Origin of the sequence: Blautia sp. NSJ-175 (assembly GCF_022867815.1) — a bacterium.
Lineage (GTDB): Bacteria > Bacillota > Clostridia > Lachnospirales > Lachnospiraceae > Blautia > Blautia celeris.
Window position 1 is genome coordinate 57,021 of the sequence record NZ_JALIFQ010000005.1, and the last position, 230,686, is coordinate 287,706.

The following is a 230,686-nucleotide window of genomic DNA, read 5'->3' on the forward strand; positions in this document are numbered from 1 at the left end:
GCGAGAACTACTGCCTGCAGCCCCTCCTCCCTTTCCATGTTCCGCATCTCCATGAGGGGAGTGCTGCCTACCAGTTCTGATGCACTTCTATAAATATGATTTCTGCTCATCATTTTCTCCTTTCATATATTTCCTATCGAATTAATAGGAATTATAACTGTGTTTGATTCTAATGTCAAGAAAAAAATCCCATATTGCCCGATTTTTTTCGGATGCAATATGGGATTTTGCTGTATGTGCTGTCAGCCTTAAAGGGCTTGTGGGGCCTCTCCTTCTGGCATCTCTCCATCCGGCGGCTCCATTCCTTCCGGCACTTCCCCGTCCGGCGGTTCCATTCCTTCCGGCATTTCCTGGCTGCCATCTCCGGGTTTCCGGCCTTTCTGCATATCTCCTTTCATACCGCCGCCCATTCTTCCCATGCCTCCCGCCGAGCCATTGGAGGTGACCACAGATTCCAAGGTGAGCGTACTGCTTTCACTTCCCGCTGTGAGGGTATATGTTTCTCCCTCCTGCATTTCCGGACAGCTGACCAGTACAGAAGAATACTTTTTCTTTGGTGTAAAGCTAAGCAGCTCCTTTCCGTCTTCGTCCTGCAGTGTCACAGCAGTCTGTGCTTCCTGGGTATTGGTGAGATTGTGCAGGATGGAACACTGGGCGGAGGAATCGCTGAATCCCTGGGCCATGCCGGAACTTCCCACAGCGATGATGGTGCCACCTGTGATATCCGCGCCTCCGTTATAATCAAGGGCACCATCCCCGTCAGACACCGGCCCGTTCACATACACCGTTCCGCCTGACAGGAAGATGCTGCCGTTGGAGTCAAGGCCGTCACCCTCTGCGTCCACTTCCAGAGTTCCCCCTGTGATCTTGATGTAGGCTTCCGTGTCATTCTCCATACTGCCGTCTCCTCTTCCTCCGGGTACATCCGCCTCCTCCTCTTCTGTCTTAGCCTTTGCCGCGTTTACCGCGTCATCGCTGGCTGTCAGACTGATTTCACCGCCGTTTACCACAACTCTGCGGCCTTCCAGCCCTTCATAGCAGGCATTTACGGCAATTGCCCCATCATTTACAACCATATCCAGGTCCGCATGAAAGGCATCGTCTCCTGCATCCACAGTAAAGCTGCCTCCGTCCAGAACAATACTGCCTCCGGTGTGAAGGGCATCATCCTCTGTGTCAATGACAAAGGTGCCGCCTGCCACGTAGATGTTCCCCTTTTCGGATTCCTCCGTATTCTCTGACTTCATCCCTTTGCCCTGGGCAGTCAGATGAAAGGTTCCGTCCAGTATCTTAATACAGTCCTTTCCTGTCATGCAGTGCTCCACTGCGCTGACCGTGATCTCACCTCCCGTAATGACCAGATCATTCTTCGAGACAATGCCGTGTTTGTAAGCGGCTGTCACATCCAGGGCACCGCTTCCGTTGACGGTAAGGTCATCCTTTGAAAAAATCACCCCGTCCACCGTGTTATCATCTGTCTGGGTATAGGTACTGCCCCCGCTCAGACTGTTTTCGCTGTTTTCTGCCAGCGTGAGAAACACCTTATCCGCATTTTTCACATAGACGGCAGCGCTTGTCTCACAGTGGACCGCCGCATTGTCAAGGACGATCTGTACCTTGTCACTGTCCCCGGCATCCACCACGATCTGTCCGCTGCTGAGCGTTCCCGTAATATGGTAAACGCCCTCCCCGGTTATTGTCAGTGTACTTTCCGTAATCTCCGCGCTGCCGCTCTCTGCCCGGATGGAATCCCCGTCAAGGGTTATCATAACCACCTCCTCCGCGTCATAAATCCCCTCTTTATCCCGATCCGCAAATTCCGTATCCACCTCCGATTCCGTCAGTTCCAGGTTCTGGTCCACACCCTCTGTACTGCCGGTCCCCGCCATCATGCCGCCTCTGCCGCTGCTTTCGGATGATGTCTCAGCCGTATTTTCACCGGCTGCCTGTCCGCTGCCGCATCCTTCAAGGGTGCCTGCCGCCAGAAAAATACCCAGAAGCACTGCTGCCATTTTCTTATTATCCATCTGTTTTACAGCTCCTCTCTTACAATTGCAGTCCTGCTGCATAAGATTTCCAGGTTCCCGTTTCGGCAGCGCAGGTCATCGATCATTTTTTTCTCCTCTTTCCGATTTTTCAGCACAACCTGATAATCCAGGCGGAACAGGCTGCCCATGTTGGTGGTCTTCACCTGGACCAACTCCCAGCGTTTCAGATATTGCTCGAATATTTCCTCAAATACCTCTGTATAATCCAGTGACTCCGGAATGGTAATGCGCAGCGCCCGTTCCCGGGTCTGCTTCTCTCCAAAACGGCTGACTGTAAATATGGTATCTGCCGCGCCGATCACCACTACAAAAAGTGCCGCAATACCGATATACCCCATTCCGGTGGCAAGTCCCACTGCCATAGCCAGGAAAATACTGCTGATCTCCCTGGCTGTTCCCGGCACAGACCTGAACCTGACCAGGGAAAAGGCGCCCATCACCGCCACGCCGGTGCCCAGATTGCCGTTGACCAGCATGATCACCATCTGTACAATGGCCGGCATCAGCGCCAGGGTCACCACAAACCCTTTTGTATAGGTATTGCGGTACATATAGATTACCGCGATCACGATTCCCAGCACCAGAGAAGCTGCTGTACATGCCAGAAATGTGCCAAGAGAAAATGCGGCGGTTGTTTCATTTACAAGAATGGATTGAAACCATGAATTAAGCACAGTATTTTCCTCCTTCGTCTTTTCTTTCCTCTGCCTGCTGCATCCGGTAGGCTTTGCCGTATTTTGAGAAGGATACAGGGTAAATGCAAAGCTGGTCCAGAAGTTCGCAGAGCCATACCGGCATGGCACCGGGAATCTTAATTTCCATAAGCTGCTGCCCCTCCTCCAGGATCTGCTGTCCCCAGGTCCCCTTTTTCAGATCCAGTTCCTGATTCCGGAAGCGGATATTCCAGTCAAAGGTCACTCTCAGTTCCGGCTTTTGCGTATCATAAGCCGCGATTCTGTCATAGGCTATGTACATGGCTGGCCTGATGTCTCTGTAATACTTTAAAAACCAGTCAATCTCCCGCAGCACCTGTGTCTCCACTCCGGGCGCCTCATGGCGCAGAAGATACCCCTCCGCCTCGGACAGCACCATACTCTCCCGGCGTTTGTATACAATTCCCTTATATTTTTTCTTCAGTTCCAGAAATACAGGCCCATCCTTTCCGGGTGTCCCGTAACTGCGGAGCCGCAGCTTTTCTTTATAGACCGGCTTTTCAAGAGATGTGCGGATAAGCCGGGCGTCCGGTGTGTCAAAATAGATATTGCATATGGTGGTTGTCCCGTATTCGTCCGGGACAATCCTTCCCCCGGTCCTTTTTATAAACTCTTTATACTGGATTTCGTCCAGCAGGTATTTCTTCTCGTAGCGTTCAAATGTCATCTGATTACTGCCCATCATGTTCCTCCTTGATATTCTGTTCTTTCTTACCACCTCAGTATAACGCCCAAACCTTAAATGAACTTAAAAAGACAGACAGCAAATTTTATTTCTGCTGTCTGCCTTCCCTGTATCACGTGTACTGCTTCTGCACAGTATCCGCTATTTCAGGGTCATATTCTTTTTTTCATTCACCGGAAGCTTTGCCGTAAAACAGATGCCTCTGTCTTCTGCCCTGGCTGTAATCTTTCCTTTATGAGCCTTAACAATGGCCTGGGCCACGGACAGACCGATTCCATAGCCTCCTGTCTCCCGGGACCGGGAACTGTCGGCCCGGTAAAAACGGTCAAACAGCCTGTTCAGATCCCCCTCCGGAATCTCCTGGCAGTCGTTGCAGACGGAAAGCTCCAGATACCGCTCTTTTTTCTCCAGAGATACCCTTACACTGCCCTCTTCCGGGCTGTATTTGACTGCATTGTCCATAAGGATGGTGACAAGCTGGCGGATATTGGCTTCGCATCCGTTCATATAAAGGCCTTCCGGTATGTTTTTTTCCATCTTCAGACCTTTTGCCTGCGCCATGGGAGCAAAGGCATCCACAGACTCCCTCACAGTCTCGGAACAGGAGAAATCTGCAGTCTGAAGCCTGTCCTGCATCTCATCCAGTCTGGAGAGTGTGAGCAGGTTCCTGACCAGCTCTCCCAGGCGCTCCACCTGGTTTCGGATACTTCTGGTCCACTCGCTCTCCCCCTCACACATTTCAATCACCTCCGCGTTGGCCAGGATTATGGCAATGGGTGTCTTGATCTCATGCCCCGCGTCTGTGATAAACTGCCTCTGCTTCTCCATGCTCTCGATCACAGGCCGGATTGCCCGCCCGGACAGTACGCTTACCAAAAACAATACCAGCACCAGACAGAAAAAAGCCACAATCAGGGAGATAACGGCAAAATTCCGGATGGACTGCAGATCATTGCCGCAGTCCACAAACACTAATAGGGTCTGCCCGTCCTCCTTAACGGTCTTCTGGTATTTATACTGTCCGCAGTAGCCCTTTTCCCTGTCCTTCTTAAGCACCTCACCGGCAAACGAAGCAGCCTCCTCCTCTGTGACTGCTGCCACATGGGTCAGATCTATCTGCATCTGTGAGACATCTGCGGCATTTTCAGACCCCGCTTTTGCTGCCGGGATCGTTACGGAAAAATATCGTGTCTCAAATGGTGTCTCCTCTGACATCCGATAGCCAAACAGACCACCTCTTCCGCGTATCCCCTTATCCTGCGGTTCCGCAAAGGCCTCTTCCTGCTTCCGTCCTTCCCCGGTCTGCCCCTCGGGGTCCTTTGGCACTGTCTCCTCCGCGTCCTTCGGCATTGTCTCCTCCGCGTCCTTCGGCATTGTCTCCTCCGCATCCTTCGGTACTGTCTCCTCCGCGTCTTTTGGCACTGTCTCCTCCGTCATCCCGGGCGGATGGTTTCCCTTGTCCCATTGTTTCGGAAATCTCCCTCCATTTTCAGCCAGCATTTCCAGAAGAATATCGGATTTCCCCGTGACCTGAAAAATATTCAAGCCATTGATTCCCCCTACCACCAGCAGCAGAACAGCCAGCAGGGAGATCATGGTGATCATGACAAATTTTCTCTGCAGTTTTTTAATCATATGCATACCTTTCCGGCTCAGACTTTTTTCTCCAGCTTATAGCCGATTCCCCTGGCTGCCCTGATCTCTATGGGCGCCTCCAGATTCTGCAGCTTTTTTCTCAGATAGGAGAGATAGACCCACACCACACTCACCTCTGCCTCCGCCTCAAAGCCCCATATCTTTTCCATAAACTGTTCTGCTGAGATGAACTGGCCGGAATTTCTCATGAGCATTTCCATCATCTGGAATTCCTTATTTCCAAGGCGGAGAGACTGGCTTTTATAAGCCAGCTCGAAATTCTCCCTGTTTAGGGTCAGACCTTCAAAATCCAGTATATTTGCGGAAAATTCTGATTTTCTTCTGGTCATGGCTCTGATCCTGGCAAGCAGTTCTTTCATGGCAAAGGGCTTTGGCAGGTAATCATCTGCTCCCATGTCAAGGCCTGTCACACGGTCTTCAATCTCTCCTTTTGCGGTGAGAAGCAGGATCGGTACGGTACTTCCCTGCTTTCTGAGCGCTTCAAGCACTTCAAGCCCGCTCATCTTCGGCATCATGATATCCAGGATAATACCGTCATACTCAGCCGCCTGGGCCCAGTCATAGGCATCTGCCCCGTTGTAAACCACATCTATGGAATACTTGTTGTGTTTCAGCACCGCTGCCAGCGCATTCGCCAGTTCCTTTTCATCCTCTGCAAGCAGTAAACGCATGTTTTCCCCTCCGTTTTTGTGATAAGATTGTTTGTTACCTTTTATCTTATCATAAAAACCTTAAAAGAAGCTAAAAAAATCCCCGGGCCGCAGATGATCTTCTGCAGCTCCGGGAACTATATATTTTTTTATCCAATGGGTTCCTTCTCATCGCCGTCACTGTAAATATGTACTGCATAATTCACGCCATCTTCCACATAATACTCCACTTCCACGCTGAGGCCCGATTTTATAATAACAGGACAATCCACAATCGCCATGCCTATATTATATTCGACTGCTCTGTCTTCTCCTTCACCTCCATAAGTACGTCCGCCTATGTTCTCTTCATCAATCCGCATGGTATTGCCATTCACATCAAGCACATATCCTGCAGTTTCGTATGTCTCTCTGCCGCCTGAAGGATCGTAATGTCCTTCTTCATCTGTGTACGCATCCTGATTTTCACTGCTTTCGTCTGTATTCTCCTGGGTGCCGGATTCATTACTCTCCTCTGACTGCTCCTGGCTGTCTGTCTGCTCCTGGCCGGCTGTCTTATCCTGATTGCTGTTCTCCTCTCCACCGGCAGTTTCCTGGCTGCCGGAATTATCACTTTTGTCCGATACCTTTACGTCTTCTGTCTTCTTTTTTGGTTCTATGACCTTTGCTTCTTCTTTCTTTTTGTTCTTGTCATTTTCTGCAGTCTTATCCTTCTTTGCTGTGTCTTCTGTCTTTGTCTTTGTATCTTTGTCCTCATTGCTGCTGCCGCAACCTGCCAGAAGACTTGCCGATAAGATTGCCGCTGCCGCCAAAACCATAATTTTTCCTGTTCTCATTATTTTTCTTGTATGATGTTTATAGAAGCTAAAACATCACATTTTCCTTTCTTTTAGTGATGTGACATAATACATTCAGATGCTGTGGACTTTTGATTTTCTTCTGTAGTCCAACTACTTAAAGGAGTGTATTGCCACGGTTTTATCTGAATCATTTATAAGCTGGATATTGCCACGAGGGAATTCCTTCCCGAGCACTTATTTCAATCAAGTCTATGAGGGTAAACACCTGTGGAATTGTCACAGTATCACACTCAGAAAGGAGATCTTATGATTTACGTAGGCATTGATATTGCCAAACTCAACCATTTCGCCTCTGCCATTTCTTCAGATGGTGAAATTATGCTTCAACCGTTCAAATTTACAAATGACTATGATGGCTTCCATCTGCTGCTTCACAAGCTCGATTCTTTCGATCCTGACAGCCTCATCATAGGTCTTGAATCAACGGCTCACTATGGCAACAACCTTCTTGAATTCCTTGTCAAACATAACTACAAGGTCTGTGTCATAAACCCTATCCAGACCTCTGCAATGCGAAAGAACAACATTCGCAAAACAAAAACGGATAAGGTAGATACTTACATAATTGCTAAAACTTTAATGATGGATCCTCACCGTTTCTTTTCGCAGCATGATCTTTCAATCATGCACTTAAAGGAATTGGGGCGTTTCCGCATGAAACTAATCAAGAAACGTACCCAGGGCAAGATTCAACTAATGTCGTATGTTGATCAGGCTTTCCCTGAACTGCAGTATTTCTTCAAATCTGGCATCCACCAGAAATCTGTGTATGCAGTTCTTAAAGAAGCACCTACGACCAAAGACATTGCTTCTATGCACCTGACCCATCTGTCACACTTGCTTGAGGTTTCCTCCCACGGTCATTTCAAGAAAGACACAGCGACTGAATTAAGGATTCTGGCACAGAAGTCTGTCGGTTGCAACGACAGTTCTATATCTACTCAGATTACTCAGACCATTGAACTGATCGAGTTACTGGATAGCCAGGTTCATGACGTTGAATCTGAAATGGAATTGATTGTCAATTCTTTGGCTTCCATCATTATGACCATTCCGGGCATTGGTTTTATCAATGGCGGAATGATACTGGGCGAGATTGGCGATATTATGCGCTTCTCCAGCCCATCAAAAGTGCTTGCATTTGCTGGTCTTGATCCGACTGTCTATCAGTCTGGAAACTTTAACGCCAGCCATACCAAGATGTCCAAACGTGGGTCTTGTCCCCTTCGCTACGCTTTGATAAATGCAGCACATAACGTTGTCAAAAACAACAAAACCTTTAAAGATTACTATGATCAGAAAATCTCAGAGGGAAAGTCCCATTACAATGCCTTAGGTCATTGTGCCGGGAAGTTGGTTCGCATCATTTATAAAATGCTCACTGACAACGTTTCGTTTAATTTGGATTAATATCTGACCGTTCATATATATTTTTAAAAAGCACCCTATGGGAGCTCTATTAAAGTTAGCCATTTTTCCGGTCAGAAAATAAATATAATCTTTTGCTAATTTAGGGTTGACTTTTCATAGCTGGTCTCCTTTGTTTATTTCTTTCAGGGGTGGGTTTATACATCCAATTCCGGCTGAAAATTATTTTCTCCGGAATCGGATGATATCCTGCATGGAATCTGCTCCGGTTCCCAGGCCTTCACAAGCTTTCCATCCAAAAACCCGAATGTCTGGCGGTATATCACGCTGTCCCAAACCTCAGGGTTCTTATCTGCCCCATTACAAAATACTCCCAGGCTGTATATGATATAACTCCCCTCATATCTCTCTACCTGCTGTACATGGGATGGGTGATACCCCAGCACCAGATCTGCCCCCGCTTCAACGGCTCTGTGTGCCCACTCCTCCTGACTTTTGCCGGGCTTTTGGGCCCCTTCTTTGCCCCAGTTCATGCACACGACGATCATGTGTGCGCCTGCACCCTCAGCAAGCCGTATATTTTTAACCAGCAGTGCCTGCATATCCATGGATCTGTCAAGCACATCAATGCCGATGAAGCCAATTTGAATCCCGTTTATATTTTTGAAAGAGACACGGTCATGTCCGAAAGCTCCGACTCCCGCTTCATTTAACGCGATAGCCGTGTCATAATATCCGTCCTGTCCATAGTCCTTTGTTCTGTCATTCGCCAGGTTCACCAGATCGATGGAACCTTCTTTGAGGATTTCCGCGTATTCTTTCTGTCCTTTGATGGGATGCTTCCTGCCTGCCGCCGTTTCCTCTGACATATCACCGATAAAATTCGTGACATTTACATCCGCCTTTTCAAGCTCTGTTTTCACATTCTGAAAAAAATAGGCAGGGTTTTCTTTCTTCTCGTATGTCTCCAGGAAACTGCCTTTTATACCTGTTCCCCGCTCATCGCCAAAGATACAGGTACCGATCGCTCCTATTGTCACCTTTGTCATCTTGGCTTCCAGCTCCGCCTCCCGGGCTGATCTGGCCTTTAATTCCCTCTCTGCAGATACCTTTGGTACAAACACCAGGGAGAGAAAAAGCAGGGCTGCCAGCAGAAGAACTCCTGATGTCAGCATTTTCTTCATGCGTCTGACCTTGCGTGCCCGCCTGATTCGGTTCCTTCTTATCTTTTTATCCATAATAATCCCTCTTTTGCAGCAAAAAACTGGATTTGCTGTCCATGTTTGGTATTATATAGAAAAGATGTTACTAATATAAGCAATCTTGTTTTACGTTTACACGACTTTAATAGAACAAACTCATGACTATTTTTTTAATGAACTGACAAAGTTTGTGACTATTTTTGCGTTTCTATGTACAATAAAAAATAAATTCTTAACATGTCCCGTAGCAACTATGTAAAATTTCCTCTTTCAATCCACTGTTTAAGCCTGATTCCGGATGTAATCTATGACAAAATGCGTTATAGATGTGTAACATTCTGCTGCACCATAGGTTCCGGTTCTATATTATCAGACTATAATAGGTTTTGCGCGATAACAGCACCAACGTAAATCGTATATGCACAAACGTTTTCTGCTGTCATTCCAAACTCCTGTATATCCCTTTACAAAACAGGACATAAAAAGAGAGGATTATACTTTTTTCATAAGATATGCTGTAAGCAAGGAGGCAGAAAAATGGAATGGTTAAAAAAACTGAGCAGTGCCATCGCATATATTGAGGAAAATCTGGACAAGGAAATTTCCTATGACAAAGCAGCGGAGATTGCCTGCTGCTCCACCTATTATTTTCAGCGAATGTTTTCCTATGTGGCAGGTATTCCCCTGTCTGACTATATCAGGAAGAGAAGAATGACCCAGGCTGCCTTTGAACTGCAGCGCACAGACCATAAGGTTCTGGATATCGCCTTAAAATACGGCTATACTTCCCCAACTTCCTTTAACCGCGCCTTTCAAAGTGTCCATGGCATTCCCCCCACCGCCGCCAGAAATGAGGGATGTGTGTTACATGCCTATCCTGCCGTCACGTTTTCCGTGACCGTGACAGGAGAAACGCCCATGGCCTACCGGATTGAACAGAAGGGTCCTATGCGCATTGCAGGTATCCGCATATCCCTGACAGAAAACATGGAGAAAAACATGGAAGGCATTCCCGCCTTCTGGAAACAAACCATGGAAGGCCCGAAATTCCGGGAAATCTGCGCCCTTGCTGACCGGGAACCACGGAATATACTGGGCGTCAGCACTTACCGGGACCCACAGAATATCTTCTATTATATTGCTGCCCAGACAGAAGGGCCGGTGCCGGAAGATATGCTGGACTACACAATCCCCGCTGCCACATGGGTTGTGTTTGAAAGTGACGGCAGCCTGAAAGAACAGGTGCAGAGCATTTTCCGCCGCTTTATGACAGAATGGCTTCCATTCTCCGGTTACGAGTACGCCTATCTGCCGGATGTGGAAGTCTATCCCATATATGAAAAACAGCCGGAGAACGGACATTTTCAGGTATGGATCGCAATCACAAAGAATAAGGAGGAATGATCATGGATCACAAAGTAGAAATCAGAGAAATCGAGCCCATACGGGCTGCATACATGAAATATCGGGGAGACGCCGCAAAAGCAAACCGCATGTTCCCCAAAGTGTTTCAATCCGTACGCGGAAAGACAAACGGGTCTCCTTTCTTCTCCTATCTCAGCATGGACCCGGAAACGAAAATGGGGAATATGGAACTGTGTGTCCCCACGCAGGAAACACCGGCCGGCAGCAGTGTAAATGTGAAAGTTTTCCCCCGCATACGGGCGCTCTGCGTCACACATACCGGTTCCTATGATACACTTTTTCAGGCATATGCCGCAATCGATCACTTTGCCGCAGAGCACCACCTGGTTCTAAGACCTCCCTTCCGGGAGATTTTCCTCAAAGGACCGGGCATGATCATAAAAGGAAACCCGGATAAATACATTACGGAAATCCAGTTTCCCATTGAGGAGGATTGATAGGCCATGCAGCAGACATCACCTTACGCCATCTGTGCCGAACAGGTGTACAAGCAATATAAAAACGGCGTGCAGGCCCTGTCCGGCCTCAGCCTGACAGTAAAAAGGGGCGAGATCTTTACCCTTCTTGGGCAGAACGGCGCCGGCAAGTCAACACTCATACGAATTTTGACCACCTTTTTGAAACCCGGTTCCGGAAAGGTATCTGTTCTGGGCCTGGACCTTAACCGGGACGCGGAGCGCATACGGGCAAAAATTGCCTGTGTCTCCCAGCAGACCTCTATTGATATGCATTTGTCTCTCAGAGAAAATATGATGTTTCAGAGCCGTCTATACCGAATTCCGAAAGCCGCGGCAAAAAAACGCATGGACATGCTGATTGACGCATTTGACCTGACACAATATCTGAAATATCCCGTCTCCTCCTATTCAGGCGGCGTAAAAAGGCGGCTGGACATTGCTCTGAACCTTATGTCGGAACCGGAAATCCTGTTTCTGGATGAACCTACTGTGGGCATGGATATCCAGTCCCGCATGGCTATGTGGAAGATGATGGAGAAGATCCGGGAAGAATTCGGCACCACTGTCTTTCTCACAACACATTATCTGGAGGAGGCTGACAGTCTGAGTGATACAGTCTGTATCATGAAGGAGGGAAAAGAAGTGGCCCAGGGAACCCCTTTTGCCCTGAGGCAGTATATCAGACAGGATATGATCCGGATCACCTTTTCTTCCAAATCTGCCGCCGGGGATTCTGTAAAACGGATGTCCGGTCTCTTTCTGCCGGACAGGATCAGAATACAGGACAACTGCTGTCTGCTCTTTACGGAAGATATCCGCCGCGATATGGAAACTGCCAATGTGTTTCTGTTAAAGAATCAGATTCCCTTTCTGGGCATTGAGATAAAACAGCCGTCCCTGGATGATATTTTTCTGAAACTCACAGAGGACAGCAAACAGGAGGCATGCATATGACAGTCTTTACGATCTTATGGAAAAATATAAAATGGCGCTTTCACAACAAGCTCACCATTATCATCACCCTGACGCAGCCAGTTCTCTGGCTGGTATTATACAGCGCCGTGGCAGGACAGACCTTGCAGGGCACAGAGATAGGAAATTACACGGCATTTATCCTGCCCGGCCTCATGGTGCTGGTCTCCTTCTCTGTGTGCAGCAGCAGCGGAATCATGAATTATATGCTGAAGGCAGAGGGAAGCTTCTACCGGATTCTCATCGCTCCGGTCCAAAGAACCTCCGTCATACTGGGGCAGATATTGGAAGGTGTTCTCTGCACTTTTCTGGAAGTCGGCCTTATGGGGCTCATCAGCCTTTTCTTTTCCGTGAGATTCCGTACCGGTATATCAGGCTTCTGCATCATTCTGCTTCTGATCTTTCTGACTGCCTTTTTTATGTCCGGAATCTGTTACGGCATCAGCCTGATCCTTCCCAATGAAATGGTGTACGAGTCTGTGATGAACGCCATTGTGCTGCCCGTGTTCTTTTTAAGCTCTGCGCTGTTTCCTGTGGATAGAATCACCGGTATACTGAAAATCCTGGTAAGCGGCAATCCCTTTACCCATGTGATCAACAGCATCCGCTCCATTTTGCTGGGCAAAGCGGTGTCAGGCCGTGAGTTAGTCTTCACCATATGTCTGCTTCTGCTCATGGGCGGACTGGGATTTTGCTTTGCTGCCGTCAGACTGAACAGGGAAACAGATCTGTGATCATTTCTGCCTATTTTTCTCCTGCATGTACCTCTCTATTTCTTCATGCGTCAGCCTCCGCACCCGGGTAAATGGGTACTCCCGGTATTCTTTCACGGAAAAGACAGGTGACATGGCTTCACATATTTTGTTTCTGTTCTTTTTCAGGTAACTCTGCAGTTCTTCTTCACCGGGGAAAATTTTATACGAAATTCTTCCCCGGCTGCTCTTTATCTCATAGATGCCGCAAGACTTTTTCATGGCCACATCCGCTGTGCGCAGATAAAGCTTTGCCTGTTCCAGAGACTGAAAGGGGAAATTCCATCTCTGCAGCCCTCTTCTCAAATCCCGTTCTATACAAATACAGCGCCCGCATGTTCCGCAGATATATTGGGTATGATGACTCAGGCAGTCTACGGGATTCAGCAGCGGTGTGATTCGGCTGTTGTCAATATAACATTCTTTGCACATTGTAAACATGTCCCTCCCCTTTTTACTTCAGTTTCTCTTTTTAAAATAAGTATAAACGATGACATTATGTGAGAGTCAAGGCCGTATATTCCTGTTCTTACATCCATTTTCATGCTGCACCTGTCAGGATAAATGCGGCCGTAATTGCCACCTGTCTTCTGATTGCTGCCCTGCTGCTTCAAAATAATTGACACTTATGTACCAAATGTTTAAAATAGAGTAATCAATCCATAATCCATTACAGCCAAAAGGAGTTATCCCATGATAATTAAAATAGAAAAAGCATGCCGCAGCGACGCTAAAAGGCTTGCCGAAGTTTATAATATGAGTTTTTACAGCGACTATTTAAAGTACGGGGAATGCCCGGGATATAACAAAACAGAAAATGACATTCTGGATAACTTACAAAAACGTGATGTTTATAAGATAATCGCTGATGGCGCCATTGTTGGCGCAGTCTCTGTCAGGCCGGAAGGGGATGAGTCCTACTATCTTGGCGCTCTCTGTGTCATACCCAAATACGCCAACAAAGGCATTGGACAGACAGCCATGCGTTTTCTTGATAAAAAATACCCCAACGCCAGACACTGGGCGTTGGAGACACCTTCCGATAAAACACAGAATCACTATTTTTATAAAAAATTCAATTTCAAAATAACAAAAGAATATATGTCCGGAGGTATTGCTATCTCTTTCTTTGAACGCAGCATACAACCCTGATTTTCTTTGGCAGACGAAAAAAAGGGGACTGCTTTCCGACAGCCCCCTTCTTTCATCTCTTCTCTTACTCTTCTTCCAGATCATTGGTCAGTTTAAATCTGTCCAGTACATAAAACAGCAGGCTTAAAAGCATACCCACTACACAGGCCAAAACCATACCCTTCAATTCAATCTGTCCAAATTTCACCGAAATTCCCGACAACCCGGTCACAAAAATAACCGAGGTCAGTGCCAGGTTCCTGGAACGTCCGTAATCCACGCGTCCGTCCACCAGAATACGGATACCGGAAGTACCGATCATACCATACAGAAGGAAGGAGATTCCCCCGATGACCGGTCCCGGAATGGTACTGATAAGGGCTGACAGTTTACCTACAAAAGAGCAGATGATCGAAAGCACCGCTGCCCCGCCGATCACATACACACTGTAAACCCTTGTCACAGCCATAACCCCAATATTCTCTCCGTAAGTGGTAGTCGGCACAGAACCGATAAACCCGGAGATCATAGTAGAAAAATTATCCGCAAAAAGAGAACGGTGCAGACCCGGATCCCTGATCAGGTCCCTTCCTACAATCTTCCCTGTTACGATCTGATGTCCAATATGCTCTGAGGCGATGACCAGAATAACCGGCAGAATGATCAGGATTGCCTGCAGATTAAATTTCGGCGCAGAGAAATTCGGCAGTGCAAAAATTGAGGCATTCGCCACCTCCGTAAAATCCACGATCCCGCAGAGAAGTGCTGCCGCATATCCTGCCAGAATAGCGATCAGAATAGGAATCACGGACAAAAATTTCCGAAACACCACCGACCCGATCACAGCGACACCAAGCGTCACCAAAAACACAATGGCATTCTTCGGATTGACCACCTCATCCAGCATCCCCGCATTACTGGCCGCCGTAGAAGAAAGCTCCAGACCGATAAGCGCCACAACCGGCCCCATAGCTGCCGGAGGAAGCACAATATCGATCCAATCCGACCCAAACTTATAAATAATGAAAGACAGGATGCACCCCAAAAATCCCACTGCCACGAACCCGCCAAGCGCATAGGCATATCCAAACTTACTGATCACAATACTGGCCGGCGCAATAAAAGCAAAACTGGACCCCAGATAGGCCGGCGCCTTCCCCTTAGTGATCAGTATAAACAACAGCGTCCCCACACCGTTCATAAACAGAACCACCGCCGGATTGATTCCAAACAAAAACGGAACCAACACAGACGCCCCGAACATGGCAAACATATGCTGAATACTGAGCGGTATCAGAAGCTTTGGCGGAACTTTCTCTTCCACCTGGATAATTCTTCGATTTTCCACAATATTTCTCCTCTCTAAATTCCTTTTCGGTTTATTTTAACACAATAAGCTACAATCTTCCATACAAAAATCGCCGTTTTTCCTTTCTTTCATCCTCCCCTGTCCCCAGAACATTCCGTGCCAAGTAATATGATTTACGCAGTACCGATATGGTACATTCTGCTTCATACCATGGCTGGCTGCCTTGCTTTTTCATGTCTGCAGAATGAAAACACCTGGTGATATACAGAACCGGCACATATTATGACTGCAGATTTTCTTTATTTTACAGTTAGTCACAAAGGATGAACACAGATTTTTCCTGCTTTACAGATAATTGGAAAAAGATATTTAGCTTTCGTTGGTAGTTTTAGATGCCTCGCCGTGGTTTTTCCTCTCTTTACGGATAATTTGAAAGTAGCATTTGGCTTTTGTAGGTAATTTTAAGGTGTTTCGCCGTGGTTCTTCCTCTCTTTACAGATAATTTGAAAGCAGCATTTGGCTTTTGTAGGTAATTTTAAGGTGTTTCGCCGTGGTTTTTCCTCTCTTTACAGATAATTTGAAAGTAGCATTTGACTTTTGTAGGTAATTTTAAGATGTTTCGTCATGGTTTTTCCTCTCTTTACAGATAATTTGAAATCCCCTCTTACCTTTCGTATGTAATCCAAGAAATTTTCACCGCTAACTCACCTATTTTTACATATAATTCAAGAAAAATCTTTAGAATCCATACGTAAATCCAAAATTTTCAAACTGACAGACCTCATTATTACCCAAATGATATCTAATCCATAACTCTGCCCTGAGAAAACCAGGGATGAGGCGGTGTGCAGCCGGGGACGGCGGGCGGGGGGCTGTTTGTGTCAGCGAGGTTAAGTGGAAGGGTCTGTGAAATCCACCTCCTACGGAAACTTAGGCGCGAGTGGAGGTTAGTTCACAGTCCTGGAACGTCGAGCGGACACAAACAGACCCCCGCCCGCCGTCCCCGGCTGCACACCGCCTCATCCCGTCCCCTTTGCCGCAAAAAAAGAGCCCGCATGCAACTTCCACACGAACTCTTTTCCCCTATCTCTATTTCATTTCCAGTTCAAACCCAAAATAACGCACCGCATTATTATAAGAAATCCCCTTCACAATCCTCTCCAGCATCTTCATATCCTTAGGATACTCTCCATTTTCCACCCAATTACCGATCATCTCACAAAGTATCCTTCTAAAATACTCATGCCTCGGATAAGAAAGAAAACTTCTGGAATCCGTCAGCATTCCGATAAAGTTCCCCAGCAGACCTAAGTTTGCAAGAGATGTCATCTGCTTTGTCATCCCTGTCTTATGGTCATTGAACCACCATGCAGACCCCTGCTGAATCTTTCCCACAGCATCTGAATTCTGGAAACACCCGATGATTGTTCCAATTGCCTCATCATCATTGGGATTCAAACTGTAAATCACCGTTTTCGGAAGATTTCCCTCTGCATTCAGCGCATTTAAATAATCTGCGATCTGACCTGACGGCGCATAATTATTGATACAGTCATACCCTGTATCCGGCCCCAGTTTTTCAAACATATCCGTATTATTATCACGCTTACATCCATAGTGGAGCTGCATAGCCCAGCCCATCTTCGCATATTCCCCGGCAACAAAAAGCATGAACGCTGTCTTAAACTTCAGCTCTTCCTCCCTGGTAACCGTCTCCTCATTCAACCGCTTCTGGAAGACAGCCTCAACCTCCTCATCAGAAGCCGGAACATACATGACATACTCCAGCCCATGATCTGACGCCCGGCAGCCCATCTCATTGAAAAATGCCATTCTGGACTTCAGCGCTGCTTTCAAGTCCTCAAAAGACTGGATATCCATATTAGCCGCCTCTGCCAGTGTCTCCAGATACTGACCGTAATCCGGTTTTTCCAGATTCATGGCCTTATCCGGTCTCCATGCAGGAAGTACCTGTACCGGGAAACTCTCATCTTCTGCCAGCATTTTGTGCCATTTCAGGTCATCTGCCGGATCGTCGGTGGTGCAGATCAGCGTAACATTTGACTGGAGGATCAGATTTCTTGCACTCATGGAAGCCTCCTGAAGCTTTGCATTACACAAATTCCATACTTCCTCTGCCGTGTCACCGTTTAACACACCTGTATATCCGAAATACCGCTGCAGCTCCAGATGACTCCAGTGAAACAGAGGATTGCCGATGGCTTTCTCCAGTGTATCCGCCCATTTCTGGAATTTTTCTCTGTCTGGTGCGTCTCCGGTGATATAACGCTCCTCCACACCATTGGAACGCATCTGGCGCCATTTGTAATGGTCTCCGCCCAGCCATACCTGTGTGATGTTCTCAAACTTTCTGTCCTCTGCGATCTCCTGCGGATTGATGTGGCAGTGGTAGTCAAGAACCGGCACCTTTGCCGCAAAGTCATGATATAATTCCTGTGCGGTGGGGGTGCTCAATAGAAAATCTTTGTCCATAAACTGTTTCATAAAACATTACCTCCTTTTATTTTACACATATCCCATCAGACTTGGCAGCCAGAGACTGAGCTGCGGGATATAAGTTACCAGCATAAGTACAACGAAGATCGCTGCAAAATAGATCAAAAGCTGTCTGAACACCGTCTCTATCTTCACCTTTCCCACCTTGACGCCCACAAACAGTGTGGTGCCCACAGGCGGTGTGATGGTTCCGATACAGAGGTTGAAGATCAGCATGATACCAAAATGGATAGGATTCATGCCAAGCGCCGTACACACCGGAAGGAAAATCGGTGTGAAGATCAGGCAGGCAGGTGTCATATCCATGAAAGTTCCTACAATCAGCAGAATCACATTGATCAACAGGAAGATAACGATCTTGTTGCTGCTGATGGCCAGCAAACCATTGGAAACGGCTGTGGGGATATTGGTAAATGCCATAACCCATGACATAATACTGGAAACACCGATCAGGAAAATAATAATACCTGTCATCTCAGCGCTTTCCTTGAAAATCTTGGGCAGGTCCTTCAAGCTGATGGAACGGTAAAAGAACAGGGATAAAACAAGACTATATACAACCGCCACCACAGACCCCTCTGTGGCTGTGAAGATACCGCCGATGATACCGCCGATCACAATAATGATAAGCAGCAGACACGGCAGAGCCTGTAAAACAATTTTCATGGCTTCTTTAAACGTAAATTTTGTTTTTGCCCGGTATCCTTTTTTCTTTGCAATGAAATAGATCACCAGCATACATGCCAGTCCCCACAAAATCCCGGGTATGTAGCCCGCCATAAAGAGCGCTGCCACAGAAGTTCCGCCGCTGACCAGGGAGAAGGTGATCATAACATTGCTTGGCGGAATCAAAAGCCCGGTTGGGGCAGTGGCAATATTGGCAGCCGCGGAGAAGTTAGGGTCATATCCCTCATCCTTCTCAATCGGGCCGATGATGGACCCCATGGCTGAGGCTGCCGCTGTACCGGAACCGGAAATGGCTCCGAAAAGCATGTTTGCAATGACATTTGTCTGGGCCAGCGCACCGGGTGCACGTCCTGTGATGAGCTTTGCCAGATTGATCAGACGGACCGCGATGCCGCCCTTATTCATGATATTTCCGGCCAGAATGAAAAACGGTATGGCAAGAAGACTGAACACGGAAATACCGGAAAAAATCCTCTGCGCGCCGGTGAGAACCGCAACACTTGTATCCATAACCGGCAGAATGGCGCATACGGAAGAGATTCCCAGCGCTACTGCAATGGGCACACCTGCCAGCAGCATGATGACCAGCAGAACCAATATGATCAATCCTGAAACTAATGCTGTATTCATAATCGAAACTCCTTTTCCTCAGATTATTCTTTCACTTCCCGGTGCTCCTGCTCATATCCGCTGCACAGATCCACAATATTGAAAATGGAGTACAGCACAATGAGCACGCCGGAAAGCGGTACGACCGTATAGATGATACCCATGGGGATTCCCAGGGAAGCCGTCTTCTGGGTCATGGTAAGGTTCATGATCGTAGCTCCGCCGTAAATCATAACACTTCCGGCCAGGAGCATGATCAGGATTTCGATCACAATTTCCAGGACTTTTCTTTTTGTCCCTGTGATCTTATCTGCTAAAAATCCCATACGCATATGGTCTCTTTTACCAAACACATAAGCGGAGGCAAGCAGCGCCATCCAGGTAAAGCTGTAGGTCAGAAGCTCCTCGGAAACGGTGCTGGGACTGTTGAAGAAGTAACGGATCACGATTTGATAGGTTCCGATGCATACCATAAACGCAAAAATAACAGCACAGGCAGAGCTTAAGATCGTATTGATAACTTTTCGGATTGAATGTAAGGCTTTCATTTACTCTTCCTCCTTTGCGTATTTCTCATTGATTTTCTGGATATGGTCATACAATTCCTGAATGTCCGGGTTATCATCCAGCATATCCTGCTGCACATTGGACACCTTGTCCTTAAATGCCTGCACATCCACGTCAATGAACTCCACACCCATCTGGTTCTGCGCAATATCTTTTGCCTCTTCCACCTGCTTGTCCCACTCTTCCATCTCCACCTCTGTGGACAGAAGGGCAGCCTGTTCAAATACTTCACGTTCTTCACTGCTCAGTCCGTTTAAAAATTTCAGGTTTCCGATCAGCATATCCGGCACCATCTGGTGCTTGTTGTAAGAGTAGTATTTTGCCACTTCCCCGTGTTTGTTATTGGTAAGGGCAAGCTCATTGTTCTCCGCACCGTCAATGACACCCTGCTGAATGGCGGTGTAAACCTCGCCGAAACTCATAGGGGAGGCAGCCGCGCCGAAAGCTTTTACCATGTTTACACTGGCCGGACTCTGCTGTACACGGATTTTCAGGCCTTTTAGATCCTCCGGTGTATGAATCGGTTTTTTTGCGTAAAAGCTTCTGGTTCCCGCATTGTACCAGGTCAATACCCGAAAACCTGCCTCGTCCGTGGACGCATAGACCTGATTCATATAGTCCGTATCGCCCATTACCTCATGATAGGCTTCCTCGGAAGTAAACAGATACGGCATGCTGAACACCTCATATATATCTGCAAAAGTCTCCAGGTTGGCTGTGCCCGCCACAACAAAGTCAATGGCTCCTGTCTGCGTCAGCTCTATGGCCTTCTGTGCGGAACCCAGTATCTCATTTGGAAAAATCTGAACCTCGTATTTGTCTCCCAGATTCTCCTCCACATATTCCTTAAATTTTAAAAGTCCCAGATGCTCCGGATGTGTCTCAGACTGGGCATGGGAAATCCGAACGATTCTCTTCTCACTTTTAATGGAAGAACAGCCGCCAAGTCCCAGAACTGCAGTGACACATAAAGCAAGTATAAAGGCTTTCTTTAATCCTCTCATGATTCTTTTCCTTTCACTCTTTTTCCGCTACGTTTATGCGGAAATTTTAAAACCGCCTTTGGCGATGGGCTTTTTATCAAAAATCTGTGGTGCACCGTTTTTCCAGACGGCACCGCACATATTTTCTGTGCTCCACGCTTTCTCCTTTTAAGACCTCCATTAGGGAGTCAATTGTCATCTTGCATAACAAGTCACCCCTGCCGTCTATGGATGTCAGCTCCGGCTCACATCCAATGGAAAGTTCTGAATTATTGTAACCTATAATACTGATATCCTGCGGTACGGACAGCTTCTTTGCCCTGGCGTATTTTACTGCGCCCACTGCCAGACCGTCATCTGTGGCAATGACGCCGTCAAACACCAGATCTCTTCTGGCCAGCAGAATGTCCCGCACCAGATGGATCTCATTTTTGATGTAGACCTTGCGCTCCCCGAACACCGGAATGCCTGCAGCCTTCAGGGCATCCTCATACCCCTGCAGCTTATGCATGGCACTGTATGAATAAGAATCACTGAGAAACAGGATCTGCTTTCTGCCTGAGGCGATCATAGCGGAAACGACATCAAACACGGACTGGTAATCATCTGTGAGCATACAGTAGATATTCTCCCCGTCAATGAAACCGTTCATAATAAACACAGGAATCTCTTCGGAAGCCTTCTTAATATAAGTAATGTCTTCCCCGTACTCCTTGTCCCCCGCGTAGCAGGAGCCCACTAAAAGCAGCGCGTCAATGCGTTTCTGCAGAATCATCTGCACAGAGATCTCCTTATCCTCCTGCTCATATCCGCTGCAGTATAAAATGCAGTCATAACCGTAATTTCTCAGGTTCTTCTCCAGATATGCCACAGCAGATGCCATATAATGGTCTGAAACACTTGGACAGATGATTCCCACTGTCTTCATGGAGTTCAGGCTCATGCCCCTGGCAAATACATTGGGTATATAGTCATTTGCTGCCATGACTGCCCGTACCTTTTCTTTTGTCTTTTCACTCACCTTTGGGCTGTCATTGACCACTCGTGATACGGTGGCAATGGAAACCCCTGCAAGCTTCGCGATATCGTATATGTTCATAATCCCACGTTCCTTTCGCTGTGGAAGTGTAAGCCCTTACACTTTATTTTTCATTATACAGACAGGAAAACAAAAAAGCAATTCTTTTTGCCGCGATATTTTTCACAAGTTTTCTCTTTTATTTTTGTGAAATATTAATAAAATTCTTGTTTTTTGTCCAATTTTTAAAATTCATGTTGACGAACTCCCCACCAAGTTGTAGATTTAGTGTAAGCCCTTACATTTCATACTTAGCTATTATATGGAATCGCATTTTATAAAGGAGGATGAATATTCCCATGCAGACTTATCTGAAGATTCATCCGGATGACAGTGTTGCCGTAGCGCTTGCTCCGCTTGCAGCAGGCACCTCTGTCCATTTGGATCATAAGGAAATCCTGTTATCAGAAGATATCCCCCAGGGTCACAAGTTTGCCCTGAAGGACATCCGGGCAGGGGAGGCAGTTATAAAGTACGGCTCTCCCATCGGACAGGCCAGGGAGGACATTGCCCAAGGCTCCTGGATTCATACCCATAATATGAAAACAGGCCTGGGAGATCTTCTTACCTATACTTATCATAAGGATGCGGCAGAGCTTGCCCCCACTGAGGAGCGCTTCTTTCACGGGTACAGAAGAAGCAATGGCCAGGCCGGTGTCCGCAATGAAATCTGGATCATTCCAACCGTCGGCTGCGTCAACAACGTGGCAGAAGCCATTGAAAAACAGGCACAGATCTATAAGACCGGCACCATTGATGACATCGCAGCCTTTCCTCATCCCTACGGATGTTCCCAGATGGGGGAGGATCAGGAACACACACGCAGGATACTGGCAGACTTGATCAACCACCCCAATGCAGGGGGCGTCCTTGTATTGGGCCTGGGGTGTGAGAACAGCAATATAGAGGAACTGAAGCGATATATCGGTTCCTACGATCCCAAAAGAGTTCGTTTCCTGGTGGCGCAGGAATCTGAGGATGAGATCCGCGACGGGCTTGCCGTCATCCGGGAACTTGCAGAATATGCAGGCAGTTTTTCAAGAGAACCCATAAGCTGCAGGGAACTTGTCATCGGCATGAAATGCGGCGGCAGCGACGGTCTGTCCGGCATCACAGCCAACCCGACCGTGGGCGGCTTCTCAGACCTGCTCATCTCCAAAGGAGGCACTACGATCCTCACCGAGGTACCGGAAATGTTCGGCGCGGAGACACTGCTTATGAATCGCTGCGCCAATGAAGCGCTGTTTGACAGGACCGTTGAACTGATCAATGACTTTAAAAATTATTTCAAAAGCCACAACCAGACCATCTATGAAAACCCGTCCCCCGGCAATAAAAAGGGAGGGATCTCCACGCTGGAAGACAAATCCATGGGATGCACACAAAAATCAGGCAGCGCGCCTGTAAAAGGTGTTCTCGCCTACGGGGAACCGGTAAAGGAAAAGGGTCTGAACCTGCTCAGCGCCCCGGGCAATGATCTGGTGGCCTCCACAGCCCTGGCTGCTTCAGGCGCCCATATTGTCCTGTTCACCACAGGAAGAGGCACCCCTTTCGCCTCCCCTGTGCCCACCGTGAAAATCTCCAGCAATACTGCCCTCTATGAGAAGAAAAAAAACTGGATTGACTTCAACTGCGGTCCCATGACAGAGGGTGTGCCCTTAGAGGAGCTGAGCAGTCAGCTTTTTGAGTATGTGCTGCAGGTCGCTTCCGGTGAGAAAGTCAAAGCAGAGAAAGCCGGTTTTCATGACATGGCTATTTTCAAACAGGGTGTTACGCTTTAACACATTTCGCGTGACAGCGCCTGTGGATGGTAATGTAAATATAACAACAGGGGAATAAAAATCATGGAAAAACTCAGTTATCAGATATTAAAAGAACAGAATTACAAAGGCTATCTTCTCCGGGAGGCTCCCGAACGTGTCCTCCAATTTGGGGAAGGAAATTTTATGCGGGCCTTTACAGACCATTTTATTGATATGTTGAATGAAAAGACAGGTTTCAACGGCAAGGCAGTTCTTGTCCAGCCCCGGCCAAAACGCCCCGGCCACAGCCTGGCTGATGACCTGAACACCCAGGAAGGGCTTTACACCTTATATCTGCGCGGCTTTGAAAACGGAAGAAAGGTCAGTGACAAGCGTGTCATCTCCTGTGTCAGCCGCTGCCTGAATGCCTATGAAGATTACGACGCGGTCATGGCCTGCGCCGAAAATCCTGATCTGCGCTTTATCACCTGCAACACCACCGAGGCCGGAATCGTATACGACCCTGCCTGCAGGTTTCAGGACAGACCGGCCTCCAGCTTTCCGGGCAAGCTGACCCAGTTTCTCTACCGCCGTTATGAAATCTTCGGCAGCGAAAAAGGAAAGGGATTCGTTATTCTTCCCTGTGAGCTTATTGCGGAAAACGGAAAAGAGCTGAAAAAATGTGTGCTTTCGTATGCCGCACAGTGGAATCTGGAGGAAGGCTTCCTTACATGGCTGGAGGAGGAGAATATGTTCTGCTCCACGCTTGTGGACCGCATTGTCACCGGCTTTCCTAAAGGGGAAGAGGATGCGCTGAATGAGGAAAACGGCTATCTGGACGCCGCCATGGATACCGGTGAAGTCTTTGCCTTCTGGGTCATTGAGGGACCTGCTGCTTTAAAACAGGAACTTCCATTTGAGAAGGCCGGACTTCCGGTCCTCATCACAGATGACCACAAACCATACAAGGAGCGCAAGGTCCGAATCTTAAACGGCGCTCATACCTCCATGGTCATGGGGGCATATCTGGCCGGGTTCGATATCGTGCGGGACTGTATGGAGGATGATGTAGTCTGCGGCTTTATGAATAAAGCAGTCCATGAGGAGATCATCCCCACCCTGTCTCTTCCCAAAGAGGAGCTGGAGAGTTTCGCCTCCGCCGTCACAGAGCGTTTTAAAAACCCGTTTATCGACCATGCACTGCTGTCCATCTGCCTGAATTCCACCTCCAAATGGAAAGCCAGGGTCCTGCCGTCCCTGAAGGCGTATATGGACAGGACAGGAAAACTGCCGCTCTGTCTCACAGCCTCCTTTGCCTTCTATCTGGCGTTTTACCGGGGGAAGGAACTGACAGACGCGGGTCTTGCTGCCGTACGTCCGGACGGTGGTGCTTATACTGTGTCGGACGACAGAAATGTTCTCTCCTTTTTTGCAGCACATAAGGATGATACCACAGAGGAATACGTGCACGCGGTCTGTGGCAATGAAGCACTCTGGGATATGGATCTGTGCTCTATACCCGGATTTGAAGCCGCTGTCACAGATATGCTGAACAAGATCCAGCGCGACGGCGCATATGAAATGATGAAATCCGTCTGCTGATTCTTTAAAAAATAAAAGTGCCCCATATGGAAGCCTGTAAATTTCCGGTTTTCCATATGAGGCACTTTTATTTTGTTCCGCATTTCTCACCCGCTGTATTCTGAATCCGGAGGACACCGCCGCATAAAATACATGTCCGCCGCTTATCCCTCCGCCTGTTTCTCTGCGACAGCACAGATTGTCGTATCCCGGCCTGTAAACGCCTTTCCTGCCACATTATCATAAAATTCCGTGCAGCACAGCCCTGCACGCTCTATTTCCTTTTTTAAGGTTTCCCTGGTGTACCGCTGGTTCCAAAGATTATAACAGTGGCAGTCCTCCTCTGTGATTACCAGATACTGCTCCAGAGTGTTATCTGTCTCGGGATATCTGTAATTGCGCTGAATGACCACATGAGGTCCGGCTGACCAGAATCCCTTATCCTGATACTGAACCGTCTCCAGTTCTTCAAAAGGCAGAGCACGGGTAAATCCGTCAAGAATAAGGATTCCACCCTGTTTCAGTGCCTTTTTTATTTTCCCCAGCAGAATCCTCCTGTCCTTTGGAGGCAGTACACCGAAATCACAATAGATCAAAGTTATGACATCAAATGCATTCTCCTCATCCATATCCAGATAATTCTTATATTCATACCGGATGTCCCTCTTTGTCCCGGCAGCATGTTCTCTGGCGTATTGGACGGACCGTCTGGAAAAATCAAGACCTGTCACCTGAAATCCCCTGTCATCAAACAGCTCTGCATAGAGTCCCGGTCCGCATCCCAGGTCCAGAAGCTTCTTTCCCGCTCCTCCCCCGCAGCGCTCTGCAATCCAGTCCGCGGATCTTTGTATAAATTCATGCTTCCTGGTTGCGCCTTCCGCATCCGGGTCCAAGTGCGCCTCCAGCATATATCCGGAAATATTCTCATCATCCCAGAAAGCGGAGGAGCTGGCTTCATATATCTGCGGTTTTTGTTTTATATACTCAATCAGTTTCCTGCTGCTGTTATTTTCCAAATATTTTCTCCCTGTCCTGTTTCTGCCGTGTCTACCGGTTTCCATCACTGCAGTTTGCCGCGTCAATGGCGATCACCGTCAGCAGGCCGATCAGCTCATCGTCCTGGCAGGCATAGTCGATCACATACGTGTCCCCCCAGTGAAAGGGCTCTTTCCTGATATGCATGATCGGGCAGCATTCCTGATAGACATCGTAATCCCATTCCAGAAAATCGCCTTCCACTCTCCAGTCATTATAGTCGATCTCATATTTGGGCTTAAACAATGCAAAGCGTTTTTGGATACTCCCCAGAGCCCTGCCCCCTGCAATCAGCTCAAACCGGGGCATGACAGTCATCAGTTTTTCTTTCACCATGCCTACTTCCTCACCGGTATCGTGACGGTAAATGTGTATCTTATGGCCAATAGACAGAAACTCTCCTTTGACAAAATACTTCGGGTTACCGTATTCATCGTACACATCATAGGTGTCTGTCCAGGAAAATACCCTCTGTTTTATCAGTAATTTCATAAATCCTCCTCCGTTTTTCCTTTTCCTTTGCCTGTATGCTTATATCTTACCACAATACCTGTACTTTATGGAACAGAAATCGTTACTCTCACTGCTTGCCCGGCAGCACGCTTCGCGGGACAGTGCTTACCATTCAAGCAGCGCGGCTCCCCAGGTCAGACCAGCTCCGAATCCTGACAGGATGATCTTGTCCCCCTTTTGCAGCCTTCCTTCACGGTTCATCTCATCCAGCAAAATGGGAATACTGGCGGCGGATGTATTGCCGTGACGTTCCAGATTTATGGGAAATTTTTCCTCCGCCTCCTTTAGTCTTTTGGCAACTGACTGGATGATTCTGCTGTTGGCCTGGTGCAGAACATAATACCTGATCTCCTCTTTCTCTGTCCCGGTCTTTTCCAGTACCTGTGTAATACACTCCGGCACCTTTTTTACGGCAAATTTGAAAACAGGCTGTCCTTCCATGGCAACATAATCCGCCTCCTGGGCACCGGGTACCAGAACGTTCTTCATCTGGCGGGCACCACAAGTAAGAACACTGTCCCCTCTGCCGTCTGACCACTGGACCATATCCATGAATCCTGTCTCATGAGCCTTTACCACGACGGCCCCTGCCCCGTCCCCAAACAGCACACATGTACCTCTGTCTTCCCAGTTGAGGAGCTTTGACAGAGTTTCCGCTCCGATGATCAGCGCATTTTTGTAAACTCCGCTTTTTATATACGCCTGAACCGTGCTTAAGGCAAATACAAACCCCGAACACGCTGCACTTAAATCGAATCCAACGGCGTTCCAGGCACCGATTTCCTTCTGTACCCGGCAGGCAGTATTTGGGAAAAATGAATCCGGTGTACAGGTAGCCACTAGGATCAGCTCCACATCCGCGGCATCCATTCCCGCATTCTCCAAAGCCTTTTTGGCGGCGCGGCATGCCAGAATGGTTGTATTTTCCTCTTTTGCAATCCTTCTCTCCCGGATTCCGGTCCGTGTGGAAATCCACTCATCATTTGTATCCACGATCCTGGACAGATCATCATTTGTCACAATATTTTCGGGAACTGCACTGCCTGTTCCGACTATCCTCGCTACCATATTCTTCCTACCTCTTATTCCATCATATTTTCACCGGATAACTGTTCAGCGCAGTAAATGCGCAGACCTGCTGAATCATTACTTCACAGAATCACATCCGGGAATTCATTTAAACTTTCAAATAGTTTGATTATCAAATCTTTTCTTTCAAAGTATACTAAGAAAGAGACCGTTTGTCAACTACACAAACGGCCTCCCGGTATCTATTCATCCTCTTTATAAATTTTCTGTATTTCCTGGGAAAGCTCCCGGCTCAGATCATCCAGGTCAATTCCCGTTCCCACACCCCGGTATGGGGCATTATCCGGCTCCGGTCTGCGGTTATAGTCCTGTTCCCGCAGCTTTGCCATATCGGGGATCTCTCTTGTCTTCTCTCCCGGCTCCTCTGCCGGCCTGCGCGGTGTCTGGCTGCGCGGCGTCTGGCTGCGGCTGCCGCCCCCGCTTCTTCCTGTTCCGGAAGATGTCCGGCTCTGGGCCGTATTATTTCTGCTCTTCTCTGTGGTCTTATATACCGTTTTCTTCCTGGTCTTCTTTTTCCTGCCCGGCAGCGTGGGAAGGCTGAACTTCCGTTTCTTCCGGTTGAAAAGCGGTTCCCGGCTGCTGCCTTTGCTGCCCTGCTTTTTCTCCCTGTTTCGAAGAAGAGGCGCTGCCTGCACCGCGATTCCGAGAAAAGCCAGGATCAGACCCAGCAGCCATGTACCCGCGCCGCCGTCTTTGCCTGTCATGGAAAACAGGATCCTGATAGCGCCAAGACCGCCGCAGATACCCGTGATGCCGATGATCACATACTCCTCATATCCGATAGCCATGGTGGCCGCAAAGATTCCTATGGCAATACAGATGATCCTGCCCGTGTCCGTAGGCGCACTGAAAAAAGAGTTTGCCAGCGCATATACAAGGCCTGCGCACAGCACGAAAATTCCAAGTTTATAAAATACCCATGCAAGCGCACCCAGCACCACCGCTCCGGCAAGTCCCGCGATCACCACATATTTTGCCTCGTGCAGAAAATAATACCCTGCAATACCGCCCGCTGCGGCACCGATCACAAGCCCGAGGATACTGCCCCAGACTTTCCTGAGCTTATAGCCCATAAAACAGTTCAGCAGTGCAAATATAAGCCCTGCCAGCATAATTCCCGTCGTATACTTTTCCACAACATTCCCGTACTGGGAAGTCACAATGTTTAAAATATCTGCCGGATTCATTTTGATCACCTTACCCCTTATCTGTTTATGTAACTGTTCTTCACCTGCAGTCCCTTCTCTGCCCTTTACAGAAAGGGAACTGCAGCATCACACACTCTCTCCCCTGAAAGCGGTTTTTAAATATACTTTTTTGATATACCTGAGGGTTTCCTTTTCCCCTTTCTCCGCCAGCATGCGCAGTAGAAATTCCAGGTCCTCATTGGTCTTCTCATGCACAAACCAAAGTCTGTCTCTGCTCTTCAGAAAATAGGCCAGAGGCGCCTGATCCGTATAAGTCCCCGGATTATAGACCCTGGAAGCGCTGATCCGGTCCATGACCATCTCCGCAATGTATTTCCTGGGCATGGGAACACCCTGAATGACTGTGTCACAGTCCACACCGTAGTCCACCCAGTGCTCAAAATGATGCTTATTCCTTCCATAGTGGTGAATCCAGGATGTGGACAGCCCGGTGTCTTCCCGCTCCGCATTGTTGGGACTTCTGTTTCCCTGATAATACCTGCATCCAACGGAAAATTCCGTCCAGGAATATTTTGACAGGTCATGCAGCAGCCCCTGCCGGTACAGACCTATTTTAAAACAGTAGCGCATGACCAGCAGCTTATGGCTGGTAATTGTCTTGAAATGTGCCCATATATGCATTACGCTGTTTCCTGCTTTCCGATTAATATTGCTATAGTTCTCGACGGCACCTCCACAGCTTTTTTACCCTTCCCCTTCTGCTTTGCCGTCTTTACCTCTTCCTCTGTAAAAACCTTTCCTTCCTGCCTGCTGGTGCTGGCCACGAATTTCCATACAGACCCTTTCGGCAGATTGGGCAGTGCAAATTCATGAGGCATCCAGTGCAGGTTATATGCTACAAACAAAAACTCTTTTTCCTGCTTCCCATAATCTCCGCAGTACATCATTCCCAGATGCCGCAGATTTCTCTCACAGGGCGCATACCAGGCCTGCGCTCCGTGGTAAGACAGATCCGGATAGCCAAGTGCCCTGTAGTCCACTCCTTTTAACTCTTCCTGCATATGCAGAATGTAGTATTTTTTTCTGAAGGCAATGGCTTCTTTTACAAATTCATAGAGTGCCCGGTTGGATTTGAACGCACTCCAGTCCACCCATCCGATGTCATTGTCCTGGCACCAGGCATTATTGTTGCCCTTCTGGGAATTGCCGAACTCATCCCCCTGAAAGATCAGAGGCGTGCCCTGGCTCAGCAGAAGCAGCAAAAACGCATTTTTAAGCTGCTGCAGCCGCAGTTCCCGCACTGTTCTTTTCCTGGTGGGACCTTCTGCCCCACAGTTCCAGCTGCAGTTGTACTCCATGCCGTCCCTGTTGTCCTCACCGTTGTCCTCATTATGTTTCTCATCATAGGACACCATATCCATCATGGTAAAGCCGTCCTGGTCCGCCAGGTAATTGATGATTCCCGTCTCTTTGGGATTTCTCCGGTTCCGGTAAATGAAATCCTCCAGCATGTTCTCATCGCTTTTCAACAGATGGCGCATACAGTAGAGAAACCCTTCGTTGTACTCCGCCACATTTTTAAATGCCGGTATTTTCCCCTGATAGAGATATCCGCCGTCCACATCGTGAAAGAAGAGCTTTGTTCTGGAAAGCAGCGCATCCCTTACCAGGACTTCCTGGCAGATGCCGCTCCCCATCAGATGAAATCCATCCACATGGTACTTAAGCTTCCAGTAACGCAGAATATCCAGCATAACCGAAGGACTTACAGAACCGTCAAAATAGAATTCCATCAGACACTCCATCCCTGCCTGGTGCAAAGTATCCACCAGATGTGAAAATTCCCGCACCGGACGGTCTGTGGCACAGAAGGATACCTTTGGAGCGAAATAGCAGGCCTCGCCTGTATACCCCCAGCAGTTTATCTTACCGGGCGCACTTTCCTTATAAGCATAGGCAGGTTCCGGCCGCCTTCCGGCGCTGCGCTTCCTCTCAATCTCCCTGTAATCATAGGCCGGCATCAAAAGCACTGCCGTGACACCCATATCTTTCAGATATGCGATCTTCTGCTCCAGCCCCTTAAAGGTTCCTTTTAAACGGACCCCGGAATTTTTCTGCATGGTATATTCCCGTACCTGCAGCTTATAGATAATAGAATCCGACAGGGAACAGGGCTGAAAGGAATCATCCTGCCATCTGTACTTTTCATTCCGGAACCCGCACCGGATGATGTCCGTATCTTCTGTCTGCGGCTGTCCGAATTTTTCTGCACCGGAAAGATAGACCGCGTAGGGATCCTGTATCACTTCATTTCCGATACGGTAATTATACTCATACCTATCAGGGGAAATGCCTGTCACGCAGACAGAAACCAAATTCCCCGTCTTCTTTTCTTCTGACAAAGGGATTTCCTTTACCGGCTTTTTCTCCCCTGCATGGTACAGAAGAAGAAATGCCTCCTCCCCGTCCGGGACAGAAACAGTAAACTGATATCCCTTTTCCGTCCTTATGACTCCCGGTTTGCCCGGATATACTGGCAAAGCTTGTATCTCCTTTGATGCCTCGTCCATTCTCTTCGTCAAGCTGTTCACCTCATTTCAATCTCTCTTGTTCCGAACACAGTGCCTCCATCCTGTCATGTACTCCCGGCGCGTCCTGTTCATCTGTCATGGTGATAATGGTATCACTTGCCATCAATATGGTGCGCCCCTTTGGAATCAGCTCTGCACCGTTTCTCTGCACTGCCACCAGAAGGCAATTTTTCGGCCATTCGATCTGCTGCACCATTTTATTCTGCAGCTCACAGTTATGGCGGACCACAAATTCCTGTAAAATCTTCTCACCTGTTTTCTCCGGCACCGGCTCGCCCCGCTTTCTCAGCAGATTTTCCAGAAGGCTCTCATAAATAGGCTGCGATTTCACCGCAGTTGCCACCAGAAAGGCCACGATGGACACCAGGGACAGGGACAGCATCTGGCTGACACTGCCTGTCATCTCAAAGATCAGGATAATACCTGTAATGGGTGCCCGCACGATCGCAGTAAAATACCCGGCCATGGCCAACATGATCAGATTGTTCAGATAATGGGCATCAAGTCCCAGAAACTGCACGGCAAAGGTTCCGTATGCCCCGCCGATCAAAGCCCCCAGTACCAGCAGCGGAAAGAAAATCCCTCCCGGCGCGCCGGAACCAAAGGAAATGACAGAAAATAAAAGCTTCATCACAAAAAGCAGAAGGATGGTCTTCAGCATCACATTGCCCTCTGTGATAATATCAATAATATTATGCCCGCTGCCCAGGATTTCAGGCATGATAAGGCCCAGCGCCCCGGCCAGCAGAAAGGGAATAAGAAGCCTGGTCGTCTCAGCCCTCTTCCCCCGGATTTTCCCAAACAGGGACTGCACAAACAAGGTCAGCTTATTATAAAAGGCGCCCATCAGTCCCAAAATGATCCCCAGCACAATAATATGTCCGTAATACTTTGCCGGAATAGAGCCTGTTATCTCAAACTGAAATACAGAACGGAATCCCAGAAATCTGGAGGATATGTAATCTGCCGTGATGGATGCTGTCATGACAGACACCAGCACAGATACAGAAAAGTTCTTGTGGATCTCCTCCAGTGAAAACATCACACCTGCCAGAGGTGCATGGAACGCAGCCGAAAGTCCGGCACTTGCGCCGCAGGTGAGCAGGAATTTTTCTTCTGTCTTGCTCCTGTCCAGTACCTTTGATACTGCCTTTCCTGCCATGGCCCCAATCTGGATGGACGGACCCTCTCTTCCCAGAGACAGCCCCGCAAAGAGTGACAAAAAGCCGCCCAGAAATTTTGCAGGCAGCACTCTCCACCAGACCTGATTTAATTTACCTGCCATCTCTCCTTCCACCTGGGGAATACCGCTCCCGGAGATAAATGACTCATATTTTACAAGACGCCCTACAACACAGGCGAGAATGAATAAAACAACAAACCAGCCTCCCGCAGCCAGTGGATATTTTCTTCCATATGCAAGGACAACGTTCATGCCCCTGCCCGCGTACTCCAGAAGTACCCGGTATAAAAGGACCACAAGTCCGGCTACGATTCCCACCAGGAATCCCTCTGCTGTCAGAATGGACTTAAAATGCTCTGCTCTCTTGATCACATAGGAAGTGTCCCGCTTCACAATGATTCCTCCCTCTTTGGTACCTTACTGTTACACTGGTCTTCTTCTGAAGACTACTCTCATTATACGTGTGACCCCATAAAATTGCAATCGCCAATTCGTAACTGTTGCAATCTTTTCCCTAATCTGATAGTATGAAAGCAGTCAAAATGCGGTTCTTGGCCGTATTTTGAATACTGATAGAAAAGAAGAGAGGTAACACATATGAGTGAAGAAACATTCACAGCAAATATCGGCGGCTGCGACCCCAGCGACTGCGCTACCTGCAGCTCCAACTGCTCCAGCGCCGGCAAAGGTTCTATTCCCAGGGTTCCGAACCCAACCATCAAACTGACTCTGGAGGATAACACAGTCCTGGAGTGTGCCGTTCTCACCACTTTCCCGGTGGAGGACTTCGGTGAGTTCATTGCTCTTGTTCCCCTTGACAAGGATGGCAAAAGTACATCCGGGGAGACTTATCTGTTCCGCTATGCGGAGGACGAGGAAGGCAACCCTGTGGTGACCAATATCGAGCGGGAGGATGAATACATGGCTGCTGCTGAGAGCTTCCATGAATTTATCGCCAATCTTCCAAGCGAGCAGGATATGGAAGAAAAATGATCAGGGTTCTGTAATTAAATATTTTTCATGGGGAGGATCTGCCATGCATGATTTTAAGATCTGGGACAGCCATGTCCATCTCTTTCCCCCTGAGGTCTATGAGAACTGGGAGAAATACGCTGCCAGGGACAACTGGTTTGCCCTTCTCACAAAGAAGCCGGAAAACGGCAAGGGGACCGAGGAGGCCTGGGCCAACGCCGAGGAAGCTCTGGAATGCGCAGACAAAGCCGGTATTTACGGCCTTGTCATGCAGGGATGGTATTGGAATGATGAGGGACTCATGACCCTGCACAATGATTATATGGCTGATATGATGAAACGCCATCCCAAGAGGCTGAAAGGCTTTCTTTCCATTAATCCCAAATTCCGGGAAAAAGCCATCGCCGAAATTGAACGGTGTGCCAAGCTGGGCTTTACCGGCATAGGCGAACTTGGCCCCGGGGGAAATGGATATGATTTTGAGGATTCTGATTTTATAGATGTTCTGGAATGCGCACAGCACTATGGTCTTGCCGTATGCATCCACTGCGGGGAACCGGTGGGACATGCCTATCCGGGCAGGGACTTTACCAGTCTGGCCCCTATACCCGGACTGGTGAAGAAATATCCTGATTTGAAGCTCATCCTGGCCCACATGGGCGGCGGACTTCCCTTCTATGAAATGAACCCAAAATACCAGGGCAAATTCCAAAATGTCTGCTATGACACAGCCGCCAATCCCCTGTTGTACCACATCCGCAGTTTTCGCTCCGTCATCTCCATGATTGGCAGTAAAAGGCTGCTGTTTGGAAGTGATTTTCCGCTGCTGCTCTATCCCTCCAAATGCAGGGAGATGGATTTTTCCATGTTTGTGGAGGATATCCGGTCAAACGCCGGGCTTACGGAGGAAGAGTGGCATGATGTGATGGGCGGTAATCTGATTCGTTTTCTGGAATGATGCGGATGGTCAATGATAGGATGGGTTAATGATGTGATGAATCCTGTGGGTTCCTTGCATAAATCTGATTTTTAAAGAAATGAGGCTTTCATTGTACGGAAGCAGGGATATGGTATAGCCAGCCGGGACTTCATGAAATTTGCGCAGTTGGATAAAGATAACTGCGGCAAAGTGCATGAAGAATCCGGCTGGCTTTTTTATGTTGTTTTTGGTAACTGTTCAGTCAGATCTGCGCATTTACTGCGCTGACCGTGCAAAAGAGTAGTGGCGGCAGGTATTCGCAGCATGGATTTCTATTTCAGTTCTTTGATCCTCTCCAGTGGGATATCCAGCTTTTCTGCTATTACCTCCGGGGGCAGAACATCAAGAAAACTGACCGCCGCTTTTTCCAGTCCCATCTGTTTTCCTCGCCTTTCACCTCTTTTTTCACCTCTTTTCTCACCTTTTCGTTCTCCTTCCCTTTCTGCATCTTCCGTCAGCATACTGTACAGCCACGTCATACTCAACACCTCCTTAATTTCTTCCAATTCCTCTTTTTCCAGAAATTTTTCCGCCAGTGTGTACAAAATAGATTCTGTCTTCTTAACCTCCTGCGTGACCTCCTGGCTGGCCGTTAGGCGAAAGGCCCGTTCCATCCTGTCTTTCTGGGATATCTCGCCTCCCAGTAACGGAAGCAGGGAAAGCTTTGCCAGATCTTTTCTTGAGAGTTTCCTGCCCTCTCCCTGTTTCTTCTCCAACTTTTTCAAAAGTTTGTCTCCGTCTCTGTCAGACAGCATCACAGGAACCACTTTGTAAGTATTTTTACCGCATTTCATGCTGGTAACAGGATGTTTTACACTGCCGCTGTATATAACATAGGTCACAACGTCAATCCCATACTGATAGCTGATAATACTCTCATATAGCCGGAACCGTCTCATATCCTCGATTCCCCCATCCCTGCTCTGAAACTCCAGATGACCGCAGGTATCATCCTCCATAATGAGGTTTAAATCCTCATAAAATTTTTTCAGTTCCAGATGGATACTCTCTGTAGGAGCTATCCTTCTGACCTTCTGTCTCACACCCGCCATGGGCAGCAGTTCCCTGGCGAAGAAGGACACGGCGGTCTTCATGGCCTTGTCCTCATGTTCCGAATGTGCCGGGAACTTCTCACGCACAGCAGGCGGCCTGGATTTTTTCACTGTACCTCCTTACAGGCACTCTGAAAAAACATCCGCTTATATAGCACTGCATTCGCTGCATTTGTAAATATACACAGACAGACTGCATCTCTTTTTTTATACTATAGCAAATTATCATTTTGCAGGCAATGGTTTTACCATGATTTTTTTATATTTTGGGAAATTTCGTCCTGAATAGGACATATAAGACTTTTTTATAAGATAAGGAAATAAAAAACAGGTCAAAGCGGATCCTCTTTACAGAGAGTACCACTGTCCCCCAATGCTGAATCACCATAGAAAAGGAGTTGTCCATGAGCTGCATACTGCAGGTGCTGTTAGTTATAAAGTATATGAAATCATCCGGAAAAAAGCAAGTGTTATTTTCCACAAGGCCTTTTCAGGCCATAGGCATGTAACTCCCGCGGCAGCCAGCGCGATATGGAGCAGTTTGCTCCATATCTGTGCAGCACGAAACGTACTGCCGGGTGCCAAGGGAACGTCCAGCCTATACCAAGCTCGGAATTTCCACCTGTATCTCCACATCTCTGCTGTAATCCACATTGTCCAAATGGAAACCGAACATATGGTAGAAGTCTTCCCAGTATCCTTCGATATCAGAAAGTTTCTCCACATTCTCCGTATTCACTTCTTTCCAGCAGTCCATGACAGCGCCCTGTACCTGAGGTGCCAGCTCCCAGTCATCCATGCGGATGCGGCCCTGTGGGTCTGTGGGAATCTCCGCAGCAAAAAGTTTGTCATGGAACAGGCGTGAAATCTGTTCAATACATCCCTCATGTGTGCCCTGTTCCTTCATCACCTTATACAGAATGGCAAAATAAAGAGGCACGATAGGAATAGCTGCACTGGCCTGTGTCACAAGGGCTTTGTTCACAGAAATATATGCCTGAATACCAGGATGTTTCTCGTGTATCCTGCCTGCTGTCTCTGTCAGATGCTTTTTGGCCTGTCCGATGGTTCCCTCTGTATAGATAGGATAAGTAAGTTCCGGTCCGATGTAGGAGTACGCCACTGTCACAGCATGGTCAGCCAGCACGCCGGCATCTGTCAGGGCGTCCATCCAGTCCATCCAGTCCTCACCGCCCATAACTTTGATGGTTCCCTCCAGCTCCTCCTCATTTGCAGGCTCTACTGTCTTGGTCACAATTGTATTATTTCTCAGATCCAGGCTCTTCTCCGTGAAAGCGCCTGTTGTCGTCTTCAGAGTGGAGGACCATGTTTTGTTGTCCGCAGTCGTCCTTCTCGGTGCCGCCAAGCTGTAGATCACCATGTCCACCTGTCCCAGGTCCGCCCGGATCATGTCAATTGCCTGCTGTTTTACTTCCGCTGAGAAGGCGTCTCCATTGATGGATTTTGCATAGAGTCCTTCCTCCTGTGCAAGCTCCTCAAAGGCTGCCGTGTTGTACCAGCCCGGCGTTGCTGTCCGTTTGCCGTTGGACGGCTTTTCAAACATGATTCCAATGGTGGCTGCCTGACATGCAAAAGCCGCCGTAATTCTGCTTGCCAGTCCATATCCTGTGGAAGCACCGATTACCAGTACCTTTTTCGGTCCGCATACCTGGCCCTTTTCCTTCACATATGCAATCTGCCTTTTCACATTTTCCCGGCATCCTTCCGGATGTGCTGTTGTACAGATAAATTCCCTTACCTTAGGTTCAACGATCATTATCCTATCCTCCGACTTTTTATTATCTGAAAGCTGAAATTTCTTTCTACTTACTTTTATCTTCTAATAGTTTGATTACCAAAGTATATTATCATAAATACACATGAAATGCAACCCGGTAATTATATTCTGTTTCCTCATTGACAAAGCGACATGCATGTCGCATAATAAAAACAACACATGTGTCGCAAATGAGGTAATATCCAATGGGAACAAAAGGTGAAAAAACAAAACATTTTATCTGTGAAGCCGCATTCCGGCTTTTTGCGGAAAAGGGTTTCAAAGATGTAACTATGAAAGATATCTGCGAGAAAACCGGGCTCAGCCGCGGGGGCCTGTACCGCCACTATGACAGCACCAGCCAGATATTTCTGGAACTCATCCACACACTGATGGCAGACCAGCAGAACGAATTTGAAGAGAAAATAAAAGCAAAGGTCCCTGCGCGGGAAATCCTGCTCCATGTGCTGGACCGCTATGAAACGGAAATGCTTGACCGGGAACATTCTCTCAGCATTGCGATCTACGAGTTTTTCAGCGGCCCTTCTGTATCGAAAAGCAGCAATTCCATACAGCAGCAGTATGAGGCCTCTAAGGAGATGTGGACTGCCCTCATCCGTTACGGGATACAGACAGGTGAGTTCTCTCCGGTCAGCCCGGAAGCGGTCTATGACCTGATCGTTTTTTCTTACCAGGGTGTCCGCATGTACAGCAGGCTCATGGAAATAGAGGAGACCATACCGAAACACATTACCAGCCAGATCAAATCTCTGTTATTAAAAGAAAGGGAAAAGAAATGAAAACAGTCTTTTACAGAAAGGAACGCCCCGGCCGGGCATTTATCAACCCGACAGATACCGTTGCCCCCGTATCCGATTTTCCGAACATCTGCGTATCCACATACTCCCGGAAAATCATTGAAAAATTCGCTGCCCTGGAAGGTGTGGAAGTCATTTCGCATCTGTATACAGCCAATGGAGCCATACCCATCTATAAAATCCCTTACGGCGGCAGTGAAATCGCATTTTATATGTCGCCGGTAGGCGCACCTGCATGTGTGAGCTGCTTTGAGGAGGCAGCAGCCATGGGTGCTGAAAAATTTGTTTTCTTCGGATGCTGCGGCATTCTGAATGATGAGGCCGTAGAAAACAGGCTTATCATACCAACAGGAGTCATACGCGATGAGGGGACCAGCTACCACTACCTTCCTCCCACAGAGGAACTGCAGCCTGACAGCCATTCCACGGAAGTCTTAAAAAGCTGCATGGAAAAATACGGATTTCCCTACGCCTGCGGCAAAATCTGGACAACAGATGCTATATACCGGGAGACTCCCCAGGAGATAGCCGCCTGGAAAGAAGCCGGGTGCATCGGTGTGGAGATGGAGTATTCCGCCCTGCTGGCAGCCGCAGCATACCGGAATCTGCCGCTTATCCAGTTTTTCTACGGGGCAGACAGCCTGGATAATCCCACATGGCAGCCCCGGGACCTGACCGACTGGGGGCTTTCAGGCGCAGAAACATACATGACCCTTGCCTTTGCATGCGGACTGACTATGTAATGAACGGATATCTGTTCTGATGCCGCAGCCGTCTAAAAAATTCGGCACATCCATGGGGATGACCGCATGAATGTACAGCAGCAATCCGTTTCCTGCCGCTGCTGTACTAAATCTTTCCCTTTCCTATTTGACATATGCCATCTTAACTATTAGAATAAAAGAAAATGTTATGTATGACCCGATAAAAACCGGGCAGGCTGCACAGGATTCTTACCTGTCCGGCCTGAAAAGAAAGGGAATGCAATGACGGATAGAGAAAAGATAATACAGGTGTTCTATGATTATGAGGATGGAGGTCTTGTTTCCCTGGATCTGAACAAAATCTTGAACTGCCTGGATGAAACTCTGATAGGCATCGGAATCGGAGAACAGGGATTTGTCACTTCCAAAGAGGATGTTCGTCAGGTCTTTACCACCGGCCTGAAAAATAATACCGATACAAAGCATTCTCTGTCCTTTGAACAGATTCATGTTCTGATACACGAGGAGGGCTTTGCCAACCTCTGTGCAAAGGTCATTGTCAGGGCTGAAAAGGAAAATAACGTGTCCATCAGTCAGTTCCTGCAGTCACTGACTTTAGTCCGCAGAGGAAAAGACTGGAAAATCTGTGCCCTCCATGCCTCCTCTCCCATCGTAACAGAGGAGAGTGTAGAGGCATATCCCTTGAAATTTGCCGAAAAAACCCTGCAGAGCCTGAAAGAAAAAATCGGTGAGGAGGCATATCTGGCTGAGGAGCAGTACCGGCAGGCTGTGCTGGCTGATACTGTAGCTTTCTACATCATCAATTTTTCCAAGGACGTCTTTGAAAAATGCCAGTTAAACGGTGATCTATGCGCTTTTGTGGAGCCGCAGACTCCCTATGAGCAGTTTATATGTGATAAACTGCCGCAGTATGTGGCCTCGGAAGACCGGGCACATTTTCTGGAAACCCTGTCGCTGGCAAGTATAAAGGCTGCTTTTGAAGCCGAAAAAAAAGAACTGAGCTGCGAATACCGCTTTCTGTGTCCTGACAGCTCTGTGCTCTGGATGGTTACCACTGTACGGCTTATCACAGATGTAGTGACCGGCGACAAAAAAGGCATCATGTACGTAAAGGACATTGACGCCGGTAAACGAAGAGAGCTGGAGATGATTGAAAAAGCAGACAGGGATGTGATGACTGGCGTTCTCAACAAGGCGGCATTTATCCGTTCTGTCACAGATTCTCTTCTCTTAAGTACAGGAACTCCTGCTTTTGTCATGCTGGACATCGACAATTTTAAATCCATCAATGATACCAAAGGCCATCCGGCAGGGGACCTGGTGCTGATGGCTATTGCCGATATTTTGAAGGATATTTTTGCCGCTGATGGTATTGTTGGACGTCTGGGAGGCGACGAGTTCGCGGTTTTCCTTCCGGGTACTCATACACAGGATGCACTTACCGCACGGCTGGAACAGGTACTGGAACAGGTCAAAAGCGTAAAACAGTGTAATAAGGCTCCGTCAAATGTGACCTGCAGTATCGGCGTGACGTTCTGTGACGATAAGAGGAGTATTGAGGACATCTATAAAAATGCAGACGATGCCCTGTACCGCGCAAAGCAAAACGGCAAAAACCAGATTACATTTTTCTGATAATACAATATATAAAAACTCCCCCTTAAACAGATTTTGGTTCTTTATCTTGTCTGCTTAAGGGGGTATAGAGTAAACTACTCAGTCTATTTATTTGGTTGTACTTCCAAATCCTCCGTTTCGGATCTCACACACGTCGTCATCCACGGTAATCCCGTATTCCACAAAGATTCCCTGCGCAAATCCGGTACCTGCTTCCACGCATACGGTTTTTCCCTCATTAGAATCATTTGTTATTTTCACAAAAATATGACCCTCATTGTCTGAATGAAAATAATCGCTGTCTATGATACCAACTGTATTGTTTAGCTGCAGACGATATTTAAATCCCAGTCCGCTTCTCGGATACAATTTAAGGACCCATCCCTCATCCATCTCCGCCCGCACGCCGGTAGGGATCTTCACCGTCTCACCGGGTTTCAGCTCAAAGGAGAGGGGGCTGTAAAAATCATAGCCCGCACTTCCTGCGGTTGCTCTTTTTGGGAGTTTTATGCTGTCGTATACGGTATTGATCTCCTCTTCTGTCACCTCACCAAAGGTGTCTTTCCATCCCTCTGCGAACTGTTCTCTGCTCACTTTATGAAATTTTGCAATTCTTCTCATAGTCATCTCCTGTATGTTTTTTATTTTAATCTGCATGCAGTACCACATTTCCCTCTTCCAGGGATCTCTGCACATCAATCACCCTCTGGTTGGAACTGCCTTTCCATTTCAGGGCAATATCCTTCTTCTCCGCCACAAACCTGCCGTCCACCAGCACGTCCAGGTATCTCAGAATCTCTTTTCCCTGTAGTTCTTCCCACAGGTATCCGGTGTAAAGCCATATAGTCTTGGCCGGATATTTTTCCCTGATCTCTTTTGCAAATGCCGTCACTTCCGGCTCGTTCTGAAAATACAGCGGGTCCCCGCCGGAAAATGTGATTCCGGATATGTAACTTTTACCCAATTGCTCGAAAATCTCTTCTTTCGCTGCCTCATCAAATGCAAGACCGCTTTCCGGGTCCCAGGTGATGGGATTCTGGCAGTCCTTGCAGCAGTGGGAACAGCCGGATACCCATAAGACTACCCGCAGGCCATCCCCGTTCAGCATGTCATCTTTTGTGATGTTATGATATCTCATGAAACTTCCCTCCTGCCGTAACCGTTTCTATTCTCATGAAAAAAGGAGAGGACCGGCAGTCCGGATACAGGCTGCCTGGCTCTCCCCTCAATATTTTTACGAATTACTGTGCGTCCTTCGGCACGTCCTTGATGCTGAAGCTGATTCTTCCCATCTTGTCCTTGCCCATGCAGATTACCTTTACCTTGTCTCCAAGTGTCAGGACATCCTCTACGCGGTTGATTCTCTCTTTGGCAATTTTGGAAATGTGAACCATACCCTCTTTGCCCGGAGCAAATTCCAGGAATGCACCAAAATCTTTGATGCTTACCACCTTGCCTGAATAGATCTGGCCTTCCACGAAGTCTGTGGTGATGACCTTCACATAGTGAAGTGCTTTATCCATCATCTTCTGGTCTGTGCCGCAGACAGAAACTGCACCTGTATCATCAATGTCAATTTTAACGCCTGTCTCGTCGATGATCGCGTTGATTGTTTTTCCTCTCTGGCCTACCACGTCACCAATCTTCTCCGGATCGATCTGGATCTGGATGATCTTCGGTGCGTACTCATTCACGTGGTCTCTCGGAGCCGGAATACATTTTTCCATAACTTCTGTCAGGATGTACTCTCTGGCTTCTTTTGTTCTGGCAATGGCCTCCTCAATGATTGGTCTTGTCAGTCCGTGGATCTTAATATCCATCTGGATCGCTGTGATGCCGTCATGTGTACCGGCTACCTTAAAGTCCATATCTCCGAAGAAATCTTCAAGACCCTGGATATCTGTCAGTACAATATAATCATCATCTGTGTCGCCTGTCACCAGACCGCAGGAGATACCGGCTACCGGTTTCTTAATGGGAACACCTGCTGCCATCAGGGACATGGTGGATGCACAGATACTTGCCTGTGATGTGGAACCGTTGGACTCAAAAGTCTCAGATACGGTACGGATCGCATACGGGAACTCCTCTGTTGCAGGAAGCACCGGTACCAGCGCACGTTCAGCAAGAGCACCATGACCGATCTCACGGCGTCCCGGACCTCTGGATGGTTTTGTCTCACCTACAGAATAGGACGGGAAATTATAGTGGTGCATATAGCGTTTGCTTGTCTCAAACTCATCCAGTCCGTCCAGTCTCTGTGCCTCGGAAAGAGGAGCCAGAGTGGTGATGGTACAGATCTGCGTCTGTCCGCGGGTGAACATAGCGGAACCGTGAACGCGCGGAATCAGGTCTGTCTCTGCTGCCAGAGGACGAATCTGTCTGATCTCACGGCCGTCCGGACGCTTATGGTCTCTGAGAATCATCTTGCGGACTGTCTTTTTCTGGTACTGGTAAACAGCGTCCGGAATCAGTGCCAGCCACTCTTCGTTCTCAGCAAAAGCCTCTTCCAGCTTTTCTGTGATCGCGCGGATGTTGCCTTCTCTTGTCTGCTTGTCATCTGTAAACACAGCTTCTTCCATGGCTTCCGGTGTCACCACCTCTTTGATCGCCGCAAACAGTTCTTCCGGAACTGCACAGCTCTCATACGTGTGTTTTTCTTTTCCGCATTCTGCCACGATCTTATCTATAAATGCAATGATCTCACGGTTCACTTCATGAGCCAGGAAAATTGCCTCGATCATCTTGTCTTCCGGAATCTCGTTGGCTCCGGCTTCGATCATGATCACTTTTTCTCTTGTAGATGCAACGGTAAGCTGCAGGTCTGAGATATCTTTCTGTGCCAGTGTGGGGTTCACGATCAGTTCTCCGCCAATCATTCCGATCATGGTTGCCGCACAGGGACCATCAAAAGGAATATCGGAAATACAGGTAGCGATAGAAGAACCCAGCATAGCAACGACCTCAGGGTTGCACTCAGGGTCTACGGACATTACCATGTTGTTCAGGGTAACGTCATTTCTGTAATCCTTTGGGAACAGAGGACGCATAGGACGGTCAATGACACGTGAAGTCAGGATGGCATGCTCACTGGCCTTTCCTTCTCTCTTGTTAAATCCTCCCGGGATTTTTCCGACTGCATATAATTTCTCTTCGTACTCAACGCTCAGCGGGAAGAAATCAATTCCCTCTCTCGGTTTGTCAGAAGCTGTCGCCGTAGATAATACGGTGGTGTCTCCGTAATGCATGAATGCTGCGCCGTTTGCCTGCTTAGCCACACGGTCAATGTCAACCGTCAGGGTTCTGCCTGCAAGTTCCATGGTAAAACTCTTGTACATATTATTTCTCCTTTACATTCTTCGGCGTTGCGCTGTCCGAAACAACTGAAAAATGCATTTCCCTGTAAGGAAATACCCTTTTCAGTGGTCTCGGTTCCAGTATCTTCGCCGTGATAAAATGGGGCGGAATACTCCGCCCCTAGGTTTGACTGATTATTTTCTAAGACCTAACTTCTCGATCAAAGTACGGTATCTCTCAATATCAGTTTTCTTCAGATAAGCAAGTAAACCACGTCTCTGACCTACCATTTTCAGAAGACCTCTTCTGGAGTGATGATCTTTGTGGTTTGTCTTTAAGTGCTCTGTCAGTTCCTCAATCCTTGCTGTTAAAACTGCAACCTGCACTTCCGGTGAACCTGTGTCGCCCGGTGTTCTTGCATATTCTGCCATGATAGCCTGTTTCTTTTCTTTAGAAATCATTGTATGTTCCTCCATATTCTTTTTTATAATCGCCTCTGATTAAGAAACGGTCGGAGTTTCCAATTCCTGAATCAGGGCTGTGCTCATACTGGTTTAGTATAGCATAACAGTCCGTAGTTGTAAAGATGCATTTTCAGAAAAAACGCACGCCCCAGACAGCCTGTTCCCTGTACAGATCAGACACTTTTATGCCTGTGGCGGAACTGCTGGCATGGACCACCTGTCCATCGCCGATGTACATGACCACATGATAAATATACCCGTTTTCCGAGTAAAAGATCAGGTCCCCGGGAAGTGCTTCCTCCACGGATATTCTCTGTCCCGCGTTTGCCTGGTCTGCGGCCACCCTGGGGATATCCACGCCAAAATCATTGTAAAGGGTCTGTACAAAACCGGAGCAGTCCGCGCCGTTTGTCAGGCTTGTCCCACCCCAGACATAGGGATTCCCCACAAACTGAAGGGCATAATTGACCAAAGACGTGCGCACGTCCGAGGGGTTGATAACAGGCACCGGCTCCGGGTCATCCACCGGATATGCCAGCACCGGCTCTGTAAGCCCTGTCATCTCCAGATAATCCGCCTCATTGGTGCCCAGCATGTCCAGATACAGGTTGCACACATACCCTGTCATCTCCCCGGAGCTGATATAAGACCATTCTCCCTCTGTGCTCTCCACATAACAGAGCCCGTCCTTGGGGAGTTTGCCGATGATGGCAGCATCCGTACCTGCCCCCTCCCTGATATTCAGGCAGCTATCCACATCTGCCACGGCACAACACTGCTCTGTGGGAACATTCTCTGCCGGTTCTGCCATGACTGGCACTGCTGCCAGAAGCATACCGGTACCTGCCAGTGTATAACTGATTTTTTTCATAAAATTCTGCATAAAATACTCCTTTTCAAAAAACCATCATTCCTTCCGGCCGTACTTTGCCGGGCCGGACGCAAAAAGCCCGCGGCGCTTCTGCCGCAGGCTTTTTCTTTGGTATTCAGGACAATAAAAGCATATCTTTTATTGTATTATAGAGTATTGCCTGTATTTTACGATTTTATTACGATTTCATTACAATTCTCTTATCTTCTTCCGGTTCTTCGTCCAGAATGGAGAATGCAATGTTTGTTGCATGGTCAGCCACACGCTCCAGACCGGAAATCAGGTCTGAATAGATCATGCTGGCATCGGGTGTACATTCATTTCTGGTAAGACGCTGTATATGGGTCTCCTGGAGATGTCTCTCCATCTCATCAATGCTGTCCTCTAGCTCCAGGATCTCCTGGAGATGCTTCTGGCTGTTATGGGAGAACATGTCCATGGAGTAAGTCATGATCCTTATAACCTTGTCCATCATTTCAGCCAGCTCCTTCTGGGCCGCCGGACTGAACTCGATATTTTTCTCCCTGCGCTCAATGGCTGCGTCTGCCACATTCTCCGCATGGTCTCCGATTCTCTCAATATCGTTCACCACATGGAAAAGGCCGCCGATGCTCTTGATATCATCAATGGGCAGCGTGCTCTGGTTGATGGCGATCAGATAATCCGTGATGGCGTGGTTCATATAATCAATATGTTTTTCCACCCGGTAGACCTCTGCGATCTCCTCCTCATCCATTGTGATCAGCGCATTCATCGCTCTGTTTAAATTGGTGATAGCCATATTACCCATTCTCTCCAGCTCTTTTGTAGCTTCCACTACAGCCGTACTGGGTGAGAATACATTGGTGGGACCTATGTATTCCAGCTTGAAGCCGCCGTCTGTGGCCTCTTCGTCCTTTCCGGGAACGAAGAGATAGGTCATCTTTACAATGGCACCGGAGAACGGCAGTAAAATCAACACCTGGAAAACTTTGAACAGGGTGTGGGCATTTGCCACGCTCCGTCCTATGTTGCCTCCGGAAAGTGTGGTGATCATATTCTCTACCCAGCTCTCTCCCAGCAGAAGCATTACCGCCATGATCACTGTACCGATCACGTTGAACAGAAAATGGATCAGCGCCGCGCGTTTTGCGTCTTTGTTTCCATTGAGGCTTGCCAGCAGTGCGGAAGTACACGCACCGATATTACATCCCAAAATGATGTAGAAGCAGATTCCCAGCGGAAGCAGACCCTGCTGCGCCATCAAAAGCAGTATGCTGACCGTTACCGATGAGCTCTGGATAATGGCAGTGATGAGAAATCCGATGAAAATACCCAAAAACGGATTTTTCAGATTGGAGAGCAGGCTGATGATAAATGGTGATTCCTTCAGGCCCGCCATGCTTCCCGACATGAGTGAAAGTCCCATGAACAGCACGCCAAAGCCCAAAATGACCTCACCGACCTTTTTCACCTTCTCCTTCTTGCAGAACATGACAATAATCACGCCCAGCATCAAAAATACCGGGGCAATCTGGGAAAGGTTAAAAGCTACAAGCTGTGATGTGATGGTGGTACCGATATTGGCACCCATGATCACGCCTGCCGCCTGGTAAAGATTCATAAGCCCTGCATTTACAAAGCTGACTACCATTACTGTGGTTGCACTGGATGACTGGATGATGGCACAGAAAATCATACCGAACAGCATTCCCACAACCTTGTTTTTTGTAAAGAAAGCCAGAAAACTACGCATCTTTGCTCCCGCGGCCTTCTCAATGCTGTCACTCATCACCCGCATGCCGTACAGGAACAACCCTAAACCGCCTATCAGCGTCAAAATGTTTCCTACGTTCATTCTTATCTCCTTGGTAAAAAAGATTTCGTTATAAACTATAATAGAAAATCTGAGGTTTGTCCATCATTATTTGTCAAACGCTTTGAAAAAATCTCGACCTTTTTGGACATCCACATCCAATTGTCCCTTTAATTCCTGAAGGGAGGCGAATTTTCTCTCCGGCCTCAAATAGCGGTAAAAACGCACCTCTGCGTCCTGTCCGTACAAGTCCTCGTCACAGTCAAAAAGGTATGTCTCCACACCCAGAAAATGTTCCGCAACTGTGGGCTTATACCCTACGTTGGTAATTCCCTGGTATATTTTGTCACTAATGCGGGAACGGGTGATATAGACACCGTTGGGCGGCAGTTTCTTACAGACCGGAGGGATCAGGTTGGCAGTGGGGACGCCTATGGTACGCCCAAGCTGCCGCCCGTGCACGATCTCACCTCTGGTAAAATACACATATCCCAGAAGCTCATTGACCTTTTCCATATTTCCCTTTTCCAGTTCTTCCCGCACATAGGTGCTGCTGATCTCCCGGCTGCCGTCTTTTAATTTTTCCACTACGTCAACGGTAAATCCGTAAGTTTCTCCCATTTTTCGCAAAAGTTCGGGGGAACCTGCCCTGTCGTGCCCGAATCTGAAATCAGGGCCCACAGCCAGATACCTCACATGCATGCGGTTCACCAGGAACTCTTTTACAAATTCCTCTGCTTCCATGTGCATGAGCGTATCGGTAAAAGGACACTCCACCAGAATATCCATTCCCCGCTCACAGGCCAGCTCCTCCCGTTCCTCGTTGGTCAGAAGTCCCTTTGCAGGGGTATGTAGAAGCCTCACCACAGGCGACACATCAAAAGTAAAGATAACCGCCTTACAGTTATCTTCTTTTTTCTCCCGTATGCAGTTCATAAGCTTCTGATGTCCTCTGTGCAGCCCGTCGAATTTTCCGAGGGTGACTGCACTTGTCTCCCCCTCGCCAAGCCGTGGCACATCTGTTGTATATATCATGGTGTCTCCTTTCTGCTCTCCGCAAAATCCTCCGGGGTGCAGAACATGGTAATCAGCCGAAACTGTTTTTTCTTCTCTTCAAATTCATACAGGCCGATAAAACGCCGGCTGCTGTCGTACATGCGGACTCTGGTGCCGTCCTCCATGACGCATTTGGCGGGAACCGCATTTCCGTTGCGGAGCATTTTGTCAAAACACGCCGGTGCCTGTATCTCTCCGTATTGGGAAAACATCTGCTCAATTGTGACAACATGGGACAGGACCGTGCCTGCTTCTGCCGCCTTCTCCACCTCTGAAAGCTTCAGGGCATCCTTCACGTCAAAGCGCTCCACACGGGTGCGCAGCAAACTTTCCATACAGCCGCCGCAGCCCAGCTTCTGACCGATGTCATGACACAGGGTCCTGATATAAGTACCCTTGGAGCAGGTAACCGAAAACCGCACAAGCGGAAGATTCATCTCGAGAATATCAATCCCGTAAAATACCACGCGGCGCGGCTTTCTCTCCACTTCTTTTCCCTCACGGGCAAGCTCGTAAAGCTTCCTGCCGTTTACCTTCAAAGCAGAATACATGGGAGGGATCTGCTGCTGCTCTCCGAGAAAGCTCTCGATACAGGCGCGCACGCCCGAAGGGTCGGCACAGACCTCTTTTTCCTCCAGCACAGTGCCTGTCATGTCCTGGGTATCTGTGGTGATCCCCAGATGCAGCACCGCCTCATATGTCTTCTGCTTATCTGTCAGAAGGTCACACAGCTTCGTGGCCTTTCCCAGACATACCGGGAGAACACCCTCCGCGTCCGGGTCCAGCGTACCTGTATGGCCAATCTTCTTTTGTCTTAAAATGCCCCGAAGCTTTGCCACAACGTCGTGGGATGTATACCCCTTTTCCTTGTATATGTTAATAACTCCGTTAATCACAGCATTTTTCCTTTATCTGTTTTTCTATATGTCCGGTCAGATTGTTGATCACGTCATAGACAGAGCCCTGCATGGTGCAGCCCGCTGCCTTCACATGGCCGCCGCCTGAAAAATAGCTGGCTACCATATTGACATCCACAGGACCGTTGGAGCGCATGCTCACTTTAAATTCCTGTGTCTTTACTTCATACAAAAAGACTGCAACTTCCACACCTTTTGTGATGCGGAGCTGGTCAACAATACCGTCTAAATCCTTTGGTTCCACACCATAGAATTCCATATCGCGCTTTCTGATACAGCCGATGATGCATTTTCCGTTCAGCAGCATAATGCTCTCCATCAGGCATCTGCCCAGGATCTGGTTCTGCACATAGCTTTTCCGGTAAAAGGTCTCATCAATGATCCTTGTAAAATCAATCCCTTTTTCCATGAGCTTTGCGGCAATGCGCATGGTCTCCGGAGTGGCAGAGGAAAATTTGAACACACCGGTGTCATGGGCCATCCCCATATAGATGGCCTCTGCCGCCTGCTTTGACACTTTTTCCTCATCCAGAAGGCCAAACAGCACCTCTGACGCGGAGCTTACATCCGGCTTCACCACATTGATATCACCAAAGCCCTTATTGCTCACATGATGGTCAATGCAGATTCGTTTCCGCGCTTTCTGATACGCTTCAGATGCCACACCGATGCGGTCCGACGTGCTGGTGTCAATGAGAAAGAACACATCATACACCTCATCCCCGCCGCACACGGTCCTGATCTCATCCAGATGTGAAATCAGGGAAAAGGCATCCCTGGGCTGTTCCAGATAGACATCTGTCTCAATCTCCGGATAATTTTCGCGCAGATAGAGGTAAAGCCCCATGCAGGAGCCTACACAGTCACCGTCCGGACGAACGTGTCCGGCGATGGCTGCCCTCTTGATTCCCTTCAGTTCACTCGCTATCTTCTCCATCCTCATGCACCTCCGATGCTGTGTCTTTTCTGCTGACCTCATCAATCAGCTTAGACATGGTTACGCCATATTCAATGGATTCGTCCAGAATAAACCGGATCTCAGGCGTATTTCTCAGGTTCACCGTCTTGGCAAGCTGCCTGCGGATATAGCTTTCCGCACTGCGAAGCCCTGCTAAGGTGTCCTTTTTCGCTTCTGCATCGCCAAGCACACTGATATATGCCTTGCAGGTTTTAAGGTCCGGCGCAACTTCCACTGCCGTGACGCTTGTCATCGGCTGGATGCGTGGGTCCTTGATACCGTTGCGGATGATCTCTGCCAGTTCTTTGTGAACCTCAGCATTCACCCGTGTATTTTTAATACTGTTTTTTCTCATAAAAGCTCTCCTATCTCGGCACTTCCACCATAATGTAAGCTTCTACCCTGTCTTCTTCCAAAACGTCGTTGAAGTCCTCGAATACGAGACCGCATTCATAACCTGCTTTTACTTCTTTTACATCATCTTTGAAGCGCTTCAGAGATGCCAGAACACCTTCGTAAATCTGTTCTTCGCCCCTGGTGATGCGGACCTTGCAGTTTCTCTGGAACATACCGTCCAGAACATAGCCGCCGGCAATGGTACCCACTCCGGATGCCTTGAATGTCTGACGTACTTCCGCATGGCCGATGACTTTCTCCTCGAATACCGGGTCCAGCATACCCTTCATGGCAGCTTCCACATCCTCGATGGCCTGATAGATGACACGGTACAGTCTTAAGTCAACACCCTCCTGCTCTGCAATGGCCTTAGCCGTAACATCCGGGCGTACATTGAAGCCGATGATAATGGCATTGGATGCGCTTGCAAGGGTAACATCAGATTCGTTGATGGCACCCACACCGCCGTGGATGACTTTCACCACAACCTCCTCGTTTGAAAGCTTCACAAGACTCTGTTTCACTGCTTCCACAGAACCCTGTACGTCGGCTTTTACGATCAGAGGAAGTTCTTTCAGATTACCTGCCTGAATCTGTGTGAACAGATCATCCAGGGACATCTTGGCTTTTGTCTCTTCCAGAAGACGGTTTTTATTTTCGGAAACAAAGGTAGCAGCAAAGTGTTTTGCCTCTTTGTCATTTTCTGTTGCAACCAGGATCTCTCCTGCGTTTGGCACGTCACTAAGACCCAGGATCTCTACCGGAGTGGACGGACCTGCCTCTTTTACTCTTCTTCCCTTGTCATCCATCATGGCACGGACTTTACCGGAGCATGCGCCGGCGGCAATGAAGTCACCTACACGCAGGGTTCCTTTCTGTACCAGGATCGTGGCAACAGGGCCTTTTCCTTTGTCAAGCTCTGCCTCGATCACGAGACCTCTTGCCATTCTCTTCGGATTGGCTTTCAGCTCTGAAACTTCCGCAGTCAGAAGGATCATCTCCAGAAGGGTCTCGATACCCTCCCCGGAATGTGCGGATACCGGTACAAAGATGGTGCTTCCGCCCCAGTCTTCCGGAATCAGCTCATACTCGGATAATTCCTGTTTTACTCTCTCAATATTGGCACTCGGCTTATCAATCTTGTTGATGGCAACAATGATCTCAACGCCTGCAGCCTTGGCATGGTTGATTGCTTCCACTGTCTGAGGCATCACACCGTCATCAGCGGCAACTACTAGGATTGCAATATCTGTAGCATTGGCACCGCGCATACGCATGGCAGTAAACGCCTCATGGCCCGGTGTGTCAAGGAAGGTGATCTTCTGATCATTGATGGTAACCACGTAAGCACCGATGTGCTGTGTGATACCGCCTGCCTCTCTGTCTGTCACATGGGTGTTTCTGATACAGTCCAGAAGAGATGTTTTACCATGGTCAACGTGGCCCATAACGCAGACTACCGGAGGTCTCGGAACCAGTAAGGAGGCATCTTCTTCATCCTCTTTCAGAAGTTCCGCGATCACATCTACCTTCTCTTCCGGTTCTGCGATGATATCGTACTCCAGAGCGATCTCCTGTGCCTTCTCAAAATCGATCTCATGGTTCACAGTGACCATGATACCGTCCATGAAAAGCTTCTTGACGATAACTGAGGGCTGCATTTTCATCTTTTCAGCCAGCTCGCGGATGGTCATTTTCTCCGGAAGCGTGATCTCTTTTACAACTTCCTTCTTCTCCTCCACCTTAGGCTGGGTGCTCGGTCTCTGCAGCGCTTTCGGCAGTCTCTGGTTCGGACGTCTTCCGCCTCCCTGGTTCGGGCGTTTTCCGGCTGCCTTGAAATCGTCTTTCTTGACATCCTTCTTCTTATTCTCACGGTTTAATTTGCGGCTGTCCTTCTCCACAAATTCCAGTTTGGGAGCATCTGCTTTGCCGCCTTTGTCTCTGTTAAATCCGCCGCCCTGACGGTTATCCGTACCTCTCTGACGGTTATCACCGAAGCGGTTCGGACCGGTGCCTGTTCTCGGACGATTATCACCGCCTCTGTTGTCGCTGCTGTAGCGCGGACGGTCACCTGTACCTGTTCTCGGACGGTTGTCACCGTTTCTGTTGTCGCTGCTGTAGCGCGGACGGTCGCCCGTACCTGTTCTCGGACGGTTGTCACCGTTTCTGTTGTCGCTGTTGTAGCGCGGACGATCACCTGTGTTTGTTCTCGGACGGTTGTCACCGTTTCTGTTGTCGCTGCTGTAACGCGGACGGTCGCCTGTACCTGTTCTCGGACGGCTGTCACCGTTTCTGTTGTCGCTGTTATAGCGCGGACGGTCGCCTGTGCCTGTTCTCGGGCGGCTGTCACCGTTTCTGTTGTCGCTGTTATAGCGCGGACGGTCGCCTGTACCTGTTCTCGGACGGCTGTCACCGTTTCTGTTGTCGCTGTTGTAGCGCGGACGGTCGCCTGTGTTTGTTCTCGGGCGGCTGTCACCGTTTCTGTTGTCATTATTATAACGGTTCTGGCCGTCTCCGCTGCTGGTTCTTGGGCGGTTATCACTGTTTCTGTTATCGTTATTGTAACGATTCGGACGGTCTCCGTTTCTGTTGTCGCTGTTCGGACGACTATCCGTCCTGTTCTGAGTATTTGCTGTACTTTCCGTTTTCATTCCTCCCTGTGCCGGACGATTATTCCCCGGCTGGCTGCTGCTGTGCACACTGCCTGCTTCTGCAGGACGATTCTGTGGTTTTTGTTTTCTCTCAGGCATATGACTGGCGTTCTGCGGTCTGAAGACCTGGATCAGCTTTTTCTTTGGTTTCTCTTCTGCTGACGCCGCCGGCTTTGCAGAATCTGTGCTGGCTGCTGCCATATTTCCCTTTCTCAAGTTTGCTCGTATCATGCTCACGTGGTCATCCTCAAGGCTGCTCATGTGGCTTTTTACATCTATATTTTTGGATTTCAAAAAATCCATGACCTCCTTGTTGGTTTTATCTAATTCCCTTGCAATTTCATGCACTCTCAGTTTTGACATATATTGCCCTCCTTTTTATTTTCCCATCTGTTCCAGCTTTTTCTTCATCGCCACTGCGAAATTATCATCCGTCACACCCAGAGACGCGCGGTAATCCTTTCCAATGGCACCTCCCAACTCCTCCTTTGTTCCGACAACATACAGCGGCACCTTATAGTAAGTACACATGTCGGAAAACTTTTTTTTTGAATTATCTGATGCATCGCCTGCCACAAGGACAAGGCGCGCTTTTCCTGCCTTCACTGCTTTTTCCGTGGCAAACTCGCCGCTTACCACTCTTCCGGCTTTAGCCGCCAGTCCCAGAAGGGACAGTTCTTTACTGATGCTCAAGCTTATCAAACTCCTTTTCCAGGCTCTCATATACAGATACCGGAATCGCTGTCTTTAAAGAGCGCTCCAGTCCTCTGTTTTTGATGGCCTTCTGCAGGCATTCCTTGTCAAAACACAGATATGCCCCTCTGCCGTTCTTTCTGCCTGTGGCATCCAGAATGATCTCATCCTCCGGTGTCTTCAGAACACGGAGCATTTCCTTCTTGCTCTTCATCTCACCGCAGCCGGTACATTTCCGCATAGGGACTTTCCTGACCGTACCCATACTCTCACCTACTCTTCTTCACCGGGAAGCGGCAGATCGGAAGGTTCTTCATAGTTCTCTATTATGTCCTCTTCCCCGTATGCTTCCTCGTCGTAGCCTTCTTCTGTAAACTCTTCCTCTTCAAACTCTTCCTCATAGAAATCGAAATCACCGGACTCTCTGGCCTGTGTCTCGCTCTTTATATCGATTTTGAATCCTGTCAGCCTGGCTGCAAGTCTGGCATTCTGTCCCTCTTTGCCGATCGCCAGGGAGAGCTGGTAATCCGGAACAATGACCATAGCTGTCTTCTCATCCGGGTCAGCCATAACAGAGATGACTTTTGCGGGACTTAACGCATTCTCAATGAGAAGTGCCGGGTTGTCGCTCCAGTTGATAATATCAATCTTCTCGCCCCTTAACTCTTCCACAATAGCATTGACTCTGGCGCCGTTCATACCAACACAGGCACCCACGGGATCTACATCCGGGTCATTGCTCCACACAGCGATCTTCGTACGGGAGCCCGCTTCTCTGGCAATGCTCTTGATCTCCACCGTGCCGTCCTTCACCTCTGTGACCTCCGCCTCGAAAAGACGTTTCACCAGTTCCGGATGTGTCCTGGACACAAGGATCTTCGGTCCCTTGGGGGTATCTTTTACCTCCAGGATATACAGTTTGATCCTCTCTGTGGGGCGGAACACCTCTGTCTTCACCTGTTCGTTCTCTGTCAGGATGGCATCTGCCTTGCCCAGGTTGATGCTGTAGTTTCTGCCCAGGCTTCTCTGTACGATACCTGTCACAACATCTTTTTCCTTTCCGTAATACTGGTTGAAGATCACTTTTCTCTCTTCTTCACGGATTTTCTGCAGAATTACGTTCTTGGCATTCTGGGTGGCGATCCTTCCGAACTCCTTGGACTTGATCTCCACATTCACCACATCTCCCAGCTCATACTGGGAATTCATCATCTTGGCATTTGCCAGGCTGATCTCCATGACCGGGTCCATCACTTCCTCCACCACAGTCTTCTCCGCGTACACGCCGAAATCACAGGTCTCGGGGTTGATATTTACGTGCACATTGTCAGCCTTGCCGAAATGGTTCTTGCACGCCTGGATCAGGGACTGCTCAATGGCTTCCAAAAGCGTATCTTTGCTGATGGATTTCTCTTTTTCCAGAATATCCAGCGCCTCTAATAACTCTGTATTCATTTTTTTACATCCTCCTGAATTTCTTCTATATAATATCCACTGCTGTTAAAAGTCAAATGCCTGCCTGATCAGTGCAATGTCAGCCTTCAAAAAGGTGCGCTCCCCATCTTCATTCTCAATGGTCACGCTGTCCGCATCGTAGGCTTTCAGTATACCGTAGAATTCCTTCTCCCGGTCAATGGCACGGTAAGTTCTGATCTCCAGCTCTTTGCCCATGTTTCTTAAGTAGTCCTTTTCTTTTTTCAGTGGTCTTCCAAGACCCGGGGAACTCACTTCCATAATATAAGCAGTGTCGATAAAGTCTTCTTCATCCAGCTTTTCAGAAAATGCTCTGCTGACAACCTCACAGTCATCTACAGTAATGCCGCCTTCTTTGTCAATGTAGGCACGCAGATACCAGTTACTGCCTTCCTTCACATATTCCATATCCACAAGCTCAAACCCATTGCTCTCCAGTATGGGTGTTATCAGGGCTTCTGCTTTCTGCTCGTATTTTTCTCTCTGACTCATTCTTTCACCTTCTTCCGCATTTTCTGTCCGCTATTCGATAAAGTTATAACGGAACATTTATATTCGTGGCAACTTTATGGGTACTTAGTTTCCCACTACATAATAAGAGTGGACCGAAGGCCCACTCTTATGTTATCGTGATTATCAAGTTCTATACCAGAATACCACTAAAGCAGTAAAGTTGCAAGTGTTTTTTACCAATAGACCGTGAGGAGCATGTCCTCATCGCTGTATCCGATGTTCCACTGATAGGTTTCCCCCTCCTGGAACGGATAGGCATCCCGCACAGCCCGCTCGATCAGATCACCGTCCACCATGGCGGCTACAGCCTGTCGGTAACTGTCCGGATCGTCAAACTTGAAATCTTCCCGCTCCCTTCCTTCCGATATGGATGCAGTGAGTATATTGTAGAATTCATTCTCCTCATAGTATGAGTACCAGGTGCCGTTCATTTTGTAATAGTTATAGCTGTCATCTGTGCATTCCGGCAGCGGCAGAAGGTCGTCCGGTGTATGTGTAGCAAGGAGTGTGGCGGCATCACAGCACAGATAAGTGTAGGAGATCTCCTGCACGGCCCCTTCCTGTTTCTCCGAAAATCCCGGATTTGCCCAGGTGGTATCCACATAGTAATAATTCTCTCCTATCTTCACCAGATTCCATGCATGTTCCTCATCATTTGGCGCTGCTTTTCCGGTGACCAGCGTACAGAAAATTCCCATCTTTCCCAAAAGGTACTGGGTCGCTTTGGAAAATCCGGCACATACCGTGACCTGGTTTAAGAAGACGCTCTGAATATTCTGGTTGTTTGGGCAGGACTGGTCATATGCTGTATTCTGGCTCAAAAATTCGTAAATATACTTGATTTTCCCATATGTATCCGCATCTGCCGGTACCTGTGCGATCCACTGGTCTGCTGCCGCCTCAATGCCGGCTTTTGTGGATTCTATCTCCGCCTTATCTATATTGTACACAAGCTGCAGATCCACACTGCCGGCCGCCTCCGCGCTGCCGTCTCCCTGGAAGGTGTAGGACTGCTGGTCCAGCCAGAAAAATTCCGGATGGTCCACGAACACCATATTGTTGACCCGGTTAATATCTTCCTCCGTACAGGCATCCACAGTGACGATATCCTTATATTCCAGAATCCCGTTCAAAAGCTGTCGGTATAACTTCTGCTGGTCCTCTGTCAGGCTCTCATAACCATAGGGTATGTATTCGCCGTTTATATACTGAAGGGCATCCGCCTCCGCAATTTTCTCCTTCTCCGGCTCAAAGACCTGATAGATCTTCTTTTGTACGGATTCGGTCACACTTTCTTTTGTCTCCGCCTCCGTCTCTATCCCCCTGCCGCAGCCGGAAAACAGAAAGGAGACCAGGAGCGTCCCGCACAGAAGCAGGCTGTATACTCTTTTTCTCATAGGCATCTTCTCCTAGTCAAACCAATTCTTATGTTTAAAATACAAAATCTCTATGATAACGATCAGAAGCACCACACCGATAATGATAAAATAGCTGCCTTTATAGTAAAGCTCCGGCATATTCACAAAGTTCATGCCATACCAGCCGGTGATCAGCGTCAGGGGCATGAAAATAGTGGTGACGACGGTGAGGAACTGCATGATCTTGTTCTGCCGCTCCGCAGTTCTGGCCTGATACATTTCCCGGATCTGAAGGGTATATTCCCGCAGGTTTCTGGTGTTGTCCGCAAGGCGCTCTATTCTTTTTGCCATTACTCGGAAAAGGCGGCAGTCCTCCTCCCCGAGAAATCCCGTATAATTTTCCTCCAGCATTTCACAGAAGTCCGCAAGCTGGTCATAGTAGGTGTTCATGCGCAGAAGCTCCCTGCGCACAGTCAGCATCCTTGCCGGACAGTCCTTGATCTCCCGACGGAACAGCCCGTCCTCCAAGTCTGTCATCCTGAGTTCATACGCCTGGAGAAAACGGACATCATCTTCTAACAGGCGCTCCATAAATTCAAAGAGAAAATGCGCCACATAACTCTGCTCCTGGAACCGGATTTCCTCCATCTCTTTTACTATATGGGCCACAAATCCGGATTCGTCCACAAACAACAGCTTCTCCCTATCCATATAATACCCGAAGGAGATGGGTTTTTCCAGAAGTTTTTCTTTCTGGGGCACGGAAAAAGTTCCCACCACGCAGTCCTTCTGCAGCTCCGCCTTGCAGAAATGCACGTGCTCCAGGCTTCTTAAAAGCAGGCGCCCCGGACTGCTGTCCCCGTATTTTCTTTTGTAGGATTCCAATGTCAGTATCTCAATAAGGCAGTCTCCGGGAGCCAGAATTTCCTTTTCCCCGAGGCCTGACATTTTCTTATTCAAACGATATCTCATTAGGCCCTCCCGTATCGGCGCTGATCCCTGCGGCCAAACCGGCCTGCTACAGCCTTACCTTTGTACCTTTTGTATCACGTTTTGCCAGCTTCAGCCGGTTCAGTGCCACACTCTTCTCCTTGTAGGTAACGGTATACTCTGTGCGGCCTTCCAGCAGGTAAGCGTGCTCCACCTCATCGTCCCCGGCAAGGCGAATACCGCGCACGCCGATGGCTGTTTTCTTCTTATCCGGAACCTCTTCCTTCAGAAAGCGCAGAAAAATGCCGTTCTTTGTCTGCAGCACCACATATTCCATGGGGTCGGCGATCTGTACCAGTACCAACTGGTCGCCTTCCGCCAGCTTTGTGGCTGCTATGGTCCGCTTGGACACATCAAATTCTGTTCCTGTCACCTGTTTCAGCATACCTGTCTTCGTGGCAAAGAACAGCATGGAATCTTTAATTCCGGAGAGGCTGGATACAAATACCATCTGCTCCGCAGAGCTGTCATAGTTGCTCACATTGTCAATGGGTGTGCCTTTATCTCTGAATTTTCCGTAGGGCAGGTCCAGCACCTTGATGGTATGCATTCTGCCGGAATCTGTAAACACACAGATCTTGTCCGTGTTCATACAGGAGAAAATATATTTATTCTCACTGTCCGCAGTCTCCTTATTCCGTTCATAGGCTGCCTTGTCGATGGTCCTGGCATACCCGAAACGATCCATGAGAAAGACAACTTCCATCTCTTCTATTTTCTTTTCCTCGTACACAGCTTCTGCTGCGTTTTCAATGGCAGTGAGACGCTTCTTTCCGAATTCTTTTTTCACGGCTCTGAGCTCGTCGATGATAACAGCTGCCATGGAGTCATAATTATTTAAGATATCCTCGTAGCGGGCAATATTTTTCAGCGTGGTCTCATGCTCTGCCATAAGTGCCTCCACTTCCAGGCCGATAAGCTTATAGAGACGCATATCCAGAATAGCAGCCGCCTGTCTTTCCGTAAACCGCAGCTTTCCTGCCTGCCGCTCGCTTATCTTTGTCTTAAAGCGTATCCCCTCTGTGATACCGCTGACCAGGCAGTTTTTCACCTGTTCTCTGTTCTTGCTTCCCCTGAGGATCTCAATGATCAGGTCTATGACATCACAGGCCTTTATGAGACCTTCCTGTATCTCCTGTTTTTCCCGCTCTTTTGCAAGGAGTGTCTGATACTTTCTGGTAGCCACCTCGAACTGGAAATCCACATGGTACTCAATGACCTGTTTCAGACTTAAGATCTCAGGCCTTCCGTCCGCAACGGCAAGCATATTTACGCCGAAAGTGTCCTCCAGCCTTGTCTTCTTGTACAGCATGTTGGTCAGGTTCTCCACATCCGCGCCCTTTTTCAGTTCCAGCACAATGCGGATTCCCTCTTTTGAAGACTGGTTGGAGATATCCACAATATCCGTGGTCTTTTTTGTCTCCACAAGGGTTGCCACATCGTTCAGGAATTTGCCGATGTTGGCGCCGATCATGGTGTATGGGATCTCTGTGATGACCAGAAGGGTTCTTCCTGCTTTTCCCTTCTCCACCTCCACCTTGCCGCGGAGCTTGATCTTGCCGCTCCCGCTCTCATAGATGGCGGGAAGGTCATCCTTGTTGACCACGATTCCGCCTGTGGGGAAATCAGGGCCTTTGATGTATTTCATCAGCCCCTGCGTGGTGATGGTGTTATCCTTCATATAGGCGATGACACCGTCAATGACTTCGTTTAAGTTGTGGGGAGGAATACTGGTCGCCATACCTACGGCGATGCCGTCCGCTCCGTTTAACAACAGGTTCGGGACCTTCACGGGAAGCACTGCAGGCTCTTTTTCCGTCTCATCAAAGTTGGGAACAAAATCCACCACATTCTTGTCAAGGTCTGCCAGATATACCTCCTGGGTTATTTTCTCCAGACGGGCCTCTGTGTACCTCATGGCAGCCGCCCCGTCCCCTTCTATGGAGCCGAAGTTGCCGTGGCCGTCCACCAGGGTCTGGCCTTTTTTAAACTCCTGGGCCATGACCACCAGGGATTCATAGATTGAACTATCTCCGTGGGGATGGTATTTACCCATAGTATCGCCTACGATACGGGCACATTTCCTGTATGGCCTGTCATAGCGGATCCCCAGCTCATACATATCGTAAAGGGTTCTCCTCTGCACCGGCTTTAAGCCGTCCCGCACATCCGGAAGGGCGCGGGCGACGATAACACTCATGGCATAGTCAATATAAGACTTCTGCATGATCTCCGAATATTCTGTTCTGATAATATTATCCTGTACGTTCGCCATTTTGCTCCTCCTATATGTCTAATTCCGCATCCTGGGCGTGCTCGTAGATGAATGCTTTCCGGGGAGGCACTTCCGTTCCCATCAGTACCTCTGTCACGTCGGATGCCATACGCGCATCCTCGATCTCCACCAGCTTCAAAAGCCTGGTCTCCGGGTTCAGGGTTGTCTCCCAGAGCTGCTGCGCGTCCATCTCACCGAGACCTTTGTACCGCTGCAGGGTGAAGGGGCCTTTGTGCCTTTTTCTGTAACGTTCCAGAGCCTTGTCGTCATAGAGGTATTCCTCTTTCCCTTTTGCGGGCATGGCTTTATAGAGGGGCGGCATGGCAATGTACACGTGTCCCTCATAGATCAGTTCCGGCATGAACCGGTAGAACAAAGTCAGAAGCAGGGTGGAAATGTGGGCACCGTCCACGTCGGCATCGGCCATGATGATGATCTTATCATAGCGCAGCTTGCTGATGTCAAAGTCATTGCCGTATCCCTCGGAAAATCCGCAGCCGAAGGCATTGATCATGGTTTTGATCTCCGCATTTGCCAGCACCTTGTCAATGGTGGCTTTCTCCACGTTGAGGATCTTACCGCGGATGGGAAGGATGGCCTGGAAACTTCTGTCCCTGGCTGTCTTGGCACTTCCCCCGGCGGAATCTCCCTCCACAATGAAGATTTCACACAGAGAAGGGTCTCTTTTTTCACAGTTTGCCAGCTTGCCGTTGGAGTCAAAGGAGTATTTCTGCCTGGTCAGCAGATTGGTCTTGGCCTTCTCCTCCGTCTTTCTGATCTTTGCGGACTTCTCCGCGCAGGACAGAATGTTCTTCAGGGTGTCCAGATTTCTGTCCATAAATAAGACAACTTCTTCCCCTGTCACTTTTCCTGTGGCTTTGGCCGCGTCCTGGTTGTCCAGCTTAGTCTTGGTCTGTCCCTCAAACCGGGGAGAGGGATGCTTGATGGACACCACCGCCGTCATTCCATTTCGGATGTCCGCCCCTGTGAAGTTGGGGTCTTTTTCCTTCAAGACACCGAGTTCCCTGGCATAGTTGTTCATCACCGAAGTGAATGTGGTCTTAAAACCGGTCAGATGGGTGCCGCCCTCTGCATTGTAGATGTTGTTGCAGAAGCCCAGCACATTTTCCCGAAATTCATTGATATACTGGAAGGCAACCTCCACGGTGATGCCCTCGGATTCTCCCTTAAAATAGACAGGTTCATGGAGGATCTCACATTTTTTGTTCAGATCCTTGATAAAGCCCACGATACCTTCCGGTTCATGGAAGGTGATGCTCTCCGGTTCGTCCCCTCTCTTATCCTCAAATACAATGGTCAGCTCAGGATTCAGATAGGCAGTCTCGTGAAGACGGCTCTTCACCTCCGTGGCAGAGAATCGTGTCTTCTCGAAGATCTCCGGGTCCGGCAGAAAATTCACCAGCGTACCTGTGGCTTTTGTCCTTCCGAGCTTCGGAAGCAGGCCCTCCTCCAGCTCAATGGTGGGGATTCCCCGCTCATAGTGGTCGTGATGAATATAGCCCTCTCGGCTGATCTTGATATCCAGATATATGGACAAAGCGTTGACCACAGAGGAGCCGACACCATGAAGGCCTCCGCTTGTCTTATACGCGGAGTCATCAAACTTTCCGCCTGCATGCAGTGTGGTGAATACAAGCCTCTCGGCTGACATCCCCTTTTCATGCATGCCCACAGGGATTCCACGTCCGTTATCCTCCACAGTGGCAGAGCCGTCCCGCTCCAGCGTCACGCGGATATCCGTACAAAATCCGGCCAGATGCTCATCCACCGCGTTGTCTACAATCTCATAAATCAAATGGTTCAAACCCTTCCGGGAAACACTGCCGATATACATACCGGGCCGTTTCCTTACAGCCTCCAGTCCCTCCAGAACTGTGATGCTGCTGGCATCATAGGTTGTTTTTTTTGCCATTCCTGTTCGTCCTTTCTATTTCAGTATACTCTCAATCGCTTTTGCAGCACCGTCATTCTCATTAGTGTCTGTCACTGCGCTGCTGATCTCCTTCACTCTGCTGCAGGCATTGCCCATAGCCACAGAGTATCCGGCATTTAAAAGCATTTCATAATCATTATTGCTGTCACCGACTGCCATGATCTCTTCCTGTCTGACCCCGATCATGTCGGCCAGCTTTACAATGGCATTCCATTTGCTCCATCTTCCGTGCACCACTTCTATATTGTTGGGGATGACGGAAATGGGATGTACACCGGGGAGCATATCTATTTCCCTTATCAGCTTATCCTTTTCTTCCATTTTGGATACTAAAATATGTACCTTTCCCACACGGATTCCATCCTCTGCAAGAAGCTGCCTGTAGTCTGCTGTCATTTTGTTGGTGGCAAGAAGCTGGTCGCAGTATTCAACCGGAAGACCGCACCTTCTTATAACTTCCTGCCCCTTTGCATCCATATAGGCATCCTGTCCCGCATAGATTTCCACATAGGTATCATACTGTGCCGCAAGCTCGTAGATCTTCCTGACATTGTCCATATCCATTTCATGAAAATACAGGACATCTCCTGTCCTGCCGTCGGTGATAACGGAGCCGTTACCGTTTATGAAATAGGAAATCTCCCTGAAATCTTTTAAAACAAACCGGGCATTGCGGTAGGAGCGGCCTGTTGTGGGCACAATCAGGTATCCTTTTCTTCCCGCTTCCTCCACAGCTTCCCTGGTCCTCTCTGAGATGGTGCAGTCGTCCCGAAGAAGCGTACCGTCCAGGTCAATGGCTATCATTTTTAAATCTTTTCTCATCTTGGTTCTCCTGTTATTTGTTCGGATTCATTCGGCGGCTTTTCACACAGCCAAATACATACGCAGACAGCAGCCCACAGCAGATGCCGATGACAACACCCGCCATTACATCTGTAGGGAAATGCACATACAGGTACAGGCGTGAAAAGGCGATCAGGGCAGCCAGCACATAGGCGCAGATGCCGGCCTTTTTATTGCCCGTAAACAGCGCTGTGGCCGCGGCAAAGGAGGCCTGCGTGTGACCTGACGGAAAGGAATAGTCCTTCGGCACCCGGATCAGCAGCTCCACGGTGTCGTTGATCCAGCAGGGACGCTGCCTGGCCACCAGCGGCTTTAATATAATATTTCCAAACAAAGCGGATAATATCAGCGCCCCCAGCACAAGAACGCCATACTTTCTGTATTTCTTCACACAGAGCAGCACCAGACCAAGTACGATCCAGAACCATCCTGCGTTTCCAAGGGATGTGATAAATACTAAAATTTTGTCCAGCAGAGGGGTATGTATCTGCTGCAAAGCATCCAATATCGTAAATTCCCAACCCATATCTTTTTCCTTTCTGTTTCGGATTCGTCCTATATCATAACTTATTTTGGGGATTTTTTCAAATCTATTCTGTAATTCGGTAAATATGTAGGGTGACGGCAAAAAACCTCCGGCTCCCGGGATGGGAGCAGAGGTTCTTATCATCGGAATGTTGTTCGCTGCAGCAAAAGGCCGCTGTAGGATACAACATACTATTTTTTCACCCTGCAGAAGGTGTGCTTCTCTTTTTTAATTCTTCCTGAATATATGGCAATTCTTTATCCAATTTATAAAATCGTAATGCCAATACAGCCAGAAAATACAAAGCCGCCGGTACCACGGTAAACAAAAGGATCACGGAATTTACTGCCGAACTGCTTTGTACCGCCGCAGTGCCGTCATAACCGCCCAGTGCTGTGACAAGTCCTAACATGCCGCTTGCCAAACCGGTTCCGACTTTACTGCAAAAACCCGATACACAAGTATAAATCCCTTCTCCTCTAACCCCGTTTTTATACTCACCATAATCCATACAATTGATAATTACATTTGAGGTAAGAATAAAAATGGGCATAAAAGATATAGAAAAGAATAATGCCGAAACCAATAACAGCGGCATACTTGTCACCCCTAATAACGGCAGCAGTTTTCCAACGGCACCAATCAGTAATGCAGCCGCCATCAAATTCTTCATTCCTATCTTCTTTGACAGCATAGGATAAAAAGCGATCGTCAATGGACCCGCAATGGATGTCACCGAAACAAGTGACATCATGGAAATATCCCCCACAACATACTTAAAATAGTAAGTTTGTGAATTCGCGACGATATTAGATGCAATATTTGTCATCAAAAGTGCCAATCCGAAAAACATCAGATAACGATTGCTAAATAACAGTTTTGCACTCTGTACAATTGTAAGTTTCTTTGATTTATCTTTCATTACAGTTTCAGCAGTACCATCCACTTCCGGAATAAGAAAAATTCGGATAAAGGATAAAACAATTGCAGGAATACAGATCATAGCAGCGATCGTTCTCCAGCCGGATGCCGTTTTTCCGATTTTATCGATTAATAAAGGAAGTAAAACGCTTAACACCACAGATGAAAATGCTGAGATCATTCCTGTCAATGCTCCGACAGACACCTGGTCCTCTTTATCTGTCACTGCCCTTGCAAGATATACGGTTCCTGCACAGGAATACAATGTCTGAAAAATTGAAAAAACCATTGTATATAAAATAAACACAAGAATTGCCGTTCCAACTGTTCCGATATTCGGAATGGAAAACAATATAAGCGTTGCGATCGCATAGAACGCAAAGGTGATATCATATGGTCTTGCCTTTCCCCATCTTGTATTTGTCCTATCAATCAAATACCCAGCCAAAATATCGGTCACTCCATCAAAAATCTTTGATAAAAGCAGCAGAAGGCCCACAAGTCCGGATGGCAGTCCTAAAACATCTGTTGAAAAATATGTAATATATCCAAGAAGAATCAGTACACATGCTGATCCGATCAGAGGCGCTGACCAAACAAAATAGAATAATTTTGAACGTTTACCCTTTTTATTCCTGATTGTAATCATTTGTTTTCCTTCTTTCCCACATAAAGAGTCGTATGTAATTCTGCATTCACATTCCCTCCAACCCATATGTCGATGACTGTTTCATCCTGAACATAGGCTTTTTTGCTGCTGCTGTAATAACGCAAATCATCTGCTGTCAATTTCAATGCAATTGTTCTGGTTTCACCCGGCATCAAATCTATCTTCGTAAATCCCTTCAACAGTCTCTTTGGTCTGGTGTCACTTCCATATCTCTGGTGGATATAGAGCTGCGCAATTTCAGCCCCTGCCCGGCTTCCTGTATTGGAAAGATTGAATCGCACAACAGCCTCTTCCCCTAACTGGATCTTCTCTTTTTCCAATACAAGATCGCTGTATTCAAATGTTGTATAACTCAGTCCATATCCAAACGGATATAAGGGAGTTCCCTCTTCATTCCAATACCTGGAATAAGGTTTTGGCTGATCTTCCGCTGGCTGATGTGTGAGATTTTCTGCATAGAATTTCGGACACTGTCCGGCACTTCTCGGAACTGTGATCGGTAATTTTGCACTTGGATTTACGTCTCCGAAGAGAATATTAGCAACTGCATTGCCGCCTTCCCATCCCGGCTGAAAAGCTTCTACAATGGCATCTATATGCTCATCGGCCCATGTAAGTGAAAGCGGTCGTCCGCCCAGGAGCACAAGTACAATCTGCTTTCCTGTTTCGTATACTTTCTCAAGAAGTTCCTGCTGTCTGCCGGGTAAATCAAGGGTTGTTCTCGATGCAGCTTCCCCTGACATATTGACTGCTTCTCCCAGCACCATGACAACCGTATCCACCTGTTTTGCCGCCTCAACTGCTTCTACAATTGCAAGTTCCGCTTCCTCATCCGTCTGCTTTTCTTTTTCCTTTTTGCCGCAAAAATCAGGAAGAATCTGAGAGACCATACTCGGAATATCTCTTTTTAACCATGCTCCCGGTCTGTAAATAATCTCTGCATCAGGAATCTTATTACGGATTCCCTCTAATACGGTTACTGCCTGCGGCACATTAGACATTCCGAGAATTCCTTCTGTGTCATCTTTTGCATCCGCAATTGGTCCGATCACAGCCAGTTTCTTAATATCTTTTGATAAAGGAAGAATGGATTCTCTGTTTTTAAGCAGTACAATACTCTGTTCTGCACTCCATAGAGCTTTTTTTCTATGTTCCCTTTCATCTTCCTCTGATTCTATGTCAGTGTACGGATGTTCAAATAATCCAAGTTCAAACTTGGTTTTCAGAATACGCCTTACCGCATCATCAATCTGCTCCTCTTTTATTTTTCCTTCACGGACAAGTTTGGCCAGAAACTGGACATATTGAAAGCTCCCCATATCCATGTCTACATGCGCATCCATTGAGCGCAAAACAGCGTCTTCTCCGTCTTTTGTCAGTCCCTGAGTGATAAGGCTTCCGATGGTTCCTGCGTCTGTCACCACGAACCCATTAAACCCCCATTCCTCTCTTAATACCTCATTTAAAAGAAAGTGATTGATCGTTGCGGGAACATTGTTCAAATCCATATAGGCGGTCATTACCGTCTCTGCGCCTGCTTTTAATCCTGCTTCAAATGTAGGGAAATACACATTGCGAAGCTCTGCTTCCGATAAAATGACCTGGTCGTAGTCTCTTCCTCCCATGCAGGCACCATACCCGGCAAAATGCTTGACACATGTCATCAGGGAATCTTGTGCGTTTAATGATTCACCGTGAAAACCCTGAATTTGTGCCTCTACAAGCTTTGATGCAAGGCAGGGATCTTCCCCCATGGTTTCCCCCACTCTTCCCCATCTGGTGTCTCTTGCAATGTCAGCGTTCGGGAAAAAGGTCCAGTGGATTCCATCTCTTCTGGCTTCCTCTGCTGCAGCACGCTGGCTTTCCCGAAGCACTTTGGGGTCCCATGAAGCAGCCATTGCCAACGGAATGGGGAATCCCGTTCTATATCCGTGGACTACATCCGAACCATATAAAATGGGAATCCCACATGGGCTTTCTTCTACTGCGATTTTCTGAATGGCATTTCTTTTTTCTTTATTTAGCAGGTATAACATAGAACCTGCAAGCCCCTTACGCGCCATATCTTCGGGGTCCGGTCCTCCGAATTCTTTCATCTGCTCCAATCCCCATACCTGGTTCATCTGTCCGATCTTATCCATCAAATTCATCTGTGCCAACAAGTTTTCCGTTCGTTCTTCTATTGAAAGCTCCGGATTGAGATATGTTTTATCCTGTAACATGGTTATTTCCTCCTGATCTCTGCCTGTCCACGGCCACATAATTTTTATTTATTTAAGTCCTGCACTATCTGCATCAGCTGCTCCCTTGTCATTCCGCCGAAACTTTCCAGTATCCCCAGGGGCATTTCCAGAAACATTCTCTGCTGCATTTTCGCCGCACCTTCTCCCAACACGTCAAAGGTGCTTTCTTCCTCTCCCTTCGACATGGGAAGCATCAGCTGCTCCAATACAGCACGTCCCTTTGCTGTTTTTAACAGGCTGCCGACATTTGACTCCAAGGTGTAATGGTATGGCAGCTCTGCACTGCTGTCCACATGAACAATTTCTCTTAATCGGATATCTCTGCTTGAGGCACCGATCTCAATGGCAAAATCGCCGCTTTCCACATACCAGTCATGAATTTTTGTTTCATAGTAAGCAAAACTTCTCTTATCCAAAAGAAACTCTACCTGTTTTTCCTGATTCGGATTCAAGTCAGTCTTTACAAAACCTTTTAATTCTCTCACCGGTCTGTCCACACTGCTTTCCAAATCTCTGACATAAAGCTGTACGACTTCCTTTCCGTAAACAGAACCGGTATTTTTTATTTTACATGTAACCCGCACAGTTTCTGTATCTGACAAAGTCGATTTTTCGACCTTTAAGTCGCTGTACGCAAAATCTGTATAAGAACATCCGTGTCCAAACGGGAACTGCACATCCATTTCTTTTTTGTCATAATAACGATATCCCATATAAATCCGCTCACAGTAATCAGCGATACCGTCCGGTCCCGGGAAATTCAGATAAGCCGGGGTATCCGGCAATTTTTTTGCCCATGTCTCTGCCAGCTTTCCGCTCGGATTGTCCTGTCCATATAGCAAACGGACCGCTGCGGCTCCAACCTGCTGTCCTCCCAGATGCATACACAACACCGCTTTCACTTTTTTAAGCCACGGCAGATGCATAGGGGAACCGCCATGCAGTACAACAACCAGATTCTTCTGTACTTCTGAAATTTCTTCGATCAGTCTGTTCTGATTGTCAGGGAGCTGATCATGTTCCCTGTCAAAGCCTTCCGATTCAAAGGAATCCGGCAATCCGGCAAATACAACTGCAACATCTGCCTGTTTTGCTGCCTTTACAGCCTCCTGTACCAATTCCTCATCTGCTGATTCCGTTTCTGCGTGATATCCTTTTGCATAGGCAACGCAATATTTTTTCGCTGCCTCTAATGCACTTGTCACACGGTTCGCATTAATATGGCTGCTGCCGCTTCCCTGATAACGTGGTTTCTCCGCAAACGCGCCGATAAATACAGCCTTTTTTTCAGTACTGATCGGCAATACTTTTTCGTCACACGAATCATTTTTCAGCAGTACCGCACACTGAACAGCCAGTTCTTCGCTTAATTTTGCTAATTCCTCTCTATCAATACCGGTATTTTCCTGTTTCTGTTCCTGATAGTCGAAAATGAACTGCAAGACATCAGCGACAATAGCATCCACTTCCGATTTCGTCACCTTACCGCTCTCCAAAGCGGCTTTTAATGCTGCCTCATGGGTACCATATCCTCCCGGCATAACCAGATTCAACCCTGCCCGGATGCCCTTTACCACATCCTTTGCAGCGCCCCAGTCTGTGACAACAAAACCATCAAATCCCCACTTTTTACGAAGAATATCTGTCAACAGCATTTTGTTTTCTGAACAGAATTCTCCGTTGACCGCATTGTAAGCACACATTACACTGCGTGTTTTTCCTTCTTTTACAGCCATCTCAAAAGCCGGAAGATAGATCTCATGCAGGGTTCGTTCGTCCATATTGGAAGAACCATTCATACGCATGGTTTCCTGGTTATTAGCCGCAAAATGCTTTACACAGGCTGCGACGCCCTGCTTCTGCAGGCTCCTGATATAAGCACCCGCCAGTTTTCCCGCCAGATAAGGATCCTCACTGAAATATTCAAAGTTTCTTCCGCACAGGGGACTTCTCTTCATATTCAGTCCCGGTCCGAGAAGCATACCCACATCCTCTGCCTGACATTCTCTTCCCAATGCCTCTCCAAGCTGTTCCAGAACATTTTCATCAAAACCGGAGGCCAATGCCGATGCACTCGGATAACAAACCGTCTTAATACTTTCGTGAATTCCCATATGGTCACTTTCGCCCTCCTGTTTGCGAAGACCATGAGGGCCGTCGCACATCATCACGGATGGGATCCCGAGTCTCTCTACTTTTTCCGTGTGCCAGAAATCAGCACCGGAACAAAGTGCGATTTTCTCATCTAACGTCAGCATATTCAACATTTCTTCCACTTTTTTCCTCATAATTTTTTCCTCCTGCATGTTTTCCTAATCACTCTTTCTGCCCGGATAAGACTGATACCTGGATTATAGCAAAAGAAATTTCTTTTTTGTGTTCGTTTAATTGTATATTTTTATTGTAATGTATGTTTTTTAGATATATTATAGAGTAGAGGATTTATGTATATGGAGGTATATAATTGAAGAATATAAATGACACCTATATTAAACTGCAGACAAATAACACCCTTCTCTCTCACAAACTTAAACACTTCTCTACCACCGCTGAGTATATTGACACAAACGTCAATATTCTCGGCTCCAAAACCATAAACCAAACATTTCAGAATGAATTTATTGTGAATTACGCGGATTTTCAAACATCAGGCATCATAAACGGCTCCATAGATATGGGAAAAATATACGAAACAGCCATTCAAAAACATGGTGGATTTGAAATGATTTACGTTGTAAAAGGTACATCCTTAAATCAAATCAATCATACGAATTATCAGTTACAAAAAAATGATATTATGATCATGAACCCCAATTGTAAAAGCGGTATGATATCCTCCTCTGATTCAATCATCATAATTTTAACGGTTACCTCTGAGTTCTTAACTTACTTTTATAATCAAAACCACCGGTTTACCATGCTTCCGAAAATATTTCAGGACTTTTTTCTTTCGTGTTATAGAAACAGTGAATATAAAAATTCAGACTATTTTATTTTTTCAAATCAGGGTGAATCAGGGGAAACCCCTGAAGTCTCCGATCATTTTCATCAGATCAATGAGGAATTGCGGAAAAAAAAGCCCGGATACGAATCTATCGTATACGGACTTTTCTGCCGTCTTCTTTTTTCTATTACGGATTCATCCTATAAAGCGGAACAACACCAAATCGTTCCGCAATCCATGGAAGATTTAACAAAAAACATAAAACAGTATCTGGATACCCACCGATATAAGATAAGCGGTTCTGAGCTGTCTGCTGTTTTTCACTTTCACAAAGATTATTTATCAAAAGTGTTTCAGGCAAAAATGAATCAGACAATCAAAAAATATAACCAGGCTGTCTGTATGGAAGAAGCATATAACTTATTATGTAATTCTCAGTTGACCATAAGCGAAATCGCAGATGCAATAAATTATTCCAGCAGATCACAATTTTATGCTGCCTTTGAAAGTACGTTTGGGATGAAGCCTTCTTCTTTAAGATGATGACCGGGCAGGTACGGCCTGCCCGGTTAAAGTTATCCTTATAGCATTTTAAAACCTTTTAGTACCTGACTCAGATAAATATTGAAAGGTTTCCATTCTTTGTAAAAACTCTACCGCAGGCTGAATAAGGAATGTGCCTTACGTTAATACTGAAACCTTATACGCGTTTGAGCATATAAAAACTTGCTTGTACTTAGTGAGTAAACAGATAGAATGAAGACAGTTGTGACACAATCTCAATAGCCTGGAAAATTTACCATAATAGCTAAAATAGGTCTAATTATATACAATCTACAGTGATCACTTATCATTTTTCGTTCTTTTTTAAACGAATCATTTAAAAAAATCTCATAAATCAAAAATTGGAATTTAATACTATATGGTGGTAAAAATCATATACATACGCTCATTTCCGATAGAAAACTTATATCTTGTTTATAAACTAATCTTCTTTTTGATTTGTATTTTGAGTTTCCAAATTTTTACAGTATTCTTTCATACAATCAGGCACATCTGGTTCGTAAACATGAATAATCGATGAACTTTTTGTAGATGTCAGTGCAGTTTTAATAATTTTTTCAACTAAAATATCCATTTTTTTATTTATCATAATATTTTCACTCCTTTTTATAAGATAATGATATAATTATATAAGATTTTGTCTTGAAATAGCGTATATACATTATGTAATTTAACCTTACTAGTCATATAGCAAAATTATGTGTGCTCTTAACCCATGTCTATAATATCGTTATTAGTCTCTTGTTCTTATAATCATTCTATTAACATCTTTTAATGATATTGTACTAAATACTTCTATAGAACAAGCCAAGAATATAATATCTTTCACCTGTCTGTCTTGTATTATTAGTTCTGTCAACATTATAAAAAATAAAATGATTATTGAATTTCTTTTTCTCCGTCTTATTTCCGACTTATCCGAAATCGGGTGTTTTTCAGTACAATATGGCGCATATTCATATAATAAAAAAACATAAAACACAAAACAAATTACCATCAAAAAATCCGGAAACTTTACCAGCTTTCCAAATAAGATAGAACCGTAAATAATTGAAATCATAGTTAGACTGCATCCCCAACTTGTTTTACAATGCCGACCTCCTGCTTGGCTACGAAGCCCACTAAACACAAGTAAGACCACAACTGTCTCCGTCAAGTATCCACTACACAATCCCAGCAATAAAAAAAATAAAGTCTTACCCCAAGTAGCTCCTATCACCTCCAATCCATATATCAATATATCAACATTATAATTTTTTCTATCCGAATGACTCAATAACCAATTTGCAATTTTCTTATACATAATTGCTCCGTACTTTAATACTATTTCTCTAACATCTCTAACAAATTTTATATCTAATCTTAACATAAATAACAATAATACACAATATTTTCACAAAAATATACCCAACTCTGACAAGTAAGTTTTTTAATGGAACACCCCCAGCTTCAACCTGTATTTTCAAGTCCGATCTTTTTCCTTTATATAAAAATACACAATCCCCCTAAAATTTTCCGTTACTTTCCTGCTTTTCTACCTCTTCCCGGCATCCGCCCTATAAATACTACAGCACAATCTCAAAATACCTCTCCAAAACCCCTTTCATCTCCTCCTCCCCAATCTCCATCTCCTGCACCACTACCCCATTCTCCACTTCCGTAAACCGATTCCCTATCACCGACACACTCCCACGCTCTGTCCTCTTATTCAGATAAAGCCTCTGACGGAACACGGAATTTTCGTTCTTGGAGCAGTATTCATTCATGGGGATATAATCCACAGCTTCCTGGGGCATGGTATAGAACTGCAGCATGGACTCAATCTCCCCGCTGCCGGTCCTTCTCTTCATGGTCCACCAGGGGACTTCATCCTTATACATATAGTACCGCTCTCCCCTCATATCCGCCACTGCTCCGTCCTGCACCGGAACTGCTCCCGGGGGCATGGGACCGCCGTAGCCCACGTCGCAGAAATACTTCATGCCATCCAGCTCCACAATAATTCCCCTGTGAAGCACAAGCGGCACATAATTCTTATTCCTGGTGATCCGGCACATACAGGAGCTGGCATGGAACCCCAGGTCCTTTAACAGAGCGGTAAACAGGGCATTCAGTTCAAAACAGTAGCCGCCTCTGTGCTTTGTCACCACCTTTTCATAGATTGCTTCAATGTCCAGCGGAATGTCCTTTTGAAACATCCAGACATCCAGATTTTCAAATGGAACATGGAGCTGATGCCCATAGATCAGGTCATCCAGGTATTCCTTTGTGAGCACATCCCTGCGCTTTCGCTGAATCCGTACCAGATAGGCGTCTGCATCGGGAACAGACGCATACAGTGCTTCATACATAATCCTTCCTCCTTTTGCAGCACACCATATGATATCTTCATTATATACAGGTGCATTTTTGTTTGTAAAGCGGAAAAAAACTTTCGTCATATTGATCATACCCTATGCTACAAAAAGTAGGAATCTTTTTTCGGCAAATGAAACCCTGTGCGGATTTACGCACCGGAAATCCTGTTATATACTGATGTTATGAATTTATTACTGCATACCGGTATGTGAGCAAAAAGTATGAACGGGCAAGTGCGCATTTTGTCCAAAAGGAAGGGAGAAATTCAGATGAGTAACGAAAAGAAAGGACTGAGTAAGGCGCTGAAGCTGTTCTACGGCATCGGCGACTGCGGCTTTACCCTGATGACCAATGTGGAGAGTTATTACTTTAACTTTTTCCTCACAAATCTGGCACAGTTCGGACTGGCAACGGTCTCCTTTATCACCACCACCGCAAGCGTCATAGACGCCTGCCTGTCCTGGATATATGGAGCCATCTTAAACAGTATCAAACCGAAAAAATGGGGCCGCTACCGTTCCTGGCTGATTCTTCTGCCATGGCTGGTACCGTTTCTCTATGCATTCCAGTTTCTGAAAATCGGAGACGGGCCTCTTTCCATAGCGATCATCATCGCGGCTGCTGTTGTCAGCCATGTTGTATGGAACTTCCCCTATGTGGCCAATGTATCCATGATCGCGGTAGCCGGCAAAACACCGGATGACAGGGCGCATCTGGCCTCCACAAGAGCTGCGTGGGCTAACTTTTCCAAGGTGATTTTCTCCTATGTGGGGCCTCCCCTGGCTGCTCTCTTTGCAGGCATGATCGGAGAAAAAAGCCAGTACGGCGCAACCGCTTTTGTACTGGGATGTATTATGGCAGTGCTTTATTTTGCACATTTTAAAATGTTTGACGGATACGAGGAGGCAGAAGCAGCGGCAAACAGCGCAGCAGCTAAAAAAGATACCACCAAGACAGGAGGTATGGACCTGATCAAGGCCCTTCTGCAGAATCCGCCCCTCCTCTCCCTTTTGCTGGCTGATCTGGCAAAATGGATGTTCAATTTCGTGTGCTCCGGTGTAGCCATCTATTACTTCACCTATGTGGCACAGAACGCGGACCTTCTGGCAAGATATATCCTGATCTCCAACATTTTGTGCGTGATCGGTTCTTATTTTGCCAAAAATATGGCAAAGAAAATCTCGACCAGATCCACCACCATCGTCACCTTTTTCGCCATGGCTGTCATACTGATCGCCGCCAATTTCATCTATTCCAACGTGACCCTGGTCATTGTTCTTATGTCAGCGGCACAGTTCGGATATGGAATTGCCTACGCGTGTACTCCGGCTCTCTATGCCGATACCATTATCTACTCTGAGTGGAAAACAGGAAAAAATGCTACCGGGTGGATCAGCGGACTTCAGAATGTCCCCTTAAAAGTCGGTGTTATGACAAGGGGTATCATCATCTCCGCCTGCCTTGCCTTCGCTGCCTTTGACCCGAGCATCGACGCTGCTATGGCATCTGTAGAGCTGAAAAAAGGCATCTGCATGGCATTTATGGTCATCCCTGCACTGGCCCTGATTGTGGCCGCTGTCCTACTTCTCTTCGGCTTCCGCCTGACAAAAGAGAAAGTGGAGCAGTATTCCGCTGAGATTGCCGCAAGAAACAGAAAATAACAGGAGGTATCAGAATATGAAATTTGACGAAAAAGAACTGGAGATCATGGGTGAATACAACATGCCCGGCATTTACGGCGCGCCGGACAGCATAGTTCCCAAATACAACCGTCCCATCACTCCCAAGGAAAACATGCTCCGCATGCTGGAAGGCAGGATGCCTCTGTGGGTGCCAAACCAGACCCTTGACAACAATGCCATACAGCCCCTTGTTATGCCGGATGCAAAAGCCCGCAATTTCGGCGGCACGGACTGGTTCGGCATTGAGTGGGAATACGAACCAAAAACAAAGGCTGCCATGGTAAAACCCGGTACACAGAGGCTGTCTGACATTACAAAATGGCGGGAAGAACTGGAATTTCCTGACTTGACCGCCATAGACTGGAAGAAGGACTACGAAGAGAATTACAAAGGACGGATCGCTGAAGACCGCTTTTCCTACTTTGTCATCGTAAACGGATTTTTTGAAAGAACTGCGGACCTGATTAATTTTGAGGATGCCTTCTGTGCCCTCATCGAAGAGCCGGAGGAGCTGACTGCATTCTATGACAAACTGGCTGAATGGCACATTGAGCTGATCAAGATCGCCCATGATGTCTACCACACAGATATGATCCTCTTCCACGACGATATGGGAACCCAGATCAGCACCTTCTTCTCACCGTCTACCTATGAAGAGCTGTTTGTTCCCCAGTATAAGAAGATCACCAAAGCCGCCCACGATATGGGCATGTACATCTGTCTGCACTCCTGCGGCTGCATCAAAACACTGATGCCCCTCATTATTGAGGCTGGATTTGATGCCTGGGAGGGCCAGGACAGCGCCAATGATAAGGCAGCCATCATGGAGGAATACGGAAAAGACCTGGCACAGTGTACACTGTATATCATACCCGCGGATATGAGCGATGAGGACGCTGTCGCGGATATCCACAGAAAAGTAGATGAACTGGCTATGACCGGCCGTTTTGCCTGCCGTCTGAAGGATGAGAAGCCTGACCGTGCAGTGAATCTTGCCGATGAACTGTACCGCTACAGCAGAATCAAATATGCAGAATTGGAGGAATCAAAATGCTGACACCAAAAGAAAATTTCCTGGAAACCCTGAAAAAGGACGGAAAACCGGACCGCCTGGTCAATCAATATCAGCCCTTTGTCCCGATCATGAATGATCCCCTGCAGAAATTCACCAGAGGAAACCGTGTACGTGGAAAAACTTCCGTGGACCGCTGGGGAACGGAGATTCTCTTCCCCGAAGACGCTCCCGGCCCCATGCCCCATGTCACGGAAGCCAATAAAGTGTGTCCGGATGTGACCCGGTGGCAGGAATCCGTAAAAGTCCCTGACCTGATCGCCAACTGCAGCGACGGATGGGAAGACGCCCTCAGCGCCGCATCCCAGGTGGACCGCAGCGAAAAACTGGTTCTCGGCTTTATGGGTACCGGAATCTTTGAGCAGAGCCATTTTCTCATGGGCTTTGAGGATGCCCTGATGAATCTTCTTCTGGAGCCGGAATCCATGCAGGAGCTGGTGGACGCCATTGCGGAATACCGTTTCCGGTATGCCAAACTGCTGGTTGACAATCTGCACCCGGATATCATCCTGTCACACGATGACTGGGGTTCCAAGACCAGCCTGTTCATGCAGCCTGACATCTGGAGGCAGTTCTTCAAAGAGCACTACCGACGCATTTACGGATATATGCACGACCACGGTGTTCTGGTCATGCACCATGCAGATTCCTTCCTGGAACCTATTGTTGAGGACATGGCAGAGATTGGTGTGGATGTATGGCAGGGCGTGCTGCCGGAAAATGACATTTTAAAACTGCAGAAACAGCTTGACGGCCGCATGACTCTCATGGGAGGCATTGACGCCACCATAGACCGTGAGGACGCCACGGAGGAAGAAATACGCGCAGATGTCCGGAGGGCCTGCAGCACTTACGGACCGGGCGGACACTTCATCCCCTGCATGACCTACGGCCTTGCCGGAACCATTTATCCCAAGACAGACGAGGTCATCGCCGACGAGATTGAAGCTTACAACAGGGAAACCTATCATATCTGACGAAGCAGTCAAGAATGCGGAAACGGGAAAACAGCATTTCCCGCTTCCGCTTATTTTTCCATATATCATTGGAAACTTTGCACCCTTTTTCAGGAAATGTTATACTGTTGCCATACAAAAAGTAAAAGGAGAATCCGGCTTTGACAGAATTATCTTTCAATCCAGAGGAGAAAAACCGCCTATTCCGGCTGAACATGCAGATACTGGCGGACGCCTTCTCGGAGCATGACCAGAATGTCACCTTCTATTCCCAGAATGACCGTCCCTGCCTGGAAGGTATACGCCTCTACAAAAAGGGAAAAAAACTGTATTCCCGGTATGTTTACCTGCTTCAAAGTGCGGATGTGGATCAGACGTTCCTCGATTACCGGGATGTTGATTTTATCGCTGTGGGACGTATTGATATCTCCTGTATCCATCCAAGCTGTCCTGTCATAGAGCTGAAAAGCGGCACCGACTTTCTGGATGCCTTTGAGCTGGTACAGGAAATCTTCGCCAAATACAGACAGTGGGACAGACGCCTGCAGTATGCCCTTGCTAGTGAACATCCCCTGGATGAAATGCTGCTGGCGAGCCTGGGGCTCTTCGGCAATCCCATGTTCATCCACGACACTGATTTTTATATTCTCTCCTGTCCCAGATATGTACAGGGCATGACCGTCTGGGAGCGGGATTCACGGACGGGGCGCAGCATGGTCCCTCTCAGCCTGATCCATGACTTCAAGGCAGACACCGAATATCTGGATACCCTCAGCAAAAAATCACCCGACCTTTTCTCCGCGGAACAGCGGGGCTACCGGATACTCTATGTGAATCTCTGGAACGGAAGCCGCTATGAAGGCCGCATCTGCGTGGATGAAATACAGAGTGAGATTCAGGAAGGCAACTATCTTGCCCTTGAATACCTGGGGCAGTCCATAGAGCTGGCGATCAAACACAAAAGTCTCTTTTATCTGAGCATGGGCAATGATATGGACCGCTTTTTCAATGAATACCTGGACGGCACCATCACGGACCCGCAGCGCATCCTCAATTACCTCTATTTCCTGCACTGGAAGCAGAATGACCGCTATCTCTGCCTGCGCCTGGAGACAGAGCAGAGGGATATCAATATGCTGTCCGCTGCCGCCACTCTGGGGCATATTGAGACGCAGATTCCCACGGGACACGCGTTCCTCTACCAAAACAGCATAGCTGTGGTGGTCAATCTGTCTTACGCCCATAATACCTCCTCTGAGGTCATCAGCAGCCTTGCGATCCTCATGCGGGAAGGCCTCCTGAAAATGGGTGCCAGCTCAGAGATCAGCGATTTCATGCTGGTCCCTCAGGGATACATCCAGGCCAGCGCAGCCCTGGATCTCGGCCGGAAAAGCGACAGCATGACCTGGTGCTACCGTTTTGACGACTACCTGCTGGAATATCTCCTGAAAAAAGGCAGGGAGGAAATCCCGCCCCAGCTTCTCTGCTCTGAAAAACTGCTTCTCCTGAAAAAATACGACGATAACAACAAAACAGACCTGTACCATACCGCCAAGGTCTATCTGGAGCTGGAACGCAATGTTCTGCAGACCGCAAAGGAGCTGTACATTCACCGCAGCACCCTCTTCTACCGTCTGGAGCGCATCCGGAAAATCGCCGGCATAGATTTCGAGGACAGCAGGGAACGGCTTACCCTCCGGCTGTCCTTCTATATCCTGGAACAGAAGCTGGAAACCTGATTTTCCCAAATATTCACTCAAAAAAAGGAACAGAAAACGGCAGCCTTAACCGTTCTCTGTTCCTTTTTATTATCTTCCTCTAAGCGGAGCAATCTTCTCCCTGTAAATCTTCTTATAGAAATACGCACTCAGCAATACAGATGCGATCTCCGCAATGGGTATGGACCACCACACAGCGGATAATCCTCCTACCTTTGCCAGAATCGCGGCTGCCGGCAGAATGATCAGAAGCTGTCTGGTCACGGATATGATCAGACTGTAGACACCATTTCCCAGAGCCTGGAACACGGAGCCCACAATGATACAGAATCCCGCGAACAGGAAGCTTAAGCAGATGATCCGAAGAGCCGGCACACCGATTGCCAGCATATCCTTGGAGGCATTGAACATACCCAGCAGCTGTGCCGGGAAGATCATGAACAGCGCCAGTCCCAAAAGCATGATGATCACCGCTGACGCAATGCTCAGATGGATTGTCTGGGTGATACGCTTCTTGTCCCCAGCCCCGTAATTATAGGCAACAATGGGAACCATACCGTTGTTCAGACCGAACACAGGCATGAAGATAAAGCTGTTCAGCTTGAAATATACTCCGAATACGGCAGTTGCCGTTGTGGTGAACTGAATCAGGATCTTGTTCATTCCAAAGGTCATGACAGAGCCGATCGCCTGCATGATAATGGAGGGCACGCCTACAGAATAAATCACTTTGATAATTCTTCCTGACGGTCTGAAATGCCGCATACCGATATGAATGTCCTTGTTGAACTTCACATTGAAGAACATTGCCAGGAACATACCGCAGAACTGTCCTAAAACTGTAGCTGCCGCGGCTCCCGCAACCCCCATCTTCGGAAAACCGAGAAGGCCGAAGATTAAGATCGGGTCAAAGATAATATTGATGACAGCGCCCAGTCCCTGGGATATCATAGTGTAAAAAGTACGTCCTGTGGACTGCAGAAGACGCTCAAACATAACCTGCATATAGACTGCAAGGCAGAGGCCTGAAATAATGGTCATATACTGGATTCCGTATTCCCGGATCTGCACATCCGAGGTCTGCATGTGGAAAAATGGCTTTGCCAGAGCAACTCCCAGCACTGCGAAGACCACGCAGCTTATGAATGCCAGAAAGATACCGTTTTTCGCCGATTCATCCGCTGTTCTGAAATCTTTTTCTCCCAGACTTCTGGATAACACGGCATTGACACCCACACCGGTACCCACTGCGATAGCGATCATAAGGCTCTGCACCGGAAAGACCAGAGAGACGGCAGTCAGCGCGTTCTCATTGATCTGTGCCACGAAAACACTGTCCACCACGTTGTATAAAGCCTGCACCAGCATGGACAATATCATGGGCAGAGACATCTGAAACAGAAGCTTCGGCACCGGCACGACTCCCATTTTATTCTCTTGTACATTTGTTTCTGTCATATAAGACTTCCTTTCCTTTATGTATTTCCCCCGGCAGAATATAGGAGACAAAGTTTCCTATATCATGAAATAAGAGTCTGCCGAAGCAGACTCATCTATTTTTCCTACCGTCTCTAGTTTAAAGGAATTAAAAAATATTGTCAATCCATTATTCTGTCTTTTTCTGAAAGCTTTTCTGCAACAGAGTGTAGAAGTGTCACGGGACTGTACGGTTCTGTCAGCGTAACGATTCAGCCAGCTGAATCGTTACGGGTATTCGCCCATTAAAAATCGCTTCGCGATGGGGCGAATACCTGCCGCCACTACTCTTTTGCACGGTCAGCGCAGCAAATGCGCAGACCTGACTGAACAGTTACCTGTCAGCTTTCTTTTATTTTCTCCCACACGGAATAAGGGATTTTTAAATTCCCCATTCCGCTTCCCAGATCAATATGCGGTTTGTTCGTACCATGAAAATCACTGCCTCCCGAAATGCAAAGAGACAGTTCTTTTGCAAGCCTTATCATGTTTCTCTCCTCAAAAGGCTTGTACGTGGAATACATGGCTTCCAGCCCGTCAAGTCCGGCCTTTTTCAGCTCCTTCACAGCCCGGATCAATCTGTCGTCTATAAAACGGCACAGCACCGGATGGGCAAAGACTGCCTTGCCGCCCCCTTCATGTATGAGCCGTATGGCCTGGGCCGGCGTCACCTTCTCCCTGGGCACATAACAGCAGGCTCGGTCCCCCAGGTATCTGTCAAAAGCCTCACTGACAGAACCCACATATCCGTGCTCAAACAAAAATCTCGCAAAATGTGCCCTGGTCCACACACTATCCGGAAATGCTTCCTTCATCGCCTCGTATGTGATATTCATACCGTGTTCGTTCAGCCGCTCTATCATTTTAATATTTCTGGCATCTCTTGACTGCTGGAAGTAAGTCAGCTCTTTCCTGAAATGTGTGTCCTTCCAGTCAATCCCCAGCCCCACAATGTGCACATCCTTCCCCCACCAGGTCGTGGACAGCTCAATCCCGGGAATCACTTCCAGCAAAGTTCCCTCTGCCGCCTCCATGGCCTCCTCTATCCCGTCCATGGTATCGTGGTCAGTCAGTGCAATGGCCCGCAGCTCCTTTTCCAGAGCATACGCAATCAGCTCTTTCGGCGTATAAGTGCCGTCAGAAGCGTTTGAGTGTGTGTGCAGATCTATCAAATCTCTCATATGGATTCTCCTGTATCAGAAATAAACATCTTAATTTTTTACAATATCAGTATAACAGAGAGGCAGGAAAGATACAACGTTTCCTGCTGACGGCAGATAAGGAACAAACAAGGCAAAATCCTGTTGCGGTCCGCTAAACGATGTGTTAGAATAATGAAAAGCAAATTTTCTAAGTCATTTATCTGGTTTTGTATCCGATCAGGATTCAAAATATCTGTAAGCATTTCATTACAGCAGGTTTGTATTCTTTGACCTGTCTTTTCGGAAAATTCATGCTTTTCTCACACTATAGCAGGGGTTTTTCGGAAACTTTAAAACCTCCTGCACACATGAATTAAATAAGGAGGAGGATTTACATGGACAAACCAAGAACACATGCACTGCAATGGCATCCTGCCTTTTATGCTGATATTCAGATTGAGCTGGAAGAAGAAGCAGGACTTCTGGTTTTTGAAAATGAACATCAGCTTGGGACAAAGCCAAAGGAGATTGACGTACTGATTGTTAAAAAGGAGGCAGAAGTTCCTATACGAAAAAATATCGGAAGGATTTTTCGGAAGCATAATATCGTAGAATACAAGAGTCCAACCGATTATTTAAGTATAGATGATTTCTATAAGGTTTATGGCTATGCCTGTTTTTACAAGGCGGATACGGCAAGGGCCGACAGTATTAAGATTCATGATATCACCATAACCTTCGTATGCCACCGTTATCCCCGCAGTTTGATACGGTATTTAACGGATGAAATAGGGTATCAGATCACCAGAGTTGAGGATGGTATTTATTATATTATCGGAGATAAAATCCCCATACAGTTGATCCTGACAAAGGAATTGTCAGAAAATCACAATTTATGGCTGAAAAATCTGACCGATAATCTGGAAGACCCAGAAATGGTAAATCGTTTAATCGAACAGTATGCAAAACATAAAGAAAATAGCCTGTATAAATCAGTAATGAATCTAATTGTCCGCGCTAACCAGGAAAAATTCAAGGAGGTAAAGGCCATGTGTGAAGCATTGGAAGAATTAATGAAAGATGAATTAGAAGCCAAAAAAGTAGAAGGAATAACAGAAACTATTTTAGATCTGCTTTTTGAACTGGGCAGTGTACCTGAGCTACTGCAGTCTGAAATCATGAAGCAGAAGAATCCTGAAATTTTGAAACAATGGGTAAAATACGCCGCCAGGGCAGATACAGTTGAAGCATTTGAACAGAAAATCAGGAAGGCTGAGTAAACAGCAGGATTACCGCTCTGCCTGTGGCTGAAAATAAAGAAAGCAGGTATCCGCCCGATTGTGAAGCAATTTTTCATAGAGGAATACCTGCATTTCTATGCCGGTGTGCTTATATAAAGACATGATATCCGAAAAAATGATTCAAAAAAATAACTTTTTTCAAAAAAACACTTGCATTTTGGAATAATATGTAGTATCATAATCAAGCGTCATGCGAAACGACAAAGCAAAACGCAGAATGGTTCGTTGGTCAAGCGGTTAAGACGCCGCCCTCTCACGGCGGAAACAGGGGTTCGATTCCCCTACGAACTGCTCATACAGTATGCTACAACAGAAAAGCGCAACACGGTTCGTTGGTCAAGCGGTTAAGACGCCGCCCTCTCACGGCGGAAACAGGGGTTCGATTCCCCTACGAACTGCTCATACAGTATGCTACAATTGAAAAGCGCAACATGGTTCGTTGGTCAAGCGGTTAAGACGCCGCCCTCTCACGGCGGAAACAGGGGTTCGATTCCCCTACGAACTGCTAAAAAGATTTCAGTGTTTATGCTGGAATCTTTTTTGTTATGCCAAAAGAGAGCCCGGCAGAAATCTTTCCCTTCCGGGACACCTTTCTGCCAGACTTTTCCCCCACCCAAAAACAGACCGGCATCCGAAGGCATGTCCTCCCCGGATACCGGTCCTTATATTCTTCTTTAATCCTCCGGTGCCTCCGCAGGAATGAACACGCGCTTATCCACTGAACTCTCCGGCAGTCTGGCATTCTCCCATGCCTCCTCACAGAAGTAATCCTGGGAATTAAGAAGCACCTTGCCCCTCTTGTCAATCTTCTCATACCTGCCGTCCGGCTGCAGCACATGGGCTTTGACATTGTCCGCAAGCTGTATCTCCAGAATATGCTTCACTTCCTCTTTCAGCCGTTCATCCTCCACAGGGAATACAATCTCCACCCTCTTATCCAGGTTTCTCGGCATCCAGTCAGCGCTTCCCATGAAGACCTCCTCACGCCCGTCACTGTAAAAATAGAAAATCCTGCTGTGCTCCAGGAAATTTCCCACAATGGAACGCACCGTGATATTATCACTGATTCCCGGAATCCCCACCTTCAGACAGCAGATACCCCGCACGATCAGATCGATCTTCACCCCGGCGGCGCTTGCAGCATACAGAGCCGCAATAATATCCCTGTCGCAGAGAGAATTCATTTTCGCCACGATCCGGGCCTTCCGTCCTTTCAGCGCGTATTCCCGCTCCATCTCAATCTGATGCAGGAAACGGTCACGCATCCAGATAGGCGCCACTACCAATTTATTCCACGTCCTCGGTTCCGAATAGCCTGATAACATATTGAACACCGCTGTGGCGTCCTCCCCGATCCTGGCAGAACATGTGAGAATACCGCAGTCTGTGTACAGTTTGGCTGTGGAATCGTTGTAATTGCCTGTACCCAGGTGCACATATCTGCGGATGCCGTTCTCCTCCCTGCGCACCACCAAAGTGATCTTGCTGTGGGTCTTAAGTCCCAGAAGGCCATAGATCACATGACATCCCGCCTTCTCAAGCATCTTTGCCCAGACAATATTGTTCTCCTCGTCAAAACGGGCCTTCAGCTCCACCAGCACCGTGACCTGCTTGCCATTCTCCGCTGCCTGGGCCAGAGCCGCGATAATGGGTGAATTGCCGCTCACACGGTACAGGGTCTGCTTGATTGCCAGCACATCCGGGTCCTTGGCTGCCTGACGCACAAAATCCACCACAGGCTGAAATGTCATGAACGGATGGTGCAGCAGAATATCTCCCCTTCTGATCTGGGTGAAAATATCCTCATCTGTCATCATAGCCGGCACCAAAGCCGGTGTGTATGGCTTGTTTCTGTACTCCTCAAAGCCGTCCATTCCATACATTTTCATCAGGAAGGTCAGATCTAAGGGGCCGTTTATCTGGAAGATATCCTCCTCCTTGATCTCAAACTCCATTTTCAGAATGTTCAGAAGCCTTTCGTCCATCTTGTCTTCCACTTCCAGACGGATCACCTCGCCCCACTGGCGCTTTTTCAGCTGCTTCTGGATCTCCTTTAAAAGGTCTGCCGCCTCGTCCTCATCTATGGTCAGATCCGCATTCCGCATGATCCGGTACGGACAGGTACAGGCCACCTCATTGCTCAAAAACAGCTTGCCGATATTCCGCTCGATCACCTGCTCCAGCAGGATTACCACGGTGTTGCCCTTTTTGTCCTCAGGCAGCATAACGATCCTCGGCAGCACAGAGGGCACCTGGACCGTGGCAAATTCCAGCTCCTCCCTGCCCTTTTTGTCCTTTTTTGAGATCAGGGCACCGATATTCAATGTCTTATTCCTGATAAGCGGAAAAGGCCTGGCGGAATCCATTGCCATGGGTGTCAGAACCGGGTATACGCTTTCCTCAAAATAGCGGTCCACATATTCCTTCTGTTCCTTTGTCAGATCCTCATGCTTTTCCACCACGTGAAGCCCCACTTTGTTAAGCGCAGGCAGAAGGGAGCGGTTGTAGGTATTATACTGTGTCTCCACCAGCTCCTTTGTCACAACAGACAGCTCTTTTAACTGCTCCTTGGGCGTCATGCCGGCAATGTCCGGCTTTGTGTATTTGGCATGTACCATATCCTTCAGGGATGCCACACGGATCATGAAAAATTCGTCCAGATTGGATGCCGTTATACTCAAAAATTTCAGTCTTTCAAACAGGGGAAGGCTTTTGTCCCTGGCCTCTGAGAGGACTCTCTCGTTAAATTTGATCCAGCTCAGTTCCCTGTTCCAGTAATATTCCGGTTTTATATAATCTTTTAAATCCATCCTCATGCCCCCTATCTTCTCTTTTTCCGGCGCAGCCTCGGTCGGATGCTGAACACCTCTTCAAAGAAATCTGCCTTTTCCGTCAGAAGCCCTTCCTCCAGTGTCAGATCCTCCTGCGTGTCAATGGTCAGTACCAGTTCCTTCTCCCTGACTGCCGCTTTGATTTCCTCCACCTTCTGCTTATGGCTGCGGTCTAGGGCATTGGCCACCCGCAATATGGCTGTCAGCTTGCCGATGAGCATGTAAGTATCACGGTCAATGGCACTTTTGGAGTCCGCCTCCCCGTAATATTTGAAAGGCTCTGAGTTAAACCGCACCACGCTGGCGATCACTTCCCGCTCCATATGGGACAGACCGATGATCTCTGTGGACATGATGATCGCGTAGGAACACTCCGCCGCATTGCTCATGCTGATATATTTTCCGCAGTCGTGAAGGATGACCGCGATCTGCAGAAGCAGCTTCTCCCTGCTTCCCATGCCGTGCACTTTTTTCATGCTGTCAAAGATGATGGTAGCCACCTCCGCCACGGCCTGTGTGTGGCTCTTGTTGCTCATATAACGCTTCGCTATATTTCTGGCGGATACCAGTATGTCATTTTCAAAATTGTGAGTGCTCTTGATGAGCTTTTGTTTCTGGGCGTAGTCATAGGAAACACCGTCATTTAACTGGGTTCCCGGCAGCCATAAGGTGTCTGCCCCCATCTCATCAATAAATACCCTGCAGATGATCAGGGTTGGCACCAAAATCGTGGCAAACTCCAGGGAGATTCCCAGCTCCACAGCCGCCTGCTCCGGCGATTTATGGACAATGCCCTCATACACCTGCATAAAGGCCTCCCGGCTGACCGTCCTGTTTTCCTCCATGCTGCTCTTTTTCTTCAGGAGTGTTTCAATAAACACATCCCCCAGAAGAATGATATTGTCAATCTTCCGCTCTTTCAAATGCAGCTTTTTAAAGCTCAGGATATCGTTGTGTATCAGCTCCTCCACCAGGTGCTCATAGTATACGGTCTCCTTTTCCACAGGAATCAGGCGCTCCCGGATACGCAGGCTGCCCATCTTGAAGTTCTGGGTAGTCACCAGCGCGTCCTTGTCAAACAGGGAGATCTGTACATTACCGCCGCCGATCTCAATGATGGCGGTTCCCTTCTGGATGATCTTCGTAAAAGCCGCGTCCTTGGCTGCCAGTGATTTATAACCGTAAAACCTCTGCTCTGAATTGCTGAGGATCTCCACATTGATGCCTGTCTTCTGGTATACCTGGTCCAGCACGATCCAGACATTCTTTGCCTCCTGCAGCGTGCTGGTGGCACAGGCGCGGTATGCATCCACCTGGTATTCCTTCATGATGCCTGCAAAATCGTGGAGCACAGCACACAGCTCCTGGGTGGAATCGTACCCGATCTTTCCGGTGCCGTAGGTATCCCGTCCGATTTCCAGACGGCTTCTGACCTCATCGATCTGGCGGATTCCCGCCTTGGGTGATATTTCATAGATATCCATGGATACATGATAAGACCCGACGTCGATTGCTGCAAATCTTGTAATTGCCATTTTCTCACCTCTTCCGTAAACGGACTATATCTTATTTCTGTACTCGTTGGCTGAAATCCCCTCTATCTTCTTAAAGACCCTGGAGAAATGCGCCATATCCAGAAATCCCACTTCCTCCGCCACATCCCCGATACGCAGGGACGGGTCCTTTAAAAGCTCCTTGGCCTTGTCGATCCGGATGGAATTGAGGATCTCCGAAAAGCTCTTTTCCAGATGCTTGTTCAAAAGTTTGCTCAGATGCCACTGGCTCACAAAAGTATTCTCCGCCACTTCACTTAAAGAAATCTTTTTATTATAGTTTTCCTGTATATAAGCCAGGGCATTCTTCACAATAAAACTTCCGGCAGTATTTTCTGATTCATCCTCCTCGCCGGTGATATTGCGCTTTTTCAGGTTTTCCGCCATGACCTGCACAGCTTCCTCTATCTCATCCATGTTGGAGGGCTTTAACAGAAACCGCGTCACACCCAGACGGATTGCCTGCTGCGCATAGTCAAAATCCCGGTACCCTGTCAGAATGGAGATCTGCATCTCCGGAAATTCCACCCTGAGAGCCGCAATCATTTTCAGCCCGTCCATGCCCGGCATGGAAATGTCGGATATTACAATATTGGGCTGCTCTTTCCTTATGACTTCCAGGCCTTCCTGTCCGTTGCCTGCTGTGGCTGCGATCTTACAGCCGTATTTTTCCCACGGTACCACTTTGGAAAGGCCCTCTGCAATAATTGGTTCGTCATCTACGATCACTACTTTATACATATGTACCCCCGGCTCCTGTTTTAGTTTATCACAAATTTTCTGTTCTTCTTTCAAATTTGCCTTAAATTTATGTAAAATATATTCACTTTTTATTATTATAAAACATTAACGAAAAAAGGAAAGTATTTGGCCGGTTTTCCACCAAATACTTTCCTTATAGCTTTTATGATTCAGGCATCATCCTTTTACAGCTCCCGCTGTCATACCCTTGATGATGTACTTCTGCAGACATACATACACAACCAGAAGCGGTACGATGATCAGTGTCACTACTGCTGCCATAAGGCCATAGTCTGTTCCTTCTCTGGAAGAGATCTCCATGAGCAGTCGTGTGATCGCCCACTGGTCTTTGAAACGAAGGAAGAAGGTCTGGGAGAACAGGTCATTGTAGCTCCACAGGAAACTGAAGATACCGACGGTTGCAAACGATGGTTTCGTAAGCGGTACCACAATCTTGAAAAAGATCTGCATGGGATTGCAGCCTTCCAGGTACGCCGACTCTTCCAGCTCAATGGGAAGACTCCTGATATACCCTGTGAGCACCACCATGGCAAAGGCCAGGTTTCCGGCTATCTGCGGCAGTATCAGCGATATGAGCGAGAGAGAAACCTTATCGGTATTAACGATTCCCCAGGAAAACTCCATACGGAATACCGGGATGATGGTTGCGAATACCGGGAACATCATAGCTGCCACAACCAGTGTGTTCAGCAGTTTCTTGGTTTTCAGGTTATAGCGGACCAGTGCGTAGGAGGCCATTCCTGCCAGGAGGATAACCACAAGGGCCACACAGCAGGAAACGATAATACTGTTTTTATATGCGGTGAAGATGTTCAGCCTGTCAAATGCTGTCTTGTAGTTATCCATACTGAACAGATCCCCGATGGGAAGTGCAAAGGAATTTGCTATTATTTTCTTTTTGTCCTTGAATGAGTTTAAGATAACCCACAAAATCGGATAAATTGTTGTAAGTGCCCAGAATATCAGGATGAGATATACGACGCACATTCCTGGTGAAAATTTACGCTTTTTCATTTTTTATATCTCCCTTCTAATAATCTTTCTCTTTGAAAATGACATTTACAACCTTGGATAGTATGATGCCGAGAACAACAATTACGATCGCAATGGTGGAACTGTAGTCCGCGTCACTTGCCACGAACGCGTAGTAGTACATATACGTGCCGGTGAGCCATGTCTTGCCGTAGGGCATGCCGTTGGGGAACATCATCCATGGCAGGTCGAAGACCTTCAGTGCTCCTGTCACAGCCAGCACACAGCAGGTGCAGATGACATTGTGGAGAAGCGGGATGGAGATGAAACGTACTCTCTGGAACCTTGTGGCTCCGTCAATGGATGCTGATTCATACAGTTCATCCGATATATTGTTAAGTCCGGTCAGCAGTATGATGAAATAGAATCCCACATACTGCCAGGTGACCGGTATCATCATGGTCATTATGGCGTGGGCCTCGTCCTTCCAGTCTGTCAGGTTCGTCATGCCCAGGAACTCCAGAAGCTGGTTGATCATACCTTTGTCATACAGGAAGATCAGGTTGAACAGAAGTCCTAATGCGGTTGCGGAGATAACGATCGGGAAGAAGTAAACGATTCGGAAGAACTTCGCTCCTCTTTTAATATTATCTACCAGAAGTGCTATGATAATTGCGATTCCCACCTGCCCTACGATGGTTACGATAATCATGATAAGCGTGTTTTTCAGGGCAATTCTCATGTTCGGGTCTGTGAACAGACGTGTGTAGTTTTTGTAAACCGGGTCATTGAACCCTTTGGCCGGAGTTGCCAGTCCTTTGATTTTCATGAAACTGTTGAAGATGTTCTGGATAAATGGGTAGTACAGATACAGAATCAGGAACAGGAATGCAGGCAGCAGGAAAAAAATGGCCGGCTTCTTATTCTTATAAATATTTGATGTGTTATTCATAGATTTCGCCTCCCAGACTTTCAAGCGAACACCTGCGTCCATTTGAAAGTTACCTCACTTGCTTTTCTTTAAGAAGGACCGGAGGATTTTTTCCTCTCCGGTCCTTGAAAAAATACAGTTTTTACGTTACAAATACTTCATCTGCGGATACAGATATGATCATTCTTCCATTGCATCAATAACCTGCTGGATCGCGTCATTGATTTCCATCTGACCTTCTACGATCTGCGGCATATTTGTGAAGATAGGAGCTCTCTGATCTTCGGTGCACAGATCCTGGCATGCGCCTGATGTAGCGGTTACGGATTTCAGCATGGTGAGGGCGTCTTTTTCCAGAGAGTTCAGTTTGCTCTCATCAATCTGGGCGCCGTCTTTTAAGGATGTTGTGGCTGTTCCTGCAAAATCGGAAACGGTTTCTGTGTTGATGAAATATTCCACTAAATCTACAGCTGCCTTCTGTTTTTCCGGATCATCCCAGGCTTTTTTGGAGATGTACCATCCTGATGACAGACCGCTGATGATATCTGTTGTCTTTCTCTCGTTCTGTCCCGGTACAAAGGTAACGGTGAAGTTATCAATGTTTTCAGCGTTGTCTCTGATACCGCCCATCTTCCAGGATCCGTCTACATAAAATGCTGCTTTGTCCTGTAAGAATCCCTGGAATGCCTCGTCAGCTTCGCAGGTGTTGGTATTTTCTGTGAAGAAGCCTTTTTCATAGACATCTTTGATGTCAGCGATGCCTTCTGCCCAGGCTTTGCCCACTTTGTCATCTACTTTTTCCGGTACTGCCACGTGTGTTGCCGGTGTGTCATGGTTGAAGATAGAATACTCAAACCAGTAGTGCGGCTCTTTGATCAGAGAAGCGGCGATCGGTGTATAACCTGCGTCCTTGATCTTCTGGCAGGTCTCCATGAACTGTTCCCATGTGGTATCCGGTCCCGGAATCTCAACACCTGCGTCCTCACAGACTTTCTTGTTCACATACATGCCTTCCCAGTATCCGTAGAAAGGAACCGCATATTTTACACCGTCTACCGGGGATGCCGGGATCAGGTCATCATTCATATTTGATGCATAGTCCGGGTATTTTTCACGAATCTCATCAATGGAAACTACCTTGTCAGCCTCTACGAAGGGGTTGGAATCATTGCCGTTGAAGTAGAACATAACATCCGGTTCTGCACCTGTCTCAAAGTCTGTGATCACACGGGCTTTCATGGCTTCATCTGCAGATGCGGAGGAATCATTGATCTTGTTTCCTGTCTCTTTCTGCCAGTTCTCAATGGTTTCCTGATATTTATCCACATTACTCTCGGTTCCTGCAAAAGTTGTGGTCACATTCAATGTAACTTTGCCTTCCGCACTGCCTTCGTCACTGTCATCCGATGTATCCGCGGTATCTTCTTTCTTGGTATCGTCACCAGCGTCCGCTGCTTTACTGTCGCCGCCGCAGCCTGCCAGCATGGTTCCTGCCATTGCTCCAACGAGTAAAACTGCTACAACTTTCTTCTTCATAACTAACTTACCTCCCTGTTTGCTTTGTTTTGCTTTGTTTTTCTTGATGACATTATAATACCGCAAATATTGTAAAAAGCGAATAACTGAGGCTGTGATTTTTTGCTTTTTATTGTGCTCTTAGACCAACAAAAATGGTCAAGCGGGCACAAATCCGGTCATCTTTTTCCTGGAAAATGGCCAGTCCGCAGGGTTCCCCGTACAAAATACCCAGTCTCTGGTTCACATTTGCTATGCCCAGATTGCCGGAGGATTCCTTGCTGGTGTCGTAGTCAGGCGCAAGCAGCCTGTCCACCTTTGCCCTCTCCTGCTCGTTCATCACACCGTTGTTCTCGGTCTCCAGATAGAGGTAGTCCCCCTTTTTGTAGCTTCTCAGTACCACTGTGCCGCTGCCGCTTCGGATAACGCCGTGTTCTATGGCGTTCTCGATCACGGGCTGCAGGATCAGCCTGGGCACCTTCTCATTCAGGGTGTCCTCCGCGATCTCCACCTCCACAGTGAGCTTGCTTCCCAGCCTCTCTTTCATTATATGAAGATAGGCCTCCACATATTGCAGCTCCTCCTTCAGAGGCACCACATGGCGGCGTTTCCTGTCCATGGCAGCGTTCATGAGCACAGACAGGGATTCTATCATCTTGGATATCTTCATATTACCGGAGAGACGGGCCTCCCAGTTGATGATCTCCAGCGTGTTGTTCATAAAGTGGGGGTTGATGTGGGACTGCAGGGCCATGATCCTGGCATCCTTGAGCGCCATCTCCTCCTGGTAAATATGGTCAAACTGGTATTTCAGCCGGCTTGACATCTGGTTAAAGGACTCTGTCAGGTAGACGAACTCCCGGCTTCCCGCCTCGAAGGTGATCTGATAGCCCAGATTGCCCTCCTGGATCTCCCTCGCCCCCTCCATAAGCTGTTCTGTGGGCTGCAGGATATGCCGCCGTACCATGAGGATCAGGAACACCACCAAAGGCACCAGCAGCACGATCATCACGCCCAGAATACGAAGGTACGCGTACATGGAATCCATGACCACCATCTTAGGTATCCGCACAAGGGTATCCAGACTGTAGCTGTTCTCCTTCACCAGATTCCTAATATACAGATAGCCCCCGTCCCAGGTGCTTCCCTTAGGATATTCCTCAGGGTGAAGTCCTTCTGTCTTCGTCTGTTCTTTCCCCTGGCTGAACTCCAGATTCAATTCATTTAAATAGATACTCATATCAAAGTCTTCCAGGAAATGCCGCATGCCCTCAAAGCAGTAGGCAATATTCATACGCATGACAAGTACACCCACAGGCTCAAAAGAACGGTTTACCAGGTTACGGATCATGTAGACCCTGCCGTCACACTCCAGAAAACCGATGTTTGTATCAAGGGTCTCAGCATATTTTTTCACTGTCTCGTGGTCTTCCTTCCAATAGGTGTCAATCTGATGATAGGACCCGCCGGCGCTTGCATTGTACACCTCGCCGTTCAGCTTTTCCGGATCATCCAGATACCAGAATACGGTGCTGGAAAAGCTTTTATCCTTGGTATACTTGGTGTTCAGATATCCGCGCACCCTGCCGCTGAGCCAGTAATCTTTATAATGATTGTTCTTAAAAGCCTCGTATACGGAGCGCAGTTCCCCCTCATAGGAGGCGTCTCTGGAGTCCTCTATGGCCTGGTTCAGCCGCTCCACGCTTGTCTGCATATTAAAGTTCACCTGGTCCGTCATATTATCCACCCGGTCACCTAACTGATTGGACAGGATATAATGGACCATCATCCCCACCATGAGCACAAATGGTATCATCCAGCAGCCAAGAGCAATGGCGATCACTCTCCACTGGATGGAAAATTTCTTCTTTTCTTTCATCTCGTTTCCCCTCTCCTGCATTCTGCGGTTCCCGTCCCGGCACCGCTCTTTCTCTATCATACCATGTACTATCCTTTTGCGCAGAAAAAATTAGAGGGTATGCTGCAAAATTTTAATATCCTGCAGCATACCCTCATCCTTTATCCGATCAATTTTTCAGTTCCAGGAATTCCTCGAAAATCTCGCACATGCGGACAGCCTGGTAAGCCTCAGGCATCTCACAGAAAATGCGCAGAAGAGGCTCTGTGCCGGAGAATCTGGCAATGATCCAGCCTCCGTTTTTAAAGTAGATCTTACAGCCGTCCATGTAGGAAACCTTTTCCACCGGTTCGTCAATATTGGGAAGGGCTTTATCCACCATGAGGGTCCTCTGGATCTCCTCTTTTCTTTCAGGCGTGAACTTGTAGTCCCTCTCCTCCATATAGATACTTCCGTACTCCTCCTCAATGTCCCTGGCGATTTGAGATATCTTCTTTCCTGTCACTGCGATCATTTCCACCAGCAGCATGGCAGCATATACGCCGTCCTTGCCGTTGATGTGTCCTTTTACGGTCAGGCCGCCTGAAGACTCCCCGCCGATGATGGCATCTGTCTCCTCCATCTTGGAAGAGATATACTTAAAGCCAACGGGAACCTCATAGCATTTCTGCCCGAAGCTCTCTGCCACACGGTCCAGCATGTGGGTGGTTGCCACGTTGCGGACGACCGGGCCGCTCCAGCCTTTATATTTTACCAGATAATAATACAGCAGCACTAAGATATCATTGGGGTGCAGGAATTTTCCCGTATCATCAATGACGCCGATACGGTCCGCATCCCCGTCGGTGGCCACACCGATGTCACAGCCTCTGTCCAGCACATAGTTCTGCAGAGAGCGCAGGGTCTGGGCATTGGGTGCCGGCAGCTTGCCGCCGAACAGCGTGTCGTGGCGCTCATGGATGATCTCCAGCTCGCAGCGGGTGATGGAGAGCAGAGTCTTCAGGGATGTCTGGCTCACACCGTACATGGGGTCAAGAGCCACACGGAGCCCTTTGTTCTTGATGGCCTCCACATCCACAGCGGCAATGATATTGTCCAGATATTCATTGAGAGGGTTAAATTCCACCACTTTCCCCTCAGCCACTGCCTGCTCATAGGGAATGACGGCGATGGGAGTTCCAGCGGCGATCTCCTCCTCCACTTTTGCGATATATTCCTCAATCTCTGCGGTCTGCACTTCATTGGCATCCCTTCCGCCTCTTGTGAAGACCTTGATGCCGTTATAGATCGCCGGGTTATGGCTGGCTGTCACCATCATGCCGTATGGCAGGTTGTGTGCCATCACATAATACATGATAAGTGGTGTGGGTGAGGACCTGTTGATGAACCAGGCGCGGATTCCCTCCGCTGCCAGCACTTCACAGGACCACATAACTGCCTCTTTTGCCAGGAAACGTCTGTCATATCCGATGCAGATGTCCTCTTTCTCCACGCCCTCTGCCTTCATTTTCATGGCAAGGGCCTTTGTCAGCTTCTGGATATTCTCCTTCGTGAAGCCGTCACCTATAATTGCTCTCCAACCGCCTGTTCCAAATTTGATCATTGCTGTTCTCTCCTTCCTGTACGAACCCACAAGTTATCCCATAACAATTTTTACTGTATTTTCACTGCCTGCTTCGCAGACCGGTATCTTATCCACTTTTTCCTTGTTGAGCCAGATTTCCTTCACGCCTTTTTCCACATGGTCCGGGTTTTCCACTGTGATATCAAAGGACGCACCGCGAAATACCCTGTGCGCGGAAAATCCGTCCCAGTCACCCGGAATACAGGGATCGATCTCCAGTCCGTCCATCAGCGGACGGATGCCCAGCATATATCTGGTGGCTGCAAAGTAAGCCCAGCCGCCGCTGCCTGTCATGAAGGGATGGCGTGCCCTGCCGTAGGCTGTGTGGTCCCTGCCCATGATGAACTGGCAGTAGGAATAAGGCTCTGCCTGGCGCACCTCTATCATGTCATTCTGATAGTACGGACACAGGGCATTGTAGAACTCCATGGCACGGCTGCCTCTGCCCAGCATACATTCCGCTGCCCATGCCCATGGGTTGGGATGACTGAACACAGAACCGTTTTCTTTCAGGCCCGGGTACACCCTGGTCACAAAACCGATATCATCATCCGGCACCGTATAGGAGGGGCCGTTGAGCATGATGCCGTAAGGAGTGAAGAGGTTCTCATAAACAGCATCCATGGCCTTTGTTCCCTTTTCTTTGGGCGCCGCGCCGGAGAGCACTGCCCAGGCATTGGATTCCAGATGTACTCTTCCCTCTTTGTCCTTCTGTGTTCCGATCTTCCGGCCGTTTTTCGTGATGCCGCGGATATACCACTCTCCGTCCCACAGCTCCCGGTCACAAACTTTTTTCACATTTTCAGCCATTGACCTGTATTTCTCCACATCCTCTTTCTCGCCCAGATAAGAAGCCATCTCGAGAAAGCTCTGTATCGCCCAGTAGTGCAGGAAGGATACCATGGCACTCTCGCCGCCGCCTAAGTTCAGGCAGTCGTTCCAGTCCGCGCGCAGACCCTTGCACACGCCGTCAGCTCCCACCTGTCTGGCGGAAAAGTCCAGAATTCGTTTCATATGGTCATAGACTGTGCCCTCGCCTTTGTCCGCATAAGGCACCACCTGTTTCAGCAGTTCAAATTCCCCTGTCTCTTTTACATACTCCACAATGGAGCTGACCAGCCACAAGGCATCGTCTGAGCAGGTGTCCTCCAGACCGTGGATCATCTGGTCCTTACTGGGTGTGGGCACGACTGTGGGGGACTTAAAGGGCTTCACTTCCGTATCCGGGTCAAACCATTCCGGCTGGAACAGATGCAGGCCGTATCCCTCCGACACCTGGCCCCTTAAAAGCTCTATGATCCTCTGGCGGCATTTTGCCGGATTGGAATGCGGTACCGTCATGGCATCCTGGGCAGTGTCCCGATAGCCCAGTCCTGTCCGTCCGCCCACTTCGATGAAGGAGGCAAACCTGGAGAACATCACATTGATCTCCGCCTGATAGAGGGTCCAGGTATTGATAAGCGTGTTCATGCCTTCATTTGGAGTCCGGATCTGCAGTTTGTCGAACTTGCTCTCCCAGTAGTTTTTCAGTTCCTCGTAGGCTGCGTCCACATTGGCAAAACTGCTGTATTTTTCTCTGTAGGGATAAGCGGCTTTTCTGTTTCCCTCGCCCAGCATGAACACCAGGCGCACTTCCTCACCGGGAGCCAGTGTAAGCTTTTTCTGCAGGGCTCCGCAATGGTTGTTGCCCTTCTCAAAACCGCCGCCAAGAACACCCTTTTCCACCCCGATGGGATTGGTCTCCGTGTGGTAAGAGCCGATGAACTCATCCCGCAGACACTCAAATCCGTCCGGCCGGAAACTGGCTGTAAACCACTGGAATCCAAACTCTTCATAGAAAAGGTCGTGTTCAATGATGCCGTCCTCGCAGGAGGAGGCAGCCGCGTACATACTCATCTGAAAGTTCTTATTGTCCATCTCGATTTGATGGAAGGAAAATTCCAGATAGGAATACACGCTGAGGCTTCTGGTGCGTCCGCTGTCGTTTTTGATCTTCACATCCCACAGCTCCACCGGGTCCTCTTTGGGGATGCACATTTTCTGAGACGCTTTGATGCCGCTGTAATCGCATTCATAGACCGTATAGGACATACCGTGGCGGCAGGTGTATTTTGCCTGATCCAGCGGTTTTCCCACCGGCTGCCAGGATACGCTCCAGTAATCTCCGTCCTCATCATCCCGGATATACACATAATGGCCCGGGCGGTCCATGGGAACTGCGTTGGCCCGAAAGCGGGTTATGCGGTGGTACTCCGGTGATTTATAGAAAATATATCCGCCTGCGGTATGGTTCAAAACCGCACACATGTCTTTTACTCCCAGGTAATTGGTCCAGGATGTAGGCAGATCTACCCTGTCAATCACATACTCTCTTTTCTCATTGTCAAAATGTCCGTATTTCATGTTACGAAACCCTCCTGAATCTCCTATTAAGAACTTTGCTGCAGATACCCGCTGTAATGGCTCTGCGCCTTCCCAAACGAAAGGGGCCCGCACCGGCAGACCCCTTTTCGTCTTCCTGGCTCTATTATAGAAAACTTTCCGTTTCAGTAACATAGTTCAGGATGTTAATATTTGTTTTTTCTTGTTACATAAACCTGTCCGGCAGCTTCCTTAAGAGCGTCAAACAGGCTCTAGCCTTCCAGGTATTTTTTCAGCGCCTCTGCTCTCTGTGCGGCTGTCTCGTATCCCTGGCGGTAAAGTGCCTCCAGTTTTTCCCCGTCCTTTTCTATACGCCCGATTTCCACAGGCCTAGGAGGCTGGATCAGGAAAACCCTGCCCTCTTTTTCTTCCCGGTACAGATAATCCAGGGTCTCATTGTAATCCAGATGTCTGTTTTCCATACGCTCTACAAGCTTTGGAAACTGTCTGCCGTAGCGGATGCGCAGAAGAGGCATCATCTGGTTCTTCTTTTTCCGGTATTCCCTGCCGCGGGTGAGAATCACCACATTTTTCTCATTTCCCAGGCTCTCGGATTTTCGGATGGGAATGGAATCTGTGATGCCTCCGTCCAGGTAGGGTTTCTTCCGGATCCACAGGGTTCTGGACATAAGAGGAAGGGAGCTGGATGCGCGGATATAACAGATCTCACGGCGCAGGTCCCTGATCTGCTTATACTCTGCCTGCCCGGTCTCACAGTTTGTCACCACAGCGTAAAACCCGGCAGGGTTGGCGTCAAAAGTCTCATAATCATAGGGGTCCAGCTCTTCCGGAATGGTTTTATACAGCATCTCGGCCCCAAAATAATCGCCTGTTTTGATAAAACTGCCTATTCCGCAGTATCTGGGGTCATCCAGATATCCGGTGATCGTCCGGTATCCCCTTCTGTGCTGCTTGGAAAGATAGCTGCAGGCCAGGCAGGAACCTGCGGAAACGCCAATACAGGTGTCAAACTGTATGTCCTGTTCCAGAAAATAATCCAGCACGCCTGCGGTAAACACACCGCGCATACCGCCTCCCTCCAAAACAAGACCTGTTTTTGCAATGCTCTGTGTCATAATTCTGTCATCCCTCTTCCGTCTCTTCTTTACTTTCATATACTAAAAATTCCCCGGCCGGCGCCCCGCAGACCGGACAGCGCTCCGGACTGCTCTCCATCAGGCATCCGCAGACCGGGCACACATAAAATACGGTTTTTTCAAATCCGTCACAGTCTGCAGCCTCCCGAAGAAGCCTTGCATGGGCTTTCTCCGCGGAAGCGGCATCCCGGTAAGCCTGCCTGGTCAGCAGGAGATCATGCTCCTGGGCGTAGTCCGCAACCATGGGGTACAGCCGTTCGTACTCGAATTCCTCTCCCGGCACATAGGTGTCCACGGATTCATGAAAGGCCTTCGGCTTGTCTAAAATGGCGTAAAAGCTCTTGGCATGCCGGTATTCCGACTCTGCCAGGGCGCGGAACAGATTGGCAATCCTGCCGTATCCTCTCTTATCCGCGCGTTCCGCAAAGGTCTGATATCTGAGAAACGCATACAGTTCTCCCTTTACCGTCTCCTCAAGCTGACTCCTGGTGATCTTATCTTCCCGCTCCCTCTGGTAAGGGGCATCCCCCAGATTTTCAAACCTGTGGCAGAGCCTGCCGTTCTCCCGGGCAAAGCGGACAATGTGATGCTCCACATCCGCTGCCTTGATATTCTCGGATACATCCTCAATAATGGCACCGCCTCCCCCTGTACAGACAAAGGGGATGTTGTCCACTTCGTCCTCAAAGCAGGAGTGGACATGGCCGCACACAAAATATTTGATCTTCTCTTTATAGGGTAAATACACTGCCCGCAGGCGTTCAAACTCCTCCTGGGAGACTGAATTTCCCGTAAAATGGTTTGGAATAGGTATGTGGAACGCGATCACCACATTTTTGCATTCCTCCATGGCAAGTACCTGTCCCAGAAGTGCAAGCCCTGCATCGGAGAATTTCCGGAAGGCATTATCCACCACCACAATGGTGAAGGTCTCTGCAAGGACCGCGTAATCGTGCAGGCCGAAGAAAGCTTCATAGTCTCCTGTATCGTGGTTTCCCCGGAGCACAAATACATCTTTTTCGGCTACAGATTCCGTGAGGGTACACACATTTTTATAGTGCCGTTCATCCCCGACAGGAACCATATCGCCCGCAATGAGAATCATATCCTCCTTCGCTGCCTTCTCCAGCGCGCCTGCGTACGTCTTCATCATAACAGTGCCCAGCCCTTCGCATCCCGGGTCTCCGATCACTGCAAATGACGTACAGCCGGGGCGGCGGACGATGGGTTCTATAATTTTCTGAATATTACGTTTCTTCATGATAATACCTCCTCAATGGTATTATTTTACTTCATTTTTTCTGAACTGGCAACCCGAATCGACCGCGCGGGCTTCTTAGCCTCCTGTTCCAGGTATGCCTTAAGGGACGCGGTATCCTGTTTCAGCAGGAACAGAATGCTCTGTAGATACATTTTATTGTAGCTGTCGTTTAAGTCAAGACCCAGCATTTCGTGGATACGTCTTACCCTGTATTTCAGCGTACTGATATGGATTCCCAGATGGGAAGCAGTACGGCTCATGACCATAAAGTTGTCAAAGAGAGCCTCCAGGGTCTGATAATAGCTGGTGTGGTGGATATGGTCATGGAGGAGCAGGTCCTTCAGCCCTCCGAATAAAAGGACATTGACCGGCAGGGATTTCCACCCCTCATAGATGATGTAATCCAGCGCAAAATCCCTGAATAGACATGCCTTTTTCGTGTAATCCAGTTTGTTTCCGATCCGTATGGCAGCCAATGCCTGGGTACAGTAATCCGGGTAATCTAAAAAACTGCGGAAAGGCGTGCTGACACCTGCGATCAGCGGGGAATCTTTCAGTATCTTTTCCAGCCGTTTTGCGATCTCATCCACACCGCCGGATATCGGAAGCAGGTTGCAGAGGAAGAAAATCTCAGTCCCTGTCTTTACCATGAGACTGCTTCGCTCAAACAGCTCATCATCGGGTATCTCTCTCTGGCTGACTTTGCTGAAAAAGGCTGATTTCAGCACAATGCACACATAACTGCCCTTTATTTCCCAGCCGAGGGTGGAGAGGGCAAGCTCCAGGCATCTGGGCATCTGCAGAAAGCTGCTGCCCTTTTCCGCCTGTATCGCCAGGGTTTTCTGCATCCGTTCCATACCCTGATAACTGTTTATAAAATTCACACGGAGCAGGCTCCTTAAATACTGCCCTGTATAACAGAGCAGTATCCTGTCCCGTTCCGTCAGCGGCATTGTGACAGAGAGAAGAAAGATCCCGAACAAAAACTTATCCTCCTTACGGACCGGCACTGCCAGAAAGGGAATCCCCTCCTCTGTTTCGGAAACCCCGCCCTCCCCCTTACATGCCCTGCAAAAAGAACGGGCAAAAGACGGCCGCAGAAAATCGGTATCCCCGTCCCTGCACTCACAGGGAATCCTGCAGGCATCCTCATTCTGGGACAGGGCCAGGATCTCCATATGTTCTCCCACCAGGATAATGGGATTGGAGAACACAGACAGAAGCACAGGGGCAAGGGCAGAGAACGGTTTTCCGTCCCTGCACAGCCGGTCCAGCTCTTCCTCAAACATCCTGTATTTTTCAAACAGTTTCATAAGCAGCGACAAGATCATCTGAGGTGTCAGGTAGGGTCTGACCCAGAGAATATCCATGCCCTCTCTTTCCAGGCACTCTTTGGAGGGCTTTCCGATGCTCACTAAAGTAAGGGCAGGATGTTTTTTCGGTATCCGCTCCAGGTCCCCGGCGTACATGACATATACGTGATAGGCTCTCGGCAATATCCCCTCCTGCCAGATCAGGGCGCCGGTCAGACAAAGCTCCGCAGGGTCTGATTTCAGGGAACTTCCCTCCACCCCCTTTAAGTCTTCCGCCAGTATCCATCCATTCAGCTTCATAATACCACCTCCTGCTCCCCTGCAAGCTCAGGATACCGTTTTAAGATTCGGAAGATGAGCATCAGATAAAGCCTCTCCTGAGGGGAATCCAGATCCATATCCAGAAGCTCCCTGATCTTTTTCATCCGGGACTTAAAGGTATTCCTGTGTATGTACAGATCATCAATGGCCTTTGCTGTGTGGGAGTCAAATTCTATGTAATTCAGTAAGGTCTTGTAATAGCTGGTATCGTGGGTCCTGTCATAGCGGATGAGTTCCAGGATGGACGCCGGTATCAGCGTCCGCACCGGCAGGGTGTCGGCACCGCAGTTCAGCACATAGTGCAGGGCATAGTCCTCGAATTTGAACAGCCACTGGGTGCTGCTGCACTCCTTTCCTGAATAAAGGGCTGCCTCTGCCTGCCGGTAGTAGTCAGGAAACTGGAAGAAGTCAGAGAACTCTGTGCTGATTCCTGACTTGAACAGATTATCCCTCACAATATAGGCCAGGCGCCTGCATTCCTCATCCCTGCCCTCCAGCCCAAGGCCCAGATTGCACAGAAGCAGCAGCCTGTCCTCATATTCCAGGGAGAGGTAACCGTGAAGCTGGTGGTCAAAAAGCACGCTCTCATAGGCGGCTGAATGCAGCTCCTGCCCGGTCTCCGTCAGTTCCATGCAGACACAGAAAAAAGGGCCGCTCCGCTTCCATCCTGCCAGCCGCATTGCCATGAGAAGCTTATCCACATCAAATTCCGACGGGCTTCGCAGATACTCCAGGGCATAATTCTTAAATGCCTCCAGAGCATTAAATCTGGAACCGGAATGACGCACAGCAAGCGCCCGCACCGTCTCGGTAAACACAGAGAGCAGTGCCAGATGTCCGTCTGTCAGAGTGATATTCACCCCGTCTATGACAATCCTTCCCCAGTATTCCCCGTTCTCGTCGAATATGTTGCTGTATATACTTATGAACTTTTCCCCCTCGTTGCTCCAATACTGGGGTGTTACAAATTCCAGGGTGGTCAGGTAATCCGAGCGAAAAAACAGCTCATCCGTAATATTCCGGTCCAGATAATTGGTCCCCTCCTGTAAAAGGCTGTAGGAAAAACTGGCATTTCCCGCCTCCGCATACCCCATAAGCTCATATTCCCTGTTGTGCACCATGACAGGGCTGTTGAAAATGGGCAGGCTGAGGCGGCAGAGTGCCTCAATGCTCCGCTCCCCGGAGAGGACAGCGGAAAGCCCCTGCTCCCATCTGTTGTATTTCTCAAAAATTTCTTCCAGCCGGGACAGCAGCGCATCCGCTGTCAGACTGCCGTCCATACAGATCCAGGAGCAGCCATACGGGAAATCTCCCGCCAGTGGTTCTGTCCCCCCTAAAAACAGCAGTGCGGTTCCTGATTCCAGCTCCGGAATATCCAGTGCCTGGTCTGCAGATTCCATCAGATACAGTGTGTCCCTGCGCAGCACACAGCCCGGCTGATACAAGGTGTAGAAGGACAGCTTTCTATCCAGATAATCCTGTTCTCCCCGGTACCCGGACACATGCTCCAGTTCATTCATCAGAATATGTATATTTAATTCCATTCTGTACCTCCCTATACCTTCCGTTTCCTGTTTCGGCTTCTATAGTTCCATTATAAATCCCTTCTCTTTGTTTTACCAGATTATCCTTTCCTCCGTTTTGACGTTTTTTCATCTCCAAATTCACAAAAACGGACGAAAAACAGGATGCCTCTGCGTTTTTTCAAAAGTTTTAGACGGTCAGGTCACGAAAATACAGGAATTTCAAAGGATGGTAAGAGAATTTAAATAAGATATAATGGGTACATAAGATCCGGATCGCAAATATTTTATGGAGGTGTAAGATGGACAAAGAAATGACCAGAGGGCGTGCTCTTCTGTTTTTAATCTCTCTTTTTCTGACAAACGTGGCAGTTATGGCAGATATGGTTATCATTCCGGCCGGAAACGGGCTGTATGAGACCTTCCAAAATGACGCCGCCGTGAATTTTATCCTGTCGGGACCATCCTTTATCATGCTTTTCTCAGCCATGCTGTGCGGAAAACTCATGCAGTATCTGAGCAAAAAGAAAATTTTAATTGGGGCTATGATCCTGTTTGCGGTATCTGCCATTTTAGGCGGAGCTGTAGCAAATGTGTATTACGTACTGGTTATGCGTATACTGGTGGGCATTTCCATGGGCTTTGTAAATGCCGCTGCCATGGCTCTGATCGCTGAGGTCTATGTGGATGAAGACAAGCGCGGAACCATCATGGGTATCTTCAATGCCACTATGGCAGGTACCGGTGCTGTCATCAGTCTGATCGCAGGTGTATTTGCAGTACGTTCCTGGAATGAAGTTTTTAAGGTCTACTGGATAGCCGTGCCGGTGATCGTCATGATGATTTTCTTCCTTCCCACAACGCCGGCGGAGGGCAGTCCCTCAGAGGAAAACCAGGCGAAAGTACAGGGAAGAAATCCATATCTGTCGAGGCAGTTTATGCTGATGGTCTCCTGCTTTGCCTATAATCTGATCTACGCGGTCATCTATTATCAGGTATCTGTCCTGGTGGCAGAACAGGGGTATGGAAATGAAAGCGTTGCCGCACTGCTCTCCACACTGGGTACCGTGGGAAGCTGCATCCTCTGTATCCTGTTCGGAGCCCTGTACTCCAAGCTGAAAAGGGCAACCATCATTTTCGGATATGTGGGACTCTGTCTCTCCTATCTGCTGCTTTACCTGGCATCCGGACCGGTCATGGCCGGAATTGCATGTACGCTGTGCGGTGCTTCCTATGGATACGGTTTCTCTTACTTCTTCCTGAGATGCACGGTCGTCGTACCCAAGGAGCGGGTATCCTCCTCTATCTCCATGACAACAGCCATCGGAGGTTTTGGAATGTTCCTCTCCACCTATGCCTGCACCATGCTGCAGAAGCTTCTGGGCACCACAGGCATTTTAAAACTGCTTCCCGTAGCCATTGCCGCTTCCGGAATCGGTGCTGTACTGTCTATTATCTGCACTGTAATGGATAAGAAAAATCCCAGCGACCTGTCCATGCAGGAAGTCCGGGAAAATGAAAATATGTAATATGTAAAAACGGAACTCATGAAAGGAGATTTTTGATATGCTGACAAAAAGACAGAATTTACTGGAAACCATCAGAGGCGGACATCCCGACCGCTTTGTAAACCAATATGAATTTATGCACATTATTTACGGCAGCCCGTTCTTTGACCTGCACAACGGCCCCATTCTGGAGGAAGGTGTCTTAAATGCAGTCAATGGCTGGGGCATCACATTCTCATGGCCAAAAGGAACCCCCGGCGACTTCCCGGTCCACGATGAGGAGCATCTGGTACTCAAGGATGTTACGGAATGGCGGAAATACGTTCATGCGCCAAGTCTGGATTACCCGGATTCTGAATGGGAACCTTACATCAAAGAGGCGGAATCCGTGGACAGAAATGAATATTTCGTAACTTCTGTCATGTTCCCGGGACTTTTTGAACAGTGCCATCATCTGATGGATATTCCTGAGACTATGATGAACTTTATTGAGGAACCGGAGGCCATGCATGAGCTGATCGACTATCTCACTGACTGGGAGCTGGAATATGCGGATAAGGTCTGCAGATACTTAAAGCCTGATGCCCTTTTCCATCACGACGACTGGGGTACCCAGACCTCCACCTTCATCTCTCCCGCTATGTTTGAGGAATTCTTCCTTCCCGCATACAAGAAGATCTACAAGAGATACCGTGACAACGGCGTGGAGCTCATTGTGCATCACTCGGATTCCTACGCAGCCACACTGGTGCCCTATATGATAGAGATGGGTGTGGATATCTGGCAGGGTGTCATGACCACAAACAACGTACCGGAACTGATCAAAAAATACGGCGGACAGATTTCCTTCATGGGCGGCATCGACAGCGCCAAAGTGGATTATCCGGGCTGGACCAGAGATGTGATCAAAAAAGAAGTGCGCCGCGCCTGTGACGAGAACGGCAAACTCTATTTCATTCCGTGTGCTTCCCAGGGACTTGATATCAGTACCTTCCCGGGGGTGTATGAGACACTGAGCGAAGAGATTGATGCTTACAGCAAAGAAGTCTTTTAATATTCCGTTATTTGAAAATGGCCGGCATTCCAACTCCTCTGGAATGCCGGTCCATTCAATAATCATTTGTAAAGTTTTATATAAAAATAGGTAAAAACACTTGCATGATGGAAAATTATATGGTAATATTATTTTCGGTTCGTGAGAACGAGCCGCTGTGGCGGAATTGGCAGACGCACTTGACTCAAAATCAAGCGGGTAACACCGTGCCGGTTCGAGTCCGGCCAGCGGCAGCAAAACCCTTTTTGGATTTATCCAAAAAGGGTTTTATTTTTTGTACAGAGACAACAACTTTAACTATTTCAACTAACAAATGGATTCACGACATTTATCGGATTGCCCTCTATAAATGCTTTTATATTTGCAACTGTAATATCCATGATTCTCTGACGAGATGCCTGTGCCGCCCATGAAATATGCGGTGTAATAAGACAGTTTTCCACGTGTAACAGTGGATTGTCCTCTTTAATCGGCTCTGTTGAAACAACATCCAGGCCGGCAGCATATACCTTACCACTAATCAAAGCCTCTGCCAGATCCTTTTCAACCACCAGCTGTCCTCTGCTGTTATTTATGATGATAACTCCATCTTTCATCTTTGCAATATTTTCTTTATTGATAATTCCCTCTGTACTTGGAAACAGGGGACAATGTAAAAAAATCACATCTGAATTTGCAAACAGCGTATCAATCGTTACATATTCAGCAACTTCCCTGCCCGCTTCGCTTTCAAATGCATCATAAGCCAGGACTTTCATATCCATCCCCTTCAAAATCTTTGCTGTTGCCTGGCCAATACGTCCCAAACCTATTATACCAGCGGTCTTACCATATAACTCGATCATCGGATAATCCCAATAACACCAATCCGGATTATTCTCCCATCTTCCCGCTTTAACAGTTTGTGCATGATGACCATAATGTGAGCAGATTTCTAAAAGCAGACCCACTGCATACTGTCCTACTATTTGAGTACCATATGTAGGTACATTCACCACCGGAATACCTTTCTCCCTTGCATATTCATAATCTGCCACATTATAACCTGTTGCCAAAAACGCAATCAGCTTTAAATTCGGACAGTTATCAATAGTATATCTGCTGATCGGTGTTTTATTTGTAATAACAATCTCAGCATCACCGATTCTTTCTGCAATAATCGGATTTTCTTCATAAGAAGTTCTGTCATATATCGTAACATTGCCAAGCATCTCCAATTCTCCCCAACTTAAATCGCCGGGATTTTCAGTATAACCATCCAATACTACAATCTTCATAATTTTGCTCTCCTATGTCTTTTATCTTAATCCTAACTGTTCCGTTTACTGAAAAGTCACACTTAATCTTCAATTAGAGACCATGCCCTATTTAATACCCTCTTTGTATTAGCCAAAACAATTTCCTCTTCTTCGTCTCCCACAAGCGTAACCTCCATGGATAACACCATAGGATCTTTTGCATTAAAGAAACCTTCCTGTTTCAAAACTGTCAGATATTCCGTAAGCTCTGCAGTATCGTTTACACTGTCAGGAAAACCAAATCTGGGATGTTTGTCTCCATAAGCCGTACACCCCTTTTTAACTACAGCATTACCAAAATGAAGATGTGTAATGTAGGGTCTTAACGTCTGAATTACAAATTTTGGAGACTCATAGGTAGTCGGAATATGAGACAGATCAATCAGTAACCCGAAATTGCTGTTGTCCGTTCTCACATCTGCTGCGAATTTAGCCGCATACGGGGCCGGACCAATCAGAGCTGCTTTATCCATATCGAAATCAAATACTTCCAGTTCTATCATCATATTCTTGGCAGCCGCATATTCACATATATTTCTAGTAGTTTTTAAAAGCTGTGCATATGCCAGATCTTTAGTTTCATGTTCCCATTTTCCTGCCAAAAAGACAACTCCTTTTGCGCCAAGATACTCTGCTTCATCAATTGCATAATATAGGGCAGTTTCCGCCGCCATTCTCCCTTTTTCATCAATATCATTTGGATTCAGCTTTCCACTGAGCAGACTTGGCTGTGCACCATAAAAAACTTTCATATGAGATTGTTCCAGCAGGCGCTTAACGGCTTCTCTTTCTTCACTGCCTTTACAACCGGAAATCTCAACCACATCAAAAAAATCATCTGCAGCAATTTTTCTGACAGATTCCAGAACATCCATTTTAGGAAAAGACATCCATCGAAGCGTGCCAATCTGAAAATATTTATGAATTGATTCTTTCATCGTTATTAACTCCTAATCCATATATTTCACATTTTGTAAGATTACACGGCATATTTTTTATACAGGTAATTTCATAACAATTTTCACATAACTCTGCCGGAATTCTTTATATCTGCACGGCATATGTCCATCCTCAGGAAAAGCCACATAACACATTCCACTATTAATATTTATAAATACCGGCTGTCCTTCCTTGCTTTCAAAAAACTCAATATCATCGTTCTCATTATATGGAACAATCGATTTTAAATGCTGAAGAGGTGAATAAACAACTTCCTCTCCACCCTCAATCATATACTGAACATCAATATATTTTCGATGTGCTTCAAATTTATTTTTTTCATATTCTTTCGTCTCACCTCTCTGCACAAAGAGGAAGCCTCCTTCATAATCATAGCACCCTGAAGGAAATTGACATTTTCGTAATTGTTCTACACATTCCAATGCACTATCCAGACATTTTAATAATGGCATATATTTACCCAAATCTTCATATCTACAAATAATCATTATTCTTCTCCCGTTGATAAGAACCTATAAAACCTGCTCTCGAAGTGTCCTAACCGTCTCTTTCGCACCATTTATAATCATACCAAGCTCGCTTCCCATATTAAACAAATTCATACCCTGCTGTCTGCAATAGGAAAGATATTCGATATTTGTAGATACTGTACCGCAGCTCTTTCCTGCCTTTTTAGCTGCTTCACATATTTTTGCAACAGCTGTTCTCATCTCGGCACAACCAGATTCTCCTGGGTGCCCCAGATCAGAAGAAAGATCAGACGGACCAACTACCAATGCGTCAATACCTTCGACAGCTGCTATCGCCTCTGCATTAGCAACTCCCTGACATGTTTCAATCTGAGCAAGCAAAATAGTCTTTTTATTAGCTGCCTTCATATAATCCTCAAGCCTTGGGGGAACATAGCCCGTATGGGCACGCATAGTAGACAATCCCCTCTGCCCCAATGGAGAATACTTCGCGAGTCTAACTATATTCTCTGCATCATCTTTTGTGTTGACCATGGGTACTAAAAATCCATCTGCCCCCATATCCAGAATCTTGGTAATCCATTCTCTTGTAATTTGGGGAATTCTGACAAGTACTTGCAAATCTATGCTATTGCAAACTGCCACCATAGCTGCAAGCTGAGAAAAATCAAATGGTCCATGTTCGCAATCAATAATAACAAAATCAAAACCGCCTAATTTCAACATTCTCGGAAGATTCACATTACTGATTTCTGAAATCATAGTGCTGAGTACATCTTCCCGATTCTCCATTTTCTGTTTTAACATTTACATCTCCTCCTCTGCATGGGCAGCTATTGTCTTTGACTGTTCCTTCAGACCTTTACACATACCGCAAGCAACCCGGCTTAAACGAAACATGCCCTCTAAAGCTTCGTCTTGCATAGGTGAAAGTCTGATGTTCTTCCCAGTCACTTCAGCTATTGCTTCACATAATTCCGGTGTTTTCCAGCAAACACCACCTATACAAATAACACCATTTATATTTTCCGCATCTGTCCCTAATCGCTGAATATAATACCAATAAGTCTGTGCCATATCCTTAAATGCAGCTGCAAATATATTACTAATATTCAGATTATTCTGAGTGATACCAACAATCGAACCCCCATCAGAAAAATAAGGATTATTATAAAAACTTGTCTGCACTCTCAGCCCATCCCGTACTTGTCCTGCATGCTGGTGAATATATCTCCAGATTTCCTGCTTTTCTACAGACATTCCAGTCAAAGTATTAACACTTTCCTGAAAAAATGACACAAGTACATCCAGATTTCTACCGGCCGGCATATTAGAAATCGTATTTAAATAGCCGCCTTCAAAATATGGCCGTATTTCGTACTCACCCGGTTCAAATTTCTGGGCATAACGTATAACCTGCGAAGCCGTTGCAACATTAACTGCAACCTCGCCTTCCTGTATTCTGCTTCCTAATACTGCTACCTGCATATCCCCGTAATCTGGATAGATCTTCAGATTACATGAATTGCTTCTGTAAATACCACAGACCTCGAAGTCATGCTCTGCAATCTTAGGTAATTGGATTTTTCCCAGTCCAAGCCTCTGAAGCAGTTCATTGTTCCAACAATGATGTCTGACATCAGCCATACCCATTGGAGCAGCATTACTTATATGGCAAATATTGTTTCCTGTCAATTGAGCAATCACATAAGACCCCAATGTATACAAAGTCCCATTTTTGGGAATATCACTCCCGTGTATCAACGTATACAAATTACATAAACCAAGTGATGGTTTTATATAGACACCACAATTTTTCATATCACATGGCGGCAACTCTCTCTTCAAATACTCAAGATATGTCTTTCCACTATTCGGCATATTTTCTATACACCGCATATCCTGCCAGGATATATATGTATCGTCTCTTCCAGCCACACTATAAACAAAGCCATGCATTTGTGTAGAGAGAATCACTCCCTCAATATCGTTAAACTGTGATGTATATCCATCAACTAGTTTTCTGATCTTATTACAAATCTGCAGCGCCGGTATCTCAAACAAAAACGGATTTTGTTTTGGGATTTTTTTCGGAGTTGGGAAACTTCTGTTATCAATCATACAATCCTTCTCTAAATCCAAAAGAACTGCCTTTAGAAAACTGCTTCCCACATCAATTCCAATGTATTTCATAGATATCGCCTTATTTTCTCTTTCATTGTTTATTGGTTACGCAACGTATTCAGAGCTATCAATGCATCTTTCATCGTTGCAACTGCTGTATGATAGCGAATATATTCGATAACACTTTCATCTTTTGCCATCAAAAGTTCTGTTATCCTATGGTGTGAGTCATAATAATCATGTTCATTCATGTTCAGATCCAAGGTTGCATTAATCCCCATAATACTGGATACCATGGGCTTCAATGTATAATGACATTGAGATAAGGCACAATTACCTGCCATTTCAAAAAGTCTGTCATGAAAATCATCATTTAACTGTACGACTCTGTTCCTCTGCTCTTCTTTATCATCAATCTGTTTTACAGAATAAAACTGTCCAACAATATGCAAAAGCTGTGAAAAATCATTTTTTTCTTGTTGAAGAATCAGCTGCACAGCCTCGCATTCCAGAATACTTCTCGTTTTACATAAATCTTTAATATATTTCTGATCGATTTTCTTCAAGACCTTTCTTCCATTGGGCTGTGCCTCCAAAAGTCCATCGCGTTCGAGAATCTGGAATGCAGAACGAACAGAACTGCGTGACACCTGATATTTCTGCGCTACTTCCAATTCACTGATTTGTTTCATATTCTCGTATTTACCCAACAGAATATCATGGCGCATGCCTGTAAGCACGGTAGCCACAGTTGCTTGTCTGCTGACACTAATATCCAACATATCTTTCACTCCTACCTTATATATTGTTGAAAACGGCATAGGGCAACCCGCCGCGGGTGCAGTCTGCCCTATATAATGCCTTCTCAAAAGTTATTGTACTATAACTTTCGAGAAATGTATATTTTTTCCATATGGCTTATTGCCCTATTTATTTTTTTCAATAGCAGCCTCCAATGCTTTATATAGGGCTGGATTTACTGTATTTTGGATATCATCCCAAGTAGCCTTTGTAGCTTCACGGCATTTTCCCAAATCATCTTCCGTAAATTCATAAACCTCATAACCATAATCAGATTTCAGAGTTTCCAAACTCTTCTGATCATCTTTTTCACGGTCCGCCTCATTCTCCTGGGCGTATTTACATGCTGCAATCAATTCTTCCTGCTGCTGTTCCGTAAGTCCATTATAAAATTCCAGATTAATCAAAAACGGATGGACTGTTGGCTCATGCTTACTAAGCGTTGCATAATTGGTGACTTCCTGCAGGTTATAATTAGCCAGTGTTGATGTTACCGTATTTTCCTGTGCTTCTACTACACCTTGCTGCAGTGCGGTATATAACTCTGTAAACGCAACCGTTGTAGTATTCGCCCCCAGAGAATTCCATAAGCTTATATGATATTTATTATCCATAACCCGCAGCTGCAGTCCTTTGATATCTTCGTAACAGGTAACTGGTTTTTTTGTAAATAAAGTACGGAACCCTTCTGCTCTCAGGCATCCCAGCTTCAGGTTTTTCTCCTCCAAGACTTTATCCATCGCAGCTTCTAGTTCTTCATCTGCGCAGACTTTTCTCATCTGCCAGTAACTGTCATATGCAAAGGGCAAGTCAAAGAGACAGAAATCACCCACTACATTCACATAACTTCCAGTCGAACCGGCAATCATTTGTACACTGTTGTCAACAATACTTTCTGCCAGCTCTGTATCACTTCCCAACTGTCCTGCAGGATAGACTTCCATTTTCAAATCATCTGTATTTTTTTCCAGATAATCCTGTATGGATAAAAAAAACTGACCCAATGTAGACTCTTCTGTACTGGCATGTGCTGCAATAAAAGTTGTAGCTTTTGAAGATGCATTTGTTTTACTTTCTTCTGAAGCTGATTTACTGCCTGTCGTTGTATCAGATGTAGAATTGCCGCATGATGCAAGGGAAAATACCATAGCTGCACTTATTACTAAAACCATTGATTTTTTTAAATAATTCATTATTATCCTCCTCTTTATAAAGCTTCGTTTAAGCTTCCCCCTGTTCCTCACAGCAGACAAAGGCTGATGGCTGGAACAAATGTAATAACTAACAATGCAACTGCAAATGCCAGAATAAAAGGCAATGCATGTTTACTCAATTTCATAACCGGAACTCCCGTGATACCTGAAGTAACGAACAGGTTAATACCGACAGGCGGTGTCACGAATCCTATTGCCAAATTGCATACCATGATTATTCCGAAATGAATCGTACTCATACCCATCGCTTCACAAATCGGCCATAAAATAGGAGCAAAGATCAATATTGCAGGTGTAGTATCCATAACACATCCAATAAACAAAAGAAGTAAATTTATAAATAAAAGTACTGCAACCTTACCAGGGAATGTAGTTAAAATAAATCCCGAAATCGCATCTGTTACCTGAAGCAATGCCAACGCACGTCCAAAGACTGAACTGACCCCTACTATAATTAATACAGGTGCAATCGAGCCCAGTGATTCCTTTATGATCATCGGTAACTCTGTAATTTTTAAAGTTCGATATACAAACAAACTTATGACCAGTGCATAAACAACCGAGATTGTTGCCGCTTCTGTCGGCGTGAAAATACCGCTGTAAATCCCACCCAATATAATAACAGGAGCCAATAGCGCCAGAAAACTTTTAAAAAACAGATTTCCAAAGCTCTTACTATGTAATTCCTCGTAATTATCTTCCAGCTTTTTCATATCCGGCGGATTTTTTCTGCAATAAAATATACTGTATATAATCATGCAAAGAGCAATCAGTATGCCGGGAACAACGCCTGCAATAAACAAGTCACCTACAGAAGCGCCTGTTGCTGAACCATACATGATCATCGGAATACTAGGTGGTATAATTACCCCCAATCCCCCTGCCACAGCCACAATGGCGGCGGCGAAAGACAGGCTGTACCCCATACCAGTCAGTACAGGAATCGTCATTGCACCAACAGCTGCAGCCGTTGCCGGACCGGACCCTGAGATAGCACCATAAAAAAGGCAGGTTACGATAACAGTTATGGGAAGTCCTGCACGGAACTTACCAATAAAATAAGAAAAGAAATTAAACAGTTTTGCTGCAATTCCTCCCTTTGCCATAATCTGACCGGATAGAATGAACAAAGGAACTGCAACTAAGACAAATGAATCCAAAGATGCAGTCATAGCCTGAAATGTATAGGCCGGAGTTGTCACAATGGATGGATCCTGAAGCCAAATCATAATACAGGATACTCCAATAGATACTACAATCGGCACACCGAGAAACAGAAGAATAAAAAATACGGCCAAAGAAATTAATACAATACTCATGCAGTTTCACCCCCTTTTTTCGCCGCATATAAACGCTTTACATACTTCTCAACCATTCTCAGTGCAGCAAACACCAGCCCCAGTTCCATCATCAGATAAATATAAAACATAGGAATCTCCAAAACCGCTGTGGTTGCCTGAGAAATTAAAGCTGATTTTAATTTTGTCAATCCATTACATGACATAAATATACAGAACACAAAAACAACTATGTCACCAAATACTGCCAATGGCTTTTTAGTTTTCGGCCAGAATGTCTGTATCAGATCCACCCGGATATGCTTGTCAGTCTGTACTCCATAAGAGATTCCCATTGCCGCAATAATAATTTCACAAGTTCTGGAAAGCTCTTGTGCACAGGTGATCCCGGTACCAAAAAACGAACGTCCTACTACATCAGCAAACACAATAACTGTAATCGTGACTATGGCCGCCCCCATGATGATCAGTTCAAAATTTCGATCCAGCCATTTTAAAAAATTCATAAGTGTTCCCCCTTTATATAGTAATCTGCTTAATTAACAGAAAGTCTGCCTGCACAATCAATTATTCTTTGCATTCACTGCATCGTAGTTCAGACACCAGGCAGGTTTCCTGCCTGTCAAAATTTCAACAATACCACGCGCTCCATCATAACTCATTCTTGCAAGGGATTCATCTGTCAACGCAGAGCAATGTGGAGAGAGAAGTACATTATCCATTTTCAACAGGGGATTCCCCGCCTCTACAGGCTCTGTTGCAAATACATCTAATACTGCTCCAGCGATATTACCAGTTTGTAATGCATCTGTCAGATCTTCTTCAATCATCAGGGTACCACGAGCCAGGTTCATAAAAATTGCTGTCTTTTTCATCATGTCAAACTGTTTTCTTCCAACCATGCCTATGGTAGATGGAGTTGCACCCAGATGCAATGTTACGAAATCAGCATTCATATATATATCTTCTATATTTTCTTTATATTCAATGTAATCCGGAAGATTTTTCTTGTCTGTATATGGATCGTATCCAAGGACTTTCATATCAAATCCGTTTGCTGCAATTTTTGCAACCCGGCGTCCTATATTCCCTAGTCCAATAATCCCTACAGTTTTACCTCCGATTTCATGCATTCCTCCACAGTCCTGTGCCGCAAAATCCGCCTTCTGAGTAGCCAGATGCATTTTTACTGTCTTTTGAGAAATAGCAAGCATACCAGCAATCGTATGTTCTGCCACAGAGTCTGAGTTTGCCTGTGGAGTATTTACAACATAAAGACCTAACCTTGTTGCAGTTTCAAGATCCACTACATTATCAATGCCAACACCATGTTTTGCCACAACCTTCAATTTTGTACCTGCTTTTAGAATTTCCTCATTCAAAAAATAAGTCTTTGAAAAAACCGCTTCACAATCAGTAATTAAGCTTTTCATCACTTCTTCCTCTTCAACAGGAGCCATGACCAATTCAAACCCATTCTCTACTAACAGATTTTTTCCCGCCGGATCCATATCTTGTGCCATTAATACCTTTCTACTCATTTTACTTTTCCTCCAATCGTTCTTCATTTTGTCTACTATTAATTATAATTGTCGACATTTATTGTGTTTTAAGAATACAATAATAAATCAAAATAATCAATAGTTTTTTATATATATTATAATCTTTGTGGAATTCATCCAATTCCATCGCATTTCCCTTGTAGACTTTTCACATATATTGTCGACAATTATTTTTACAGAAGAAATTGAAAAGATGTGGAAACCTAAACATTAGATAATTCAGTAACTATGATAGTACCAACCCATCTACACTGACTTAGTAAAGACACATTTGAAATTTCCAATAAAAGCATGTCATTCTTGCTCCAGCCATTTCCTCCTCTGACATTCTCAGCTTCCAATATTCTTTTCCGTGTACTATACGCCTGTACCAAAATATTTTTAAGGATTTAATCCAAATCACTACAAGGGGAATTTATCATGTAAGTTCGCTTCTGTTCCTCTTATTCGCATTCTGACATATTCCCTCCTTAACTTTTCCGGTTGTATCTGTAATTAACAATATGTTATAGTGACAACATAAGAAACTTTGTACTATTCACGCTGTAAGACATTCCTGCTGTTACAGCTTACAGCTCAACCAGGAGGTAACTATGATCCGTATTGCTGTGTGCGACGATGACACAGATTCAATTATCAATAACCAGACGATATTAAAAAACTGCCTCAGCCTGCAAAAAGCGGTAGCTGAAATACAGACCTATAATAATGGCCGGATGCTGTTAAGTGACATTTTGGAAGATCACAGCTATTTTGACCTTCTCCTTCTGGATATTGAAATGCCGGGTATCAGCGGTATGGAAATTGTTCAGGCCATAAAACCGGAGCTGCCCAACGTAAAAGTCATTTTCATTACATCCCATGTAAAATATGCCATTGACAGTTTTGAATTAGCCATATTCCGGTATGTGCCCAAGAATGACCTGGAAAAGAGACTGACCTATGCGGTTACGGATGCGTTAAAGCTCATCATGCTGGAAGATGACAAGAATTATACTGTGCTGACGGCAAACCGGATGGAAAAGGTGGGCTTCCGTGATATCCTTTATATTCTTCGCGACGGTAAGAACGCCGCGCTCCATACCTGTCACGGGATTATCAAAGTCAGGAAAAGCCTGCTGACGGTTTACGAAGAATTGGGGGCAGAAGAATTTATATTCATTGAACGGGGATGCATCATCAACCTGATACAGATCACCCAAATAAAAAACAGCAGTGTCTGCTTAAAAGACGGCACGGTCCTGCCAATCAGCCGCTCCCATCTCCAGAGTGTAAAAATGGCAGTCAATACTTATTGGGGGAAACATATATGATGATTTATGTACTTGAGTTTTTGCTTTTATTTTCCGGGATATGCTGCGGCGTTCTCAGTATCGGCAGACTGCAGGATGAAAGCAGTGAAAAATTTGCGGCCTGGGCTGCTGCTGCCGGGTTTGCAGGACTGCTCTGCTTTTTTAACAACAGCGGCAAAAGTGCGGCTGTCACTGCGGCTGCTCTTCTGGCTGTGATCCTTGTGATTTCTAAGTTTCTGTATCATTTGGACTGGAAACTGCTTTTATGCTGTGGCTGTTCTTATCTGAGCGTACTCCTGTTAACGGATGTTCTTTCTTATCTGATACTATGCAGATATTTTTCCGTACCTTTGGTTTATTGGCTTGTATTTTTGCTTCTCTGCCGGGTACCATTTTATTTCGCTCTGTTCGCATCACACCGCTTTCAGGAATGCATCAGTAATTTCAGTAATTACTATACATCCATATACGGAACTCCTGCAGTGGCATTTTGCGGAATATCCATTTTGCTGCATATGGCTTTTGCCGGACGGCCTTTAGACATATTGACCATAGTCACTATAGTTATGCTCTCTGCTCTTTTTCTCCGAATCGTTCTTGCATACAGCCACATAAAATACCAGCGTGAGAAAGAACTGCTGGACACGATTGAAATGCAAAAAGAACTGCTGGAACAGAATTACGCTGCAGTCAACAAGGCCTACTCTCAAAATGCCAAACTGTTTCATGACTTCCATCGGCATTTAGAGGTCATACACCAAATGGCAGACAGATATCATGCTCCGGAGCTCTCTCAATATATTGATTCCATTATAAGTCCTGTACAGAACATTTCTTCCATGGTATGGACCGGCAGCCAGACAGTTGATTATATCATCAACAGCAGATACGAAAAAGCAAAAAATGCCGGTATCCGTATGGAAATGAACATAGAATATCCTTATAATACCAATATTAAATCCAATGATCTGTGTACGATTCTCTCAAACCTTCTGGACAATGCGCTGGAAGCCGCAGCTATACAAAGCAGGAAAACCTCCCCTGACACATGCAGCATAAACCTTACGATTCGGCGCATTCAGAATATTCTTGTCATCAAACTGGAAAACAGCAGCCCGGAACCGAAGTATACATCTGACGGAGAACTCGTCACCGTAAAAAAGGAAAATGAACCGATGCTGCACGGCTGGGGTATGAAAAATATTGAAGCAGCCGTACAAAAATATGATGGTATTCTCCAGACTGCCTATGCTGACCATATCTTTCAGACTACCATTACTATGTGCTTTGAAGGCATAGAAATGGACTCTCCCGAATCCTGAATTTCCGGAGGGCTGTGATGCCCTCCCGTACTGTCCGGAGCCTCACGGAATCCTTGCGGGCTCCTTTCCCCATCCGACTTATAAGGCGTCTTCCCGTGTACGGCTTCTGGCGCTGGTATCCATAGTTCATAACTCATTTCTCACAATCCCACTATAACTTACATATAATAGTAAAGACTGACTTTTGTGCCGGAAAAGAGGCGATAATCGTATGCATTCAAACTGCCATGATGACTCAGTTCAAAGGAATTCATCTGAGTCAGAACATGATATACAGAAAGAATCCATGGAATACATACCTCCCTGCTGCAGAAAAAACACCTGCTGCTGTCCGAATTGCTGCTGCAAACGCGGTCCTACCGGGCCTGCCGGTCCTCCGGGACCCACGGGGCCAATGGGACCTGATGGTCCTGCCGGCATGACCGGCTCGATTGGACCGACCGGTCCCACTGGCATAACCGGCTCTACTGGACCGACCGGTCCCACCGGTATGACTGGCTCTACTGGTGCTACCGGTCCCACTGGTATGACTGGCATAACTGGCTCTACCGGGCCTACTGGCATGACTGGCTCCATTGGACCTACCGGTCCCACCGGTATGACTGGACCTATGGGCCCCATCGGTATAACTGGCTCAATCGGGCCTACCGGCCCCACCGGTATGACTGGACCTATGGGCCCCACCGGACCTGCTGGTATAACTGGCTCCATTGGACCTACCGGTCCTACTGGCTTAACCGGTTCTACTGGAGCCACTGGACCTACTGGTTTATCTGGCCCCATCGGGCCTACGGGCTTAACGGGTTCCACTGGTCCTACCGGGCCAACTGGCTTAACCGGTTCCACTGGACCTGCCAGGCCTACTGGTTTATCTGGCCCCATCGGGCCTACGGGCTTAACCGGTTCCACTGGTCCTACCGGGCCAACTGGCTTAACCGGTTCCACTGGTCCTACCGGGCCAACTGGCTTAACCGGTTCCACTGGACCTGCCGGGCCTACTGGCTTAATCGGCCCCATCGGGCCTACGGGCTTAACCGGTTCCACTGGTCCTACTGGCCCAACGGGTTCCATTGGACCTACTGGTTCTATTGGTCCAATCGGGCCCACCGGAAGTACAGGTGCCACCGGACCTACCGGGCCCGACGGACCCATCGGAAACACAGGCGCCACCGGACCTACGGGGCCCGACGGACCCATTGGAAACACAGGTGCCACCGGACCTACCGGGCCCGATGGACCCATCGGAAACACAGGCGCCACCGGACCTACCGGGCCCGACGGACCCATTGGAAACACAGGTGCCACCGGACCTACGGGGCCCGACGGCCCCACCGGAAGCACAGGTGCCACCGGACCTACCGGACCCACCGGTATAATCCCGGATGATACGTTTGCCTCCTTTTCCAACTATGCACTGCAGCTTATTGACAGCACGCTGATTCCCCTCCTCCCTCAGATTTCCGATTCCACCGGTCAAATTTCCTATGAAAGCCCGGCCACTGTTATCCTAGGACCAGGTTATTACTTAATATCTTACGGTGTTTCAGCAATCCTGCGGACCGAAGGATATATGCAGATTACACCTTTTTACAACAGCGCTGCGCACCTTGATCAAGGAATTTATTTCAAAACTGGTTCTGACTCTTCAAGCGCTACAGGTTCAACTTATTTCATTCTTTACGCCCCTGCGCAGACAAGATTAAATTTCACTTTTAACAGCCCTGTATCTGTCATTGAAGGAGAAATATCCCTGACTATTGTAAAATTAAGGCGGAATTCCTGAATGCAGATTCATACTTTCATTTTTTTCTCAATTTAAAAAACAACTTCAAATCCCCGTTGTCCGTTATATCATTTCACTTATAATACCGTTTCGCATCACTATATCGGATTTTCACACTCATCATGCATTTTCTGTATTCATTTAAAATCAGGGTCTTTAAACCCTCAACGAGTTAAAGGAGATATTATGATTTTTTCTAATTTTCGTAGTAAACGCAGTCACGATGACTGTATGGAATACGATCAAAATTTACAGGAAACGTCTACGGAGGCCAATAAGAATTATTGCAGTATAGCCGACTCAACCAGACCGGCCGGCTTAACCGGCCCTGCCGGACCCACTGGACCAACCGGCTTAACCGGTCCTGCCGGACCCACTGGACCAACCGGCTTAACCGGCCCTGCCGGACCCACTGGACCAACCGGCTTAATCGGTCCTACCGGACCCACTGGACCAACCGGCTTAATCGGTCCTATCGGCCCCACTGGACCAACCGGCTTAACCGGTCCTGCCGGACCCACTGGACCAACCGGCTTAACTGGCCCTGCCGGACCCACTGGACCAACTGGCTTAATCGGCCCTGCCGGACCCACTGGACCAACCGGCTTAACCGGCCCTACCGGACCAACCGGTTTAAACGGCCCTGCCGGTCCCGCTGGTCCTGCCGGAAAACCTGCCCCCAGACCGGCTTATGCTGCCTTTCACAGCACCCAGTCCCAAACGATTCCTGCGGCCGCGCCTAACGCCGCCCCCGTTTCCATAACCTCCGACATTTTAAACGATATACGCCTCGAGGAAGACGGAATCACCATCACATTTCTGCGCACCGGTTTATACCACATCAGCTACGGTATTATCGCCACATCCGCTGCAGGACCTGATGCCTCAATAGGCATATATGAATCCAAACACGGTACACCGGTTCCTGCTGCCGCTGCCTCCATACGCCCTCTGCTGACCGGCAACCGGGAAGTGAACGGCACGTTCATGAGCACTTATTCATCCGGAGATACCATTTTTCTGGGAATCAGCAGCTCCAATCCGGTCACATTGTTTACCAATACGACCGAAAGTGCGGTAAATGCCCATATCACCATCAACTCACTGGATCTGTACGACTAACAACAGCCACTTCCCTCGAAACGATCCAACCATTTCACTGTACCAATAAAAAGACGGGGCTGACACATGCAAAACAACATGTCAGCCCCTGCAGCTATATATTCTGTTTATCTATATATTTATCTCTGTCCTCTCTTCTTTTCCTGTACCTCCTCCGACTGGAAATTGCCGCAAATAGGATAAATGCCCCAATCAAAATAAAGGTTCCTATCCTATCAGCCTACCATTCTTTATTCTTTGAAATCCGTACAGATATACCAATCGAAATACATACCACAGCCGCAAGATAAAGCACAAGCAGACACGGCCCCAGATATCTGTTTTCACTGAGCATCCGGAACAGAACACCGGTACGGATATCCGCTTTTTCCACCACAAACATGGTCAGCAAGATCCCCACCACCGGCACATACATAAAAACCCTCCCTTTGATCGGCCCAAATTTATAATACGCCGGAATCTGAAAGCAGACATATGTAATATAAAGTACCATACCAGCCAATACTGCCGTCATAACTTCCTTACCTGAAACATTGACCCCAAGCATCCCCAGAATCAAGGGCTGCAAAATACCAGACACTGACACAGCCAAAATTCCCATCAAAAACGCATGCAGATATTTCCCGCAGACCAGTGCCTTCACTGAAACAGGCAGAATGCGGTAAAGCCTCTGCATATCATTTTTATCTGCCACTGAAAATGTATAGATAGACGACATTGCCATCATAAACATTGCAAAGGAAATTCCCACTGCAAGCGTACGGTAAAGCAGAATAAAAGCCAGGGGAATAAGAAGCGTAAAACAAATGGACTTATAATAATACTTCAAAAGATTAAAATCCAGCTTGGCAGCCTTCCATATTTTCATAACAAAACATCTCCTTTACTGACAAATACAATAATATCATCCATAACCGCCGGCCTGGTCTGCAGACCGGCAAGACCGGACAGCTCCTCCCTGCGGACCAGCGCCTCAAAAGAATCCGGATATATCTTAATATTAGGCATTGCCGCCTTACGTTCCGGTGTCAATTGTCTGCTGCTTCCGGAAACGATACAATAACTCTCTGTAAGCTTCTCCTTTTCCCCGGAATAAAGCAGCTTTCCGCGATTGATAAAGGTGATGCTGTCGGCAATTTTATTCAGATCCGGTGTAATATGTGTAGAAAAAAGGACACTATGCCTCTTGTCCTTCGTATATTCTAAAAGAATATCCAGCAGCTCATCCCTGGATACAGGGTCCAATCCGCTGGTAGGCTCATCAAGAATCAACAGTTCTGCTCTGTGTGAAAAAGAACAGGCCAGCATCAGCTTCATCTGCATGCCCTTTGAAAGCTCCTTGACACGTTTCTCTCTGTTTATCCGAAACTTCTCCAGATACCTGTAATAAACTTCTGTGTCCCAATTTTCATAAAACATGCCCATAGCCTTCTCCACGTCCGGCATTTTCCATTCATCCACAAAAAAATGTGAGTCAAACACTACCCCGATTCTTTCTTTAAATATCTGCTCTTCCTTTATATGGTCAAATCCCAATACCGTGATCGAACCGGACTGCTTCTTCAGCAGATTCAGTATCAGCTTGATCGTAGTTGTTTTTCCGGAACCATTCGGCCCGATCAGCCCCATTATGGAACCTGTCGGAACGGAAAAGCTGATATTCTCTAAAGTAAAATCCGGAAATCTTTTGGTCAGCCCTTCCACATGCAAAGCGTCTGTCATAATCCATTCCTCCGTTTCTTTCTGATAACAGAAGTTTACCGCAGAAATATGCATAGTACACAAAATGTCCGCAATCTGCACCTCAATGTCCATCATCCGTCCTTCATTTCTGCTCATCCCCGGCACTTCCCCATAACGTTTCACTGTCGATGAAACAAACACTTCAGATGATATTTGCACCGTAATACTCCGCCAAACCGCCGCAGAAGAATTACCGTTATTTCATTGCTAATGCCCGAAAATAACGGTATAATATCATCATCAATTGAAAAAGGAGCAGGCAAATGAAAAAATATGAATATGTAAATGTAGAATACAAAATGAAAGATATGGTAATGGCATCTGTTTCCGAACACCGGGAAATCATTGATTGCTACGCCAATCAGGGATATACCTATGTCGGCATGATACCAACAGAAATCAGTGCAAACGGCTGCATCAGAAAAATGGACCTGATTTTTGGGAAAGATGAATCATTATGAAACTGTTCTTTGAAATTTGTATCGGATTGACAACCGGCCTTATCGCAGGCTTTGTATGTGCCGGATTGAAACAGATATTCAGAAAAAATTATACAGAAGAAGAAAAAGCTCATGCCCGGAGGATGATCAACAGGTTTTCCGCCGTATTAAAATATTTTACATTTTTGCTTCTTATCATTGGACTTGTCTGGTGTGTGTATTTCCTGGTTCTGGGCGCAATGATCCCGGAGCAGACCGATTACGCCAACAATATGGCAGAATTGATCGTATCTGTTCTTACTGTTATTTCTATCATTTTCGCGTTTGTTGAGTTCTTAAGAAGAAAAAGTGACTGATAAAAAAACAGAGCATTCAGGCGATCCGTCTGGACACCTATGAGGAAAATCTTCCGGCTGCCCGGTTATATAAAAAATAGTAAATATGAGCTGTTTGACATTTCCATGCGGTCATATTAAAAAAAGGTTGTTATGGGTTTGTAAGCATTAGGCGGATAAGGCGTACTTAACAAATAATAATTAGGTGATGAGATAAAATGACTGAAATTAGATATGTACAATTAGAGGACAAAGAATTTTGGTATGGACTTGATAAGCATTTATCAAATAAAGAATTTGAAAAAAAAGTGCGTGACAAGCAAGGATATATTTTATTGGAAGATAACAAGCCAATAGGACTATTAAGATTTAATCTTTTTTGGGATAACACACCATTTTGCACAATGTTATTCGTTGATTGGAATTATCAAGGAAAAGGTTATGGAAAAAAACTTATGGAATATTGGGAGTCTGATATGAAATCTCAAGGATATGGTATGCTATTGACTTCTACACAGGTTGATGAAGAAGCACAACATTTTTATAGAAAATTGGGCTACAAAGATTGTGGTGGCTTTGTTGTAGATATTCCAAAATATGAGCAGCCAATGGAGATGTTTTTAATCAAAGCAATTTGACAACTTCCGGTTTGTCGGGCTGATTAAATGCGCCTTCTTGATATAAGATGTGCAAGTAACGTACCTGTACCCTCAAAAAACAGGTTTCTAACATTCCGCATATGTGTCCTTTTACCAGCTGGAAAGAAAGGCTTGTGGTGCCCAAATGGTGCCCGACAGTACAAAACCATCTGTTGAAAAGTAGTGCTATGAAAAACCGACATATGAGGAAATAAAAATGCGGCTATCAATATATAGGGCTGGCCAATCTGGGACTTGAGGAAATATATGCCCACTTAATCCGACAAAATAATGGCCGCAGGCACATAACCTGCGGCCATCCTTCCGAAATCCCTTCGGCCCCCTCTCCTGCATCAATGCACATTCAGCATTTCGTATAACTTTCACCAAAATCTTTCAATATAAAATTCTCTACCAAACGGCTTAATATCTGGGCCTGGGAAGACAGTTCTTCACTGGCTGCAGCGCTTTCTTCCGCTGTGGCTGAATTCGTCTGCACTACGCCGGATATCATGGTAAGGCTGTCTGTGATATGGCGGATCGCATCGGACTGTTTTACGGATGCTTCCGTAATATGGTTCAGAGCCTCCGCCACACTGTCAACCCCCTCTACCACTTCCCTGAGCACCTGGTCAGTCTCATTAGCTGTCCTTTTTCCATGTTCAACGGTGCGGAGGGACTTTTCTATCAGCGCGGCTGTACTTTTGGACGCGGATGCCGATTTATTTGCCAGGTTGCGCACCTCTTTGGCCACCACGGAAAAGCCTTTTCCATGTTCCCCTGCGCGCGCTGCTTCCACGGCCGCATTCAGAGCAAGGATATTGGTCTGAAAGGCAATATCCTCAATGGTTTTCATGATCGTGCCAATCTCATGGGAACCCTTGCTGATCTCTGACATTGCCCCCAGCATCTCCTGCATACAACGGCTGCTTTTCTTTGCCTGGCCCATGACTTTTTCAGCTCTGGCACTGGCCTCCTGTGCACTTTCCGCATTTTGGCTGACCTGATCAGATATCTCACCGATCGTGCCTGTCAGTTCCTCTATGGAGGATGCCTGCTCTGTGGCTCCCCGTGCCAGAACCTGTGCACCGGAGGATACCTGTTCCGAACCGGAGGCAACTTCGTCTGCCGACTGACTGATCTGAAGCAGGGTATCACTCAGACTGGTATTGATATCCTTCATGGACTCCAGAAGCTGCCGAAATTCCCCTACATAGCACTCCTCATTCTCACACTGCACATTAAAGTTACCCTCTGCCATCTGGTTTAAAAGCTTTGTTTCATCCTGAATGACACAGACTAAATTTGCAGTCATTGTGCGTATATTTTCTGCAAGGTTCCCCATCTCATCCCTGGACTTATAGCGGATCTTCACATCCGAGAGTTCTCCTTTTGCCATGCTGCGGGCTGCCTTCTCCAGCTCGTCTACCGGCCTGGTGATCCCGCGGGTGATATAGACCCCAAAAACAATGCTGATGACCACACTGATACTGCCCAGCATCAGCAGCGTCACGATTGCCTTCTCCTGTTTCTCTTTCAGCCCCGCAACCAGTTCTTCGCCTTTCCTGTTTCCGTTCTCCACAAGACTGTCCAGTTCTTCCTGTGCTTCCTGAATCACAAATATATTGTTGTTCTCCATATACGCAGCAGCTTCGGCATTCTTATTTTCTCCGGCAAGCTGGAGGACCTTTTCTCTCATGGGTGCCAGCCTGGTAAGTGCATCCTCCAATCGTTCAATGATCTGCGGGTCTCCCAGAAAATGTTCCCGAATCACAGGAAGCTGTTCCTGGATAATCGCGGCGGATTCCCCCGCATCGGCAATAGCATCCTTTATGATCACCGGATCGGAATTGGATATGGACCTGTAAACAGCCTTCTGCATCCTCTCAAAATTGGAATTGATAATATTGGCACTTCCATTGACCATAAACGGACCTTCATAGAAAGTCTCTGTCTGTTCTCCCATATTTAGTAAATCCACCACACTCACGGCGCATCCCAAAATGAGCATTGTGAGTATCAAAGCGTAGGAGATAAATAGTTTTCGTGATAACTTTAAATTTTTCATTTTCCGCTGCCTCCGCTACATTCTTTTCCTTTTGTCTTAAAACACACATGAGCAGTGTTGACTTATTGGAAATTATAGCATAAAACCGGTAATAAAGATATGGAAACTGAAAGATTTTACAGATTTCAACCGCAAAACCGGCAGGAAATGAATCGGGCCTGCCGCTTCACAGCCATTATACGACTACAGGCCGCCCAACACATGAGCGGCCTGCAATGACAGGATTGATTCTTATAGCTGTTTTACAAATTCTACGGGATACATGATCCGTTCCGCGGTCTCCTCCACGGAAAGTCCCTGTGCCAGAAAACGTTTTGCCACACTCTCCATACTCTCCGAAACTTCTACAATATACTTATCGGGATCATAAAAACGCATGACACGCTGTCCCCAGGGATATTCCTTGCTTCCATGGATAAATTCTATCCCCTCCGTGGATTTCAGCTTCTTCTCCCAGTGTTCCAAATCCTCCACCTCAAAATAAAGCTGGAAATTATTCGGCCTCTCCCGTGCCTCCAGTTTTACGCCCACAAGCGCCTCATAATCGGACTGCAGGGAAATGCCGCCTTCAAAAGACACATGGGTGCCCAGGTCCATTTCCACCTTCTGCTCCATTACCCTTTCATAAAAATCCTTCGCCCGTTCCATATCAGATACAGAAATCAAAGTACCGCCATATTTCATATTTACAGTCTCCTTATTGGTATGATTTTCTCTATTGTATCTTAAAATTTCGCAATTTCATTGTAAAAATCGGACATCCTCATCCGGTACTCCCCGGGCGTAAGTCCGCACACGGATTTGAAATCATGTATGAAATGGGGAAGATCGTAAAAGCCCGATAAAGTACAGACATCAATCACATGATTTCCGGGGTTCTGCAGCAGCCGAACCGCTCTGTTGATACGGACCAGGCGGGAAAATGTTTTAACGCCCATGCCCAGATACCGGTCAAACACCCGGTTCAAATGCCGTTCACTGTAAAATACAGAAGCAGACAGTTCCTTTAAAGTAATATTCCCCGCATTTTCAATAATGGACCGCACAGCCGCGTGGAGCTGGGGCGGACACACATGTATCAGCTTTGACAAAAACAGTCTGTCAGCGCGGTCAGCCAATTCCTGTATGCTGACAGAACTTTCCAATATTTCCGTCATGGATTTGTTTAACCCCTGATCCATCAGTGCAAAGGAAAAGGTCTTATCCAAAAGCTCCTTCTGTCCTCCCCCTGTAAGCGCAGACAAACCGGCCGGCTGAAATTCAATAATGAACAGCATACCAAACCGGTTTGCCTGCTCTCCCACCCTACAGGACAGGGATGCCGGGCCGAACAGATTACTGCAGATGCCCTTTTCATCCGCACAAAAGGTAAGGGTGGCACTCCCGTGAGGTATCACGGTATAATGATCCGGCATTGCATTCTCACCCGGAAACGTGATCGTATAATTGGAGATCCACGCACGCAGCGCCGGATGCGGCAGAAGATAAATAAAATCCTCACCGGAAAGCAGAATGCGGCCTGACCCGTGGTATAACAGTATCTCATCTTTCGTTATCATAGTCTGTTTTCCACTTTCTTTTTCGCACAGCCTCCGCCGTCCCGTTTGCAGGGTGTGCAAATGGTTTTTCTTTTATTCTAAGGTCTGCCTGCAGAAATGTCAAACCTCATGCGCCCTGTCCTTGTGATAACCGGCTTTCAAAATACTGCAGATGATACTCATCACCCCCAGCCCCCAGCTCCACATACTGTAAGGCGCATAGACCGCGGCCTGGACGCCCACCACACCGGACATGTAAAGAGCCACATCTGTCCAGGGGATGATACTGAGCATGGGACTTGCCGCAGTGTTCGCTACCACTGCGCAGTCCAGGGAGGAGTATCCGAATTCCCTGTATTTCTCTTCCAGCATTTCCACAGGCATGAGAATGGAAAGCGCGGAGCTGTTGGTGATTCCCCCCGTTATGGTGCCGATACACCAACTGCTGACAGCCAGGCCGAAGACAGAGCGTATTCTCCCAAACAGTGTCTCCACAATGACTTCAACAACTTTTATCCTGATCATAATACCGGCAGCCCCCACCGCTGCAAAAAGGATCACAAAAAGAGAAGACATGGAGAGCATTCCGCCCCGGTTGCACAGAGTGACAATCTCCGGCAGAACTGCATCTGCGGAGATTCCTGTCACTGCAGTAAGGTCAAAACCATGATACCCGGCAGCCAGCCCTTTCCAGATGGAGAATCCATTCAGCAGTGTGCCGATCAGGATTCCAATCAAACCTCCTCCGAATAAAGAGACCACAGAGGGCAGGTGTAAGAAACTGCCTGCAACCACCACGATTATGGGGATCAGGGCAATAGGACTGATATGAAAAACGGAAGCCAGCCCCTCTGAAAGCATACTGTGATCAAAGGCAGAATTAGCTGACCCGGAGAGAACCCCCAGAACACTATAAAAAATAATACAGGCAGCAAAAGTGGGAATGCCAATATAAGCCGCCCGTTTCATTACAGTTAAAGAATCTGTTTTTGTAACTGATACCACCAGATTAAAATTATCTGCCATGGGAGAAAAAAACAGACCCACATGGGACCCGGACACCACAGCACCGGCCATTGCCGCAAGATTCACATCCATGACAATGGCAAGGCCCATCATGGCAACCCCAATGGTACCGCAGGTACCGAAGCTGGTTCCGATGAAAAAGGCAGTCACCGCCGTAAACAGAAATCCAAACAATATACACAGACCCGGCGTCACAAATGCAAGCAGATACGTGATCAGCGCAGGTATAGTGCCTGCAAATATGAATGAGGCGGTCAAAAAACCGATCCCGCACAGCAGGAAAAACAAATCTGTAAGCTCTCCCGCCTTCTGATACATTGCCTCCAGAAGCTCATGGAGCGTAAACCCGCAGCGAAGCCCGATCACTCCCACATACGCAGCTGTGATAAAAAGAGAGATAGATATATCAAAGCCCTTCACTGTGCCGGTGAGCATCACTGCAATCATCACGGCAAGACAGGAAAGGGCTTCTGTTTTGGTTGGCCTGCGTGGATTTTTCCCGTTGTTTTTCATACTGCACCTCATTTTTACTTTAAGGTATAGTATCCAACGTTCCATGCAGCTTTATTCACTTATTCCGACACAGTTTCCACGGAATCTCTCTCAATCAAAAGAGGGTTTGCTTCATAAACCCTGACCATTTTTTCTTCCTTTCGCTCCCGGATTTCATTTATGAGAATCTGACAGGCTTTCATTCCCAGCTCCCGCAGAGGCATTCTGATGCTTGTCAGAGCAGGATAAAGATAAGAGGCAAATTCTCTGTCATCGTATCCCACTATGGAAATATCTTTTCCCGGACAGATATCATGGCTGTGGAAATAATCATAGACACCCCCTGCAATGACATCACTCATGCAGAAGATCGCTGTCACGCCCTGTCCGCAAAGGATTTCCGCACAGCGGCACCCTGCCTCTCTGGACCAGCTGCCGTAAACAATATATTCCTCACGGACAGAAATTGCCGCATCCTCCAGCGCTTCACGGTATCCTTCCAGGCGGAGCCTGGTGTGGATGCTGTCCTTCTCTCCTGTGATAACACCAATCTTCCTGTGCCCTTTTTTGATGGCAGCCGTCACTGCATCACAGGCCCCTTTTCTGTCATTGATCACAAAGGAGGGATATCTGCTGGAATGCGTGTAGCCGTAAACCATCACCGCCGGAATCCCCAAATCCTCCGGAATGCATTTCAGAACCCGCTCATGGGAAGTGATATAGAGCAGGCCGTCCACCTGTTTAGCGGCAAGTTCTGAAATCGCATTCTGTACGGACTGTGCAAACTCCTTCTTGCGGAAATAATCGTTTCCCAGTTTACTGCACAGCCTCAAATCCACATGCGTCTGGCCGTATCCTGTATTTTCACAGTATTCTGTTATTCCGTCGACCACATACGGCACATGAAAAACAGTCATATCCTCTATCAGGATCCCCAATGTTTTGGTCCGTTGGAGTCTTAGATTCTTGGCAACCAGATTGGGAGTGTAGTTTAATTCCCTGGCCTTTTCCAGAACCAGCTTCTGTGTCCTCTCACTGGCTTTCCGCTTTCCGTTTCCATTTAAAATATTGGAGACTGTGGCTATGGATACATTACAGGCTGCTGCGATCTCACGAATTGTTGTCATGTCTCATCACTGTTTCCTTTTCTTTTTCCTCAATGACACGGCTCCTGATATGACAACCGCCAGAGAAATCCCTGCTGCTGCCAGTGCTTCTTCCATCTTCAGTGTGTCACCTGTCTTGACTTTTCCCGATTTTGACGTGCTGCCGGCCGCGGAATTCTTCCCGGCTGTGGTTTTGCCGGTCTTTTTTGGTGTATCGTCAGTGTTATCAGCCGCTTTACCTATAAAGACCGTGCCGTTTTTACACTCTGCCGTCTCTGTCAGCTCCTCTGATTCTGCGGCAAGTTCCTCAACTGCAACTTTGATCTCTGTTTTTTCTCCTGACTTCAGTCCCGCATTGTCGAATTTCATCTGCAGAAGAGTCCCGTCTATAGACACCGGGCGGGCAGAAGCGAAGACAAATACGATCTCACCCTCATTTTTATTTCCCGTAATCGGGTCATTGATCTCCACCATGGTATCTGCCAGACTGTCCCCCTGGCCGGATTCCTTTAATTTCAGTTTTTCCCGGTCATAAGTAATACGGATTTTTCCGTTGGTCACTTCACCTGCACCGCTTATTTTACATTCTGCTGTTATCTCTTTATCCTCTGTCTCTATTTCCGGCACCTCAATGTCTACGATCCCTTTGGATGCGGCCCTGACTGACACACACAGAAACATGGATAGCATCAATGACAAAAAACTCCATTTCATTATTCTCTTCATAGGCTTCTGTATCCTTTCTCAGGGAGGGACCTGAAGCCCCTCCCTGCATTCTTTAAAATGACGTGATCAGTTCTGCCGCATATTTTTCGATCAGTGCGGCATCTGCCGTATTAACGGCCTGGTCTTTATTGACATCTGCTGCTTTTAAGTCTTCCTCTGCTATCTCTGTCAGTTCCGCACTTGCTCTCAGTACAGAGGCTGCATCACTGGTATTGATCTTGCCATCATGGTTCACATCACCCAACAGCCGCACCTTTGTCAGACTTTCCGTGAGCATAGCCGCAGCGTCATTGATCTCCTGCTGCAGTGCATCCCCATTATCAAGCACCTGCCTTGCGCTGTCCAGTGCCTCCTGCAGGCCTGCAAGGGAAGTATCTGTATAGCTGCCTGCGTTTTTCAGGATATCTTCTGCCATCTGGACAGCCGATTCCAGTGCTGCTTTGTTTCCGCGCACCTGCATGTTTCCGATAGCCTCTGCCACAGCCTCATAAGCCTGGGAGACCTGAGCCTTGGTACGGTCTTCATTTTCCAGCACTGCCGCTGCTGTGTCAATAGCTGTCTGAAGTGCTGTCTGTGAAGCTTCTGTATATTTGTCTGCCTCCTGCATCAGTTCCCTGGCAAGGTCCGTTATATTCTGAAGCCTTGAGGCATCCACCATGTCTTTCAGTTCTGTGAGGGCTGTGATCAGGGTCTCTGTGGCCCGGTTCACATCCTCCTGGGTGGATGTCTCATCAGACAGCACCCCATTTAAAAGCCTGAGTGCTTCTTTCAGTTTCTTTATCCCTGCCGGGCGGTAGACAGATACATCCTGGTCCAAAATAGCCTGTGCTTCTCTGGCAGCTACCTTCGCAGCAGCCGTGTTCACACCATGCACCAGTTTTCCCCACGCTTTTACAAGCGCTTCGTAGGACTGATCCACTTCCTCCTGGGAAGCGTCGGCTTTTTCCAGGACATCCGCTGCCGCTTTTCTTGCTTCGGAGAATGTTTTAAAGCTCTCTTTGGTGTAATCCTCCTCTGACAGATTCTCCATCCTAGTTACACAATTTCTCAGAATCTCAACATTTACCAGGGCATCCATGGCTGCTGCCAGTTTCTGGGCTGCCTGGTCCACTTCCTTTTGATCGGCACTGTCTGCACCGAGTACAGCCTCTGCCTCCCGGATCGCGTTGTTAAGATCAGCCAGACTCTTCTCTGTATACTTTTCTGTCTGGGCAGCCGTCTCTTTTGCAAGATTCACTGCTGTCTCCAGGTTTGTCTTATCGGCAGGTTCTGCGGACTGTTTTGTCTGAATGAGGATATCCTGCTCTTTATCCGCTGACAGCTCCAGTGTAAATACGGCTTCTGTGCCATCACTGGAAAAACTCTGTATCACTTTTTTATCTGCCACAACCTCATACTCTCCGGCCGGCAGCCTGCTGATGGTTATCTCAGGGGCATATTCCTTCTCTGTTACATTCTCAAGTGTGAGCGCAATACTGCTCAGATCATCTGCAATACCGGCTTTTGTATATCTTGCCTTATCAAGCTGTACAGCGAACTTGTCTTTGTTATACAGAGTCAGGCGTGTGCGTACACCGTCCTTTGGAACAATGGAATATATTCCGTCCGCGTAATCCAGGTCACAGCCATATCCGTACAGTCCTACAATGTCATCATCCACAATATTGGCAGATGCTGTCTTCAAACCGCCCCAGAATCCCAGGGATGCCTCGCCTGACCATGCCCACCAGCCGTCAAGACTCGGGATATAATTGTATCCGTTAGTTCCTTTTTCACTCTGATACTGCCAGGACGCTGCACCATAGTTTACATCACTGTCACTGATCTGACCCGAGTTGATGTTGGCCCACCCTGCCAGATAAGCGCCATAGGTGCCCCTCATAATATCGTCAAATTCCTGATCCGATGTATCCGCATAGGTATACAGATAGTCCTGCTGCTGCCATGCCCCAAGCTGAGTCTCATATCCCAGATTCCACCAGGATTCCCCCATATGCCTGTTGTCGGATCCGTAATAATACCAGAGCGGCTGCATGCCGCGGCATGCCAGAGAGGCAAGTGTGACTTTGTCTGTCAGCGCCCCATTGCCGTACATCTTCGCAAGCGTATAGCATGCCTCGAATCCTGTGGTGTCAATGCTCATCTCCGAAGCAAAGGGATATGCCTCAGCAAATAAGATATCTGCTTTTTCCTCCACTTTGCCGGCCAGCCACGCCTGCTCCTCACTATGTCCGTTCTGTTCCAGGGCCTTCAGGATGTTCGGCAGGTTCATCTCTCCCATATTTCCGAAAATATAGGCACCTCTTCCTCCGTTTTCGTAATTATGTCCGTCAAACATTCCATAAGTAAAATATGCCTTCAGTGTGTTATAGCATCTCAGCAGATAATCATCTGCACTGAGATAATGAGTCATATCAGGGTAGCGCTGTGCGATCTGGTACATATTGTAATAGGTATTGGCCACATGCACATAATTATAGGATCTCCAGGTGCCCTGGTCCTTTGGCGTGCCATCCTTGCCGTCATACCAGCGGTAGACCTTATAGGTATCATGCTGCTGCATATATCCCCAGATAAAGTTTTCCATATAATACTCCAGGGAATCAATCTGGTCCTGCTGGGGGGCAGTGATATTCTTTTCAGAAAGATAGACTGCCGGGGATAATCCAAGGTCATCAGAACCCCCTGCCATCCATTCTTTCCATCCTCCTCCCGGATAATCATCCCAGGATATCTGTTTTCCGGTGGACATATCCCACTGCAGGTATGCTCCGTTGTACCCTTTTTCCGTCTTTGCCTGCTGCTTGTCCACAAGAAAATCCGTGTTGCTCTGGATCAAAGTCTCTATGGGTTCCGTAGCATAATACTGCAGCACACTTTTCTTATCTTCCCCATAATTTACTGTCACATAGTTCTCTCCCAGGTCAGAGAAAGCGATCTCATAGATCTCATAGCCATTTCTGTCTTCCTTTTTTGTTATCTCTGCGCTGTCTGAATCAGCAGTCACACTGTTGATCTGTTCCTTGCATCTCACTGCCAGCGTTGCCTTCATATCCTGGGGGATCACCATTCCCGGAAGGGAGACCGCATCCACGATTCCGGCTTCATAGAGGATGTCCCGGAGATCCGAATAGTCTGATGCCCAGTAAAATGTAAATCCATACGTCTGTTCCGCTTCCGGCTCAAGGCTCAGGGATGTTGCCGGCAGATAGCCTCCCGGACGGTCTTTGGATATCTCTTTGGAATGGATATAATACTCAACCAGACCTTCCCAGCTCGGATCCTTTTCCGCAAACGGCCCTTCCTTAAATCTGGCCTTATCTTTAAACTCCAGCGAAGTCCCGTCATCAGGCACCATAACTAAAAAGGAACCATCCCCGTTTGGCCGCTGCCAGTAAATGTAAGAACCATCCTCTGCCACATAAGAATGACGGGCCACATTCTGTTCATAGATTCCCTCCTGGCTGGTATTCCACCAGGAATTCATAAGAAGAGGCAGGCCCAGATCCGCAATCTCAATCGTTTCATCTGCTGTATTCTGTATATTGATAGACCAGTTGAGCTGGTTCCCCTCCTCATTTAACCGGTAAGTCTCACGCAGCGCAAAATCCTTGATGCCGTATTTCCCGGCAGATGGCGATTCATAGGAAACTGTGACCGCGTCATCTCTTCTGGACACCTTTCTGGTATCATCAGACCAAGAGGTAAGCGCCGGATAATAATCAGAATCACCTTTTTTTACAGTTAATTTCACATCGCCTGTCCAGCGGGAATCATCCACGTCAAACTCCGGCTTTATGGTGGGGTTCATCACATAATTGGTCCCGTACTCATCCCCCGGATTTGAAAGCTTAAAAATACCGCCGGTCTCCTCGTCAATATCTACGGTAAAGTAATCTGACTGCAGCTTCAGATTCACCTCTTCATTATACGCAAAATCCACTTCGTCAAAAACGATACTGGTCTCTCCCTGGGCATCCCAGTCATCCGCGATCAGTTCTGCTGTGTGGATACCCGTAAAATCACTCACCGGCATACCGCTGCCCGGTGCCAGCACATACATGTCCTCATCATTTACTTTATAGTAGGCATCTATGGTCTGTGCCTGGCTGTCATAGTCAATACGGAACCAGCCCTGTGACTCTTCATAGGGGATGATCTTCTCCGTTGTCTCCCCCTGATTTACCACAGTAAAACGGAGTGTCCCGTATCCCATGCGCATCATCTGGGCAAAATTCTCCTCAGATGAATCCAGAGATGTCCGCAGTATGGCCCCTCCTGTCTCATCTGATGAAAAACCGCTCCATTTGGCTTCTATGGAATAATCCTGGTCGCCTGCATTCCTCTTTACCGTACTGATTCCGTCCCCTGCATTTACAAGAGCCAGATGTCCGTCTTCATATCTCACATCACCGTCCTGCCCATACCAGTCATCTGTCAGAACAGGCCCGGTAAAATCTGTGTTTTCTGCTGTGCTATACTGGGCCTCCTTCACAAAAGTGCTGTTGAACTGTAAGAAGTCAACAGATACAGGAGCTGAACCGCCCCATTTCTGTGCTCTGAGTTCAGCTACATGCTTTCCTCCGAAATTGGACATGGCCTCACCATTTCCCTCCAGGGGAATGTACTCATCCTCATCCCCTGTCCTGTACACAGCAATCACTGTCCCGTCATCACTGTTATATCCAATCTGGAACCAGCCTTCTGTGTCTGCGAAATCTGTTTTCGTGGTAAAAGAGGTCTGCACCTTATCGTTGATCAAAAGCAGCTTCAGCTCCCCGTTGCTGAAACGCTGGATCTCCACCAGATTATTCTCTGTTCCATCGGAGACACGGAAGATGACTACGGAATTGTTTCCCTGGGTATCGGCAGAATAGCTGCTCCATTTAGTCTCAACGGTAAAATCGCCGTTTCCCACATTTCTTTTTATAGAAGACACAGGTCCGCCGTCGTTATTCAGGGTCAGTGCCCCCTCCGTATACTCCACGTTTCCTGCCATATCAAACCAGGCAGGATCAAGATCCCCTGTAAAATCATCCCGGATCACAGCCTCTGTTGTCTTCACGATTCCGTTCTCCTCACCGGCTGCGGCCCCCTCCTCTTCAGCGGCTCTTACCTTGATGGTTCCTGCCGGCAGACAGGTGGCAGCCATTGCTGTACTCAGCACCAAAGAACATAACTTCCATCCTCTTTTCTTCATATAGTCTTTAACCTTTTCCTTTCCCGTTCATTCTTTCACCCTGAGATCAGTTCCTTCACCCACACAGCCATCTCTCCCATACCTCTGTTGTTCCAATAGGCGTAGGGGATCGCTTTCAATGTTACATCTGATAACTTCACCGGATGTTCTCCATACAGCACTTTTTCATCCCAGGCACTTTCTTCCATCCTTTTACCCTGCAGCACCAGCTCCGTGATACCCCCGAACAGCTCAGACGGTACCTCCTGTATTTCCTTCTCTGTATCCACATACAGCTCTGCCAGATTTTTCCCGTTGTCAATTTCCTCCAGACAATATACAAGGGGGCCTTTTACCACTGCCGTTTTGCCGCAGTCAGCACGTACCTTGGGATTGGCACGGACAAATTTTGCCGGCGCTTCAAAAGAAATACTGATATCTGCATCTTGCGCAAGTGCAAGATATGCATATCCTTTTTCTTCTTTATATTCCAGAAGCTGTCCTTTTGCGGTCATTTGGTACATTCCGGCGTATTCCGGAATCCTTACTGCCAGTGTCATTCCTCCGTCCGGCACATGGCTGACTTTTATCCTCACCAGATTCTCAAAAGGAAATTTCGTCTCCAGGGAAACCTTGACTTCCCCTGTCTCCATTTCTATGCATACCTCATTTGAAATAAAGAGATGGACATACAGAGCGGTCTCACCAACAGAATATATGTACTGCCCCATGGAAGCCAGGGTTCTGGCTATATTAGGTGGACAGCAGGCAACACCGAACCATTTCTGACGGGTGGGCTTTACATGTTCTTTTGAGGTGCGTTCCATACAATTATCAGGCCACACCTCCAGAGGATTTACATAGAAGAAGCTTTTTCCATCCAGAGCGATCCCCGCCAGAACCGTATTATACAGAGCCCGCTCCACAGTATCTATGTAGGAAGCGTCTTTTGTTATATTCGCCATCCTGATGCCGAACATAGCCAGTCCGATGGAGGCGCAGGACTCCGCATAGTTACAGTCATTGGGCAAATCATAATCCACTGTGAAACGCTCCAGAATTCCGGATGCGCCAATACCTCCCGTGATATACATCTGTCTCTGTACTATGTTATTCCAGAGTCTTTTACAGGCTGCCATCAGCTCCTCGTCCTTATATTCATATGCCAGGTCCGCCATAGCGCTGTACATATAGACTGCCCTTACAGCGTGCCCCTCTGCTGCTTCCTGCTCCCGTACCGGTCTGTCAGACTGGGAATACTCGGGACGGTAATCGGAAAGCTCCGGAAAGATATTTCCGCTGTCGCCTCTGCTGATCTCCTGAAGAAAATAGTTCTCTCCTGTTCCACGCGCATCAATAAAATACTTTGCCAGATCCAGATATTTCCGTTTTCCGGTCACCTGGAATAGTTTGATCAAACCGATTTCCACTTCCTGATGTCCCGGATACCCATGGATTTTCCCATCCTCACTGCCGAATGTATCACAGAGCAGATCCGCCAGTTTCTCCACCACGCCCAGGAATTTTTTCTTTCCAGTTCCCTGGTAATAGGCTGTGGCTGCCTCCATCATATGCCCTGCAGTATATAGTTCATGGCCTTCCCGCAGGTTCTTCCACCTTTTATCCGGCTCTTTTATAATAAAATAGGTATCCAGATACCCATCCTCCTGCTGCGCCTCCGCAATGAGATCTATGACCTCATCTGCGGTCTTCTCCAGCTCAGGATTTTTCTCTGCTGCCAGAGAGAATCCCACTGCCTCCAGCCATTTGGCTATATCGGTATCCTGGAATACCGCGCCGTAAAATTCTCCTTTTTTTCTGCCTGCCGCAACGGCGAAATTCTCCAGGCAGTGGGACGGCTCCGCATCCGGGATACGGTCATTCATGGCATCCCACTGGTAGGGGATGATTGCTTCTCCCACCAGCTTCACGTGCTTTGTCCAAAAAGGATCCCGTATTTTTATTTTTTGAAGATCAATAGGTTGTAATCTCATTTTATTCCTCCTGATTTGCCTTATATCCGGCCTATGCCTTGACTGCACCGTTGGTCAGACCGCTGACAATATATTTCTGCATGAAAATGAAGATAAGAACCACCGGCAGAATCGCTATGATACCAAAAGCCATGGTGGCGTTCCACAATGTCTGATACTGCTGCACATAGTTGTAAATGCTGGAGGTAATGGGCCTTCTCATAGGGTCTGTCATAAAAGTGATTCCATAGATCAGATCGCCCCATGCATATACAAAAGAGAATACGGCAGCTACAATAACGCCCGGTTTTGCTATGGGGAGCATAATCTTCGTAAAGGATGTGATGCTGTTGCAGCCGTCGATTTTTGCCGCCTCATCAAGTTCCTTCGGTATGGAGAGGAAATAGGTCCTCAGGATAATAATACTGAACGGGATTCCAAGGGTAGCGTCTGCCAGGATGGGAGCCAGATAAGAATTCAGCAGGCCCATCTTGGAGAACATAATATACAGGGATGTCAGGATCAGGGTTGACGGAAGCATCTGTGTCATAAGGAAATATAAGATCAGGACTTTTCTGCCGCTGAATTTAAACCTGGCCAGCCCGTATGCGGCGGGAATGGACAAGATAGTGGAGATCACTGTGGCGCCCGCTGCAATGATCATACTGTTTTTAAAGCCCCTCAAAGTATCACTGGATGCAGAGAGCTGATCCGCGAATGCGTCCAGAGTCAGATTCTTCGGCCAGAGAGGCGTGGGAATCTGAAAAATCTCTACCTGTGTTTTCAGCGCTGTGACCACCATCCAGTATAACGGGAAAATGAAGATCACAAATACTATGGCTCCGATGATAAAAAATTTCAGGTTTCCTTTCTCGTTCTTCATCTCACATCACCTCGTCTTCATCATTGATCAGTTTAATATAGAAAATACCAACCACGAACAGTATCAGGAACAGAATATTGGCTGCCGCCGCGCCCTTACTGAACTGGAACTGGTCAAAGGACAGCTTGTAAGCATAAGTTGAAACCAGCTCTGTGGCATTGACCGGCCCGCCCTTTGTCATGACCCATACCAGGTCGAACACTTTGAATGTATATACAAATCCCAGCGTCAGCACAGACATGATAGCCGGCTTTATCATGGGGATCGTGATCTGGAACAGTGTCTGGAATTTATTTGCCCCGTCCAGACGTGAGCTTTCATAGATTTCCTCCGGAATGGTGGTGAGTCCTGTGATCAGAAGCATCATGTTAAAGGGAATACCAATCCAGATATTTGCCACTACAATGGCTATCATAGCCAGTTTGGGGTCCAGCAGCCATTCCAGCGGTGCGTTGATCAGATGCAGGGACATGAAAAGCTGGTTGATGATACCGCCTTTGCTGGCAAACATGAATTTGAACAGCAGACCCGCAACCGTGACCGGAAGCAGCCAGGAGATCATGGTCACACCTCGGAAGAAGGAGCTTCCCTTGAATTTTTTGCTGAACAGAAGTGCCAGGCCGAATCCGATAAAAAACTGGAAGAAAATTGATGCCACCGTAAAGATCAGTGTATTTTTAATAGCTGTGGTCAGTATCGCCTCACCGCCTGAAAACAGTTCCTTATAGTTCTCAAATCCTACAAACGCCTGCTTGGATGCATCTGCAAAGGAATATACATCCACATTCTTGAAACTGAGGATAAAGTTCTGTATCATGGGGTATCCCACAAATATCAGCATGTAGATGGCGGCTGGAAGTGCAAACAAAAAACCAACCTTTGGTCCGAGAGTTTTCCCTTTTTTCATTATCTTTCATCCTTTCCTATGAGCAGTTATGGGGTTAAAAAGGGACAGGAGGGTCCTGTCCCTTTCCGGCTGTTTATTTTTCTGATGCCTTCACCTTATCCACGGCTGCCTGTGTATCTTCTGCTGCTTTTTCAGGAGTCTTTGCTGAGGTCATAACCTCCTGGAATCCTGTCTGCAGTGCATCGGAATATTCCGGCCAGGAAGCACTTGGGCCTCTTGGGATGGATGTCTGAAGCTGTGTGATAAATTCTTTCTGGATCGGGTCATCTGTCCAGTAGGAGTCCTGAGCCGCCTCTGTTTTCGGCGGGAAGGAACCGTACTGTTTCATAGCGTCTACCATCACCTCTGTCTTGTCATAGTATTCCATGAATGCAGTGGCTCCGCCCATGTCATCCTGTTTTACAGCTCCCATATTCTCACCGCCCAGAATGGAGGTTGCCTGGTCAGAATCCGCGTCTTTTTTGGGGAGTACCGTCACACCGTAGTTCAGATCAGGAGCGTCCTTCTCGATTCCCGGGATCTGCCATGGTCCGTTCTGCTGCATAGCCAGGTTACCTGCCACGAAGTTGTTATTTACGTCTGACTGTGTCCAGTTCACGCAGTCCTTTGACCAGGAACCGTCAGCTACCATCTCCTGCATAAGGTTGTAGGCATCCGTACCGCCTTTCACATTCTGGTAGTCCCCGCCTGCTGTGTATAACCACTGTAGACACTGGAAGGTTCCCTCATCTGTTCCTGTAGCAGCATTGCCGAAGCCAACCACACCGTCTTTCGTCAGCGCTTTTGCCATCTCATGGAAATCTTCCCATGTGGTGTTTTCATTGGGATACTCCATACCTGCCGCATCGAAGATATCCTTGTTGTAGAACAATGCCGTACAGTTGGTGGCAAAGGGAATGCCGTAATGTTTTCCGTCTGCCATAGTGGATTCCATAGGGCCTTCCAGGTATTCATCCCATTTGATATCCGCATCTGATACATCCCCGAACAGGTCCATCTGAATGAAGGATGCCATGCTGCAGCCGTCCAGGATGACCAGGTCCGGGAGTTCCCCGGATGCCATGCCCAGTGTCAGCTGTTTTTCATAGTCTGCAAAGGGTACATACACATGGGATGCCTCGTATTCCTCCTGTGATTCATTGAAGCCGTCAATGATGTCCTGCATCATGTTTTTCTGAGCATCCGTCTCAAAGTAATCCCAGATGACCACCTCTTCCTTTCCTCCGGCAGTCTTCTTGCTGCTGTCCGTTCCCGCGGAAGCTGTTCCTGCGTTTCCTCCGCATCCTGCCAACATTGTAGCTGCCATAGCCATACAGAGCATAGCGCTCACTACTTTTTTCCTCATTTTGTTTCCTCCCTTTCGTTCGTTTCTGGTGATTTATTTGATATCTAAAGTATAAGAGAATACCGACCTGTCTTATAGTCTAAAAAATTAAACAGGGTGGAAATTCTTCAACTGAATTTCCACCCTGTTTAATTTCTATCCGCATCAATACCTTCGGAACATCTGTTCATACCAGATCATACTTCTTGCACAAGTCTATTTTTATGAACTGTATTACGGTGCCTGTTATCCGTATCTGTGATTTTTTCTCTCCTGTTAGCCAATTCTTCCAAAACAACGCTCTCGTTTTTCTCGAATCTGTAATAAAATATCATAATGACCGCACCTATGATGAAAAATGCAGCCGGCAGGTAAGAGAAACCGGTCTTCATCGCTGCCAGTGCAGTCGCCGACTGCTTCTGATTTGCAACATACCCAAAATGCTGCATCAGCTTCAGCGGTACAAAATCTCCCAATCCGGTACCTACCTGAAGTCCCACTGCACTTCCCACTGCGGTCAAAAAGCCGCTGGCTCTCACTCCGTTTTTATATTCACCGTAATCCACGGTGTCAGACAGCATGGCAAAGGGCATGGACACCGCGATCCCGGTTCCGATACTTGTGATCACCCAGGCAATCACGATCACTGTAAAATTTCTTCCTGCAATACCTAAGGATATCTGACCTACAGCAGCGATAAAGAATCCAAGAATCATAATACAGGTTTTTGATAATCTTCGTGCCAGAAATGGAATGGCCGCAACTCCGATCATCTGTGTCAACACCAATGCGTTCAGAATAGAAACATAATTCTCATTTTCCAGATAATAACGGGAATAATAGATCAGGGAAGAGGTTCTGGTTGAATTGCCCAGCCAATAAAAAGCACTTCCCAACACCACGATAACCCACGGCCAGTTTGACCTGAGCGCCTTGAAGCTGTCTCTGATCGGAAGACTTTTAGCAGTCTTTGCATTTACCTCTCTCGTATTCCTGAATGCATAGAAAAACATACATACCGAAATAGCTGTGTATAGCAGCACGGTCAGTGAGAATCCCTGCTGTCTGTTGCCTCTGCCCAGCACGGATACCAGTGTCAGGGTAAATGTCGCCGTTACAAAATATCCTATGTTTCCTCCAATCATTCTAAAAGAATTCAGCTTTGTCCTCTCATAGGACTCATTACTTAAATTGGGCAGAATGGCCGTTATAGGTGTAGAAATACCGGTATAGAGGATGCTTGCGGTCAGATAAGTGAATGCCGCGTAAGCAACTCTGGAGTTTCCCGACAAATGCGGTGTAAAGAAAGTAAGACACATAAACACCCCAAAAGGTATTGCCAGCCTTGCAAACCATGGACGGCTCTTGCCGTATACTGATCTTGTTTTATCAATTGCCAGCCCCCACAGCGGAACAGTAGCGGTATTGAGAATCCGGACAAACAGAGCGATTATGGCTGCTGTTCCGATAGAAAGCCCGAATACATCTGTGTGGTAAAAATTAATAAAGCTGGTCAGAGTACAGTACAATAGGTTTCCTGCCGCATCTGTACCCGCGTACGCGATTCTGTTTTTTAAAGACAGGCCGTTGCTGTTTGTTTTTGTATTACTCATTTTAAATGTGCTCCTCATACTTTTTTCTGTAATTCTGCGGAGAAATACCCATACGTTTCTTGAAACAGTTGGAAAAATATATCTCTGAATTGAAACCAACCATCTTGGCGATTGTCCCTATCCCATATTCGGAACGAAGCAGATATTGTTTCGCATATTCCATCCGCATTTCCATCAAAACCTCCATTGGTGTTTTCCCATAAGCCGCCTTCATCACTTTTGCCAGGTAATTACTGTGCAGATGGAAGACCTCTGATAAAAGTTGATTTGATACAGGCTGTCCTAAATTATTCTCTAAATACATATAGATCTGTTCTGCCAGCACCGTACTTCTATCCTTATACATACCCAGACTTTCAATGAATTTCAAAAATCTCAAAAACAGCTCTTCCGTCTTCCATATATATTCTTTACCGGAAGTTGTACTGTCCAGCAGGTTATGAAACAGTCCAAACAGCATGGCCGGCTCTTTGATCAACGCATGCTTCGGCAGATGAAGCGTGTAAGAACATTGATGGTAATGTAATTCCGGTATAGGCAGATTGGAAATAAACCGGCTCGCTCTTCTGCTCTGCCTCCACTGCGCCGTTGTATAAAAATGCAGCCAATAGAATTCCGTATCCTCCTGACACGGTCTCCATGAAAAATGATGTCTGTCAGGTAATAAGATAAACAGTTCATTTTCCTTTACCACATATTGAGAGTCATCTTCAGAGAGAAATAACTTCCCCTTCTTCACCGCAATCAGGTCAAAGTATCCTAGATTCCTTCTGTTTATATGATTCTGGCCTTTTTTCATCATCCGATAGTTTCCCTCTATAAAATCGGGAAATGGCGGAACCGAAATAGAGATAATATCATCTGACATATAGTTACCTTCTTATCTGTAATACAACACTTCTCCCGTCTCCCTGGCACTCTAACAAAGTCATACCATCTTCTGATATATAATAAAAGTCCCTGCTATATGGTGCGAAGCTGGTAATTTTATATCCTGTCTCTGTCTCTTCATAACTGCCATTTATCACACGTAAGGTTCCTTTGTTATTTATGATGAATGTCTTCTGTCCAAAGCTGTCAAGATATGCTGTCATCTCTTCGCCCATATCCCAGTCAGGTGTCTGGTCATCACTGTCGAATAACCTGGCAAAAATACCGCCGTCCCTATAGAAAGCAGCCTGTCCAAAACGGTCTCTGGATAAGTCCGGACGATTGATGTGCGGCCCGGCAACAGCATAGGTGGAAACAGCCATCCCCTTTTTTAAGGGGGTTACAGCCGTTGCATGCGTATCATAACAGTATAGTACACCTGCAGTGGCCCGGTAGCTTCCTTCCAGGAATTCTGTATTTTGTAAATAGGAGAAGACTTTATATGCTGCGGCTGCCGTCAGGCCACCCCACAGGGAGTGGGTCATATAAGACAGGGCTTCCCACCAGCGATCCGGATTCTGTGCCCGAAAATCATTGGAGTATCCTATATTTGCCAGCAGAAGCTCACCGTATTTTTCCGCACTCTCCCGCTTTTTACTTACGCTCAGAGCGCCGGCAGCAGGTCCGAATCCCGCGTTATCATAAAAATGCTCTGTAATTGCCGCTGCATAAGAATCTGCCCCCCGGTGGACCCTGTCCATCATCTTATCCCACAGGGATTGTATTGTCTGCAGTTTTTCTGTCAGCTCTTTTTCTTTGAGTTTTATGAGCAGATCCTCAAAATACAGGAAATAGACACCCAGCATCTGTGATTCCTCTTTTCCCCGTTCATCTTCATGCAAATCCGGATTCACCCTTAACTCAAAGACATCCGCTGCCCACTCCAGATACGTGTCTGCTGCATACAGCTCCAGGATCTGATCATCAAATTCTGACAGCAGATAGAACAAATGTCCTATGTATTCAAAATCCATGCACCGATAGAAGTCTCCGTATAATTTACGGGGTTTTTTAAAATCTCCGTCCTTAAACCATTTTGGCCGCACATATTCCACTGCGCTTTTTTCTACCTCCCTGACCTGATCCACATCCAGGGAACCTAAAAGATTTTTCTTCAGTACGAGATTCAGTTTTCCAAGAGATTCCCCTTGGTTGGATACCGGCTTAAAAGCAAAGGGCGGATTCCCCTCTTTTCCCTCATAAAGTTCATCACAAATATATGCCACGCGTTCGTCTATGACCCTATCCAGCTTATCCATGACATTCATTACCACAAAATCTTTTGTGCCATCTGAAAACTTAATGACTGCTTTATGCTCTCCCAATGCTGTTGGTTTGTATGAGAGATGATACATTTCTCCTTCATACTTTACTTCAATGGACAAACTCTTTACTGTGTCATTTTCTTTAAAAAGTGCCTCGGCTGAGAGGATTTTCAGAGATTCCGAAACTTCAACGGTCAATCTTGCAGTCTCACCGATTATATTAAGCGGCGTATAATCCACTTTAGGATGATTCAGTTTCAGGCCCTTTTCCAGAAACTCTTCCTGATTTCTGTTGATACTTACGACATATTTCCACGTCCTGTCTTCTTCTGCTTTCAGCATAAAGCCATCTTTTTTATATATCCAATCCTTGTTTTGGAAACCTTCCGGATATCCGCCTGCGAAATATAGTTTATGGAACAACATTCCATCCAGAGAAGGGGAAACGTTTTCAAAAAACAAATTTTCATAATCACAGTAAGTACCGATGGATAAGGCTTCGCCTTCAACCTGATAGAATCCCAGATTTCCTCCCCGGTTGTCCCGGCGCACTGCATTTAATTTCGTATAATTGTCAGATATGGAGGAGAATACCGCTGCGGAATTATGTATATTCCTGAGTACCTCTTTGTCCCTGAACATCACATAGGCAAATGAGATCCACACCCCAAAATCTGAGATCCAGATATCTTTTTTCTCCTGGTTTACTAAATGGATGGTCCAGTGAAGCTCCCCGTCATTCTTTCCCATGTCGTAAATCATTATGATCTTCATATTTCCAAAATCATATGTAACTGTGATCTCTGCACCTTCCTTTTCAATCACAGGAGAGAACTCACGGCTGTTACGCTGTTTACCATCTGCCGTAATATCAAAATATCCAAATAACTTATCTGCATCCTGATATCCGGCCTGCGATAAATATGCTTCTTCAATGACCCAGTTCATTTTATACGGGTCATCTTTCATGGATAATTTTGAAATGTATCCCTTTTCTGATATCATCATTTCCAAACTTTTATTTTCTATTTTTATATCATGTTTCATGGAACGCCTCCTTTTCTTAATGTAAATTTATCACCTTCTTTTTCCATAAACAATATGGATATCCAGCCAAAACTTAAGAAATTTCACACGGATCACTACGCATAAAACCTCTCTGAGGAATCCTTTCCCCCGAGAGGTCTCATAATTGATCTTCTGTCACGATGCGATATATCCCCTAATACTTTCTTCCAATGTCTTTGTATCATCTGAATAAACAGATAACCTTACCTTCTTTCCAACGCCTATTCCCAGAACGCCAAGTATAGATTTTGCGTCAACTGAATAATGACCATAGCTTAAGTCTACATGTTCCGGAAATGCAGTTATTTTTGAAACAAAGTCAACTGCATCTTTTTCTGAGTTTAACATAACCTCTAAAATCATTTGTATTTTCTCCTTTAACTATCTGCATGTTTTCTGTTCTTGTTTTTTCATTCTTTTGTATCTGCAACTTTATTTGTTATCTAAAATATAACTAAAAACCTTTCTGACTTACAGTATAAAAGATTAAACAGGGTGGAAATTCTTCAACTGAATTTCCACCCTGTCCATGTTCTGCATCTATTTCTTTATTGTTTCAGCGCTTCCTGTATTCTGCTGCACACATCCTCCGGTGTGCTCACTCCCGTAATGATCTCATACTGTCCTTCTGATAACTGCTCTGACAGAACTGACCAGTTTTCAAAACTGGTCCTTGAGATGCAGTTTTCCATCTGCTCCAGTATGATCCCGTATTCCGGCTTAGCTTTTAAAAACAATTTTGCCACATCTTTTCTGGGAGGCAGAGAGTTCGCTCTCAGATTTGCATTCAGCATTGTGTCAATCTGGCTGTAATATTTTAAAAACGCAACGCTTCCCTCTTTGTTTTTCCCTTTCAGCACTGCTATGTTCTCTCCTCCACGGACACCCATATATCGTTGGTCCCCGGGAAATGCTGCAACGCCGTAGTTGATGCCAGCATCATCCAGAGCAGGAAATACCCATGGCCCGTTTTCCATCATGGCGCATTCTCCTGCAATAAAGGTCCTTGCCACGTCATTCTGTGACCAGTTTACACATTCCCTGGACATCATGCCCTGTTCCACCATATTCTGTATGAACTGAAATGCTCTTTTTGTCCCTTCCCCGCCTGCCTGGTCCAGCTCATCACCGGCTGACAGCATAAAAGAAGCAAACTGGAAAGCACTCTGCTCCCCGCTGACAGCAGACATGGCAAACCCGTACCTGCCCTCCTCTGTAAGACTTCCGGCAGCCGTCTCAAGCTGTTCCCAATTCTCTGGAACAGCAATCTTCTTCTGTTCCAGAATGTCTTTGTTATAGATCAAAGCCACATTGTTGCAGCAAAAAGGAAGTCCGTAATAGCGTCCCTCATACTCCACAGATTCCATGGCATTTGGAAAATACTGATCTAAATCCTCTATCTCCTTTACTGCCTCTGTAATATCCTCCAGCTTATCCATACTGACATAGGAGGGCATATCAGGATTGTCGATGATCACCATATCAGGAAGCTGGTTCTGGGTGATTCCGATTGCCAGTCTTTTGCTGAATTCCGTCACTGGCCCGTGATATTCCCATGTGAGGTGATACTGCTCCTGAGAGGCATTAAATCCATCTGCCAGTTCATCCATGGATGTCCTCTGTTTCTCAGTCTCGTAATAACTCCAGAGTACCAGTTCTTCCCGCTCTTTTTTCTCACCGTCTTCCACCCTGATGCCCTCCGCGGAACATCCAGCCAGGCAGAGGGCACAAAAGACAAGAACCATACTTCGTATACCTTTCATGCATCTTACCTCCTAATTCATCTGCCTGTATTCACCGGGCGATACGCCTGTCTCTTCTTTAAATACCCTCTGGAAATATTTAGGATCATTGTACCCGGTGGCTTTTGCGATCTCGTAAATTTTCATATCCGTTCCTTTTAACAGACGCTTGGCATGGCTCATGCGGAACTGCTTCAGAAAACTGGAGAATGTGATTCCCATCTCCCTGTTAAAAAGGGTACTCAGATATTCGGGTGTGATCTCCAGGACCCGGGAAACTTCCTCCTGCGTAAGGCCCTCCTGATAGTGCTCCCTTATATAATTGATAGCTTTTTTGATCACGTAATTGCTGATATCCTCCCGCTTTACCCTGGTGCTGGTGATGAGCTGGATGACATCCCTGTACGCATTCTCCAATTCATGCCAGGTGACCGCTGCCTCTATATTCCGGAGCAGATTCGCACTTTTCAGATGCTCAAAAAGTGCTCTGTCTATATCCTCCAGGGTATCTCCGATCATATAGTAATTCTTTACAAAAGCCCTGCGGATATCATCCGCATCAAAATGCCCATCCTTCATATAGCGCAGAAATTCCTCTGCCCCTTCCTTTTCTTTTTCCGGATTTCCCTGACAGACAGCATTGCGAATGCGTGTATAAATCTCAGCGGGGGGCAGAAAGGGGGCGGGGTGGTATGCATTCACATCTTCCCTGGTAAGCCATCCCTTTTGGTTCCAAATGAGGGAGAAAGAAATAAGATCATTCAGGTTCTGTGCTGTTTTCTTCAAATCTCTCAGACTTTGGAACGCCTGTCTGGTCCAGATTGGCCGCTCCTCCTTATCCTGGCAGTGGAAGATCAGTCTGTTATAAAAAGATTTTTCCAGGTCCGAAATCCTTTCAAATCCCCATTCTGCGCAGGCCAGAATATAGAACTCCTGCAGGTTTTCCATATAAAAAGCGTACCATTTTATCTCCCGGTACTTCTCTTTCAGCTCTTCCAGGGCTTTCTCTGCCTGTTCTCTGTAGGAAGCCGGTGCGGAACCTATGTACCCGGCAAAGAGAATGTATTGGGCCTGTTCTGCCAGACCACATACCTTCTCCAATATGTCATACTGTTTTTCCTCCTCCTGTTCTTCCCCGAAGATCAGATTTCTCAGATGCACCTCAGGACTGCCCTTGGTAAGCTGTTCCTTTTTTATTTTCTCTTCAATTTTTTCCAGCATATCCTGCACGTCATCCACTGCCAGAGGTTTCAGCAGATAATCATCCACCCCATACTGTATAGCTTTTTTAGCATACTCAAATTCGGAATATCCGCTCAGAATAACTGCATGTACCGGTATTTTCTGTTCATAAAGACGTCGGATCATCTCCAGGCCGTCCATTTTCGGCATACGGATATCTGTGATCACAAGATCCGGTTTAAAACGGAGAACCAGGTCAAGTCCTTCCTCCCCATCGGAAGCCTCCCCCAGAACAATATGGTCTGTCAGTGATTCTATCAGTTTTCCCATACCTTCCCGAATTTTTATCTCATCCTCCACGATTATGATCCTCATTGTCTCCACTCCTTATCCCGTACCGGTATTTTCAGTGTAATAATAGTTCCTATATCCTGTATACTCTTTACATCCCATGAAACATCTTCACCGTAATACATACGCATTCGGGCAAATGCATTGTTCAGGCCGATGCTCCTGCCGTCATCCCGGACTGCCTTCTCAGGATCATTAAAGGTATCTGCCATACCGGGCGGCATTCCCTTTCCGTTATCTTCTATGATGATATCCAGCTCTTTCTTGTCCTCTGACACGATAATATCAACCCGCAGGATTCCTCCGCCCTCAATGCCCTTGAACCCGTGCAGGATCGCATTTTCCACAAAAGGCTGAATGAGAAGCTTGTGAATCCTGATATTTTTTGCCTCTTCACTTACATATATCTCACAGATAAAAGCATTGTTGAACCGCATTTTCTGAAGGCTGACATATTTTTCCAGCCAGTCTGCCATCTCCGAGATGGTCACCATCTGGTTGCTTTTATTTATGCTGTACCGGAGAATGATTCCCAGGTTGCGCAGCATTTTGCTAATCTCATATTCTTGCTTTTCAATCGCCATCCAGTTGATGGAATCCAGCGTATTGTACAGAAAATGCGGATTGATCTGAGCCTCCAGCGCCCGTATCTCCGCGTCTTTCTGCTTCTGTGTGATCTCAGTTACTTCTGTGATCAGATTCTTGACTTTTCCTGTCATGGTATTGAAATTGTCCGCGATCTGTCCCATCTCATCCTCAGTATCCACATGCACCTGAACATCCAGATTACCGCTCTGCACCTGCTGGATTCCCCCTACAATACTCCTTGTGGACCGCTCTATAAGACTTACCGTATAACGTATGAGCAAAATAGAGGCGGCAAACAACAGCGCACCGATAAAAATGGTCAGAAACTGGATCCTTGTCACATCACGCAGCATATAATCCCTGTCATATGCATTATAAAAGATCCATCCCAGCTGCTTGTCCTCGTAACGGTTCACAGCAATATTTTTTCCTTTCAGCTCCCCTGTGTTCTTCACAAAATCCTTGATGGTCTTATTGGTGCTGATGGCTATGCCGGAGTAAAAGGAGTTGGGATAAGTGAGCACATTACCCTTGCGGTCTGTGATAAAATTAACCGCATAAATCTCCGATTCTTTTTCTGTCTGCCCCGTGCTGCACACTGCATTTAAGACAGATTCATTGACACTGGTCACCACTGAGGCAATGGGACCCTTCTGGATATCTTTAAAGTCATACATCTGCTTTGCTATGTGGAAGATCCGTTCCTCCTGATTTCCCCGAACAAAACGCTGGGTAGGTGATATGATCATATTTGTGGCATCCTGTGCCTGACGGTATGGCTCTATGGATGTCATATCCTCATAACTTTCCCAGAGATTATCCACAGCGGATGCCATACCGAAATCATATGTAATATCCTGTCCGTCCGGCAGGATAATACTGATACACTCAATCCCATTGACGGAAGTTCCGTACTGCTGCAGTTTATCACAGATTTCCCGGTAGATACGCGCCTTAACCTCTGAATCTTCTGCCTCATAAACCTTGATTCCATCAATGATCTGGTTATCCGCATAGATCTGGTAGACAAGATTCGTGTAAATATCCAGGGTTAAATTCGTCCTCTCTGATATCTGGGCAAGCTGGTTCACCATAAGGGTGTCTACCTTTTCTTTTATGTTGTTTACAATGACATAGAGCATTAAAATCTGTGCCACCAGAAGCGGTATGACGGATGCAAGTATGAAGGTATATAAAATCTTCCGGCCTAATTTTTGGTTTTTGAACCATTTTAGAAATCCATTTCTACGTTTCATGATTACTTTTAGTTACCTCTTCCTTTTTGCTGAGATTGAGATTCTAATATATTATACTTAATATGCGCCCATTAGACAAGAAGAGATATTTTTGAGAATCGTACTTCCCTCAGCATTGCCGGAACCGGCCGCTGCAAAAAAAAGCCTGCAAAGCAGTTCGCTTTACAGACCTATTTTTATTTTTCACTATCTGTTGTTTTCAAAAAACGTTCCTCATATTCCTTCATAGGCATAGGTTTACTGAATAGGAATCCCTGGACCGAATCCACGCCGCAGGAGCGCAGTGTCATAAACTGTTCCTCTGTCTCAATGCCCTCCGCAACCATATGGACACCAAGGTCATGGCAGACACCGGAAATGAGGCCCACAATGGTTTTGGTTTTCGGATTGACGGCTATATTGTCGATCATACTCTTATCCAGCTTGAGCACGTCAAAGTCAATCTCAGACAAAAGGGCAAGGTTGGCATACTCTGTGCCGAAATCATCAATGGCAACCGCAAATCCCGCATTGTGCAGATTTATGATCAAAGACTTAATATCAAGCCCCTCCACATCATGTATCTTCTCGGTAACTTCTATCTCCAGATACTCCGGTGAGATGTCATATTTTGTACAGATGCCTGTCAGATGCTCCACAAAGGAAGACTGTATCAGGGATGAGATGGAAAAGTTTACAGACACCGGAAATGCCTGTTTTCCCTGATTGATCCAGTCTTTCAGTTTTACACAGACAAATTCAAACACATAGAAATCGATCAGGCTGATAGACTCATTTTCCTCCAGCAGCGGCAGAAAATTCCCGGGAAGCATCAGGGTATCGGATTTGGAGCGGTATCGGATCAAAGCCTCCGCGCCCACGGCCATACGGTCTGATGAGGAAACCTTTGGCTGGAGATATACCTCGAACCGGTTTTGCTGTATCTCCTCCATCAGAATACCGGGATCTGCAAGATGAAGGACTTCATCGCTGTGATGCCGGTAACGCTGTGAGACAGGATTCTGCCGGTAAAATTCCTTCTTATCCTCATACATTCTGGCATCCGCTTCCGCAATGATCTCTTTTAAGCTGCTGACCGTTTCTGTCCACCGGGAACCAATGGCCGCCCGGTAATGCGGTTCTTTCTGGAACTGTGCCCTCAGTTCACGAAGCTTGCTGTGGAAGACATCCTTCTCTATCCCCGGGCAGATGATCACAAACTCATCACCGCCGATGCGGTAAAAATCAGCGCCTTCAAATACCTGCTTCATCCGTCTGGCACACTCGACCAGTACCGTATCCCCAAACTCATGCCCGTACTGGTCATTGATGTCCTTTAATCCGTTCACATCCAGGTACACGATCCCTGCCGGGCTGTCCGTGTGTGTCATGGCATTGGTATCCTCAATGTAACGGTTTCTGTTGTAAAAAGAAGTGAGCGTATCAAAATAACTCAGCCGCGAAAGCTCCTTCTGGCTCTGCGCATTACTGCGCGCAAGCAGCAGAAAATAGCACAGGGTCTGCAGCTGTGATGCAATACTGACAATCTGCCCTGCCGGCGGATTGTCAACGACCAGACAGCCAAGCAGTGTCCCGCCCTTTTCAAGGGGCGCTGCCACCAAACTGGTGATCGCATGTTCCCGCAAAAGCCTGTATTCTGCCGTATTCGTATCCCCAAGCTGATTCACGTTTTGGATAATGACACATTCCTTCCTGTTAAAATAAGGGATCCAGCGTTCAATCAGGGAAACCGGAATCCCCTGCAGCCGCTCCCTATGGGAAATGATTCCATCCGCACACCATTCCAAACGGGCATACATCCTATCCTCTTTGATATCTATAATATAGACACGGTCCGCATGCAGAAAACTTCCGAACTTCTCCAGAACCTGTGCTGAAGTTTTAATGATATCCTTCTGCTGATACAGCATGCTCACGCAGTCTGTCACCAGTTTCTCCGCCTCCAGGGTAAATTTCAAAAACAGCTTTTCCTGTTCCGCCTTGGTGGTATCAAAGGCGATCTCCATTCTGGCAGGCCGCCCGTTCCATTCCAGCAGACGGTCCTTCAGAATATAGTGGCGCCCGGTTATGGGGTTGTCATGCTCCCATGTATAATTTTCACCTTCCCTCAGGATCGGTGTGGTGCAGAATTCACAGGGTGCGTCCTTTCCCTGGAGGACACGGTAACATTTCTTCCCTTCCAGGGAATCCACATGAAAGATTTCCATGCCGGCCTGGTTTAAAAACAACAGATCATAATTTTCAATGTCTGTAATGTACATGAGCTCAGAAATGTCATTCATGGGTGCCTGCAGATTCTCCTCCTGCCTGGAGAGCTGTTCTTTCTTTTTCCGGTTTTCATCCTCTGCTTTCTCAAGCTCCCTCTGGCGCTCTGCCTGCCTTGCGTTATATATATAGATCAAAATGACAAGAATGATAAATGCAAAGTTCAGGATCAGCAGGCTCACTGCAGCGGATCGGACTCTTTTTTCGGAATACTGTTCAGCCGCCGCCACAGTCCTGTCCGCCAGTGCAAAGAATGTCTCGCTGTCATCAAAGAGAATTTCAGCACCCTCTCCGGCCCGGACAAGGTAAATCTCTTCTTTCAGGTCTTTCCACTCTCTCTGCATTTCAACGATCAGCTCCTGAAATGCATCACTGTTCAGGCGTGTGAGTCCCACATCCCCCTCCCCTGTCTGCAGTTCTTTTAAGATACCATCAATTTTTTCCACCAGGGAATCATTTTGCTGACCGTTCAGTTCCTGCTTAACCAGGCGCTGGGTAGCCCCCCGCACAACACCTGCATAGTTGATCACTTTCGCATTTCCCTGAAGATTGTAAATGTAAAAGAAAGAAACCAAACTGGATATCAGCAGCGCTATTGTTAAAATGATAGGAAATATTTTCTTTTGCATAGAACTCCCCCTTATATCCCGTATCTGTTTCGATTCCGGTCCTGTGCCAGACAATTCTGCATGCAAAGCTGCAGGGATATAAAAACCACTTTCATTCCTCCCGGAAAGAAAATTTAGAATAAAAGAATTTCATTCTGTTCTCTATAAATATCTGCCACTGTTCCGCAAACGCATCAAAGTCATCCGTCCGCAGATCTTTTTCCTGGCGGTCGATAAACCCGGTATAATCCGCGTCAAGCTGTCCGGTTCCCATCAGTACCGCGGATAAAATATAGCCCCATGTGTTCAGCTCCCTGAGTTTATCATAGCATTCCCGGATGATCGCAGAGGGACATTCCGCGGAGATAAAGCTCAGAAGCACATCAATGAAAAGAATACTGCTGGTTTTTCCGCGCAGTTTTGTGATTGACTGCAGGAATTCCTCCCTCTTTCTTTTCGTGACGGATTCCATGGTAAAGAGTGTCACGCTGCGGACTGTCATAGCCAAAATCTGCATGCCTTCTCCGTGAAGCCGCATATTTTCACGGATCTCCGATATCTTCATAACCTCCATACCCACAGGTTCCAGGCAGACCTTTGTCCCGATTCCCATATAGGTTCTGGTCACACCCAGAGAATGGAGTACATCCAGTGTTCGCCGGACTGTGCTTAAAGATACCTGGTACTGCTCCGCCATTTTGGGCAGGGAGGGCAGATAGCTGCCGACTGGATAACGCTCCCATAAAATTTCACGGATGATCACAGACGCCAGCGTATACCGCACCTGGGGCCGCCGACGGTAAATCGTCCACGAAAATGGAATCTGCCTGAGGTTTTCCAAATGATATGCTTCACCGGCATGTGCGATGAAATCCAGCACTTCATTCTGTATACTGTCAAAATAGTCATCAAACTCTGACTTCAGCCCCTGCATATTTGTCTCCGGCAAAGTTTCGCCTGCGGCTAAAACCGGTATATCCGTATCTCTTTTCGGATATAGAAAATTGAGATAGCGCAGGCACTGCCAGTAAAGATTTAAAAGCAGATCATTGTGAAAAGTGCGCAGAACCTCAAAATACAGCTTTACAGGTATGGGAACTGTTTGGTCCATAACTGTATCATGGTTCTCATTTAAATTTCCCCGGATATCCGTTTCCAGATTATGCACCCCAATCTTCCACATCGGGAAAAACAAAAGTTCACCTGCATATTCAAAATCCAGGATTCCCTCTTTGCGGGGCACAAAATATTTTGCGGCATTCTCCCTGAAGGTTTCTTCGGTTCCCTGATATACCACCCTTGCCACTTTCCGCTCTTCGGTTTCTATATAACCGTTTTTTTCCAGTTTATCCAGTGCCATCTGAATCGTATTACGCCCCAGCCGAAAAGAGGCACAGATTTTCGGCACTGACAACAACTGTTCCCCATATCTGTATACGCCAAAGAGGATACGGGATTCATAATATTCATAGATCAGTTCGTTAAGTCCGCTGTTTTTTTTCATTCCTGTCCTCCCTGTAAACATTAACCCTGTTCATGTTAGGTAATACCCTGATTGTAACACTATTTACATTGCCACGCAATAAATTGCATACATTTCTTCGTTAAAATTCATAATTACAGAAAAAAAAGACAACCACCCGTAAACGAGGATTGTCTTAAGTCCAAAAGCCTTACAGGACCGCCAGCATAACCGTCCCCGCAGTGATCAGCACCACACCTGCCCCTGCCTTTTTTGAAAGTTTTTCATGGAACACGATCCGGGAAAAAGCGATCGTCACAAGGATACTCAGCTTGTCAATGGGAACCACCACACTTGCCGCCCCATCCTGCAAAGCCCGGTAATAGCACAGCCAGGACGCCCCTGTAGCAAGCCCGGACAACACAATAAAGAAAAGTTCATTCCTCCGTATCTTCCTAATCTCATGCTGTCTTCCTGTGACAAAGACCATGATCCAGGCCATAAAAAGGACAACTGTTGTCCTGATCGCCGTTCCCAGGTTGGAGTCCACGCCTGTGATCCCTATTTTTCCCAGAATGGCTGTCAGACTTGCAAACACAGCCGACAGAGAAGCAAATACGATCCAGCTTCCGCCACCCCGTCCGCTGCCGTCCGCTGCCTCTTTTTTTGAGATCATCAGCATGGTCCCTGCGCCGATCAAAAAAACAGCAGCTATTTTTGCAGGCGTCACCCCCTCATGAAGGAAAATGAATGCCAGCAGTATGGTAAGGACTGTGCTGGACTTATCAATGGGGACCACTTTATTGATATCCCCTGTCTGCAGGGCGCGGAAATAGCAGAGCCAGGATGCCCCTGTAGCAAGCCCGGACAGTATAAGAAACAGCATGGTCTTCCCGGTGATCTGTCCGATTCCCGCCCATGCGTCTGTCAAAAATACCATAAGCCAGGAGAATATCAGTACCACAACGGTTCTTATAGCTGTCGCCACATTAGAATCCGTCTCCCGGATACCGCATTTTGCCAGAATCGATGTGATTCCCGCAAAAAATGAAGACCCTACTGCATATACTATCCACATGATCTCTGCACCTCTCTGTCCGTATCAAATATTTCAACCATTTCATTCGATTCCGTTGATTTTATTCCTAATTATTACCATAACAGGTGTACAGCGCTCTGTAAAGGCATAGATATAATATATTTTTATATAGAGGAAGGGACCCGGCTGTCAGCCAGCCAGGCCCCGTTATGATGAAGTTTTTGTTCTTCACAAGTATCATTTTAGTACAGTTTTTCATGAAAAACTATCCGATTCCTGCCTTAATTTAGCAATATCCTGCCATCTGCGGCGATACTCCGTGGGGGTACATCCGGTATAACCGCGGAAGACTTTTCCGAAATAGCTGCTGCTTCCCAGACCGCAGGCATGGCTGACTGCTGTGATGGTATCCCTGCCTTTTGCCAGCATCTTACAGGCCATCTGCAGACGAAAGTTCTGCAGATACTCCACAGGCGACATATGAAGGCAGTCCCGGAAGACACGGTAGCACTCCCGTTCACTGGAAAAGGCAGCCGCCGCCAGCTCTGCCACCGTAATCTTTTCCGGGTAGTGCTCATGGATATAGATCATCATCATTTTAATCTTGTCATCCGAGCTTCCGGCCTCTCTTTCTTCCTGCAGAAGCGGGGCAGATACTGACAGGAGCCTGACCCATATGTCTGAGAGCACTTCGCGCAGTTTGATCTCATATGCCCACTCCTGTTCCGAGAGGGAAAACGAGCGGCGAAGCAGCGCGAGAACCTCTTCCTGCGCCGGGTCTCCGGGATAGAATGCCATGATCTCCAACTGGGAGGCCGCCACAACAGGAAGGACAAATTTCTTCTCTATCCTGCTCCCCGGTTCCCCGGCGATGAAAGAAGGGTCGAAAATATGGATGAGCTGTACATTCCGCTCTCCTTCTGACCCGGCTCTCGTCATGTGCAGCACATTGGAGTTCACCATTCCTCCGGAACCGGCAGGAAACACGGTCTTCCCTTTGGGTGTATTGTATTCCAGCACACCGCTTTCCACGTAAAACAATTCCACGGTCTTGTGCCAATGCCAGGGCACAAAACGTCCTATGTATTTGTCCAGCTCCGCCCGGGAGGCAATGTAAGGAAAATCAGGAGCAAACCCCGGAAGTCTCTCTTCCTTGCTCCCTGAACGAAATTCTATGTTCGTTATATCCTTCACCTCTGCATCACCTCCTCGTTCGCAAAACGGTCCGCAGGAATCTTCCTGCGAACCGTGTCACTGATTTATTTACCATTTGGGTGCTGTAATTCAGCCTTACATGCTGCCGCCTACGGATCCCTCCCAGGTATCCACCTCTTTTGCCTTTTTCTCTTCCTCGTCGAACCAGTGGGTGGTGACTGCTTTTATCTCGGTAAAGAAGCGAACACCGTCCTTGCCCAGACAGTGCAGGTCGCCGAAAAAGCTGTCCTTATGGCCGCTGAAGGAGAAGATGCCCGCCGGAACCGGGATTCCCACATTGATTCCCACCATTCCGCCGTCTGTGCGGCGCGCAAACTCCCTGCTGTAATAACCGCTCTGGGTATAAATAACACTTCCGTTGGCAAACGGATTGCGGTTCATCATTTCCAGGCCCTCTTCAAAATCTTTGCAGCGCTTCACAGCCAGAACCGGTCCGAAGATTTCCTGCCGGCCGATCGCCATATCCTCTGTCACATGGTCAAATATGGTGGGGCCTAAGTAGAATCCGTTCTCATAGCCGGGCACTTTGATGCCGCGTCCGTCCAGGACCAGTTCTGCACCCTCTTCCACACCTTTTTCAATCCATTTCTCTACCTTTGCTTTATGGGCAGCGTCCACCACCGGACCCAAATCCGTTGTCTTATCATAGGCAGGGCCTACTTTCAGTTCACCTGCGAATTTTATAAGCAGCTCTACCAGCTTGTCCGCTATGCTTTCCTGGGCAACCACCACGGGAAGGGCCATACAGCGCTCTCCGGCACAGCCAAAAGCGGAATTGATGATTCCTCTTGCGGTGCGCTCAAGAGCCGCGTCTTCCAGCACCAGGGCATGGTTCTTTGCCTCTGTCTGGGCCTGGACGCGTTTGCCATTGGCAGCCGCAATGCCGTAGATATGTTTTCCCACACCTGTGGTTCCTACAAAGCAGATTCCCTTCACATCAGGATGGGTCAAAAACTGCTCGGATTCCTGTCTGGTACAGGTGACAATATTAAGCACACCATCCGGAAGTCCTGCCTCCTGCCAAAGCTCTGCGCAGCGCAGCGCGGTCAGCGGTGTTTTGGAAGCCGCTTTGATGACAATGGTATTGCCGGTAGCGATACAGATCGGCGTCATCCAGCCCATGGGAATCATACCCGGGAAATTAAAGGGAGCGATTCCCGCAAATACGCCCAGAGGCTCCCGGTAGCTGACGGTGTCATATCCCTTGGAGGTATCCATCATGGATTCTCCCATCATGAGCGTCGGCGTTCCGCAGGCCAGTTCCACAGGTTCCTTCACCTTGGCAATATCACCGGCAGACTCCTTCCAGTTCTTTCCGTGCTCTCTCGCACAGCACTCTGTCAGCTCATCCCAGTGCTGATCCAGCAGATCCCGGAATTTGTAGAGTACCTGTACTCTTTTCATCACCGGGGTATCACGCCAGGCCGGAAATGCCTTTTTCGCGCATTCTATGGCATATGCCACTTCCTCTGTGGTACAGCTTGGTATTTCTGCCTGCACCTCACCGGTACTTGGATTATACACTGGCGTGTATTTGCCTGATTTCGTATCCAGCCACTGTCCCCCTGCCAGGTATTTCATTCTTTTCACTTCGCCCATTTCTTACCTCCTTGTTCTGGTTTATCTGTCAGCATAGTTCTCTTTCAGGATAGTTCTATTATAAAAGATTGCCTTCGTCAGTTCAACTCATTTCTCTTGTGATCAGGCATTTTTTTTGTGCAGAACTCACAGGCCCTGCTGTATCTGCCCGCAATTTACGTCAGCGGTAAAAGGTACTGTCTGTCACGGAATATATCCCTCTGGGCGTGATCCGAATCTCCGGAATGACCGGAAGCGCCATAAAGGACAGGGCAATAAAGGGATCCATTCCCCCCGGCACACCCATTTCATGGGCTTTCCGGATCATCCTCTCCAGCTTTTCATTGGCCTTTACAAATCCCATGTCCGTCATCAGCCCCATGATGGGAAGCTCCAGTGTCTCATAGACCTGATGCTTCTCTATAAGGGTATACCCGCCCTGCGTCCGGATCAGTTCCCTGACAGCCAGCTCCATATCTTCATCATTATCCCCGATCACGATGATGTTATGGGAATCATGGGAGACACTGGATGCTGCGGCTCCGCATCTGAGCCCGAAGCCCTTTACAAAGCCCACACCTGTCATTCCCGTTCCTCTGTGTCTTTCAACCACAGCGATTTTCTGCAGGATGCCGTTTCCCTCCAGATCATCCTGGCAGATATCTGTTACTGTGACGTCTCTTGTGGTGATCTGCCCTTCCTCCATCCGGATGACATGGCAGGGGAAGGAACCGGTGTATTTCAGTTTTTCTTTTATAAAGCCTTTTACATGCACAGTGTTTTTCAGCTCTTTTGAGCAGGAGTGGACCGGACAGGCATTTTCTGCTTCCACCTTTTGTCCTTTAAAATAGACTTCCAGGACATTGACCCCCTTAAGGTCCTCCAACACCAGAAGGTCTGCCTGAAAGCCCGGGGCCACTGCTCCCAGACGCTGCAGTCCGTAGCACCTGGCTGGCTGGATCGTGGCCATCCGGATGGCGCGGATAGGAGAGATGCCGAGGGCAATGGCCTTTCTCACATTGTAATTGATATGTCCTTCCCTCCTGATATCCTCTATATGCTTATCATCCGTACAGAAACAGAAGCCTTCTGTGCTCATATGGTTCTCCACAATCCCCTGAACAATGTCCTGCAGATTTCTGGCGGCACTGCCCTCACGGATGTGAACCGTCATTCCGTTTCTTTGCTCTCTCACCGCATAGGCGTATGCGGAGCACTCGTGATCTGTGGAAATGCCCGCCATAACGTATGCCTGCAGGTCCGGCTCTTCAAGAAACGGCGCGTGTCCGTCCCGCACTTTCCCGTCAAACAGACACAGTTTTTCGTGCATATGGGGGCTTCCCTCCACCACGGAGATGTAGTCCATGACCTCCCCCAGTCCCAGGATCCGTTTGTTCTTGAGATAGGGCTTCATCATTTCCGCTGTGATCGTACACGCATTGTCATCAATCCCCGTAGCCGGTACGCAGGACGGCATCATGACAAAGACATTGGCGGATACCTCCTCTGTCTCCCTTAATATATAGTCGATTCCGGCCAGACCGGCCACATTGGCAGACTCATGAGGGTCCACAATAAAGGAAGTCGTTCCGCACAGGGCGGCCTGGGAGATCAGTTCCTTCGGCGTCACCAGCGTAGATTCCAGATGCAGGTGGCTGTCAATGAACCCTGGGCATACATATTTTCCCTCCAGATCCGTCTCACGGATTCCTTCGTATGTGCCGATCCCGGCGATCATACCGTCCGCCACAGCGATATCCCCCTCAAGGATCTCCTCTGTAAAAACATTGACAATCTTTGCATTCTTCAGGACAAAATCTGCTTTTTTCAGTCCGCGGGCAATATCAGAACACTTTTGATATCTTTCTAATTTCACACTATCATCTCCTATATTCCACTCATCAGAAACGGGAAAAACCAAATTGGATGCCTTTTTGTCGGCATGGTCAGAATTATCCGCGTTGGATATGATCTGCTGTGAGATCTCGTGGATGCCGGAAGCAACCGTTGATATTTTCCTTTGCTTGTTCCGAAATCTTCTGCATAAATCAAACCCCGTAATCTTTATTTATTCCCCGGCAGTCTGCCCTGCCAGCAGTCCTGTCAGCGTATCCCGCAGTATCTTCACATCAATAGGCTTTGCCACATGGGCATTCATTCCCGCTTCCAAAGCCTCCTGCACATCCTCCGCAAAGGCATTGGCTGTCATAGCTATGATCGGAATGGTTCCCGCGTCCTCTTTCGCCATTCTGCGGATGGCACGGGCCGCGTCGTATCCATTCATCCGCGGCATACGGATATCCATCAGGACAGCGTCATAGGTCCCCGGCTCTGCCCGCTGAAATTCTTCGACTGCCTGTATGCCGTCTGTCATCACCACGGATCTTGCCCCGTACATTTTCAGCAGCTCACACAGAATTTCTGAATTGATGGCGTTGTCCTCCGCCACCAGGAAACAGCGGCCTGTTAATATCTGAGCGTCATCCTGTCTCTCAGGCTCCCCGTCCCCATCCTGTTTTACTGCCGCCTCGCCCTGCATGGTCTCACAGATGATCTCCACACAGAATACACTGCCCTCATTTTGTCTGCTCTTTACCCATATCTTACCGTCCATGAGATCCACAAGACCTTTCGTGATACTAAGACCCAGCCCGGTGCCCTCAATCCCCACTGTATTGGTATTTCTGGAAAATGGCTCAAAGATATGCTCCACAAACTCCTCCGTCATGCCGATGCCGGTATCGCTGATGGTAAACCGGTAGCATACCTGACCATCCTTACAGCCCCGGTCCGTCTCCTCCGCCAGGAATTCCACTCTGCCTCCCTTAGGCGTAAACTTAATGGCATTGCTCAGAATATTGATCAGAATCTGGTTTATGCGCAGCTTATCCCCATAGAAATTCTGGTGGCGGATTTCCCTGGCTTCCATGGAAAAGGCAAGGCCGTTTACCTCCGCCTGAGGTTCCATCATAGCCGACAATTCCTTCAGCATTTCCGGCATAGAGATCTGCATCCGGTTGAGCATGATCTTGGAGCGCTCTATTTTGCTCATATCCAGTATATCATTGATGAGACTGAGCAGGTATTTGGAGGAGGAGGAAATCTTCTGCAGGCAGTCCTTCACCCGTTCTTTTTCATCCAGATTGGCCAAGGCCAGGGAGGTCATGCCGATCACAGCGTTCATAGGTGTCCTGATATCATGGCTCATGGAGGAAAGAAATTCGCTTTTTGCCCGGTTCGCCTTCTCCGCAAGGGCCAGTGCTTCCTGCAGGGCATCCTTTGCCTCACGCTCCGCAGCCAGCATATCTGTCACATCCGCGCGCACCATGCAGACCCTCCGGTGTCCCCTGTCTCCCCACAGCACATTCACCTGCTTGTACCGCAGCCCGTTCTCTGACTGGTACGGAAGTACAAAATCATACCCCGAAGGTTTTTCTTCCAGCCGCTTCATCATATTGCCCAGATCAAAGTACTGTTCATTCTCCTCCTCAATATGACTGGTGATATAAAAGTCCGTAATATTCTTCACCAGCTCCCTGTATCCCTCCAAAATATAGGGTGACAGGTTCTCCAGCACGGTCTGCCGGGTGTACATGGTCACACGGCCGTCGTTTACGTCAATAAAAGCCATAAGCTCAAAGGTATAAGCCACCACATTCAGCATACTCTGCTGCTCCCGCACAGAATCCGTGATGTCTGTTCTTGCCAGACACACACGCCCAAGTCTCAGATCAACAGCCGATACCGTCATGTTTTTTGTGAGCACATCCCCCTTCTCGTCTGTGATGGAATAATGGAAGGAATAGCTGTTCTCCCTTTTCAGATGCTCCATCATATATGCGCCGGCAAGCATTTTGGTGACATGTTCTTTATCCCTGGGCACTATGCCCATACAATACTTCTCCATGATCCACTGGGAATAACATCCCCGGTGGTTTACATCCTCTCCCGCGGTCCCGCTGCCGGTCAGGACAGTATAGCTGTCCTTCAGCACATCCACATCAACGACCAAGTCATAGCTGGTAACAGACAACTGCCTCAGTATCCGTTCGGATATGGCCTGCTCCGTAATATCCGTCACGGTCAGGATTCCTGTTACGCCGCCTGTATCCGGTGTTTCCACCAGGTTCACCTTGAACTGTACATACCGCCCGTTCTTTTCTTTCGGCAGTTTCACATAGCACTCCCGGATCTGCTCTGTATCTCCCTTTTTGAACGCGGCAAGTGTGGGTGCATTGAGATAGGTATCCAGAAAGAGCTGCTTTTCATCCGGGTCTGTCACCAGTTCCGCAATTCCGGCAAAGAACTCCTCCCGCACACTTCCAAATGTTTTTAAAAGGTCTGAATCCGTATAATCGAGAATCTCCAATATCCTGTTCTGTGTTATATTGCAGTGTCCCACGATCAGAGCGTTTGGCCCCGGTGTACGGTAATGCTGCAGGATCAGGTCATTATACTGCTTCCGTATCTGTGCCTTCTCCTCCCGCTCTTTTGTCATATCATGAAATCCGGCATAGATGCGTTTTTCTCCGTTGGCGCTCTTGACCAGGGACAGGGTATTCTTCACCCATACATAATTCCCGCCGCCTGTTTTTAAACGGTACACGATCTCACAGGGACCATCCCCTGCAGCCATATACTCCTCCATCCGCCGATTCACAAATGCCCTGTCATCAGGGTGCACACCGGCCATGGCATCCTTTTTGTAGATCGCCCAGGCCTCCTCCTTGGTCATCTTTGTCATCTCAGCAAAGCCTTCCGACAGAAATTCCGGTATCATTCTGCCGTCCGGCTCATACCTTACCACTGCTACGCCTCCGGGCAGGTATTTCAGCACATTCTGGAAATACTGCTCCAGCCTCTCTTTCTCACTCTGGGTCCTCATTTCCTCTGTAACATCTCTCACGTACTTGATATACGCCGGGATGCCGTTCCAGTCTGTCTCCCGGAAACGGATACTGTAACAGCGGTCATTCTCCGGGTCCATCATGCGGTGTTCTTCCCCGTCCGGCCGATGCTCTTTCTGGGTACAGAACTCACAGGGCCTGTCTTTTCCGTACATGGCTTTGTAGCATTTCTGTCCCAGACATTTTTTTCCTTTCTGAAACAGAAGCTTGGACTCATTGGCATAGAGCAAGTCATAATTGTCCTTTCCAATCACATAGATTCCGTCTGCCGTATCATTGGCAATGCTCTGGAACAGTCTCGCCTCCGCAGACATGCCGGTGAACACGGCGTAGAACCGCATAGATTCTGAGCAGGCGTCCATTCTCCTGCCTCTTAAATGGACCCAGACAAGTCCCCCGTCTCTGTGCCTGATCCGGTAAGACACATCCAGCACCTTGCCGGTTTCCAGGGAAACCCGCATGACTGACAGCACACGATCCCTGTCCGGCTCATGGATCAGCCGGAACGCGTCATACTGTTCCAGCTCCCCTCTGGTATGGCCTGAGAGTGTCATAACACCGTCTGATATAAAAATCGGAGTGATACGTTCCCCCTCGATACGATAGCTGGCGATTCCTCCCGGAATGGAGTTCACCAGATGGTCCATCTCAAGCTGTGTCTCCTTCAGATCAGATATGTTGTGGAACACACAGTGGAGGAGCGGACAGCCCTTATCTTCCCCGATCCATTTTACATGAGCACGCACCCAGACAATATGTCCGTCTCTGTGCTGCTTGCGGAACTCAAATACCAGCACTTTATGGGTGCGAATGACCTCCTGTACCTTCTCGATGACCATCTCTGTATCTTCCCAGTATGTCATCTCCACAGCGTCCCGCTTAACAAGCTCGCGGTATTCCTCTACCGTATACCCGGAAAGCTCCGGAACACCGTCTGAAAAATAGATTGTCTCGAAGATATCAGATATTCTGTAAATGGCTACGCCGCCGGAAATGGCATTGACAATATCCTGTACCTTATCCTTTTCCGCTATCAGCTCCTTTTCCATCTGCACCTGTCCGCTCACATCTCTGTAGACTGCATAGAGCAGCTTTGTCCTGTCCGTCTGGGATTTTACAGATGCCTGCAGATGGATCCAGCCGTATTCCGCCTTCCTGTCGTTCCAGACCCGGTAAGTGTGCTCCATGGTACCGCTGTCCTTGATCGTTTTCTGGATCTTTTCCCGGAGGGCACCGCAGTCGTCAGGGTGCACTCCCATGTATTCCGTCTTTTCCTCCACATTTCTGATGTGTTCTTCCGAATACCCCATGATCTCATAGAAAGCAGGGTTGTGGAAGACAGACCGAATCCCGGTTCCGTCATAGCGGTATACACAAAGCCCGCAGGGGATACTGCTGAATGTGTCCTGAAGCTCTTTTTTCAGGATAGCTGACTGCTCTTCTTCCCGTTTTCTGTCCGTGATGTCCTGTATATATTCAATATGCGCGGCATTCCCGTTCCAGTCTATGATCTTGCCGCTGAGCTGATAGATTCTGCCATTGGCAGGATGGCGGTATTCGCGGAACAGCAGTTCAGGTCCGCTGATCTCCTCCCTGCGGCAAAACGCGCACGGCCTGTCAAAACCGGCCACCTGATAACAATACTTTTCCTCCGGATCCGCACCCGGCATAAACGTCTCCCATGCCAGCCGGTTGGCGTACAGTATCTCGTATGTATCCGCTGAACTGACACAGACCGCTATCGGTGCATTGTCCATCAGTGCTTTCACCTGATCCGCCAAAAGAGAAACTTCCCGTATCATGACTTACCCTCCCTTACACAATTCTCCATAAAAACACTTTCCGTAATTTTGATTAAGGTGTAAGGGAAAAACAACATTAGAGATTTAAAACAAGATATGTCGACAAAAGCAGGAAAATAAATGCGGACCAGCAAAAAACATCGGGTGTTTTTTGACTGATCCTCTGCCAGGGCCGACCCTGCGCTTCATAATGTACTGCCCCGAGAGCAGCCCGCTGTACAGCCTTTCGGATTAACAGCAGCTATTTTCCACACCTGTTGTTCACGCGTTGTGCGCCCCGTAACAGCCGCACTGCTTTACAGAAATGGTTTGATCCTTTGATGTTCAAACTTCTTACTTTTTAACAATATTTTTGAATTGGTCAGAATATTATATTTTTTTCTACTTATTTCTTTTAATTTTAACACAGGGAGGATAAATGTGCAATCGTTTTGAGAAAACCATTGACATATACGGATGAAAAAACAAACAGAAAATACCCCACGGGACTCTATATCTGTCAGATACAGTTTCCCGCGGGGTGTCTGATCAAAGCTCTCTCTCCAATCGTTCCCTGGCTTCCGGTGCCTGCCTCTCCATTTTTTCCGGAAATCCGAACATGGAGACACAGGCTATATTATCTCCGCCTGCTTTCGGGGCATCCGGGAGAAGCTGTTTTTCTGCGAAATTCATCTCCCGAAGTGTCCGGAAGATTCCGTCAAAGTCTACATCGCCCTCGCCCATAGCAAGGTGCTGATGGATGGTCACATCCGCCTTTCCCCTTCCATTCAGCCACGGTGGATTGGCAATATAACGGCAGTCAAGAGTCTGGTTGAACGTATCTGCAAACAACACATGCGTCAGTTCATCTCCGGCATACTTAAGCATGGAGCACACATCTCCCTTTCCCTCATCGTAAAAGAACCCATGAGGCGCAGAGTATACATATCCCAGATTCCTGGAGCGGAAGGACTTCACCATGTCACAGGTCTCATTGTTCCGCTCACAAAAATCATAAGGATGAGACTGGATTTCCACCCGGATACCCTCCCGCTCTATGATGGGAAGCAGTTCCTCCATGGATCTAAACCACATGCCATTGCAGATTTCCTGATGGTTGGGATCTCCTGAGAGCTCCGTGTTGATGACCTGTACCCCCATGTCAGCTGCAATCTCTATCATTCGTTTCCAGTTCGATACCGCAAACCTGCGCTCCTCCTCTGTGGGACCTGACCAGCGGTATACCACAATAAAGGATGAGATTTCCACACCTGTTTCTCTGAGTGCTTTTCTGTACTCCTGTTCGCACTCTCTTGAAAAAAGAGGGTACTTATAAAAGGGATTTATCCTCGGATGGGGTGACTGTTCAATATACCGGTATCCCCAGTCCGCCACCTGATGGACCATACGGTTAATATCCATCTGTTTTGCCAGAACATCCACATCAAATGCTATCTTCATATCACTGCCTCCTGCCCTGTTTTCTATCAGCCTTTATAAAAATCCGGGCGGTCAGTCAGCGGAACGTCCTCAATTCCTCCGCTTATCTGGGATTTCAGGCAGGCATCTGTGGTAACTGCTGCACAGTAACCATCCCACGCTGACGCTGCTGCCGCACAGTAAGTATCTTCATTGCAGGCATCTACCCATGCCTGGAATTCCCTATTATAGGATTCTTCAAAAAAGCCAAGACCGTCAGAGGTCATGCCCACTGAGGAACTGTTCTTAGTACAGACATTAACGCGGGCATGGCGCGGCAGGGTCGCAGTGCCGTCCTCACACAGAACCTCGCAGCGGATATCATAAGCATACTGGCAGTTCACCCAGATTTCTGCCGTGATCACCATACCGGAAGATGTGGTAAGCAGTACGATCTGCGGATCATGCAGATTAGGGTTCTTAGAATATTTTGTAGTCTTCGGAAAAATTACCTGGGCTTTTGTGAAATAATCCCCAACCAGCCAGCTCATGGTATCAATCTCGTGTATCGCAGTGCCTGTCACAGCGACAACATCATCAAATGCTTCCGGGTAATCCGCATTTCTGTGAGCGCAGTGCGCAACCAGGGGCTCACCCAGTCTGCCGGATACCACCAGTTCTTTCAGCTCCTGGTACGCCTCGTCAAACCGGCGGTTAAAGCCAAGCTGGATCAGGCGTTTGCCGCCGGCCATCTCCGCATCCACCACTTTCCTTGCCCCCTCTGAGGATGCTGACAGCGGTTTTTCACAGAAAATAAATTTTTTAAGCCGCAGTGCCTCCAGACAGAACTCCTCATGTGTCTTGTCAGCGCTGACGATCACAATAGCATCCACTTCCGGGTCCCGGATCAAGGCGATGGGGTCGGCCATAAAACGAACGCTCTCATAAGGGGCAGTCACTTCCCTTGCACGTGCCTCATTGACATCCGATACTGCTGTCACCGTAGCGTTGTTGATTCTTGTCATCAGACGAAGAAAATGCTGGGTTCCCATAGCTCCTACACCAATAATTCCTACTCTAAGCATAATAAAATTCCTCCTGAATTTATATAAATTTTATAATCGGGTTTTAATAACCCGTTGTTATACATTTTCCATAATCGCTTTCACTGCATCCTGTGTACCGTTTGCCGGGAACAGTTCATATCCTATCCTTCCGGTATAGCCGCAGTCTTCCAAATGACGGATGACCTTTTTATATTGGATCTCCCCTGTGCCGGGTTCGTGGCGCCCCGGTGCATCGGCGATATGGATATGCCCGAACTGGTCATAGTATCTGCTGATGTTGTCGCAGAGACTTCCTTCGTTTAACTGCATGTGATATACGTCATAAAGTATTTTCAAACGCGGTGAACCGATCAGCCTGCATATCTCCGCCCCCATCTGTGTGGTCGTAAGAAAATTTCCCACATGATCTGTTGTTATATTGAGTGCTTCCAGGTTGAGATTTATTTCTTCCTCCTCCGCGATCGCTGCGCATTCCAGAAGCGTATCATACATGGAACACAGTTTGACCGTGTGAGACAGATTCTCATAGTGGTTTACAACGACGCCCCCTTCCCCCAGTGCGTTGGAGTGGATCGTCACACTTACGGCCCCCACTTTTTTTGCAGCCTCGATGGACTGTCTGAGGTAATCCAGATAAGCAGTCTTATGTGTGGGGTCTATCAGAGAATAATCCGCATCTCCATTGAAACCCGAGATCACAATTCCGGCCTTTTGGGCTGCTTCCCGTGTTTCCTCAAGATTCCTGATACGCCAGTCCCAGAACTCCACAGCCTCAAATCCGTCATTCTTTGCCGCCTGGAAACGTTCCAGCCAAGGCAGTTCGGTATACAGCGTGTCAATACATGCACATTTTGCTAAACTCATACTATAAATATCTCCCTTCTTTTTATGTATCTATAATCTTTGATCAGACAGTGCTTACCGCCTGACCCAGTTCCCGTTCCACAGATTCTGATGATTCCCTGTCAGCTTCCATTCTCTCATTTTCCATTTCCCGCTCCAGAAGCTCTTTCATTATGACAGGATATTCTTTATCCAAATGGTAAAACAGCAGGATCACAATGACAAATACCGCTGTGCCTATCATACCGTAGACGAAAAGGTTATATACCGTGTCCAGGGCCTTCTGGGACTGCTGTCCGGCCGCGGCGACACCATTATATCCTGACCAGCTCATGACAGCCCCAATGGCAGCCGAGCAGATACCCTGGCCAAACTTCTGCCCTGATGTCACTGCACTTTGAATGGCTGAAGGGGTTCGTATTCCCGTTTTCCACTGTCCGTATTCCACCACATCCGCAACCATAGTGTACATCATGGCGTATTCACAGGCCAAACCTGCACCGCGAAGCAGAGTTCCCGCAAAGACCACCGGTACGCTCGTGGGGCCGAGAGGCACTACCAGCGCACCTGCGATAATACACACAGCACCGAAAATACACCAGTTGCGCTTTGTCATCTTGTGAATCAGCAGTCCCACAAGAGGTGTCACAGCGATCATCATGATCTGACACGCGAAGTTAATGACACCCATCAGATTCTCTGTTCCCAGAAAATTCTTACAGTAATAGGTCAGCATGGTACCGGAAACTGTCTGGTAAAACGCAAGGGCAAAGAAGAAAAGGAATGCCAATATAAAATACTTATTTTTGAACAGCACCGTCACCGCTGTCTTCAGCGGCACTTTTTCCCCGTTGGAGTCATCCACTACCTGTACTCTCTCTTTTGTAAAAAAGAAACACCACAGAAGCAGCAGGCTGCATGCAATTCCATAGATGGAAGTAGCCTTGACCCAGGCTGCCTGTCCGCCACCCAGCAGGTCAACCAGGGGAAGAAACCCCAAGGTCATAGCCATGTTAGCCATGGGAGAAATTGTCATACGGATAATATTGGTCCGCGCTCTTTCATCCTGGTTACGTGTAAGGTAAGTCACCAGCGTGGCATAGGGAAGCTGAGTCATGGTATACACAACAGTCAGCATTAAATTATAGGTAAAGAATATGTAAACCGCCTGGGCAAATGCTCCAATCTGCGGCACTGTCATCAGCAGCACAGAGGCAATAGTATAAGGAACTGCCATTCGCAGCAGCCAAACACGGACCCGTCCGTATTTTGATCTTGTCCTGTCCACAAGAAACCCTGCCGCCATATCGGATGCGCCATTAAATACCTGCGATATTGCAATGATCATTCCCACTGTCGCCGGAGATACCCCAACCACATCTGTGTAGAAAAACACCAGCAGTGTGGTGAACAGCGCGAACATTGCACATGTTGCGACCTCACCCATGCTGTAAGAAAGCTTCTCTCCCAAACTTAAACGTCCGTCCTGGACTTTTGTCTTATTCATCTCTTACCACCCCAATCGGCAATCAGCCGTATTTTTTTAGATTTACTTAAATTCCCGCATGGATTTGTATGTATTCCCTTGCGCTTTTCGCACAGGCAAAGGGATTTGCTTTTGCCGGGTCCTGCTCCGCCTCCACAATAAACCAGCCCTCGTAATGAGCCTTCTGCAGTTCTCCGAATACGCCGGGAAAGTCTACGCATCCATCACCCGGTATGGTGAAACACCCTTCCAGCACTGCCTTTCGGAACGGAAAACCTTCCTTGTATGCCTGCGCCATTTTATCAGGTCTTATGTCCTTTAAATGTACATGACCGATCCGCGGCCCGAATTCCCTTGCTGCTCTGACCGGGTCCTCTTTTGAAAAGGTAAAGTGGCCCGTATCAAAACATAGGTAAACATAACGCGGATCTGTATCTTCCATAAGACGTTTTGTCTCCTCAAAGGTCTGCACCACTGTTGCCATGTGATGATGGTAGCAGAGTTTAAATCCACGCTCTGTTGCAATTTTTCCGAGTCTGTTCAGGCCGGTACATAGCTTCTCCCACTCTTTCTCATCCGCCGACGGTTTACTGCTGCCAAACATGGAACAATTCTCTGCAAACAGACAGCGTGTCAGTTCACAGACATTGATGCGGGCCGCCCCTGCAGCTTCCAAAAAATCAAGCTGTTTGATGAATGCTGCTTCGTTTTCTTCATAAGGTGTCGAACAGAGAAAACTTGAAAACCACTGGGACGCTGTTTTTATCCCCCGCAGATCAAGGGCTCTGTTCAGTTCTGTGGGATCAGTCGGAAACTTTCCCCCCACCTCTGTGCCCTGAAAACCGGCAAGTGCAGCTTCTGAAATCATCTGTTCAAACGTCAGTTCTCCTCCAAGCTGCGGCATATCATCATTTGTCCAGCCTATAGGGGCAATGCCCAGTTTCACATTGTTAAACATATCCTTCCTCCTGCTCTGTATTTGTTGCGCTGTTATTTTTGTGCTTTTATTGTGCCAATTTTGTTATTGTGCCGCTATGCACAATTTATTTATACCATTTTCTGCCGTCAGAGTCAACAGTTTTTGCTGTATCTCTGTACAAAACGGCAGTTTTCATATTTTCCATACTGCATAATCATATAATAGTTCCAAAAAGCAGACTGTTTTTGATGCAAAAATGCACATTTCACAAAAATCGCACAACACTAGTGTACATATCTCCTTTGTGCGCAGCCCATTCTGCCGATTGCATAACAAAAAAAGGAACAGGCTGTCAGCCTGCTCCCATTTTCCTTTATTATGAAGCACAATATTTCTCAGACGCAATATTTCTGCGTATGTGATTATGGTCTACCCTTCAAATTTTCCGCACAGATAATCTCAATAGCCGGCTGGTCTTTATCTGGTCTCGGTTCCATGTTCTGCTGTATATATTCACGCAGTACAAAAAGGGGCCGATACCCCTGACGGTATATATCCTGTGCTATTGTAAAGTCGATTTCTCCTTTTTGCAGCAGCCGTTTAGTCTCGTCTGTCAGATCATGGCTGATGACCCGAATTTCTCCCTGGCGCCCAACGGCACGAATCGCCTCCACACAACCTGAAACACTGTGGTTCGCCATATATATCCCTTTGATTTTTGGAATCCTTTCCAGTACAGCCTTTACCTTCTGGTAAGTCAGTGCATAGTCATTATAGGTCTCTATAATTTCAATGTGGCTGCTGGCAAAACGACTCTCATGTATGCGCTGACAAAAGCCCTGCATTCTCATACGGTGCGCATTAAACTCTGAATTTCCCACGCAGATCAGCAGATAGTCTTCCGGCCGCAGATATTTTACCATCAATTCCCCTGCAACACGGCCTCCCTGCAGCAGGTCCTGACCGATGAAACAGAGCCGCCTGCTGTTCGATATATCAGAATTAAAAGTGACCACAGGAATGCCCTGCCGGTACAGCTCATCTATTTTCTCCACTATGGAAATGTGGTCTTTGGCACACATGGCGATTCCCTGCACCTGCTGCCTCAACAGGCTGTCCATACGCTCAATGCTCTCATCCGGTATATCGGTTTCACATTCCTCCACGATAACCTCCACAGAATACGCATCCAACAGCGCCTGTGCATCCTGTATGCCCCGCATGATCTCCCTCTTAAAATATCCCTGCCAGTTGGGAAGCACAACGCCAAGCCTGCAGGGGCCCGGAGACGGCGGTGTCAGTCCCAGAACCGCTGCCTGTTCTTCACTGGGCGGAATATAGTTAAGCGCCCTCATAGCCAGAACCACTCTCTCATATACATCAGGTTTTACATGGGGCCGGCCGTTGAGTACACGGTCCACAGTTCCCCTGGAGACACCTGCCCGTTCAGCCACCATGCTGATCGTCACTTTTTTTGCCACGTAAATTCCGCCTTTCCATACTAAATTTCATTTTAGTACAGTATAGCACATAGATGCACAATTGCACAATACCCAAAACAAAGGACAATTCTTCTTATCAATCCCATTCAGATGCGAACCTGTCATGCACGGCTCTCATTGCCGTCTCCGCCTCGGATTCCTTTATCACCGCTGTTATACGGATCTCAGAAGTGGTCACCATATCGGTATTGATCCCCGCGTTTGAAAGTGCCTCGAACATTTTTGCGGCCACTCCGGGGTTGGAGCTGACGCCTGCGCCTACCACGGAGACCTTTGCCACATCCTCCTCACAGCTCACATTGGCATTTCCGATCACGTCGCTGTATTTCTTGAGAAGGTCCAGAGTCATCATCATATCCGGCCTTGCCACGGTAAAGGTCAGGGTCTTGGTGCCGTCCTTTTCCAGGGACTGGATCATGACATCAATGTTCACCCCGTTTTTTGCCATCAGGTTCAGAAGCTTAAATGTGCTCTCCGGGTTGTCCTTCATACCTGAAACTGCAATCTTCGCTATATTCTTGTCGACGGCTACGCCGCTTATCAGCATTTTCTCCATCTTTGTGGTCTCCTTTACAACTGTTCCTTCCTCTTCGCTCATACTGGATCTCACCACCAGGTTTACATCGTACCGCCTTGCCATCTCCACACAGCGGCTGTGCAGCACTTTGGCTCCCAGAGACGCAAATTCCAGCATTTCCTCATACGTCACCTCCGGCATCTTTCTGGCCTTTGGCACAATGCGTGGGTCAGCCGTATATACGCCGTCCACGTCCGTATAGATCTCACACAAATCCGCATTCAGCGCTGCCGCAAGAGCCACGGCTGTGGTATCCGAACCGCCTCTTCCCAGGGTGGTCACATCGTCGTATTTGTTGATGCCCTGGAACCCGGTCACCACAACGATCTTGTTTGAATCCAGCTCTTTTGTGATCCTCTCGGAGTCGATTCTTTTCAGCTTCGCGTTCTGATACGCAGAGGTGGTATGCATGGGTACCTGCCACGCGTTCAGGGAAATGGCTGTCACTCCCATCTGAATCATTGTCATAGCCATGAGAGATACAGACACCTGCTCCCCTGTGGCAAGAAGCATATCCATCTCCCGTCTGGAGGGCATACTGCTGATCTCTCCTGCCTGGGCAAGCAGGCGGTCCGTGGTCTTTCCCATTGCAGAGAGGACCACTACCACCTGGTTTCCCTCTTTCCATTTCTTTATACAGCGCTCTGCCACATTTCTGATTTTATCCAGATCCGCCACTGAGCTGCCGCCGAATTTCATTACTACAAGCATGCTGTTCTCCTATTCCTTCCGTACTTTAAATAACGCCGGACGGACACTTCCCCATCCGCCGGACGAAAACCATGTATTATTATACCACTAACCCTGCGTGTTTGCGACATTTTATATGTAAATATCCCAAAAATTGGTGCAGCACAATACGGTTCATTCATGATTCGGAAAGCTCCGAAGTCTCAGATACGCCGTAAAGCAAGGGTTCACTTTCTGCTCATCCGTAAAATGAGCAGAAAATATGAGCTGCCTATTCTTGTTTACCTGCAAAACCGAAAGAACTCTTTCTAATTATCTGTAAATCAAGCAGAAATCTTGGCCTGATTCTGCTGATTTACCTACAAAATCCAGTCAGCCCTCTTTACTTGTCTGTAAATCATTCAAAAACCTTGGCCTGATTCTGCTGTTTTACCTACAAAATCCAGTCAGCCCTCTCTTATTGTCTGTAAATCATTCAAAAACCTTGGCCTGATTCTGCTGTTTTACCTACAAAATCCAGTCAGCCCTCTCTTATTGTCTGTAAATCATGCAAAAATCTTGGCCTGATTCTGCTGATTTACCTACAAAATCCAGTCAGCCCTCTCTTATTGTCTGTAAATCATGCAAAAATCTTGGCCTGATTCTGCTGATTTACCTACAAAATCCAGTAAACTCCCTCTAATCATCTGTAAATCAAGCAAAAATCTTGGCCCGAATCTTCCGGATTACCTACGAATGCCAAGGTTCTCCTCAAACTAATCTGTAAAACAGTAAAAATCGACGAGGGCCCTTTGTAACTATCTGAAAAACAAAGGAAATCCACAGTGATCATATGCGTCTGTCTTGTCGTCCATCAAACTGAAATATTGAACAGCAAAATTGCCTGGCACCATTGGTCCTGCTTCTGTCCTTATCATCAAAGTCGCCTGTCATAATATAAAAGTGCAGACAATTCCAGAATATTGCGGAAAGCCACATACAGTACAGCGATAGTCATGACCCGGTTCAGCGTAAAGGTCATCTGCACATGGGAATGGAGCGTCACCATATCCACGACCGCCAATAATAAGAGCAGAATATAGTGGGAACAATTGGCAGTGCGGTTCGCTTTGTTCTGTACTGCCTCCCAGCGCTCATCGCCTCTGTACTCCATATATTTCTTCGCCTTCCAGATATAGAGAAACAGTGTCGCCGCTGTGCCGATCAAAAGAAAAAGCAGGATAATTATCTGGTCATTCATTGTATCACTCCCCCTTATACTCAAAAACTTCATTGATGGAAACCTGAAAAACCTCTGCGATTTTGAAAGCCAGTTCTAGGGACGGCGTATATTTATACTTCTCTATGGATATGACCGCCTGCCGCGAGATTCCCACTCTGTCAGCCAAATCAGCCTGGGTCCAGTCGCGCTCTGCTCTCAAAACCTTGATCCGATTCTTTATCAAGGTATTACCTCCTTACAAAATGTAACCTGTTGATTACATTTATAATGTAACGTATTCATTACATTTTGTCAAGCTAAATACGAAAATAGGGAGCCGGGCGATATAGCCGCCCGGCTCCATAAACTTTCTCATCCGTATTCGGTTCTCCCAATCGTCGTTATCCGTCAGGACTATGCCTCTATCCGCAGATTCTGCACATATATACACCCACTTCATCCCCGGCAGATTTAGAAGTCCGGATGCCGGAAACCTGCTTTTTCTTTTGTCAGATGTCCGTAAAAAACTGTCTTTATTTTACACTGTTGAGCATTGCATGTATATTCTCTTTCGGCGTATCCCCTCCCAGCGCGCATCCCGGCCCCAGTATAAACCCGGTGGCGTTCTTTCCTCCGGTGATCCCAAGAATCCGCTCCGCCGCTGCTTTCACTTCCTGCTGCGTACCGCCTGAAAGCAGTACGGGATTTATCTGACCAAGCAGTGCACACTTTCCTTCTGCCGCTCTGACTGCTGCCTCCAGGTCTGTTTTCTGGTCTATCTCCAGCACATCCGCCCCCAGACTGCACATCTTATCTATGATCTTTGTGGCGTTGCCGCAGATGTGAAGGGAAATCAGGCCGCCTTTTCTGTGGACCGCTTCTATCACCTGTTTTTCATAAGGCATGGCAAAAGTTTCATACATGGCGGGTGAGATCACATCCGGCCCTGCGGTGCTGTCACCCATGGAAGTCATGGGAACCCCCAGCAGGAGCAGTCTCTCATGGTAGGCAATACACGCCCGGGTACAAAAATCCAGCAGTCTGCGGATGTCCTCCTCCGCGTCCTCATCCATCAGATCCTCCAGCAGCCGGTCCATGCCGTAGAGCTGGGAAGCCAGGCTGAAGGGGCCCTGGTCCCCGCGCCCGATCAGAAACACCTCCCTGCCGAAATGCTGCACCAGCCGCTCCACAGTCAGAAGCTGAGCTTTCAGAAGCGGACTTTCCCAGAAATTATCCGGCATCTCCAGATTCCTCACATCTTCCAAACGCTTTATTGCTGTGGTATGCGCCACCGGTGCCCCTTTTTTCCTGTAAATCACGCCGCAGCCAAGGGCCTGCGCAAGCGCTGCTGTCCCATTTTCAACCAGAAGCATATCGTGTCCGAACTCTTCCCACATACTTATCTGCATTCGGGCCATTATACTGTCATCCAGCACAAACTCTCCAAAATCCATGCCTGACTCTTCTGCGCACATCAGAAAATTATGCAGATCTGTGGGCATTCTATCCACGTCCTGAAACTGAATGGCAGCCAGACACCTTTCATATGAATTCATATATTCTTTCATATGGATTATTCCTGTCCTTTCCGTATCTCTTCTATTTTCAGCACCAGAAGTCCGCCCCTACTGGTTTTGTCTCTCCTGATGAGCCATTTATGTTCAGACAGATTTATCCCGTTTTCCACAAATTCTGCCTCATCCCCCTGCGCTTCTCCGAACAGAATCGATACCCGGCAGCGGCTTTCCGGCTGCAGTATCTGTGACAGATCCAGCCTGATCCATACATCTTTCTCCTCGTCAGGGTTGGCGGCGATCAAAAGCACTTCATTTTCCTCCCTGTAACAATAAGGAATGGGCAGTATCTCCTCCGCGTCGTAATCCACAGGGCAGAAACGGTCTGTTTTCTCCCCCATTTTCCCGGGCCGTATGAGATGGGGATGTGCTCTGCGGATCTGTATGATACGCTTCATATCTTCCAGCATTGCTGCTTTTTCCGGATTCTTCAACTGTTCCCAGTCTATCCAGCTTCCGTACAGCCAGCGGCCTTTTCCCGGTTCTCCCTCACCATATAAGCCGGGAGCGAGCTGCGGCAGGGGACGGTAGTCTGCATTAAACTCCTCCCCGGACATGAACACCGGAATCGCCGGGGCCAGAAGTGTTGTGTATCCGGCCAGATAGCGGCTTCCCTTTGCCGCATACGGGCTCTCCTCCTCCGGAAAACCGACCCATCCGTCATCGTGACAGCTAAGCTGAACAGATAAAAATTGTCCGTCCTGAATCCTGTATGGAAAATATACCGTCAGTTTATTTTTGGCTTTTGTATACTCCACTGTGTAGTCCACTTCCAGAACACCTTCCCGACTGCTGTTCCAGACCTGACCGGCCTTATTTATCACCTGAATGTTTTGAATACGCTTTTCATCGTGGATGTTCTCCACACGCAGCCTGCCCTTCTGGATACGATAGGATGCACAGCCGTCTGCGCACACAATTTTCTCTGTGACATCCCCCTCAAAGATCACTTCCGGCACTTTGCTCTTTCCGAACCAGGAGCTGTCCCTGCTGTCCTGTATGGTTCCGTCTTCATAAAAAATCTTCACTTCCCAGCGCTCATTGGCCCTTATCTGCCTGTCCCTGCAGTAGCCTGCTGCGTCGTGCAGCATTCTGAAAGAATGGTTCAGGCCATGATTGTGGCTTACGGCTTCCCCGTGTTGCAGGATGTCTGTCACACCGGGAATTGCAGGCCCTGTCTCTGCAATGATCACTATTTTCTTTCCCATATCAGCCGCTTTTCTGCGGATCAAAGCCCAGAGATCATTCCGATAATGGGCAACATCCAGCCGGTATCCGTCAATCCCGAATTCCTTTATGTACCACAGCCATGTATCCACCCACCATGCATCCAAATCTGCGTGTCCGCCGTACCAGTCAAAATCACGCATCCCCCAGGAACCTCCCAGAAACCAGTCAGGGTGTTCTTTTACAAGCGGGCTGTCCTCCATGACGCCATGGGTTATTACATCCAGAAAAATTTTGATTCCGCGGCTATGGGCACTCTCTACGAAATGCCTGAACTCCGCCTCTGTCCCCAGACTCGGGTCGATGCAGTCCGGACGGATACACGCATATTCTGTCCAGATATTATAAAAATGGCTTTTGTCGCAGAGCTGATGGCCGGTAAGCCAGACAGCATTAATCCCCAGCTCCTCCAGATACGGCAGCTTCTCTTCCATGGAAGCAAAGGTGCCCGACTCCGGACCATTCGGTGAAGTAAAGCTTTTTGTTGCAATTTCATAGATAATAAGCCATTCCAGATACTCCGGCGCGTCTATGATCTCATAATCCATAAGAATTTCCCTCTCTTTCACAATAACAGTTACCGTTCACTCCGTCCCCGGCTGTACGCTTCGACATGCTCTCATCCCTTGACAGAACCTGCCACCATACTCTCTGCAATCTGCTCCTGCAGAATCACATAGACAATCACTGTGGGCAGGATACACATCACGAGCGCCGCAAACATTGAGGAATAATTGAAGCTGAACGTAGATGTAAAATACTTGATCGTCAGCGGCAGTGTCCTGTTCTTTTCACTGGAAGTAAGCAGCATGGCATACATAAATTCATTCCATGAAAAAATAAAGGTAAGGATCGCGGAGCTTGCCATGGCAGATTTACTAAGGGGCAGCATAATCTTGGTAAATGTTTTTAAGAATCCCGCCCCATCCATATAAGCCGCCTCCTCCAGTTCCTTGGGAACTGACATGAAAAAGTTCTTCATCAGGAACAGGCTGAGCGCCATGCCAAATCCGGTATAAATAAGGATAAGTCCTGCCTTCGTATCGTACAGCCCAAGCTTATTGATAACAAAATAAACCGGCTGCACCATGGCATTGGAGGGAATCAGCATGGAAGAGATCAGCAGCATAAAGATTATCTTCTTCCCTTTAAAATCGGTTCTCGCCAGCACATATCCTGCCATGGAGTAAAGCACCACTGCCAGCACCGTACTGATCCCGGCCACAAACAGGGAGGTGAAAAACCGTGAGATAATGTCCACCTTCTCCAATGCGATCCTGTATCCGTCTGTATAAAATGAAGTCGGCAGAGAAAAGCTGGAGGAAAGGATCTGACTGTTTGTCTTAAAGGAAGACAGCAGCACCCATAAAAAAGGAAACAGGGAAATGATGATCACGATCCCCATAATAAAGTAATCAAATACCCGCTGTCCTGTCTGTTTTTTTACTTTCATACCTCTCCACCTCTCAATCTACACTGTCCATACGAAACAGTTTGTTGCAGAACAACATAACAAGGATACCCAGGACCAGAAGGAGTATTCCAAGTGTATTGGCATAGCCGTACTGATTACTCTGAATAATCTTGTTCACCATCATGACAGATATGGTCATACTGGAATCTCCGGGACCTCCGTTTGTAGTCATATAGATGGACTCAAATTCCTTGAACACCGATGTGACTGCCACAATGGCTCCTGTTCCGATCGCTCTTCTGAGCAGCGGAAGGTATATAAACCAGTCCACCTGCCTTGCTGTTGCCCCGTCAATCCTGGCGGCGTCCTCTATTTCCGAAGAAATAGAGCTGAGTTCCGCCAGGACGATCAGGGTGATGACAGCCGCATACCAGAGCCAGATATTGGTAACACTTAAAAATGCTGTTTGGGAATCCACCAGCCAGTTTCTGGTCAGATGTTCCAGCCCTACACTTTTTAACAGCATATTCAGGATTCCCATATCCGGCTTATAGATAAATACAAACATCAGCGCCAGAGCGGACCTGGAGATTATGTTGGGAAGCATGAATACGGATCTGGTAAATCTCCAGCCTTTTCTCTTTCTTTTCAGCACCAGCGCCACTAACACACCGAAGGGAACATGCACCGCCACAGCCAGCAATGCCCATAAGAGAGTATGCCAAAGGGCAGCGTGAAATACGGAATCCCTGAAAATCTTGATATAGTTCTCCAGACCGATGAAACGCATACTCTGCATCCCGTCCCATTTGGTAAAGCTGGACACCAGAGCCAGAACCATAGGCCCGAGATAAACCAAAGCAAACATCACCAGTGTAGGAGCCAAAAAAATAACGATCCAGACTTTGTTTTTCTGTTTCATCCCCATCACCCTCTGCCTATTCTATATCCTGTTTATACTGTGCGGCTCCTTCATTCATCATCTGGATAAATTCATCCACCGTGATGCTTCCTGACACCAGATTGGGAATTTCCCTTCCGAATACATCGTTCTGGGAAACAGGGTCCCATTTCGTCTGGTAACTCGGCAGCACAATGCTCACATCGGAGGAGGCATCCACACAATCTTTCATAGGAGGAATCATCTTGTCATATTCATCCTGCGGGAAATCCACTACAGAGGACAGTTCCCCTGCCTCAACCGCTCTCTTGGTGCTGTACACAGGTTTTGTATAGAATTTCATAAATTCAACAGCGCCGTCTATGACATCCTGTCCGTGATCTGTGGTAATACACCAGCTTGACTGCTCCATAGAACCGATCATCACATCCCCGGGGTACTTTGCATAGCCTACTTTATCCGCGAATCCCTCGGAGGCATAATCCGGGTCCGTAAGGCTTGACATCATCCAGGGACCATTGGCTATCATGGCTGAATTGCCGCTGAAGAAATTATTGGCAGCCAGCGCATAAGTTCCGCCCACTGCGTCGGATGTGGTGTAATCAAACTGCTTTTTCAGAACTTCCACTGCCTCTTTAAATTCCGGGGTATCGAAGTTATCCGGGAACTGCTGCGCCATAAACTTCTGTCCTTCCTCTGTTCCCCCCAGATAAGCGGTGGCAAGAAGCATCGGACACCAGGCTGTCTCCGTTGTGTGGAGGGACAGTGCCGGTATACCCGCCTCTTTTAACTTATCACATGCCTTCCAGAAATCATCCCAGGTCTCAGGGAATGTCTCAATACCTGCCTGCTCAAATAACTCCTTATTATAGTAAAATCCCGAAAGCTGAAGGCCGGCACTGGGAATCAGATACATTTTGCCGTCTTCTCTGGTAAACGCTTCAATCCCCTGGGGCATCAGCTGACCCTTCCATTCCGGATCTGCTTCCAGATAAGGTGCCACATCCACCAGCCTGTCATTTTCCACAAGCAGATCATAAAAAGCCGGTTCCGGACCGACCTGGATCAGCGCCGGAAGTGAGTTAGAGGCATTCAGCATTTTCAGTTTTGAGCGGTAGTCATCTGATGCGCCAGCCAGATACTCCACCTCCATCTGATATTTTCCCTTGTATTCCCGGTTAAAATCTTCCACTACCTCTTTCATCTGAATATCCATTGCGTCATTGGCGCCCGTTGTGATAATTATGGGGATTTTCACCTCCCCTTCACTCTCACCTGCTGCCTGGCTTTCAGAGGCTGATTCTTTACTGTCTCCGGTCTCCCCGGCAGCGTCTTTCCCGTTTCCTCCTCCGCATCCGGCCAGCATAAGTGCAGTTGCCAGACTTAAAATCCTCATGATATTTTTCCTTTTCATTAACAGGAACCCCCTTTTCTTTTGATGACTGTATTATAGCAGGCTCTGTGTTTCAACATATACAAAAAATTATAGCTGTATTGTTGTTTTTTATACATATTAAAGATATCCACAGACACATGCAGCGCTTCCTCCTACAGTTCGTATATTTATACTAAAAAAGGCGCGGGACAATCGGCATTTTGTCCTGCGCCTTATTTACCTGTTTTATCTGCGGTTCCCCGCCTATTATCCCGCATCATCATCTGCTGCCATGGGAATCCTGATGGTACAGACTGTCCCTGTCTCTTCAAAACTTTCATAATGGATCTGAAAACAGCTTCCGTACCGCAGGCAGAGTCTGCACACCACATTGGATATGCCGTATCCCCCTTTCTTCTGGGGAAATGCCTGCTTTATCTCCTCCATTCCCTGGTACTGCATCTGGTTAAGCTTCTCCAGGATATCCGGCTCCATGACGCTGCCGTTGTTGCTGACCTGCAGAACCATAAAACCATCCGCGGCCTTTACATCCACTTTGATCCTTCCGCCTTCGTCTATGTCAGCGAAACCGTATTTGATACAGTTTTCCACCACAGGCTGCAGGATGATCTTGGGAATCTTCACCTGCAGAATGGACTCCTCCGCTTCTATCTCATACTGAAACAGATTCTCATTTCTGATCTGTTCTATATTCAGATAACATTTCACATGCTCCAGTTCATCTTTAAGGGAAACATCATTTTCACCCTTGCTGATACTGATTCTCAGCATACGGGACAGGGACTGGATCAGTTTCACCATCGTCTCATCGCCGTCCATCCTGGCAAGCATATGTACATTATCCAGTGTGTTATACAGAAAATGAGGATTGATCTGATAGACCAGTGAATTATATTCGTTGATGCGGATTTCCTCCTGCTCCTTTTTCACTTCTTCCATCAAACTGCCTATGTGCTTGAGCATTTTGTTATAGGAAACCGCCACATGGTCCAGCTCTGTGTTGGTGCTGATCTGTATTTCCTGATTCAGGCTCTCCCCGTCAAAATGGCTCATGATCCGGCTGATGCCTGAAATCGCTTTCCGGAAGGGATGTGATACAAAGGCAGACATAATGACGCAGACAATAGCAGAGATCAGCATGGTCAGGCCGAGACTTTTCAAAAAATTTCTCGCCGGAGCCTGCACCACAGATTCCGGTACAACGGAAAGAAAGATAAATTCCCCGTCCTTATCTGTATTGGCAAAACAAATTCTGCTGTCTGCCGCAAAGTGAACCACCTCACCGGCTTCATCCGGCAGTTCCTCCCTGGCTTTTCTCAAGATTTCACGGCTGATCTGTCCTTCCCCTCCCGTCCGGCAGCAGATCTCACCGTCCATGGTGACCATGGCATAGACTGCAGGTGTATGCTGATTCACATCAAAGAAAATATTGTCGTAAAAATCCTGGTTCAGCTTGACGATCAGAACTCCGGGGCTTACATTCTGCTCCATGTGCCGTATATTCCGGACCAGAAAAATGCCTGAATCTTCCTGTCCGTTCCGGTTAATCGTACTGTACATTATCTTTGTCAGGGAATAGTTATCCTTAAGCGCTTCACTTAATTCCTCTGACAGGATATCCTCCGGATTTACATTTTCTATCACTTTATTGGAGAAGTATTCATTCCCTTTATTGTCAATAAATATCCCATATTCCGTATACTGATTATTGGGATACCAGAGGCTTCTGTTGACGTATGCCTTATCCTGGGGCAGCAGTTCTTTCCTCTCCAGGGATTTCTGGATATAGGAATTTGTAATATAGCTTCTGGTCAGCTCATCAAATCCCTGCTCCATCATCTGGTAATTGCCAATCATCTTGCTGTTGCTGTGGGAATAGTTCTCCAGATTCAATTCTGTCACGTTTCTGTTTATGGAGCCTGCCAGGACAACCCCCATAATACCCAGGGGAAGGATTGCAGCCAGAATGGTAAAGACCACCAGCTTTTTGCGTATACCGTAAAATTGTTTACTGTTCTTCATACTTTTCTTTCCTGTACTCTGTCGGCAGACACCCTACATGCTTCTTGAACTGCTGTGTAAAATATGATGGGTTGGGTATCCCCACCTTCTCACAAATTTCCGTTATTGTATCGTCTGTAGTTTTTAACAGACTTTTCGCCAGCTTCATCCTCTCTTCCAGCAGATACTGTTTAAAAGACCTCTGCATTCCCTGCCCGAAAAGCCGGCCGAAATATACGGGATTTAGATGCACCTCCCTTGCCGCCATGCCTACACTCAAAAACTCATCATTCAGATGTTCCTGCACGTAGCAGACGGCCTGGCTGATATAAGTCCTGGCATGGCTGCGAATCTGATCCAGTTCTCTTAGATCCCTCTTCTTCTCATTCATCTGCTCCAGGTTTTCAACTGCCTGTACATATACTTCTTTTAATCCTTTTATAGCTCTGCTCAGTCCGGATATGCCATACCGAAAATCCACCGAGAATTTTTGTCTCAGCATCTCCAGTTCTCTCTCCAGGACCGGAAGTACCAAGTATTCTTCCCCGGAAGCTGCAAATATGATGATCCTGTACCCGCTTTCATTCTGAAAATAAAAATACTGATAGGCATCCCCCAGGTCACTTTCCAAAAAACCGGCAATCTCCTCCTGTGTTGCCGCCTGCATATATTTCCCGTCCTGTGTTCTGACAAAATCAATACAGACAGCCCGATAAAATAGGGCATCCCAATCCTTTCCCCCAAAACGCACCAATGCCTCCTGCAGCTCCTCCTCATCTATCTGATCCCCGCTGAACTTTCCCACCATATAATTTTCAAAGACTTTTCTGTTATTCTCTATGAAATGTTCATAGTCCTGTAGGATCTTCCTGCTCTTTCTGCTCTGCCGTATGGCGTTCGCAGCACTCAAAACAGCTTCCTCCAGTTTACTGTCCTCAATGGGTTTCAGAAGATATGTAAACGCCCCCAGTTCACATGCCCTCTGCGCATATTCAAAATCCCGGTATGCGCTGATGACAATCCATAAACATTTCTTCTCCGCCCGCCTGTCCACCTCCTGGATCAGGTCCAGGCCTGACATCTGTTTCATACGGATGTCTGTTATGACAATGTCCGGCCGTTTTTCCAAAATTTCATCCACGGCCTTCCTGGGATTTCGTGATGTGCCTGCCACCACTGCCCCCATTTTATCCCAGGAATAGGTAGTCTCCAACCCTTTTAAAATGATTGCCTCATCATCCACCAAAAAAATCTTGATCTTCTCCATTTTTCCGCCCCGCATCTTTTCGTATTTCATGGTAAGTTTTTCTTCCTGCTAAGAGGAATGTGCATTGTATAATGAATTTATTATACCGCGGAAAATGGGGTTTTGGTAGTCTTTAATCGCTGTTGGGAATTTTTAGAATTTATGACAGAGTTGTGCTGTGGCTTTGATATAAGAATTGTTCGGCAGGTGCGGTTTTGGCAGAGACAGAAGTCACTGCTACGCCGGGATTGGCGCTGTGTCGGAATTGCTGTTGCACCGGAATTGGTACAGCAATGTTTGCCCGGACCTATACCACACTTTAGTTTTCGTATAGGGCTGCTATATCATGCACTCTGCGTTTCATCTCCTCACGGATATGTAACGGCTCTAAACACTCGCATTTATCTCCGAAACTCATGAGAATATTATAATAATACTCATTTTCTATGAAAGGAAAGCTGACAATGTAATACGCATCACCGTCCGGCGAAAAATGTTCATACGTGCAAAAATCAAGTACCCTGTCCATGACAGATTTGTGGATGCGGATCTTAATTTCTGTCTGCATGGTTTCCAGGATTTCCGCAAAGCCTATAAAGGGTTTTTCATAATCCCGTGGTGTGAAAATTTTCTCCTGCATCTGCAGGTTCGACATACGGGATAATCTGAATAAGCGAAAATCATTTCTTGCATGGCAATACCCCTGTAAATACCAATGACTGCTTTTCAGTACAAGCTGATAAGGCTCAACGCTCCGTACGGTTTTATTCCCGTGGTGGGCTATATATTCAAATGAAAGCAGTTTACTCTCCTGCATTGCTGCTTTGATCTTTTCTAAATATGGCTGTATGTCGCTTTTTCCCATCCAGGGACTTAAATCTATACATATTTGATTTACTTTCAATTCAATTTCTTTTGCTCTGTCAGCGGGTATAAAGCTCTTGACTTTCGCAAGTGCGTGTACCAGCTCATCTCCCCGTACCATGTTTGAAAGGCTTGCAAGCCCCATCAGGAGAGCGGAAAGGTCCGCAGCAGAAAAAACTTTTTTATCGATCTTGTATCCCTCCATGATTTCAAAACCACCGCCCACTCCCGGTGCCCCGCGAACAGGAATCCCCGCCATGTTGATTGCATCTATATCGCGGTAGATTGTGCGGAGTGAGACTTCAAACATATCTGCCAGCTCCTGTGCACCGATACGTTTTTTATCAAGGAGTATCATAATAATGCTGACCAGTCTGTCTACTTTCATCTGATAGCCGCCTTTCGATTTGGATTGCTGCCATATTGTTGTCAACAATCACATGGTACAATAAGCCTGAAAACAAATCAATAAGTAATGATTCATCCAGTTGAATTGTTACGTGTATACGCTCATTAAAAATCGCTTTGCGATGGGGCAAATGTCAGCACAGTCAATGCGCAGACCTGACTGAACAGTAACATCAATACTAAAATGAAAACGGAGGAAATTTATGTTTACAATCTATGTTTATGTTCTTGATACCTTAGCCGACTGGGAGATTGGGTATGTCACCGCGGAGCTGAATTCCGGCCGATTTTTCAAAGAGGATGCACCGTCTGTATCGCTCAAGACGGTCAGTGATTCAAAAGAGCCTGTCCACACAATGGGCGGCCTGACAATTGTACCGGACTGCCTGGTCGAGGATATTGTGGTGAGCAAGACAAGCGTACTGCTGTTACCCGGTGCAAATACATGGAACGCCCCCAGCCGCGGCGCTATCATGAAAAAAGCAAGCGAATTTCTATCTTTTGGCGCTGCGGTATGTGCAATCTGTGGGGCTACCGCTGCACTTGCCGGCATTGGGGTATTGAATCAGCGCCCGCATACCAGCAATGGACCGGGATTTCTTGAAATGATCTCTCCCGGTTATAATGGGCAAAGTTTTTATATCGACAAGCCCTCCATATGGGATAACAACCTCATTACCGCAAGTTCCACCGGAGCTTTATTGTGGGCCAGACAAATCATTGCGTATTTAGGTGTTTTTCAAGCAGACACACTGGAAGCCTGGTATGAATATTTTAATACCGGTAAGCCTGAATATTTTTTTGCTCTTATGCAGACTTTGCCGTCAGGCACTGAGAGCTGATATATATTTTGTCATAGACAGATTACGGCAGGATTACATATGCCAGGCAAAACAGACATATACGAAAAGAGACATGGCATAAATTGTCATATCTCTTTTTTAAAGACTTACTTTTTCTGTTCTTTTGAGAATTGCTTATAATAATACTCTGCCTTTTCTCTATCCAGCATAAAGTGTCTTTGTAATTTTTCTATTATAATTGTTCTCTCTGTCCGCTCCTCCTCTTTTTCAGCTATAAACGCCCTTATCCCCTGTTCCAAGCCTTTTTCTATCCCCTTCTCGATTCCCTTCTCGATTCCTTCTTTTATTCCTTTTTCTACCCCTTCTTCATAACTGCGCTTTTTCTCATTTTTAATATGGCGTTCCGCATTATACTCTGTCAGTATCACGTCTTTCACCTCTCCTCGCTCTTTCTTCAGGAAATCCGCAAGAATACCTTCCGCAATACATTCCTCCACCGCTCTGTCCACTGCACCCTCCAAATCTTCGGGGTACATCTCCAGATACAGCCGCACCTTTGATACAAAAGAAGCATACTGCCACAACAAGCTGCAGTCTTCCATCAACTGTCTGTTATGTCCTGCATTGATATTCAGAACCGTGGCCACACATTCCAGGCAATAACTGTCCTGCTTCTTTTCAAATGCGTCACTCAGACGGTACTCCCGGCGGTCCGGTTCTTCCTCCGATCCGTTATAAAATACAATATACCGCGGAAGCGGGATTTTGATACGGCTGCCGGAATACAGATCAAGCTCTCTCTTTTCCACATATCCCTGATATACTCTTGCAAAATAAATCAATCCCCGCAGAGGCATATTGGGATTTCTGGTGGATTGGGCTTCATACAGATTCATCACACTGTCGATCAAAAAGGACAGGTCATTCTTTACACCCATATAAATGGCACCCTCAATTGTAGTGATCTCCAAATCCTCCGGATTTTGATAATTGGAATGATTGATGGCATTATAAAGCTTCAGTGCAGCCTTTCTGTTCCCGAAGATCATGCGGAACAGGCTATCCTTGTAATTTCTGTTTACTTGTTTCCTTCTGATGGCTCTGCTTATCTTTCTCCTTCTGTTTCTGTTCATATTTCCTCGTCTTTCCGAAGCAGCCATAAGCCTCAGGAACCTGTAAACATTATAACAGAATTATACCTGCTCCACAACTTGCCGCTTCCGCTGTTTTTTATTCAGTTACTTTTACATAGTGAATTCCGACAGAGATTGCCGATTGGATTAATATAGAAAATAAATTTTCAGAATATCTGTTAATTGAGTATAACAGAAATAACGCTCTGTTGCAATCGAAATATCTCCCAGCTCAACAAAACAGATTGTTAAATCCATCCGCCCCGGAACTGCGGCAATAAGAACACTGATTCGCAAATACTTTCTTGAATCCCATCCTTCTGCCGCATTTCCCGCAGCACCATCCGTGCGATGCCCACATACACATAACAGGAATGTAAGCCCGATAAAACCGCCTGTAAATATAAAACAGATACCTTTTCCCGTTATTTTTTCCAGATTAGTTCTGATTCTTCTAAGTCTGCCGAAAGTTCTTCAGGACGTTCAATCCTAAACTTACCGTAATACACCTCATCTATCTCATCTGCATTCCCAAGAAAAATCAAATGATCCTCTGTATCCTTCTGTAACAAAGCTCTTAATTCAGACCAGGGTGATTTATAGATATAAAAAAATGTCACATCTTTTTTCTCTCCGTCCCTTTCTAACTGGAAAAGAGTTTCTGGCAACACTTCCATCTAAATTACTGCCGATATATCGTACATAAAGTTTTTCATCAATTTTTTCGACTTTTATGCATGTACTGTCATAAGGAATGAAGAGTTTTGGCGTTACCAGTAAAGCATATGTGCCCAGCATTATGATAAATGCAAGAAAAACAGATACCGCAGAAACCACTGCTTTTTTATTCCGAAACTGTTTCTTTAAATATTTTAATGTCTTTATTTCTGCATCCTGTGCCCCGGACCCTAACGGCAGGATCATATCTTCATTAAGGAGTACCGCCTCCTTTCTGCAGGATTCACAGGATTTTAAATGCTCCTCTACCATATTCTTTGTATCCTCACTCACTACATCATCCAGATACAGAGGAAGCACATCTGTGACCCGGGCCCAGCCAGAACTTTTCCCGAAAAGTAACCCTATTTTCTCAAACGGCAGTTCTCCAAAAACCCTAAGGTTAAATACTTCCTTATAAGGCTCTTTCATATTGTGAAGAAACCGATGAATCAGAAAAGCCCTTTCTTCATCCACAAAATTTTCTTCAAAGGATGCCCCCGGATTTCCTGCATTATCAGGCAGTTCCTCATATGCATACATTTTTTTGCGTTTGCAATATGTGTAATATGTATTCTTCGCAATGGTAAAAAGCCATGCCCGTATATTCTTAAAGCCATCAAAGGTATCTATTGCTTTCAGGGCTTTGACAAATGTCTCCTGTGTGATTTCTTCTGCCATATCCTCACTGGCGGATAAACTGCGTAAATATAAAAAAACATCTTTGAAATAGGATTTATATATCTGCTCAAAGTCCATATCTTTCACCCCCTCCTATTCTATTAACTTCCGTGCCGCAGAAACGTTACATTTTTTATTTTCGATTTCTTTTATATTTCGTAACTGAAATAATTCACCGCAAAGGCATTATAGCAGAAAAATATCTTCCGTTACAGAAGTATGGTTTTTGTACCCCTTCGACGGTCTGATATTATTAGTATTTCCTGCCTTTTTATAAAATTGACGGACTTAATCCCAACGTGGTAAAATAAGCACATACCGGTTGTCAGGACATATAGGAAAGGAATATGTTATTATGAAACGAAGTACATTACATGCTATTTCTATAGTAATGCTGCTGCTTTTAATCGTTGCTAATAAATTTATACATGTGAACTCCACTATAGCAGCAGTTTGGATCATACTGGCCCTCATTGTCTTTGCAGTGGGATTTATAAAAGGCAGATTATAAAAGAGGTTCCAGATGAGCGATAAATTAAGAACATTTCATTTAGAAAAATATGAATAGTAGTATATCATTTACCAGGAGCTGCCTTTTCAAAAGGAACAAATATTTTATTCTATGGAGGTATTTATGAAAATCAGAAAAATGGAAATCAGCGATTATGACTCTGTTTACTCCCTCTGGATGTCCTGTCAAGGCATGGGTTTAAACAATATTGATGATGCAGAAGAAGGCATTGAAAGGTTTTTGAAAAGAAATCCAGACACCTGCTTTGTGGCAGAAGAAAACGGCCGGATTGCAGGTATCATCTTGGCGGGAAATGACGGAAGAAGGGGATATATCTATCACACAGCAGTCAGCCCATCGGCACGCCGGAAGGGAATCGGAAGCCAGCTGGTCCGTGCGGCGCTTGACGCACTAAAAAACCTTGGTATTATCAAAGCGGCACTTGTCACTTTTTCCAGGAATGAAGAGGGAAACCATTTCTGGGGAAAACAAGGATTCACTGTGAGAGATGACTTATTATACCGGAACAAAACACTGATAGAAATGACCCGGATTGATACCTGATATCACACCCCTGCGGCCTCTATATCCAAATACAACAGAAACTGTACCTCCTCATCCGCATCTCCATAATACGCATACCGGTTGACAGCGCCCAAATGGGCCCCCTGTTTAAAATAAAACGCAGCTGCCGGGACATTATTATTCTGGCATTCGATTTTAAGCTGGCAGAGCCCCAGCCCTTTTGCTTTTTTCATTACCATATCAAACAGTTTTCCTCCGACACCTCTGCGTTTATATGCGGAATCCACACGGATATCCCAGAGAATCCCCAAATCCTCTCTGCCCTCCAGCATATGAAGCTCCGCGCTGTTGCAGCACAGAACAGCTCCACCCACCGGCTTTTCTCCGTCAAAAGCCATGAAAAAGTGCCAGTTTGACAGATCAAACTGCTGATTCCACCTTTTATAATTCGCATGGCCGGAAAAATCTTTTATATATGGGGCTACGGCTCTTTTTATAAAACTGATACCGTCCAGATCTTTTATTACCACCTCATAGATTTCTTCAACCCTTACCTTCATTTCAACTTTATCATAGATGTAAGCATCTGTTTTCTCTATTTCTGTGTAACGAATTTCCTGATTTCGTTCCATAATCTTCCCCCTCACTCTTTACCCTGCAGCATATCTTACCCCAAACCCATAAGCCTGCATCAGCACCTGTACTTTCCTGTAATGCTTCCTTGCCGTATCATGTGGCCCTTCATCGCCTCCAGAAGTTCCCTTTTCCCTGCATCTTCTTCCAGGTCAAGGAAACAGTCCAGCTCTCCCCCTTTATCATGGGAATATCCAGATCATCCATGATAACAGCGTCGCTTCATTTTTCCCCATTTTCCATTCACCAGACTAATATTTACCTATATCTTAACACAAAACAACAGGGATATACAGTATGGTATTCCTTTTGTACAGTGGAAGGCTGAACGGTTACCGACATCCCTCCTTTCATCATCTGCTTCTGGACAAGGACAGAGCAGCCTGATACAATGGGAATATATGAGAAGGAGGGATCCGTATGTGTGGAAAGAAGACCGGTTTCTAAGTTAACTTATAAAAATCGGAGGTAATTATGAAATATACAATTAGGGAAATGTATCCGCAGGAGTATCCGCTTCTGGCAGATTTTTTGTATGAATCTATTTTCCAGCGGGAAGGGGACGATCCGTTTCCGAAAACAATCATCCATCAGCCTGAACTGCAAGTCTACATCAAAGATTTCGGGACCGGGAAAGATGATGCCTGCCTGTGCGCAGTGGTTGACAATAAGGTGGTTGGCGCAGTCTGGGTCAGAAATATTCACGGATATGGGGACCTTGATGATGAGACACCTGAATTTGCGATTTCTCTCTATAAAGAATACCGTGGATACGGCATCGGGACAGAACTTATAAGACAGATGCTGGAGTTATTAAGAAAAAAGGGGTATAAAAGAGCTTCCCTGTCCGTGCAAAAAGAAAATTACGCGCTGCGTATGTATCAAAAATGCGGCTTTAAACCCGTCATTGACAAAGAAGAAGAATTCATAATGGAATACCGCTTCTGAGATACCGCATTATAAAAAGGACTGCATATGATTGCCGGTGTGCAGCCCTTTTTTCTGCTTTAGGCAGCGCACATGCCAGTGCACTTAGACTCTCTGTCATCCCGGAACTCATCCATCTTTCACGCAACGTTCATGTAAATATAATAAACGTTAGTGCATGAACAGCGTTTACCGGAACAGCGGATGATATAATATAGACCACATTAACTGTTTTAGCCCATACACAGAATGACCATTCTATCACCCTTAAAACTCGGAAAGGAGATAACGCCAAATGGAAGTAACTTCTTCATTGTTTAACTCACTATTTAGCCTTAGTTTGATTCTTATATTTTGTTTTGTCTTATATCTTGTGATAAAACGAGCTGTTAAAAATGGTATTCTTGAAGCACATGATGAAATCCAAAAAAAGAATGGAAAAACAGAATAAGACTTATGGTATACAAAAAACCGCACCAGAACATTAATCCTTCCGGTGCGGTTTTTGGGAGACTGGATAAATATCGCAGGCCTGTAAAAACAGCCTGATATTCTCTTCTTCCTCTTTTCTTTTACTGCCTGTTCTTCCCAGTCTGTCGCACAGCCCCAGAAGCGCAATCTCATCTGCATCGGTATGATACTTCATTCCCTCAATATCTGCAAAGCGAAGTCCTTTCACAACGTACAGAATCTGCATATGATATCGAATCAGCTGTGAAACTTCCTCCACAAACTCCTGATCCTGCACAAACTGTGACAGAAATTTATGTGCCAGAACCGCGCCGGATTTATCATGGTCATATGCCGTGATCCTGCCTTTTCTTCTTCTGGTCGTTACCGCTTTTCCTATGTCATGAAGGATGGCTGCCCACATAAAAACCAACGGATTTTTGCTCCTGTTTTTTACTTTTGCCGCTTCATCTACAACGAGCATCGTATGATTCCATACATTACCTTCGGGATGGTGTATGGGAGACTGGACAGTATTTTTCAGCTTATGCAGCATATCAAACGGATACTGCTGAAAATCCGGATTCTCATAGATTTCATTTAAATAAATCGATGGCTCTCTATCCCTCATCAAATGGCTCTCTATATCAACATAGAGATTCTGCATGCTTTTTGTTATATCACTCATGTATTTTCCACCTCTCAGTCAGTATTCCACTGTAATAAATCTTTATTCTATTATCTGAAGAATACGGTTATATCAAGCCTTCCGTAAATCCCTCGAACTTCCATCCCCAACAAACAGTTCACCAAATTTACACACTTCCTCCTCAATTTTATCACAGAATCACGACAATTTCGCCACAATTATCCGATATGCTATAGACATAAACAAAGAGATACCAAATACAATAACAAACACAAAAAAACAAAAAATAAATAAAAAGTTGAGGAGGAATTCTTATGTCAAACTACTACGATTTTAATTCAGATAACAACAGCGAACTGTCCCATTACCCAATCTTTTCCGAAGGCCCGGCATCTTCTCCGAATCCGGATAAAAAGCCGTCCAAACGAAACCGGAACAAAAAGAAAACTCTGGCAAAACGCATTGGCTCCCTGACTCTGAGTGCTGTTCTGTTCGGTTCTGTGGCAGCCGGTTCTTTCCAGGCAGTCAATCATATTTACGCTGCCAATTCACCTGCCGCAGCCGCAAATACATCTGCTGGCAGCACAAGTGATACAAAGGCCGGTCTTCTGAAGACCACAGCAGTTTCCGGCGGTTCCGGCAGCAATACGGGAAGCCTGGATGTTTCCGATATTGCAGCGGCAGCCATGCCCTCCATTGTATCTATAACCAATAAATCCGTACAGGAGGTTCAGAATTATTTCAGCCAGTTCGGATACGGCGGTTATCCCCAGACTCAGGAGACGGAAAGCCAGGGTTCCGGTATCATCATTGGGAAAAATGACACGGAACTTCTGATTGTAACCAACAATCACGTTGTGGAAAATGCAGACACCCTCTCCGCATGTTTTATTGACAACAATGTACTGGAAGCAAAAGTGAAAGGAACTGATGCGGACAACGATCTGGCCGTTATTGCCGTTCCGCTGGACAGCATTTCCGACGAAACCATGTCCGCCATCGCGGTTGCCAATATCGGCGATTCCGACTCCCTGAAGGTGGGCGAGCAGGTTGTAGCCATCGGCAATGCCCTTGGCTACGGACAGTCCGTCACAACAGGCATTGCAAGCGCTGTGAACCGTACACTCTCCGGCTCTTCCTCAGAAGCAGGTACCGATGATTCTAACGCTGCCACTTACATCCAGACAGACGCTGCCATCAACCCGGGAAACAGCGGCGGCGCCCTTCTCAATATGAACGGCGAGGTCATTGGCATCAACTCCGCCAAACTGGCTTCCACAGAGGTGGAAGGCATGGGATATGCCATTCCAATGTCAAGGGCATCAGATATCATTGAAAACCTTATGAACAAAACAACACGCGAAAAAGTTGCGGAAGGCGAACAGGGCAGTCTCGGGATCAAAGGTGCCGATGTCACAAGTGAGGCAGAAGAAATCTACGGCCTTCCCAAAGGCGTATATATCTCAGACGTCACCCAAGGCAGCGCAGCAGAGAAAGCAGGCATCACCCCGGGCAGCGTCCTGACTAAATTTGACGGCGAATCCGTCACTGCGATCAGCCAGCTTCAGAATCTGCTCCAGTATTATAAGGCAGGCGAGACCGTGGAGGTAACTCTGCAGGTTCCCGGCCAGAACAACAGCTATGAAGAAAAGACGGTCTCCATCACACTCGGAAGCAGCACAGATACACAGAACAGCCAGGAAAGCAATGCTCCCTCTCCTGCAGGGAATAACTTTCGCTGATACAAATGTCTCATATCATACAAAATGCTCCGGCCGCGGTATTTACAGAACCGCGGCCGGAGCCTCTTTTATCAGTTACTGAAAATTTGACACATAGATATACGCATCCTCCAGCGTCACCTTTGCCGGGCTGCAGGGAACATCCGGCTTTTCCGGACTGATCACCCGGACCGTCATCCCGTCCTCCTGAATCTGTTTGGATGAAACACGGTATTTCTGTTCCAAAGAGCGCACCTGCGCCTCCTCCTCCATTCTGCAGATCCAGGTATGTCCCTCTGCCCTTTTTAACAGCTCTTTCACGGAACCGCTGTAAAGCATTTTTCCTTTTTTGAGCACAGTCAGCTGGCTGCAGGTGGCCGCCAGATCCTCCACCACATGAGTGGAAAACAAGACGGTTCTCCCCACGGCAAACTCCACCAGAAGATTTCTGATACGGATTCTCTCCTCCGGGTCAAGACCGGTCGTAGGCTCATCCACAATGAGAAACTCCGGTTCATTTAAAAGCGCCTGGATCAGGCCGACTCTCCGCTTCATTCCGCCGGACAACTGTTTCATTTTCTTCTTCTGGTGCTCCTCCAGACTTGTCTTTTCCAGATAATAATCAAGCCTTTTTTTACATTCATCTTTTGGTATACCGGACAGTCCTCCCAGATATTCCAGGCATTCCCGTACCGTCAGGTTCGGATACAGGGAAAGCTCCTGGGGCAGATACCCGATTTTCTTCTGTATGGAAGGATAATTGCTCTCCCGATACACCAAATGATTCATTAATACATCCCCGGATGTGGGTTTTAACAGTGTTGCCAGCACCCGCATGAGCGTTGTCTTTCCCGCTCCGTTTTCACCCAGAAGTCCGTATACGCCGGAGGGAATTGTAAACGAAACATCATCCAATGCCTTCACATTCTTTTGAAACGCAACGGTTACATTTTCTAATCTAACTGACATATTATCACCTTTTTCCTTTCATTCTCTTCTTACCAAAATGTCTGCCGAAATTTCCGACTGCTCCAATGCAGACAGCTCCCAGGACCAGTGCGGTAATCTTCCCGTAAATCCACCGTAAGTCCCCATCCCCCATTTCCGTCCCTCCAAATGCAAAGATCTGAAGAAAAAGGGGCAGTTTTAAAGCTCCGCTCGATATAAGAAAAAACCAGAGTGCTGCTGCTGCGCCAATGCCCCCCCAAAGGCTCCCGGTTATTTTGGAAATAAGCACCGGAAGTGCTCCGAACAAGACGATACTCGCTGCTGTTGCCGCCATTGCTGTTACAAAATGATAAAGTTCATTCTCCCGTATATATGGCTGCTGTATAAGATAAAATAATCCGTATCCTGCTGCTGCCGTACCGATCAAAAAAACATACTGAACAGCAAATCGTTTGAGAATGGTCAGCCTCTGCTGTTTTCCCGGCTTTATGGCAAGTATTTCCCATCCGCCTCCCGGAATCTCCTGATAGCAGGTATCCGCACACAGGACAAGCGCCAGCAGTGTAACATAAGTATCAATGGTCAGCCCGATTTCGTTTACGCTTGAAATCCCCCTCACAATTGCCAGAATGAGGATGAAAAACAGAGCACATATCATTTTATACGGCGGCAGGCTTATTTTTATTTCTTTCATCCAAATACCCTCCTCTTCTTCCATGTTCTCACGCAGACCCATATGATCACAGCTGCTGCAATGAGAAGCGCAGTCTGGTTCATAAGAGCCAGCGGAGGCGGCGTGGTATCCAAAAACAGTCCCGGAAAGCGGACTATAATAGCCAGAGGCCTTCCGAAATAGCCGTAATTTCCATCCGGCCCGATACTTCCCATATTGGAATAGAGCATATACAGGATCAGAAGCGGTGTTGCCGGCAGCGGATTCTTAAAAAAGAAGGCAGTCAGAGCATACACACAGATGACCATAAGAAGATTGGGAAGGATATACACCGCAGCCGACGCGAATACATCCCACACGGCAACGGGAAACCCCTGTTCCATTCCTCTGTGCATACACAGAAAAGTAAATACCCCGGTCATAACCGTAAGCGGCAGCAAAAGTGCCGTAAAACCGCCCGCTATTTTCCCGGTCACATACTTCCATGCGGAAACAGGCTTTGTGTGAAGCAGTTCATAAGTATTCTTCCTGGTATCCTGAAGGAATAAAAATGCCATCAGTATAGATGAAAAAAACACGAAGAAAAGCCCTGCAAAATCCGTATATTTCTTGGCAAAGTATTCTGAATACCGCATCTGGCTGAATTTTTCATCCATATACGCGTTGACTTCCTCTGCAGTCCCCTGTCTGAGCTCTGCCTCCTGGAAATAATAATCCGCATTGGGATAATCATAATGTTCAATCAGGTAATTCATGATTTCTTCCTGGCTGTACCCCTCTTCCAGAAACATTTTTGTCATCTGATCTGTTTCCTCTTTACTGATTCCCGAATCCTCATTGAGATCTCTGCAGATATCCGGCATGGCGATCTCAATCTGTTCTTTTTCTGTGGAAGGAAAATATCCATCCATCACATCCGCATCACCTATATGCTCTAATTTTGCCGCCTCCACCTGTGCATCACTTTCCCAGTAATGCAGCTGCAGATAAGGCTGCATGATCTGAAAAACCTCAAAGAATATCAGCAGAATACCCACATAATAGATGGGATTTTTGAAATAATTTTTAAGCTCTCTTTTCATTATTACCTTCATATTGTTTTCCTCCTGTCTTGATCTTATTGTAAAACAGAAATCACAACAAAAAGACAACAAAAAAAGAACTGCCAAACATGACAGCTCTTTTACGGAGCAAACACACGGGCCGTGTGAGCATTTTTTTCTGCTGACACGGTCACCACCACATATTCTGAATGTCCTCCTGTGCGTATGGGATATCCCCAGCCGCCTATACCGGAACTCACGATCACCTGAAGTCCGCCGATCTCTTTCCATCCATAATTCAGCTCTGTAAACCCGATCAGCTCTCCCACCTGCCCGGTAGGCCAGATCTGTCCCGCATGGGTATGGCCGGAAAGCTGAAGGTCCACACCCGCCTCTGCATTTTCCCGAAGTTCTGTGGGCTGATGGTCCAGAAGAAGCACAAAAGTATTGCCGTCTATCTCCCTGCACAGCTCCTCTATCCCGGTTCTTCCCTTTGGAGAGACCATGCTCCCGACAGAGGCGTCTGTTCTTCCGATGACAGTCAGCTCATCGTTTACGGTATAAACCTGATCTTTTAGTACAACGATGCCGCTGCTTTCCAGTATACTGCAAAGCTCCTCCGGTGAATAGACCGGGGTGCCGGTATACGCATTATAGTCATGGTTTCCGAACACATAATACGTGCCATATTCAGCCCCAATATCACCCAGAACTTTTGCCGCGGCTTCCATCTCCTGCCTGGATGTATTTTCATCAAATATATCCCCGGTCAGGGCGATCAGATCCGGCTTTTCCCTCTGCATCTTATCGCAGCAGTCTTTTAATTTTCCTATATCCATGGTGGTACCCATGTGAAGATCCGAAATCTGGAGAATTTTCAAATCCCGGCTCAGTTGTTTTTCTGTCTCAATCCGGTATTCGGTCCTTCTGATATCATTTATATTAAAATAACCGTATCCTGCGATCAAACAGATCACCAAAAGAGGAATCACACCGCTTGCGTGGAGGAACCCCCATATCTTACGGGCTTTTTTCTTTCGGAACTTTCCTCTGCAGATAAAGTAAATGCCATCCATCAAAATACTGAGCACAAAAAAATGTAGGATGATCACAGCTCCCAGCCCATACAACATCCACCCCTGGGCCACACAGGCAAGTGTTATGAGCAGAGACAAAATCCGCACCGCCTTTTTCTGCTTTCCCAGTCCAAAAAGCCCAAGGAAACGCCTGAAAAAGAAATAGAGGTATGTCCCCACCGGGATATAAACCACCAGAGGAAACAGCAGATAACTCATTGATTCAGCCTCCGATGATCAGCCGTTCAGCTTCTCTGCAAAATCAGCCATGGCCTCTGAAATCTTGATCTGCTGCGGACAGACTGCCTCACAGCTTTTACATCCGATACACGCACCGGGCTGCTTCTCCTTTGGTACCGCCTGCAGAGCCATAGGCGCCAGAAAGCCGCCGCCTGTAAAGCAGTGCTCATTATACAGCTCCAGAAGCATGGGAATGTCCAGCTCCTGAGGACAATGGCTGGTGCAGTAACGGCATGCCGTGCAGGGCAGAGCAATGTGCTTTACCATGCTGTCAGCGATCTCAAACAGAACTTTTTTCTCCTGTTCATCCAGAGGCTTATCCGTCTCAAAGGTATGTATATTATCCTGCATCTGCGCAAAATCAGACATGCCGGACAGGATCATCTTCACTTCCGGGATTCCCTGCAGGAACCGGAAAGCCCATGCCGGAACATCCTCATCCGGACGCAGCGCCTTTAACCTGTCACTGTCTTCGGCGGACAGGGAGGCAAGGCGTCCTCCGCGCAGAGGCTCCATTACCCATACCGGAATATGATGGGCATTTAACAGCTCCACTTTGTCTTTTGCATTCTGAAAAGACCAGTCAAGATAATTTAACTGAATCTGGCAGAACTCCATATGCTCTCCGTATGCATCTAAAAAACGCTTCATAACGTCATAACTTCCATGAGCGGAAAAGCCCAGGTGACGGATTCTTCCCTTTTCCTTCTGCTTCATCAGATAGTCGAAAATACCGTATTTCTCATCCAGATACGCGTCAATGTTCATCTCGCACACGTTGTGGAACAGGTAAAAATCAAAGTAGTCCACCTGGCATTTTTCCAACTGTTTTTCAAATATCTCTTCCGCTTTATCCATATTGGAAAGGTCATACCCCGGGAATTTTGTAGCCAGATAATAGGTACTGCGTGGGTATTGATTTAAAATCCTGCCCATAACGGTTTCTGAATTTCCCTCATGATACCCCCAGGCGGTGTCATAATAATTGATGCCGTGTTCCATGGCGTATGCCACCATCTCAGCGGCTGCCGGTTCATCAATCCTGGAATCCTCTCCGTCAATGACCGGAAGACGCATGGCTCCCATTCCAAGCGCAGATAATTCCATATCCTGAAAATTTTTATAAATCATTTTGTACGCTCCCTTCTTCTGCTTATTGTATCTATTTTATATCATTGCTGCACATGACGCAAATACTTATAACGTATGTTTTTCCATAGCTTCCGGTTATGAATAAGCACTCAGCCTGTCTGAACGGCTGCAGTTATAGGGCTGTATCCGTCCGGGATTCTTCTATGCAAAATCCTGCTTTTACATAGGCCCCGCCCAGATCGGCGCTGCCCAGAAGCAGTTTTCCTCCATGCTTCTCGCAGTATAATTTGCTCAGATACATGCCAAGGCCAAAGTGTTTCAGGTCATCTGCCAGATTATCGTGATAGAAGGGTTTCGTGATTGCTTCCGCTTCGGCGTGGAACCCTTCCCCGTCATCCCCCATGGAGATAAACAGCATATGGTCCTTCACTTCCATGGTGATCACAACTATATGGCGGGCATACCGCACGGCATTCCCCAGCAGATTGTCGAACACCTCGCAGATGATAGAAGAATCCCCCCAAAAGTGGTCCGGCATCCCCTCCGCTTTTATGACCGTATGGCACGGTTCCCGGTCTGCCAAGGCCTTTGCTGCCTGTTCCATATACCGAAGCAGAACAGCAGTCTCTATTTTCTCTGCATGCATCTCCCTCTCCTCAATACCGGAGAGCTGTCTCATCTGTTCCACAAAGGCATTCATTCTGTCGATCTGCTGCATTCCTTCCGTCAGCATTTCCTCCATATCCTGCCGGCTTAACTGCTCTGTGGGCAGAAACTCTATAAGTGTTTCCTGGTATCCCCGCAGCACCGCAAGAGGGGAACGGATATCATGGGCAATGACTGCCTTCAGCGTCCGCTCCTGTTCCACTGCGGACCAGAGTTTTTGGTTGTTTTCCCTAAGCTGGGCGCGCATACGGTCAAATTCCCGGCACAGGCTGCCCATCTCATCCTTCTTCCTGTAATCCACAGGAAAATCCAGGTTATTCTCCTGTATTTTCCTGGAGCCTTCTGTCAGTATCTGAAGCGGTTCTTTTATCTTGTCACGATAGAAGCAGAATACCGCGATCACACTGCCGATCATGGGAATGACAAGCATGGTCCAGGTCTCCACTGCATCGCAGATTTCCGTTATGACATGGTCCCTGTGCAGCATATCATTCTGCGCAGGCCTTGTGATCTCAGCGATGTATCCTGTCTTCTCCTCATAATCCGATACTTTGTCCCCGTCCATATAGCCGGCCCAGATCTGCTTCTGCGTCTGTTCCGCCATCCTGACGATTCCCGCAGACAAGAAAAAGGAGATGACAATTGCAGCGGACATATAGAGCACGATAGTTTTTCTGAGCGAAAGATTTCTTATTTTTTCCATCGGTATCCACTTCCCCACACGGTCTCAATATATTCTGTACCGGTGTACTCCCCTATTTTTCTGCGTATTCTCCGAATCAGCTCTGTGATCACCCTGCTGTCGCCCTCCGCATCATAACCGCAGACTTTTTCGTAAATCCTCTCCTTGTCAAACACCTGGCCCGGATTCTTGGAAAGGAATTCCACAATGTCGTACTCCAGCTTTGTAAGCTCCAGTTCATGTTCATCATAGAGGACTTTTCTGGCGCTGTAGTCTAAAAGCAGGCCCTCCCGGTATCGAAGCTGCGGCCTTTTCCTGTTTCGCTCTTCTCTCTTTATATGCGCCCCGATCCTGGCTTCCAGTTCTTTCAGGCTGAATGGCTTGACAATATAATCATCACCCCCCGAAAGCAGGCCGTTCACCCGGTCCTGCTCCTCCACTCTGGCTGTGAGAAACAGAATGGGACATGAGACAAATTCCCTGATTTTCACACACAGCTCCATTCCATCCATGCGGGGCATATTGATGTCCAGCAAAATCAGGTCCGGGGTATCTTCAATCCTCTTCAATGCCTCCAGACCGTCCTCAGCCAGCAAAATGCGGTATCCCCTTAAGCGGAAATAATTCTCCAGCATTTTCAGGAGAGCTTTATCATCATCCACAAACAACAGTTTATACATATATCTTTCCTTTCAGGCTCTATGGGCCACCTGTTTTTAAGACAGGGCCTCGATTATTTTAAAACAGAACGAAAAAAACGGCGCACTTTTTCAAGGTGTGCACCAGCTTTTTTGTATCTGCTTATTGTTCCTTCCATTCAGTTTCCATCTCTTCCACAAGATAATGATCACTGCGGCAGTGCATATCAGATATCCCTTCACTCATCTCCTGATACAATTCCGAATGATAAAAAAAATCCAGTGCCTGTTCCAATGGGATGTTGGCAGACCGGGCAAACATTTCAATGATTCTGGAATATTTACGCTGGAGTAATATACGGTTTGCCTGCATCATAACACCTCACTTTTCTGATAAATCAAGTATTTATCCAATATTTCCTGTGAACAGATGCAATATTGCAAATTAGGTTTCTCATACTTTAACCGCTGGATTGCCATATTTTTATCTATTAACCCGTCAAAAAACAGCTCAATTGTATCAAATACCTTATCATTTGCAACTCCTCCGATAATAATATCATACTGCCCTGTGTTCATGCCTCCTCTGCAAGTAATAATATAATCCAGCCATTCCTCTGAATAGCTGGAAAATTCTTTTATCCTGGCCTCATGACGCAGTTTCTTTTCATCCAATTCATACCAAGAGATCACACTTTTCCCTTTTTTCCGTTTAAAACGCAGAGACCATTTTTTCGCCTGTTCATATATGGGTGTAACATAAAATCCTTTTCCGAAATCAAGTGTGTCTCTTGAATAGGAGATATCCGGTTTTCTCACCTCTGTAAAAGAATCATGATATAAAATCATCCCACCACCCCTTCCTGCTGCATATAAGCGATAATATCATCCACTATATATTCTTTACCCAGCGTATGCAGAACTTCATAATTAGGAATAATATATTCTTTTAAAATACTGCTTTTTTCTGTCAGAAGCTCATATACTCTTTCTCCTTTGCATCCAAGCCTTTCAGCTACACTCTCGATGCAGAATACAGAAAATTCCAATTCCTTATCATTCATTGCCAATAACCCCGCTTCCGATTTTACAAATATGCTGCTGTTCAGTTCTATAACTAAAATTATACTATAAAAAACTGCAACATACAAATCAATCCTCCGAAAATCCTCCTGCATTTACCGTACAAAGTCAAGCTGTCAGCAAAACAAACGGCAAAACGGCATAGCCGAAATTGACTATGCCGCCTGCCGGAACAATACTTCTTTATTGAGGGATGCCTTGTCAGCCTCCCGGTTATCCTCATGTATTTTGTTTTATTTTGTCATAACCCTGCAGCCGTTTACCGGCAGCTTGGGCAGGTATTCAAAATACCAGTTCTGCCGTTCACCGGAATATTTCAGTATGGCAGGTATCCACGCATTGGAGACCTGCACATACACATATTGTTCCGGATGAACGGGTATCTTTTTACTGCCGCCTTTCTCTTTGAGAACACAGGTGCAGCCATGATTCATTAAAGTTCCTATCATGTATGAAGCCTCCTTTACTCTTTTTATAATAAGAGTATACATGGTAATTATGACCATTATTTGGAAAAAATGTGAAGGGTTGGTGATATTTGTATGAAAATACTAAAGTTTTTATGAAAAGCAGCCGTTTCCTGCTCTTTTATGGGATGTGATAAATGAAATACATGGAGATAGCGGGATTCGAACCCGTGACCTATACGTTGCGAACGTATCGCTCTCCCAGCTGAGCTATATCCCCAAAAAAAGAATGGAAGCAAGGAGGCTCGAACTCCTGACCTTTCGCGTGTGAGGCGAACGCTCATCCCAGCTGAGCTATGCTTCCATATGGAATATTATAGCACTTTATCCGGGAAATGCAAGAGAATTTCCGGAAGATTGGTTGTAAATTGGTTGTATATAAATGACAGCAGTGAGACAGCCGGGATAAATATGACTTTACTCGATATAAAAATCTATGGCATCTGCGTTATTAATACTTATCATAGGTTCTCCCGAACCGCGTTCCAGTTTCTTCTCTTTGAACAGATCCTCCGGAACATTAACCGCGCTGTTTGGAATCGTGTTAAACTCCATCTTGATATTATCAGGTAATTTGTCGAAATAAACAGAAACATTCCGAAATGTATTTGACTCCAAACCATCCAGCATAATATTGTGATCCAGTTGATCAGCCATTAAATCAAGCACTACTGCGGAATCCCTGTTTGCCTGAATCCATACGTCTGAATTCAAGGTATTGAGATGAATCTGATTAAATTCACCGGTAGTTTCGATTTTTTCTAATTCTTTTGAGGGTATACAAATAACAATAGAACCCAGGATATTGTTACTCGAATCCGCGTTATCCATCATCACACAAACATTAAGGCTGTTATCCTTTTCTTCACAACTGATTTCATACTTATTATCGGTATCTAAATCCGCGTTAATAAATTCAAAGCGGTTACTGTCACTCTGTTTTATAACAATGGATCTGGCATTGCCGCTTATATTAACACAGCGAATGTTTCCGACTGCAATATCATCATATATCTTTTTCTGGCCTTCCCCGCCCGCAGATATTAATGCATCCTTTTCTCCTGCACAAGCAGAAAATGCAGTCACACAAAAAATGCATAAACAGAGTAAATAGATTTTTTTTATTGTTCGTTTTTTCATTATAATTACCTTATATTTCATATATTCAGATAGCTGTAACAAATATAATCATATCATACAGCCTGATGATAAACAAGGAATACATGGCTCTGTATGTAAACGGCAAAATCTGTACTACAATTGAAACTCCGATATGTTATCAAAATCATTATTCAATACATAATAAACTTTATTTTGAAACGCAGAATATACAAATGAAACCCTTGTTGCCCAAAGCCCCTTTTGACATACCGATTTTAATACTTTGTATGCGTCAGAAACCGAAAATTTTTTATCATATGCTTCCAGTAATTCTTTAGCAGCTTCATATCTTGTATCGCCCGAAACAATATATGGCTTTGTAGTTTCCGGACTCAGTACGGAATAATTTGTAATCAGCGAAAAATCCTTCTGTTCGTATTTATAACCGATACCTGGTTCAATGATCAGTACACGTCCGTTTTTATCGGAGAGCATAGCCTGCATAGAAGCATCCGGAGCATAAATAATTTCCCGCTCTTGTACTATGTTCAGGGCTTCCTCAAAAGAAACCTCTCCTTTGATGAAATTTTCTGTCAACGCAGATATTGTATAGCAGTTTTCATCCTTTCTGTATGCTGCATTTTCGTTTCCATGAACGTAAAGCAGCGTCCCGACATTCCCGTTTTTATTCACTCCGTGAAAAGAATGGTATTTGTTATCCGGCATTTTTATGCCAATATAAAATCTATTTTTTTCAGTCACTACAGTATGCGTCCACACAGAAAGGTCAATATCGAAATTGAAACCTGTAATTGTGTCTACACCATTAAAAACAAATCTCGTACACATATCTTCACCTCTTGCTTCACTAATTAAAATAGTGTTTTAACTAATTATATTAGTATATTATATTGAATTTGTAGAAATGTCAATATATATACACATTTTTCTAATAAAATTATTGACGATACTAATTTAATTAGTTAAAATTATGTCTATACTTATTTTGAATGAGGTGCATAACATGAAAACAACCAAGGAAGCAGTAATAAGAGCTGCATCTGACCTGGCAGATGAAAAAGGATTAAATAATGTTTCTCTAAAATCAGTTGCGGAAAAATTGAATATTCGTACCCCGTCTTTGTATAATCACATAGAAAGTCTGGATCATCTCCTTTTAGAAGTAGCTCATCAGGGCATGAGGTGTATGAATGATAGGATGACTCAGGCAGCCATTGGCAGCATTGGAGAGACAGCAATTCAAAAGGTTGCTGCTGCATATCTCGATTATATGATTGAGCATCCCGGAGTTTATGAAACGATTCAATGGATTTCATGGCACGGTACAGAAGAAACAAGCTCCATCTTTCATAATTATATCTTACTTTTATCAACCCTTATTCGCTCCTGCCCATTTAAAGAAGAAAACACAACAGATATTTTGAATATGCTGATGGGTACGCTTCATGGATACACAACTTTACAGCTAAGATACGCATTTTCAAATCCCGATAAAGTAAGGGATGGATTATGTAATGCTATCCATACATTATTTTTAGGTATACATCAGAAATACGATTAGCGAAATATTTATTAAAAATTGCTTTTCGATGGCGCGAATGCCTGCTGCCACTACTCTTATGCATGGTCAGCGCAGTAAATGCGCAGACCTGACTGAGCGGTTACAATAAATCTTCTTTTATCACTGCCATTTCCCCTGTTTCCTTCCGGTACAGTGTGTCAGAAACCCAACTCCCTGTAAACTGAGAATTTTCTTTAAAAAAATAAAACCTTTTTCTTCCTCCTCCGGTTATATATAATGGAAGACAGAAAGGGAGGCGCCTATGGATGACAGAAAAGCCATAAAAGAAATAAAAAAAGGCAATAAAGAATACCTGAATCTGCTGGCAGAAAAGTATTATGATGACATTTACCGCTTCTGCTGTTACCAGACCGGCGATCCCGACAGCTCTTATGATCTGGCGCAGGAGACGTTTCTTCGTTTTATCCGATATGTGGACATCTGCCGCTGCAAAAACCTGAAAGGCTACCTGCTGACCATAGCCAGAAATGTCTGTTATGACTACTTCGGCAGAGAGACTGCGGCGCACAGTCGTCTCTCCTATCTTCCTTGGGAGGAGGCCTGCCCGGAAACGCAGACTGCCGGTACAGCGGACACATCCCGGTCCCGGACCGATCTTCTGGAGGAAGTGATTCGGGAAGAAAACTCCCGGCAGTTGGTTCACGCACTTATGAAACTTCCCAAAATCCAACGGGAAGTCATTGTTCTTCACAGTCTCTACGGTCTGAAACACCGGGAAATCGCCCTGATCACCGGCACCAATTCGTCCACTGTGAAATCCCGCATGAAACAGGGCATGGACAAACTAAAACGCACTTTGAGAAAGGAGGATTTCTATGGCTGATAACAAGATAAAGATACCATTTCCACCCATAGACGAAGCCAGAAAAGAGGCATCTCTGCAAAAGATTCACAGAGAAATTACTCATAAAAGCCTGCCCGTACCAGTCTCATTTCCGGAGCTGCTGCTGGACCAGATGCATTATATCTCATTGGAATACTGGGTGATACAGGCTTTTTTCCTGCTTGCCGTCATACTCTTTACAACCTGTTTCGGTACCCTTATCAAAGACAGCGAGAGTATACTTCCCTCCGCCTGTGCCATCTCCTCCGGCCTGGGGCTGGCCGCTGTTCTGGAGCTTTCCAAAAGCCGCTCCCGGCATATGGCAGAGCTGGAACAAAGCTGCTGCTTCAACCTTGGACAGATTTGGTCGGTAAAGCTGTTTTTATCTGCAGGACTTAACCTGTGCATCCTGACACTGCTCTTTTTTGCTGTACAGGGAAAAACAAAATACGGGATTTTTGCTCTCTGTCTGTACCTGCTCGTCCCTTTTGTTTTGTCCAATATCTGTTATTTTTTTCTGCTGACCACAAGGCGGTTCGCCTCACAGAAAGCCATTTTGTCGGGGACATTTCTGCTGCTGTGCCTGTTTTCCCTGTTCCCCACTGCCTTTCCCAGAGCCTATCTGGATGTTTATCTGCCTGTATGGGCCATAGTACTGGCAGCGGGAATCCTGCTTCTGGCCTTTGAACTTCACAGACTGTTCCACAGCTTAAACACAGGAGGTAAAGAACTTTGCTGGAACTAAAAATACAAAATATATCAAAACATTACAAAGAAAAAACTGCTGCCGATGACATCACCTTTACACTGAAAAACGGAGTGTACGGACTTCTGGGCGAAAACGGTGCAGGCAAAACCACACTGCTGCGCATACTCTGCGGCATTCTCATGCCCGACCGGGGAGATGTGACGCTGGATGGCATATCCATACGGAAAATGGGTGCCGGATACCGTACCCTGCTTGGCTACCTGCCGCAGGATTTCGGCTATTATCCCGACTTCACAGTGAAGCGCTACCTTCTCTATCTCGCCTCCCTAAAAGCGCTTCCCAGGGACAAGGCCCTTGTAAAATACAAGGAAATGCTGGAGCTTACCGGCCTGCTGGGAGAGGAAAAACAGAAGATCAAACATCTCTCCGGTGGTATGATACGAAGACTCGGCATCGCACAGGCCCTGTTAAATGATCCAAAAATCCTGCTTCTGGATGAACCTACCGCCGGCCTTGACCCAAAAGAGCGCATCCGATTCCGCAATATCATCAGTTCTCTGGGGCATGACCGAATTGTGCTTCTGTCCACCCATATCGTATCTGACGTGGCAAATACCGCTGACCGGATACTGATCATGCGGCGGGGAAAAATTATGGAAAACAGCACGCCGGACGCCCTCATACAGGCAGCTTCCGGCCATGTATGGGAGTTTGTCACCACGCCTGCAAAGGCAGAAATATGCCAGAAACAGTTCACTGTATGCAATGTAAAGACCGAAGGAAATGAGCTTAGAATGCGCGTACTCTCAAAAGAATGCCCATTTGCCGGCGCCCTGGCAGTTGTGCCGGATCTGGAGGACGCCTATCTCTACGCAACAGAAAACAGGGAGGTACTTTGAAATGCTGTTCCGAAATGAATTCTATAAAATATGTTCAAGAAAAATACTCTTCACAGGAGTGCTGCTGGGCTTTTTATTCCTGGCCGCTTATTTTCAGATGTCCGCACTTGGCTCAGAAAGCGCTTATGTGGACGGGACCTGTCTGAGAAGAACCGACGCCATTCAATATAACAAAGAAACTGCCCGTCGCTTCGCAGGTCCCATGACCCGTGAAAAAGCCCAGGCTATCGTAGATGAATTCGGCTGGCACATCAATGAGGATGAACTGGAAATGTCGGAAACAGGGGATACCACACCGGGCTATTATGATAATTCCACCAGCCGCTTTGTAACCTACCATCTTTCCAATTCCAGATCCAACGGAGGCACTCCCACTGCCCTTGCCTCATCAGAAAACAAATACACCACAGAGATGATGAACGAGGAATATGAGTACGGATACATTGGGGGATGGGATGACACATTCCGTGAAATGCATATGATGCTGCTCTGGATCGTATCTGCCCTTGTGATCATTGCCTGTGCTCCTGTTTTCTCTGAAGAATATGCCGGGCAGACCGCAGGAATCCTGCTGACTACACAGAATGGAAAAGGTAAGACCGCAGCCGCCAAGATACTGGCCGCCTTTACATGGGCTGCCGGGATATATTTGCTTTTAACGCTTTTTCTTGTCGGTGCTTTCCTGTGTTTTTATGGCACGGAAGGACTTTTTGTCAGTGCCGGCCTTTCTTTTCCTGACCTGATAACAGGAAGCGTCTTGTGGAATACCGATTCTCATAAACCGACAGGGATTGTACTGCTTCTCTATCTGCTGGCAGGGCTTTTATCGGTTCTAGTGACCGCGGCTATCACCCTGTTTATCTCCTCTGTAAAGAAAAGCACCTTTTCTGCCCTGCTGTGGTCAGCCGCTGCTTACCTGCTCCCTGCAGCCATTTACTCTGTCTTTCTTCTAGGTATGAGAGCTTCGAAAGTGATCATGCTGCTTCGTCTGCTGTTTAACTGCCTGCCCTTTTTCCTGCCTCTCCACGAGCTCACATCCACACCCCTTCTCTACCGCCTGTTCGGGTATCTCTTTTCGGGATGTATCCTGGTCTCAGGCTGTGTACTGGGGTGCAGAAAATACTGCCGATACCAGGTCGGAAAATGAGCCTGGATGCCTGTTTACGGATAATATTTGAAGTCATATGTTGGAAATATATGTATTTCTGGAGCATTAGAAGGGATTTTGCCTTTTACTTTTGGGGATTTACAGATAAACTTTGAAATCGTCTTGAAAATTATATGTATTTCAAGATTATCAAAAGCCATTTTTCTAAATTTTTACAGATAATATTGTTCCGGATGTGATATTTAGATGTAAAAACGTTGATAGCGAATACTTCTGCCCAATATTTTACAGATAGAAAATGTGTTCATAGACAAATTATATGTAATTGTCATTCCTGCAGGTATAACAGGTATGGTACAAGTTCCGGCCGGCTTTTCACTGGCATAGCCTGGACTGGTGCCTTCCCTATGGCACAGCTTTTACCTGGCGCCTTCCCTATGGCACAGCTTTGATCTGGCGCCTTCCCTATGGCACGGCTTTGATCTGGCGCTTTCCCTATGGCACATCTTTGACCTGGTGCCTCCCCTATGGCATAGCTTTGACCTGGTGCCTCCCCTATGGCCTGCCGAAGCTTCCCTCTGGCACAGCAATGGCCTGCCGGGGCTTCCCTCTGGCACACCAATGGCCTGCCGGGGCTTCCCTATGGCACACCAATGGCCTGCCGGAGCTTCCCTCTGGTACACCAATGGAGGGCTGCCGCGCTGAACCATAACAGCGCAGCAGCCCTCTGCCAAAATTTCCTAATATCTTAAACGGCCCCACACCGTCTTTTTCCTCTGACCATCCCGTCCGAAAGGCTTTTTACTGCTCTTCCAGAATCAGCAGATTCCATTTCTGCAGCATCAACTGATCTCCTGCCTTCTTTGTTTCACCGGAAAACAGTTCTGTCCATGTACCTTCCGGGCACACAGCCTTCTGTTCTTCGCCGGAATAATTGAGGAAATAATATATCTGTTTTCCCATCTGGTTTCGTCCGCCTCTGACAATCACCGGGAATCCACAGGAACCGGGGTTCGGCCGGATCTCACATTCCTTCAGGAGCTCTCCCATGAGTTTTTTCAGCAGTTCTGAGCTGAACATACATCCCAAGTACACCGCTTTTCCTTTGCCAAAAGTATTCTCAGTCACTGCTGCATACTGTCCCCAGTTATCATGCACATACCCAAGAACCGTCTCAGCTCCTTTTGGCTGAATGCATTCCAGAAATACTTTTACTTTCTCTTTATCCTCTCTGCCGCAGAGCCTGCCTTCCAGATACGTCTCGGCAGTCTTCTCCGGATATGTGAACTGGTTATACATAATTCCAAAGCATTCTGACAGAATATGGGGCTGTGAATCGTGATATACCTTCACATTTTCATTGGTATATCCCGTCTTGAAGGTACCTACCAGGCAGCCGCCCTTTTCCGTAAAGGAGCGAATTCTAAGCAGTGTCTCTTCGGGCACACAGTAGAGCGCCGGAAGGATCAGCATCTTATAATCATCCAGGTTTTCCGCCTCAGGTGATACAAAATCACACTCCACATTCATCTCATACAGGGCGTCATAGATCCAGCGTACCACATCGTTGTAGGATATCTCTGTGCCTCCTCCGATGGGGAACCATTTCAGCCCTGTCAGTGCCTCATTGCTCACCATAATGGCAGCCTTGTTCTGCTTCTTCAGATGAATGAGATGGCTTCCCAGACGTTTCATTTCACTGCCGATGACAACCGCTTCTTTATATGTCTTATTCTCTGCAAAATCATGGCTTAACAGCCCCCGCCAATACGTCTCGAAAGAGTTATGGATGGAATGCCAGTGCCAGTATTCCACGCATTCCGCTCCTCCTGCCAGATGGGAAAAGGCCTGCAGCCTGAGCTGGCCGTCATAGGGCACCCACTGGGCAAACCCCTGCGCCTCTGTCTCCAGCACATAGTAATTATCCTGTTTCAGGGAGCGGGTCATATCTCCGCCAAAGGCGATCTCCTTTCCCGTCAGCTTTGACTGGGTGGGATGGTAGATGTCGCAGCCTGCAATATCCAGACATTTGGCAGCCCGGAAATGGTCCACATCCGGCTGTACGCCAAAGGAATAATTTCTCCATTCAAAATCAAAATTCTGGGTGATAAACTGGTCTTCCCTCTTATATTCCCGCACAATCTCTGCCTGCCAGGACAGAAATTCTGTCACAAGGCTGCGTTGGAATTTCTCAAACTCACAGCCCAGGCTGCCGTTGATAGTCCCCCTCACATCCGGGAAATCCTCCCAGGAATGAAGGGCATTGCTCCAGTAATTCATTCCGAACTCCCGGTTCATGGCCTCCACATCGCCCTGGAATTTTTCCTTTAAGTATTTGACAAAATCCTCCTGTACCCGCTCTCCTGAGGTGCCGTAATGTTTTGTCTCATTGTCGATCTGATAGCCTATGATACATTTTCTGTCCTTCACATGCTCCATCAGTTTTCTTATGACACGCTCGCTGTAGAACCGGTAATGGCGGTTTGTGATGTCCATGATTTGTCTGGCCCCGTAGATGCCCCGGCCCTGTCTGGTCACTGCCATCACATCCGGATGCTTTTTCTCCATCCATGCCGGAATGGCATAGGTCGGCGTACCCACGATCACATGAATCCCCGCTTCCTCCATGGCATCCAGAACTCTGTCAATGTGGTAAAAGTCAAATACACCGTCCTGGGGTTCCAAGGTACTCCAGGTGGATTCTGCGATCCTTACCAGATTAATCCCTGCCTTTTTCATCATCTCCACGTCTTTTTCCAGTCTGTCATAAGGCATATATTCGTCGTAATATGCTACCCCATAGAGTAATTCTTCCATATATTTTTCTGCTGTCCTTTCTGGTTGATATTCATGGCAGCTTTACTTTGAAGGGGCAATGACCGGAACCTTTTCTCCGGCTTTTTTCATCTCCTCCTGAAGCTCTTTGGCAAGCTGCGCTCTGATATCTCTATACTTATCATCTTTTGCCAGATTCGTCAACTCAAATGGGTCATTTTTTAAATCATAGAGGAAATCTTCCTCATAATAGTCGCTGGAAGGGTACAAGTTGCCGTCAAGTCCCGGAGCATGTATGCTGTAGAGCCAATCCCTTGTGTGGATGCAGCGGCCCACCCTGCTCTCACTGATCTGAGCAAATACCCTGTCTGTATGATTCCGGAGATTTCCGTCCGCAATCTCCTTCAGATTTTCACCTGCCATGGCATCCCCCACATCCACACCGGCAGCAGCCAGAATCGTCTTTGGAAGACCCGCAGTGCTCACCAGCTCCCGAACTCTTTTTCCTCCCTCAAATCCCGGCCCGGCAATCACCAGGGGCACATGCAGGCAGGCAGAATGGCATGACCTTTTGTAGTCATCCCCTCCGCACAGATGTTCATCTCTGTTTCTCGTACGGAAATGGGAACCATGGTCAGAGCTGTAAATTATGATAGTGTCCTTATAAATTCCTTTTTCCTTCAATTTTTCTATAAGTCTGCCCAGATTGTCGTCCAGGCTTCTGCAGCATCCCAGATAATCCGGATACATCTCTCTGGCATCGCCATGCAGTGCCGCCAGATCTCCCGGCAGTTCAAAATCTTTGAACCTCTCCTTTGAACCCTCAGGGCCTTCATAGCATCCTCTGTCATTCTGGTGATGGGGTTCTATGTGGGAAATGGTCATAAAAAACGGCTTTTCTCCCTTATACTGTTCCAAAAAATCCAGTGCAAAATCTGTGATACAGTCTGCCCTGTATCCGTCAAACTCACACTTCTGCATATTTTCATCAAAGACATACCCGCCATACCCGTGGGAGGTAAATTCCAGGAGGTCTGCTGCCCTCCAGTATCCACGATAGCCACCCCTTCTCTCGGGAGGAATCGCCTTTGTCTCATAGTCCACAATTGGCGGTGTGCTGTAATCCTTCCTCTCGCTTGCCAGATGCCATTTGCCCACATAGGCAGTCTCATATCCCGCCTCATTCAGGTAATCTGCCAATGTTTTCACATGCAGGGGAAGAGGCTGCGCATTGCGAAAACAGTTGATTGCTGTGGGATACTGTCCTGTCTGAAAAAGTGCCCTGCATGGCCCGCACACCGGCTGGGCTGTATAGGCCTCCTCAAAAAGAATGCCCTCCTTTGCCAGCGCATCCAGGTTAGGGCTGATATCCAGCTTCTGGCCATAGCATCCCAGCGTGTCGTGTCTCTGCTGGTCTGTAAAATAAAATATAATATTTGGTTTTCCCATCCTTTTCTCCTCCTACTTCAGTCCTGAAGTGACAATTCCCTGTACAAAATATTTCTGTGCACAGAGGAATAACAAGATCATAGGCATCACTACCAGAACAGAGGCTGCCATCATCTGCCCCCACTGGATATAGCCGTCTGTTTTGAACATGGTGAGTGCAAGCTGCACGGTTTTCATATCCTCTGAGTTTGTCATGATCAGAGGCCAAAGGTAATCATTCCATACAGAGACACCCTTTAACAGTCCCAGTGTAGCCAGTATGGCCTTGGAATTTGGCAGGTATATTATGAAATACGTCTGCCACTTGTTCGTCCCGTCAATTTCCGCCGCCTCATCTAAAGACCGGGGGAAATTCTCATAAAACTGTTTACACAAAAACACGCCGAAGGACCCTGCCACAAGAGGAATCACCAGACCTGCATATGTATTGATCATGCCCGTTCCGCCGGCTCCGAACAGACTGTTGCCTCCCATCATGGGGAATTTTGCCATGATGAGAAACGTGGGAAGCATTGTCACCTGGGGCGGCATCATCAGGCCAATCAAAAGAAACATAAAAAGTACCTTAGATCCCCTGAACGTCAGTCTGGCAAAGGCATATCCTGCTATGGAATTAAACAGAAGAGAAAACACAACGGCAGCCAGGGTGATAAACAGGGAGTTCCTGAAAAATATATTCCAGGTACCTGCACGCATGGCGTCCGTAAAATTATTCAAGGTAAAGTTCTGAGGCAAAAGGTGAAACACCGCGGAACGTATTTCCTCTATGGGCTTGACTGCCGTTGTGATCATCATGATAATCGGTATCAGCATGAAAACAGTCAGTGCACTCATAAAGATGATCCATAAAATGTGGTTTACTTTCTTCTTTTTCATATTTATCCTCCTTATGATACATCCACATCCTGTCCGCGGCTTCCGAACCGGAATACCAGTACAGTGATGAGTATGGAAAACAACAGCAGCATAACCGAAAGCGCACTGGCATAGCCCATCTTGAATTCCAGAAAACCTCTGCGGTAAATCTGGTGTACAATGGTGGTTGTCTTGTTCAGCGGTCCGCCTGCAGTCATAATATTGATCTGTTCAAACACGGAAAAACTATTTACGATTCCCGTTACAAGAAGGAAAAATGTGGTTGGCCTGAGCATGGGCCAGGTAATGTAAAGAAACTTTTTCAAGCCCCCTGCACCGTCCAGACTGGCCGCTTCGTACAGGGAGTCCGGTATGGAAGTAAGACCTGACAAAAAGATGACCATACTGTATCCACAGCTCTTCCAGATGCTCATGAACACCACACAAAACATAGCCATTTTAGGGTCCTGCAGCCACTGTTTGACGGAAAAGCCAAAATATTTCAATACACTGTTCAAAAGGCCAAAGGTTGGGTCATAGATCCACAGCCACACCATGGACATGCACACCATAGACATTACATTAGGTAGATAAAAAGCTGTCCTGAATATGGGAATCAGCTTTGATTTTCTGTACAGCATCACTGCCAGCATAAGTCCCAGAAACAATTGAGGGAACAGGGTACACAAGGTATAAAGCAGTGTGTTTTTGACAGAGATCAGGAAATCTGCATCCCTGAACATCGTAAGATAATTCTTCATCCCCACAAATTCAGGAGCGGAATAAAGGTTAAAATTCGTCACACTGTAATAGATGACGATTCCAATGGGGACCAGAATAAATATGGTGAATACAAGGTAAGCAGGTAAAATCATGATATACGCGCAATTATCATTTTTCCTCACTTTTGGCACTGTATTGCTTGTTTTAGCCATGTAAATTTCTCCTTTTTATCAGTTTTTTTAATGTTATCAGATACTTACAGTCATATTTCAGGGGATGCCTCAGGAGACATCCCCTATACCGATAAAATCTTTTAGAATTTACTGATTGTTGATTTCTTCCTGTATCTTTTCTGCTGCCGTATCCATGGCATCTTTTGGTGTCTCCACATCATACATCACTTTTTCCATGGCCTCATTGATAATATTATAGACGGAATTGGCGTATGGCACTTTTGGTGAACCAGTTCCGCAGTTGATAGAATCATAGATCACCTGGTTTGTCTCAGGGTCCTGTTCAATAAATTTCTCTTTCAGAGATTCCCGGATCGGTGTGGTGCCCAGATCTTCGTACCTTGTCCACATACTCTCGGGACTGGATACATATTCAATAAATTTCCACACTTCATCCTTATGCTTGGTTTCTCCGCTCATAAACATGAAGCTCATGCCGCAGAAAGTCGCCTGCTGTGTATTTTTAAGCGGGCTTGCAAGTGCGATCTTGCCTTTCAGCGCGCCTTCATTTAATTGTTTATATGTCTGGTCAGTTACAATTCCCATGCCTGCAGTTCCCATACCGAAGGGATCCTGCTCGGAGTTAGAACAGTCAAAGGGAATCACACCGGCATCTGCAACCTCTTTCATAAATGCCACTGCCTCAACCGCCTTGTCAGAATTACAGAGTATCTCATTATTATCCTCATCTACCAGATTCTTAACACCATTCTCCTCTATGAAAATAGACATATAATGCTGCATGGATGTTCCTGAGGTGGGCATGGCAAATCCTGTCTGTACTACAGTGCCGCTGTCGTCTTTTTTTATCAGCTTTTTATGGTCCTCCAGCATTTCCTGCCAGGTTGCAGGAGGGGTATCCGGGTCAAGGCCGGCCTCCTTAAAAAGCTCCTTGTTATATGCCAGCATTCTGGGATCCGGAAAAACAGCGATTCCATATATCTTACCGTTGACTTTTCCAAGATTCAGGGCATTCTCCATAAAATCGTCTTTTCCATCCCATTTGTCCACATACTCATCCAATGCAGCATACTGGCCAAGAGGTACTCTGGTTCCCAGAGAAGCCATGGTAAAATTAATAATGTCCGGGGCTGTGCCGGAAGCAAACCCCGTGTTCAGCTTTGTCTCGAAATCATCACCGTAAGGGCATTCCTGAAATTCTATCTCAATATTCGGATTTTCCTTTTCAAAACCGGCAATCATTTTTTCCCAGTAAGCCTTACGCTCAGGCTCTGTTCCGCTTCTTAAAAATACCAGTTTTGTCTTTTCTCCTGATGTGTTTTCGGTATCGGCTGATGTCTGTTCCTTTTTTTTCACCAGCTCTTCTGTACCCTTATTTCCGCATCCGCCCATTCCGAGTACCGCAGATGTCCCCATGATTCCTGCCAGAAGCAGTGCCACTTTTCTTTTCATATCCAAGTCCTCCTATTTTTTATTATATATCCAGTATAAGAAAAACGGGCCCGCACATCCATGTACCCTGTCTACTTGTTTTTGTACTATATTTTGCGGTTTTTATGATTTTTTTCTTCTTTTTTTTCTTGCTGCGCTGTCTGCGGAAAATATGGATTATCTTTTGATTTATTTGACTGGTTTTAGATTCCTTTCCGATATTCCATAGGTGACTTTCCATACCGCTCCTTAAAAGCTCTGCTGAAATACGCCGCGTCCGGAAAGCCTGCCATTCCGGCTATCTCCTGGATACTTTTTCTGGTGGCTCCCAGCAGTCTGCGGGACTCCTCCAGACGAACGCGAAGAAGAAAGTCGCTGAATTTTTCCCCTGTCTCTTTTTTAAAAAGTACAGAGACATAGCTTTTATTCAGATGAACCAGAGAGGACACCTGCTCCAGGGATATCTTCTGTGTATAATTCTGCTTCACATAGCCTATAATGTCCCGTACCGGGCCGGAATACTGATTCAGACTGCTCTTTATCTCACAGATTCTGCGAAGCTCTGCCATCCCTGCATACGTCCAGTTTTTCAAATCCTGAAGCGTCCTAAATCTCTCGCAGAACATCATCTCTGTCCTTCTGACTTCCTCCACCTCCGCGGCTGTCAGGGCATACGTTCTGGCCTTCCGGATACAGGAAGAAAGAATCTCAATACACAGGGCCTTCACATAGGCAGGAGGCAGCACAATTCTTCCTTCTATGTCCTCCAGAATCCCCTTCATCTTCTCCTCTGCACTTTCAAAATCATTTTTTTCCACCGCAGCCAGAATCTCTCTCATCTCCACTGCGTAGTATAAATCTCCATGTCCCGAATCAGAATTTACCGTCATGGCATCATATCTCCAAATCCCCGGAAGCCTGAAAAAAGTACGGTTTTCCCTGGCCATTCTGGCCTGCCGCAGCATGTCCCTCAAATGATGGAAGCTATCCTTTTTCACACTTATTCCGATATATACCTCCGTCCCCAGATTATGCCGCAAAAGTGCCTCCAGCTTTCCGGAAAACACCTCCCGGTCCATATGAAGGCTGGGATTATAGAGGAGAAGATACTCCCCCTCTTCTATGGACGCACAGATGCCGGATATATGTTCCTCCTGCATAAAAAGCTCCGCCACCTCCAAAGCTGCATCCCCCTTTTCTTCTCCGGACAGGGATATGGACAGAAGAACTATACCTTCCTCTTTCAAAGCGATGCCCCGGTTCTCCAATCCACGGAGAACTTCTTCCCTCTGCTGCTCTGTGGTCCCGGTTTCCAGCAGTTTTTCCATGGTGATCCTCCGCCTCTCCGGTTCGGAACCACACGCCGCTTTGCTGTCCTTTGTCCTGCTTTTCTCCAGAAAACGCTTTGCTTCCTCCAGTGTAGTCTTCATCCCCTCCTTTGTGATCTCAGGCTTTAAGATAAACTCATTGGCCCCGGCTTTTATGGCCTGTCTGGCATAATGAAATTCATCGTAAGCGCTGAGGATCACCTTGTAAGGCTGGGCAATCCTTTCATTTTTCAGCCTGTCTAGAAACTCCAGACCGTCCATGACAGCCATCCGGATATCAGTAAACACAACCTCCACCTCATGTTCCCTGCAGTATTCCAATGCCTGTTTTCCGTTTACAAACTCCCCTGTCACATGGTAGTTGATATCCAGCTCTTCTATTTTTTTTCTCACCCATCTACGGGTTACTGCCTCGTCTTCCACGATTATAATCCGCATTTTCACATCTCCTTCTCTGTTCTGCATGGGATCCTGATATCAAAACGCATGCCGCCTTTGTGGGTATGCTCCGCAGAGATTCCATATTCCTCTCCGTAAATGATCTGCAGGCGTTTCTGTACATTCCGGATTCCGATTCCACTGAACTGCTCGTTAGACCGGGCTTCCTCCCTGCCGTCCAGTACTCTGCGGATATATTCCAGATCTCCGCCGCTCCCATCATCCTCCACACGAAGCAGCAGATTCTCCCCCTCCGCTTCAGCCCTGATCAGGATATGTCCGGTGTCCTCCTTCTGGCAGAAGCCGTGGGCGATGGCATTTTCCACAAGGGGCTGGACGGAAATCTTCGGTATGAGCCAGTCTTTCACTTTCCCGGACACTTCTATGTTCCACACAAAGGTATCCTGATATCTGTTTTCCATAAGAACAAGATAGTTTTTCAGGGATTCCATCTCTTCTGTCACAGGTATGCATTCCCTTTTATCGGAATAGGTCCTTCTCAGCAGTTTTGCCAGTGCCAGCAGACACTGGTCCGCCTGTTCTGCCATATCCATCTCCACCAGAAAACGTATGGAAGCAAGGGTATTATACAAAAAGTGGGGATTGATCTGAGCCTGCAGAGCCTGCATCTCCAGCCCCCGCTTCTCCTCTTCCTCCTGTTCCAGTCTTACGATCAGCTCCTCTATCCTGCCAATCATCTGGTTAAACTGCAGGCTGAGCTGTCCGAACTCATCGTTTGTCTCCACAGGTGTGCGCACAGTCAGGTCACCTCTGTATACATTTTTCATGTCAGCCTTTAATTTCTGCACCGGCCTGCTGATATACCTGGAATTGTACACAGACATGATCACAGCAAGCAGTACATAGACTGACGCCACCAAAAGAATCATGACAAAGATACGGTTGCCGGCCCACACAGCTTCTTTTTCCTCTTCATACATGACCAGTTTCCAGCCGGTGGTCTCATTTGTGACAAAGGATATCTGTGCCGGCCTGCCATTCATCTTCGCTTTAAAATAGCCGTGGTCAAATCCTGTCAATTTCTTCAGATATTCCTCGTTCTCCACACTCTGCTCTACAAGGCTTTCCTCTGTACTGCACAGTATTTTCCCTGTTTTGTCCATCAGAAACACCTGCTGGCTCTCTTTTTCCACACCGCCCCGGAAAATGTCTTCTACCTGCTTCCGTGGAATATTGACCTCCATGATTCCCAGTACTCTGCCGCTGTTCAAATTTTTAAGAAGACGGACAGCCCGCATAGCGCTGTTATCCTCTGTCTTCTGAAATTCACTGCTTACATATGCAGGAATGTATTTGATACTGCTGGTGTTCTCCCCCAGTTTTTGATACCATGGCTCCTGCTCAAGTTCTTTGAGCACAGGATAGTCAACGTACTCACTTCCATCATCCTCCACGGAGTAATTCCTTCCGCTGTCACAGAGAAGACGCAGATTATAGTCCATATTACTGTAGATTGCCCTGCTCTCTTTAAAATAACTGCATATATTTTTCTTCGCCACAAGCTCCTCATAAGGGCTCCGGAATTCACGCAGGGATATGAGACGATTCAGCTCCCTGTTGCAGTAAAAATAATTAGTGTAGGATACAATGTCCTGAAACATATCCTCCATATTTCTGTCTATCTGATTTAAAATGACCAACTTGGAACTGTTCAGGCGCTCATTGGCTCCTGTCTGCACAAGATGAAAAAGGAGCAGCATGAGGACCATACAGGGTAACACAAACAGAACCAGATTGGATAGGAGGATTTTCTGTCCAAGACGCAGATTCTGAAATTTTTTCTTTATTTTCCCCATAAGCGCACCAGCTCCTCAAGTCTCGGAAGGGCATATGCGAAAAATTCCCTGTATGCCCCGCAATAGTAGTTCTTTCCTCTTATGTACGTGCCATCCTCCTGTTTTTCCATACTGCACAGGCGGCAGCATCCATTCCGGCAGAGAGCCAGGTATGGACATATCCGGCATTCCTTTGGAAGAGTGCGGGAACGGCTGATAAATCCCAGCTCTTCTCTTTTTTGATCTATCTGCTCAAAGGAATCGTCTTTTATATTTCCCAGTCTCCATTCGTCCAGCGCATAGAAGTCACAGGGATACAGACTGCCGTCCGCCTCCACCACCCACTGAAGCCCGCAGATTCCACGCATACTGCACAGCTCCGGCTCCCGTCCTGTGAGTATGGCTGCCAGGTTTTCAAAATAGCGGTTGTAGATCACACGGCTTTTTGTGCCTTTCGCGGACGGTCCGGTCATATCCTGATACCAGCAGTCGAACAGATTTTTCAGGAATCTTCCGTATTTCTCCGGTGTCAGGGAGTAAGGGCTTGTACCCTGTGCTTCTCCTATGGGATCCAGACATTCGATATACTGCTGATAATACAGGCCCTGCTTTTTGAAAAAATTGTAAAGCTGCCGGGCATGGCCTGCTGAGTAACCGGTCACTACAGTCAGAACATTAAAGTCAATCCCATACTTTTTAAATAATGCAATGGTTTTCATCACCTGTTTATAGGTACCCTTTCCTTTTGCATCACGGCGCAGATAGTCATGGCAGGCAGCATCTCCGTCCAGTGACACGCCTGCCAGGAATTTATTTTCCTTCAAAAAAGGAAACCAGTCCTCCTGAAGATGGTATCCGTTGGTCTGGATATTATAGCTGACCGGGATATTTCTTTTGTTGGATTTTCGGACAGTCTCCGTAAAATATTTAAAATAATCAAGCCCGGCAAGTGTCGGCTCCCCGCCCTGGAAAGTAAAGATACATTGCTTTTTGGCATAGTCCATGGACTTTTCAATCAGAATGCGCGCGGTCTCTCTGTCCATCACACCAAAGGACGGCGTTTCCCTGTTCGCTGCTTCATCCGCATAGAAGCAGTAGGCGCATCTCATATTGCAGTTCCCGGATGCCGGCTTTATGAGCAAGTGAAGTGTATCTGCCATATCGTTCTCCTTATTTTTCCGCAGAATATGCGTATTTTCTCATATACATATACTTAGTATATCTTTTGAAAAAAGCAGGAACAATAGGCAATCTTTAGCATTTTTTGAAATATATTTGGATAAAAGAAAAATACCGCCCGGGGACTGTATCTTTCCCAGTCCGGGGCGGTATCTCCTGTTTACAGATTCAATTTGTTATAAACAGCAAAGCAGTCCAGTGTGGCAAAATAATCCTTAGGCGTTTCCGCGCGGCGGATGAGCGCTGTACTGCCGTCCTCCTTCAGGAGTATCTCAGCGGATTTTAATTTGCCATTGTAATTGTATCCCATGGCATAGCCGTGTGCACCGGTGTCGTGGATGACCAGAAGGTCTCCTTTTTCGATTTCGGGAAGCATGCGGTCAACTGCAAATTTATCGTTATTTTCGCACAGGGAACCTGCAATATCGTATTTGTGGTCACAGGGGCTGTTCTCTTTTCCCATCACTGTGATATGGTGGTATGCGCCGTACATGGCAGGGCGCATTAAGTCTACCGCGCAGGCGTCCACGCCAATATATTCTTTGTGAGTATGTTTCTCATGGATTGCTTTGGTGACAAGGCAGCCGTAAGGTCCCATCATATAGCGCCCCATTTCACAATAGATTGCCACATCTCCCATACCTGCCGGCACCAGCACTTCCTCATAAACCTTTTTGACACCGGCTCCGATGGCATGGATGTCATTTGCCTCCATGTCCGGGGTATATGGGATTCCCACACCGCCTGACAGATTGATAAATGCAATATCAGCCCCGGTCTCCTTTTCCAGCTTAACCGCCAATTCAAAAAGCTCTTTTGCCAGAACCGGATAGTAGTCATTCGTCACCGTATTGCTTGCAAGAAACGCATGGATACCGAACTCCTGCGCACCTTTTTCCTTCAGCATGCGGAAGGCCTCAAACATCTGCTCTGTGGTCATTCCGTACTTGGCGTCTCCGGGATTGTCCATGATGCCGTTGCCCATCTCAAACACACCGCCCGGATTATAACGGCAGCTGATGCGTTTTGGAATATATCCTATGGTCTTCTCCAGAAATTCAATATGCGTAAAATCGTCCAGGTTAATGGTAGCCCCCAGTTTCTCCGCGTACACGTAATCCTCCGCCGGGGTGTCATTGGAGGAAAACATAATGTCATCACCTCTGCAGCCCATGGCCTCGGAGAGCATCAGCTCTGTGTAGGAGGAACAGTCACAGCCGCAGCCATACTCCCTTAAAATATCGATCAGAAACGGATTGGGATTGGCTTTCACTGCAAAATACTCCCTGAAGCCTTTGTTCCAGGAAAATGCCTCGTTCACTGCCCTGACATTATCCCGGATTCCCTTCTCATCATATAAATGAAAAGGGGTTGGATACTTTTTTATGATCTCGTCCAGTTGTTCTTTGGTGACAAATGTCTTTTTCTCCATTGAAATTTTCTCCTTTGGTAAATTTTTTATATCAGCAGGATTCTATCCACCTGGCAACAGCAAGCAGGGATTCCATTTTGCCGTCCAGCAGTTCGTCCACCGGTGAGGAATCTGTGAGCAGGTCAGGTATCATGACAGTTATCATACCCGCCCCGTGCGCAGAGCGTATGCCGTTGTAGGAGTCCTCCAGTGCAAGGGCGTGGGCGGGACTGACCTTCAGCGCTTGGCACGCCTTTTTATAAATCTCAGGGGAGGGCTTTGCCTCGGAAACCATGCTCCCTGTGATCACAGCGGAAAAGTAAGCCTCTATCCCCTCCCGCTGCAGATTGTTCTTCGCATACTCATGGCTGGAGGAGGTCGCCACTGCCATAGGGATATTCTTTTTTGCCAGCACATCCAGCAGCTCATGCAGACCTTTCTTTGCAGGCAGGCCGTTCTTCTCCTCGTATTCCCAGAATGCCTTTCTGTACTCCTCCCGGAACTGTTCAAAGGGGAAATCTTCCCCGTAGGTATCCTGGAAATGGCGTTTTCTTTTATCTACGTTAAAACCAAGGGTATAAAAAATATTATCTCCCAGCTTACCGTACCCCATCCGTTCTCCCGCCACGTCCCAGGAATATTTCACGATCCTCTCACTGTCAAACATAAGGCCGTCCATATCGAAGACGACACCGTGGATATCTCTTTTCTCCATATTTCTGCTCCTTTTTGTACGGATACTATCATAACGGTTTTTTCTCTGTTTTGCAACAAAAAAAATATATCCTGTCTGTGGATGAGCCTGTTGGACAAATGAAAAAAGCCATCCCGCCGGCGGTCCATGACCACGGCGGAACAGCTTTTTATTTATTTCACTTCGATCACATGCAGCATGTTGGTCACATTCTGCTCATCCCTGCGGCTGTTGGTAGCCGGGTCGCCTGCGGTGAAGACGGCAAGCTGGCCTTTTTTTACAAGGCGTTTGCGTTTTACAGTCTCCATGGCACTTGTCAGGATATTTTCTGTGGTGTCTTTTGTGTTGCCTTTCAGCGGCCTTACGCCCCAGTAGAGCTGCATCTTATGCTGTACAAACTCGTTTGGCGTGATGGCATAGATGGGCATGGTCGGACGGAAACTGGATACCAGTCTTGCGGTCTTGCCTGACATGGTGGGGGTGATGATGCAGTCTGCATCAATGTTTCTGGCCGTGCGGACAGACGCAATACCGATGGCACTGGAAACCAGAGTCTGTTTGTACATGGTTCTGTGCTGAATGTATTTGTCATAATCCACATGCTTCTCAGTATCCTCTGCGATCTCGCCCATCATGGTCAGCGCTTCCACAGGATATTTTCCCGCTGCAGTCTCCCCGGAGAGCATGACTGCGTCGGTGCCGTCGTAGATGGCGTTTGCCACGTCCGCCACCTCTGCACGTGTGGGACGCGGGTTACGGATCATGGAATCCAGCATCTGTGTTGCTGTGATAACCGGAATATAATTTTCATTGCATTTCTTGATGATCATCTTCTGGATATAGGGAACTTCCTGTGCCGGGATCTCCACGCCCAGGTCACCTCTGGCTACCATAATGCCGTCGGCTGCCCCGATGATCTCGTCAATATTCTCAACACCTTCTGCATTCTCAATCTTGGCGATGATGGCGATCTGCTCCGCATGGTGCTCGTGGAGGATCTTGCGGATTTCCTTGATACCCGCTGCATTCCGGATGAAAGAGGCTGCAATAAAGTCAATATCCTGCTGAATGCCGAAGATAATATCTGCCTTGTCTTTCTCTGTGATAGCCGGAAGCTTCACTCTTACATTCGGTACATTGACGCCCTTTTTCTCGCCCAGCTCACCGCCGTTTGCAACGGTGCAGACAATGTGATCTTTTTTTACGGTCTTTACATCCAGCTCGATAAGGCCGTCATCAATGAGGATCTTGTTGCCCGGTTTGACTTCTCTTGCCAGCCCGGGATAAGTGATGGAACATCCTTTTTCATTACCCACCGTCTCTTCCATATAGAGAGTAAAATCTGCGCCCTCTGTCAGAGTGACTTTCTTTCCGTCCTCCAGAACCCCGGTACGAATTTCCGGGCCTTTGGTATCCAGAAGAATAGCAACCGGTTTATCCAGCTCCTCCCTGACATTTTTCAGCAGGTTCATACGGTTTCTCTGCTCCTCGTAATCCCCGTGTGAAAAGTTGAAACGGGCCACATCCATGCCGTGTCTTACCAGGGCTTTCATTGTGGCTTTTTTGTCCGTATTCGGACCCATGGTACATACAATCTTCGTCTTGCGCATAAATTCCTCCTATTTTATATGTTCATGAGTAAAAAGATGATCCTGACAGTATTCGTAATTGCCGTTGCATTTGGAACAGAAGCGGAACTCCAGGTTATCCCCGTCCTTCTCTGTCCTGCCGCATATGGCGCATTTATGCTTTGTCACACCCGGTGCCATTTTGGGATGGACTGCCTTTTGGAACTGCTGCCGCCTGTGTACTTCTTTCGGATTGATATGGCTGTAATTCCTGGTGGCAAAAAAGAACACGATAAAGTTCAGCAGGGACGCGATGATCATCATCCTGATGGACCAGATCGGTGTCTGTATAAAATTATAGACCAGGTATACAACATCCAGATACGCCAGCCATTTGATCTTCACCGGAATCACAAAGTACAGAAGAAGCTGCATATCCGGGTAACTGGCTGCAAAAGCCAGGAAAATGGACAGGTTGATATAATATGTGGAGATCGCTGCCATTCCGTAAAGGGAATTCATGGGTCCCTGAATAAAATAGAGCAGAAATGCACCGATGATAGTGCTTAAAATACCTCCTAAGATATAGACATTGTACCTGAAATCCCCCCATGTCTTCTCCAGTGAAGTTCCCAGGGAATAGTAAAGTGCAAGCATGATGATGGTAAAAATATTAAGCCCGGAGGGCGGAATCAAAAGCCAGCTCACAAGTCTCCATATCTGTCCGTGCAGAATGTGGCCGGGGCTCAGCATCAGATAAGCGCTGAAAGGAATTCCGGTAACTGTGCCCAGAAAAGAAAGTACATATCCGATCACATAAAGCAGGATGATGTACTTTGTCAGATTTCTGATAGCAAAACGACCGCATTTCCTTTCCATTTTGTTCAAAAAATTCATATATTCTCCTCGTTTCTGATATCAGTATTCCCCCCTCAGGGAAACTCTTCCAATTAGAAAAGGTTTTTCTTGGAGAAGATCAATGCAACCAGTAAGCTCAGAACCAGGGACAGCACAATGACGATCACAAACCCATAAGGGCTCCCCGCAAAAGGCATCCCCGATGTGTTCACATTCATACCGTATGCACTGAATATCATGGTCGGAATCGACATGACAATGGTTACGGTTGCCAGAAACTTCATGACAATATTCAGATTGTTGGAAATAACAGAGGCAAAGGCATCCATCATTCCGGAAAGAATACCGCTGTAAATATTGGCCATCTCAATGGCCTGCTTATTCTCCACAATGACGTCCTCCAAAAGGTCCGTGTCATCGGGATACTGTTTGATCCGTTCCACTTTCAAAAGCTTCTCCAGCACCACCTCATTGGAACGCAGGGATGTGGTAAAGTACACCAGGGACTTTTCCAGCTCCAGAAGCTCGATCAGCTCCTGGTTCCTGGTAGAAGCGTGAAGCTTCCCTTCCACTTCCTCGCTCTTTTTATCTATGATGCGCAGATAATGCAGGAACATACTGGCATTGTTATATAAGATCTGCAGGATAAATCTGGTCTTCATATAAGTATAAAAGTTCCGCACGCGGCCGTCCATAAATTTACCCAGCACTGAGATATCCTCCAGACACACAGTGAAGATCATTTCATTGGTCACAATGATGGACAGAGGGATGGTTCCGTACCAGTCCTTTTCGCCCCTCTCCTCAATGATGGGGGTGTCAACCAGGATGAGTGTGTAATTGTCCTCCACCTCTATACGGGAGCGCTCTTCCTCATCCAGAGGTGCACGCAGATCGTCCACCTCTATCTGGTACTTGTTGGAAATCTCAAAAATCTCTGTTGCTGTCGGATCTGTGAGAGCGATCCAGCATCCCTCGCTGGCTTCCTCCACCTGATGCATTTTTCCGTCTATCGTTTTAAAAATTCTGATCATGTTATCTCCCTTCACGCCCCATAAACGGGCGCAAAGATATCAGATGCGCCTGCCTATGGGGTTTCTACTCTTTATTTTGCTTTCTTGATTCGTATTCCCGGGACAAGGCCCACCTTCCATGATAACACTTCCTTTCTCCTATTCTTCCTCACATTTGTGGAAAATAATACTGTTTGGTGTCTCCACCTTCAAAGGTTTCCCCTTCATAACCAACAGCTTGTTTTCATAATCAATGGTAAATGTGGTGATAGAGTTGGACTCATGGTTCACCACTGCCAGATGTTTCCCGTCCGGGAATACATCCAGATCCTTTGGATACTCGCCGCTGATGGGCAGTATAAACTGTTTTTCCAGACTGCCGGTCTCCTCATCCACTTTGTACATGGAAACCGTATCTTCACCTGCTGTGGAGCAGAAGAGATACTCACCGTCCGGTGACAGGCACATGCCGGATGTGGCATCGTGCGTCTCATCATCGTGGGATACCAGCGTGCTCTCTGTCTGAATCAGCTCGAAAACAGGATTCTTGCCGCTTCCGTCGTAGCGGTATACCTGCACCTCATTGCTCAGCTCAAAATTCAGGAATGCATATTTGCCGTTGGGACTGAATTTGATCAGTCTCGGTCCGGACTCCCTCACACAGCGCAGTACATCCACAAGCTCCAGCTTGCTGGTCCTGTTATTGACACGGTAGATCTTCATCTGGTCAATTCCGTTGTCCACTGCACAGAGATATTTTCCGTCCGGTGTAGGACGCACACAGCTTACATGGGGACGGAAGTTTCTCTCCGCCACGCTTCCCAGTCCTCTGTGGAATACCCCGTCCATGACGCTTCCCAGGCGTCCGTCCCTGTGGGTATGTACCACGGTAACCTTACCGTCGTGATAACCTGCCACATAGAGATATTTTCCTTCCTTGTCGGTGGACAGGTGGCAGCCTCTCATTCCGTCAATGTCTACTTTATTAATAAAGGTAAGATCTCCGTCCGGATCAATTGAAAATACGGCAACTCCTTCGTCGGCAATGGAATAGAGATATTTCCCATTTAATGATATGGCCAGGTGGGAGGAATTATTTACAGGAATGACTTTTCGCTCTGTAAGTGTCCCCTCTTCTACATTTACATCATATAAATGGATTCCGATACTGCTTCCATGGGTATACGTTCCAACATATGCAACATACTTCTCTTTCATTTATGCAATACCCTCCTGTTTTATTCTGATTCTCCCCGGTTGGCGGAATTTTCAGCCGCTATCCGTGGTCTAACGACATTCTACCACAAACTTTTTCTTTATACAATGCAATTCCCGCTAAATTCGCAACATTTATGTTGACAAGGTTTGTGTGTTTAGTATAATGAAATTCAGAGTCTTTCCACGGTCAGGCCGGTTTTACGGGACAGATTCTGCATTTATTTCATATCACGTAAAGGAGAACGCGAATGAACCATACACTGGTGGATTTAATTGACATTTCCAAAGGATTTGGCGATCAGATTGTTCTGGACAAGCTGAATCTCTCCATCCGGGAAAATGAATTTCTTACCCTTCTAGGCCCCAGCGGCTGCGGTAAGACAACCACTCTCCGTATCCTGGGCGGTTTTGAAACGCCGGATTTCGGACAGGTTATTTTTGACGGAGAGGATATTACCAATCTTCCGCCCAATAAGCGAAATCTGAACACCGTATTCCAGAAATACGCCCTGTTCTCCCACATGAATATAGAAGAAAATATTGCTTTTGGTTTAAAAATTGCCGGAAAGAGCAACGCTTATATCAAAGACAAGATCAAATACGCACTGAAACTGGTAAATCTTGAGGGCTTTGAAAACCGTCTGCCTGACTCTTTAAGCGGCGGCCAGCAGCAGCGTGTAGCCATAGCCCGCGCCATTGTAAATGAACCGCGTCTTCTGCTATTGGATGAGCCTCTGGGCGCTCTGGATCTGAAGCTGCGCCAGGACATGCAGTATGAGCTGATCCGCCTGAAAAATGAGCTGGGCATTACCTTTATCTACGTGACCCACGATCAGGAAGAAGCACTTACCATGTCAGACACCATCGTGGTCATGAACCAGGGATATATCCAGCAGATGGGGTCCCCTGAAGATATCTACAATGAGCCGCAGAACGCATTTGTAGCCGACTTTATCGGCGAGAGTAATATTATAGAAGGTACTATGCTTGAGGACAGGCTGGTGAAGATCCTGGGTGCCAAGTTCCCCTGTGTGGACGAAGGCTTTGGCCGCAACAGACCCGTTGACGTTGTCATCCGGCCCGAGGATGTGGACCTGGTGAAGCCTGAGGAGGGCACGATCCAGGGGGTTGTCTCCCATCTGATCTTCAAAGGCGTCCACTATGAAATGGAAGTCCAGGCAAACGGGTTTGAATGGCTGGTACACAGCACAGACATGTTCCCGGTAGGCCAGAAAGTCGGTATCCATGTGGACCCCTTCGACATCCAGATCATGCACAAGCCGGTATCGGAGGACGAGGAGGCCATAGGAGTGAATGAATAGAAAAAAATTACTGACCGGACCTTATTTTTTCTGGGCCGTGGCCTTTATCCTGATTCCCCTCGCCATGGTCTTATATTATGGTCTGACAGATGTGGACGGCCATCTGACTTATGAAAATCTTCTGGCCATCGGAACAGTGGAGAATTTCAAGGCCCTGTGCCTCTCCCTGCTGCTCTCCATTGTCAGTACAGCCATCTGTCTGTTGTTAGCCTACCCTCTTGCCATGATTTTATCCGGCATGAAGGTAAATCAGACCAGTTTTATTGTGTTGATCTTCATCCTGCCCATGTGGATGAATTTTCTGCTGCGCACCATGGCCTGGCAGACCCTGCTGGAGAAAAACGGCGTCATCAACCAGCTTCTGGGCTTTCTGCACCTGCCCTCCATCCAGCTCATCAACACGCCCTATGCCATCATCCTGGGTATGGTGTACAACTTCCTGCCTTTCATGGTGCTGCCCCTCTACAATGTGCTGTCCAAGATTGACAAGGACGTCATCTTCGCCGCCAGA

Annotated in this window: 190 protein-coding genes and 6 tRNA genes (2 of these 196 only partly in view); 43 read left to right on the forward strand and 153 right to left on the reverse strand. The window is 46.9% G+C overall.

Translation table 11 applies throughout. The features are described 5' to 3' along the window. The 7 genes from cysK to MUB35_RS09580 all read right to left on the reverse strand — a co-directional run. Positions 1 to 110 carry the beginning of a cysteine synthase A gene (gene cysK, locus MUB35_RS09550; protein ID WP_103731274.1) on the reverse strand. 829 nt of this gene lie to the left of the window's left edge, so the window shows 110 of its 939 coding nt (coding positions 1-110); its start codon is at positions 108 to 110; the stop codon falls past the left edge of the window. Positions 111 to 248: 138 nt separating this feature from the next. Next, a complete protein-coding gene (locus tag MUB35_RS09555; RefSeq protein ID WP_103731275.1) occupies positions 249 to 2,027 on the reverse strand; it encodes a carbohydrate-binding domain-containing protein in 1,779 nt (592 codons plus the stop codon). Between the two features lie 5 nt (positions 2,028 to 2,032). Then, positions 2,033 to 2,722 (reverse strand): DUF4956 domain-containing protein, encoded by a 690-nt coding sequence (locus MUB35_RS09560; RefSeq protein WP_103731276.1) that lies wholly within the window; start codon positions 2,720 to 2,722, stop codon positions 2,033 to 2,035. Beyond that, the gene (locus tag MUB35_RS09565; RefSeq protein WP_103731277.1) at positions 2,715 to 3,443 is read right to left on the reverse strand and encodes a polyphosphate polymerase domain-containing protein; all 729 of its coding nucleotides are present in this window, start codon (positions 3,441 to 3,443) and stop codon (positions 2,715 to 2,717) included. The genes MUB35_RS09560 and MUB35_RS09565 overlap by 8 nt, the downstream gene beginning before the upstream one ends. A 144-nt stretch (positions 3,444 to 3,587) precedes the next feature. Next, a complete protein-coding gene (locus tag MUB35_RS09570; protein WP_158587269.1) occupies positions 3,588 to 5,081 on the reverse strand; it encodes a sensor histidine kinase in 1,494 nt (497 codons plus the stop codon). Positions 5,082 to 5,098: 17 nt separating this feature from the next. Continuing rightward, complete coding sequence (locus tag MUB35_RS09575; protein WP_033140926.1) at positions 5,099 to 5,773, reverse strand: response regulator transcription factor; 675 nt, start codon at positions 5,771 to 5,773, stop codon at positions 5,099 to 5,101. Between the two features lie 128 nt (positions 5,774 to 5,901). Beyond that, positions 5,902 to 6,588, reverse strand: a complete 687-nt coding sequence (locus MUB35_RS09580) for a hypothetical protein (protein ID WP_227211533.1) — start codon at positions 6,586 to 6,588, stop codon at positions 5,902 to 5,904. Between the two features lie 270 nt (positions 6,589 to 6,858). On the opposite strand from MUB35_RS09580, the gene MUB35_RS09585 reads away from it, so the two are divergent. Next, positions 6,859 to 8,022: an IS110 family transposase gene (locus MUB35_RS09585; protein WP_033139523.1), complete on the forward strand. Its 1,164-nt coding sequence runs from the start codon at positions 6,859 to 6,861 to the stop codon at positions 8,020 to 8,022. 155 nt (positions 8,023 to 8,177) lie between these two features. Here the strand turns inward: MUB35_RS09585 and MUB35_RS09590 are convergent, their stop codons facing one another. Then, the gene (locus tag MUB35_RS09590) at positions 8,178 to 9,218 is read right to left on the reverse strand and encodes a CapA family protein (protein ID WP_052099377.1); all 1,041 of its coding nucleotides are present in this window, start codon (positions 9,216 to 9,218) and stop codon (positions 8,178 to 8,180) included. A 501-nt stretch (positions 9,219 to 9,719) separates the two neighbouring features. Between MUB35_RS09590 and MUB35_RS09595 the strand changes: the two genes are divergently transcribed. Genes MUB35_RS09595 through MUB35_RS09610 form a run of 4 tightly spaced genes read left to right on the forward strand, consistent with a single transcriptional unit; the run spans position 9,720 to position 12,771 of the window. Further along, complete coding sequence (locus MUB35_RS09595; RefSeq protein ID WP_244806103.1) at positions 9,720 to 10,586, forward strand: AraC family transcriptional regulator; 867 nt, start codon at positions 9,720 to 9,722, stop codon at positions 10,584 to 10,586. 2 nt (positions 10,587 to 10,588) lie between these two features. Continuing rightward, the gene (locus tag MUB35_RS09600) at positions 10,589 to 11,044 is read left to right on the forward strand and encodes a GyrI-like domain-containing protein (protein WP_033140923.1); all 456 of its coding nucleotides are present in this window, start codon (positions 10,589 to 10,591) and stop codon (positions 11,042 to 11,044) included. 6 nt (positions 11,045 to 11,050) lie between these two features. Beyond that, positions 11,051 to 12,019 (forward strand): ABC transporter ATP-binding protein, encoded by a 969-nt coding sequence (locus MUB35_RS09605; RefSeq protein ID WP_244806104.1) that lies wholly within the window; start codon positions 11,051 to 11,053, stop codon positions 12,017 to 12,019. Continuing rightward, positions 12,016 to 12,771: an ABC transporter permease gene (locus MUB35_RS09610; protein WP_244806105.1), complete on the forward strand. Its 756-nt coding sequence runs from the start codon at positions 12,016 to 12,018 to the stop codon at positions 12,769 to 12,771. Before MUB35_RS09605 ends, MUB35_RS09610 begins: the two co-directional genes overlap by 4 nt. Here the strand turns inward: MUB35_RS09610 and MUB35_RS09615 are convergent, their stop codons facing one another. Continuing rightward, positions 12,772 to 13,221, reverse strand: a complete 450-nt coding sequence (locus MUB35_RS09615; RefSeq protein WP_227211541.1) for a hypothetical protein — start codon at positions 13,219 to 13,221, stop codon at positions 12,772 to 12,774. A gap of 261 nt (positions 13,222 to 13,482) precedes the next feature. Between MUB35_RS09615 and MUB35_RS09620 the strand changes: the two genes are divergently transcribed. Then, positions 13,483 to 13,941: a GNAT family N-acetyltransferase gene (locus MUB35_RS09620; RefSeq protein ID WP_033140919.1), complete on the forward strand. Its 459-nt coding sequence runs from the start codon at positions 13,483 to 13,485 to the stop codon at positions 13,939 to 13,941. Positions 13,942 to 14,005: 64 nt separating this feature from the next. On the opposite strand, the gene uraA is transcribed toward MUB35_RS09620, so the two are convergent. The 6 genes from uraA to MUB35_RS09650 form a co-directional block, all read right to left on the reverse strand. Beyond that, a complete protein-coding gene (uraA, locus tag MUB35_RS09625; protein ID WP_244806106.1) occupies positions 14,006 to 15,268 on the reverse strand; it encodes a uracil permease in 1,263 nt (420 codons plus the stop codon). 1,050 nt (positions 15,269 to 16,318) lie between these two features. Then, positions 16,319 to 17,734, reverse strand: a complete 1,416-nt coding sequence (gene uxaC, locus MUB35_RS09630) for a glucuronate isomerase (RefSeq protein ID WP_244806107.1) — start codon at positions 17,732 to 17,734, stop codon at positions 16,319 to 16,321. 21 nt (positions 17,735 to 17,755) lie between these two features. Next, complete coding sequence (locus MUB35_RS09635; RefSeq protein WP_103732854.1) at positions 17,756 to 19,063, reverse strand: TRAP transporter large permease; 1,308 nt, start codon at positions 19,061 to 19,063, stop codon at positions 17,756 to 17,758. 23 nt (positions 19,064 to 19,086) lie between these two features. Next, positions 19,087 to 19,590 (reverse strand): TRAP transporter small permease, encoded by a 504-nt coding sequence (locus MUB35_RS09640; protein ID WP_148392341.1) that lies wholly within the window; start codon positions 19,588 to 19,590, stop codon positions 19,087 to 19,089. Beyond that, entirely contained in the window at positions 19,591 to 20,613 is a 1,023-nt protein-coding gene (locus MUB35_RS09645) for a TRAP transporter substrate-binding protein (protein ID WP_033143270.1), read from the reverse strand. Between the two features lie 76 nt (positions 20,614 to 20,689). Next, entirely contained in the window at positions 20,690 to 21,691 is a 1,002-nt protein-coding gene (locus MUB35_RS09650) for a LacI family DNA-binding transcriptional regulator (RefSeq protein WP_244806108.1), read from the reverse strand. A 278-nt stretch (positions 21,692 to 21,969) separates the two neighbouring features. Between MUB35_RS09650 and MUB35_RS09655 the strand changes: the two genes are divergently transcribed. Next, positions 21,970 to 23,451 carry a UxaA family hydrolase gene (locus tag MUB35_RS09655; RefSeq protein WP_103733006.1) on the forward strand — a complete coding sequence of 494 codons (1,482 nt, stop codon included), beginning with the start codon at positions 21,970 to 21,972 and terminating at the stop codon, positions 23,449 to 23,451. A 63-nt stretch (positions 23,452 to 23,514) separates the two neighbouring features. After that, positions 23,515 to 25,014 carry a tagaturonate reductase gene (locus MUB35_RS09660; protein ID WP_244806109.1) on the forward strand — a complete coding sequence of 500 codons (1,500 nt, stop codon included), beginning with the start codon at positions 23,515 to 23,517 and terminating at the stop codon, positions 25,012 to 25,014. Positions 25,015 to 25,157: 143 nt separating this feature from the next. Here the strand turns inward: MUB35_RS09660 and MUB35_RS09665 are convergent, their stop codons facing one another. The 7 genes from MUB35_RS09665 to MUB35_RS09695 all read right to left on the reverse strand — a co-directional run bounded on the left by MUB35_RS09665 (position 25,158) and on the right by MUB35_RS09695 (position 32,945). Next, on the reverse strand, positions 25,158 to 26,009 hold the full coding sequence (locus MUB35_RS09665) for a class I SAM-dependent methyltransferase (RefSeq protein ID WP_103733004.1): 852 nt from the start codon (positions 26,007 to 26,009) through the stop codon (positions 25,158 to 25,160). A gap of 31 nt (positions 26,010 to 26,040) precedes the next feature. Further along, the gene (locus tag MUB35_RS09670) at positions 26,041 to 26,520 is read right to left on the reverse strand and encodes an LURP-one-related/scramblase family protein (RefSeq protein ID WP_103733222.1); all 480 of its coding nucleotides are present in this window, start codon (positions 26,518 to 26,520) and stop codon (positions 26,041 to 26,043) included. Positions 26,521 to 26,646: 126 nt separating this feature from the next. Next, positions 26,647 to 27,609 carry a beta-ketoacyl-ACP synthase III gene (locus MUB35_RS09675; RefSeq protein ID WP_054352899.1) on the reverse strand — a complete coding sequence of 321 codons (963 nt, stop codon included), beginning with the start codon at positions 27,607 to 27,609 and terminating at the stop codon, positions 26,647 to 26,649. A gap of 203 nt (positions 27,610 to 27,812) precedes the next feature. Continuing rightward, positions 27,813 to 28,817, reverse strand: coding sequence for a TMEM198/TM7SF3 family protein (locus tag MUB35_RS09680; RefSeq protein WP_118593896.1), 1,005 nt, complete (start codon positions 28,815 to 28,817; stop codon positions 27,813 to 27,815). Between the two features lie 87 nt (positions 28,818 to 28,904). Continuing rightward, the gene (locus MUB35_RS09685; protein ID WP_227211339.1) at positions 28,905 to 29,459 is read right to left on the reverse strand and encodes a DUF5662 family protein; all 555 of its coding nucleotides are present in this window, start codon (positions 29,457 to 29,459) and stop codon (positions 28,905 to 28,907) included. Next, positions 29,459 to 31,360, reverse strand: a complete 1,902-nt coding sequence (locus MUB35_RS09690; protein ID WP_227211341.1) for a glycogen operon protein GlgX — start codon at positions 31,358 to 31,360, stop codon at positions 29,459 to 29,461. The genes MUB35_RS09685 and MUB35_RS09690 overlap by 1 nt, the downstream gene beginning before the upstream one ends. Positions 31,361 to 31,370: 10 nt before the next feature. Next, complete coding sequence (locus tag MUB35_RS09695; protein WP_054352897.1) at positions 31,371 to 32,945, reverse strand: ClC family H(+)/Cl(-) exchange transporter; 1,575 nt, start codon at positions 32,943 to 32,945, stop codon at positions 31,371 to 31,373. A gap of 204 nt (positions 32,946 to 33,149) precedes the next feature. On the opposite strand from MUB35_RS09695, the gene MUB35_RS09700 reads away from it, so the two are divergent. Together MUB35_RS09700 and MUB35_RS09705 are read left to right on the forward strand one after the other, a co-directional pair. After that, positions 33,150 to 33,545 (forward strand): DUF1292 domain-containing protein, encoded by a 396-nt coding sequence (locus tag MUB35_RS09700; RefSeq protein WP_033143280.1) that lies wholly within the window; start codon positions 33,150 to 33,152, stop codon positions 33,543 to 33,545. 43 nt (positions 33,546 to 33,588) lie between these two features. Then, on the forward strand, positions 33,589 to 34,482 hold the full coding sequence (locus tag MUB35_RS09705; RefSeq protein ID WP_052099679.1) for an amidohydrolase family protein: 894 nt from the start codon (positions 33,589 to 33,591) through the stop codon (positions 34,480 to 34,482). A gap of 293 nt (positions 34,483 to 34,775) precedes the next feature. Here the strand turns inward: MUB35_RS09705 and MUB35_RS09710 are convergent, their stop codons facing one another. Both MUB35_RS09710 and fabV read right to left on the reverse strand, forming a co-directional pair. Further along, positions 34,776 to 35,666, reverse strand: coding sequence for a hypothetical protein (locus MUB35_RS09710; RefSeq protein ID WP_244806110.1), 891 nt, complete (start codon positions 35,664 to 35,666; stop codon positions 34,776 to 34,778). A gap of 487 nt (positions 35,667 to 36,153) precedes the next feature. Next, entirely contained in the window at positions 36,154 to 37,332 is a 1,179-nt protein-coding gene (gene fabV, locus MUB35_RS09715; protein WP_033143282.1) for an enoyl-ACP reductase FabV, read from the reverse strand. Positions 37,333 to 37,538: 206 nt separating this feature from the next. Between fabV and MUB35_RS09720 the strand changes: the two genes are divergently transcribed. The 3 genes from MUB35_RS09720 (at position 37,539) to MUB35_RS09730 (ending at position 40,510) form a co-directional block, all read left to right on the forward strand. Beyond that, positions 37,539 to 38,132, forward strand: a complete 594-nt coding sequence (locus tag MUB35_RS09720) for a TetR/AcrR family transcriptional regulator (RefSeq protein ID WP_148392323.1) — start codon at positions 37,539 to 37,541, stop codon at positions 38,130 to 38,132. Continuing rightward, positions 38,129 to 38,893 (forward strand): nucleoside phosphorylase, encoded by a 765-nt coding sequence (locus tag MUB35_RS09725; protein WP_244806111.1) that lies wholly within the window; start codon positions 38,129 to 38,131, stop codon positions 38,891 to 38,893. Before MUB35_RS09720 ends, MUB35_RS09725 begins: the two co-directional genes overlap by 4 nt. 243 nt (positions 38,894 to 39,136) lie before the next feature. Next, positions 39,137 to 40,510 carry a GGDEF domain-containing protein gene (locus MUB35_RS09730; protein WP_244806112.1) on the forward strand — a complete coding sequence of 458 codons (1,374 nt, stop codon included), beginning with the start codon at positions 39,137 to 39,139 and terminating at the stop codon, positions 40,508 to 40,510. A 90-nt stretch (positions 40,511 to 40,600) separates the two neighbouring features. On the opposite strand, the gene MUB35_RS09735 is transcribed toward MUB35_RS09730, so the two are convergent. From MUB35_RS09735 to MUB35_RS09850, 24 genes are all read right to left on the reverse strand, one after another. Beyond that, positions 40,601 to 41,113 (reverse strand): deoxyuridine 5'-triphosphate nucleotidohydrolase, encoded by a 513-nt coding sequence (locus MUB35_RS09735; RefSeq protein ID WP_033143311.1) that lies wholly within the window; start codon positions 41,111 to 41,113, stop codon positions 40,601 to 40,603. Positions 41,114 to 41,138: 25 nt separating this feature from the next. Beyond that, positions 41,139 to 41,630, reverse strand: a complete 492-nt coding sequence (gene nrdG / locus MUB35_RS09740) for an anaerobic ribonucleoside-triphosphate reductase activating protein (RefSeq protein WP_033143286.1) — start codon at positions 41,628 to 41,630, stop codon at positions 41,139 to 41,141. Between the two features lie 103 nt (positions 41,631 to 41,733). Beyond that, on the reverse strand, positions 41,734 to 43,830 hold the full coding sequence (locus tag MUB35_RS09745; RefSeq protein ID WP_033143287.1) for a polyribonucleotide nucleotidyltransferase: 2,097 nt from the start codon (positions 43,828 to 43,830) through the stop codon (positions 41,734 to 41,736). A 153-nt stretch (positions 43,831 to 43,983) separates the two neighbouring features. Continuing rightward, complete coding sequence (gene rpsO, locus MUB35_RS09750) at positions 43,984 to 44,250, reverse strand: 30S ribosomal protein S15 (RefSeq protein WP_033143288.1); 267 nt, start codon at positions 44,248 to 44,250, stop codon at positions 43,984 to 43,986. Between the two features lie 133 nt (positions 44,251 to 44,383). Then, on the reverse strand, positions 44,384 to 45,136 hold the full coding sequence (locus MUB35_RS09755; RefSeq protein ID WP_033143289.1) for a C40 family peptidase: 753 nt from the start codon (positions 45,134 to 45,136) through the stop codon (positions 44,384 to 44,386). 166 nt (positions 45,137 to 45,302) lie between these two features. Further along, entirely contained in the window at positions 45,303 to 46,961 is a 1,659-nt protein-coding gene (locus MUB35_RS09760; protein WP_033143290.1) for a Na/Pi cotransporter family protein, read from the reverse strand. A 66-nt stretch (positions 46,962 to 47,027) separates the two neighbouring features. Next, positions 47,028 to 47,954 (reverse strand): bifunctional riboflavin kinase/FAD synthetase, encoded by a 927-nt coding sequence (locus MUB35_RS09765; RefSeq protein ID WP_033143291.1) that lies wholly within the window; start codon positions 47,952 to 47,954, stop codon positions 47,028 to 47,030. After that, complete coding sequence (gene truB / locus MUB35_RS09770; RefSeq protein WP_033143292.1) at positions 47,951 to 48,871, reverse strand: tRNA pseudouridine(55) synthase TruB; 921 nt, start codon at positions 48,869 to 48,871, stop codon at positions 47,951 to 47,953. The genes MUB35_RS09765 and truB overlap by 4 nt, the downstream gene beginning before the upstream one ends. Next, positions 48,864 to 49,829 carry a DHH family phosphoesterase gene (locus MUB35_RS09775; RefSeq protein WP_033143293.1) on the reverse strand — a complete coding sequence of 322 codons (966 nt, stop codon included), beginning with the start codon at positions 49,827 to 49,829 and terminating at the stop codon, positions 48,864 to 48,866. Before MUB35_RS09775 ends, truB begins: the two co-directional genes overlap by 8 nt. Next, a complete protein-coding gene (rbfA, locus tag MUB35_RS09780; protein WP_033143294.1) occupies positions 49,810 to 50,205 on the reverse strand; it encodes a 30S ribosome-binding factor RbfA in 396 nt (131 codons plus the stop codon). Before rbfA ends, MUB35_RS09775 begins: the two co-directional genes overlap by 20 nt. 10 nt (positions 50,206 to 50,215) lie before the next feature. After that, positions 50,216 to 53,260, reverse strand: a complete 3,045-nt coding sequence (gene infB / locus MUB35_RS09785) for a translation initiation factor IF-2 (protein WP_244806113.1) — start codon at positions 53,258 to 53,260, stop codon at positions 50,216 to 50,218. A 15-nt stretch (positions 53,261 to 53,275) separates the two neighbouring features. Then, positions 53,276 to 53,620, reverse strand: a complete 345-nt coding sequence (locus MUB35_RS09790) for a L7Ae/L30e/S12e/Gadd45 family ribosomal protein (protein WP_390424989.1) — start codon at positions 53,618 to 53,620, stop codon at positions 53,276 to 53,278. After that, complete coding sequence (rnpM, locus tag MUB35_RS09795) at positions 53,577 to 53,855, reverse strand: RNase P modulator RnpM (RefSeq protein WP_033143297.1); 279 nt, start codon at positions 53,853 to 53,855, stop codon at positions 53,577 to 53,579. Before rnpM ends, MUB35_RS09790 begins: the two co-directional genes overlap by 44 nt. An 8-nt stretch (positions 53,856 to 53,863) precedes the next feature. Next, the gene (gene nusA, locus MUB35_RS09800) at positions 53,864 to 55,045 is read right to left on the reverse strand and encodes a transcription termination factor NusA (protein WP_033143298.1); all 1,182 of its coding nucleotides are present in this window, start codon (positions 55,043 to 55,045) and stop codon (positions 53,864 to 53,866) included. 45 nt (positions 55,046 to 55,090) lie between these two features. Then, positions 55,091 to 55,555 (reverse strand): ribosome maturation factor RimP, encoded by a 465-nt coding sequence (gene rimP / locus MUB35_RS09805; protein WP_033143299.1) that lies wholly within the window; start codon positions 55,553 to 55,555, stop codon positions 55,091 to 55,093. A gap of 194 nt (positions 55,556 to 55,749) precedes the next feature. Next, positions 55,750 to 56,973, reverse strand: coding sequence for a transglutaminase domain-containing protein (locus MUB35_RS09810; RefSeq protein ID WP_244806114.1), 1,224 nt, complete (start codon positions 56,971 to 56,973; stop codon positions 55,750 to 55,752). Between the two features lie 12 nt (positions 56,974 to 56,985). After that, entirely contained in the window at positions 56,986 to 57,906 is a 921-nt protein-coding gene (locus MUB35_RS09815; protein WP_052099681.1) for a magnesium transporter CorA family protein, read from the reverse strand. Between the two features lie 46 nt (positions 57,907 to 57,952). Continuing rightward, positions 57,953 to 60,199, reverse strand: a complete 2,247-nt coding sequence (locus MUB35_RS09820; protein WP_033143300.1) for a DNA gyrase/topoisomerase IV subunit A — start codon at positions 60,197 to 60,199, stop codon at positions 57,953 to 57,955. A gap of 10 nt (positions 60,200 to 60,209) precedes the next feature. Further along, on the reverse strand, positions 60,210 to 62,132 hold the full coding sequence (locus tag MUB35_RS09825) for a DNA gyrase/topoisomerase IV subunit B (protein ID WP_033143301.1): 1,923 nt from the start codon (positions 62,130 to 62,132) through the stop codon (positions 60,210 to 60,212). A 15-nt stretch (positions 62,133 to 62,147) separates the two neighbouring features. Beyond that, on the reverse strand, positions 62,148 to 62,975 hold the full coding sequence (locus MUB35_RS09830; RefSeq protein WP_244806115.1) for a Cof-type HAD-IIB family hydrolase: 828 nt from the start codon (positions 62,973 to 62,975) through the stop codon (positions 62,148 to 62,150). A 13-nt stretch (positions 62,976 to 62,988) separates the two neighbouring features. Next, positions 62,989 to 63,522 (reverse strand): phosphatase PAP2 family protein, encoded by a 534-nt coding sequence (locus MUB35_RS09835; RefSeq protein WP_033143314.1) that lies wholly within the window; start codon positions 63,520 to 63,522, stop codon positions 62,989 to 62,991. A gap of 199 nt (positions 63,523 to 63,721) precedes the next feature. Beyond that, complete coding sequence (locus tag MUB35_RS09840) at positions 63,722 to 65,158, reverse strand: MFS transporter (protein WP_331477460.1); 1,437 nt, start codon at positions 65,156 to 65,158, stop codon at positions 63,722 to 63,724. Further along, positions 65,089 to 67,335, reverse strand: coding sequence for a glycoside hydrolase family 3 N-terminal domain-containing protein (locus MUB35_RS09845; RefSeq protein WP_158587267.1), 2,247 nt, complete (start codon positions 67,333 to 67,335; stop codon positions 65,089 to 65,091). The genes MUB35_RS09840 and MUB35_RS09845 overlap by 70 nt, the downstream gene beginning before the upstream one ends. Positions 67,336 to 67,379: 44 nt before the next feature. Then, a complete protein-coding gene (locus MUB35_RS09850; RefSeq protein ID WP_118593893.1) occupies positions 67,380 to 69,644 on the reverse strand; it encodes a glycoside hydrolase family 3 C-terminal domain-containing protein in 2,265 nt (754 codons plus the stop codon). A gap of 176 nt (positions 69,645 to 69,820) precedes the next feature. Here MUB35_RS09850 and MUB35_RS09855 point away from each other — a divergent pair, with 176 nt between their 5' ends. Next, on the forward strand, positions 69,821 to 70,843 hold the full coding sequence (locus MUB35_RS09855; protein WP_103733227.1) for a helix-turn-helix domain-containing protein: 1,023 nt from the start codon (positions 69,821 to 69,823) through the stop codon (positions 70,841 to 70,843). A 442-nt stretch (positions 70,844 to 71,285) separates the two neighbouring features. Here MUB35_RS09855 and MUB35_RS09860 read toward each other — a convergent pair whose 3' ends face one another. The 3 genes from MUB35_RS09860 to MUB35_RS09870 all read right to left on the reverse strand — a co-directional run bounded on the left by MUB35_RS09860 (position 71,286) and on the right by MUB35_RS09870 (position 73,215). Then, positions 71,286 to 71,453 (reverse strand): hypothetical protein, encoded by a 168-nt coding sequence (locus tag MUB35_RS09860; RefSeq protein WP_158587266.1) that lies wholly within the window; start codon positions 71,451 to 71,453, stop codon positions 71,286 to 71,288. Positions 71,454 to 71,597: 144 nt separating this feature from the next. Continuing rightward, positions 71,598 to 72,167, reverse strand: a complete 570-nt coding sequence (locus tag MUB35_RS09865; RefSeq protein WP_244806117.1) for an accessory gene regulator B family protein — start codon at positions 72,165 to 72,167, stop codon at positions 71,598 to 71,600. 262 nt (positions 72,168 to 72,429) lie between these two features. Further along, complete coding sequence (locus MUB35_RS09870) at positions 72,430 to 73,215, reverse strand: arylamine N-acetyltransferase family protein (protein ID WP_244806118.1); 786 nt, start codon at positions 73,213 to 73,215, stop codon at positions 72,430 to 72,432. Between the two features lie 276 nt (positions 73,216 to 73,491). Here MUB35_RS09870 and MUB35_RS09875 point away from each other — a divergent pair, with 276 nt between their 5' ends. The 4 genes from MUB35_RS09875 (at position 73,492) to MUB35_RS09890 (ending at position 78,671) form a co-directional block, all read left to right on the forward strand. Continuing rightward, complete coding sequence (locus MUB35_RS09875; protein ID WP_244806119.1) at positions 73,492 to 74,883, forward strand: MFS transporter; 1,392 nt, start codon at positions 73,492 to 73,494, stop codon at positions 74,881 to 74,883. Positions 74,884 to 74,899: 16 nt separating this feature from the next. Continuing rightward, positions 74,900 to 75,961, forward strand: coding sequence for a uroporphyrinogen decarboxylase family protein (locus tag MUB35_RS09880; RefSeq protein WP_244806120.1), 1,062 nt, complete (start codon positions 74,900 to 74,902; stop codon positions 75,959 to 75,961). Beyond that, positions 75,955 to 76,953, forward strand: coding sequence for a uroporphyrinogen decarboxylase family protein (locus tag MUB35_RS09885; protein WP_244806121.1), 999 nt, complete (start codon positions 75,955 to 75,957; stop codon positions 76,951 to 76,953). Before MUB35_RS09880 ends, MUB35_RS09885 begins: the two co-directional genes overlap by 7 nt. 140 nt (positions 76,954 to 77,093) lie before the next feature. Continuing rightward, the gene (locus tag MUB35_RS09890) at positions 77,094 to 78,671 is read left to right on the forward strand and encodes a PucR family transcriptional regulator (protein ID WP_103732527.1); all 1,578 of its coding nucleotides are present in this window, start codon (positions 77,094 to 77,096) and stop codon (positions 78,669 to 78,671) included. A 69-nt stretch (positions 78,672 to 78,740) separates the two neighbouring features. Here MUB35_RS09890 and MUB35_RS09895 read toward each other — a convergent pair whose 3' ends face one another. Together MUB35_RS09895 and MUB35_RS09900 are read right to left on the reverse strand one after the other, a co-directional pair. Then, on the reverse strand, positions 78,741 to 80,108 hold the full coding sequence (locus MUB35_RS09895; protein ID WP_103732528.1) for an MATE family efflux transporter: 1,368 nt from the start codon (positions 80,106 to 80,108) through the stop codon (positions 78,741 to 78,743). 359 nt (positions 80,109 to 80,467) lie between these two features. Then, positions 80,468 to 81,307, reverse strand: a complete 840-nt coding sequence (locus tag MUB35_RS09900) for a PHP domain-containing protein (protein ID WP_244806122.1) — start codon at positions 81,305 to 81,307, stop codon at positions 80,468 to 80,470. A 356-nt stretch (positions 81,308 to 81,663) separates the two neighbouring features. Between MUB35_RS09900 and MUB35_RS09905 the strand changes: the two genes are divergently transcribed. From MUB35_RS09905 to MUB35_RS09920, 4 genes are all read left to right on the forward strand, one after another. Next, positions 81,664 to 82,548, forward strand: a complete 885-nt coding sequence (locus MUB35_RS09905; protein WP_033141946.1) for a hypothetical protein — start codon at positions 81,664 to 81,666, stop codon at positions 82,546 to 82,548. Between the two features lie 240 nt (positions 82,549 to 82,788). Further along, positions 82,789 to 82,860, forward strand: a tRNA-Glu gene (locus tag MUB35_RS09910). Between the two features lie 35 nt (positions 82,861 to 82,895). Beyond that, positions 82,896 to 82,967: transfer RNA gene (locus MUB35_RS09915), tRNA-Glu, on the forward strand. Between the two features lie 35 nt (positions 82,968 to 83,002). Beyond that, positions 83,003 to 83,074, forward strand: a tRNA-Glu gene (locus tag MUB35_RS09920). Between the two features lie 169 nt (positions 83,075 to 83,243). On the opposite strand, the gene MUB35_RS09925 is transcribed toward MUB35_RS09920, so the two are convergent. From MUB35_RS09925 to MUB35_RS09985, 13 genes are all read right to left on the reverse strand, one after another. Further along, a complete protein-coding gene (locus tag MUB35_RS09925) occupies positions 83,244 to 85,379 on the reverse strand; it encodes an RNA degradosome polyphosphate kinase (RefSeq protein WP_033141945.1) in 2,136 nt (711 codons plus the stop codon). Between the two features lie 11 nt (positions 85,380 to 85,390). Next, complete coding sequence (locus MUB35_RS09930; protein WP_033141944.1) at positions 85,391 to 86,935, reverse strand: Ppx/GppA phosphatase family protein; 1,545 nt, start codon at positions 86,933 to 86,935, stop codon at positions 85,391 to 85,393. A 24-nt stretch (positions 86,936 to 86,959) separates the two neighbouring features. Beyond that, the gene (locus MUB35_RS09935; protein WP_033141943.1) at positions 86,960 to 87,694 is read right to left on the reverse strand and encodes a response regulator transcription factor; all 735 of its coding nucleotides are present in this window, start codon (positions 87,692 to 87,694) and stop codon (positions 86,960 to 86,962) included. A gap of 177 nt (positions 87,695 to 87,871) precedes the next feature. After that, entirely contained in the window at positions 87,872 to 88,729 is an 858-nt protein-coding gene (locus tag MUB35_RS09940; protein WP_033141942.1) for a carbohydrate ABC transporter permease, read from the reverse strand. Positions 88,730 to 88,745: 16 nt separating this feature from the next. Next, complete coding sequence (locus MUB35_RS09945; protein ID WP_033141941.1) at positions 88,746 to 89,639, reverse strand: carbohydrate ABC transporter permease; 894 nt, start codon at positions 89,637 to 89,639, stop codon at positions 88,746 to 88,748. A gap of 159 nt (positions 89,640 to 89,798) precedes the next feature. Beyond that, entirely contained in the window at positions 89,799 to 91,154 is a 1,356-nt protein-coding gene (locus tag MUB35_RS09950) for an ABC transporter substrate-binding protein (RefSeq protein ID WP_033141940.1), read from the reverse strand. A 109-nt stretch (positions 91,155 to 91,263) separates the two neighbouring features. Then, the gene (locus MUB35_RS09955; RefSeq protein ID WP_052099532.1) at positions 91,264 to 93,072 is read right to left on the reverse strand and encodes a sensor histidine kinase; all 1,809 of its coding nucleotides are present in this window, start codon (positions 93,070 to 93,072) and stop codon (positions 91,264 to 91,266) included. 88 nt (positions 93,073 to 93,160) lie between these two features. Continuing rightward, a complete protein-coding gene (locus MUB35_RS09960; RefSeq protein ID WP_244806123.1) occupies positions 93,161 to 94,594 on the reverse strand; it encodes a phosphoglucomutase/phosphomannomutase family protein in 1,434 nt (477 codons plus the stop codon). A gap of 33 nt (positions 94,595 to 94,627) precedes the next feature. Next, on the reverse strand, positions 94,628 to 97,018 hold the full coding sequence (locus MUB35_RS09965) for a GH36-type glycosyl hydrolase domain-containing protein (RefSeq protein ID WP_244806124.1): 2,391 nt from the start codon (positions 97,016 to 97,018) through the stop codon (positions 94,628 to 94,630). 230 nt (positions 97,019 to 97,248) lie between these two features. Next, entirely contained in the window at positions 97,249 to 98,151 is a 903-nt protein-coding gene (locus tag MUB35_RS09970) for a patatin-like phospholipase family protein (protein WP_244806125.1), read from the reverse strand. Next, positions 98,120 to 99,394, reverse strand: a complete 1,275-nt coding sequence (locus tag MUB35_RS09975) for a ferritin family protein (protein ID WP_244806126.1) — start codon at positions 99,392 to 99,394, stop codon at positions 98,120 to 98,122. Before MUB35_RS09975 ends, MUB35_RS09970 begins: the two co-directional genes overlap by 32 nt. Before the next feature lie 26 nt (positions 99,395 to 99,420). After that, the gene (locus MUB35_RS09980) at positions 99,421 to 101,007 is read right to left on the reverse strand and encodes a PucR family transcriptional regulator (RefSeq protein ID WP_244806127.1); all 1,587 of its coding nucleotides are present in this window, start codon (positions 101,005 to 101,007) and stop codon (positions 99,421 to 99,423) included. Next, positions 101,004 to 102,572, reverse strand: coding sequence for a helix-turn-helix domain-containing protein (locus MUB35_RS09985; protein ID WP_054352772.1), 1,569 nt, complete (start codon positions 102,570 to 102,572; stop codon positions 101,004 to 101,006). The genes MUB35_RS09980 and MUB35_RS09985 overlap by 4 nt, the downstream gene beginning before the upstream one ends. Before the next feature lie 281 nt (positions 102,573 to 102,853). Here MUB35_RS09985 and MUB35_RS09990 point away from each other — a divergent pair, with 281 nt between their 5' ends. The 3 genes from MUB35_RS09990 (at position 102,854) to MUB35_RS10000 (ending at position 105,346) form a co-directional block, all read left to right on the forward strand. Continuing rightward, a complete protein-coding gene (locus tag MUB35_RS09990; RefSeq protein ID WP_033141934.1) occupies positions 102,854 to 104,080 on the forward strand; it encodes an MFS transporter in 1,227 nt (408 codons plus the stop codon). 37 nt (positions 104,081 to 104,117) lie between these two features. Further along, positions 104,118 to 105,113 carry a uroporphyrinogen decarboxylase family protein gene (locus tag MUB35_RS09995; protein ID WP_033141933.1) on the forward strand — a complete coding sequence of 332 codons (996 nt, stop codon included), beginning with the start codon at positions 104,118 to 104,120 and terminating at the stop codon, positions 105,111 to 105,113. Between the two features lie 151 nt (positions 105,114 to 105,264). Further along, positions 105,265 to 105,346 (forward strand) — tRNA-Leu (locus tag MUB35_RS10000). 69 nt (positions 105,347 to 105,415) lie between these two features. Here the strand turns inward: MUB35_RS10000 and MUB35_RS10005 are convergent. From MUB35_RS10005 to MUB35_RS10050, 10 genes are all read right to left on the reverse strand, one after another. Beyond that, complete coding sequence (locus tag MUB35_RS10005; RefSeq protein ID WP_033141932.1) at positions 105,416 to 106,390, reverse strand: D-2-hydroxyacid dehydrogenase; 975 nt, start codon at positions 106,388 to 106,390, stop codon at positions 105,416 to 105,418. A 62-nt stretch (positions 106,391 to 106,452) separates the two neighbouring features. After that, complete coding sequence (locus MUB35_RS10010) at positions 106,453 to 107,349, reverse strand: sugar phosphate isomerase/epimerase family protein (protein WP_033141931.1); 897 nt, start codon at positions 107,347 to 107,349, stop codon at positions 106,453 to 106,455. A 57-nt stretch (positions 107,350 to 107,406) separates the two neighbouring features. Next, the gene (locus tag MUB35_RS10015; protein WP_244806128.1) at positions 107,407 to 107,859 is read right to left on the reverse strand and encodes a YhcH/YjgK/YiaL family protein; all 453 of its coding nucleotides are present in this window, start codon (positions 107,857 to 107,859) and stop codon (positions 107,407 to 107,409) included. Between the two features lie 24 nt (positions 107,860 to 107,883). Beyond that, the gene (locus MUB35_RS10020; protein WP_244806129.1) at positions 107,884 to 108,648 is read right to left on the reverse strand and encodes an HpcH/HpaI aldolase family protein; all 765 of its coding nucleotides are present in this window, start codon (positions 108,646 to 108,648) and stop codon (positions 107,884 to 107,886) included. Further along, complete coding sequence (locus tag MUB35_RS10025; protein ID WP_244806130.1) at positions 108,649 to 110,034, reverse strand: sedoheptulokinase; 1,386 nt, start codon at positions 110,032 to 110,034, stop codon at positions 108,649 to 108,651. It lies immediately after the preceding gene. 29 nt (positions 110,035 to 110,063) lie between these two features. Beyond that, positions 110,064 to 110,747 carry a GntR family transcriptional regulator gene (locus tag MUB35_RS10030; protein ID WP_052099530.1) on the reverse strand — a complete coding sequence of 228 codons (684 nt, stop codon included), beginning with the start codon at positions 110,745 to 110,747 and terminating at the stop codon, positions 110,064 to 110,066. Between the two features lie 144 nt (positions 110,748 to 110,891). Continuing rightward, a complete protein-coding gene (locus MUB35_RS10035; RefSeq protein ID WP_244806131.1) occupies positions 110,892 to 111,959 on the reverse strand; it encodes a TRAP transporter substrate-binding protein in 1,068 nt (355 codons plus the stop codon). 47 nt (positions 111,960 to 112,006) lie between these two features. Further along, positions 112,007 to 113,299: a TRAP transporter large permease gene (locus tag MUB35_RS10040; RefSeq protein WP_244806132.1), complete on the reverse strand. Its 1,293-nt coding sequence runs from the start codon at positions 113,297 to 113,299 to the stop codon at positions 112,007 to 112,009. Further along, positions 113,296 to 113,784, reverse strand: coding sequence for a TRAP transporter small permease (locus MUB35_RS10045; RefSeq protein WP_244806133.1), 489 nt, complete (start codon positions 113,782 to 113,784; stop codon positions 113,296 to 113,298). Before MUB35_RS10045 ends, MUB35_RS10040 begins: the two co-directional genes overlap by 4 nt. A gap of 57 nt (positions 113,785 to 113,841) precedes the next feature. After that, the gene (locus MUB35_RS10050; protein WP_244806134.1) at positions 113,842 to 114,819 is read right to left on the reverse strand and encodes a hydroxyacid dehydrogenase; all 978 of its coding nucleotides are present in this window, start codon (positions 114,817 to 114,819) and stop codon (positions 113,842 to 113,844) included. A 614-nt stretch (positions 114,820 to 115,433) separates the two neighbouring features. Here MUB35_RS10050 and MUB35_RS10055 point away from each other — a divergent pair. The 3 genes from MUB35_RS10055 (at position 115,434) to MUB35_RS30465 (ending at position 120,359) form a co-directional block, all read left to right on the forward strand. Continuing rightward, a complete protein-coding gene (locus MUB35_RS10055; protein WP_033141924.1) occupies positions 115,434 to 116,153 on the forward strand; it encodes a LytR/AlgR family response regulator transcription factor in 720 nt (239 codons plus the stop codon). Then, on the forward strand, positions 116,150 to 117,454 hold the full coding sequence (locus MUB35_RS10060; RefSeq protein ID WP_244806135.1) for an ATP-binding protein: 1,305 nt from the start codon (positions 116,150 to 116,152) through the stop codon (positions 117,452 to 117,454). Before MUB35_RS10055 ends, MUB35_RS10060 begins: the two co-directional genes overlap by 4 nt. Positions 117,455 to 120,224: 2,770 nt before the next feature. Continuing rightward, positions 120,225 to 120,359, forward strand: coding sequence for a hypothetical protein (locus tag MUB35_RS30465; RefSeq protein WP_255785653.1), 135 nt, complete (start codon positions 120,225 to 120,227; stop codon positions 120,357 to 120,359). A gap of 220 nt (positions 120,360 to 120,579) precedes the next feature. On the opposite strand, the gene MUB35_RS10075 is transcribed toward MUB35_RS30465, so the two are convergent. Continuing rightward, positions 120,580 to 121,227, reverse strand: a complete 648-nt coding sequence (locus tag MUB35_RS10075; protein WP_244806136.1) for an ABC-2 transporter permease — start codon at positions 121,225 to 121,227, stop codon at positions 120,580 to 120,582. Beyond that, entirely contained in the window at positions 121,224 to 122,198 is a 975-nt protein-coding gene (locus MUB35_RS10080; RefSeq protein WP_331477462.1) for an ABC transporter ATP-binding protein, read from the reverse strand. Before MUB35_RS10080 ends, MUB35_RS10075 begins: the two co-directional genes overlap by 4 nt. A 167-nt stretch (positions 122,199 to 122,365) precedes the next feature. Between MUB35_RS10080 and MUB35_RS10085 the strand changes: the two genes are divergently transcribed. The 3 genes from MUB35_RS10085 to MUB35_RS10095 all read left to right on the forward strand — a co-directional run bounded on the left by MUB35_RS10085 (position 122,366) and on the right by MUB35_RS10095 (position 123,515). Next, positions 122,366 to 122,563 (forward strand): DUF4177 domain-containing protein, encoded by a 198-nt coding sequence (locus MUB35_RS10085; RefSeq protein ID WP_244806137.1) that lies wholly within the window; start codon positions 122,366 to 122,368, stop codon positions 122,561 to 122,563. After that, the gene (locus MUB35_RS10090) at positions 122,560 to 122,898 is read left to right on the forward strand and encodes a hypothetical protein (protein WP_054352766.1); all 339 of its coding nucleotides are present in this window, start codon (positions 122,560 to 122,562) and stop codon (positions 122,896 to 122,898) included. The genes MUB35_RS10085 and MUB35_RS10090 overlap by 4 nt, the downstream gene beginning before the upstream one ends. Before the next feature lie 197 nt (positions 122,899 to 123,095). Beyond that, a complete protein-coding gene (locus MUB35_RS10095) occupies positions 123,096 to 123,515 on the forward strand; it encodes a GNAT family N-acetyltransferase (RefSeq protein WP_103731627.1) in 420 nt (139 codons plus the stop codon). Positions 123,516 to 123,879: 364 nt separating this feature from the next. On the opposite strand, the gene MUB35_RS10100 is transcribed toward MUB35_RS10095, so the two are convergent. From MUB35_RS10100 to MUB35_RS10305, 42 genes are all read right to left on the reverse strand, one after another. Further along, positions 123,880 to 125,583, reverse strand: coding sequence for a methyl-accepting chemotaxis protein (locus MUB35_RS10100; RefSeq protein WP_244806138.1), 1,704 nt, complete (start codon positions 125,581 to 125,583; stop codon positions 123,880 to 123,882). A gap of 231 nt (positions 125,584 to 125,814) precedes the next feature. Further along, positions 125,815 to 126,267: a VOC family protein gene (locus tag MUB35_RS10105; RefSeq protein WP_033141918.1), complete on the reverse strand. Its 453-nt coding sequence runs from the start codon at positions 126,265 to 126,267 to the stop codon at positions 125,815 to 125,817. A gap of 41 nt (positions 126,268 to 126,308) precedes the next feature. Beyond that, positions 126,309 to 127,142 carry a helix-turn-helix transcriptional regulator gene (locus MUB35_RS10110; RefSeq protein ID WP_033141917.1) on the reverse strand — a complete coding sequence of 278 codons (834 nt, stop codon included), beginning with the start codon at positions 127,140 to 127,142 and terminating at the stop codon, positions 126,309 to 126,311. A gap of 99 nt (positions 127,143 to 127,241) precedes the next feature. After that, positions 127,242 to 128,660 (reverse strand): Na+/H+ antiporter NhaC family protein, encoded by a 1,419-nt coding sequence (locus MUB35_RS10115; protein WP_244806139.1) that lies wholly within the window; start codon positions 128,658 to 128,660, stop codon positions 127,242 to 127,244. A gap of 59 nt (positions 128,661 to 128,719) precedes the next feature. After that, entirely contained in the window at positions 128,720 to 129,766 is a 1,047-nt protein-coding gene (locus MUB35_RS10120) for a LacI family DNA-binding transcriptional regulator (RefSeq protein ID WP_103731625.1), read from the reverse strand. A 6-nt stretch (positions 129,767 to 129,772) separates the two neighbouring features. Continuing rightward, positions 129,773 to 130,471: a hypothetical protein gene (locus tag MUB35_RS10125; protein WP_244806140.1), complete on the reverse strand. Its 699-nt coding sequence runs from the start codon at positions 130,469 to 130,471 to the stop codon at positions 129,773 to 129,775. A gap of 52 nt (positions 130,472 to 130,523) precedes the next feature. Next, positions 130,524 to 135,671 carry a DUF5695 domain-containing protein gene (locus MUB35_RS10130; protein WP_244806141.1) on the reverse strand — a complete coding sequence of 1,716 codons (5,148 nt, stop codon included), beginning with the start codon at positions 135,669 to 135,671 and terminating at the stop codon, positions 130,524 to 130,526. Positions 135,672 to 135,706: 35 nt separating this feature from the next. Continuing rightward, positions 135,707 to 137,644, reverse strand: coding sequence for a glycoside hydrolase family 127 protein (locus MUB35_RS10135; protein ID WP_244806142.1), 1,938 nt, complete (start codon positions 137,642 to 137,644; stop codon positions 135,707 to 135,709). Between the two features lie 31 nt (positions 137,645 to 137,675). After that, a complete protein-coding gene (locus tag MUB35_RS10140) occupies positions 137,676 to 138,506 on the reverse strand; it encodes a carbohydrate ABC transporter permease (RefSeq protein ID WP_033141911.1) in 831 nt (276 codons plus the stop codon). A gap of 1 nt (position 138,507) precedes the next feature. After that, entirely contained in the window at positions 138,508 to 139,413 is a 906-nt protein-coding gene (locus tag MUB35_RS10145) for a carbohydrate ABC transporter permease (protein WP_033141910.1), read from the reverse strand. Between the two features lie 73 nt (positions 139,414 to 139,486). Continuing rightward, positions 139,487 to 140,758 (reverse strand): sugar ABC transporter substrate-binding protein, encoded by a 1,272-nt coding sequence (locus MUB35_RS10150; protein ID WP_103732569.1) that lies wholly within the window; start codon positions 140,756 to 140,758, stop codon positions 139,487 to 139,489. 176 nt (positions 140,759 to 140,934) lie between these two features. Beyond that, complete coding sequence (locus MUB35_RS10155; RefSeq protein WP_227211198.1) at positions 140,935 to 142,350, reverse strand: MFS transporter; 1,416 nt, start codon at positions 142,348 to 142,350, stop codon at positions 140,935 to 140,937. Position 142,351: 1 nt separating this feature from the next. Then, complete coding sequence (locus MUB35_RS10160) at positions 142,352 to 143,218, reverse strand: helix-turn-helix transcriptional regulator (protein ID WP_033141908.1); 867 nt, start codon at positions 143,216 to 143,218, stop codon at positions 142,352 to 142,354. A gap of 4 nt (positions 143,219 to 143,222) precedes the next feature. Beyond that, complete coding sequence (locus tag MUB35_RS10165) at positions 143,223 to 145,592, reverse strand: hypothetical protein (protein WP_052099527.1); 2,370 nt, start codon at positions 145,590 to 145,592, stop codon at positions 143,223 to 143,225. 156 nt (positions 145,593 to 145,748) lie between these two features. After that, complete coding sequence (locus tag MUB35_RS10170; protein WP_052099526.1) at positions 145,749 to 145,976, reverse strand: HPr family phosphocarrier protein; 228 nt, start codon at positions 145,974 to 145,976, stop codon at positions 145,749 to 145,751. A gap of 185 nt (positions 145,977 to 146,161) precedes the next feature. Then, positions 146,162 to 147,376: an ABC transporter substrate-binding protein gene (locus tag MUB35_RS10175; RefSeq protein WP_033141907.1), complete on the reverse strand. Its 1,215-nt coding sequence runs from the start codon at positions 147,374 to 147,376 to the stop codon at positions 146,162 to 146,164. A 12-nt stretch (positions 147,377 to 147,388) separates the two neighbouring features. Next, entirely contained in the window at positions 147,389 to 148,912 is a 1,524-nt protein-coding gene (locus MUB35_RS10180; RefSeq protein ID WP_033141906.1) for a response regulator transcription factor, read from the reverse strand. Then, on the reverse strand, positions 148,909 to 150,732 hold the full coding sequence (locus tag MUB35_RS10185) for a sensor histidine kinase (protein ID WP_033141905.1): 1,824 nt from the start codon (positions 150,730 to 150,732) through the stop codon (positions 148,909 to 148,911). Before MUB35_RS10185 ends, MUB35_RS10180 begins: the two co-directional genes overlap by 4 nt. A 176-nt stretch (positions 150,733 to 150,908) precedes the next feature. Then, on the reverse strand, positions 150,909 to 153,626 hold the full coding sequence (locus MUB35_RS10190; protein WP_033141904.1) for an EAL domain-containing protein: 2,718 nt from the start codon (positions 153,624 to 153,626) through the stop codon (positions 150,909 to 150,911). Between the two features lie 91 nt (positions 153,627 to 153,717). Beyond that, positions 153,718 to 155,109 carry a GntR family transcriptional regulator gene (locus tag MUB35_RS10195; protein WP_244806143.1) on the reverse strand — a complete coding sequence of 464 codons (1,392 nt, stop codon included), beginning with the start codon at positions 155,107 to 155,109 and terminating at the stop codon, positions 153,718 to 153,720. A 169-nt stretch (positions 155,110 to 155,278) separates the two neighbouring features. Then, the gene (locus tag MUB35_RS10200) at positions 155,279 to 156,145 is read right to left on the reverse strand and encodes an EamA family transporter (RefSeq protein ID WP_103732248.1); all 867 of its coding nucleotides are present in this window, start codon (positions 156,143 to 156,145) and stop codon (positions 155,279 to 155,281) included. Between the two features lie 216 nt (positions 156,146 to 156,361). Continuing rightward, a complete protein-coding gene (locus MUB35_RS10205; protein WP_033141901.1) occupies positions 156,362 to 157,300 on the reverse strand; it encodes an AraC family transcriptional regulator in 939 nt (312 codons plus the stop codon). A gap of 96 nt (positions 157,301 to 157,396) precedes the next feature. Then, the gene (locus MUB35_RS10210; RefSeq protein WP_033141900.1) at positions 157,397 to 158,920 is read right to left on the reverse strand and encodes a CoA-acylating methylmalonate-semialdehyde dehydrogenase; all 1,524 of its coding nucleotides are present in this window, start codon (positions 158,918 to 158,920) and stop codon (positions 157,397 to 157,399) included. Positions 158,921 to 159,080: 160 nt separating this feature from the next. Further along, the gene (ade, locus tag MUB35_RS10215) at positions 159,081 to 160,775 is read right to left on the reverse strand and encodes an adenine deaminase (RefSeq protein WP_244806144.1); all 1,695 of its coding nucleotides are present in this window, start codon (positions 160,773 to 160,775) and stop codon (positions 159,081 to 159,083) included. Between the two features lie 192 nt (positions 160,776 to 160,967). Beyond that, positions 160,968 to 165,608, reverse strand: coding sequence for a hybrid sensor histidine kinase/response regulator (locus MUB35_RS10220; protein WP_244806145.1), 4,641 nt, complete (start codon positions 165,606 to 165,608; stop codon positions 160,968 to 160,970). Between the two features lie 528 nt (positions 165,609 to 166,136). Beyond that, positions 166,137 to 167,048, reverse strand: coding sequence for a sugar phosphate isomerase/epimerase family protein (locus tag MUB35_RS10225; protein WP_244806146.1), 912 nt, complete (start codon positions 167,046 to 167,048; stop codon positions 166,137 to 166,139). Positions 167,049 to 167,074: 26 nt separating this feature from the next. Further along, complete coding sequence (locus MUB35_RS10230; protein WP_103731576.1) at positions 167,075 to 168,091, reverse strand: Gfo/Idh/MocA family protein; 1,017 nt, start codon at positions 168,089 to 168,091, stop codon at positions 167,075 to 167,077. A gap of 57 nt (positions 168,092 to 168,148) precedes the next feature. Beyond that, positions 168,149 to 168,937 (reverse strand): TIM barrel protein, encoded by a 789-nt coding sequence (locus MUB35_RS10235; protein ID WP_103731575.1) that lies wholly within the window; start codon positions 168,935 to 168,937, stop codon positions 168,149 to 168,151. Positions 168,938 to 168,980: 43 nt separating this feature from the next. Further along, positions 168,981 to 170,423 (reverse strand): MFS transporter, encoded by a 1,443-nt coding sequence (locus MUB35_RS10240; protein WP_103731574.1) that lies wholly within the window; start codon positions 170,421 to 170,423, stop codon positions 168,981 to 168,983. 46 nt (positions 170,424 to 170,469) lie between these two features. Next, positions 170,470 to 171,360, reverse strand: a complete 891-nt coding sequence (gene iolE, locus MUB35_RS10245) for a myo-inosose-2 dehydratase (protein ID WP_244806147.1) — start codon at positions 171,358 to 171,360, stop codon at positions 170,470 to 170,472. Between the two features lie 383 nt (positions 171,361 to 171,743). Then, complete coding sequence (locus tag MUB35_RS10250) at positions 171,744 to 172,802, reverse strand: LacI family DNA-binding transcriptional regulator (RefSeq protein ID WP_225305355.1); 1,059 nt, start codon at positions 172,800 to 172,802, stop codon at positions 171,744 to 171,746. Positions 172,803 to 172,899: 97 nt separating this feature from the next. Then, the gene (locus MUB35_RS10255; protein ID WP_033141897.1) at positions 172,900 to 174,111 is read right to left on the reverse strand and encodes an aspartate kinase; all 1,212 of its coding nucleotides are present in this window, start codon (positions 174,109 to 174,111) and stop codon (positions 172,900 to 172,902) included. A gap of 895 nt (positions 174,112 to 175,006) precedes the next feature. Beyond that, the gene (locus tag MUB35_RS10260; RefSeq protein WP_033141896.1) at positions 175,007 to 175,330 is read right to left on the reverse strand and encodes a hypothetical protein; all 324 of its coding nucleotides are present in this window, start codon (positions 175,328 to 175,330) and stop codon (positions 175,007 to 175,009) included. A gap of 4 nt (positions 175,331 to 175,334) precedes the next feature. Continuing rightward, positions 175,335 to 175,535 (reverse strand): helix-turn-helix transcriptional regulator, encoded by a 201-nt coding sequence (locus MUB35_RS10265; protein WP_033141895.1) that lies wholly within the window; start codon positions 175,533 to 175,535, stop codon positions 175,335 to 175,337. A gap of 289 nt (positions 175,536 to 175,824) precedes the next feature. Next, the gene (locus MUB35_RS10270) at positions 175,825 to 176,859 is read right to left on the reverse strand and encodes a uroporphyrinogen decarboxylase family protein (RefSeq protein ID WP_244806148.1); all 1,035 of its coding nucleotides are present in this window, start codon (positions 176,857 to 176,859) and stop codon (positions 175,825 to 175,827) included. A gap of 5 nt (positions 176,860 to 176,864) precedes the next feature. Beyond that, on the reverse strand, positions 176,865 to 178,640 hold the full coding sequence (locus tag MUB35_RS10275; protein ID WP_244806149.1) for an alpha-amylase family glycosyl hydrolase: 1,776 nt from the start codon (positions 178,638 to 178,640) through the stop codon (positions 176,865 to 176,867). 71 nt (positions 178,641 to 178,711) lie between these two features. After that, on the reverse strand, positions 178,712 to 179,545 hold the full coding sequence (locus MUB35_RS10280; protein WP_033141892.1) for a carbohydrate ABC transporter permease: 834 nt from the start codon (positions 179,543 to 179,545) through the stop codon (positions 178,712 to 178,714). A gap of 13 nt (positions 179,546 to 179,558) precedes the next feature. Then, positions 179,559 to 180,428 (reverse strand): carbohydrate ABC transporter permease, encoded by an 870-nt coding sequence (locus MUB35_RS10285; protein WP_244806150.1) that lies wholly within the window; start codon positions 180,426 to 180,428, stop codon positions 179,559 to 179,561. A 16-nt stretch (positions 180,429 to 180,444) separates the two neighbouring features. Next, complete coding sequence (locus MUB35_RS10290; RefSeq protein ID WP_244806151.1) at positions 180,445 to 181,821, reverse strand: ABC transporter substrate-binding protein; 1,377 nt, start codon at positions 181,819 to 181,821, stop codon at positions 180,445 to 180,447. Between the two features lie 228 nt (positions 181,822 to 182,049). Beyond that, on the reverse strand, positions 182,050 to 183,825 hold the full coding sequence (locus tag MUB35_RS10295; RefSeq protein ID WP_244806152.1) for a cache domain-containing sensor histidine kinase: 1,776 nt from the start codon (positions 183,823 to 183,825) through the stop codon (positions 182,050 to 182,052). Beyond that, positions 183,812 to 185,101 carry a response regulator transcription factor gene (locus MUB35_RS10300; protein ID WP_244806153.1) on the reverse strand — a complete coding sequence of 430 codons (1,290 nt, stop codon included), beginning with the start codon at positions 185,099 to 185,101 and terminating at the stop codon, positions 183,812 to 183,814. The genes MUB35_RS10295 and MUB35_RS10300 overlap by 14 nt, the downstream gene beginning before the upstream one ends. A gap of 268 nt (positions 185,102 to 185,369) precedes the next feature. Continuing rightward, positions 185,370 to 186,302 carry a helix-turn-helix transcriptional regulator gene (locus MUB35_RS10305; RefSeq protein WP_244806154.1) on the reverse strand — a complete coding sequence of 311 codons (933 nt, stop codon included), beginning with the start codon at positions 186,300 to 186,302 and terminating at the stop codon, positions 185,370 to 185,372. A 223-nt stretch (positions 186,303 to 186,525) separates the two neighbouring features. Here MUB35_RS10305 and MUB35_RS10310 point away from each other — a divergent pair, with 223 nt between their 5' ends. Further along, entirely contained in the window at positions 186,526 to 187,164 is a 639-nt protein-coding gene (locus MUB35_RS10310) for a type 1 glutamine amidotransferase family protein (protein ID WP_244806155.1), read from the forward strand. 107 nt (positions 187,165 to 187,271) lie between these two features. On the opposite strand, the gene MUB35_RS10315 is transcribed toward MUB35_RS10310, so the two are convergent. Together MUB35_RS10315 and MUB35_RS30650 are read right to left on the reverse strand one after the other, a co-directional pair. Next, positions 187,272 to 188,258 carry a hypothetical protein gene (locus MUB35_RS10315; RefSeq protein WP_244806156.1) on the reverse strand — a complete coding sequence of 329 codons (987 nt, stop codon included), beginning with the start codon at positions 188,256 to 188,258 and terminating at the stop codon, positions 187,272 to 187,274. A gap of 597 nt (positions 188,259 to 188,855) precedes the next feature. Then, on the reverse strand, positions 188,856 to 189,734 hold the full coding sequence (locus tag MUB35_RS30650) for a sigma-70 family RNA polymerase sigma factor (RefSeq protein WP_331477466.1): 879 nt from the start codon (positions 189,732 to 189,734) through the stop codon (positions 188,856 to 188,858). Positions 189,735 to 190,290: 556 nt separating this feature from the next. Here MUB35_RS30650 and MUB35_RS10330 point away from each other — a divergent pair. Beyond that, positions 190,291 to 190,731 (forward strand): GNAT family N-acetyltransferase, encoded by a 441-nt coding sequence (locus MUB35_RS10330; RefSeq protein ID WP_103732661.1) that lies wholly within the window; start codon positions 190,291 to 190,293, stop codon positions 190,729 to 190,731. 2 nt (positions 190,732 to 190,733) lie between these two features. Here MUB35_RS10330 and MUB35_RS10335 read toward each other — a convergent pair whose 3' ends face one another. Continuing rightward, positions 190,734 to 191,324 (reverse strand): GNAT family N-acetyltransferase, encoded by a 591-nt coding sequence (locus tag MUB35_RS10335; RefSeq protein WP_244806157.1) that lies wholly within the window; start codon positions 191,322 to 191,324, stop codon positions 190,734 to 190,736. 475 nt (positions 191,325 to 191,799) lie between these two features. On the opposite strand from MUB35_RS10335, the gene MUB35_RS10340 reads away from it, so the two are divergent. Together MUB35_RS10340 and MUB35_RS31015 are read left to right on the forward strand one after the other, a co-directional pair. Then, positions 191,800 to 192,273 (forward strand): GNAT family N-acetyltransferase, encoded by a 474-nt coding sequence (locus tag MUB35_RS10340; protein WP_054352562.1) that lies wholly within the window; start codon positions 191,800 to 191,802, stop codon positions 192,271 to 192,273. Between the two features lie 274 nt (positions 192,274 to 192,547). After that, positions 192,548 to 192,703 carry a DUF6019 family protein gene (locus MUB35_RS31015; protein ID WP_225305356.1) on the forward strand — a complete coding sequence of 52 codons (156 nt, stop codon included), beginning with the start codon at positions 192,548 to 192,550 and terminating at the stop codon, positions 192,701 to 192,703. 33 nt (positions 192,704 to 192,736) lie between these two features. On the opposite strand, the gene MUB35_RS10350 is transcribed toward MUB35_RS31015, so the two are convergent. Next, the gene (locus MUB35_RS10350; RefSeq protein ID WP_244806158.1) at positions 192,737 to 193,390 is read right to left on the reverse strand and encodes an HDIG domain-containing metalloprotein; all 654 of its coding nucleotides are present in this window, start codon (positions 193,388 to 193,390) and stop codon (positions 192,737 to 192,739) included. A gap of 275 nt (positions 193,391 to 193,665) precedes the next feature. On the opposite strand from MUB35_RS10350, the gene MUB35_RS10355 reads away from it, so the two are divergent. Then, entirely contained in the window at positions 193,666 to 195,093 is a 1,428-nt protein-coding gene (locus MUB35_RS10355; RefSeq protein WP_103733008.1) for a S1C family serine protease, read from the forward strand. A gap of 75 nt (positions 195,094 to 195,168) precedes the next feature. Here the strand turns inward: MUB35_RS10355 and MUB35_RS10360 are convergent, their stop codons facing one another. The 15 genes from MUB35_RS10360 to MUB35_RS10430 form a co-directional block, all read right to left on the reverse strand. Then, a complete protein-coding gene (locus MUB35_RS10360; protein WP_244806159.1) occupies positions 195,169 to 196,041 on the reverse strand; it encodes an ABC transporter ATP-binding protein in 873 nt (290 codons plus the stop codon). Positions 196,042 to 196,045: 4 nt separating this feature from the next. Beyond that, entirely contained in the window at positions 196,046 to 196,714 is a 669-nt protein-coding gene (locus tag MUB35_RS10365; RefSeq protein ID WP_227244335.1) for a hypothetical protein, read from the reverse strand. Beyond that, the gene (locus MUB35_RS10370; RefSeq protein ID WP_033142996.1) at positions 196,711 to 197,787 is read right to left on the reverse strand and encodes an ABC transporter permease; all 1,077 of its coding nucleotides are present in this window, start codon (positions 197,785 to 197,787) and stop codon (positions 196,711 to 196,713) included. Before MUB35_RS10370 ends, MUB35_RS10365 begins: the two co-directional genes overlap by 4 nt. Positions 197,788 to 197,876: 89 nt before the next feature. Then, positions 197,877 to 199,031, reverse strand: coding sequence for a metallophosphoesterase (locus tag MUB35_RS10375; RefSeq protein ID WP_244806160.1), 1,155 nt, complete (start codon positions 199,029 to 199,031; stop codon positions 197,877 to 197,879). 18 nt (positions 199,032 to 199,049) lie between these two features. After that, positions 199,050 to 200,183, reverse strand: coding sequence for an aldo/keto reductase (locus MUB35_RS10380; protein ID WP_103732510.1), 1,134 nt, complete (start codon positions 200,181 to 200,183; stop codon positions 199,050 to 199,052). Between the two features lie 133 nt (positions 200,184 to 200,316). Further along, positions 200,317 to 201,513: a HAMP domain-containing sensor histidine kinase gene (locus tag MUB35_RS10385; RefSeq protein ID WP_033142993.1), complete on the reverse strand. Its 1,197-nt coding sequence runs from the start codon at positions 201,511 to 201,513 to the stop codon at positions 200,317 to 200,319. Continuing rightward, positions 201,501 to 202,172 carry a response regulator transcription factor gene (locus MUB35_RS10390; RefSeq protein WP_054352549.1) on the reverse strand — a complete coding sequence of 224 codons (672 nt, stop codon included), beginning with the start codon at positions 202,170 to 202,172 and terminating at the stop codon, positions 201,501 to 201,503. The genes MUB35_RS10385 and MUB35_RS10390 overlap by 13 nt, the downstream gene beginning before the upstream one ends. A 121-nt stretch (positions 202,173 to 202,293) precedes the next feature. After that, positions 202,294 to 202,503: a DUF3791 domain-containing protein gene (locus MUB35_RS10395; RefSeq protein ID WP_033142992.1), complete on the reverse strand. Its 210-nt coding sequence runs from the start codon at positions 202,501 to 202,503 to the stop codon at positions 202,294 to 202,296. Further along, positions 202,503 to 202,979 (reverse strand): DUF3990 domain-containing protein, encoded by a 477-nt coding sequence (locus tag MUB35_RS10400; protein ID WP_244806161.1) that lies wholly within the window; start codon positions 202,977 to 202,979, stop codon positions 202,503 to 202,505. The genes MUB35_RS10395 and MUB35_RS10400 overlap by 1 nt, the downstream gene beginning before the upstream one ends. Next, positions 202,976 to 203,194, reverse strand: a complete 219-nt coding sequence (locus tag MUB35_RS10405) for a DUF3791 domain-containing protein (protein ID WP_033143007.1) — start codon at positions 203,192 to 203,194, stop codon at positions 202,976 to 202,978. Before MUB35_RS10405 ends, MUB35_RS10400 begins: the two co-directional genes overlap by 4 nt. 252 nt (positions 203,195 to 203,446) lie before the next feature. Continuing rightward, entirely contained in the window at positions 203,447 to 203,662 is a 216-nt protein-coding gene (locus MUB35_RS10410; RefSeq protein ID WP_033142990.1) for a hypothetical protein, read from the reverse strand. A 165-nt stretch (positions 203,663 to 203,827) separates the two neighbouring features. Next, a tRNA-Ala gene (locus tag MUB35_RS10415) sits at positions 203,828 to 203,900 on the reverse strand. Between the two features lie 10 nt (positions 203,901 to 203,910). Next, positions 203,911 to 203,984, reverse strand: a tRNA-Val gene (locus tag MUB35_RS10420). A 113-nt stretch (positions 203,985 to 204,097) separates the two neighbouring features. After that, complete coding sequence (locus MUB35_RS10425; protein ID WP_227210592.1) at positions 204,098 to 204,820, reverse strand: hypothetical protein; 723 nt, start codon at positions 204,818 to 204,820, stop codon at positions 204,098 to 204,100. Positions 204,821 to 204,934: 114 nt separating this feature from the next. Continuing rightward, positions 204,935 to 205,630: a conjugal transfer protein gene (locus MUB35_RS10430; RefSeq protein ID WP_244806162.1), complete on the reverse strand. Its 696-nt coding sequence runs from the start codon at positions 205,628 to 205,630 to the stop codon at positions 204,935 to 204,937. Between the two features lie 175 nt (positions 205,631 to 205,805). Here MUB35_RS10430 and MUB35_RS10435 point away from each other — a divergent pair, with 175 nt between their 5' ends. The 5 genes from MUB35_RS10435 to MUB35_RS10455 all read left to right on the forward strand — a co-directional run bounded on the left by MUB35_RS10435 (position 205,806) and on the right by MUB35_RS10455 (position 209,962). After that, positions 205,806 to 206,363 (forward strand): TetR/AcrR family transcriptional regulator, encoded by a 558-nt coding sequence (locus MUB35_RS10435; RefSeq protein ID WP_033142987.1) that lies wholly within the window; start codon positions 205,806 to 205,808, stop codon positions 206,361 to 206,363. Positions 206,364 to 206,625: 262 nt separating this feature from the next. Then, the gene (locus tag MUB35_RS10440; RefSeq protein WP_244806163.1) at positions 206,626 to 207,207 is read left to right on the forward strand and encodes an RNA polymerase sigma factor; all 582 of its coding nucleotides are present in this window, start codon (positions 206,626 to 206,628) and stop codon (positions 207,205 to 207,207) included. Further along, entirely contained in the window at positions 207,200 to 207,952 is a 753-nt protein-coding gene (locus MUB35_RS10445) for a hypothetical protein (RefSeq protein WP_244806164.1), read from the forward strand. Before MUB35_RS10440 ends, MUB35_RS10445 begins: the two co-directional genes overlap by 8 nt. Further along, positions 207,940 to 208,815, forward strand: a complete 876-nt coding sequence (locus tag MUB35_RS10450; protein WP_033142984.1) for an ABC transporter ATP-binding protein — start codon at positions 207,940 to 207,942, stop codon at positions 208,813 to 208,815. The genes MUB35_RS10445 and MUB35_RS10450 overlap by 13 nt, the downstream gene beginning before the upstream one ends. A 1-nt stretch (position 208,816) precedes the next feature. Beyond that, positions 208,817 to 209,962, forward strand: a complete 1,146-nt coding sequence (locus MUB35_RS10455) for an ABC transporter permease subunit (protein ID WP_244806165.1) — start codon at positions 208,817 to 208,819, stop codon at positions 209,960 to 209,962. A gap of 762 nt (positions 209,963 to 210,724) precedes the next feature. Here the strand turns inward: MUB35_RS10455 and MUB35_RS10460 are convergent. The 14 genes from MUB35_RS10460 to MUB35_RS10525 all read right to left on the reverse strand — a co-directional run bounded on the left by MUB35_RS10460 (position 210,725) and on the right by MUB35_RS10525 (position 228,853). Then, complete coding sequence (locus MUB35_RS10460) at positions 210,725 to 212,740, reverse strand: beta-galactosidase (protein WP_244806166.1); 2,016 nt, start codon at positions 212,738 to 212,740, stop codon at positions 210,725 to 210,727. Positions 212,741 to 212,782: 42 nt separating this feature from the next. Beyond that, positions 212,783 to 214,147 carry a sulfatase-like hydrolase/transferase gene (locus MUB35_RS10465; protein ID WP_244806167.1) on the reverse strand — a complete coding sequence of 455 codons (1,365 nt, stop codon included), beginning with the start codon at positions 214,145 to 214,147 and terminating at the stop codon, positions 212,783 to 212,785. Positions 214,148 to 214,159: 12 nt separating this feature from the next. Next, positions 214,160 to 215,023, reverse strand: a complete 864-nt coding sequence (locus MUB35_RS10470; RefSeq protein ID WP_227210595.1) for a carbohydrate ABC transporter permease — start codon at positions 215,021 to 215,023, stop codon at positions 214,160 to 214,162. An 11-nt stretch (positions 215,024 to 215,034) separates the two neighbouring features. Next, the gene (locus MUB35_RS10475; RefSeq protein WP_052099650.1) at positions 215,035 to 215,937 is read right to left on the reverse strand and encodes a carbohydrate ABC transporter permease; all 903 of its coding nucleotides are present in this window, start codon (positions 215,935 to 215,937) and stop codon (positions 215,035 to 215,037) included. Between the two features lie 108 nt (positions 215,938 to 216,045). Continuing rightward, on the reverse strand, positions 216,046 to 217,371 hold the full coding sequence (locus tag MUB35_RS10480) for an ABC transporter substrate-binding protein (RefSeq protein WP_033142979.1): 1,326 nt from the start codon (positions 217,369 to 217,371) through the stop codon (positions 216,046 to 216,048). 182 nt (positions 217,372 to 217,553) lie between these two features. Further along, positions 217,554 to 219,116 (reverse strand): response regulator transcription factor, encoded by a 1,563-nt coding sequence (locus tag MUB35_RS10485; RefSeq protein ID WP_244806168.1) that lies wholly within the window; start codon positions 219,114 to 219,116, stop codon positions 217,554 to 217,556. 2 nt (positions 219,117 to 219,118) lie between these two features. Beyond that, positions 219,119 to 220,933, reverse strand: a complete 1,815-nt coding sequence (locus MUB35_RS10490) for a cache domain-containing sensor histidine kinase (RefSeq protein ID WP_244806169.1) — start codon at positions 220,931 to 220,933, stop codon at positions 219,119 to 219,121. After that, on the reverse strand, positions 220,921 to 222,072 hold the full coding sequence (locus MUB35_RS10495; RefSeq protein WP_244806170.1) for an anaerobic sulfatase maturase: 1,152 nt from the start codon (positions 222,070 to 222,072) through the stop codon (positions 220,921 to 220,923). Before MUB35_RS10495 ends, MUB35_RS10490 begins: the two co-directional genes overlap by 13 nt. Before the next feature lie 179 nt (positions 222,073 to 222,251). Further along, a complete protein-coding gene (locus tag MUB35_RS10500) occupies positions 222,252 to 223,523 on the reverse strand; it encodes a diaminopimelate decarboxylase (protein ID WP_244806171.1) in 1,272 nt (423 codons plus the stop codon). A 31-nt stretch (positions 223,524 to 223,554) separates the two neighbouring features. Next, positions 223,555 to 224,217, reverse strand: a complete 663-nt coding sequence (locus MUB35_RS10505; RefSeq protein ID WP_033142974.1) for an HAD family hydrolase — start codon at positions 224,215 to 224,217, stop codon at positions 223,555 to 223,557. Positions 224,218 to 224,369: 152 nt separating this feature from the next. Further along, positions 224,370 to 225,806, reverse strand: coding sequence for a pyruvate kinase (gene pyk / locus MUB35_RS10510; RefSeq protein WP_033142973.1), 1,437 nt, complete (start codon positions 225,804 to 225,806; stop codon positions 224,370 to 224,372). Positions 225,807 to 225,815: 9 nt separating this feature from the next. Then, the gene (locus MUB35_RS10515) at positions 225,816 to 226,661 is read right to left on the reverse strand and encodes a hypothetical protein (protein ID WP_244806172.1); all 846 of its coding nucleotides are present in this window, start codon (positions 226,659 to 226,661) and stop codon (positions 225,816 to 225,818) included. A gap of 53 nt (positions 226,662 to 226,714) precedes the next feature. Continuing rightward, complete coding sequence (locus MUB35_RS10520; RefSeq protein WP_033142971.1) at positions 226,715 to 227,656, reverse strand: magnesium transporter CorA family protein; 942 nt, start codon at positions 227,654 to 227,656, stop codon at positions 226,715 to 226,717. Between the two features lie 138 nt (positions 227,657 to 227,794). After that, positions 227,795 to 228,853 carry a lactonase family protein gene (locus MUB35_RS10525; RefSeq protein WP_033142970.1) on the reverse strand — a complete coding sequence of 353 codons (1,059 nt, stop codon included), beginning with the start codon at positions 228,851 to 228,853 and terminating at the stop codon, positions 227,795 to 227,797. 248 nt (positions 228,854 to 229,101) lie between these two features. On the opposite strand from MUB35_RS10525, the gene MUB35_RS10530 reads away from it, so the two are divergent. Together MUB35_RS10530 and MUB35_RS10535 are read left to right on the forward strand one after the other, a co-directional pair. Next, entirely contained in the window at positions 229,102 to 230,175 is a 1,074-nt protein-coding gene (locus MUB35_RS10530) for an ABC transporter ATP-binding protein (RefSeq protein WP_018596301.1), read from the forward strand. Continuing rightward, positions 230,168 to 230,686: the 5' portion of an ABC transporter permease gene (locus MUB35_RS10535; RefSeq protein ID WP_033142969.1), read on the forward strand. 297 nt of this gene lie beyond the right edge of the window; only the first 519 of its 816 coding nucleotides appear in the window; its start codon is at positions 230,168 to 230,170; its stop codon lies off the right edge, out of view. Before MUB35_RS10530 ends, MUB35_RS10535 begins: the two co-directional genes overlap by 8 nt.

Coding starts and splice junctions, on each gene's coding strand:
- MUB35_RS10290 (WP_244806151.1), bottom strand. CDS start 181,821: ATGAAAAGGAAAAATATCATGAGGATTTTAAGTCTGGCAACTGCACTT.
- MUB35_RS09685 (WP_227211339.1), bottom strand. CDS start 29,459: ATGCATATATGGGCACATTTCAAGACAATTACCAGCCATAAGCTGCTG.
- MUB35_RS10445 (WP_244806164.1), top strand. CDS start 207,200: ATGGCTGATAACAAGATAAAGATACCATTTCCACCCATAGACGAAGCC.
- MUB35_RS09720 (WP_148392323.1), top strand. CDS start 37,539: ATGGGAACAAAAGGTGAAAAAACAAAACATTTTATCTGTGAAGCCGCA.
- MUB35_RS10180 (WP_033141906.1), bottom strand. CDS start 148,912: ATGAGGATCATAATCGTGGAGGATGAGATAAAAATTCGGGAAGGTATG.
- MUB35_RS09590 (WP_052099377.1), bottom strand. CDS start 9,218: ATGGATAAAAAGATAAGAAGGAACCGAATCAGGCGGGCACGCAAGGTC.
- MUB35_RS10390 (WP_054352549.1), bottom strand. CDS start 202,172: ATGTATAAACTGTTGTTTGTGGATGATGATAAAGCTCTCCTGAAAATG.
- MUB35_RS09610 (WP_244806105.1), top strand. CDS start 12,016: ATGACAGTCTTTACGATCTTATGGAAAAATATAAAATGGCGCTTTCAC.
- MUB35_RS10530 (WP_018596301.1), top strand. CDS start 229,102: ATGAACCATACACTGGTGGATTTAATTGACATTTCCAAAGGATTTGGC.
- MUB35_RS10150 (WP_103732569.1), bottom strand. CDS start 140,758: ATGAGGAAAAAAGTAGTGAGCGCTATGCTCTGTATGGCTATGGCAGCT.
- MUB35_RS10365 (WP_227244335.1), bottom strand. CDS start 196,714: ATGAAAGAAATAAAAATAAGCCTGCCGCCGTATAAAATGATATGTGCT.
- iolE (WP_244806147.1), bottom strand. CDS start 171,360: ATGTTTAACAATGTGAAACTGGGCATTGCCCCTATAGGCTGGACAAAT.
- MUB35_RS10375 (WP_244806160.1), bottom strand. CDS start 199,031: ATGAGTTATCTGCTGTTTCCTCTGGTGGTTTATATCCCGGTGGGGACA.
- MUB35_RS09570 (WP_158587269.1), bottom strand. CDS start 5,081: ATGATTAAAAAACTGCAGAGAAAATTTGTCATGATCACCATGATCTCC.
- MUB35_RS09680 (WP_118593896.1), bottom strand. CDS start 28,817: ATGAATCCGGCAGATATTTTAAACATTGTGACTTCCCAGTACGGGAAT.
- MUB35_RS09580 (WP_227211533.1), bottom strand. CDS start 6,588: ATGAGAACAGGAAAAATTATGGTTTTGGCGGCAGCGGCAATCTTATCG.
- MUB35_RS10200 (WP_103732248.1), bottom strand. CDS start 156,145: ATGTGGATAGTATATGCAGTAGGGTCTTCATTTTTTGCGGGAATCACA.
- MUB35_RS10425 (WP_227210592.1), bottom strand. CDS start 204,820: ATGAAAAAACGAACAATAAAAAAAATCTATTTACTCTGTTTATGCATT.
- uxaC (WP_244806107.1), bottom strand. CDS start 17,734: ATGAAACAGTTTATGGACAAAGATTTTCTATTGAGCACCCCCACCGCA.
- MUB35_RS10220 (WP_244806145.1), bottom strand. CDS start 165,608: ATGATACGGGAAGTTTCTCTTTTGGCGGATCAGGTGAAAGCACTGATG.
- MUB35_RS10310 (WP_244806155.1), top strand. CDS start 186,526: ATGTTTACAATCTATGTTTATGTTCTTGATACCTTAGCCGACTGGGAG.
- MUB35_RS10460 (WP_244806166.1), bottom strand. CDS start 212,740: ATGGAAGAATTACTCTATGGGGTAGCATATTACGACGAATATATGCCT.
- MUB35_RS09830 (WP_244806115.1), bottom strand. CDS start 62,975: ATGAGAAAAGATTTAAAAATGATAGCCATTGACCTGGACGGTACGCTT.
- MUB35_RS10185 (WP_033141905.1), bottom strand. CDS start 150,732: ATGAAACGTAGAAATGGATTTCTAAAATGGTTCAAAAACCAAAAATTA.
- MUB35_RS09660 (WP_244806109.1), top strand. CDS start 23,515: ATGGAAAAACTCAGTTATCAGATATTAAAAGAACAGAATTACAAAGGC.
- MUB35_RS09645 (WP_033143270.1), bottom strand. CDS start 20,613: ATGAGAGGATTAAAGAAAGCCTTTATACTTGCTTTATGTGTCACTGCA.
- MUB35_RS10355 (WP_103733008.1), top strand. CDS start 193,666: ATGTCAAACTACTACGATTTTAATTCAGATAACAACAGCGAACTGTCC.
- MUB35_RS10060 (WP_244806135.1), top strand. CDS start 116,150: ATGATGATTTATGTACTTGAGTTTTTGCTTTTATTTTCCGGGATATGC.
- MUB35_RS09930 (WP_033141944.1), bottom strand. CDS start 86,935: ATGGCAATTACAAGATTTGCAGCAATCGACGTCGGGTCTTATCATGTA.
- MUB35_RS09760 (WP_033143290.1), bottom strand. CDS start 46,961: ATGAACGTAGGAAACATTTTGACGCTGATAGGCGGTTTAGGGTTGTTC.
- MUB35_RS09765 (WP_033143291.1), bottom strand. CDS start 47,954: ATGATATATACAACAGATGTGCCACGGCTTGGCGAGGGGGAGACAAGT.
- MUB35_RS10475 (WP_052099650.1), bottom strand. CDS start 215,937: ATGGCTAAAACAAGCAATACAGTGCCAAAAGTGAGGAAAAATGATAAT.
- MUB35_RS10090 (WP_054352766.1), top strand. CDS start 122,560: ATGAAACTGTTCTTTGAAATTTGTATCGGATTGACAACCGGCCTTATC.
- MUB35_RS09575 (WP_033140926.1), bottom strand. CDS start 5,773: ATGCGTTTACTGCTTGCAGAGGATGAAAAGGAACTGGCGAATGCGCTG.
- MUB35_RS10360 (WP_244806159.1), bottom strand. CDS start 196,041: ATGTCAGTTAGATTAGAAAATGTAACCGTTGCGTTTCAAAAGAATGTG.
- MUB35_RS10145 (WP_033141910.1), bottom strand. CDS start 139,413: ATGAAAAAAGGGAAAACTCTCGGACCAAAGGTTGGTTTTTTGTTTGCA.
- MUB35_RS10110 (WP_033141917.1), bottom strand. CDS start 127,142: ATGATAACGAAAGATGAGATACTGTTATACCACGGGTCAGGCCGCATT.
- MUB35_RS10455 (WP_244806165.1), top strand. CDS start 208,817: ATGCTGTTCCGAAATGAATTCTATAAAATATGTTCAAGAAAAATACTC.
- MUB35_RS10255 (WP_033141897.1), bottom strand. CDS start 174,111: ATGCTTGTAGTAATGAAATTCGGCGGCAGCTCAGTGGCGGATCTGGAT.
- MUB35_RS09975 (WP_244806126.1), bottom strand. CDS start 99,394: ATGAAGAAACGTAATATTCAGAAAATTATAGAACCCATCGTCCGCCGC.
- MUB35_RS31015 (WP_225305356.1), top strand. CDS start 192,548: ATGGAAGTAACTTCTTCATTGTTTAACTCACTATTTAGCCTTAGTTTG.
- MUB35_RS10485 (WP_244806168.1), bottom strand. CDS start 219,116: ATGCGGATTATAATCGTGGAAGACGAGGCAGTAACCCGTAGATGGGTG.
- MUB35_RS10130 (WP_244806141.1), bottom strand. CDS start 135,671: ATGAAGAAAAGAGGATGGAAGTTATGTTCTTTGGTGCTGAGTACAGCA.
- MUB35_RS10040 (WP_244806132.1), bottom strand. CDS start 113,299: ATGAGTATTGTATTAATTTCTTTGGCCGTATTTTTTATTCTTCTGTTT.
- MUB35_RS10175 (WP_033141907.1), bottom strand. CDS start 147,376: ATGAAAGGTATACGAAGTATGGTTCTTGTCTTTTGTGCCCTCTGCCTG.
- MUB35_RS09555 (WP_103731275.1), bottom strand. CDS start 2,027: ATGGATAATAAGAAAATGGCAGCAGTGCTTCTGGGTATTTTTCTGGCG.
- MUB35_RS09655 (WP_103733006.1), top strand. CDS start 21,970: ATGCAGACTTATCTGAAGATTCATCCGGATGACAGTGTTGCCGTAGCG.
- MUB35_RS10410 (WP_033142990.1), bottom strand. CDS start 203,662: ATGATAGGAACTTTAATGAATCATGGCTGCACCTGTGTTCTCAAAGAG.
- MUB35_RS10165 (WP_052099527.1), bottom strand. CDS start 145,592: ATGAAACATGATATAAAAATAGAAAATAAAAGTTTGGAAATGATGATA.
- MUB35_RS10340 (WP_054352562.1), top strand. CDS start 191,800: ATGAAATATACAATTAGGGAAATGTATCCGCAGGAGTATCCGCTTCTG.
- MUB35_RS10080 (WP_331477462.1), bottom strand. CDS start 122,198: ATGAGCAGAAATGAAGGACGGATGATGGACATTGAGGTGCAGATTGCG.
- rimP (WP_033143299.1), bottom strand. CDS start 55,555: ATGAGTCAGAGAGAAAAATACGAGCAGAAAGCAGAAGCCCTGATAACA.
- MUB35_RS10440 (WP_244806163.1), top strand. CDS start 206,626: ATGGATGACAGAAAAGCCATAAAAGAAATAAAAAAAGGCAATAAAGAA.
- MUB35_RS09600 (WP_033140923.1), top strand. CDS start 10,589: ATGGATCACAAAGTAGAAATCAGAGAAATCGAGCCCATACGGGCTGCA.
- MUB35_RS09565 (WP_103731277.1), bottom strand. CDS start 3,443: ATGGGCAGTAATCAGATGACATTTGAACGCTACGAGAAGAAATACCTG.
- MUB35_RS09640 (WP_148392341.1), bottom strand. CDS start 19,590: ATGAAAGCCTTACATTCAATCCGAAAAGTTATCAATACGATCTTAAGC.
- MUB35_RS09700 (WP_033143280.1), top strand. CDS start 33,150: ATGAGTGAAGAAACATTCACAGCAAATATCGGCGGCTGCGACCCCAGC.
- fabV (WP_033143282.1), bottom strand. CDS start 37,332: ATGATCGTTGAACCTAAGGTAAGGGAATTTATCTGTACAACAGCACAT.
- rnpM (WP_033143297.1), bottom strand. CDS start 53,855: ATGGGTACGGTCAGGAAAGTCCCTATGCGGAAATGTACCGGCTGCGGT.
- MUB35_RS10430 (WP_244806162.1), bottom strand. CDS start 205,630: ATGTGTACGAGATTTGTTTTTAATGGTGTAGACACAATTACAGGTTTC.
- MUB35_RS10005 (WP_033141932.1), bottom strand. CDS start 106,390: ATGAAGATTGTAGTATTGGATGGTTATACTGAAAATCCCGGCGATTTA.
- MUB35_RS09995 (WP_033141933.1), top strand. CDS start 104,118: ATGCTGACAAAAAGACAGAATTTACTGGAAACCATCAGAGGCGGACAT.
- MUB35_RS10395 (WP_033142992.1), bottom strand. CDS start 202,503: ATGCAGGCAAACCGTATATTACTCCAGCGTAAATATTCCAGAATCATT.
- MUB35_RS09990 (WP_033141934.1), top strand. CDS start 102,854: ATGGACAAAGAAATGACCAGAGGGCGTGCTCTTCTGTTTTTAATCTCT.
- MUB35_RS10335 (WP_244806157.1), bottom strand. CDS start 191,324: ATGGAACGAAATCAGGAAATTCGTTACACAGAAATAGAGAAAACAGAT.
- MUB35_RS09675 (WP_054352899.1), bottom strand. CDS start 27,609: ATGGTAGCGAGGATAGTCGGAACAGGCAGTGCAGTTCCCGAAAATATT.
- MUB35_RS10075 (WP_244806136.1), bottom strand. CDS start 121,227: ATGAAAATATGGAAGGCTGCCAAGCTGGATTTTAATCTTTTGAAGTAT.
- MUB35_RS10520 (WP_033142971.1), bottom strand. CDS start 227,656: ATGATCAGAATTTTTAAAACGATAGACGGAAAAATGCATCAGGTGGAG.
- MUB35_RS10525 (WP_033142970.1), bottom strand. CDS start 228,853: ATGAAAGAGAAGTATGTTGCATATGTTGGAACGTATACCCATGGAAGC.
- MUB35_RS10020 (WP_244806129.1), bottom strand. CDS start 108,648: ATGTTAAAACAGAAAATGGAGAATCGGGAAGATGTACTCAGCACTATG.
- MUB35_RS10280 (WP_033141892.1), bottom strand. CDS start 179,545: ATGAAAGTAAAAAAACAGACAGGACAGCGGGTATTTGATTACTTTATT.
- MUB35_RS10275 (WP_244806149.1), bottom strand. CDS start 178,640: ATGGATTATGAGATCATAGACGCGCCGGAGTATCTGGAATGGCTTATT.
- MUB35_RS09980 (WP_244806127.1), bottom strand. CDS start 101,007: ATGAAGCTGAATGGATGGATACTGGCGGAAGACTTAAAGGGGGTGGAG.
- MUB35_RS09925 (WP_033141945.1), bottom strand. CDS start 85,379: ATGGATTTAAAAGATTATATAAAACCGGAATATTACTGGAACAGGGAA.
- MUB35_RS09875 (WP_244806119.1), top strand. CDS start 73,492: ATGAGTAACGAAAAGAAAGGACTGAGTAAGGCGCTGAAGCTGTTCTAC.
- MUB35_RS10295 (WP_244806152.1), bottom strand. CDS start 183,825: ATGAAGAACAGTAAACAATTTTACGGTATACGCAAAAAGCTGGTGGTC.
- MUB35_RS09940 (WP_033141942.1), bottom strand. CDS start 88,729: ATGAAAAAGCGTAAATTTTCACCAGGAATGTGCGTCGTATATCTCATC.
- MUB35_RS10470 (WP_227210595.1), bottom strand. CDS start 215,023: ATGAAAAAGAAGAAAGTAAACCACATTTTATGGATCATCTTTATGAGT.
- MUB35_RS09620 (WP_033140919.1), top strand. CDS start 13,483: ATGATAATTAAAATAGAAAAAGCATGCCGCAGCGACGCTAAAAGGCTT.
- MUB35_RS10105 (WP_033141918.1), bottom strand. CDS start 126,267: ATGAAATATGGCGGTACTTTGATTTCTGTATCTGATATGGAACGGGCG.
- MUB35_RS30465 (WP_255785653.1), top strand. CDS start 120,225: ATGAGCACTTATTCATCCGGAGATACCATTTTTCTGGGAATCAGCAGC.
- MUB35_RS10030 (WP_052099530.1), bottom strand. CDS start 110,747: ATGTTGGATATTAGTGTCAGCAGACAAGCAACTGTGGCTACCGTGCTT.
- MUB35_RS10385 (WP_033142993.1), bottom strand. CDS start 201,513: ATGGAAAAAATAAGAAATCTTTCGCTCAGAAAAACTATCGTGCTCTAT.
- MUB35_RS10125 (WP_244806140.1), bottom strand. CDS start 130,471: ATGAAGAGAATAATGAAATGGAGTTTTTTGTCATTGATGCTATCCATG.
- pyk (WP_033142973.1), bottom strand. CDS start 225,806: ATGCGCAAGACGAAGATTGTATGTACCATGGGTCCGAATACGGACAAA.
- MUB35_RS09960 (WP_244806123.1), bottom strand. CDS start 94,594: ATGATCAAATTTGGAACAGGCGGTTGGAGAGCAATTATAGGTGACGGC.
- MUB35_RS09880 (WP_244806120.1), top strand. CDS start 74,900: ATGAAATTTGACGAAAAAGAACTGGAGATCATGGGTGAATACAACATG.
- MUB35_RS10370 (WP_033142996.1), bottom strand. CDS start 197,787: ATGAAGGTAATAATGAAAAGAGAGCTTAAAAATTATTTCAAAAATCCC.
- MUB35_RS10380 (WP_103732510.1), bottom strand. CDS start 200,183: ATGATTTATAAAAATTTTCAGGATATGGAATTATCTGCGCTTGGAATG.
- MUB35_RS10210 (WP_033141900.1), bottom strand. CDS start 158,920: ATGGGCGAAGTGAAAAGAATGAAATACCTGGCAGGGGGACAGTGGCTG.
- MUB35_RS10190 (WP_033141904.1), bottom strand. CDS start 153,626: ATGCAAAAGAAAATATTTCCTATCATTTTAACAATAGCGCTGCTGATA.
- MUB35_RS09840 (WP_331477460.1), bottom strand. CDS start 65,158: ATGGGTTGGAGGGAATGTGAATGCAGAATTACATACGACTCTTTATGT.
- MUB35_RS09955 (WP_052099532.1), bottom strand. CDS start 93,072: ATGATAGAGAAAGAGCGGTGCCGGGACGGGAACCGCAGAATGCAGGAG.
- infB (WP_244806113.1), bottom strand. CDS start 53,260: ATGTCAAAACTGAGAGTGCATGAAATTGCAAGGGAATTAGATAAAACC.
- MUB35_RS10010 (WP_033141931.1), bottom strand. CDS start 107,349: ATGAAAGAATCAATTCATAAATATTTTCAGATTGGCACGCTTCGATGG.
- MUB35_RS09730 (WP_244806112.1), top strand. CDS start 39,137: ATGACGGATAGAGAAAAGATAATACAGGTGTTCTATGATTATGAGGAT.
- MUB35_RS09885 (WP_244806121.1), top strand. CDS start 75,955: ATGCTGACACCAAAAGAAAATTTCCTGGAAACCCTGAAAAAGGACGGA.
- MUB35_RS10035 (WP_244806131.1), bottom strand. CDS start 111,959: ATGAATTATTTAAAAAAATCAATGGTTTTAGTAATAAGTGCAGCTATG.
- MUB35_RS10050 (WP_244806134.1), bottom strand. CDS start 114,819: ATGAGTAGAAAGGTATTAATGGCACAAGATATGGATCCGGCGGGAAAA.
- MUB35_RS09705 (WP_052099679.1), top strand. CDS start 33,589: ATGCATGATTTTAAGATCTGGGACAGCCATGTCCATCTCTTTCCCCCT.
- MUB35_RS10400 (WP_244806161.1), bottom strand. CDS start 202,979: ATGATTTTATATCATGATTCTTTTACAGAGGTGAGAAAACCGGATATC.
- MUB35_RS10170 (WP_052099526.1), bottom strand. CDS start 145,976: ATGATTTTAGAGGTTATGTTAAACTCAGAAAAAGATGCAGTTGACTTT.
- MUB35_RS10100 (WP_244806138.1), bottom strand. CDS start 125,583: ATGAAAAATTTAAAGTTATCACGAAAACTATTTATCTCCTACGCTTTG.
- MUB35_RS10230 (WP_103731576.1), bottom strand. CDS start 168,091: ATGCTTAGAGTAGGAATTATTGGTGTAGGAGCTATGGGAACCCAGCAT.
- MUB35_RS10160 (WP_033141908.1), bottom strand. CDS start 143,218: ATGTCAGATGATATTATCTCTATTTCGGTTCCGCCATTTCCCGATTTT.
- MUB35_RS10225 (WP_244806146.1), bottom strand. CDS start 167,048: ATGAAGATAGCATTTGATGTGGATGTTCTGGCAAAACAGATGGATATT.
- MUB35_RS09825 (WP_033143301.1), bottom strand. CDS start 62,132: ATGGCAAAAAAAACAACCTATGATGCCAGCAGCATCACAGTTCTGGAG.
- MUB35_RS10115 (WP_244806139.1), bottom strand. CDS start 128,660: ATGAAAAACAACGGGAAAAATCCACGCAGGCCAACCAAAACAGAAGCC.
- MUB35_RS10195 (WP_244806143.1), bottom strand. CDS start 155,109: ATGAAAAAAAACAGCGGACTTAACGAACTGATCTATGAATATTATGAA.
- nrdG (WP_033143286.1), bottom strand. CDS start 41,630: ATGAGATATCATAACATCACAAAAGATGACATGCTGAACGGGGATGGC.
- MUB35_RS10495 (WP_244806170.1), bottom strand. CDS start 222,072: ATGGCAGATACACTTCACTTGCTCATAAAGCCGGCATCCGGGAACTGC.
- MUB35_RS09615 (WP_227211541.1), bottom strand. CDS start 13,221: ATGTGCAAAGAATGTTATATTGACAACAGCCGAATCACACCGCTGCTG.
- MUB35_RS09735 (WP_033143311.1), bottom strand. CDS start 41,113: ATGAGAAGAATTGCAAAATTTCATAAAGTGAGCAGAGAACAGTTCGCA.
- MUB35_RS10240 (WP_103731574.1), bottom strand. CDS start 170,423: ATGAATAAGACAAAAGTCCAGGACGGACGTTTAAGTTTGGGAGAGAAG.
- MUB35_RS09945 (WP_033141941.1), bottom strand. CDS start 89,639: ATGAATAACACATCAAATATTTATAAGAATAAGAAGCCGGCCATTTTT.
- MUB35_RS30650 (WP_331477466.1), bottom strand. CDS start 189,734: ATGGACTTTGAGCAGATATATAAATCCTATTTCAAAGATGTTTTTTTA.
- MUB35_RS09935 (WP_033141943.1), bottom strand. CDS start 87,694: ATGTATAAAGTAGTGATCGTAGATGACGAACCAATTATTGCAGAGGGC.
- MUB35_RS09965 (WP_244806124.1), bottom strand. CDS start 97,018: ATGAAATACGGACATTTTGACAATGAGAAAAGAGAGTATGTGATTGAC.
- MUB35_RS10120 (WP_103731625.1), bottom strand. CDS start 129,766: ATGACAACAATTCGTGAGATCGCAGCAGCCTGTAATGTATCCATAGCC.
- MUB35_RS09860 (WP_158587266.1), bottom strand. CDS start 71,453: ATGATAAATAAAAAAATGGATATTTTAGTTGAAAAAATTATTAAAACT.
- nusA (WP_033143298.1), bottom strand. CDS start 55,045: ATGAATACAGAGTTATTAGAGGCGCTGGATATTCTGGAAAAAGAGAAA.
- MUB35_RS10350 (WP_244806158.1), bottom strand. CDS start 193,390: ATGAGTGATATAACAAAAAGCATGCAGAATCTCTATGTTGATATAGAG.
- MUB35_RS10435 (WP_033142987.1), top strand. CDS start 205,806: ATGAAAACAACCAAGGAAGCAGTAATAAGAGCTGCATCTGACCTGGCA.
- MUB35_RS09650 (WP_244806108.1), bottom strand. CDS start 21,691: ATGAACATATACGATATCGCGAAGCTTGCAGGGGTTTCCATTGCCACC.
- MUB35_RS09970 (WP_244806125.1), bottom strand. CDS start 98,151: ATGAAAGTAAAGAAGAGACGGAAGAGGGATGACAGAATTATGACACAG.
- MUB35_RS09810 (WP_244806114.1), bottom strand. CDS start 56,973: ATGAGAAAAAGAGTATACAGCCTGCTTCTGTGCGGGACGCTCCTGGTC.
- MUB35_RS09605 (WP_244806104.1), top strand. CDS start 11,051: ATGCAGCAGACATCACCTTACGCCATCTGTGCCGAACAGGTGTACAAG.
- MUB35_RS09635 (WP_103732854.1), bottom strand. CDS start 19,063: ATGAATACAGCATTAGTTTCAGGATTGATCATATTGGTTCTGCTGGTC.
- MUB35_RS10235 (WP_103731575.1), bottom strand. CDS start 168,937: ATGAGTTTAGCAAAATGTGCATGTATTGACACGCTGTATACCGAACTG.
- MUB35_RS09815 (WP_052099681.1), bottom strand. CDS start 57,906: ATGAGATATCGTTTGAATAAGAAAATGTCAGGCCTCGGGGAAAAGGAA.
- MUB35_RS09775 (WP_033143293.1), bottom strand. CDS start 49,829: ATGGAGAAGATAGCGAGTGAACTGAAGGGAATCAAGAGGGCAGCCATC.
- MUB35_RS10330 (WP_103732661.1), top strand. CDS start 190,291: ATGAAAATCAGAAAAATGGAAATCAGCGATTATGACTCTGTTTACTCC.
- MUB35_RS09900 (WP_244806122.1), bottom strand. CDS start 81,307: ATGAGAGATTTGATAGATCTGCACACACACTCAAACGCTTCTGACGGC.
- MUB35_RS10135 (WP_244806142.1), bottom strand. CDS start 137,644: ATGAGATTACAACCTATTGATCTTCAAAAAATAAAAATACGGGATCCT.
- MUB35_RS10285 (WP_244806150.1), bottom strand. CDS start 180,428: ATGAAACAGAAAAACAAAGTCTGGATCGTTATTTTTTTGGCTCCTACA.
- MUB35_RS09835 (WP_033143314.1), bottom strand. CDS start 63,522: ATGGGTTGGGAATTTACGATATTGGATGCTTTGCAGCAGATACATACC.
- rpsO (WP_033143288.1), bottom strand. CDS start 44,250: ATGATTTCTAAAGAAAAGAAACAGGCTATCATGGCAGAATATGCAAGA.
- MUB35_RS09725 (WP_244806111.1), top strand. CDS start 38,129: ATGAAAACAGTCTTTTACAGAAAGGAACGCCCCGGCCGGGCATTTATC.
- MUB35_RS09865 (WP_244806117.1), bottom strand. CDS start 72,167: ATGTATAAGAAAATTGCAAATTGGTTATTGAGTCATTCGGATAGAAAA.
- MUB35_RS09585 (WP_033139523.1), top strand. CDS start 6,859: ATGATTTACGTAGGCATTGATATTGCCAAACTCAACCATTTCGCCTCT.
- MUB35_RS09895 (WP_103732528.1), bottom strand. CDS start 80,108: ATGACAGAAACAAATGTACAAGAGAATAAAATGGGAGTCGTGCCGGTG.
- MUB35_RS10045 (WP_244806133.1), bottom strand. CDS start 113,784: ATGAATTTTTTAAAATGGCTGGATCGAAATTTTGAACTGATCATCATG.
- MUB35_RS09820 (WP_033143300.1), bottom strand. CDS start 60,199: ATGGCGAACGTACAGGATAATATTATCAGAACAGAATATTCGGAGATC.
- MUB35_RS10500 (WP_244806171.1), bottom strand. CDS start 223,523: ATGGAGAAAAAGACATTTGTCACCAAAGAACAACTGGACGAGATCATA.
- MUB35_RS09755 (WP_033143289.1), bottom strand. CDS start 45,136: ATGCAGAATTTTATGAAAAAAATCAGTTATACACTGGCAGGTACCGGT.
- MUB35_RS09790 (WP_390424989.1), bottom strand. CDS start 53,620: ATGAGAGCCTGGAAAAGGAGTTTGATAAGCTTGAGCATCAGTAAAGAA.
- MUB35_RS10480 (WP_033142979.1), bottom strand. CDS start 217,371: ATGAAAAGAAAAGTGGCACTGCTTCTGGCAGGAATCATGGGGACATCT.
- MUB35_RS10405 (WP_033143007.1), bottom strand. CDS start 203,194: ATGAATGATAAGGAATTGGAATTTTCTGTATTCTGCATCGAGAGTGTA.
- MUB35_RS09745 (WP_033143287.1), bottom strand. CDS start 43,830: ATGTACAAGAGTTTTACCATGGAACTTGCAGGCAGAACCCTGACGGTT.
- MUB35_RS09870 (WP_244806118.1), bottom strand. CDS start 73,215: ATGTATGAAGCACTGTATGCGTCTGTTCCCGATGCAGACGCCTATCTG.
- MUB35_RS09670 (WP_103733222.1), bottom strand. CDS start 26,520: ATGAAATTACTGATAAAACAGAGGGTATTTTCCTGGACAGACACCTAT.
- MUB35_RS09595 (WP_244806103.1), top strand. CDS start 9,720: ATGGAATGGTTAAAAAAACTGAGCAGTGCCATCGCATATATTGAGGAA.
- MUB35_RS09950 (WP_033141940.1), bottom strand. CDS start 91,154: ATGAAGAAGAAAGTTGTAGCAGTTTTACTCGTTGGAGCAATGGCAGGA.
- MUB35_RS10260 (WP_033141896.1), bottom strand. CDS start 175,330: ATGAATGACCAGATAATTATCCTGCTTTTTCTTTTGATCGGCACAGCG.
- MUB35_RS10515 (WP_244806172.1), bottom strand. CDS start 226,661: ATGAATTTTTTGAACAAAATGGAAAGGAAATGCGGTCGTTTTGCTATC.
- MUB35_RS10015 (WP_244806128.1), bottom strand. CDS start 107,859: ATGATTATTTGTAGATATGAAGATTTGGGTAAATATATGCCATTATTA.
- MUB35_RS09985 (WP_054352772.1), bottom strand. CDS start 102,572: ATGGAATTAAATATACATATTCTGATGAATGAACTGGAGCATGTGTCC.
- MUB35_RS10305 (WP_244806154.1), bottom strand. CDS start 186,302: ATGAAAGTAGACAGACTGGTCAGCATTATTATGATACTCCTTGATAAA.
- MUB35_RS10300 (WP_244806153.1), bottom strand. CDS start 185,101: ATGAAATACGAAAAGATGCGGGGCGGAAAAATGGAGAAGATCAAGATT.
- MUB35_RS09850 (WP_118593893.1), bottom strand. CDS start 69,644: ATGAGGAAAAAAGTGGAAGAAATGTTGAATATGCTGACGTTAGATGAG.
- MUB35_RS10140 (WP_033141911.1), bottom strand. CDS start 138,506: ATGAAGAACGAGAAAGGAAACCTGAAATTTTTTATCATCGGAGCCATA.
- MUB35_RS10505 (WP_033142974.1), bottom strand. CDS start 224,217: ATGGAGAAAAGAGATATCCACGGTGTCGTCTTCGATATGGACGGCCTT.
- MUB35_RS10085 (WP_244806137.1), top strand. CDS start 122,366: ATGAAAAAATATGAATATGTAAATGTAGAATACAAAATGAAAGATATG.
- MUB35_RS10155 (WP_227211198.1), bottom strand. CDS start 142,350: ATGAGTAATACAAAAACAAACAGCAACGGCCTGTCTTTAAAAAACAGA.
- MUB35_RS10465 (WP_244806167.1), bottom strand. CDS start 214,147: ATGGGAAAACCAAATATTATATTTTATTTTACAGACCAGCAGAGACAC.
- rbfA (WP_033143294.1), bottom strand. CDS start 50,205: ATGAGAAAAAACAGTATTAAAAATACACGGGTGAATGCTGAGGTTCAC.
- MUB35_RS10270 (WP_244806148.1), bottom strand. CDS start 176,859: ATGAAAGAATATATGAATTCATATGAAAGGTGTCTGGCTGCCATTCAG.
- MUB35_RS09845 (WP_158587267.1), bottom strand. CDS start 67,335: ATGTTACAGGATAAAACATATCTCAATCCGGAGCTTTCAATAGAAGAA.
- MUB35_RS10055 (WP_033141924.1), top strand. CDS start 115,434: ATGATCCGTATTGCTGTGTGCGACGATGACACAGATTCAATTATCAAT.
- MUB35_RS10025 (WP_244806130.1), bottom strand. CDS start 110,034: ATGAAATACATTGGAATTGATGTGGGAAGCAGTTTTCTAAAGGCAGTT.
- MUB35_RS10095 (WP_103731627.1), top strand. CDS start 123,096: ATGACTGAAATTAGATATGTACAATTAGAGGACAAAGAATTTTGGTAT.
- MUB35_RS09905 (WP_033141946.1), top strand. CDS start 81,664: ATGGACAAACCAAGAACACATGCACTGCAATGGCATCCTGCCTTTTAT.
- MUB35_RS10315 (WP_244806156.1), bottom strand. CDS start 188,258: ATGAACAGAAACAGAAGGAGAAAGATAAGCAGAGCCATCAGAAGGAAA.
- MUB35_RS10490 (WP_244806169.1), bottom strand. CDS start 220,933: ATGGGGAAAATAAAGAAAAAATTTCAGAATCTGCGTCTTGGACAGAAA.